The sequence below is a fragment of the Dyadobacter sp. 22481 genome, assembly GCF_052044875.1.
GTDB lineage: Bacteria > Bacteroidota > Bacteroidia > Cytophagales > Spirosomataceae > Dyadobacter > Dyadobacter endophyticus.
Genome location: NZ_JBQENV010000002.1, coordinates 979288 through 1209973, shown reverse-complemented (window position 1 = coordinate 1209973; position 230686 = coordinate 979288). Strand labels below are relative to the sequence as shown.

Annotated in this window: 177 protein-coding genes and 1 pseudogene (2 of these 178 running past the window's edge); 73 read left to right on the top strand and 105 right to left on the bottom strand. The window is 49.4% G+C overall.

Features of this window, described 5'->3' with window-relative positions; genetic code table 11:
* From ACTJJJ_RS14995 to ACTJJJ_RS14980, 4 genes are all read left to right on the top strand, one after another.
* On the top strand, positions 1 to 507 hold the final stretch of the coding sequence (locus tag ACTJJJ_RS14995; protein ID WP_188933816.1) for a heparinase II/III domain-containing protein. Its footprint begins 1443 nt before the window's first position; the window shows 507 of its 1950 coding nt (coding positions 1444–1950); the start codon falls outside the window, past its left edge; the stop codon is at positions 505 to 507.
* A gap of 8 nt (positions 508 to 515) precedes the next feature.
* On the top strand, positions 516 to 1466 hold the full coding sequence (locus tag ACTJJJ_RS14990; RefSeq protein ID WP_188933818.1) for a sugar phosphate isomerase/epimerase family protein: 951 nt from the start codon (positions 516 to 518) through the stop codon (positions 1464 to 1466).
* 16 nt (positions 1467 to 1482) lie between these two features.
* A complete protein-coding gene (locus tag ACTJJJ_RS14985; protein WP_440702212.1) occupies positions 1483 to 3579 on the top strand; it encodes an outer membrane protein assembly factor BamB family protein in 2097 nt (698 codons plus the stop codon).
* 84 nt (positions 3580 to 3663) lie between these two features.
* Complete coding sequence (locus ACTJJJ_RS14980) at positions 3664 to 4698, top strand: Gfo/Idh/MocA family oxidoreductase (RefSeq protein WP_440702211.1); 1035 nt, start codon at positions 3664 to 3666, stop codon at positions 4696 to 4698.
* A gap of 71 nt (positions 4699 to 4769) precedes the next feature.
* On the opposite strand, the gene ACTJJJ_RS14975 is transcribed toward ACTJJJ_RS14980, so the two are convergent.
* Positions 4770 to 5135 (bottom strand): hypothetical protein, encoded by a 366-nt coding sequence (locus ACTJJJ_RS14975; protein WP_188933824.1) that lies wholly within the window; start codon positions 5133 to 5135, stop codon positions 4770 to 4772.
* Between the two features lie 484 nt (positions 5136 to 5619).
* Here ACTJJJ_RS14975 and ACTJJJ_RS14970 point away from each other — a divergent pair, with 484 nt between their 5' ends.
* From ACTJJJ_RS14970 to ACTJJJ_RS14955, 4 genes are all read left to right on the top strand, one after another.
* On the top strand, positions 5620 to 6168 hold the full coding sequence (locus tag ACTJJJ_RS14970; RefSeq protein WP_188933826.1) for an RNA polymerase sigma factor: 549 nt from the start codon (positions 5620 to 5622) through the stop codon (positions 6166 to 6168).
* 11 nt (positions 6169 to 6179) lie between these two features.
* On the top strand, positions 6180 to 6560 hold the full coding sequence (locus ACTJJJ_RS14965; protein ID WP_426293148.1) for a hypothetical protein: 381 nt from the start codon (positions 6180 to 6182) through the stop codon (positions 6558 to 6560).
* A gap of 129 nt (positions 6561 to 6689) precedes the next feature.
* Positions 6690 to 6950 (top strand): hypothetical protein, encoded by a 261-nt coding sequence (locus tag ACTJJJ_RS14960; protein ID WP_188933830.1) that lies wholly within the window; start codon positions 6690 to 6692, stop codon positions 6948 to 6950.
* 33 nt (positions 6951 to 6983) lie between these two features.
* Positions 6984 to 7388, top strand: a complete 405-nt coding sequence (locus ACTJJJ_RS14955; protein ID WP_188933832.1) for an Hsp20/alpha crystallin family protein — start codon at positions 6984 to 6986, stop codon at positions 7386 to 7388.
* A gap of 100 nt (positions 7389 to 7488) precedes the next feature.
* Here the strand turns inward: ACTJJJ_RS14955 and ACTJJJ_RS14950 are convergent, their stop codons facing one another.
* The 9 genes from ACTJJJ_RS14950 to ACTJJJ_RS14910 form a co-directional block, all read right to left on the bottom strand.
* Positions 7489 to 9267 carry a RagB/SusD family nutrient uptake outer membrane protein gene (locus ACTJJJ_RS14950; protein WP_440702210.1) on the bottom strand — a complete coding sequence of 593 codons (1779 nt, stop codon included), beginning with the start codon at positions 9265 to 9267 and terminating at the stop codon, positions 7489 to 7491.
* A gap of 37 nt (positions 9268 to 9304) precedes the next feature.
* Positions 9305 to 12493 (bottom strand): SusC/RagA family TonB-linked outer membrane protein, encoded by a 3189-nt coding sequence (locus tag ACTJJJ_RS14945; RefSeq protein WP_188933836.1) that lies wholly within the window; start codon positions 12491 to 12493, stop codon positions 9305 to 9307.
* A 489-nt stretch (positions 12494 to 12982) separates the two neighbouring features.
* The gene (locus ACTJJJ_RS14940; RefSeq protein ID WP_440702209.1) at positions 12983 to 16534 is read right to left on the bottom strand and encodes a VCBS repeat-containing protein; all 3552 of its coding nucleotides are present in this window, start codon (positions 16532 to 16534) and stop codon (positions 12983 to 12985) included.
* 104 nt (positions 16535 to 16638) lie between these two features.
* A complete protein-coding gene (locus ACTJJJ_RS14935) occupies positions 16639 to 18378 on the bottom strand; it encodes a RagB/SusD family nutrient uptake outer membrane protein (protein ID WP_188933840.1) in 1740 nt (579 codons plus the stop codon).
* Positions 18379 to 18429: 51 nt separating this feature from the next.
* Complete coding sequence (locus tag ACTJJJ_RS14930) at positions 18430 to 21663, bottom strand: SusC/RagA family TonB-linked outer membrane protein (RefSeq protein WP_440702208.1); 3234 nt, start codon at positions 21661 to 21663, stop codon at positions 18430 to 18432.
* Between the two features lie 348 nt (positions 21664 to 22011).
* The gene (locus ACTJJJ_RS14925) at positions 22012 to 23154 is read right to left on the bottom strand and encodes a carboxypeptidase-like regulatory domain-containing protein (RefSeq protein ID WP_188933844.1); all 1143 of its coding nucleotides are present in this window, start codon (positions 23152 to 23154) and stop codon (positions 22012 to 22014) included.
* Positions 23155 to 23220: 66 nt separating this feature from the next.
* On the bottom strand, positions 23221 to 23697 hold the full coding sequence (locus tag ACTJJJ_RS14920) for a hypothetical protein (RefSeq protein ID WP_440702207.1): 477 nt from the start codon (positions 23695 to 23697) through the stop codon (positions 23221 to 23223).
* Positions 23698 to 23722: 25 nt separating this feature from the next.
* A complete protein-coding gene (locus tag ACTJJJ_RS14915) occupies positions 23723 to 25141 on the bottom strand; it encodes a SusD/RagB family nutrient-binding outer membrane lipoprotein (RefSeq protein WP_440702206.1) in 1419 nt (472 codons plus the stop codon).
* A 4-nt stretch (positions 25142 to 25145) separates the two neighbouring features.
* The gene (locus ACTJJJ_RS14910) at positions 25146 to 28265 is read right to left on the bottom strand and encodes a SusC/RagA family TonB-linked outer membrane protein (protein WP_440702205.1); all 3120 of its coding nucleotides are present in this window, start codon (positions 28263 to 28265) and stop codon (positions 25146 to 25148) included.
* 222 nt (positions 28266 to 28487) lie between these two features.
* Here ACTJJJ_RS14910 and ACTJJJ_RS14905 point away from each other — a divergent pair, with 222 nt between their 5' ends.
* A complete protein-coding gene (locus ACTJJJ_RS14905; protein ID WP_229222411.1) occupies positions 28488 to 28856 on the top strand; it encodes a BlaI/MecI/CopY family transcriptional regulator in 369 nt (122 codons plus the stop codon).
* 32 nt (positions 28857 to 28888) lie between these two features.
* On the top strand, positions 28889 to 30655 hold the full coding sequence (locus ACTJJJ_RS14900; protein WP_440702204.1) for a M56 family metallopeptidase: 1767 nt from the start codon (positions 28889 to 28891) through the stop codon (positions 30653 to 30655).
* A 53-nt stretch (positions 30656 to 30708) separates the two neighbouring features.
* Here ACTJJJ_RS14900 and ACTJJJ_RS14895 read toward each other — a convergent pair whose 3' ends face one another.
* From ACTJJJ_RS14895 to ACTJJJ_RS14870, 6 genes are all read right to left on the bottom strand, one after another.
* On the bottom strand, positions 30709 to 32472 hold the full coding sequence (locus ACTJJJ_RS14895) for a phospho-sugar mutase (protein WP_188933854.1): 1764 nt from the start codon (positions 32470 to 32472) through the stop codon (positions 30709 to 30711).
* 51 nt (positions 32473 to 32523) lie between these two features.
* Entirely contained in the window at positions 32524 to 35214 is a 2691-nt protein-coding gene (locus tag ACTJJJ_RS14890; protein ID WP_188933856.1) for an MGH1-like glycoside hydrolase domain-containing protein, read from the bottom strand.
* 191 nt (positions 35215 to 35405) lie between these two features.
* The gene (locus ACTJJJ_RS14885; protein WP_440702203.1) at positions 35406 to 37106 is read right to left on the bottom strand and encodes a D-alanine--D-alanine ligase family protein; all 1701 of its coding nucleotides are present in this window, start codon (positions 37104 to 37106) and stop codon (positions 35406 to 35408) included.
* Positions 37107 to 37268: 162 nt separating this feature from the next.
* Positions 37269 to 37526, bottom strand: a complete 258-nt coding sequence (locus tag ACTJJJ_RS14880) for a NifU family protein (protein WP_188933860.1) — start codon at positions 37524 to 37526, stop codon at positions 37269 to 37271.
* Positions 37527 to 37594: 68 nt separating this feature from the next.
* The gene (locus ACTJJJ_RS14875) at positions 37595 to 38701 is read right to left on the bottom strand and encodes an Mrp/NBP35 family ATP-binding protein (RefSeq protein WP_188933862.1); all 1107 of its coding nucleotides are present in this window, start codon (positions 38699 to 38701) and stop codon (positions 37595 to 37597) included.
* Between the two features lie 59 nt (positions 38702 to 38760).
* Positions 38761 to 39762, bottom strand: coding sequence for a GSCFA domain-containing protein (locus ACTJJJ_RS14870; RefSeq protein WP_426293137.1), 1002 nt, complete (start codon positions 39760 to 39762; stop codon positions 38761 to 38763).
* A 150-nt stretch (positions 39763 to 39912) separates the two neighbouring features.
* On the opposite strand from ACTJJJ_RS14870, the pseudogene ACTJJJ_RS14865 reads away from it, so the two are divergent.
* The 4 genes and pseudogenes from ACTJJJ_RS14865 (at position 39913) to ACTJJJ_RS14850 (ending at position 43252) form a co-directional block, all read left to right on the top strand.
* Positions 39913 to 40358, top strand: a pseudogene (locus ACTJJJ_RS14865) (DUF6934 family protein).
* The gene (locus ACTJJJ_RS14860; protein ID WP_440702202.1) at positions 40355 to 40534 is read left to right on the top strand and encodes a hypothetical protein; all 180 of its coding nucleotides are present in this window, start codon (positions 40355 to 40357) and stop codon (positions 40532 to 40534) included. Before ACTJJJ_RS14865 ends, ACTJJJ_RS14860 begins: the two are co-directional and overlap by 4 nt.
* Before the next feature lies 1 nt (position 40535).
* Positions 40536 to 41396: a glycoside hydrolase family 16 protein gene (locus tag ACTJJJ_RS14855; protein ID WP_426293136.1), complete on the top strand. Its 861-nt coding sequence runs from the start codon at positions 40536 to 40538 to the stop codon at positions 41394 to 41396.
* Positions 41397 to 41434: 38 nt separating this feature from the next.
* Positions 41435 to 43252, top strand: a complete 1818-nt coding sequence (locus ACTJJJ_RS14850) for a DNA polymerase III subunit gamma/tau (protein ID WP_440702201.1) — start codon at positions 41435 to 41437, stop codon at positions 43250 to 43252.
* Here ACTJJJ_RS14850 and coaE read toward each other — a convergent pair.
* The 6 genes from coaE to nusB form a co-directional block, all read right to left on the bottom strand.
* The gene (coaE, locus tag ACTJJJ_RS14845) at positions 43249 to 43860 is read right to left on the bottom strand and encodes a dephospho-CoA kinase (RefSeq protein ID WP_440702200.1); all 612 of its coding nucleotides are present in this window, start codon (positions 43858 to 43860) and stop codon (positions 43249 to 43251) included. The genes ACTJJJ_RS14850 and coaE overlap by 4 nt on opposite strands.
* A gap of 17 nt (positions 43861 to 43877) precedes the next feature.
* Complete coding sequence (locus ACTJJJ_RS14840) at positions 43878 to 44495, bottom strand: hypothetical protein (RefSeq protein ID WP_188933874.1); 618 nt, start codon at positions 44493 to 44495, stop codon at positions 43878 to 43880.
* A 131-nt stretch (positions 44496 to 44626) separates the two neighbouring features.
* The gene (gene yajC, locus ACTJJJ_RS14835; RefSeq protein ID WP_188933876.1) at positions 44627 to 44926 is read right to left on the bottom strand and encodes a preprotein translocase subunit YajC; all 300 of its coding nucleotides are present in this window, start codon (positions 44924 to 44926) and stop codon (positions 44627 to 44629) included.
* 24 nt (positions 44927 to 44950) lie between these two features.
* Positions 44951 to 45409 carry a DUF1573 domain-containing protein gene (locus ACTJJJ_RS14830; protein WP_229222413.1) on the bottom strand — a complete coding sequence of 153 codons (459 nt, stop codon included), beginning with the start codon at positions 45407 to 45409 and terminating at the stop codon, positions 44951 to 44953.
* A 5-nt stretch (positions 45410 to 45414) separates the two neighbouring features.
* The gene (locus ACTJJJ_RS14825; RefSeq protein ID WP_188933880.1) at positions 45415 to 45720 is read right to left on the bottom strand and encodes a YtxH domain-containing protein; all 306 of its coding nucleotides are present in this window, start codon (positions 45718 to 45720) and stop codon (positions 45415 to 45417) included.
* A 102-nt stretch (positions 45721 to 45822) separates the two neighbouring features.
* Positions 45823 to 46989 (bottom strand): transcription antitermination factor NusB, encoded by a 1167-nt coding sequence (nusB, locus tag ACTJJJ_RS14820; protein ID WP_188933882.1) that lies wholly within the window; start codon positions 46987 to 46989, stop codon positions 45823 to 45825.
* Between the two features lie 234 nt (positions 46990 to 47223).
* Between nusB and ACTJJJ_RS14815 the strand changes: the two genes are divergently transcribed.
* The gene (locus ACTJJJ_RS14815; protein WP_188933884.1) at positions 47224 to 49005 is read left to right on the top strand and encodes an ABC transporter ATP-binding protein; all 1782 of its coding nucleotides are present in this window, start codon (positions 47224 to 47226) and stop codon (positions 49003 to 49005) included.
* 49 nt (positions 49006 to 49054) lie between these two features.
* Here ACTJJJ_RS14815 and ACTJJJ_RS14810 read toward each other — a convergent pair whose 3' ends face one another.
* Positions 49055 to 49822, bottom strand: a complete 768-nt coding sequence (locus ACTJJJ_RS14810; protein ID WP_426293133.1) for an XRE family transcriptional regulator — start codon at positions 49820 to 49822, stop codon at positions 49055 to 49057.
* Between the two features lie 134 nt (positions 49823 to 49956).
* Here ACTJJJ_RS14810 and dinB point away from each other — a divergent pair, with 134 nt between their 5' ends.
* A complete protein-coding gene (gene dinB / locus ACTJJJ_RS14805) occupies positions 49957 to 51186 on the top strand; it encodes a DNA polymerase IV (protein ID WP_188933886.1) in 1230 nt (409 codons plus the stop codon).
* 75 nt (positions 51187 to 51261) lie between these two features.
* Complete coding sequence (locus ACTJJJ_RS14800) at positions 51262 to 54231, top strand: DNA polymerase III subunit alpha (RefSeq protein ID WP_440702199.1); 2970 nt, start codon at positions 51262 to 51264, stop codon at positions 54229 to 54231.
* On the opposite strand, the gene ACTJJJ_RS14795 is transcribed toward ACTJJJ_RS14800, so the two are convergent.
* The gene (locus tag ACTJJJ_RS14795; RefSeq protein WP_440702198.1) at positions 54203 to 55492 is read right to left on the bottom strand and encodes a hypothetical protein; all 1290 of its coding nucleotides are present in this window, start codon (positions 55490 to 55492) and stop codon (positions 54203 to 54205) included. The genes ACTJJJ_RS14800 and ACTJJJ_RS14795 overlap by 29 nt on opposite strands.
* A 228-nt stretch (positions 55493 to 55720) precedes the next feature.
* Between ACTJJJ_RS14795 and ACTJJJ_RS14790 the strand changes: the two genes are divergently transcribed.
* Entirely contained in the window at positions 55721 to 56344 is a 624-nt protein-coding gene (locus ACTJJJ_RS14790) for a GyrI-like domain-containing protein (RefSeq protein ID WP_440702197.1), read from the top strand.
* Positions 56345 to 56502: 158 nt separating this feature from the next.
* Positions 56503 to 59313: a M16 family metallopeptidase gene (locus ACTJJJ_RS14785; protein WP_440702196.1), complete on the top strand. Its 2811-nt coding sequence runs from the start codon at positions 56503 to 56505 to the stop codon at positions 59311 to 59313.
* A gap of 801 nt (positions 59314 to 60114) precedes the next feature.
* Here ACTJJJ_RS14785 and tnpA read toward each other — a convergent pair.
* From tnpA to ACTJJJ_RS14765, 4 genes are all read right to left on the bottom strand, one after another.
* A complete protein-coding gene (gene tnpA, locus ACTJJJ_RS14780) occupies positions 60115 to 60552 on the bottom strand; it encodes an IS200/IS605 family transposase (protein ID WP_426293128.1) in 438 nt (145 codons plus the stop codon).
* Positions 60553 to 60732: 180 nt separating this feature from the next.
* A complete protein-coding gene (locus ACTJJJ_RS14775) occupies positions 60733 to 60966 on the bottom strand; it encodes a DUF3820 family protein (protein WP_440702195.1) in 234 nt (77 codons plus the stop codon).
* A gap of 11 nt (positions 60967 to 60977) precedes the next feature.
* Complete coding sequence (locus ACTJJJ_RS14770) at positions 60978 to 62447, bottom strand: nicotinate phosphoribosyltransferase (protein ID WP_440702194.1); 1470 nt, start codon at positions 62445 to 62447, stop codon at positions 60978 to 60980.
* A 167-nt stretch (positions 62448 to 62614) separates the two neighbouring features.
* Positions 62615 to 64099: a glycine--tRNA ligase gene (locus tag ACTJJJ_RS14765; RefSeq protein ID WP_426293127.1), complete on the bottom strand. Its 1485-nt coding sequence runs from the start codon at positions 64097 to 64099 to the stop codon at positions 62615 to 62617.
* Positions 64100 to 64374: 275 nt separating this feature from the next.
* Between ACTJJJ_RS14765 and ACTJJJ_RS14760 the strand changes: the two genes are divergently transcribed.
* From ACTJJJ_RS14760 to ACTJJJ_RS14750, 3 genes are all read left to right on the top strand, one after another.
* Positions 64375 to 66771 (top strand): ABC transporter permease, encoded by a 2397-nt coding sequence (locus ACTJJJ_RS14760; RefSeq protein ID WP_440702193.1) that lies wholly within the window; start codon positions 64375 to 64377, stop codon positions 66769 to 66771.
* Between the two features lie 55 nt (positions 66772 to 66826).
* The gene (locus tag ACTJJJ_RS14755; RefSeq protein ID WP_440702192.1) at positions 66827 to 69199 is read left to right on the top strand and encodes an ABC transporter permease; all 2373 of its coding nucleotides are present in this window, start codon (positions 66827 to 66829) and stop codon (positions 69197 to 69199) included.
* A 104-nt stretch (positions 69200 to 69303) separates the two neighbouring features.
* Positions 69304 to 71706: an ABC transporter permease gene (locus ACTJJJ_RS14750; protein ID WP_440702191.1), complete on the top strand. Its 2403-nt coding sequence runs from the start codon at positions 69304 to 69306 to the stop codon at positions 71704 to 71706.
* Here ACTJJJ_RS14750 and ACTJJJ_RS14745 read toward each other — a convergent pair whose 3' ends face one another.
* From ACTJJJ_RS14745 to ACTJJJ_RS14735, 3 genes are read right to left on the bottom strand one after another with little or no spacing between them, the layout of a single operon-like run.
* Complete coding sequence (locus tag ACTJJJ_RS14745) at positions 71707 to 72048, bottom strand: DUF5615 family PIN-like protein (protein WP_440702190.1); 342 nt, start codon at positions 72046 to 72048, stop codon at positions 71707 to 71709.
* On the bottom strand, positions 72045 to 72275 hold the full coding sequence (locus ACTJJJ_RS14740) for a DUF433 domain-containing protein (RefSeq protein ID WP_440702189.1): 231 nt from the start codon (positions 72273 to 72275) through the stop codon (positions 72045 to 72047). The genes ACTJJJ_RS14745 and ACTJJJ_RS14740 overlap by 4 nt, the downstream gene beginning before the upstream one ends.
* Positions 72276 to 72333: 58 nt before the next feature.
* Positions 72334 to 73578, bottom strand: coding sequence for an MFS transporter (locus ACTJJJ_RS14735; protein ID WP_440702188.1), 1245 nt, complete (start codon positions 73576 to 73578; stop codon positions 72334 to 72336).
* 125 nt (positions 73579 to 73703) lie between these two features.
* Here ACTJJJ_RS14735 and ACTJJJ_RS14730 point away from each other — a divergent pair, with 125 nt between their 5' ends.
* The 9 genes from ACTJJJ_RS14730 (at position 73704) to ACTJJJ_RS14690 (ending at position 83500) form a co-directional block, all read left to right on the top strand.
* Complete coding sequence (locus ACTJJJ_RS14730) at positions 73704 to 74165, top strand: hypothetical protein (protein WP_440702187.1); 462 nt, start codon at positions 73704 to 73706, stop codon at positions 74163 to 74165.
* 46 nt (positions 74166 to 74211) lie between these two features.
* Positions 74212 to 75093 (top strand): winged helix-turn-helix domain-containing protein, encoded by an 882-nt coding sequence (locus tag ACTJJJ_RS14725; protein WP_440702186.1) that lies wholly within the window; start codon positions 74212 to 74214, stop codon positions 75091 to 75093.
* Positions 75094 to 75101: 8 nt separating this feature from the next.
* Positions 75102 to 77510: an ABC transporter permease gene (locus tag ACTJJJ_RS14720; protein ID WP_440702185.1), complete on the top strand. Its 2409-nt coding sequence runs from the start codon at positions 75102 to 75104 to the stop codon at positions 77508 to 77510.
* 235 nt (positions 77511 to 77745) lie between these two features.
* Positions 77746 to 78408 (top strand): ABC transporter ATP-binding protein, encoded by a 663-nt coding sequence (locus tag ACTJJJ_RS14715; RefSeq protein WP_188933906.1) that lies wholly within the window; start codon positions 77746 to 77748, stop codon positions 78406 to 78408.
* A gap of 20 nt (positions 78409 to 78428) precedes the next feature.
* Positions 78429 to 79742, top strand: coding sequence for a TolC family protein (locus tag ACTJJJ_RS14710; protein ID WP_426293120.1), 1314 nt, complete (start codon positions 78429 to 78431; stop codon positions 79740 to 79742).
* Positions 79743 to 79902: 160 nt separating this feature from the next.
* On the top strand, positions 79903 to 80556 hold the full coding sequence (locus ACTJJJ_RS14705) for a hypothetical protein (protein ID WP_440702184.1): 654 nt from the start codon (positions 79903 to 79905) through the stop codon (positions 80554 to 80556).
* A 10-nt stretch (positions 80557 to 80566) separates the two neighbouring features.
* A complete protein-coding gene (locus ACTJJJ_RS14700; protein ID WP_188933911.1) occupies positions 80567 to 81250 on the top strand; it encodes an outer membrane beta-barrel protein in 684 nt (227 codons plus the stop codon).
* An 83-nt stretch (positions 81251 to 81333) separates the two neighbouring features.
* Entirely contained in the window at positions 81334 to 82029 is a 696-nt protein-coding gene (locus ACTJJJ_RS14695; protein WP_440702183.1) for a GDSL-type esterase/lipase family protein, read from the top strand.
* Positions 82030 to 82156: 127 nt separating this feature from the next.
* Positions 82157 to 83500 (top strand): FGGY-family carbohydrate kinase, encoded by a 1344-nt coding sequence (locus tag ACTJJJ_RS14690; RefSeq protein ID WP_188933913.1) that lies wholly within the window; start codon positions 82157 to 82159, stop codon positions 83498 to 83500.
* Here the strand turns inward: ACTJJJ_RS14690 and recG are convergent, their stop codons facing one another.
* The gene (gene recG / locus ACTJJJ_RS14685) at positions 83501 to 85621 is read right to left on the bottom strand and encodes an ATP-dependent DNA helicase RecG (protein WP_440702182.1); all 2121 of its coding nucleotides are present in this window, start codon (positions 85619 to 85621) and stop codon (positions 83501 to 83503) included.
* A 183-nt stretch (positions 85622 to 85804) separates the two neighbouring features.
* Between recG and ACTJJJ_RS14680 the strand changes: the two genes are divergently transcribed.
* Positions 85805 to 86302 (top strand): DUF2911 domain-containing protein, encoded by a 498-nt coding sequence (locus tag ACTJJJ_RS14680; RefSeq protein ID WP_440702181.1) that lies wholly within the window; start codon positions 85805 to 85807, stop codon positions 86300 to 86302.
* Positions 86303 to 86393: 91 nt separating this feature from the next.
* Here ACTJJJ_RS14680 and ACTJJJ_RS14675 read toward each other — a convergent pair whose 3' ends face one another.
* From ACTJJJ_RS14675 to ACTJJJ_RS14650, 6 genes are all read right to left on the bottom strand, one after another.
* Positions 86394 to 86690, bottom strand: a complete 297-nt coding sequence (locus ACTJJJ_RS14675; RefSeq protein WP_188933919.1) for a winged helix-turn-helix domain-containing protein — start codon at positions 86688 to 86690, stop codon at positions 86394 to 86396.
* Positions 86691 to 86721: 31 nt separating this feature from the next.
* Entirely contained in the window at positions 86722 to 87909 is a 1188-nt protein-coding gene (locus ACTJJJ_RS14670) for a hypothetical protein (protein WP_440702180.1), read from the bottom strand.
* A gap of 54 nt (positions 87910 to 87963) precedes the next feature.
* Positions 87964 to 88338 (bottom strand): diacylglycerol kinase family protein, encoded by a 375-nt coding sequence (locus tag ACTJJJ_RS14665; RefSeq protein ID WP_188933923.1) that lies wholly within the window; start codon positions 88336 to 88338, stop codon positions 87964 to 87966.
* On the bottom strand, positions 88313 to 88993 hold the full coding sequence (locus ACTJJJ_RS14660) for a DUF1361 domain-containing protein (protein ID WP_188933925.1): 681 nt from the start codon (positions 88991 to 88993) through the stop codon (positions 88313 to 88315). Before ACTJJJ_RS14660 ends, ACTJJJ_RS14665 begins: the two co-directional genes overlap by 26 nt.
* A 112-nt stretch (positions 88994 to 89105) precedes the next feature.
* Entirely contained in the window at positions 89106 to 90017 is a 912-nt protein-coding gene (locus ACTJJJ_RS14655) for an SMP-30/gluconolactonase/LRE family protein (protein ID WP_440702179.1), read from the bottom strand.
* 21 nt (positions 90018 to 90038) lie between these two features.
* Positions 90039 to 90689: a thioredoxin family protein gene (locus ACTJJJ_RS14650; RefSeq protein ID WP_440702178.1), complete on the bottom strand. Its 651-nt coding sequence runs from the start codon at positions 90687 to 90689 to the stop codon at positions 90039 to 90041.
* Positions 90690 to 91038: 349 nt separating this feature from the next.
* Here ACTJJJ_RS14650 and rplU point away from each other — a divergent pair, with 349 nt between their 5' ends.
* From rplU to ACTJJJ_RS14620, 6 genes are all read left to right on the top strand, one after another.
* Positions 91039 to 91350, top strand: coding sequence for a 50S ribosomal protein L21 (gene rplU, locus ACTJJJ_RS14645; protein ID WP_015814326.1), 312 nt, complete (start codon positions 91039 to 91041; stop codon positions 91348 to 91350).
* A 61-nt stretch (positions 91351 to 91411) separates the two neighbouring features.
* Positions 91412 to 91690: a 50S ribosomal protein L27 gene (gene rpmA, locus ACTJJJ_RS14640; protein ID WP_015814325.1), complete on the top strand. Its 279-nt coding sequence runs from the start codon at positions 91412 to 91414 to the stop codon at positions 91688 to 91690.
* Between the two features lie 161 nt (positions 91691 to 91851).
* Positions 91852 to 92448 carry a NifU family protein gene (locus ACTJJJ_RS14635; protein WP_188933930.1) on the top strand — a complete coding sequence of 199 codons (597 nt, stop codon included), beginning with the start codon at positions 91852 to 91854 and terminating at the stop codon, positions 92446 to 92448.
* Positions 92449 to 92527: 79 nt separating this feature from the next.
* Positions 92528 to 93640, top strand: a complete 1113-nt coding sequence (locus ACTJJJ_RS14630) for a hypothetical protein (protein WP_440702177.1) — start codon at positions 92528 to 92530, stop codon at positions 93638 to 93640.
* 3 nt (positions 93641 to 93643) lie between these two features.
* On the top strand, positions 93644 to 94696 hold the full coding sequence (locus tag ACTJJJ_RS14625) for a 2Fe-2S iron-sulfur cluster-binding protein (RefSeq protein ID WP_440702176.1): 1053 nt from the start codon (positions 93644 to 93646) through the stop codon (positions 94694 to 94696).
* A 425-nt stretch (positions 94697 to 95121) separates the two neighbouring features.
* Entirely contained in the window at positions 95122 to 96186 is a 1065-nt protein-coding gene (locus tag ACTJJJ_RS14620) for a LacI family DNA-binding transcriptional regulator (RefSeq protein WP_188933935.1), read from the top strand.
* A 75-nt stretch (positions 96187 to 96261) separates the two neighbouring features.
* Here the strand turns inward: ACTJJJ_RS14620 and ACTJJJ_RS14615 are convergent, their stop codons facing one another.
* Genes ACTJJJ_RS14615 through rbfA form a run of 3 tightly spaced genes read right to left on the bottom strand, consistent with a single transcriptional unit; the run spans position 96262 to position 100561 of the window.
* Positions 96262 to 98889, bottom strand: a complete 2628-nt coding sequence (locus ACTJJJ_RS14615) for a M1 family aminopeptidase (protein WP_440702175.1) — start codon at positions 98887 to 98889, stop codon at positions 96262 to 96264.
* Between the two features lie 45 nt (positions 98890 to 98934).
* Positions 98935 to 100161 (bottom strand): FtsX-like permease family protein, encoded by a 1227-nt coding sequence (locus ACTJJJ_RS14610; RefSeq protein ID WP_440702174.1) that lies wholly within the window; start codon positions 100159 to 100161, stop codon positions 98935 to 98937.
* Positions 100162 to 100177: 16 nt separating this feature from the next.
* Positions 100178 to 100561 carry a 30S ribosome-binding factor RbfA gene (gene rbfA / locus ACTJJJ_RS14605; protein WP_188933939.1) on the bottom strand — a complete coding sequence of 128 codons (384 nt, stop codon included), beginning with the start codon at positions 100559 to 100561 and terminating at the stop codon, positions 100178 to 100180.
* A gap of 206 nt (positions 100562 to 100767) precedes the next feature.
* Here rbfA and ACTJJJ_RS14600 point away from each other — a divergent pair, with 206 nt between their 5' ends.
* A complete protein-coding gene (locus ACTJJJ_RS14600; RefSeq protein WP_188933941.1) occupies positions 100768 to 102180 on the top strand; it encodes a hypothetical protein in 1413 nt (470 codons plus the stop codon).
* On the opposite strand, the gene rpiB is transcribed toward ACTJJJ_RS14600, so the two are convergent.
* Positions 102177 to 102608: a ribose 5-phosphate isomerase B gene (gene rpiB / locus ACTJJJ_RS14595; protein WP_188933944.1), complete on the bottom strand. Its 432-nt coding sequence runs from the start codon at positions 102606 to 102608 to the stop codon at positions 102177 to 102179. The genes ACTJJJ_RS14600 and rpiB overlap by 4 nt on opposite strands.
* A 126-nt stretch (positions 102609 to 102734) precedes the next feature.
* On the opposite strand from rpiB, the gene ACTJJJ_RS14590 reads away from it, so the two are divergent.
* The gene (locus ACTJJJ_RS14590) at positions 102735 to 103505 is read left to right on the top strand and encodes a TIGR00730 family Rossman fold protein (RefSeq protein ID WP_188933946.1); all 771 of its coding nucleotides are present in this window, start codon (positions 102735 to 102737) and stop codon (positions 103503 to 103505) included.
* Positions 103506 to 103592: 87 nt separating this feature from the next.
* On the opposite strand, the gene ACTJJJ_RS14585 is transcribed toward ACTJJJ_RS14590, so the two are convergent.
* Both ACTJJJ_RS14585 and ACTJJJ_RS14580 read right to left on the bottom strand, forming a co-directional pair.
* Positions 103593 to 104555, bottom strand: coding sequence for a helix-hairpin-helix domain-containing protein (locus ACTJJJ_RS14585; protein ID WP_440702173.1), 963 nt, complete (start codon positions 104553 to 104555; stop codon positions 103593 to 103595).
* Positions 104556 to 104672: 117 nt separating this feature from the next.
* A complete protein-coding gene (locus ACTJJJ_RS14580) occupies positions 104673 to 105716 on the bottom strand; it encodes a DUF4097 family beta strand repeat-containing protein (protein ID WP_188933951.1) in 1044 nt (347 codons plus the stop codon).
* A 117-nt stretch (positions 105717 to 105833) separates the two neighbouring features.
* On the opposite strand from ACTJJJ_RS14580, the gene ACTJJJ_RS14575 reads away from it, so the two are divergent.
* The gene (locus ACTJJJ_RS14575) at positions 105834 to 106073 is read left to right on the top strand and encodes a hypothetical protein (protein ID WP_188933953.1); all 240 of its coding nucleotides are present in this window, start codon (positions 105834 to 105836) and stop codon (positions 106071 to 106073) included.
* A gap of 3 nt (positions 106074 to 106076) precedes the next feature.
* Here ACTJJJ_RS14575 and ACTJJJ_RS14570 read toward each other — a convergent pair whose 3' ends face one another.
* From ACTJJJ_RS14570 to ACTJJJ_RS14560, 3 genes are all read right to left on the bottom strand, one after another.
* Complete coding sequence (locus ACTJJJ_RS14570) at positions 106077 to 106433, bottom strand: hypothetical protein (RefSeq protein WP_440702172.1); 357 nt, start codon at positions 106431 to 106433, stop codon at positions 106077 to 106079.
* 61 nt (positions 106434 to 106494) lie between these two features.
* Entirely contained in the window at positions 106495 to 107898 is a 1404-nt protein-coding gene (locus ACTJJJ_RS14565) for a GH1 family beta-glucosidase (protein WP_440702171.1), read from the bottom strand.
* Positions 107899 to 108029: 131 nt separating this feature from the next.
* Positions 108030 to 109985, bottom strand: coding sequence for a T9SS type A sorting domain-containing protein (locus tag ACTJJJ_RS14560; RefSeq protein WP_426293105.1), 1956 nt, complete (start codon positions 109983 to 109985; stop codon positions 108030 to 108032).
* Between the two features lie 1007 nt (positions 109986 to 110992).
* Here ACTJJJ_RS14560 and ACTJJJ_RS14555 point away from each other — a divergent pair.
* Entirely contained in the window at positions 110993 to 112309 is a 1317-nt protein-coding gene (locus ACTJJJ_RS14555) for a hypothetical protein (RefSeq protein WP_440702170.1), read from the top strand.
* A gap of 1 nt (position 112310) precedes the next feature.
* Positions 112311 to 113162, top strand: a complete 852-nt coding sequence (locus tag ACTJJJ_RS14550; RefSeq protein WP_440702169.1) for a carbohydrate-binding family 9-like protein — start codon at positions 112311 to 112313, stop codon at positions 113160 to 113162.
* A gap of 19 nt (positions 113163 to 113181) precedes the next feature.
* On the opposite strand, the gene ACTJJJ_RS14545 is transcribed toward ACTJJJ_RS14550, so the two are convergent.
* The 15 genes from ACTJJJ_RS14545 to ACTJJJ_RS14475 form a co-directional block, all read right to left on the bottom strand.
* Positions 113182 to 114390, bottom strand: coding sequence for a hypothetical protein (locus ACTJJJ_RS14545; RefSeq protein WP_440702168.1), 1209 nt, complete (start codon positions 114388 to 114390; stop codon positions 113182 to 113184).
* A gap of 114 nt (positions 114391 to 114504) precedes the next feature.
* Positions 114505 to 114792: a hypothetical protein gene (locus tag ACTJJJ_RS14540; RefSeq protein WP_188933965.1), complete on the bottom strand. Its 288-nt coding sequence runs from the start codon at positions 114790 to 114792 to the stop codon at positions 114505 to 114507.
* 117 nt (positions 114793 to 114909) lie between these two features.
* Entirely contained in the window at positions 114910 to 117309 is a 2400-nt protein-coding gene (locus ACTJJJ_RS14535) for an ABC transporter permease (RefSeq protein ID WP_440702167.1), read from the bottom strand.
* Positions 117310 to 117553: 244 nt separating this feature from the next.
* On the bottom strand, positions 117554 to 119041 hold the full coding sequence (locus tag ACTJJJ_RS14530; protein WP_440702166.1) for a capsule assembly Wzi family protein: 1488 nt from the start codon (positions 119039 to 119041) through the stop codon (positions 117554 to 117556).
* Positions 119042 to 119152: 111 nt separating this feature from the next.
* Entirely contained in the window at positions 119153 to 121570 is a 2418-nt protein-coding gene (locus ACTJJJ_RS14525; RefSeq protein WP_440702165.1) for an ABC transporter permease, read from the bottom strand.
* Between the two features lie 4 nt (positions 121571 to 121574).
* Entirely contained in the window at positions 121575 to 123974 is a 2400-nt protein-coding gene (locus ACTJJJ_RS14520) for an FtsX-like permease family protein (RefSeq protein ID WP_440702164.1), read from the bottom strand.
* A gap of 60 nt (positions 123975 to 124034) precedes the next feature.
* Entirely contained in the window at positions 124035 to 126413 is a 2379-nt protein-coding gene (locus ACTJJJ_RS14515) for an ABC transporter permease (RefSeq protein ID WP_440702163.1), read from the bottom strand.
* Positions 126414 to 126533: 120 nt separating this feature from the next.
* Positions 126534 to 128915, bottom strand: a complete 2382-nt coding sequence (locus ACTJJJ_RS14510) for an FtsX-like permease family protein (RefSeq protein ID WP_440702162.1) — start codon at positions 128913 to 128915, stop codon at positions 126534 to 126536.
* A 4-nt stretch (positions 128916 to 128919) separates the two neighbouring features.
* Positions 128920 to 131349, bottom strand: coding sequence for an ABC transporter permease (locus tag ACTJJJ_RS14505; protein WP_440702161.1), 2430 nt, complete (start codon positions 131347 to 131349; stop codon positions 128920 to 128922).
* Between the two features lie 9 nt (positions 131350 to 131358).
* A complete protein-coding gene (locus tag ACTJJJ_RS14500; RefSeq protein ID WP_440702160.1) occupies positions 131359 to 133776 on the bottom strand; it encodes an ABC transporter permease in 2418 nt (805 codons plus the stop codon).
* 188 nt (positions 133777 to 133964) lie between these two features.
* Positions 133965 to 136346 carry an ABC transporter permease gene (locus tag ACTJJJ_RS14495; RefSeq protein ID WP_440702159.1) on the bottom strand — a complete coding sequence of 794 codons (2382 nt, stop codon included), beginning with the start codon at positions 136344 to 136346 and terminating at the stop codon, positions 133965 to 133967.
* Between the two features lie 148 nt (positions 136347 to 136494).
* Positions 136495 to 136920 carry a hypothetical protein gene (locus tag ACTJJJ_RS14490; protein WP_440702158.1) on the bottom strand — a complete coding sequence of 142 codons (426 nt, stop codon included), beginning with the start codon at positions 136918 to 136920 and terminating at the stop codon, positions 136495 to 136497.
* A 42-nt stretch (positions 136921 to 136962) separates the two neighbouring features.
* On the bottom strand, positions 136963 to 139341 hold the full coding sequence (locus ACTJJJ_RS14485; RefSeq protein WP_440702157.1) for an ABC transporter permease: 2379 nt from the start codon (positions 139339 to 139341) through the stop codon (positions 136963 to 136965).
* A 365-nt stretch (positions 139342 to 139706) separates the two neighbouring features.
* Entirely contained in the window at positions 139707 to 142151 is a 2445-nt protein-coding gene (locus ACTJJJ_RS14480; protein ID WP_440702156.1) for an outer membrane beta-barrel family protein, read from the bottom strand.
* A gap of 256 nt (positions 142152 to 142407) precedes the next feature.
* On the bottom strand, positions 142408 to 142749 hold the full coding sequence (locus ACTJJJ_RS14475) for a DUF6249 domain-containing protein (protein ID WP_188933989.1): 342 nt from the start codon (positions 142747 to 142749) through the stop codon (positions 142408 to 142410).
* A gap of 159 nt (positions 142750 to 142908) precedes the next feature.
* Here ACTJJJ_RS14475 and ACTJJJ_RS14470 point away from each other — a divergent pair, with 159 nt between their 5' ends.
* The gene (locus tag ACTJJJ_RS14470) at positions 142909 to 143460 is read left to right on the top strand and encodes an RNA polymerase sigma factor (RefSeq protein ID WP_188933991.1); all 552 of its coding nucleotides are present in this window, start codon (positions 142909 to 142911) and stop codon (positions 143458 to 143460) included.
* 10 nt (positions 143461 to 143470) lie between these two features.
* Entirely contained in the window at positions 143471 to 143968 is a 498-nt protein-coding gene (locus tag ACTJJJ_RS14465) for a hypothetical protein (protein ID WP_188933993.1), read from the top strand.
* Positions 143969 to 144005: 37 nt separating this feature from the next.
* On the opposite strand, the gene ACTJJJ_RS14460 is transcribed toward ACTJJJ_RS14465, so the two are convergent.
* Positions 144006 to 144377: a hypothetical protein gene (locus tag ACTJJJ_RS14460; RefSeq protein ID WP_440702155.1), complete on the bottom strand. Its 372-nt coding sequence runs from the start codon at positions 144375 to 144377 to the stop codon at positions 144006 to 144008.
* A gap of 207 nt (positions 144378 to 144584) precedes the next feature.
* Between ACTJJJ_RS14460 and ACTJJJ_RS14455 the strand changes: the two genes are divergently transcribed.
* Positions 144585 to 144794 carry a DUF2281 domain-containing protein gene (locus ACTJJJ_RS14455; protein WP_426293088.1) on the top strand — a complete coding sequence of 70 codons (210 nt, stop codon included), beginning with the start codon at positions 144585 to 144587 and terminating at the stop codon, positions 144792 to 144794.
* Entirely contained in the window at positions 144795 to 145187 is a 393-nt protein-coding gene (locus ACTJJJ_RS14450) for a type II toxin-antitoxin system VapC family toxin (protein WP_440702154.1), read from the top strand.
* Positions 145188 to 145193: 6 nt separating this feature from the next.
* Here the strand turns inward: ACTJJJ_RS14450 and ACTJJJ_RS14445 are convergent, their stop codons facing one another.
* The 13 genes from ACTJJJ_RS14445 to ACTJJJ_RS14385 form a co-directional block, all read right to left on the bottom strand.
* Positions 145194 to 147569, bottom strand: coding sequence for an ABC transporter permease (locus tag ACTJJJ_RS14445; protein ID WP_426293086.1), 2376 nt, complete (start codon positions 147567 to 147569; stop codon positions 145194 to 145196).
* Between the two features lie 87 nt (positions 147570 to 147656).
* Positions 147657 to 150071, bottom strand: a complete 2415-nt coding sequence (locus tag ACTJJJ_RS14440) for an ABC transporter permease (RefSeq protein ID WP_440702153.1) — start codon at positions 150069 to 150071, stop codon at positions 147657 to 147659.
* 33 nt (positions 150072 to 150104) lie between these two features.
* Positions 150105 to 152519 carry an ABC transporter permease gene (locus tag ACTJJJ_RS14435; protein WP_440702152.1) on the bottom strand — a complete coding sequence of 805 codons (2415 nt, stop codon included), beginning with the start codon at positions 152517 to 152519 and terminating at the stop codon, positions 150105 to 150107.
* Between the two features lie 110 nt (positions 152520 to 152629).
* On the bottom strand, positions 152630 to 155086 hold the full coding sequence (locus ACTJJJ_RS14430) for an ABC transporter permease (RefSeq protein ID WP_426293083.1): 2457 nt from the start codon (positions 155084 to 155086) through the stop codon (positions 152630 to 152632).
* 157 nt (positions 155087 to 155243) lie between these two features.
* Positions 155244 to 155609 (bottom strand): DUF5615 family PIN-like protein, encoded by a 366-nt coding sequence (locus tag ACTJJJ_RS14425; RefSeq protein WP_440702151.1) that lies wholly within the window; start codon positions 155607 to 155609, stop codon positions 155244 to 155246.
* Positions 155606 to 155833, bottom strand: coding sequence for a DUF433 domain-containing protein (locus ACTJJJ_RS14420; RefSeq protein WP_188934011.1), 228 nt, complete (start codon positions 155831 to 155833; stop codon positions 155606 to 155608). The genes ACTJJJ_RS14425 and ACTJJJ_RS14420 overlap by 4 nt, the downstream gene beginning before the upstream one ends.
* A 63-nt stretch (positions 155834 to 155896) precedes the next feature.
* Positions 155897 to 158278 (bottom strand): ABC transporter permease, encoded by a 2382-nt coding sequence (locus ACTJJJ_RS14415; protein WP_440702150.1) that lies wholly within the window; start codon positions 158276 to 158278, stop codon positions 155897 to 155899.
* Between the two features lie 115 nt (positions 158279 to 158393).
* Positions 158394 to 160775, bottom strand: a complete 2382-nt coding sequence (locus ACTJJJ_RS14410; RefSeq protein ID WP_440702149.1) for an ABC transporter permease — start codon at positions 160773 to 160775, stop codon at positions 158394 to 158396.
* Positions 160776 to 160779: 4 nt separating this feature from the next.
* Complete coding sequence (locus tag ACTJJJ_RS14405; RefSeq protein ID WP_440702148.1) at positions 160780 to 163140, bottom strand: ABC transporter permease; 2361 nt, start codon at positions 163138 to 163140, stop codon at positions 160780 to 160782.
* Between the two features lie 190 nt (positions 163141 to 163330).
* Positions 163331 to 165763, bottom strand: coding sequence for an ABC transporter permease (locus tag ACTJJJ_RS14400; protein WP_440702147.1), 2433 nt, complete (start codon positions 165761 to 165763; stop codon positions 163331 to 163333).
* An 11-nt stretch (positions 165764 to 165774) separates the two neighbouring features.
* Complete coding sequence (locus ACTJJJ_RS14395; protein ID WP_440702146.1) at positions 165775 to 166389, bottom strand: hypothetical protein; 615 nt, start codon at positions 166387 to 166389, stop codon at positions 165775 to 165777.
* A 121-nt stretch (positions 166390 to 166510) separates the two neighbouring features.
* Entirely contained in the window at positions 166511 to 167188 is a 678-nt protein-coding gene (locus ACTJJJ_RS14390) for an ABC transporter ATP-binding protein (protein ID WP_090373885.1), read from the bottom strand.
* A gap of 130 nt (positions 167189 to 167318) precedes the next feature.
* Entirely contained in the window at positions 167319 to 168566 is a 1248-nt protein-coding gene (locus ACTJJJ_RS14385; protein WP_188935214.1) for an efflux RND transporter periplasmic adaptor subunit, read from the bottom strand.
* 373 nt (positions 168567 to 168939) lie between these two features.
* Between ACTJJJ_RS14385 and ACTJJJ_RS14380 the strand changes: the two genes are divergently transcribed.
* Both ACTJJJ_RS14380 and ACTJJJ_RS14375 read left to right on the top strand, forming a co-directional pair.
* Positions 168940 to 170310 (top strand): sigma-54-dependent transcriptional regulator, encoded by a 1371-nt coding sequence (locus ACTJJJ_RS14380; protein ID WP_188934024.1) that lies wholly within the window; start codon positions 168940 to 168942, stop codon positions 170308 to 170310.
* Between the two features lie 92 nt (positions 170311 to 170402).
* Positions 170403 to 172349, top strand: coding sequence for a glycoside hydrolase family 127 protein (locus tag ACTJJJ_RS14375; RefSeq protein WP_440702145.1), 1947 nt, complete (start codon positions 170403 to 170405; stop codon positions 172347 to 172349).
* Positions 172350 to 172389: 40 nt separating this feature from the next.
* On the opposite strand, the gene ACTJJJ_RS14370 is transcribed toward ACTJJJ_RS14375, so the two are convergent.
* Positions 172390 to 173307, bottom strand: a complete 918-nt coding sequence (locus tag ACTJJJ_RS14370; protein WP_440702144.1) for an LEA type 2 family protein — start codon at positions 173305 to 173307, stop codon at positions 172390 to 172392.
* A gap of 218 nt (positions 173308 to 173525) precedes the next feature.
* Here ACTJJJ_RS14370 and ACTJJJ_RS14365 point away from each other — a divergent pair, with 218 nt between their 5' ends.
* On the top strand, positions 173526 to 174068 hold the full coding sequence (locus ACTJJJ_RS14365; protein ID WP_188934031.1) for a YciE/YciF ferroxidase family protein: 543 nt from the start codon (positions 173526 to 173528) through the stop codon (positions 174066 to 174068).
* A 74-nt stretch (positions 174069 to 174142) separates the two neighbouring features.
* Here the strand turns inward: ACTJJJ_RS14365 and ACTJJJ_RS14360 are convergent, their stop codons facing one another.
* From ACTJJJ_RS14360 to thiM, 6 genes are all read right to left on the bottom strand, one after another.
* The gene (locus ACTJJJ_RS14360; protein ID WP_188934033.1) at positions 174143 to 174658 is read right to left on the bottom strand and encodes a pyridoxamine 5'-phosphate oxidase family protein; all 516 of its coding nucleotides are present in this window, start codon (positions 174656 to 174658) and stop codon (positions 174143 to 174145) included.
* Positions 174659 to 174787: 129 nt separating this feature from the next.
* Positions 174788 to 177103: a TonB-dependent receptor gene (locus ACTJJJ_RS14355; protein ID WP_440702143.1), complete on the bottom strand. Its 2316-nt coding sequence runs from the start codon at positions 177101 to 177103 to the stop codon at positions 174788 to 174790.
* A 117-nt stretch (positions 177104 to 177220) separates the two neighbouring features.
* On the bottom strand, positions 177221 to 177871 hold the full coding sequence (gene tenA / locus ACTJJJ_RS14350) for a thiaminase II (RefSeq protein WP_440702142.1): 651 nt from the start codon (positions 177869 to 177871) through the stop codon (positions 177221 to 177223).
* Positions 177868 to 178689, bottom strand: a complete 822-nt coding sequence (thiD, locus tag ACTJJJ_RS14345; protein ID WP_426293069.1) for a bifunctional hydroxymethylpyrimidine kinase/phosphomethylpyrimidine kinase — start codon at positions 178687 to 178689, stop codon at positions 177868 to 177870. The genes tenA and thiD overlap by 4 nt, the downstream gene beginning before the upstream one ends.
* A 38-nt stretch (positions 178690 to 178727) precedes the next feature.
* Entirely contained in the window at positions 178728 to 179387 is a 660-nt protein-coding gene (gene thiE, locus ACTJJJ_RS14340) for a thiamine phosphate synthase (RefSeq protein WP_426293068.1), read from the bottom strand.
* A 54-nt stretch (positions 179388 to 179441) separates the two neighbouring features.
* Positions 179442 to 180239, bottom strand: a complete 798-nt coding sequence (thiM, locus tag ACTJJJ_RS14335; RefSeq protein WP_188934043.1) for a hydroxyethylthiazole kinase — start codon at positions 180237 to 180239, stop codon at positions 179442 to 179444.
* 185 nt (positions 180240 to 180424) lie between these two features.
* On the opposite strand from thiM, the gene hxpB reads away from it, so the two are divergent.
* The 3 genes from hxpB (at position 180425) to ACTJJJ_RS14320 (ending at position 182988) form a co-directional block, all read left to right on the top strand.
* A complete protein-coding gene (hxpB, locus tag ACTJJJ_RS14330; RefSeq protein ID WP_188934045.1) occupies positions 180425 to 181099 on the top strand; it encodes a hexitol phosphatase HxpB in 675 nt (224 codons plus the stop codon).
* 54 nt (positions 181100 to 181153) lie between these two features.
* On the top strand, positions 181154 to 182467 hold the full coding sequence (locus ACTJJJ_RS14325; protein WP_229222707.1) for a sensor histidine kinase: 1314 nt from the start codon (positions 181154 to 181156) through the stop codon (positions 182465 to 182467).
* Between the two features lie 92 nt (positions 182468 to 182559).
* The gene (locus ACTJJJ_RS14320) at positions 182560 to 182988 is read left to right on the top strand and encodes a hypothetical protein (protein ID WP_426293065.1); all 429 of its coding nucleotides are present in this window, start codon (positions 182560 to 182562) and stop codon (positions 182986 to 182988) included.
* A gap of 60 nt (positions 182989 to 183048) precedes the next feature.
* Here ACTJJJ_RS14320 and ACTJJJ_RS14315 read toward each other — a convergent pair whose 3' ends face one another.
* Positions 183049 to 184740 carry an amino acid permease gene (locus ACTJJJ_RS14315; protein ID WP_188934051.1) on the bottom strand — a complete coding sequence of 564 codons (1692 nt, stop codon included), beginning with the start codon at positions 184738 to 184740 and terminating at the stop codon, positions 183049 to 183051.
* A gap of 197 nt (positions 184741 to 184937) precedes the next feature.
* Between ACTJJJ_RS14315 and ACTJJJ_RS14310 the strand changes: the two genes are divergently transcribed.
* The 3 genes from ACTJJJ_RS14310 to ACTJJJ_RS14300 all read left to right on the top strand — a co-directional run bounded on the left by ACTJJJ_RS14310 (position 184938) and on the right by ACTJJJ_RS14300 (position 188346).
* Complete coding sequence (locus tag ACTJJJ_RS14310) at positions 184938 to 185723, top strand: phosphatidylinositol-specific phospholipase C/glycerophosphodiester phosphodiesterase family protein (protein WP_440702141.1); 786 nt, start codon at positions 184938 to 184940, stop codon at positions 185721 to 185723.
* A gap of 108 nt (positions 185724 to 185831) precedes the next feature.
* Complete coding sequence (eat, locus tag ACTJJJ_RS14305; RefSeq protein WP_440702140.1) at positions 185832 to 187169, top strand: ethanolamine permease; 1338 nt, start codon at positions 185832 to 185834, stop codon at positions 187167 to 187169.
* A gap of 442 nt (positions 187170 to 187611) precedes the next feature.
* Entirely contained in the window at positions 187612 to 188346 is a 735-nt protein-coding gene (locus ACTJJJ_RS14300; protein WP_188934057.1) for a LytR/AlgR family response regulator transcription factor, read from the top strand.
* Positions 188347 to 188776: 430 nt separating this feature from the next.
* Here ACTJJJ_RS14300 and ACTJJJ_RS14295 read toward each other — a convergent pair whose 3' ends face one another.
* The 5 genes from ACTJJJ_RS14295 to greA form a co-directional block, all read right to left on the bottom strand.
* On the bottom strand, positions 188777 to 190039 hold the full coding sequence (locus ACTJJJ_RS14295) for an exo-beta-N-acetylmuramidase NamZ family protein (protein WP_188934059.1): 1263 nt from the start codon (positions 190037 to 190039) through the stop codon (positions 188777 to 188779).
* Positions 190040 to 190076: 37 nt separating this feature from the next.
* Positions 190077 to 191129, bottom strand: coding sequence for a PA0069 family radical SAM protein (locus ACTJJJ_RS14290; RefSeq protein WP_440702139.1), 1053 nt, complete (start codon positions 191127 to 191129; stop codon positions 190077 to 190079).
* A gap of 139 nt (positions 191130 to 191268) precedes the next feature.
* On the bottom strand, positions 191269 to 192339 hold the full coding sequence (locus tag ACTJJJ_RS14285) for a M42 family metallopeptidase (RefSeq protein WP_440702138.1): 1071 nt from the start codon (positions 192337 to 192339) through the stop codon (positions 191269 to 191271).
* A 34-nt stretch (positions 192340 to 192373) separates the two neighbouring features.
* On the bottom strand, positions 192374 to 192697 hold the full coding sequence (locus tag ACTJJJ_RS14280; RefSeq protein WP_188934065.1) for a hypothetical protein: 324 nt from the start codon (positions 192695 to 192697) through the stop codon (positions 192374 to 192376).
* 97 nt (positions 192698 to 192794) lie between these two features.
* Positions 192795 to 193280 (bottom strand): transcription elongation factor GreA, encoded by a 486-nt coding sequence (greA, locus tag ACTJJJ_RS14275; RefSeq protein WP_188934067.1) that lies wholly within the window; start codon positions 193278 to 193280, stop codon positions 192795 to 192797.
* A 258-nt stretch (positions 193281 to 193538) separates the two neighbouring features.
* On the opposite strand from greA, the gene fmt reads away from it, so the two are divergent.
* Genes fmt through ACTJJJ_RS14260 form a run of 3 tightly spaced genes read left to right on the top strand, consistent with a single transcriptional unit; the run spans position 193539 to position 196086 of the window.
* Positions 193539 to 194432, top strand: a complete 894-nt coding sequence (fmt, locus tag ACTJJJ_RS14270) for a methionyl-tRNA formyltransferase (protein WP_440702651.1) — start codon at positions 193539 to 193541, stop codon at positions 194430 to 194432.
* A gap of 9 nt (positions 194433 to 194441) precedes the next feature.
* A complete protein-coding gene (locus ACTJJJ_RS14265; protein ID WP_440702137.1) occupies positions 194442 to 194942 on the top strand; it encodes a dihydrofolate reductase in 501 nt (166 codons plus the stop codon).
* 52 nt (positions 194943 to 194994) lie between these two features.
* Entirely contained in the window at positions 194995 to 196086 is a 1092-nt protein-coding gene (locus ACTJJJ_RS14260; protein ID WP_440702136.1) for an alpha/beta hydrolase, read from the top strand.
* 60 nt (positions 196087 to 196146) lie between these two features.
* Here the strand turns inward: ACTJJJ_RS14260 and hslU are convergent, their stop codons facing one another.
* Complete coding sequence (hslU, locus tag ACTJJJ_RS14255; RefSeq protein WP_188934078.1) at positions 196147 to 197538, bottom strand: ATP-dependent protease ATPase subunit HslU; 1392 nt, start codon at positions 197536 to 197538, stop codon at positions 196147 to 196149.
* A gap of 271 nt (positions 197539 to 197809) precedes the next feature.
* Here hslU and ACTJJJ_RS14250 point away from each other — a divergent pair, with 271 nt between their 5' ends.
* The 3 genes from ACTJJJ_RS14250 (at position 197810) to ACTJJJ_RS14240 (ending at position 203111) form a co-directional block, all read left to right on the top strand.
* Positions 197810 to 200086 (top strand): GH92 family glycosyl hydrolase, encoded by a 2277-nt coding sequence (locus ACTJJJ_RS14250; RefSeq protein ID WP_440702135.1) that lies wholly within the window; start codon positions 197810 to 197812, stop codon positions 200084 to 200086.
* Positions 200087 to 200133: 47 nt separating this feature from the next.
* Positions 200134 to 200544 carry a c-type cytochrome gene (locus tag ACTJJJ_RS14245; RefSeq protein ID WP_188934082.1) on the top strand — a complete coding sequence of 137 codons (411 nt, stop codon included), beginning with the start codon at positions 200134 to 200136 and terminating at the stop codon, positions 200542 to 200544.
* Positions 200545 to 200735: 191 nt separating this feature from the next.
* Complete coding sequence (locus tag ACTJJJ_RS14240) at positions 200736 to 203111, top strand: TonB-dependent siderophore receptor (protein ID WP_440702134.1); 2376 nt, start codon at positions 200736 to 200738, stop codon at positions 203109 to 203111.
* 69 nt (positions 203112 to 203180) lie between these two features.
* Here ACTJJJ_RS14240 and ACTJJJ_RS14235 read toward each other — a convergent pair whose 3' ends face one another.
* A complete protein-coding gene (locus ACTJJJ_RS14235) occupies positions 203181 to 204641 on the bottom strand; it encodes a gluconokinase (RefSeq protein ID WP_188934086.1) in 1461 nt (486 codons plus the stop codon).
* A 98-nt stretch (positions 204642 to 204739) separates the two neighbouring features.
* Entirely contained in the window at positions 204740 to 205108 is a 369-nt protein-coding gene (locus ACTJJJ_RS14230) for a hypothetical protein (protein ID WP_188934088.1), read from the bottom strand.
* Between the two features lie 386 nt (positions 205109 to 205494).
* Here ACTJJJ_RS14230 and ACTJJJ_RS14225 point away from each other — a divergent pair, with 386 nt between their 5' ends.
* Positions 205495 to 205680: a hypothetical protein gene (locus ACTJJJ_RS14225; RefSeq protein WP_188934090.1), complete on the top strand. Its 186-nt coding sequence runs from the start codon at positions 205495 to 205497 to the stop codon at positions 205678 to 205680.
* Positions 205681 to 205708: 28 nt separating this feature from the next.
* Here the strand turns inward: ACTJJJ_RS14225 and ACTJJJ_RS14220 are convergent, their stop codons facing one another.
* On the bottom strand, positions 205709 to 206938 hold the full coding sequence (locus tag ACTJJJ_RS14220) for a metallophosphoesterase family protein (RefSeq protein WP_440702133.1): 1230 nt from the start codon (positions 206936 to 206938) through the stop codon (positions 205709 to 205711).
* 214 nt (positions 206939 to 207152) lie between these two features.
* Between ACTJJJ_RS14220 and ACTJJJ_RS14215 the strand changes: the two genes are divergently transcribed.
* Positions 207153 to 207665, top strand: coding sequence for a DinB family protein (locus ACTJJJ_RS14215; RefSeq protein ID WP_426293056.1), 513 nt, complete (start codon positions 207153 to 207155; stop codon positions 207663 to 207665).
* Between the two features lie 40 nt (positions 207666 to 207705).
* Here ACTJJJ_RS14215 and ACTJJJ_RS14210 read toward each other — a convergent pair whose 3' ends face one another.
* A complete protein-coding gene (locus tag ACTJJJ_RS14210) occupies positions 207706 to 208698 on the bottom strand; it encodes a glycosyltransferase family 2 protein (protein ID WP_188934096.1) in 993 nt (330 codons plus the stop codon).
* Positions 208699 to 208902: 204 nt separating this feature from the next.
* Between ACTJJJ_RS14210 and pgeF the strand changes: the two genes are divergently transcribed.
* The gene (gene pgeF, locus ACTJJJ_RS14205) at positions 208903 to 209673 is read left to right on the top strand and encodes a peptidoglycan editing factor PgeF (RefSeq protein WP_188934098.1); all 771 of its coding nucleotides are present in this window, start codon (positions 208903 to 208905) and stop codon (positions 209671 to 209673) included.
* Positions 209674 to 209736: 63 nt separating this feature from the next.
* On the opposite strand, the gene ACTJJJ_RS14200 is transcribed toward pgeF, so the two are convergent.
* From ACTJJJ_RS14200 to ACTJJJ_RS14190, 3 genes are all read right to left on the bottom strand, one after another.
* Positions 209737 to 210171, bottom strand: a complete 435-nt coding sequence (locus ACTJJJ_RS14200) for a histone H1/H5 family protein, HCT subfamily (RefSeq protein ID WP_188934100.1) — start codon at positions 210169 to 210171, stop codon at positions 209737 to 209739.
* A gap of 140 nt (positions 210172 to 210311) precedes the next feature.
* A complete protein-coding gene (locus tag ACTJJJ_RS14195) occupies positions 210312 to 210842 on the bottom strand; it encodes an RNA methyltransferase (RefSeq protein WP_188934102.1) in 531 nt (176 codons plus the stop codon).
* 79 nt (positions 210843 to 210921) lie between these two features.
* Positions 210922 to 211542: a response regulator transcription factor gene (locus tag ACTJJJ_RS14190; RefSeq protein ID WP_106599727.1), complete on the bottom strand. Its 621-nt coding sequence runs from the start codon at positions 211540 to 211542 to the stop codon at positions 210922 to 210924.
* Positions 211543 to 211803: 261 nt separating this feature from the next.
* On the opposite strand from ACTJJJ_RS14190, the gene ACTJJJ_RS14185 reads away from it, so the two are divergent.
* Positions 211804 to 212796: a GNAT family N-acetyltransferase gene (locus tag ACTJJJ_RS14185; protein WP_440702132.1), complete on the top strand. Its 993-nt coding sequence runs from the start codon at positions 211804 to 211806 to the stop codon at positions 212794 to 212796.
* On the opposite strand, the gene ACTJJJ_RS14180 is transcribed toward ACTJJJ_RS14185, so the two are convergent.
* Together ACTJJJ_RS14180 and wecB are read right to left on the bottom strand one after the other, a co-directional pair.
* Positions 212797 to 213441 carry an FkbM family methyltransferase gene (locus ACTJJJ_RS14180; protein WP_440702131.1) on the bottom strand — a complete coding sequence of 215 codons (645 nt, stop codon included), beginning with the start codon at positions 213439 to 213441 and terminating at the stop codon, positions 212797 to 212799.
* Positions 213442 to 213477: 36 nt separating this feature from the next.
* Positions 213478 to 214581, bottom strand: coding sequence for a non-hydrolyzing UDP-N-acetylglucosamine 2-epimerase (gene wecB, locus ACTJJJ_RS14175; protein ID WP_440702130.1), 1104 nt, complete (start codon positions 214579 to 214581; stop codon positions 213478 to 213480).
* 70 nt (positions 214582 to 214651) lie between these two features.
* Here wecB and ACTJJJ_RS14170 point away from each other — a divergent pair, with 70 nt between their 5' ends.
* The 4 genes from ACTJJJ_RS14170 (at position 214652) to ACTJJJ_RS14155 (ending at position 218625) form a co-directional block, all read left to right on the top strand.
* Positions 214652 to 216172, top strand: coding sequence for a lipopolysaccharide biosynthesis protein (locus ACTJJJ_RS14170; RefSeq protein WP_440702129.1), 1521 nt, complete (start codon positions 214652 to 214654; stop codon positions 216170 to 216172).
* A 115-nt stretch (positions 216173 to 216287) separates the two neighbouring features.
* A complete protein-coding gene (locus ACTJJJ_RS14165; RefSeq protein WP_188934112.1) occupies positions 216288 to 216902 on the top strand; it encodes a class I SAM-dependent methyltransferase in 615 nt (204 codons plus the stop codon).
* Between the two features lies 1 nt (position 216903).
* On the top strand, positions 216904 to 217806 hold the full coding sequence (locus ACTJJJ_RS14160; RefSeq protein ID WP_188934114.1) for a glycosyltransferase: 903 nt from the start codon (positions 216904 to 216906) through the stop codon (positions 217804 to 217806).
* A 12-nt stretch (positions 217807 to 217818) separates the two neighbouring features.
* A complete protein-coding gene (locus tag ACTJJJ_RS14155) occupies positions 217819 to 218625 on the top strand; it encodes an FkbM family methyltransferase (protein WP_440702128.1) in 807 nt (268 codons plus the stop codon).
* 8 nt (positions 218626 to 218633) lie between these two features.
* Here the strand turns inward: ACTJJJ_RS14155 and ACTJJJ_RS14150 are convergent, their stop codons facing one another.
* Positions 218634 to 219899, bottom strand: coding sequence for a nucleotide sugar dehydrogenase (locus tag ACTJJJ_RS14150; RefSeq protein WP_440702127.1), 1266 nt, complete (start codon positions 219897 to 219899; stop codon positions 218634 to 218636).
* A gap of 136 nt (positions 219900 to 220035) precedes the next feature.
* Here ACTJJJ_RS14150 and ACTJJJ_RS14145 point away from each other — a divergent pair, with 136 nt between their 5' ends.
* Positions 220036 to 220551 carry an ORF6N domain-containing protein gene (locus ACTJJJ_RS14145; RefSeq protein ID WP_440702126.1) on the top strand — a complete coding sequence of 172 codons (516 nt, stop codon included), beginning with the start codon at positions 220036 to 220038 and terminating at the stop codon, positions 220549 to 220551.
* Here the strand turns inward: ACTJJJ_RS14145 and ACTJJJ_RS14140 are convergent.
* Positions 220548 to 221456, bottom strand: coding sequence for a class I SAM-dependent methyltransferase (locus tag ACTJJJ_RS14140; RefSeq protein WP_440702125.1), 909 nt, complete (start codon positions 221454 to 221456; stop codon positions 220548 to 220550). The two genes, ACTJJJ_RS14145 and ACTJJJ_RS14140, sit on opposite strands and share 4 nt — an antisense overlap.
* Positions 221457 to 221584: 128 nt before the next feature.
* Here ACTJJJ_RS14140 and ACTJJJ_RS14135 point away from each other — a divergent pair, with 128 nt between their 5' ends.
* Both ACTJJJ_RS14135 and ACTJJJ_RS14130 read left to right on the top strand, forming a co-directional pair.
* Entirely contained in the window at positions 221585 to 222832 is a 1248-nt protein-coding gene (locus tag ACTJJJ_RS14135) for a glycosyltransferase family 4 protein (protein ID WP_440702124.1), read from the top strand.
* Positions 222822 to 223601 carry a glycosyltransferase family 2 protein gene (locus ACTJJJ_RS14130; protein ID WP_440702123.1) on the top strand — a complete coding sequence of 260 codons (780 nt, stop codon included), beginning with the start codon at positions 222822 to 222824 and terminating at the stop codon, positions 223599 to 223601. Before ACTJJJ_RS14135 ends, ACTJJJ_RS14130 begins: the two co-directional genes overlap by 11 nt.
* A gap of 15 nt (positions 223602 to 223616) precedes the next feature.
* On the opposite strand, the gene ACTJJJ_RS14125 is transcribed toward ACTJJJ_RS14130, so the two are convergent.
* The 4 genes in view from ACTJJJ_RS14125 to ACTJJJ_RS14110 are tightly spaced (at most 28 nt apart) and all read right to left on the bottom strand, a layout consistent with a single transcriptional unit that may run on beyond the window.
* The gene (locus ACTJJJ_RS14125) at positions 223617 to 224921 is read right to left on the bottom strand and encodes a DUF4302 domain-containing protein (RefSeq protein ID WP_440702122.1); all 1305 of its coding nucleotides are present in this window, start codon (positions 224919 to 224921) and stop codon (positions 223617 to 223619) included.
* 6 nt (positions 224922 to 224927) lie between these two features.
* A complete protein-coding gene (locus tag ACTJJJ_RS14120; protein ID WP_440702121.1) occupies positions 224928 to 225860 on the bottom strand; it encodes a zinc-binding metallopeptidase in 933 nt (310 codons plus the stop codon).
* A 13-nt stretch (positions 225861 to 225873) separates the two neighbouring features.
* Positions 225874 to 227346 (bottom strand): RagB/SusD family nutrient uptake outer membrane protein, encoded by a 1473-nt coding sequence (locus ACTJJJ_RS14115; RefSeq protein ID WP_188934133.1) that lies wholly within the window; start codon positions 227344 to 227346, stop codon positions 225874 to 225876.
* Between the two features lie 28 nt (positions 227347 to 227374).
* Positions 227375 to 230686, bottom strand: the 3' portion of a protein-coding gene (locus tag ACTJJJ_RS14110; protein ID WP_188934136.1) for a SusC/RagA family TonB-linked outer membrane protein. Its footprint extends 45 nt past the window's final position; only the last 3312 of its 3357 coding nucleotides appear in the window; its start codon lies beyond the right edge, outside the window; its stop codon occupies positions 227375 to 227377.

Below are 230686 nucleotides of genomic sequence, written 5' to 3'. Positions count from 1 at the left end.
CAATCCAAATACCATAATCTGCCGGTCATTAATGGGTTTGGGCAGCCGGCCGGTAAGCAGTTTAATGCGAGGAACGTTAAAAGCAATATTTCTGAAAAGGAAGTTTCGCTGGCAATGGACATCGCTCCGGCCTATCCGCAGGAGGCTGGCATACAAAAGTGGAACAGGCTGGTAAAGCTCAATCGCAGTAAAAATGCGGTCGAAATCTCCGATGATTACACCCTGAAACAGAAACCGGACTCATTACAGCAAATATTCATGACCGTCTGCAAAGTCGATACCGGCACACCCGGCAAAATCATCCTGACGACCTCCGGTAAAAAAACCGTTTCGCTCACTTATGACCCGAAGACCTGGACCGTTTCCACCGAATTACCATCCACCGAAGGTATGGAATATAATAGTTTCAAAACCAAATGGGACGGCAATCCGGTTACCCGCATTGTACTCACCAGCAAGGCATTAAAGCCAAAAGGCAAACACATTTTCATCATTACCAAATCCTGAACAAGCCCATGAGCCTATCCCGCAGAGAATTCCTCATCAATAGCACCCTCGCCGGCACCGTCATTCCTTCGCTGGCACAAGAATCGTTTGCAAACCCGGCCAATAGGGCGGCGGATGATTTGAAAGTCAATATATTTTCCAAACACCTGCAATTCCTGAACTACCAGGATATGGCCGAAGTGGCCAAAGAGCTCGGTTTTGACGGTATTGACTTGACGGTGCGCCCGAAGGGCCACGTATTGCCCGAAAAAGTGGAAACAGACCTTCCGCTTGCCGTGGAAGCGATGAAAAAAGTAGGGCTTGCCCCGCAGATGTTTTGTACGGCCGTCGAGGACGCCGCAAATCCCGTTGATAAAAAACTGCTGGAAACGGCGGCTAAGCTGGGTTTTAAGTATTACCGCATGAACTGGTACCGATACAATGAGCAAAAAGCGATTCCTGAGCAGCTTGGGGAGTTTGGCACCAAAATGGCTGGGTTGAGTCAATTGAATGATAAACTGGGCATTCATGGTTGCTACCAGAACCATTCGGGCCGGATGGTGGGCGCCTCGATGTTCGAGATCTGGCAAATACTTCAAAAAGCAAATCCCAAAACCATGGGTGCGCAATACGACATCCGCCATGCCACTGTCGAAGGCGGCCTTTCCTGGCAAACGGGTTTCAACCTGATCCGTCCGCATATCAAGACGATCGTGATCAAGGATTTTTATTGGGACAAAAACAGCAGTGGTAAATGGGCTGTGAAGAGCGTGCCGCTGGGCGAAGGAATGGTGGATTTCAAAACCTATTTCAAATTGCTGAAAGACCTGAAAGTGGATGTGCCGATCTGCCTTCACCTCGAATACCCGCTGGGCGGTGCCGATCAGGGTGCATATGAAATTACGGTAGATAAAAAAGTGGTTTTCGACGCGATGAAGCGCGATTTGCAAAAGCTGAAAGAACTCTGGGCAGCCGCTTAACAACCAGCCGCATTCCATGAAACTAAACCCCGTTCTTCTGTCGGCATCGTTTGCTGCGCTATGCGGTTTTGTGGTCAGCACCCATTCCTCCGACCAGAACTGGCCGGAGTATAACGGTAACGGCGCGCGTAGTCATTACTCTGCCCTGAACCAGATCACGAAGGAAAATGTAGCGCAACTCAAAGTCGCGTGGACGTACGCGTCCGGCGGTGCCGATACGGCGCGCAACCGTACGCAAATGCAATGCAACCCGATCGTGATCGACGGCATTCTGTACGGCGTCTCGGCAGGGACGCAGGCATTCGCATTGAATGCCGCGACCGGACAGCAAATCTGGAAAACCGATATTGCCGACAATGGCGGCACGACGAGCCGTGGCGTTACCTATTGGTCGGGTGGTAACGAAAAGCGCATTTTCTTCGGGGCTGGGAAATGGATTTATGCATTGAATGCGACCGACGGCTCATTGATCACCAGCTTTGGTGAAAATGGCCGCATTAATCTAAAAACCGGCCTCGAACGCCCTGGCGCGGATGATTACATTACGCCGAATACCCCCAATACGATTTACAAAAATCTGCTGATAACCGGTGCCCGTGTCAATGAAAACGAAACCGCGCTGCTCGGGGACGTGCGTGCGTATGATGCGCGTACGGGAAAGCTGGCCTGGACGTTCAGGACAATACCAGCGAAAGGCGAATATGGTGCCGAAACCTGGCCTGTGAACGCGCGCCAGAATTTCGGGGGAGCAAATGCGTGGGCCGGTATGGCCATCGACCGGGACCGCGGGATCGTCTACATTCCGACGGGATCGGCGGCATACGATTTTTACGGAGGCAACCGGCCAGGCCACAACCTCTTTGCCAATTGCCTCCTCGCCCTGGACGCCGCAACAGGTAAACGCCTGTGGCATTACCAACTCGTGCATCACGACATCTGGGATCGCGACCCGCCCTGCCCTGCAAACCTGGTGACCGTCACGCACAAGGGTAAGCGTGTCGATGCCGTAGTGCAGGTCACAAAGCAAGGTTATGTATTCGTCCTCGACCGCGTTACCGGCAAACCGCTGTTTCCGATCAAGGAAACCCCATTCAATTTCCCGGGCATTGAAGGTGAAAAAGTAAGCGCTACGCAGCCTATTCCCACATTACCGGCCCCATTTGCGCGCCAGACATTCAACGCAGGTGATTTCAATGCATTCGTAGCCGACCGCGATTCGCTCGTGGATGTGCTTTCCAAAGCCAAAACCGGCAGCGCCTACATTCCGATCACTTCCAGCATGACCGTCTTCTATCCCGGCACCGATGGCGGCGCACAGTGGGGCGGCGCAGCGACCGATCCAGGAAGCATTATGTACGTTCCAGCCAAAGAAATACCGGTTTATACCTCACTCATCCAAAAAGAAATCCCCAAAAACACGGCCGGCGTAACCGGCGCTCAGTTATATCAAATAAATTGCGCCGCCTGCCATGGAGCCGATAAGATGGGCAACCACGACGGCTCCTACCCCTCGCTCGCTAACCTCGAAAAACGCCTCAAACCTGCGCAAGTAGAGACAATTCTGCAAAACGGACGCGGCATGATGCCATCTTTCACGCACATCTCGGACGCCGAACGAAAGTCGATCATCGCCTATCTCAGCAACCAGGAAAATAAGGAAAGCATTAAAATCGATTCCAAAACGCAGGTTCCTTATCAGCACACCGGGTATAACCGCTGGTACGACCGGAACGGCTATCCGGTAAGCCGGCCACCCTGGGGCACTTTAACGGCTATCGACCTTAATACCGGTCGGAGGAAATGGCAGGTGCCGCTCGGCGAATACAAGGAGTTAACAGCCAAAGGCATTCCCCCAACCGGTACTGACAATTATGGCGGCCCATTAGTCACTGCCAGTGGTTTGATCTTCATCGCAGCCAGCCGCGACGAGCAGTTCCGCGCATTCGACAAGGAGACTGGTAAAATTTTATGGCAAACGGCATTGCCTGCTGCGGGATACGCCTCGGCAAGCACCTATTCAGTGAATGGCAAGCAATATGTCGTCATAGCCTGTGGTGGCGGTAAGCTGAATACGAAGTCGGGTGACAAGTATGTGGCGTTTTCATTGCCTTGATGCACATTTTACTTCGCCATTTTAAATGTAAGACTAACTTTGTGAGCATTAGGATAAGCTCATTACCTTTTTCAATCTAAAACTATGCCTTCAAAAATTCTCAATGTTGGTTTAATCGGTTTCGGTTTGTCGGGGCGGTATTTTCATTCGCCATTCCTGAGTACTAACCCGAATTTCAAGATCAAGACCGTGGTCGAAAGGTCCAAAAACGAGGCGCAGGAGTTTGACCCGACGATCGGCAATGCGCGGTCCGTGGAAGAATTGCTCAGCGACGAGGAAATCGACCTGGTTTTTATATGCACGCCCAACGATACGCATTTCGAGTACGCGATGGACGCGCTTGAAAACGGCAAGCACGTAGTGATCGAGAAACCTTTCTCCGCTACTGCCGACGAAGCCCGTCAGCTGGTGAAACTGGCGAAAGAAAAAGGCCTGGTACTGACAGCATATCAAAACCGCCGCTGGGACTCCGACTTCCTTACTATTCAGAAATTGCTTGAAGAAGGAAAGTTGGGCGATATTATCGAATACGAATGCCGGTATGACCGCTATCGTGAGGCGGTGGCCGGTTCATGGAAAGAACGCGCAGTGCCGGTGGGCGGCAATGTTTATAACCTCGGCCCGCATTTGATCGACCAGGCATTGGTATTGTTCGGCGAGCCGGAAACCGTGACCGCGGATATCCGTATCGTCCGCCCGACCAGCGAAATCGACGATTATTTCGACATTCGCCTAGGTTATGCCGATAAATCGGTAATCGTGAAATCGAGCCTGATGGTGTATGAAAACCACCTGCGCTATGTCCTGCACGGAACAAAAGGCTCGTTCATCAAAGGAGGCCTCGACCCACAGGAAGAGACTTTGCGCAAGAATGTCCTGCCAAGCGAAAAGCCTTGGGGCGTGGAGCCGGAAGACCGCTGGGGTAAGCTGTACAGCGAAGCGTACACGGGCATTGTAGCGAGTGAAGCGGGCGATTATATGCCGTTCTACCAGAATGTTTACGACGCCATTGTTCACGGCGCCGAGCTGGCGGTGAAGCCCGAGGAGGTGTTGCGCACCTGCCGTGTCATCGACCTGGCATTCCAGAGCAGCAACGAAAAGAAAGTGTTGGCTTACTAAAAGCCGCCATAAATAGCAAAAGGCAGTCCGGAATATCCTGACTGCCTTTTTTCATGCCCTAAGGGCTTGTATTATTTGATAACTGCTGTTACCTGACGTTTTGTTTCAGTCGAGATCGCGAATGGCTTTGTAGAGATTTCGCTGCCATTGTTGATGATGAAGCTGTAATTTCCGTCAGCCAGGTTCGACAGGTCGAAGATCTTAGTGTAGTTTTCAGACTTAGGGATCGAAGTGCTGTAAACGATTGTTCCTGTGTAGTCTTTGATAACGAGTGAAGATCTTTCTTTTACGTTTTCAAGGGACAATTTGAATTTCAATTCTGCACCGGAAACAAGCTCGATAGATGCGTTGTTTTCTTTTACTTTATCAGCAGCGATTGAAAGATTTGCAGTTGATACTCCCACCAAAACTGCGATTGCCAAGATAGTTTTTTTCATTTTATTCTTAATGTTTAAAGTCTGATTCAATGTTACCAATTTGTACTTTTCAGGCTTTTACCTGATCAAGCTCTCGAAGCATTCTCTCTTTTTAGATTTTTGCTCTTTGGACATTACAAAGGTACCCAACATTGTGATTAAAAGTCAATAAGGGCAATTTCGAATAGTGAAAGTTCTTTTTAGTGCAGTATATAAATATTGAAATAATTATACGTTTCTACAAAAAGTACAGCAAGTCGTTTGAAATTTGACAGTATTGTTAGAAAAGTACAAATGACCATTTGTTGTACTTTTTAAATATTTTTGAATAGTATACTGGGTTAATGGATTTTACAACGAAGGCACGATTACCCACAAAGCCTTTGATTTCCTGTTCCTTCGCGGTCCACCACTGCGGTGCTTTTGTGACAGAAAAATCTTGTTACCCGTTAAAGTATTTCCGAAAGTCAGCCGTCTGCTAACCTGTAATAGTTTAAAAGTCCGTTTGTCGCAGAAAAAGCCAAATATCATCCAAACCGTCGCATCCTATGGCAAGCAGTTGCTGGGGTTCATCCGGCAGCGCGTCAATACCGACGAGGATGCAGAAGATATTTTGCAGGATGTATGGTACCAGCTGAGCACAGTTCCGGAGATAGAGGCGATCGAACAGATGAGCAGCTGGTTGTACCGCGTGGCGCGCAACCGGATCATCGACAAATACCGCAAACAGAAGCCGGAATCGCTCGAAGATTTCAGCTACGAAGATGAGGATGGTGAATTTCATTTCAAGGACATTCTCCTCGCCGACGACAATACACCTGAAACCGCTTATTTGAAGGATCTTTTCTGGGAGCAGTTGAATATTGCCCTGGACGAGCTCCCGGAGAACCAGCGGCAGGTGTTTATCTGGAACGAACTCGAAGACCAGACTTTCCAGGAGATCGCCGATCGCACCGGGGAGAATATCAAAACCTTAATTTCCCGCAAGCGCTACGCTGTCCGTCATCTTCGTGAACGGCTCGAAAGCGTGTACCGGGAGTTTGTAAATTATTAAATTTGTCGACCATGATGAACCCGCAAAACAGAGGTAGAAGATTTCGGCTTGCGCTGCCGGTTTTTGTCCTGATCGCAGCATTCGCATTCGGAGCAGTTGTGCAATGGCTCTGGAATGCCATTTTGCCCGCTGCTGCCAACTTTAATCCTATCAGCTACTGGCAGGGAGTAGGCCTGTTCGTTTTATGCAAAGTACTCTTCGGAGGTTTCAGAGGGCCGGATCATCACCGGCATCATAACAAATGGGAGCGATTCAACCGACGTTTCGGTCGCGGGCACCGCGAGGAGATGCTCGCCTGGAAAAACAAATGGATGCATATGACCGACGAGGAACGCAGCAAGTTTCGGCAGGAAATGCGGAACCGGTGGAGGAAGCCACCTGAGCATATGTAATGTATAACAAACCCGGCCCGGCAGCCGGGTTTTATTTTTGACACATTTAAAGTAATTTCTTTAATCAGACGTCTGCTATGATGTAGGCGCAAATGGCGCACAATTATTCATCAAAAACCAGACAAGATCATGTTCATCGTCATTCTAAAATCCATAGGGGCCGCGGTTCTGGCAGGTTTGTTCCTGTTTGCACTCCCATTCCTGATATTCAAGGCTATATTTTTCTTCCTCTTCCTTGGGCTGATTTTCAGGCTTATTGCCGGAAGAAGGCGCTACCGTAGATGGCGGCATTACCATTCGGGCTTTTACGGTTATCCTAATGCCGATTTCGGCGGACATCAGCGCGAATACCTGGCCGACCCGATAGACCCAATGCCTCAAAAAGTTTAAAACAATTCATTCATCAATAAACAATCAAAAATTATGTGTGATAACAGATTCGGACGTCGTGGTTTTGGAATGCGCCACGAGCATTATGGCAGACATTTCGGGCCGCAACGAGAATTCCGGGTGCCGGTCAACATTGTCAAGCACGATGAGAGCTACGAAATGCTCATTTTCGCGCCCGACCGCAATAAGGAAGATTTCAAAATCAATGTGCAAGGGTTGGAGCTCACAATTTCCTATGAAGTGAAAGACAACCTCAATGAGAAGCGCAACTGGATACGGCAGGAATTCAGCAAAAGCTCGTTCCATCGGACATTCATGATAGACAATACCGTCGATACCGAAAACATCAGCGCTCAATATAACAATGGCATCCTCCAACTGATGCTGCCGATCGTGCCGGGCTCGGAGAAGCCTGCGCAGGAAATCAACGTAAACTAGGGTTATCCCAAAAACTTCATCAACTAAGAAAGCCCCCGCATTTTCGCAGGGGCTTTTCTGATTACAAACGCTTAACAAATACTGGTTCTAACTAACCAAATCATTTATACGCAGGGTCTTGTGTGAGCGTAGCTGCTCCCGCTTTGTACGACCGGTCGATCGCTTCCTGTGGAATCGGGAAAAACTCGTTCTTACCTTTTGTAAACACTGCACCCTTTTTGTAAACTCTTTTATTGGCTTCGACAGCCACATAGGCATTCAATACCTCTGCCGCAATTCCCCAGCGTTGCAGGTCGAAGAAACGGTGGCCTTCCATCGCAAATTCTAGGCGGCTTTCGAAACGAACGGCTTTGCGTGCAGTAGCTGCATCTGTCCATGCCTGGTCATAAGTTTTAATCACATAGTTTGCCGCCGGCTCATTCATGACGGTATAGTCATCCCTCGATTTAGAGCCCTGAACGGCTTTTTTCACAAAACCCGCAGGATTAGCAGCACGTGCACGGATTTGGTTCACAAGCTTCCGTGCATTTTCCAGGTTACCCAATTCCACGTCGCATTCGGCAAGCCAGAGCAGTATCATACCGTATCGCATGATGCGGTAGTTATTGCTGGAAAGGTTACCCCAGCCATTGATACCAAAGCCCGCTTTCTCGGAAATGTGCTTTTTAGGAGAATAGGGCCCTGCGTAAGTCTGGTCGCGGATGAAGTCGCTGCCGTGGATCTTGAAATCCTTGAAAAGAATGCCGCGACGGCCAACGGTCTGATCCAGACGCGGATCGAGCGTCCCTGTGTAAGGTTCGAAAGGATCGCTGTATTTCAAACCCTGGTCATTTTTCACATCGCTGTCATTGAAATTATCCAGCATCGGCAAACCGGTAGCAGTCGTTTTAAATGCATTCACGAGGTTTTGTGAAGGCTGGTAAAATCCGCAGCAGCCCCACGGGTCGATGTACGGGTGCGCCAAACCTACACCCGCGTCAGCCGCGTCACCCGACGCGCTGGAAACGGCATACTGGATCTCGAAAATCGATTCGGCATTATTGCGGGTCGCGATCAGGAAGTTATCCTCAAACTTGGGAGCCAGCGAAAACTTGCCCGAAGCAATGATCTGTTCCAGAATTGGTTTCGCTTTTTGCAAAACAGCCACATTGGCCGCACCGGTAGAAATATTCCAACCCTGGTACATGTAAGCCTTGGCCAGAAAAGCCAGCGCTGCCCATTTGGTAGGCCGTCCTACCTGCGATTGTGCTTCGGGAAGTCCCTCCGACGCCGCTTTAAAATCAGCTTCGATCATCGGCCATATGTCCTTGTCGTTCGGAATTTTGGTACTTTCCAAATCATCGAGTTTGTAAATGGTCTCGTCGATATAAGGGACTGTTTTCCACATTTTCTTGGCTTCGAAGTGAAACAATCCGCGCAGGAAGCGTGCTTCGGCAATAATCTGCTTTCTGCGCGCGTCGGCAACTTCCGGCACTTCCGCCAGGGTGTTGATCACGTCGTTGGTACGGGCAATGCCTTTATACAATCCGCGCCATTTGTTTTTGATGTGGTTGTTGGTAGGCTGAAAGTCCCATTTCTCGATGAACGATTCTTCGGGCTGGTCACCGGCGTCGGTACCTTTATAGGAATCATCAGAGGCAATCCCGCCGAAAACCCAGCTCTGGATGTCGTTGTTCCACGGATCCTGACCGTCGAGGCCCTGCCCGTCGATCATCGCGTAGGCGCCTACAAGCAAGCCTTCGACACCGGAAGGTGTTTTGAGGGCCGTAGGGCTATATTGTCCTTGCGGATCGCGGCTCAGGAATGAGTCTTTACAAGCCGAGACAATCCCGATTGCCAGACCCACCGATAGCATGTATTTTACAAGTCTTGAATTCATATATATCGAATTTTTAAGATCAGAGAAAAACCGGTTGTCAGAATGATACGTTAAGGCCGAGCAGGAATGTCCGGGACACCGGCATATAACCCCCGTCAAAGCCGAGCGTACGGTCCTCGCCAGTCTGGATTTCGGGGTTCAAACCAGTGTATTTGCTGACTGTGAACATATTCTGTCCCTGTATGTAGATCTGCGCATTGCTGAAACCGATCTTGGCGGCAATCGGCTTGGGCAAAGAGTAAGTAAGCTGCACGTTTTTCAAACGGAAGTAGGTGCCTTTTTCCACAAAATAGCTGGAAGGGCGGCTACTGATCTGGTCATCCGCATCCATAATGGGCACGGTACCTTCTTTGTGAGTCGGCTGCCATGCATCATACAACGCACGTTTGGCGCGGTTACCCTGGAAGGTGTTGAAGTCGGTAAAATAACGGAGGTAGCTGAATATTTCGTTACCCACCACGCCATTACCAAAAACAGTCAGATCGAAGGCTTTATAGCCGATATTCACGTTCAAGCCATAAACAAAATCGGGGTGCGGGTTACCGATAACGGTCCGGTCGTCGTCAGTAATTTTGCCGTCGTTATTAATGTCCGCGATTTTGAATTTACCTGCCTTATTATAGGAACCATATGGCGCCCAGGCTTTGGCTTCCTCGTCGGACTGGAAGATCCCCAATACTTTATAACCATAGTAAGACGAGATCGGCAGTCCTGCTTGCGTAAGCGTCACCGCAGGTACGCGAGATCCTGCACCGAAGTATTTGGTATTCTCGCTTTCGTCGAGCTTATCTACGGTGTTACGGTACATCGAGTAGTTGAACGACGCTCCATAGCGCAACTCGCCTTTCATTGCAGTGTTACGATATGAAATACCAAGGTCGATACCCTTGTTCGTCATCTGGCCTACGTTGAAAGAAGGGGCATTCGCGTCACCCGCCGTAAATGTGATCGGCGTCGAGAAAAGCATATCGGTGGTTTTGCGGTTCCAGAAATCGAGTTCGAGTGTCAATGCGTCGTTCAGGAATGTCGCATCGAGACCGATGTTATTGGAAGTTGTAGTTTCCCATTTCGCATTAGGGTTACCAAACGAAGAGGCGTCATAACCGATCGTTGGCTGACTTCCCGAACCATCGATAGGATAACCTGCATGGAAAATGTCTGCCCGGTAAGTGGTGTAGGCATTGTAATCCCCGATTTTCTGGTTACCTGTTTTACCCCAGCCGTAACGAAGTTTCATGTCATTGATAAAACTCACCGATTTCATGAAGTTTTCGTCCGACAAACGCCAGCCCAAACTAAATGCAGGGAATACGGCATTTCTGGAAGCCTGCTGGAAACGGGAGGAGGCATCGTTACGCAAAATAAACTGGAACAGGTACTTATCCGCAAAAGCGTAGTTAACTTTTCCAAATTGCGAATAAAGGCTGTAATCCCGGTTCACGCCACCGTAGTTGGTCGCTTTGGTAGCATCTCCAAGATTCAGGTAGTTGATAATGGAAGGTATTTCAAATGCATAACCTGAGCGGGAAGCACCAAACTCTTCGGCAAATTCACGGATAGCTTCAACCCCAATGTACGCATCCACTTTATGATTTGTACCAAAATTGCGAGAGTAGCTCAAAGTGTTCGTCCAAACCCATTGATAGGAATAATAATCGGTGGCAGTGGAGCCGTTGTTGAAGCTACCTTCCACATATTCGGGGTTGGCACGACCGATGTAGCGGCCCCGCTGGCTTACCCCATCGATACCAAGGCTCGTCTTAACGGTTAGGTTTGGAATAATGTCGAACTCCCCGTATACGTTACCGAATGCGCGCAAGCGATAAGTGCGGTTATCTTTTTCACGAAACAGCGTCGCGTAAGGATTGGAGTTATTTCCAAGGTTCAACCCGCGGGAACCGGCAAAATTTCCTTTGATATCATAAATAGGAAGCAACGGGTGGTGCTTGTAAGCACCCGATACCGCATTTTGTTCCTGGTTATTACCAAACCCCCCTTTTCTGTTATCAAAAGATACCGCAAGGTTCTCCCCTACGCGGAACCGTTTGTTAGGGGTAGAGAATTCGGTGTTCGCCCGAACGGTGTAACGGTCGTAACCGATGAATTTCACAACCCCGTCCTGGCTGAAATACCCAACGGACAGTGCATATCGGCTGTTTTCAGTACCGCCACTCGCCGATAGCTGGTAATTTTGAATGGGTGCTGAGGAAGTAAGTTCTTTCCACCAGTTGGTGTCGGCTGCTTTGGTAATGGCATAGATGTTTCCCGGCACGAGCGAGTATTTCGCAGGGTCGACGTCCGGTGTCCCCTCTTTACCTTTGCTTGGGAATACGTAATCAGGCAATGTAATCTCTCCATTGGGCCCGTAGGTGTACTGGCCGTGTGAAGGGGTTTTACCTGCATATTTATCTGCCAGATAGAGGTATTCACCCAGTTCCCTGGCATTTAATGCTTCTACGTCCTTATATGCTTTCTGCGTTCCGTAATAAGCATTGAAGGAAATCACCGGCTTACCGATCTTACCTCTTTTGGTAGTGATGATCACAACGCCGTTTGCCGCCCGCGAACCGTAAATGGAGGCCGACGAAGCGTCTTTCAGGATTTGGATCGTTTCGATGTCATTCGGGTTAAGGTTACCCTGGTTTTCAGTCGGCACGCCGTCGATGATAAACAGCGGGTCATTGTTACCAATCGTACCGAAGCCCCGTATACGTACAGTTGCGTTTCCACCCGGTGTAGCATCGTTTACAATGTTCAAACCCGACGCACGGCCTTGCAATTGCTGTGCGAAAGTGGTTGCCGGAACAGATTGAAGATCTTTCGCATTTACGGTAGTTACCGAGCCGGTAATATCACGCCGCGACTGCGAACCGTAACCGGTCACAATCACTTCTTCGAGCGCGCTGACGTCGCTTGTCATTGACACGTCTATAACCGTTCGATTGCCAATCGCCACATCCTTGGCACTGTAACCGATAAATGAAAATACCAGAACCTGGGCGCTGGAAGGCACTTTAATGGAATATTTGCCGTCCGCGTCCGTAGTGACGCCAATGGTCGTCGAACCTTTTAGTGTGACCGAAGCTCCCGGCAAGCTCGAACCGGATTGTTCATCCATGACCTTTCCGGTGATGGTGATATCCTGAGAAAAAGCTGTGAGGGAGATGAGGAAGAGAAGCATGCAAAAAACCGGCCGGCTTCCCAGGCGAAGGTAGTTTTGTTTCATCGTATTTAGTTAGGTTAATATAGATTCTACCCAAAAATATTCAATTGAAATCATTAAATAATCTAATATAAGTAAAATATATTCAATCTAATATAGAATTGTATTATTTTATCATACAACCCAGACAGGAATTGATCTTTTCTAAGAAATAGCGCTCTTTTGAAATGAATTTTAATCTAATTTTAATCTCCATTAAATTAAGTGTCAACCATACAAATAACACAAAATCAATACTTTAAAGTAAATGATCAGTTACAAAACGTGTTACTATCTAATGCTTGAAAAAGATAAAATATCTATATCGAGGTGATAGAGGCAATGCGACGCTCTATCCAATTTAATTTATATAATTAAATTAAATATCTCAATTTTCAGGCGAGGCAAAAAGCACCACAAATTGGAAAATTTATATTTCAACAAAAAGGCCGCTGTGACCTCGAATCCGGGCAAATGCCCGTCGGTCACAGCGGCCTGCTTTTGTTAATAAGGTTATTTCAACTCTCTTTTGTTTCCTTTGGAGTCAATGGCGGTGATCGCCGAAACATAATCGGGCAACAACAGTGCGTGGCTCGATTGCGACAGGAACGACGAGCCGTAACCGGGTTCGTCCCGCCTTGATTTTCCATTCTTCAAATGCAGCACTACGGATGTTTCGCCGGCTGCGAGCGCCACTTTCCGCATCGGACGGTTAGCTTTGTGGAAGCGCAACAGTTCGCGGTTCTGTGAGGTAACCGAAAGCCACTTGCCGTCGGATGAAGCAAGGCGCACCAAGCCTTTCATATTGCCGTTAGCCATATAGCCACTTTCGGAAATACTGAGCGGGCGAAAACCGCCTTTGCCGTCGCCTTTCAGCACAAGCCCATACATGGCGTCGTACCGCCCTACCGACACTTCTGAGCCGTAATCATTTCCCGACAGCATCAGGTCGAGATTGCCATCCTGATCAAAATCGTCCGCTATCATTCCAAAAAGCGGCGCAAACTGCGCCTGAACTGGCAACTCACGGATTGCAAACTTGCCCCCGCCCTGATTTTCGATATAACTGCTTTTCAACCAGGTGGCCGACAAATGCAATGCATCTTTCAACTCTTCCGGTTTCAGAATATCCGGTAAACCCGACTCGGCAAACTTCCCATATTCCTGGAACCGCTGCCGCACCTGGATCACCTGCTTGCCCATGTCGTCGCGCGTGTTGTAGGGAAACTCCTTGTAAGTATCATCCTGGGCCTTGTAAAAGACCGTCGGTATCGCGTCGAAATAGCCGTCATTATTAAAATCCTTCGCATACACGCTCACAGGACGACTTTCAGAAGCTCTGCTGAGCGTATTTGTTCCAAGGTTCCCACCGATATAATCCATATCACCGTCGTTATCAAAATCCCCCGCGACGAGGCTTCCCCACCATCCTTTCTTCGCTTCCAGCCCGGTAGCAACCTTTTTGAATTTGCCTTTCTCATTTTTCAGGAATGTCAATGGCATCCATTCTCCCACCAGCAAGAGGTCTGTCCAACCATCATTGTCGTAATCGGTCCAGAGCGCATCGCAAACCAGCCCGATTCCCGCCAGTTCGGGCGCCACAGATGTTGTGACATTTGAGAAACGTACTGTGCCGCCATTAGAATCGTTGCGCAACAGGTAGCTCGAAACCGGTTTAGGGTACTTACCAGATTCCACCCTGCCGCCAACAAACAGATCCAGGTCGCCGTCGCGGTCGAAATCAACCGCTTTTACGCACGAGCCATTCACCAGAAATCCGGGCAGTGCAGCCATATCGTGTGTAAAGTGCCCTTTTCCATCATTGAGATACAATGCATTCTTCAACGCATCCGAGCCTTCCTTGATTTCGTAGCTGCCACTGACAATATATAGATCCAGGTCCTGGTCACGGTCTGCGTCGAAAAGCAGTACCCCCATATCCTCGGATGTTTTTTCAAATCCTTCCGGACCGGGCAGTAAATCCGCAACCGTAAATTTACCATCAGGCCGTTGCAACAAAAACCGGCCTTTATGCAAATAGGCACCGCCTACAAATACGTCTTCCAACCCGTCGCCATTCACATCTCCTGCCGCAAGCGCCGGTCCGAACTGCGACATTTTGTGTGGTAACAGCTTTTGAATGTTAAAATCGATAATATCCATTTCCTCGTGGCGATAGGACACACTTAGATCGGCCGTAATATCTGTAAAAAGCTGCGTAACTGGCGTTCCGGCGGGCGTCGGAACCATCGCGGCATCCTTCTCGCTCACAACCAGCAACTGATTGGCGTTAATGTTTTTCAATACCTGGCTTTTTCCGCCCGGCCATGTGACTTTCACCTCTTTCAGGGCCTTCTCCGTCCCTAATCCGAAATGCAAAACCGGCTCCACCGTCGACAGATAGCCGCGATAAGGTGAGTTTTCTCCAATCTGCTTTCTCCCGTCTGCATAAGTAATTTCCGCAATAGCGCCGATTCCGGCATTGTTGTAACGATCCCCTTTAAACGCAATGCGCAAATAATTACTTTCCGTCGGCCTCAGCTGAATGCTATTATTGCGATAGACCATTGCCGAGTCGTTGATGTTATTAACGACATAATCAAGATCTCCGTCGTTGTCCAGGTCGGCATACGCAGCCCCACTCGAAAACCCCGGGGTTTCGATACCCCAATCACTGGTCACGTCGTCGAAAGCGAGGTTGCCTTTATTCTTGAATGCAAAATTCCTGATCCGCACGCTTGGAATATAATCCAGCATCATCATCGGTGCCATAATGCTCGATACCTCATTGCGATAAGCGATGAAGTCGAGGTCGGTAATGTCCCTCGGAAAACCATTTGTAATAATAATATCACGAAGACCGTCATTATCGAAGTCGGTCACCATCGGCGTCCAGCTCCAATCCGTCTCGGCAACACCGCTAAGCAGTCCTATTTCGCTAAAAACGGGCGATTTGCTGTCTTTCGAAGCACTTCCCATGTTGAGTTGCAAAGTATTTCTGGCTACCTGGTACTGATAACCGAACAGGTCATTGTTCTGGTACGTCACATAACTGTTGGCAGGCGTCATCATTTTCTTTCGGCGGTTTGTCGCCGGCATCATGTCCACGGCCAGCACGTCCACCAGGCCGTCATTATTGAGATCGGCCACGTCATTGCCCATCGCCGAATGCGAAGTGTGTTTGAAATAGGTGGCAGCCTGGTCTGTGAAAGTACCATTGCCGTTATTGATATAGAGAAGGTCGTTGGTGAGGTAATCGTTCGTGATATACACATCCTTCCAGCCATCCTGATTTACATCCGTCACATTGATCCCCAGGCTGTACCCTTCAATCAGAATGCCCGCTTCTTTGGATACATTGGTAAAAACCGGGTGATTCGACTTCGCGTCCCAGTCGTTCCGGTACAGCCGGTCGGTGCGACGAGAGGAGCCGTCGACGATCTTTTTATGGTATTTATTTGGAAAATTATTGTCATCCATTTCATTGACGATCAGGAACAAATCCAGGTCACCGTCATTGTCATAATCAAAAAACGCGGCATTCGTCGTGTGCGTTGTATCCGCGATGCCATACTCCTTCGCCATTTCCTTAAAAACCGGCACTTTGTCCTTGCCCAGCCCTTGGTTTACATACAGCAGGTTTTCGCGTTGCTGCGGCACCTCACGCACGGACGCGCACACGTAAATGTCCAGGAGTTTGTCATTGTTAATGTCCACCAGAGCTACGCCGGTCGACCATTTATTTTCAGGTGCGACACCAGCCTTTTTGGTCACATCCTCGAATTTAAAATCCCCCTTGTTTAAGTACAGCTTGTTCGGAACTGTGTTACCTGTGAAGTACACATCTGGCAGGCTATCGTTGTTGAAGTCGCCCAGTGCCACGCCTCCTCCATTGTAGACATATTCAAATGCCAGGATATTCATCGTATCGTTTTCAGCGATGCGATTGGAGAAGCGGATGCCTGTTTCACCGGCAGGTAATTCGGTAAACGTTTTGAGATCTTTTTTGCAGGATACAAGCAGGGCAGTTCCTACTAATAAAGGAAGTAAGTGCTTCACGAACATTTGCCAGGTGCAATAAGTTGACAGAATCAGGATATTTCGAAATTAAGAAAAGGAGATGGTAAATACATACCATCTCCCCGGGAAATTAGTCAGGTTTGAAATGCTTAGAAACCAGGGTTCTGTTTCAGGACATCCGCGCCCTGAAGGTCAATCTGGCCTTGCGGTATCGGTAATAATTCATATTTGGTTGCAAACTTGGCATTACCTAATGCCCCGGTCAGCTTTTTCGATTCATAAGTGAGATATGCATTGAGTTCCTTGTCGGCAACGCCCCAACGCACGAGGTCATAGAACCGGTGGCCTTCCAGGTTAAGTTCGAGCTTTCTTTCGAAACGAACCGCCGTGCGTGCAGCCTCTTTATCCGTCCATGCGGTTTTATAAGTACCAATCACGTATTGCGCCGCAGGAGCACCGCCTTTCTTCACAAAACCATCGGGATTTGCCGCGCGGGTGCGCACCATATTCACATACTCCCGGGCCTTTTCCAGGGTTCCGGCTTCCACTTCGGCCTCAGCAGCCATCAGGAGCACATCTGCAAAGCGGATCACCGTGTAGTTGATCGCCGTATAGCCTGGGGTCCAGGAACTGTTATCCTGCAAAGAACCTACATCTGTTTTGTAATAAGCATACTTTTTGGGGCTATACGGACCGCCATTTGCCTGGTTACGGATCCAGTCGGCACCGGGGTGATCGATCCAGTCAAGGAATGGGATTCCGCGACGGCCTACCGAGTGATCGAGGCGTGGATCGAGGTTACCGGCGTCAGGGGTGAATTTATCCTTTGACAGCAAACCCATATCCGATACCACCGCATTCTTGTCCGAATTGTAAGACCCATCGAGCAATGGCAGGCCACTGGCATCTGTACGGTGGGAGTTCACCATTTCGAAGCTGGGCTGGAAGAACCCGCAGCAGTTACCCGGGCCGTTGGCACCTGTATTATAAGGCCAGTTAAGGTCAAACTCGGGGTTTGCATTGTTTACGCTACCTGTATTGGCTGCGGCTTGTACTGCGAATACAGATTCCGTGTTGTTGTCATTCGAAGCGCGGAACACGTCGGCGTATTTCGGCACAAGCGCATATTTTTTACCGTTGGTCGTCTGTCCGCTGGCGATGATCTGATCGAAAAGCGTTTTGGCCTCAGGAAATTTTTTCTGATAGAGATACGCCTTGGCCAGGTAGGACGCGGCTGCCCATTTATTGGCGCGGCCCACTGCATCCTGGCTTACAGGTAAGTTATCAAATGCAAATTTGAAGTCCGCCTCGATCTTCGGCCAAAGATCCGCATCGTTTTTTACCTTTTCGATGCCCGAGCCGTAATCCACCGATTCATCCACATAAGGAGTGTTTCCAAATGTCTTTTTCAGCTCGAAATAGTAATGTCCGCGCAGAAAACGTGCCTCCGCGATGATCCGCGTCTTGGTCGCGTCCGTAACCTCGGCATCGGCCTTCGCGACAAGGCGAAGTACGGCATTGGCGCGTGACACACCTTCGTAATTGCCGGCCCATTTTTCAGAAATAACGCCTTGCGTACTCAGGTATTCGTAGCGCTGTATCGGGTTGATGTCGCTGTAATCACCGGGGTCGGTGCCTTTGTTGGCATCACCTCCGCGGATACTTCCCCAAACCCAGTTGCTGGGACTTGCCATCCTGCCCCCGGCACCCTTGCCGTTGATCTGCCCATAGACGGCGATCAGCGCACCTTCAAGCCCCTTTGTAGAAGTAAGAAGCCCCTCGCTCACCGCGCCCGTCGCCGGTTTTTCCAAAAAACTCTCTTTGCAGGAGAAGAACACCGTCATCAGAACGGTGATGATCGCCATACTATTAGTGAATATCTTTTTCATCGATTCAGAATATTAATGATTCATTCAATGTAGAAACAGCCTGATTAAAGATTAGAAACCGAGGTTTAGACCGAAAACCCAGCTTCTTGTTACAGGATAGTTACCTACATCAATCCCGAATTGCGTGTCGGCATTACCACCTACACCGGGGTCAAGTCCCTGATATTTGGAAATCGTGAAAATATTGTTGGCTGAGGCGTAGAGTCTCAGTTTTTGCATTTTCAGTTTGGCCAGCAATGTTTTGGGCAGGTTATAGCCCAGAGAAATGTTCTGCATTCTCACATAATTGCCGTTTTCCACATAGAAAGAGTTGGCCTGTGTGTTGGTACTGAAATTAGAAGCGCTTTCAAAAATGGGTATGGTAGCGCCTGTGTTCGATGGCGACCATGAATCTTTAACCCTTTCGCTGATAGCTGCGCCTGCAAACGAAGGATAGAAGTCAGTAAACCATTTCGAAGCGTTAAATATCTTGTTACCAACCGAGGTGTACATATAAGTTTCCAGCTCGAAGTTCAGGTAAGTCAGTTTCAGGTTCAAACCGCCTGTGAATTTTGGAACAGGGCTACCCAGGTACGTACGGTCATCGGCATTGATGAGGTTGTCGCCATTGATATCCTCATAGCGGAAGCGACCGATCCCTTTTCCATCCTGTGCCGGAGCGCGGTCCACTTCTTCCTGAGTCTGGAAGAGGCCAGTTACCTTATAGCCATAGAATGCCGAAAGCGAATAGCCGAGTTGGTTGCGGATGGGTTGCAGACCACGGTACCCCGGGTTGATGCCGGCCAGGTATTTGTCACCGCCAAGATCACCAATCTCGTTTTTGAGGATACCCCCCGTTACGTTCAGCTCGTAGCCCAGCTTGCTGCCGGCTTTGCCTTTGGTGATGATCTGGAAGTCGATACCCTTGTTGGTAATCGTTCCCGCATTCACGTACGGAGGAGTTGCTCCTGAGCCCACAACGGCTGGGACACCTTTCTGGAACAGAAGGTCTTTGGAATCTTTCTGCCACAAATCGAGGATCACGTCCAGCTTACCATTGAAAAATGTCGCATCGAAACCGATGTTTTTGGTAACGCTGGTTTCCCATTTGGCATCGGCATTCCCGAGCTTGCTGCGGTAATAACCTTCCGCAGCACTGGTATTGGAGCCGGTAATATCATAGGCCGATGTTCCGATACCTGCCGAGTAGAGGCTGTACTGGTTGTCGGGACGTACCGCGTTGGAGTTACCCATTGTACCGTAACCTCCGCGGATTTTCAAGTCGCTCAGGAAGGTAACGCCTTTCATGAAGTTTTCGGAAGTAACGCGCCATGCTACCGATACCGCCGGGAATACCCCATAACGGTTGGCCGCACCGAAGCGCGAAGAACCGTCGCGACGTAACACCCCGGATACAATGTACCGGTCATTAAATATGTAGTTCAAACGACCGAACAGAGAGTAGAACGTCACCCCATTGCTGAGCTGGCTGTTGGTTACTTTCGACGACACGTTCGACATGTTTACATAGTTGATGTCGTTCGAAAACGGGTTCAGACCGGATGCCTGCAAATCGCGGCTCACGCCCGTATTCAATGCTTCCTGGCCTACCAAAACATCCAGATTGTGCAAACCGAATGTCTTCCGGTATTGTGCCGTGTTGGTAAATGTCCAGGCGAAGCGGTATCCCGAACCTTCGCCATAGCCTACTGCAGAGTTGTTTTCCGAGTTTTCGTACTGACGGCGTGAATAGTTCCAGTAGGTATAGTTGTTATACTGGCCTCCAAGGCTCGACCGCAAGGTCAGGTTCTCGATCGGATCGAATTCCAGATAGACGTTACCGAAACCGTTGGCGTTGAATGCATTATTATTTTTCATGCCGTCACGGGTAGCTACCGGGTTTCTCGGGTTGTTGAAACCTTTTGCCGCCGTTCCCGCATAGCCGCCAAATTCGTCATAAACCGGAATGATGGAAGGCATACGGAATGCGCTCAGGATATCGTTTTCGTCGTTTGCTACACCTTGACCGTTGTTAGCTCCCCCGATACCCAGCACCTGGCGGTATGTACCCTGGATATTCTCTCCGAATCGCAGATTTTTCAGGATATTAAACTCGGTGTTCACCCGGAAAGAGTAACGTTTGAAGCTGTTGTTCAAAAGAATACCTTGCTGGTCCTGCAAGCCTAAGCCAACAAAATAACGGCCGTTTTCACCGCCCCCTGAAAAGCCCAGCGAGTGCCGGGTCACGGGCGCCGTTCTGGTGATCGCGTCGTACCAGTCGGTGCCGGCGCGATTGGCCCTTACCACCTGATAAACCGACCCTGCAGTAGGGTCAACGTTGTATTTTTTACGTTCTGCTGCCAGATCGACATTGCCGGTAACACCATAGGTACCACCCACCATGAGGTAGTCGGGGATCACGGGTTGTGCACCTGTGCCGAATTGCGGGTGTGTCCAGTTCTGATCGCCCGGTTTCCAGCCCGAATTCCGGAATGCATTCCAGGTCCAATCGGCAAAGTCCGTCGGGTTCATCATTTTCTGGCCACTGCCCGGGGTTGTAAAACCGACCAGGCCATCATAAGTCACGCTCAGCTTTCTGTTGCGGGTACCTTTCTTGGTTGTATAAACGACCACACCCGCCGCGGCGCGCGCTCCATAGATAGATGCTGCGGCTGCATCCTTCAACACAGTGGTCTGGTCGATATCATCGGGGTTAAGAAAGTCGGTCGAACCCACAGGTACCCCGTCCACGATATACAACGGTTCGTTGGCTTCGAAAGAGCCGAAACCACGAACGCGGATCTGGCTGTTGGTACCGGGCTGGCCGTTGGTGATCACCGTCACACCCGCCACGCGTCCCTGCAACTGTTGTTCCACGTTTCCGGACGGAACCGCCGTCAGGTCTTTTGCTTTTACGAGCGCTACCGACCCGGAAGTTTCGCGGCGTTTGTCGGTCGTATAACCGGTCACAACTACTTCTTCCAGCGCCGCTACGTCGTCTTCCATTTTCACATCGATCACCGTCTGGTTACCCACGATGATCTCCCTTGTTTTGTAGCCGACAAAGCTGATCACAAGCACATCTTTGTCTGATCTGACATTCACGGCAAAACGCCCGTCGGCGTCCGTGTTCGACCCGATCTGCGTACCCTTGATCAGAATGGTAGCTCCGGGGATTCCTGTGCCAGCGGGATCAGACACAACGCCAGTCACCCTTCGATCCTGTGCAATAGCTGAAAAAATGGTCAGAAACAGAAGGAGGAAAGTGAGCCAATCCCGCATGGGATTCTTGTAGATTATTTTCATATTCCTTAGCTAGGTTAATATTTATTAGGCATAGTAAATTTATCATTATTTTATCAAATAATTACATCTATAAAAGTATTGCTTTTATTTTTTGACAGAATAGTGCTAAAAATGGATAAAATAGTGTCACTAAATGTCTCCACTAGTTACTTAATATTTTTGCGTCCTAAAAGCACCTTAATCGTTTAAGGAGTGAGTATTGTACGATATTACCCCGTTTTCAGTTATAACAAGGTGACAAAGCCGCCAGCATCAGCCGTATTTCTTCCACGCTGCTATGGCTGCTCAGCGAGTGGCGATATCTGCAAAACATTTTACGGGAACTATATACGCAAAGTAATGCGGTGATCACTCGTCACGTTTCCAGTCGGCGGGCAGAAGGTTGGAGAAACGATCGTTGCCCAGGTCGCCGGCGATCTCGAAACCCATCGGCATTACTACCCATCCTTGCGGAGTGGTGACCATATAGCCTTGCGGAAGGGTGATCTGGGTATAAGCGTAAGGCATATCGGCATAGGGCGACCTGCCATTTCTATTCATATTAAATACTTCCAGCTGTGTGCGCGACACCACCAGCCGCTCGGTAGGCAATTCCCCCGGGCGTACCAGCCGCATACCGCGCACAGGTTCTATCCGGTTGTGAACGTGGTTCGCAATAGTATTATATCCATTAACGCTCCTCACAGATTTGAAAATGCGGAGTGAATCGGGAATAACCTGAAATACCTTGAAACCCTGTTCCTGCAAGCTATCCGCCACCATGCTCGTCAGCAAATGTTTAAGAGAACCTTTGTAAGCTTCTTTTTGATTGGCCCGCCACAACTTGCGTTGCGCATCATCCTTGGGTACAAGTAGTTCAAAGCGCGTGGCTCCGCCATAGTAAACTTTTCCATTGAAATAATCAAAGTCATCGAGGTCCTGGTGAATGCGGTAACCCAACGCGTAGTTCTCAATGACCAGCGGCTTGGTGGTCTGTGCGCCAAGATGCCCGTCGTCGTCTTCCGAAATCCGCAACGCCTCGGGGTTCAGCACTTTACACAGCTTGCTGAATTTACCTCTCCCCAACAGTTCCCGGATAATGATCTTCAAATGCTTCTCACGCTTCTTATTCTTTTTGGCTACAATAGTAACTCCTTTCAGCTCCTGCCCTTCCCGTAGCTTAAATACGACCGTCCTGGTGCCCGGCTGTTCAAAGCGGAGTGTTTGCTTCACAGTTTCATAGCCCAAAAACGACACCACGAGTTCCAGGTTACCGACCGCCAGGTTCGGCAAACGGTAGTTCCCGTTTTCGTCGGAATTGGTCCCAATTGTTGAATTATTAATAAAAACATTGGCAAACGGCAGCGGTTTACCGGTTTTTTCGTCGGTAACCTTGCCAATAAGGGTAACGGTTGCCGCCTGCTGCGCGTACGTTCCTGTACGCGCGAGTACGGCCAGGATTAATATCAGTAAGCAACGGGTAAGGGATATGCAGTTCAAAACAGGGCGCATCAATATTCAAAGCTTTAAACCTCAAAGATAAATGAGGAGTTTGTAAACGTTGCATATCCCTTTCACTTACGGCTTCGTTTTGAGCGTGGCGCTCTTCCTGGACGAGGCTAACGCATTCTCCGCAATGACCTCCGCAAAAATCACCGAAGTAATGTTCTTCCCTTTCGGCGCCGTGATGGGCACTTTCATGACGTAATTCCGGAGTTCTGCATCATATTTCTGCGCTCCCGCAGGTACGGTCGCAAGAAGCGTCTGCGAGCCCGAGGCAGTCGGTGCCGAGTAAATTTTAAACTCCTTCACGGCAACTTCCGAGGTATATTCAATATTCACGTTCACCGTGCTGAGCGAATCCACCGTAGTCGTGGTCTGCAACACGCCAGCCGCATTATAAACCTTCGAGTCGCCCAGCCAGACTACGGCTATTTGGGCCACTTTCCCATTACTGACCAGCAGGTCTTCAAACAGATCCGGCTCTTCATAGCAGCTTGTGAGCAGCAACGTGGCAGTCAGGTAGGAAAGCATATATGTTAATATCAGTTTCATAATTTCTCAGTTTGATAGGTAAAAGCTACTTGGTGATCAGCCACATGGCCACTTCGGGGTCTTTCTGGTTGGCCAGCACGGTTTTGGAGTTGCGGGTGATTTCCGAATCGGGATATTTCATACGCTGGATCCGTTTGCCCTGCAAATCGGGGTTAGGGTTGGCGGGCATTGGGAAATCAAGGTAGTCGTATTTACGGATGTCCGTCCAGATGTCGCCGATCAGCAGCATGGATTTGAATTTCTCCGTAATGATTTGCTTCGCAGTCAGTTTCGAAGCACCTACGTTGATCCGCGTGTCTTTCAGGAATTTGTCAATCTCCGCGCCCTCAACACCGACTTTCTTCATATTGGCAGACATCATTTCCTGATAAGCCGCGTACCCGGCTGCCGACGTGCCTGTGCTGCCATGTTGGGCCAGCCTCGCCTCCGCCTCTATACCTTTCAATTCGGAGTAAGTCATCATCGTCAGCGGCGAGTTGATGTTCGAATGCCATGCTTTGTTATTCAAATCGACCGTCGAGCCACTGCCCGAGCCCGGTATTACTCCGGAATAGACGGTCTGGTTACTCTTTATACCTATCACTTTCGACAAACGCGGGTCGGCAACGCCTTGTGTGGCACCATTAAAAAGATCTACGATCGTGTTCGTAAACGTGACAGAGAGATTACCGGTAGTATTGGGGATCGCAACTTTGCTGTACCACGGACTCAGGTTTTTGGAATTGTACTGTAATTGAAAATCATCCTCATTGCCTTTCATGCCCTTTTCCAGCGCGGCAAGCGCGCCTTCCGCGGCTTGCTGGGGATTCCGCAACGAGCCATGCCACAGGTAGCGGGCACGCAGCGAATAGGCCAACCGGGTCCATTTGCTTAGGTCACCCTGATAAATGAGGTCGTCCTGGCCGGGTTTTGCGCCCGTGCCGGCAGCGAGTTCCGTCACCGCCTCGTCGAGCAATTTGAGAATAGTTACGTACACCTGTTCCTGCGTGTCGTAGGCGGGTGAAAAATTATTCTGATCGGCCTTGCTGTAAGGCACATTCTCCCAACTTACAGTCGCTACGCCGAGGTTATAGGCGGTCAACACCTTGGCAATGCCCATATAAGCCGGCGAGACTTCCTCCTGCCCTTTCTTAATGATCGTATTGAGTTGCGGCAAAGCATACAGGTAAAGGTTCGACCAACCCAGCGTATTGTCGGTTTCGGCATATGTATCGATCCCGTTGGCACCTAGCGCGCTGCCCAGCTGCTGCGCATATTGGCAGGCGACGTAAGCCTGCTGGAAACTCGCCTCGGCTGTGTAAAACTGCGCAGTAGGAAGCAATTCCTGCATTGTTGCATCACCTTTGAGGGTCCCATCCGTATTGACGTCCAAGAACTTATCGCAGGCCGTCAGCAGCAGACCCAGCAAAGGCAGTATTTGGAATATATATCTGATATTTTTCATGTTCCTAAAAATTGACATTAATACCCAATTGAAAACTGCGTGTTGCCGGATTGTTCCGCCCGACAAAACCGATGATATTCGTGCCGGAACCAAATGTGAGCGCTTCCGGATCATACCCGCGGAACGGCGTGTTCAGAAACAGGTTGGTACCCGTAAAATTGAACCGCACACCGCCTTTGAAAACCGACTTAGCCAATGCCGCCTTGGGGATCGCATAGGAAAGGCCCAACGTCCGTAGCCGCAACCAAGAGCCATCCTGAATGTTGAACTGCGCCGAATTGCCCATGTAGCGTGCTGTGGACGGGTTGTAGAAAGAATCATCGAGGATAACCGCTTTGGTGTTGGGCACGTACGTTACCGAATTATCCGCACCCGTTTGCTCAACCACCCCTTTAAATACGACCTGCTCATAGCGCCGTCCGGTAATTGCGATCGACCCGGCCCGGAACGCATTACGCTCACCGAGATCTACCACATCGCCTCCCTGCCGCCATTCGAGCAGGAAAGAAAGACCTATTCCCCGGTAATTGAAGGTATTGGTTAAACCGGCTGTCCAGTCCGGCAATGCATTGCCCCAGGGCACGGTCACCTGGCTCGTAAGCGGCAAGCCGTTTGCTTGGATGAGCAGCTGTCCGTCCGGCGCGCGCAGGTAATCGAGTCCCCAGAGTTCACCGAGCTTGCTGCCTTCCCTCACTTTCAAAACGCCCCGGCTGCCGTTATCGAAATAGGCGATTTCTTCCAGCTCATCAGGCATTTCAATCACTCTGCCAGACATTTTTGTAAAATTCAATGACATATCCCACGTAAACCGCGCCGTGGTCACCGGCTTGAAAGTGGCTAGTAATTCGATACCCCTGTTACGTATCAAACCGATATTGGTATAGTAAAATGAATAACCCGAGACATTGGACACCGGAGCGCGGACGATCTGATCTTTGCTATCCATGGTAAAATAGGTAGCATCGAGCAACAGGCGGTTCCTGAAAAAGCGCAGCTCCGTACCGAATTCAATGGAAGTTGTCCGCTCCGGTTTGAGATTATCCGCAGCCGTGGTGGAGCGGCGAACATAACCAGGTACCGTATTCCCGAACGGGAAGTTATCGGCCAACTCATAATACACGCCTATCACGTACGGGTCGGTGCCCTTGCCCACCTGCGCCCACGAGGCCCGGAGCTTTCCGTAACTGAGAATATTGTTTTGGGGAAGACTTTCCGTGAATATGTACCCGGCGCTAAATGAAGGATAAAAGAACGAGTTGTTTGCCTTGGGAAGTGTCGAAACGATGTCGTTCCGGCCTGTTGCATTCAGGTAGAGCATTTCCTTGTAGCTCAGTTTGGCGTCTGCAAAGAAGCTCACAATCCGGTATTGCAAGGGGGAGTAAAAGCGCTTTTGCACATTGCGGTAACTGCTCATCTCGTCGGTAAATGGTGCTTTCCAGCCTTCGCCTCGCTCATAATAACTGTCGGGGCGCTTGCTGCCTACTACCGAGTTACCCACCAGCAGGGAGCCGTTCCAGTTTTCATTGAACTGCTTTGTGGCAGTCAGATATAAATTGGAGTTGATCTCGCGATAATTGATGTTTTCTTTGATCAGAAAGCCCTTCACTGCCGTCCCAACATCGAAAGTACTATCGACCTGCCGCATCCGCCGCTCGTTGAAAGCGTCCATCGTGATCTGGTATTTAGCAGTAAGCCAGTCGGTAATATTGTAGTTCAATGTAAGATCGGCGATGTAGCGGTTCACGGCGTCGACTCGCGGGCTCTTTTTGACCAGGTAAACTGGATTATCGGTAAAACCCGGCAGCAGGTTCTTGTAAGATCCGTCGGGATTCAGGTAGTCGTTGACGTCGTAGGTATTCGGCCAATACGATAATGCGCTGAATACTGATTTATCACCGGCAGGCGGGCGCTTGCCGCCGGAGCGGATGTAGTTGAATGAACCGGAGGCCGAAAAGCGCCTGGTGAAATTGTACGTACCGGCGATCTTGGCAGAAGTCCTCTCGAAATAGGTGGCAGGCACGATCCCCTGCTGGTAATTATGGCCTGCCGAGACGTAAATATTGCCTTTTTCACTTCCTTTGGTCAGGGTGATATTGTTGTTGGTGCGAAAACCAGTCTGGTAAAACCCGCGAAAATTGTCGTAAATGCGGTCGGTAGTGTTGCCGATAACCGATGGCCCGAACGATTGATAGGGCGTCCGCTGGCGCACTTCGGTAGGCAAAATAAATTCTCCGAAACGCCCTTGCAGGAAGCGCGTTTGAATATCCGGAGATTTGCCCAGTATGTCTACGCCCCCCGACAGCGAAACCGATACATTCAGCTTACCCGTTTTACCACGTTTGGTAGTGATGATAATCGCCCCATTGGAAGCGCGCAGCCCATAAAGTGCCGTCGCGGCGGGGCCTTTCAGGACCGATATACTTTCCACGTCGTCGGGATTAATATCCGCTGCGCGGTTGGTATTCGCAAATTGCTCCGAAGCTCCCGGAGAGGCAGACCCGGCGCTCGGCAGCGGATTCCCGGCGGTGGTAGCATTACTGATGACAATACCGTCGATCACAAACAGCGGCTGGTTATCGGCGCTGCCGCTGAGCGAGGTAATACCCCTGAGGATAATATTCACCCCGGCACCGGGCGCCCCGCCCGAACCGGTGATCACCGCGCCCGCAATCTTGCCCTGCAATGCGCCTACCATATTGGGGTTCCCCGATTCCCTGAGCTCGTCGGACCGGATGGACTGCACCGAATAGCCGATCGCCCGCTTCTCCTGCGTCTGCCCCAGCGCGGTTACTACCACCTCATCGAGCATCGACACATCGGCTTCCATCTTCACGTTGAGTTGCGAGCGTTGATTGCCGAGTAAAAGCTCCTGCTTTTTGAAACCGATAAAACTGAACACGAGCGTCTCGCCAGGTCCCGCCTGAATGGCATACGCTCCCTTCTCGTCGGTCAAAGTTCCCTGCGAAGTTCCTTTGATACTTACGCTCACGCCGGGAATTTCAATTCCGTCCTTGTCCGTGACCCTCCCGGATACTGAACCGTTTTGTGCCCGTGCGGCATTCCAGCAAATCGCCAATGCCAAGCACAGCAACAGCAGGTTGTTGTGAAGTAGTTTTTTCATCATTAATTAGCTAGGTGTCGTTATATGATATCTGTAATTTACAATTGGTTCTTTAAAAAGTATCACTTGAAGTCACAATAAGACAACAAAAGGTAACATATCGATTAGCCTGCGGCGGCAAATGATGTCCCTGAGGCTCCATATTTCTTTCAATTTTCACTTAAAAAAATATTACTACTAGAAAAATAGTTTGTTAACTATAAAAATAGTTTTAATATTTGCGACATGGAACTGGAAAAACTCACCAACAAGGAAGAAGAAGTAATGCAGGTTTTATGGAAGCGGGGCGCCGCATTTGTGAAGGACATGCTTCCGCTCTTCACCGGACCAACGCTACATTACAACACTCTTTCGACCATTATCCGGAATTTGGAAGAAAAGGGTTATGTGTCGCACCGGCAGTTTGGGAATACATATGAATATTTTCCGGTCGTGAAGCAGGAGGACTACCAGAATCAGTTTGTACTGAGCAAGGTCGTTGGCGGGTATTTCAACGACTCTTACAAAGACCTCGTCGCTTATTTCGCCAAGCAGGAAAAAGTGACGCCGGACGATTTGCGAGCGATCATCCGGATGATCGAAGAAGGAGAATAAGTATTGATGTACCACATTAATCCGCCGACTTTATGCTGATCCCTTACCTTATGAAAGTGAGCCTCGTGCTGGCTGTGCTGACACTGGCCTACCGCTGGCTGATCCAGTTTGAAACATTCTCGAAACTAAACCGTGTACTGCTCTGGCTCAATGTAGCTGCTGCGTGGACATTACCATTGATAAGCCTGCCCAGCTGGGGGCCGGTGGAAGTACAAACGGGCTTTCACCACAGCATTCCGAAAGTGGTGGGAAAGCTGCCGATGCTCAGCGAGCCGATCGCAACCATTCAATCACGGCCTTTCACAACTCCGGCGGAAGCCGCGATACCCGAAATGACAGCAATCGACTGGATCAGCACCATTTACCTCGCGGGCATGCTCGCGATGGCGGCCTATTTCCTTTTCCAGATCGGTCGTGTGTTTTTTGTAGTAGCCAAAGGCCGCAATGAAGAACATCAGGACGGTACTGCCATTGTGCATGTGGCGGGCGCTTCGCCCTACTCTTTCTTCAAATGGATCATTCTGGATTTATCGAAGCATTCCGGCAATGAACTACATAATATCATCGCGCACGAGGCTGAGCACGCGCGGCAATGGCATAGCGCCGATTTGCTGCTGGCGGAAATCCAGAAAATAGGTCTGTGGTTCAACCCGTTTGCGTGGGTCCATCAAAAATTGGTGCAGGAAAACCTCGAATACCTCGCCGACCGTGCTGTGCTGGATAGCGGTTTTGAGAAAAAGCAATATCAGTACAATCTACTGAATACGGTCCTGCGAACCCGCGAGCTGCCTTTGATCAATTCGTTTGCCCAGTCGCTCCTTAAAAAACGCATTCAAATGATGAACCGGAAGCCTTCGCATTACCTGGTTTGGGTAAAATATGTAGTGGTGCTTGCATTGGTGTACATTTCATCGGCATTCGTGGCGCCTTATCGCGAGCAGATCGTTGAGCTGACGCCAGCGAAAATCCGGCCATTTGTTCAGCCCCTGATAGGCGAAGTGATGATAACGGTTCCCGCAAAAGACTTAACCGAAAATCAACAGAAGAAGAAACCAAATCGGGAAACAGAACCTATAAAGAAGCAAACAGTTTTAACAGGCGATACCATTCAGACGGTATTAGTCTCCCAACCGAAGGTGAAAGGAATATTGGTGGTTAATCAAACCTTATATTGGGCTATTACGCCACTCACGACCTGGGAAGAGATCAATGAAATTAAAGATGCGGTGCAGAAATTCGGTCAGGATTTTCAGATCAATAAAATACAATTCGATCCTTTGCAACAATATATTACGGCCATATCGGTCCGTGTCAAAACAAAAAGCGGCGGTGGTGGTACGGGAGAAGAGCACGGCAGCACCGAATTTGAGCCCATGAAAGGTTACTCGGGGTACATTACCGGGCAAGGGCATGGAATGGGCCAGATCCCGCCCGACCCGCTCCATAAGGAAATGGAGCAGGATTACGAGAAAGCGCTTGCCATTGCCAGGAAAAATGAAGTTGCCTATTTCGAATACAAGCTCGGCCAGAGCCTGGGAACGCATACCGCCACGACATTCACCCACAAACTCCTGGCCGGGCCAGACGCTGAACAGTTTTATAACAAGACCGGTCTTGGCAAATCAAAGAATAATACCCTGCGAGTCTCGGAATACCACAAAAACGCTACTCTTTTTCTGAATACGAACCCATCCACCTTTACCGAACTGAATGATGTCCCGTTTTCAAAAATCGAACGGGTGAGCCTACTGGAAGATAATGCGAGGCGAAAATACATTGTTGTGTATGCCACATTATAACAGAAGGCGGCCCGAATGAGCCGCCTTCGCATTTATTTCCCTATCAATAGTTCTTATTTCAAATTCAGCTCCTCGCCGATCGCTTTCACCTTCTCTTTCAAAGAAGCATAAACGCTGTCGAAGTCTTCATTCTTTTCCAGCGCAGCGCGTACGCCTACGTAGAACTTGATCTTCGGCTCGGTACCGGATGGGCGACAGGTGAATTTCGTACCGTCTTCCGTGAAGAATTGCAGCACATTCGACGATTCGATACCCATTTCGCCTGATGGGATAGAAGCCGTATTGCCCGACTTGAAATCGGTCGTGGTCAATGCTTTGTAGTCGTCCATTCGCACAACAGGCGATCCTGCGATGGTCTTCGGCGGATTAGCGCGGAAATCGGCCATCATTTGCTGGATCTCGTCCGCGCCTGATTTTCCTTTTTTGGTCAATGAGATCAGCCCTTCGTAATAGAAACCAAACTGCTTGTAGATTTCCATCAGCATATCGAAAAGGCTCAGGCCCTTATCCTTCGCATAGGCCGTCAGCTCGGCGATCATCGCGCAGGAGGCAATTGCATCCTTGTCGCGCACCGCGTCGCCGATCAGGTAACCATAACTTTCTTCGCCGCCGCCGATGAACTGTTCCTTGCCTTCTTTCTCGCGGATAACCTGCGCGATATATTTGAAGCCGGTGAGCGTGTTGTAGCATTTCACGTCGTAAGCCGCCGCCATTTTATCAATCAGGTCGGTGGTAACGATGGTCTTGCACACGAACTGGGTTCCGGTAAGTTTGCCTGCGTCTTTCCATGCATTCAGGAGATAGTAAATGAGTACGCTGGCCGTCTGGTTTCCGTTCAGCAGCTGAATTTCGCCATGGTGATTTTTCACCGCGATACCCACGCGGTCCGAATCGGGATCGGTACCCATTACCAGGTCCGCATCGATCTGTTTCGCCTTTTCGACGGCCTTGGACATTGCTTCGCTTTCCTCGGGGTTAGGATAAACCACCGTCGGAAACTGGCCATTACCTTTCGGCTCCGCTTGCTCTTCGATGATCGTTACCGCTTCAAAACCCATTTTAGCCAGCAATTGCGGCACGAGCGTCACGCCGGTGCCGTGCAACGGCGTATACACGATTTTAAGCCCTTTCTGACGCTCCAATGCACCTTTTGAGATCGAAAGCGACAGAATGTGATTGATATATTTGTCGTCGACTTCCGTTCCGATCTTCGTGATTTTCGAGCTATCGCCGTCAAATTTCACCTCGTCGATCGACTGGATCGCATTTACTTCATTGATAATATTAGTATCGTGCGGCGCCACTACCTGAGAGCCGTCGTCCCAGTAGGCTTTGTAGCCGTTATATTCTTTCGGGTTGTGCGAAGCCGTTACTACCACCCCGCTTTTACAACCCAGCAAACGGATCGCAAATGAAAGCTCAGGCGTTGGACGCAAGCCTTCGAAAAGGTAGACGGAAATACCATTGGCAGAGAAAATATCCGCGATGATCTTCGCGAACTCGTCCGATTTGATACGGCTATCGTAAGCTACCGCTACGCTTTTTGCTTCGTTCGGGAATGCTTTGTTAAGGTAATTCGCCAATCCCTGCGTGGCCGTACCTACCGTGTAGCGGTTCATACGGTTGGAACCGATGCCTATCAGCCCTCTCAACCCGCCTGTTCCGAATTCGAGGTCTTTATAAAATGCATCCGTCAGTTCAGTATCGTTGCCTTCATCGATCAGTTGTTGAATGGATTGTTTTGTATCGATATCGTAATCACCGTTGAGCCAGCTGCTCACCTTGGTCATCACATTCGGTTCCAATTTTGCAGTCATAATTAAGTTAAATAGAATTTATTAAGAGAATTTAAAATGTTCACATTGCACCTATTTACTGATCTCCACTTCCTCTTTCTCGATCTCTGAAAAAGATTCCTTCGCGGTTTTATGGATCAGCTCTGCTACCAGGCCTGTCCAACCCGTCTGGTGACTTGCGCCACAGCCCCGGCCGTTATCTCCATGGAAATATTCGTAAAAAAGAACGTGGTCGTTGAAGTTAGGGTCTTTCTGCATTTTCTCATCCTGACCGTACACTGCACGTCTGCCTTCCGAATCCTTTTTGAAAATATCGATCAGGCGACAGGCAATGGCTAATGCAGCCTCCTTGATCGTCGTAAGGTTACCGGAATTGGTCGGGTACTCGATCATGAAATCCTCGCCGTAATAGCTGTGAAATTTCATTAATGAGTCAAATATGAGATAGTTGAGCGGAAACCAGATCGGCCCGCGCCAGTTGGAGTTACCACCCATAATATCGGTAAGCGCTTCCGCCGGCGTGTAATCCACCTGCAAAACCTCGCCGTTGATATAAAACTTGTAAGGATTCTCTTCGTGGTATTTGGACAATGCCCGCACGCCATAATCCGACAGGAACTCGCTCTCGTCGAGCATCCGTTTCATGATCATCTTCATCCGGTGCCCGCGCAGGATCGACAGCAGCCTGTTTTCCCCTTTCCCCGATTCAAACCAGCGGGAAATCAGCCGCGCAAGGTCGGGGCGATTTGCCAGTACCCATTCGACACGCCGTTTGAAGACAGGTAATTTGTCCAGAATCTGGGGATCAAGGATCTCCACTGCAAAAAGCGGTATTAACCCTACAATCGAGCGAACCTTCAGGAGGATACTCTGGCCGTTGGGAATGTGAATCACATCATAGTAAAACTGATCTTCTTCATCCCAAAGGCTGATCGATGAGCTCTTGCCTCCGATCGACTCCATGGCGCCCGCAATGTGCAGAAAGTGTTCGAAGAATTTAGACGCCATATCCTGGTAAACCCCGTGTACAAGCGCCACTTCGACCGAAATACGAAGCATATTGAGCGTGTACATCGCCATCCAGCCCGTCGCATCCGCCTGTTGCAGCTTCCCGCCGAAAGGCATAGGTGTCGAGCGGTCGAATACCCCGATGTTATCCAGGCCGAGGAAGCCGCCACTGAAAATATTATTGCCGGTGTCATCCTTCTGGTTGACCCACCAGGTAAAGTTCAGGAGCAGTTTGTGGAATATCTTTTCCAAAAATTCAATGTCGCCAACTCCGTTGTTCTGCTCCCGGTCGATCTCATAGACTTTCCAGGTCGCCCAACCATGTACCGGCGGATTTACGTCGGAGAAGTTCCACTCGTATGCGGGTATCTGCCCGTTGGGGTGCATGTAATACTCGCGCAGGAGGATTTCGAGCTGCCTTTTGGCAAAACCGGCGTCTACCCTCGCCAGCGGCACACAATGAAAAGCCAGGTCCCAGGCTGCAAACCAGGGGTACTCCCATTTATCGGGCATCGAAATGATATTGGCGGCGTAAAGATGTTTCCAGCCTGAGTTTCGCCCCCATTTCCGGCCCTGGTTAGGCCCTGGTTGAGCAGGATCACCTTTCAGCCATTCATACACATTATAATAATAGAACTGCTTACTCCAGAGCATTCCGGCATACGATTGCCGCTGGATCGAGCGCAGGTCGCTGTCGGCCACGTCGCGCTGCAGGTCGTCATAAAACTCGTCGGCCTCGCGGATCCTTTTATTGAAAAAGTCTTCAAAACCGCCAAAGGGCTCCGAGATGGAATGGTTCACAAAACGCATGCGAAAAGTAGCGCTCTCGCCCCCCTTGATCGTTTTGGTAAAACGCGCAGCAGCTTTTGTACCGATATTGTTCGGATTGACCGTATTCGTTTTCTGGCCGCTTACAATATAGTCGTTGATCCCGTCCTTCGGATAGGCCGTATTGTTGGCCGTGCCGTAGAGCTTTTTGAAATTCGTCTCATTCTCGCAGAACAGCAGTTCATCCGCGCCGTCGAGGTACAGGTTATATTTCCCGTGCTTCCGGTGGGTTACTTCGATCAACCGGTTGGAGATACCGTTCATGATCGGCTTGTAATTGAAAGCCTCGTAGCCCCATGACCAGGTGTTCCGGAACATGATTTGCGGCAGGACGGTAATGGGTGCCTCATTCGCACCGCGGTTGAAAACCGTCACTTTCATCAGGATATCCTGCTCGTCGGCTTTCGCGTGCTCGATGAAAATATCGAAATACTCGTCGTTGTCGAACACGCCGGTGTCCATGATCTCGTACTCCGGGTCCTGCTTGCCGCGGCGTCCGTTCTCCTGGCGCAGCTTTTCATAGGGAAACGGCTGCTGCGGATATTTATAGAGCATTTTGGTATACGAATGTGTAGGGGTACTATCGAGGTAATAATACATTTCCTTCACATCTTCCCCGTGATTCGACTCCCGGTTGGTAAGACCAAATATCCGTTCTTTCAATATTTTGTCTTTATGGTTCCAGAACCCGAACGAAAGACATATATGTTGCTTGTTATCAGAAAAACCACCGATTCCGTCTTCGCCCCAGCGATATGCTTTCGAAAGGGCCATTTCATGGGTAATATAGTTCCAGGCATCGCCATTTCCACTATAATCCTCCCGTACCGTACCCCATTGGCGCTCCGACAGGTAAGGTCCCCACTTCTTCCATCCCTTATTATCTTTCTGAAGACTTAACCTAACTTTTTCAGCTCCTTGTGCCATTAATCCGTCAATTTTTCGAAAGGAATGAATTTCAATAATTACCCAATTTAGAAAACCGGTTTTCAAAAACACCAGAAACCGGAAGAAAATTGAAAAAATTTAACAATCCGGCAATTGGCAATCAGCGGCTACAAAAGAGTGCATAAACCACTCATAATGAGCCATAATAAGTAACCCGAGAATACTTCCAATTATAGTACCGGATTGTCTATTAAGACAACGTCGTAAGAAACTTCTCCTGCGAAAAAGCGGGTAAGGGCTGTTGCCTTTTGCGAGGTTTCTACCAGCAAAGGATGACGCTCCGCATGCAGCAGCTCCTCCACATCCGAAACATATTCCTTGAACATCAATGGATTGGGAAGCTTATAGAAACGGCCGTCGGCGGATTTGAGCACCGGCACCGGGGTCACCTTTCCTCCTGCATTCAGGAGGCCGTAACGGCGCCTCGCTTCTACATATGCCTCGTCGGTAGCGTCAAAAACAATGTTTTCTACCGGTTTCACGGTTGCGATGCCCGCAGCAATCTGACGATCGAGTGTTTCGAGCAATGCGCGAAGTGCCCACGTCTGCTTACCCGAGCGTATGCGCTCGCGAAGCGACTGCCGCACCAGATAGGTCAATGCCTGCGTCACGTTCAGACCTATTTCCGCCATTTGCTTGAAAATGAAAGAGGTTGGCGACATTCCTGGAATCGTATTCGGGTCGTGGAGCAGGATCGTGCCGTCTTCGGTCAGGAAGCCGTCAATCCGCACGCAGGCATTAATGCCCAGTTGCTGGAACGTCGCGGCGATCATTTGCTGGATTTCCTGGTTCTTTTCCAGCGTGGTATCCACGGGAATGCGCTTGCGGCTGGCGCCAGGCTTATATTTTGCATTAAAATCAAAAACCTTCACCATTTTGATCACCTCGCTAGGTGGCAATGCAAGCGGCGAACCGTCGTCGAACTGAATACAGCCGCAAGAAAACTCCTGCCCATTCACAAACTCTTCGACGAGTACCTGGTCTTCGGCATTGGAACTGCTCAGCAGTACCTGGCTATTTCCTTCTGAAAAGTATATTTCCAGCTCGCTGATCAATGTGGTAGGGTGATAGATCGTTTTTCCGTCCAACACAACCGGGAAACCAATACCTTCGTCCAGATTGGCAATTTTCTGCCCCCAGGCCAGTTTTTCGGCCTGGTCAAATTCCTTCCAGGTATCGGCATTCAGCTCGATCTGGAAAAAGCACTGGTTAACGGCGGATACGAATTCTTCCAGCGAATCGTCCTTCACAATAGCAACGCCGATGGAGGAGCCCTGATGCGGCGCTTTGATCACCAACGGCAGCCCCAGATGCTTTTTCAAAACCTGGAAAAGCAATGGGTAATCTTTGGGCACCCACTGGCTGTATTTGAGCGTCCAGCTTTTTTTTTCCTGCCCGTTTACAAGGGCGATCATCTCATTTTGCAGTATTTTATCAATTCCAACAGCAGAACCCATCAAACCAGGACCGCTATATGGGATTTTATACCATTCAAGCAAACCCTGAATCGCCCCGTCCTCGCAATCAGGACCGTGCATGGCCAGAAATACGAAGTCGAAATATTCTTTGAACTCAGAAGGGGCTATTAGCTTTCCGGTGTCGGCAGGCACGTCGGCCACGGCCAGTTCGGGAAAGGATTCGATGTAAGTTTTGAAGCTATCCTTTTGAATGCCAGGAGCGGGGTAAAAATCGCGGATTTCGGTCGAATACATGAGCTCGTTTTGCAGCAGGATAAACCTTCCGAAGCTATCAACAAAAACCGGTACCGGCTCAAAAAGTGACTTATCGAGGTATTCAAATGCTGTTTTACCGCCCGCAAATGATATCTCCCGTTCGCGGGAAGGGCCTCCAAAAAAAATTCCGATACGCATATTTGACATTCCTGATTAATGCATTCAATGATGCCCGCAATATAAGCGACTAATCGGGAGGAATCAATTTATGGTTAGTTACCGCGGAGATTAAAAACGCAAAAAGCAGCTGCCCGTACAGGAAACTGCTTTTAACCAATATCTGATATGCGTTTTCCGCTACTATGCCAGTTCAGGCACGTTCGAGGAAACAACCTTATTAATGTAGGGCACCGCTTTGCGGATCGATTCTTCGAGACCGGCGCGGAAAGTCATTGCGCTCATCGGGCAGCTCTGGCAAGAACCTTGTAGTTCCAGCTTCACAACCAGGTCGTCCGTCAGCTCCACCAATTTCACATCGCCTCCGTCTGCATGCAAATAAGGACGCACCGTTTCGAGCGCCTGCTCGATCAATTCTATGGTTTTTTCTTTTGAATCCATTTTAAAAAAGTCTGTCTGCTAAGATGCAAGATTATATCCAAAAAATCAAATCATTCAGTTACTAACTACTAAACCTGTATTTCCACGGGTTTGGTTCGCTCACGCGAAGCATTGCGGATCGCCACCTGCTGCGCCAATGCCTCCGCCGCATTCAAAAATGCCTCATTGACGATCGGATTGGTATCCATTACCGCCGGCCGGCCGTCGTCGCCCGCCTCGCGAATGCCTTGTACCAACGGGATCTGGCCCAGTAATGGCACTCCGAATTTATCTGCCAGCAATTGTCCGCCACCTTTTCCAAAGATATGGTATTGGTGATCGGGCAACTCTTCCGGGGTGAACCAGGCCATATTTTCGATTACGCCCAAAATCGGCACATTGATCTGCGGCTGTTTGAACATCGATAAGCCTTTGATAGCATCGGCCAGAGCCACTTTCTGCGGTGTCGTTACCACCACTGCACCCGTTACCGGTACAGTTTGCACGAGCGTCAGGTGAATGTCGCTGGTACCGGGAGGCAAATCGATCAGCAGGTAATCCAGATCGCCCCAGTCGGTATCGCCAAAAAACTGGCGCAGCGCCTGGCTGGCCATCGGTCCTCTCCACACTACCGCGCTATCGGGAGGGGTCAGAAACCCGATCGACATCATTTTAATACCATATTGCCGGATCGGATTGATAAAATTCTTGCCATCCTTCGGAGTGATCGTCGGCTGCATATCCTCCGCACCGAACATCACCGGGATAGAAGGCCCGGAAATATCCGCATCGATAATACCTACTTTCGCACCCGAGCGATGCAATGCCATGGCAAGGTTGGCGGTAACTGTCGATTTCCCTACTCCACCCTTTCCGGAAGAAATCGCAATCACGTTCTTCACGCCGGGAATCAAGGGGCCTGTGTGACGGGTTGTCGTTACGTTTGCAGTGAGCTTGATAATCACCTCCACATCCGGGCTCAGATGCTCATGGATCGCATTCTCGCAATTCTTCTTGATCAGTTCTTTAAGAGGGCAAGCGGGGGTTGTAAGCACTACCGTAAACCGTACCTGGTTTACGCCGATTTCTATATCCTGGATCATACCGAGCGTAACCAGATCCTTTTTAAGATCAGGCTCCTCCACAGTACTCAATGCCTGCAATACTTTTTCTTTATTGATTGTAAATTCTCCCATTATTATGGTTGGTACTTTGACTTGATATTATGCAACACGAAATGACACCAATGAGTTTGTCACATTCCCGGAAATTCTCCGATTCTCCGCTCCACCTCTTCCATTTCCGAAGACACGTCCACGCTTCTTGAAATCGCATTAAGCTTGCTCCACAAAGATTTCAGCATTTTGAGATGCCCGGACGTAAAGCCATGTAATGGACGGTGTGCAAGGCTATCCCGCACCGACGCCCATTCCTTCATGAATTTCAATGCATCCGGTTCCATATATGTTTGGGCAAATGCATTAAATATGTATTCTTCCGCAACCGCACTGGGGTGGATCAGATCTTCCTTATAGAACCGATAATCCCGCAGTTCGTCGACCATGATCTCGTACGACGGAAAGTAGTCTACGTGCTTGTATTTCTCAGAAAGCCGGTGTGCTACGAGCCGCAAGGTCGATTTACTCACCTGATTAAGCGGGAGCGTATCGCGGGTGTGACGCACTGGGCTAACCGTAAGCATGATGCGCAACTTCCGGTTATAGGGTATCAGTTTTTGTATTAATTGCTCAAATGCGATCGTGATCTGATCGAAATGCAGGAGCTCTTTGATGAAACGGTCACTGGGTACTTTATGACAATTGCCAACGATCAGGTTTGTCTTCCGGTGCCGGTATGCATAGGCGGTTCCCAATGTGATTACCAGTAAATCCGTCTCGCTCAGAAATTCTCGGATTTCGTCCAATTTATCCGAAAGCAGGGCATCCAGCGCGCCTTGCCCATGGGCCCATTGCGACGAATGGAAATCGTGGTGCAGCCAGATTTGGTCGGGATTTTGCAGGAACAATGCAGGATTAGGCCTTTTCTCCTCTACCGCGCTATCCAGAATCTTGCAAATAGTTAGCGGGTTGAACACCGTACCCATCGGGTTATTGAGCACATCGAACTTGAAATCACCAAGCTGATTGCCTAGCACCTCAGCAAAACAGGAGCCGATGGTCAGTATTTTAGTGTGGTGATCAATCTTCCAATCGGGGACTTCCTGGGCAACTTCCGTACTCAACTTTATTTCCTTCATTACATTAAAACGACAAGCGGGCTACAAAATTAAGCATGAAAACCACAGGATTTCACTAAATACTGGGGTTTAGCAATTTATAATTTGGGTTAAAAGGAATTTTTATATGTTTGAGAGAGAATATCAGGCACACTATAAGTCGTTAAATGTATGAATGAAAAGGGCTACCCGTTTGAAATCGGCGTTGATGGGTTAATTTATAAGTTTGAGAGTGTTAGTGCGAATAAAAAGATTGTTAAAACTGTCTCATTCGAAAGGCTCGGCAAAGGCAGTATTTTCAATCTCGCGTTACTCGATCCGTTAGAAAATGGTGAATTGAGCGATCAGGTGGAAAGCAGGAATGGCGATCTCCAAGTAGTGTTAACCACTGTTTTCCAAATCGTGTGTGACTTTCTGACCAAATCTCCCGATGCGATTGTTGGTTTTCGAGGGAGTGATGCCCGTCGCACAGATTGTACCGCATTGCCATTTCAAGGGAAGTGAAAAACTTATCTGGGCAATATGAGCTATTCGGCATTACAGCTAACGGGGCTGTGGTTTTCTTTGAACCGAATGTAGATTACAACCACTATCTTATCAAAAAAATACAGCTATGAACAAGAAATCAGATTTCACATTGACTCCTGAGCAGCAAAAAGTAGTTGACAAAAAAGTAAGGGATCTTGCAGAAGCCGCCAAAAACATCGACTTCAACAACCTGCCAAAACGAGAAAATCATCCCGAGGCTTCCAAGCCGGTAAGCGGTTCGAACCCTGCGAAAAAAAAAGTATAACATGCGGGCAACTATCACTTCTTTCAATCGACTTACAGCAGCAATTTGTATCAACGCACTGTCTACTGCGGTCGGCTGCGCCCAGCCATCAACAAATCCCAAAGCTGACAAACCACATTACGCCTTCGCCCCCACCCCATCCTGGCAGGACGAGTTCAACTACACCGGCAAACCCGATCCCGCCAAATGGAGCTATGACCTGGGCGATCATGGCTGGGGTAATAATGAGCTGGAAAATTATACCGACAAAATCGAGAATGCCAAAGTAGAGCATGGCAATCTGGTGATCACTGCTATTAAGGAACCGTCGGGCAAGCAGCAATATAGCTCCACACGGCTGGTTTCGAAGGGTAAGGGAGATTTTACGTATGGCAAATTCGAAATCCGGGCCAAACTGCCAAAAGGACGCGGAACGTGGCCGGCTATCTGGATGTTGGCGAGCGGGAACGAATACGGCAACAAAGGCTGGCCGGATAATGGCGAAATCGATATTATGGAACATGTAGGGTTCGATCAGGACCGGTTGCATGGCAATATCCATACGAAGGCATTCAACCACGCTATCAAGACGAACAAGGGAAACAATGTGGTCGTGAAAGGACTCTCGGAGGATTTTCATGTGTATACGTGCGAATGGACGCCCGAGGCGGTCACAATCCTGGTGGATGGAAATGCCTATTTTACGTTCAAAAAGGAGGCTGCCTACCAATGGCCCGAATGGCCCTTCGACAAGCCTTTTCATTTAATTTTAAATATCGCCGTCGGTGGCAACTGGGGTGGGCAAAAGGGCGTGGATGACAGCATTTTCCCGCAAAAAATGGAGGTCGATTACGTGCGTGTTTACCCGCTCGTGACGAAGTAACGGCTTTGAAAATCCAGTGCGCGGAAGTATCTTGCACCATGGATCATTTCGTTGTTTCGGCCAGGAAGTATCGTCCCGTCACCTTTGATTCGGTAGTGGGGCAGTCACACATCACTACCACTTTAAAGAATGCCATTCGTACCAATCACCTCGCGCAAGCTTTCCTTTTCTGCGGCCCCCGCGGTGTAGGTAAAACGACTTGTGCGCGTATTTTGGCCAAAACCATCAACTGCCAGAACCTGGGCGACGATGCGGAGGCTTGCGGCGAATGCGAGTCTTGCGTGAGCTTCCAGAACAACGCTTCTTTCAACATCCACGAGCTCGACGCGGCTTCCAACAACTCGGTGGAGGACATCCGCAACCTGATCGACCAGGTCCGTTATCCGCCCCAGACAGGGAAGTACAAGATCTACATCATCGACGAGGTGCACATGCTTTCGCAGGCTGCATTCAATGCGTTTCTGAAAACATTGGAAGAGCCGCCTTCCTATGCTATTTTCATCCTTGCAACGACAGAAAAGCACAAAATCCTCCCGACGATCCTATCGCGCTGCCAGATTTTCGACTTCAACCGCATTCAGTCGAAGGATATTGCCCACCACCTGGCAGATATTGCCCAAAAGGAAGGCATTCATGCAGAGCACGAAGCCCTCGAACTGATAGGCCAGAAAGCCGACGGGGGTTTGCGGGATGCACTTTCGATGTTCGATTTGAATGTAACGTTTTCCACCAATAACCACCTCACCTACGCGGCGGTGCTGGAAAACCTTCATATTCTCGATTACGACTATTATTTCAAAATCACCGATGCGCTTACTGCGGGCAGTATTGCTCGGTCGCTGGTGCTGTTCGATGAAATATTAAGGAAAGGATTCGATGGACACCTGTTTGTGATTGGTCTTCTGGAACACTTCCGTAACCTGCTTGTCTGTAAAGACCCCTCAACAGTTACGTTGTTACAGGTTTCGGAGTCAGCCGAGCGGAAATACCTGGAACAATCATTAATGGCGGATCTCAGTTTCCTGCTTTCGGCGCTGAGCATTACCGGGCAATGCGATATCAATTATAAATCGGCGAAAAACCAGCGATTGCATGTGGAGATTTGTCTCATGAAACTCGCCAATTTGCCCCAGGTTCTTCAACTTCACTCTCTTGCCGCCGTTGATGAAACGGCAAAAAAAAAAGTTGAGCCCCAACAATCCCTGAATCATACTGCGACTCCGCCAATGGCAACAGCGCCGCAACCTGCCGCGCCTGCGAATGGCCAATCGAACGGAAATGCCTACGCGAACGGGCCTGCACAACCTGCGACCGCGTCACAGCAAGCAAATCCCCAGCAGTCAGCAGCACCGCAGCAAGCTGCGCCTTCGCGACTAAAAAGTACCGTTTCCCTTACTCAATCGCTGACGCCTCCTGTACAGCAACCTGCCAAGCAAAGCAATGCCGAACCTTCGGCTGATTATGCCACCGTTCCAAATGGTGCAAAAAGAGAAGAATTGACGTTAGCAAACCTGCAACGTTTCTGGTACGAATTTTCTCAAAAACGCCTCCAAGCAGGGAATTCAACAACGGAGCAAATCACATTGAACCGCGAAATTCAACTGAATGGTACCACCATCGAAATTGCGTTGGATAATGATCATCAGCAAGATGCGGTAATGAATATGCGATATGAGTTGCTGGGCTTTCTGAAATCACGGCTCGATGCGCCCAAACTCGACATTAATCCCCGTGTAGCGCCGCAGGAAGTAAACAGGCTGCCTTACACACCTGCCGAGAAATTTAATTTTATGGCAGAAAAAAACCCCTACCTGCTCGAACTAAAACAAGCGTTGGGGTTGGATGTGGATTTTTAATGTCTGGAAGATCTCGCCTTCAGGAAAGTATCATGCAAATGCAGTACTTGTGGTATCAGCTCCGAAGCATCGTCGTTATTCACAATGTAATCAGCTATTTCGCGCCTCGATTCATCCGAAACCTGCCGTTCGATAATTGCCCTGATTTCCTGCTCCGTGCGGTTGTCACGCTGCAATATCCTTTGAACGCGTAATTCGACGGGTGCTTCCACCACAACGACATAATCCACCGCATTCGCCTGGCCCGCTTTGGTCATAATAGCTGCCTCCTTCACCACATAGGGTGCGCCTGTACGTTGCCCGGCCCACTCTTTCGTATCACGAAGCACGACAGGATGGATAATCGCATTCAACGCTTTCAGTAAAGGCTCATTTTTGAAAACACTGGAAGCGACAAACCGGGTATTGTACAGCCCTTCACGATCATAAGCCTCATTTCCAAGCAATGCAACCACCTTTTCACGAATTTCCGGGTCATTATTCGTCAGCCATTTTGCACGGCTGTCGGCGTAGTAAACGGGGATATCCAGGCACTCAAACAACTTGCAAACCATGCTCTTACCGGAACCTATGCCTCCGGTGACGCCTATCAGAAGTGGAAGTTCCATGGTGTTTCGGTTAAAAGCTATTGCTGCGGTGGCGCACTGAGGAACTGTGCAACTTCGAAGCTCACATACACGTCGCGGTGGCTCACTTCGACAAGCGGGGAAACGGGCAATGGTATAGGCAGGCTTTCGTCGTAATTGTTCTGGATTTTCGGCGTTGGCACCCGGACTTTAATCGTATCCGGATAGGATTTGATCTGCGATACCGGCCCGTCTACCGAAATAAGCGATGGCGATACATTGATAAAACTCGAAATCACGTATCCTTCGCGAATATCGATTCCCGTGCTGTCGACACGAATAGGAATGATTTTCCGGATTTTGGGTTCGAAACTAAGTTCAAAAGTGTCGGCTACGACGTAGTTGACGTGCAGGTTAGGGAACATTTCAGTAATCTGTTCCGTAAGCGTGGTAGAATTGATAAAACTGGCCACAGTCGGATTTTGCACGCGGTATACCACGGGGTTGGCATTGAAATTCAGCCACGACTTTTGAAGCAATGTCCAGCCGTCCCCCGTTACATTCACCGAAATCCTTTTGGGAAGTGGCTGCATCGGCACATAAGCAGAATTATCGTATTCGATCGACAATGGATAATTCAGTTTGAGAGAATAATTGTCCTTATTGAGGACATTCATTAACCAAAAAAAGGATGCCGCAAGCAAGCATCCTATAAATGTTTTGATCCTATTTTGGTTGGGTGGGACTTGACTCACAACAATTTTGAAAATGCATGCATTGGCGCCAATGCATGCCGTTCATGATTAGTTTACCCGGCGATGGTACGCGAAATGGCAGATTTCTCGACCGTCAGCTTGACGCCTTTATCCAGCTCAAGCGTAACCGTAGATTCTTCTACCGTGTAGATCCTGGCGTGGATTCCGCCGATTGTCACTACCTGATCGCCCTTTTTCAGGTTAGTAAGCAATTCTTTTTGTTCTTTTTGTTTTTTCTGCTGCGGACGGATCATAAAGAAGTAAAATACCCCGATGATACCAACCCACATTACGACCTGGTAAATCATACCTTGTGAGCCGCCGGCTGCTTGTGCTAAAATAGAAAAATTCATTGTAGTAGATGGGTTGTATAAATGTTACTTCTTCGCAGTTACTGAATCTGCTGCTACCGGCTGAGGAGCTGCATTTACAATACCTTTAAGCCTTATTTCTATATTTGCCGGTTCTGTATTGGCATAAACCGTGATGGTTTTAACCTGGGGCCCGGCCTTATGCTTGCTATCGAAACGAACCTTAATGCTCGAAGTTTGCTTGGGTTCGATCGGATCTTTGGGCCATTCGGGCGTCGTACACCCGCACGAAGAACTGATATTATTGAGGATCAGCGGGTATTCGCCATCATTGCGGAATTTAAATTCGTGCTCCACAATGGCGCCTTCCTGGATCGTCCCGAAGTTATATTCCGTGCTATCGATCAAAGTAAAAACAGGCAGTTTTGAATTTGCCTGTTTTTCTTCGCCTGTCTTTTCATTTTTTGAGCAACCGGAAAAAGCAACCGCAAATCCCAGAATCGCGAAAAGGGCTATTTTTTTCATAAAGGTCATTCGCTGGCCTGGCCCTTGATCTGTGCCATCAGGCGGTCTACATCTTCGAGAAGCTTTTCCGCCTTTTCACGGGCGTCATTCACGACGCGCTCTCCCTCCGTTCGGGAGAAATTATCGGGCTGGTCTTTTTTATCTACCAGATCCTGAATGACTTCTTGCAGTTTTTCCCGGTATTTCGACAGTCTGTATGTGAGTTGTGTCCTCAGAACCTCTCCTTTGTCGGGAGCGTAAAGGATACCCAAAGCTGCGCCGGTGACACAGCCTGTCAGGAATGCGATTAAACTATTACTGGTTTTACTCATGATTTCTGCTGTTTTTTTTGCTGCAAACGGGTGTCAGCTCATTTTATTTATAATGGCCTCCAAAAATTGTTCCACTATACCCGGCCCCAATTTCGTCAGCTTTTACTTATTATCAATCAAACCGCGCCCGCTTTTTCTGATCACGCCTTCCTTAGCAAGTTTGACCGAAAGCACGTCCAGGACGCCGTTCACAAACTTACCACTTTTTGGGGTACTGTACCTTTTTGCGATCTCAATAAACTCATTGATGGTGACTTTCACAGGGATACCCGGAAAATGGATGAGTTCCGCAAGGGCTGTTTTGAGGATAATAAGGTCCACCAGCGCGACCCTTTCAAGCTCCCAGTTTTTCAGCTGGTCTTCCAGGTAAACATCGTACTGATCGCTTTCCTTTACTACGATTTTGCAAAGTTCTTCCACAAATGCCCTGTCCTCTTCCCAATCCTTGGTAAGCGGCGCGAGCTGGAATGTGTGGGCAAAATCGGCAGTACGCAAGGTTTTGATCGCCAGGCTCCGGATCAGTTCGCTGTGGTCTGCCCAATAAAGATCACGTTGTTCGAGGTAGTCGAGCGAAACCTCGTGTTTGAGGATAACCTGGCGCAAGATATGCTGAACAATCTCCTGGTCTTCCTCCGGCGTATGCGACGCCGACCTGCAATAAGCTTCGTAAGTTTCGTCCTTCCGCAATGCCTCCCGGTAAATTTTCCGGATCAGGTTCATTTCGTTGGTCCAGTTGATGCCGCTGCGGATAATCTCCTCTTCAAGCGGTTTATCTTCCTGCAAAACCTTGATCACCCGATTGCTATCCAACCCTGAATCTTTGGGAAATGGTGCCTCCGGGTCTTCGTACCTGCGCTCGCGATCGATCTTTGACTGATGCGAAAGTTCGATCAGCATCGACAAGATCCTGATGAAGTCGACGTAAATCGTTTCCGTCTCATTCAGAACCCTTCTAACGAGTTTTTCTCCATCCGTATTAGTCTGCCGGTTGTACGCTTCATAAGCGGTTTGGGCCACTCTCAACACCCGGTCGGGCAATTCTTCATCGCCATTCGGCTTGCCGTTCTTAATGAACTCGTCGAGCGTCATGTTCGCGAGCCGCTTCATGCCCGAGAGTTTTTTCTTGTCCTGAAACTCCATGGAGTTGAGGTCTGGTGCAAATGCCTCTTCAATGCGGTCAAGTGCCAGTAAACGGTTCGCATCTGCTGTGAGCTGCCGCGCATAAAGTGCCTGAACCGCCTTGGTTCTTAGTAATCTTCTATTCAGCATAAGCCGGAATACTATTTGGATAAAAGGTACAGTAAATCAAAGAACGTGTCCGCGTGTATTGCAGGAACATTTCTGTATGTGCCCTGCATTTGGTGTTTTTAAAATTGACCGCAAAATTAGACTATTTTGTTCACAATCGGAAAATTGAGACGCGTCGTTTTAATTTTGCAACGATTTGGCAAAATAGGATGTTGCTCAGAAAGCGTCCTGCGCCGTCGACAAAAAACTGAACAGGTGAAAGCATTAAAATCCCTAAACAAATATTTGTGGAAGTATAAATGGTACCTCATTCTCGGAATCATTTTTACGATCATATCCAATCTTTTCGGCATTATCCCTGCCCAGCTCGTCCGTTACGCACTCGACCTGGTGATCGAAACGCTCGACATTTACTATCTCTACAATGGTGTATCGCTGCAAAGCGATATGTATGACATTTTCGCATTCAGCATTCTGCTCTACGGCTTTCTGATCCTGCTCATGGCGCTGCTGAAAGGCATATTCCTGTTCCTGGTAAGGCAAACGATCATCGTCATGTCGCGCCACATCGAATTTGAGCTCAAAAACGATATATACGCACATTACCAGACGCTTCCTGCGGCATTTTTCCGTCGCCACAGCACAGGCGACCTCATGGCGCGCATCTCGGAAGACGTGAGCAATGTCCGCATTTACGTCGGCCCGGCATTGATGTACGGCATTAACCTGATCGTGTTGTTTTTCCTGGTTATCTCTTACATGATCTCAGTCAGCCCGAAACTGACCCTCTTCGTTTTACTACCCCTACCTGTGCTTTCGATAAGTGTTTACGTGGTGAACAGCATGATCATGAAGCGCTCACAGGAGATTCAGAAGCAGCTTTCGGCGCTTTCAACTTATGTGCAGGAAGCATTTTCGGGCATACGCGTCATTAAGTCCTTCGTTCAGGAAGACCGGTCTTTTAGTAATTTTCAAAAGGAGGCCGAAGTTTTCAAAACCAAGTCGCTGGGCCTTACCAAAGTAGATGCGTTCTTCTACCCTATTATTCTCCTTTTGATCGGCCTGAGCAACATTCTGGTCATTTTTATTGGCGGTCAGGAAATTATCAATGGCCGCCTCACGCCGGGTAATATCACCGAATTTATACTGTACGTCAATATCCTGACCTGGCCGGTAATGGCTTTGGGGTGGACAACCAGCCAGATCCAGCGTGCAGCCTCGTCGCAGCTCCGGATCAATGAGTTTTTGAATCAGAAAACGACACTTGTTTCTGAAAAGAATATCAGCAGGGCACTGAATGGCAAGATTACCTTCCGCCATGTGGGTTTCATCTACCCCGATTCGGGCATCAAAGCATTACAGGATTTTGATCTTACAGTTGAAGCAGGTGAATCGGTAGCGATACTGGGAACGACCGGCTCGGGAAAAAGCACATTGGCACATTTGCTATGCCGACTATACGACCCGACCGAGGGTCAGATATTGATCGACGACATTCCGATGAAGGACTACGATGTAAGCGGGTACCGTCGCCAGATCGGCTACGTGCCGCAGGATGTGTTCCTCTTCTCGGACAGCATTCAGAACAACGTGCGGTTCGGCACCGAGGATATGCCTTTTGAAAGAATTGAGCAAGCTGTGAAGGATGCCGATCTTTACAACAACATCAAAGATTTCCCACAGGGCTACGACACCATGCTTGGCGAAAGGGGTATTACACTCTCCGGCGGCCAGAAACAGCGGCTTTCGATTGCCCGCGCCATCGCCCGCGATCCGAAAATCCTCGTCCTCGACGATTGCCTTTCCGCGGTAGATACCAATACTGAAAACATCATCCTCAACAACATGAAGCGGATCATGGACCAGCGTACCTCGGTGATTATCTCCCACCGTGTCTCTTCCGCCAAACTGGCCGACAGAATCGTAGTCCTCGACGACGGCCATATTGTTGAACAGGGCACACATGCGCAGCTAATGGCACTGAACGGGGCATACAAGGAGCTTTATGAAAAGCAGTTGATTTCGGAAGAGGTGTAGTGTTTTACGCGCTTGCCAAATCCATCCGACCCGCAATAATTGAGTAACCCTACTGAACCAGCCTCTTCACCTCCTGCCGAAGCTCCCGCATTTCCTGATGCAGGCTCTGTAAGCTGATTTCGGTTTTGTCCGCTTCCAGGTTGAAAGACAATTTACTGTTGACTTGCCAAATTTCGCGGATATCGTTACGGTCGACGCGGATGGGTGCATACTCCGGGTTAAGCGATATAAGGTTTACAAAAGCCGAATCCTTCTCTTTCCTCACTTTCTTCACCAGCACGCTATCGACGGTCACTACCACATACATATTCTTATCACTCAACCCATCCCAATCGTCCACCGCACGGGCCCAGATCCATTCTCCCGACTGTATGGCCGGCGTCATACTGTCGCCATCAACCTGAAACCCCCGGAATGTCGCATTGCGGTATTCGGGCAGCGGGATGGTAAAGGCGGGTAACGCTTCAAACCATTGTGCGTCGCCGATATTGTTGGGATAACCCGCGGCTGCTTTTGCACTCACGAGTACAATGTTATCCTTACCGGACTGATCTACCGTCACGACTTTCGGATGGACAAATACTTTATCCGCATAAAGGTATTTCTGTGCACTGTCCCCAAATAGCCAGAGCGGATTGATGTGGTATTTTTTGAGCAGTTCCTTCACAACCTGCCCGGGTATGCGCGTACGCCCCCGCTCGATATCGGCGGTGGTCGCACTGATTCCCAGTTCCTCGGCAAAGGCCGCCTGGGTGAGATTGAGCTCCTCCCTTATCTGTTTAAAACGTCTGAATTCTTCATCAATCGCCATAAGCATGTTCGATGGGTTGCTGGTTGACCTTGCATTGATATTTCAAACTTACAAAAATTTTGGAATAATTCCTTTTAACAAATGGATATGATCCATATATTTGGAATAAATCCATAATTTTGTAAAAAATCCAAACAGTAGTGGACCGTGCGATATTACATTTCGATTTGGATACCTTTTTCGTATCTGTAGAGCGCAAGCAGGATAGTCGGCTTGAAAAAAAGCCTATTCTCGTCGGCGGAACCGGCGACCGGGGGGTAGTGGCTGCCTGCAGCTACGAAACCAGGCAATTTGGTGTGCATTCGGGCATGCCGATGAAGATGGCGCGGATGCTGTGTCCGGAGGCGACGGTCATTCGGGGAAACGGGGAAACTTATTCCAAACATTCAAAAGAAGTAAGCGAAATCATCAGCCAGAATGTACCTGTATTTGAGAAGGCAAGTATTGATGAGTTTTATGCGGATTTGTCGGGTATGGACAAATATTTCAATTGCTTTGGAATGGCCAGCGAGCTACGGCAGCGCATTATCAGGGAAACCGGCCTCCCGATTTCGTTCGGGCTGTCAACCAACAAGCTCGTTTCCAAAGTCGCGACCGGGGAAGCGAAGCCTAATAACCAGTTGCAGGTGGAGGCCGGCACCGAAAAAGTCTTTCTCGCCCCAATGGAGGTGCAGAAAATCCCGATGGTAGGCGAGAAAATGAACCAGACGCTCAACAATCTGGGAATCAGATATGTGAAAACGATCCAGGAAATGCCCATGGAAATAATGGGACAGGTTTTAGGCAAAAACGGCGTTGCGCTCTGGAATCGTGCCAACGGACTCGACAACTCTCCCATCATTCCGTTCCACGAGCGCAAATCAATTTCCAGTGAACGGACTTTCGGAAAGGATACGGGCGATGTGCGGAAAATGCGTGAAATGGTGAGAGCGATGGCCGAAACGCTGGCTTTCCAGTTGCGGACGGGGGAAAAGCTCACCTCCTGTGTTTCGGTAAAAATCCGCTATTCCGATTTCAATACATTCTCAAAGCAGCTGAAAATCGCCTATACGTCGGCCGACCATGTGCTTATCCCGCATATCGAAAGGTTGTTTGACCAGCTTTACAACCGGCGTATGATGGTGAGATTGGTAGGAGTCAGTTTCAGCGATCTCGTGACGGGCAACTATCAGATCAACCTCTTTGATGATACCGAGGAGCGGCTGAACCTCTATCAGGCCATGGATTACATTAAAACCAAATACGCCTACAATAAGGACGGCGATCAGATCCTGACCTGGGCCAGCACAATGGGCATCTCGGATATCGGCGCCATGGGAAACCCGTTCAACGGCGAGCCACCCATTATCCCGGCACATCGGAATGCTTAGTAGCTGTCTCAACTCTCTACCGGGCCACGTTAGTAGCGCCAAAGTAAGTACTCCGTTCCGTTCTTTCAAATACTCATGTTACTCAACTGTCACTCTTTTTTCAGCCTTCGCTTCGGGACGATTCCTGAGGATGAACTCCTTGCGCTTTGCAGGGAGAACGGATACGACTGTGTCGCGCTGACGGACATTAACAATACGTCGGGATGTCTGAACTTTATCCGTATGGCGCCCAGGTACGACGTTAAGCCCATTGTCGGGATCGATTTCCGTAATGGTGTGACGCAGCAGTTTGTGGCCCTGGCGAAAAACAACAGAGGCTTTCAAACATTGAATGCCTATTTGTCGGCTCAGAAACTTACGGATGTCCTATTCCCCGATCGTGCGCCGGAAATGGAGGACGTTGTATTTATCTATCCCTTCGAAAAGCTGAACAAAGAGCGGCGCGAACAGTTCCGGCCGAACGAGTACATCGGCATTTCAATGCAGGACCTTGACAAGCTGCATTACTCGCCGCTCCACCGGTTTATGGATAGGCTCGTTATCCAGCAGCCGGTTACGTTCCGGAACAAAAAGGATTTCAATGCGCACCGGCTGCTGCGGGCTATTGATGGCAATACGCTGCTGAGCAAGCTTTCTGTGTCCGAAACGGGTAAGGAAAACGAACAGATCGTGTCGGCAAAAGTGCTGGAATATCAATTTAAACAAAAAGATTTCCGGGCTATCCTCGAAAACACCCGCAAGCTGATGGATGAATGCAATATCCATTTCAGCTTTGGCGAGGAACGTGAACACCAGAATCTGAAAGTATTTGGCAAAAACGAGGAAGAGGATTTCAAACGGCTAAGGTCGATGAGCTATCAAGCACTTGGCTACCGTTATGGCGATAATATTACCGACGATATTTTCGACCGGATTTCCAAAGAGCTGGAAATGATACGGTTGCAAAATTTCGTACCGTTCTTTTTGGTCAACCAGGATATTGTGAACTACGCACGGCAGAAGGGCTATTACTATGTCGGCCGTGGCAGCGGGGCGAATAGCATCATCGCCTATTTGCTCAACATTACCAACGTCGACCCGATCGAGCTGGATTTGTATTTCGAGCGGTTTATTAACCTTCACCGCAAAAATCCGCCCGATTTCGACATCGATTTCTCCTGGCGCGACCGCGAGGACGTGACCCGGTATATATTCGATACCTACGGCAAAAATGGCCAGGCATCACTGCTGGCAACGTACAGCACCTTCCAGCACAGCTCGGCAGTGCGCGAACTCGGGAAGGTTTTTGGTTTACCGGCCTATGAAATCGACGCATTGAGTAACGGCAAATACGACCCGAAAAAGCTTGATCAGCTCTCAGGGCTGGTGATCCGGTACGCCGACTATTTACAGACCAACAACCAGCCAAACCATTTGAGCATTCATGCGGGCGGTATACTCATTTCGGAACGGCCAATGCACTATTTTACGGCAACCGACGTTCCGCCGAAAGGCTTTCCCACCACGCAATTCGACATGGTCATTGCCGAGGATGTGGGTTTGAACAAATATGACATCCTGGGCCAGAGAGGGCTTGCGAAGATCAAGGAAACACTTGAAATCATTCGTTACAACCGCCCTGAGGCAACCGATTTTGACATTAACGATGTACGGAAATTCAAAACCGACCCGAAAATCAATGATCTGATCAGGCAGGCGCAATGCATTGGCTGTTTCTACGTGGAGTCGCCGGCGATGCGGATGCTGCTGAAAAAACTGGAAGTGGACAACTACCTCGGACTCGTAGCAGCCAGCTCCATTATCCGGCCGGGCGTAGCCAAAAGCGGGATGATGCGGGAATACATCCTGCGCCACCGCCATCCCGAAAAACGGAACGAAGCGCATCCCCGCTTGCTGGAACTGATGGAGGAAACCTACGGCATCATGGTGTACCAGGAAGATGTGATCAAGGTCGCGCATTATTTTGCCGGCCTGACGCTCGGTGAAGCCGATGTGATCCGCCGCGGAATGAGTGGCAAATTCCGTGGGCGCGAGGAGTTTGAGCGAGTGAAAAAGAAGTATTTCAAAAACTGCCGGAGCAAGGGTTACGACGAGACAATGACGATGGAAATCTGGAACCAGATCGCCAGTTTCGCCGGATTTGCCTTCGCCAAGGGGCATTCGGCCTCCTATGCCGTCGAAAGCTATCAGACGTTATTCCTGAAAGCCTATTTCCCGTTGGAATTTATGGTGGCCGTCCTCAATAACGGCGGCGGCTTTTACGCACCCGAGCTGTACATCCACGAGGCACGGATGCTCGGCGCGCTCGTACATGCACCCTGCGTGAACCATAGCGAAGCGCAGGCGACGATCGAAGGAAGCCAGATTTACCTCGGCATGCAGTTTCTGAATGCGTTGGAAGAGAAAACCATCGAGCGGATACTCAGCGCGCGCAAGCAGGACGGCCCGTTCACATCCCTGAACGACTTTCTCGACCGCGTACCGATTTCGATCGAACAACTCACGATCCTGATCCGGATCGACGCATTCCGGTTTACAGGCATCGGCAAAAAAACGCTGCTTTGGAAAGCACATTTCCGGCTTAGTACCACGCCGGTTAAAGTACCGCAAAAACAGCTGTTCCATACCGAAATCAAGGATTTTGAACTCCCTGAGTTTCATTCGTCCATTCTCGACGATGCCTATGACCAGATCGAGCTCCTCGGCTTTCCGCTTTGCAGCCCGTTCAATCTGCTGAAAAACCCGTTACCCAAAAGCGTGATGTCGCGTGATTTACACAATTATGTGAATCAGGAAGTTGTACAATATGGATATCTAGTCGCGCTCAAAAACACCCGGACAACGCGCGGCGAGTCGATGCAGTTTGGAACCTTCCTGGATTATGAAGGACATTTTATCGATACTGTCCATTTTCCCACGGCGGCCGCGAAAGTGAATGGTTCGATCAAAGGCGTCTACAAGATCCGAGGCGTGGTGACGGAAGAATTCGGGTTTCTAACAGTCGAAGTGGCGGAAATTACGCGGATGGAATCTGCCGCGCGCTGACACCGCGCCTATTGCGTACGGACGCGATGTCTGAAACCAATTCCCAGAACAGCCATATCAGAAGGCCGTTCCGGATGTTCAGGATAACCACCATCTGCAGTTGCTTTGAAATCAAGCTGTAATAATGTCCCGGGAATATCAAAACAGTCAGCATCAGCACCACTGTGAAGATCAACGACGCCCTGACCCTGCAAAAAGGGATCAGTGGCAACAGCCAGATCAGGTATTGCGGGGAAAGAACCTTGTTGAGCAGGATAAATAAAAGTATCTGTGCCGCGGCCGCCGCGTTCAACCGCCGGAATGTAATGCCACCCGAAGCTTGTGCCCGGTAAAATGTCAGGCATAGAAAGATCATCATCGCCAGGAAACAAGCCGGTATCAGGATGTTGATGCATTGCAAAACAGCACCCGAAAGCGGCGTAACCAGATGCATGGCTCCGAAACTATGCTTAACATCGAGCGCGATCAGCCCGGTTTGTTCCAAAAGCAGTAAAATACCCCCTGCAAGGCTCTCGATTTGAATGCCGCGCAGCATGTGGTAATACATAAAATCGGAAGCAGCGTCCATCCCGATCCAAGCAATGCATCCGAGTATCGCAGCACAAATGCAACAGGCACCGGCCGCCAGCTGAAACAAGCCCCTCCCATTCCGGTTAAAAATACAATACACTCCGAAAACAGGGATCAGAACAATGCTATATAGTTTCGCTGCGATGGAGACCATCAGCGACATTCCCGAAATGAACGGTTGGCGTGAAACGTATGCAATGGCGAGCAACGTAAGCAGCGCCGGAAAGGGATCAAAGCGAAAAAGGAAAATGGGAAGGAAAAACAGCGTCGCTATCAGAAAGCGGGGCAGCGCGCTGCCGCTGGCGTCCAATCGGTTAATAATCCAGGCCATGACTGCTCCCAGTATCAGGTTTTGCACTATAAACCAGCAAACATAACTTTCGAACGATCCGCCTCCCAGCTGGCTGAGAACACCCGGAAGCAGAATTGGAATAATCGAAAAAAGCGGGTACTCGATGCGAAAATCACGATATGGCACCTGCCCGTTCATTATTTTTAAAGCAACGCTTTGGTACAGCGACAAATCCTGGATGTGACCATGGAAACGGAATAATAAGTAATAGCTTTCCAGGGCAAGGTAAACCAGGATCGCCGACAGCACCAGAACATGGCGCGGACTTTTTGTAAGGCACTTTCTTAGAACAGCATTGTCTGCGACAAGCTGCACGCCGGGGATTTTGAATTCAGACATTATCGGGACGGGGGTTTACATCCTTAGGGTATGGGTATGCAAAATTGATAATGCGTCCGGATAACTCTCCGGGTACATTTCCGTTTGTTAGTCTGTTTTTGAAGAAATTATTTAAAACTAGCAACTCCCGTGCATTTTCAAAACAATTAATTTTCGGAGCTGTTGCCATACAGTTGTCAACAGGTGGCTGTTTATTGCATGCATTGCCAACCTGAAACCAACAGAGCTATGGAAAAACTGGATCTTGCCAGGCATTACAAAAGTTACTACACCGCCAAGGGGAAACCTGAGCTGGCTTACATCGAAAAGGCGCAATACCTGTCTATTCAGGGTAAGGGCGACCCTTCGGGCGAGGAGTTCATGCAGAAAATCCAGCTGATATATCCGGTTGCCTATGCATTGAAATTCGAGTTCAAAGCACAAGGGAAAGATTTTGTGGTGGCCAAACTGGAAGGTTTGTGGTGGTACGACGAAAACCGTTTCAGGAACGCTACCATCGACAATGCCCCTCAAACCGTTCCCCGTAGTGAATGGGAATACCGGCTGCTGATCCGCATTCCTGAATTTATCGGGAAAGAAGATGTGGAGTCAGCCGTCGCCCAAACGGTGGCAGGAAAGGGATTAACCAAAGCCCGCGAGGTCACTTTTTTTGAAATAGCGGAAGGGAAAGTCGTACAAATGCTCCATACCGGCCCATTCGATAGCGAACCCGAAACACTGGCGAAACTGAACGATTTCATTACGGCCAATGCGTTTGGCCGTAATGGGCTGCACCACGAAATTTACCTGTCCGATTTCCGCAAAACACCCCCGGAGAAGCTTAAAACCATTCTGCGCGAGCCAGTTAAATAGCATATCAGTTGCGCCATTTGAGAAAAACAAACCGCCGGTGTTTCGTTTACGATACCGGCGGTCTTTTTACAAAACATTTCCGCTACACCCTTTGCAATCGCAATCTTTAACAATATATTTCGCCCCTCCTGAATTTTATCAAAATTAAAATTAGCAAAATGAAAAAGGCGTTCATAGCATTATGCTTGGCCGGATGGGGTGTGGTTTCTGTTGCGACAGTGCATGCACAGAACCTGAGCACTCAAAAAATCCCTCTCGATCCCAGTGTAAAAACCGGAAAACTGAAAAACGGAATCACCTATTACATTAAAAAGAACGCCGAACCCAAGAACCGGGCAGAGCTCCGGCTTGCTGTAAAAGCGGGTTCTGTACTGGAAACGGACGCACAGCAAGGGCTAGCGCATTTCATGGAGCATATGAATTTTAATGGGACCACGCATTTTCCGAAGAATGAGCTGGTCAATTTTCTGCAAAAAACCGGCGTGCGTTTTGGTGCCGATTTGAATGCGTATACGGGTTTTGACGAAACCGTTTACATGCTGCCCATTCCAACCGATTCGGCCGGCTTGCTCGAAAAGGGTATCCAGGTGCTCGAAGACTGGGCAAATGGCGCACTACTGGATCCTTCCGAAATTGAAAAGGAGCGCGGTGTGGTTTTGGAAGAATCCCGCATGGGTCGTGGCGCACAGCAGCGTATGCGCGACAAGTTTCTAAAAGTGATCCTCAACAATTCGCGCTATGCCGAGCGGCTGCCGATCGGAAAAGACAGCATTCTGAAAAGTTTCAAACCTGAGACAATCAAGGCATTTTACCAGGACTGGTACCGGCCGGACCTGATGGCCGTGATCGCCGTCGGCGACTTTGATGTTGCGAAAGTCGAGGCCCTTATCTCGCAGAAATTCGGCTCCATTAAGCCGCCTGTCAATCCCAAGAAACGGACCCGTTATGATATTCCGCTTGACGGATCTACCAAAGTGGCGATTGTAACCGACCCTGAGTACCCGCAGAACCTCATTCAGTTGATCTACAAACAGCCGAATACCAAGGAAAAGTCGTTACAGGATGTGCGGAACAACTTTGCGCAGGAACTGTACAATTCGATGATGGGCCAGCGTATCCAGGAGCTTACCCAAAAGGCCAACCCGCCATTCCTCTACGGGGCGAGCCAGTATGGTGATTTTCTCGGAAACCTGGATTCCTACACTTCCATCGCGCTCGCCAAAGACGCTGCCTCAATGAAAACTGCGTTGACAACACTGCTGGAAGAGAATGCAAGGGTCCAAAAATTCGGTTTTACACAACCTGAACTCGACCGTGCGAAGAAAGACTTTTACAACGCGATAGAGGAGGATTATAAAGAGCGGGACAAAACGAAATCAGCAAACCATGTGCAGGAATACCTGAACCACTTCCTCCATGAAAAGGCATTTATGGGTGCGGAAGCATATTTCGAGTTTGCCAAAAAGCACCTCGAAGGCGTGACGCTGGCGGAGATCAACGGTCTTGCTAAAAAATACATTACTGATAAAAACAGGGCCGTGGTGATCATGGGACCAGAAAAAAGTAAGGATGCACTTCCTACCGAAGCGGAGATCCGTTCCTTGCTCAACGAGGCTGGCAAGGAAGTGACGGCCTATGTGGACGACGTTGTGGACGCACCATTGCTTAAAACCGAACCCACACCCGGCAAGGTCATAGCTGAAAAGACATTGGATAAACTTGGCGTCACAGAGCTCACGTTATCGAACGGTGTGAAAGTGCTTTTGAAACCAACCGATTTCAAAAATGATGAAATCCTGATCAAAGCGACTGCAAAAGGTGGATATTCGCTTTTCGCAGGTGAGCGCGAGACCGGGATTTTCACCAGCTACCTCGTACAATCGGGCGGCGTGGGGCCCTACAACCAGACACAACTGCAAAAATTCCTCGCGGGCAAGACCGCCAGCGCAGGCCCGTACGTAAGCGAGTTGACGGAGGGTATCGGCGGCAATACCAATCCCAAAGATCTGGAAACGACGTTACAACTGATCTACGCCTATTTCACGGAGCCGCGTAAAGATGCCGATGTAGTAACCGGCATATTGGCAAACCAGAAAGCTTATCTGGAAAATATGCAAAAAACACTGACTCCGGAGAAAGTGTATTCCGATTCACTGAATGCGGTATTGACGAGCCACAATCCGAAACGTCAGCCTCTGAAACCCGAAAGTATCGACAAAGTGAGCCTCGACCGGGCATTTGAAATTTACAAAAACCGCTTCGCCGACGCGTCAGATTTCGTGTTTACCATTGTTGGCGCTTTCAAACCGGAGACCATTAAGCCGCTGATCGAGAAGTACCTGGGTAGCCTTCCGTCGAGTGATCGCGACGACAGTTTCAAACATCCTGACATTTTTCCACCAAAAGGACGCATCGAAAAGGTGATTTATAAAGGTTTAGAGCCTAAAAGCCGGGTAACATTGGTTTCGAGCGGCGAATACGACTACAACCCTGAGAACAACATCCAGATCGAAGCATTGCAGGAGATTTTACAAATTAAGCTCATCGAATCGCTGCGGGAAGAAGAAAGCGGCGTGTATGGAGTAAGCGTTTCAGAAGGAACTGATAAGTTTCCGACCGGCCACTATCGTTTTTCAATCGGCTTCGGCTGCGCGCCCGAAAATGTAGATAAACTGGTAAAAAGAGCGCAAGAAGAGATCAGCAAGATCAAAACAAACGGCGCGGACCAGAAGGATATCGAGAAATTCGTTGCCGAAACACAGCGAAAAACAGAAACCGCACTCAAAACCAACGGATTCTGGCTTGATTACCTCGACGACAACACCTTCCTCGGCGACGATCTGAATGAGATTTTCGAGCAGGACAGGCTGCTCAAATCAATAACCGTTGCGAGCACCAAAGCCGCTGCGCAAAAATACTTCAATGACGACAATTTCATCAAAGTGGTGCTGATGCCCGAGAAGAAGTAACAGTATCCCCGACTTTGGCTAAAGCCGGTCATGTGCTATGACGTCTAACCCAGGGCTGAAGCCCTGGGTTAGCATAGATGTTCGAGAGACGCTCGGCATCTCTACCCACCTTATGGATCTGCTATCACAGGACTGAGCCACGCAATACAACCCACACCCCAGGGCTTCAGCCTTGGGATACAGCCCGTCGCAGGACATCGCAGTCAGCCCCGGACATCCATCCCAAAGCGCTACACGCAACGCCCGGGCACCGCCGCACCATGGCCCACAATCCAAGGCTTCAGCCTTGGGGATACAGCCCCGTCGCAGGACATCGCATGCCAACCCCGGACATCTATCCCACAGCGCTACACACAACGCCCGGGCGCCGCCCCATGGCCACACCCCAGGGCTTCAGCCTTGGGATACAGCGCCCCCGCTACTCAGGACATCGCATATCAACCCCGGTCATCTATCTCAAGCGCTACACACACACAACGCCCGTGCACCGCCGCCCCATGGCCCACAACCCAAGGCTTCAGCCTTGGTATCACAGCTCCCTCCCGCTACTCAGGACATCGCATATCAACCCTGGACATCCATCTCAAGGCGCTACACACACAACGCCCGGGCGCCGCCGCCCCATGGTCCGCAACCCAAGGCTTTAGCCTTGGGATACAGCGCACCTCGCTACGCAGGACATCGCATACCAGCCCCGGACATCTATCCCCACAGCGCTACACACTACGCCCGGGCGCCGCCGCCCCATGGCCCACAACCCAAGGCTTCAGCCTTGGGTCACAGCCGCCCCTGACTCCGGCTTTAGCCAAAGTCCACACCATCGTACCCGATGCCCCTTGCAAAGGCTCCAAACTCCTCCTGAAAGCTGCGCTTTCCATGGTGCACCTGCTGATTGTCGATATACCTTCTCACAAATGGAAGCCTGCTTTCGCTGACGGACGCTGCAAAATATTTGTCAGCCCATTCGAAATTGCCACTCACCAATTTCATTTTGTTAGCCCAAAAGGCACTTTCACCTTTCAGAAGCTGCATTTGTTTGGATATGCCATACTCACTTTTCAGCAGCATCAGCACGTGAATATGATCGTGGTAGCCGTTAATCCGATCAATGTATATCTCCTTGCTCTTCGCGTTTTTCTGGATATGCTGGCAAAATTGCGCCAGAATAGGCGGTTGCAAAACGGGTGATCTGCGTTTGGTCCCCCAAACCGCGTGGATCCAGATTTTCACGTAAGACATTAATGTACGGGATGGATAGTGAATCAATAGTTATCATCCCTTTATACGCAAGAATCCAAAACGGTCACACTTTGTAGAATACCGGCGCAATTTGCTTCCTGAGAGCCGGATAGCCTATATACACGGACGCCCCCAGGGCCTTGGCTCCGAGGGCGTCCGTAATACTTGTGTAAAATAAGACTATGTCATTTTTCTCAGCCCCTGAATCAGAGACTCCAACCCATTCATCTTGATTTCCAGCATGGTACCCAGTAACATACCCAGCTTGCCGGACGGAAAACCTTCGCGATAGAACCATTCGAGGTAGGATACCGGAAGGTCCGCGATCACTTGGTCCTTGTATTTACCAAATGGCATTTTGTAGCTGATCAGATCTTTGAGGATCTCACTGTTCGGATGTGTTAACTCTTGCATACTCAGTTATTTCACGCCTCGTTGCCGGCGCGAAGTTTAAAAATCAAGTTGGTTTTTAATTCAAATAAATCCTTTTCAAGCCCTACCGGATAGGTATGCGGGTTTACAAATCGTTTAATTCCCTTATAAAAATGTGCCAGCTGTTCCTGCAAACGCTTGCGCGTGTCATGAACGGACGGCAGTTTGTAAACCAGCCGACCTTGCGCGAAAACGGGGACGAGCAAATCCTCGTGATTCACTGACTCGTCAAACGACCGATTTTTTGTAAAATCATACGGGTCCACCATCGTAGCTTTCCCGATCAGCGGCGTTTCGGTATTAAATATCATATCCGAAACAAAACCGCTCGCATCCCTGAACCGACGAACCTGCTGAATACCAGGCGTAGATACCTTGATTGCCTGCTCCGACAGTTTCAATTTGTAGTCCCACTCGCCCGATTCGCCGCGGATCGCCGCGAGCTTAAAAACACCGCCTAATGCAGGCTGATCATAAGCCGTGACGAGTTTTGTACCGACCCCCCACACATTTATTTTCGCGCCCTGGATCTTCAAACTGTCCATAATGTACTCATCGAGGTCGTTACTGGCCACAATGTTCGTTTTCTCGAAACCAGCCTCGTCCAGGATTTTCCGCGCTTCGATACTCAGGTATGCAAGGTCGCCCGAGTCGAGGCGGATGCCTGCCAGATCATGGCCGTGGGCGCGCAATTGCTTGCCCACCTCTACCGCATGCCGCACGCCATTCAGCGAATCGTAGGTATCCACGAGCAGCGTCACATTGTTCGGCATATGCTTCGCATAGGTTTCAAAAGCTTCCAGTTCGTTATCGAAAGACATCACCCAGCTGTGGGCGTGCGTGCCTTTCACAGGAATATCGTGTAGTTTTCCGGCAAGCACGTTAGAGGTAGCGTCGAAACCGCCAATGTAAGCGGCCCGGCTTGCCGTTACGCCCCCGTCAGGTCCTTGTGCCCGGCGGAGGCCAAACTCGAGCAATGCATCGTCTTTCGCGATCAGCCGCATCCGGGCTGCTTTGGTAGCTACCAGCGATTGAAAATTGATCAGGTTCAACAGCGGCGTTTCCAGGAGCTGACACTGCAATATCGGCCCCTGAATACGAAGGAGCGGCTCGTTGGGGAACACGATCGTTCCTTCCGGGATGGCATCGATGCTGCATTGCAGCTCCATTTTGCGGAGGTAATCAAGAAAGCCTTCATCAAACAGCTTGTTGCCATCGCTGCCCGTGAGCGAGCCGATATAGGCCAGGTCTTCGTCGCTGAAACGGTACTCCTGCAAATATTCGATTACGCTGCTGAGCCCGCAAGCGACCGTAAATCCGCCCTGAAAAGGGTGTTTCCTGAAATAGAGGTTGAAGACCGCCTCCTGTTCTGCCTTACCCGATTTCCAGTAGCCATAGGCCATCGTGAGTTGATACAGATCGGTCAGAAGGCTCATCGAAGTATCGTATAGCTGGTTGATCATCTCTTCTGTGGTTGGTGTCTTAAAGCCGCCTAATTACTAAAAAAACGGCATTATAGCTACCAATAGTGAGTTTGCAGCGCAACCATTGACCGAATGGTAATGGGTTTATTATAACAAAAGCGGGGCCGCTACGAAAGCAACCCCGCTCCTACTATTACTTAAATGAATCAGATCGCTTCGAGAATGCGCTCGATTGCTACCTGATAACCGATCTTCTCTTTCAATTCACTGATGTGGACGCGCTCCTGCTCCATCGAATCGCGGTGGCGGATGGTAACGGTATCATCTTCCATTGTCTGGTAATCCACGACGATGCAGAACGGCGTTCCGATAAGGTCCTGACGGGTGTAGCGCTTACCGATCGCTGCATTGTCGTCGTAGACCGTGCGGAACGACGATTTCAACGAGTTAGCGAGCGTCTGCGCTTTTTCGGCAAGTCCGTCCTTTTTAACCAATGGGAGCACAGCCGCCTTGAATGGCGCCAATGCGGGGTGCAGTTTCAGGAAAGTACGTTCTTTCGCGCTGTCACCTTCGCCTACCGATTCCACCGTGTAAGCATTGCAGAATGTGGCGAGGAACAGACGGTCGGCACCAACGGATGTTTCCACTACGTAAGGAATGTAGTTACCGTACGGCTTGCCATTCTCATCGAGATCGGCGTCGAAATACTGTTGTTTCTTCTTAGAAAGCTCCTGATGGTTGCGCAAGTCGAAGTCGGAACGGGAGTGGATACCCTCGATTTCGCGGAAACCGAACGGAAATTCGAACTCGATGTCCACGGCTGCTTTCGCATAATGTGCAAGCTTGTCGTGGTCGTGGTATTTCAGTTTTTCAGCGGGCAGACCTATCGCCTGGTGGAATTTCATCCGCCCTTCTTTCCATTTGTCGTACCATTCTTCCTCAGTACCGGGCCGCACGAAGAATTGCATTTCCATTTGTTCGAACTCACGCATACGGAAGATGAACTGCCGCGCCACGATCTCATTACGGAACGCTTTTCCGATTTGTGCGATACCAAAAGGCACCTTCATACGGCCGCTTTTCTGCACATTGAGGAAGTTCACGAAAATTCCCTGCGCGGTTTCGGGGCGAAGATAAATCATACTGGACTCTTCGGCTACCGATCCTACCTGCGTGCTGAACATCAGGTTGAACTGGCGAACTTCCGTCCAGTTGGTTGTACCTGATACCTGGCATTTAATGTCTTCCGCAATGATCAGCTCGCGAACACCATTCAGGTCTTCGGCGCTGAGCAAACGGCCCATTTCGGCCAGCAATGCTTTTGCTTTTTCGGGTTGGCCGTCTTTTTCATATTGTTCTGCCTTGCCTTCCAGGAGTTGATCGGCGCGGTAGCGTTTTTTGGAATCCTTGTTATCGATCATCGGATCGTTAAAACCGTCGACATGGCCCGATGCTTTCCAGGTAAGCGGGTGCATAAAAATCGCAGCGTCGATACCGACGATATTGTCGTTCAACTGCGTCATAGCCTTCCACCAGGCGGCTTTCAGGTTATTTTTCAACTCGACGCCGTTCTGACCATAATCGTAAACGGCTTGTAATCCATCATATATTTCGGAAGAAGGGAATACAAAACCGTATTCCTTCGCATGCCCAACAATGTCTTGCAAAGAGGTAGCAGGTGCCTGGCTCATTCTATTTGTTTAAAATCAATAAGAAAAAAGACTATTAAATCCATCAAAATCATGAATTTGGCAAAATTAGGGATTTTGACGGCATTGCGCATTCATCCCGGGACGGAATTCCGGTGTTAATTTTCCCCTGCCGTGCGTGCGCCGTTGAACAGGAATGTCCGTTAGCGAACATCAATACGCGTATTTTTCAATATAAATCACTAATAATCAAGCACAAACACCATTGGCATATAATTTATTTGTTTAGTAGTACTGACTAACAAACCTGCTTCCCCATGCTCTTCAACTACCTCAAAATATCGATCAGGAACTTCCGCAAGCAGCGGCTGTTCAGCGGGCTGAATATCCTGGGACTCGGGATCGGCATCGCCGCCGTTTGGCTCATGGTGCTGTATGTGGCCGACGAACTGAGTTACGACCGTTTCCACGCCAAAGCCGACCGCATTTACCGCGTGACGCAGGAAGCCGAATGGGCTACCGGGAGTTTCAAACTCGCGCCTACCTCGGCGCCATTTGCGCCGGCATTGCAAAACGAATATCCTGAAATCGAAAAGACGGTCCGAATTAGTGCGGAGGGCGGCGGCAAGATCCGCTTCGGTGAAAAGCAGGTTGATGCGTACGATATTTTTTTCACCGACGGTTCTGTTTTTGACATATTTTCCTACCCATTTCTCTACGGAAACCCGGCAACAGCATTGCGCGAGCCTCAGAAAATCGTTCTGACCAAAACCCTCGCAACCCGCATATTCGGTGATGCTTCAAAAGCAATGGGGCAAACCGTGTTTTTCTCCAATAATTTCCCCAACGTAGTTACAGGTGTAATCGACGACGTACCGGGCAACGCTCACATGAATTTCAGCGCGTTGAGGTCGCTGCCTCCGGATTTTACCGGCGGCTGGCAGGACGGGGACATTTACACTTATTTGTTATTAAAAGAAGGTGCGGACGCAAAGAAGCTCGAAGCCAAATTTCCCGCTTTCTATACTAAATACCTGCAGAAACAAATGGGTGATGCGGATTACCACCTGAATCTGCAACCGCTCACGTCCATTCACTTGCATTCGAACCTGGATTACGAGATCGGTACCAAAGGAAGTATCAAAACGGTTTACATTTTCTCCGCCATTGCATTGCTGATCCTGGTCATCGCCTGCATTAACTATATGAACCTTTACACAGCCCGCTCGCTCAAACGCGTACGTGAGGTAGGCGTGCGCAAGGCCATCGGATCGCAGCGTTTCCAGCTCATCGGGCAATTTCTAACGGAGTCGTTCATGATGACGGTACTAGCCGGGTTTGTAGGTTTTATTCTGGCAAAAGCGGCATTACCGTTCTTCAACCAGCTTGCCGAAAAATCGCTGAACCTGGATTTTCATGACAACAGCATGACCACAGTCGTTATCGGTGCCGCGTTTCTGCTGCTGATCGGGCTGCTCAGCGGGTTGTACCCTGCATTAATGCTCTCGGGTTACCGCCCGGTTATCGCATTGAAAGGGCAGTTGGGCAGCCAGTCGGGCGGCGCGGGATTCCGGCAATCGCTGGTGGTATTCCAATTTGCGGCCACCGTCGTGATGATCGCCTGCTCGGGCATTGTCTACCGGCAGATCCAGTATGTCAATCACAAGGATCTGGGCTTTAATAAAGACCAGGTTCTCACTTTCCATATCGATAAAAACGAGGTTCGCACGCAGGTAAGCGCACTGAAAGAAAAACTGGAACAAAACCCGGTCATCGAGAGCGCCGCATCCGCTAGTAATCCCATCGGCAACAATGCCATCGGCTCGACTGCATTATTCGTAGAAACCAATAATGGCGATATTCCTTCCACCACTCAAATGACGCAGCGCTTCATGGCCGACGCCGATTATCTGCGCACTATGGAAATCAAGCTTTTGCAAGGCCGCGATTTCATTAAAAGCTCGCCCGCCGACCTGGCCGGTTCAGTTCTTGTGAATCAAGCATTAGTCAAGAAACAGGGCTGGACAAACCCTATCGGAAAAAAAATGCGCTACCCTGCGGATAAGGATGGCAATGTACGAGAGCTGACCATTGTGGGTGTAACCAAAGACTTCCACATCTATTCCCTGCAACACAAAATCGAGCCGCTGGTGATCCAGCTCGCTCCTCCGATGGAACAAGATAATATGTATGTGCGCATCAATGCCACCAAAACGTCCGAAGCATTGGCATATATCAGCCAGGTTTACAAGACCTTCGATGCCGATGCCCGCCCCGAGTTTCAGTTTCTAGATGAGAATTTTGCCAAACAATACCAGGCAGAACAGCGCCAGGGCAACGTATTGCTGGCATTTGCCATACTGGCCGTCGTGATCGCTTGCCTCGGCCTGTTTGGCCTGGCGGCATTCGCTGCCGAGGCACGAACCAAGGAAATCGGTGTCCGGAAAGTGCTCGGTGCGAGCGTACAGGACGTGGTACTCATGCTTTCACGCGACTTTGTAAAATTAGTGCTCATCGCGATTGTGATCGGCACGCCCATAGCCTTCTACGCCATGACCCAATGGCTGCAAAACTTCGAATACCGCGAAACATTATCGTGGTGGGTCTTCGCACTGGCAGGCGTCGTCGCAATCGTCATCGCGCTGGTAACGGTAAGTTCGCAGGCGCTGAAATCGGCATTGACTAACCCTGTGAAGGCTTTAAGAGCGGAATAAGCGGAATTAAAGGGAGGATGGTTTTCTTTTCCTTCCTCCCTAAAACAAAAACATTATGCTAAAAAACTACCTGAAAATCGCTATCCGCAACCTCTGGAAGCACAAGCTGTTTTCTTTCATCAACATTACCGGCCTGGGTCTGGCGATGGCGTTCTGCTTTATGCAGCTGATCCAGGTGCAGAGCAGTTTTGAAAAGGACTCCTTCCATCCCTATCCCGACCGCACCTTCCGCATTCTCACCGATGCTACGGATAATGTCGGCGAAAAGCACTCGCTCGCTTCTACTCCGTTTCCGCTGGGTCAGAAGCTGGGCGATGGGCAAAGTGTGATCGAAAAGACGGTGCGCATTAATCGGTCATTCGGTACAAATCTGAGCAATGGCATCAAAACGCTCCGCACTTATGGGCTTTATGTAGAGCCGGGATACTTTGAAATCTTCGGGTTTCCGCTGGAAAAAGGGAAACCAGCCACGGAACCCTGGACGGCCGTGCTTACACACGAGATGGCGGAACGTTTTTTCGGCGACGCCAACCCGATAGGCAAAACACTCACAAACAGTGAGGTAGGCACATTCACCATTACCGGTGTTTTCAAGCCGCTCAAAAAATTCCGGACGCATTTGGATGCTGATATGGCGATATCGATGGCTACCCTGCCGCTCGTACGCAAGGATCTCAAAGCCGACGACTGGCTCAGTTACAATACCTACACATTTGTATTCCTTACCAAAGGCTCCACCCGCGCCGACCTCGACCAGGCGCTGGCTCGTGTTTCCGCCGAGAATCAAAAGGCCGTCCGTTTCAAGGACATCAAATCGCATTCATTCCGCAGCCAGGCGTTGTCTGAGATTTCTCCGGACTGGGAAGGGTTGCTGGACAATCCCGATGTTGAGCCGATCTGGAAAATGGGCGTTAGCTTGCTAATTCCGCTTGTAATTATCGTCCTGGCGGGTTTCAACTACATCAACCTCACACTTACACGGTCGCTCAGCCGCGCGCGTGAGGTGGGCGTGCGCAAGGTCGCGGGCGCGAAAAAGTTTCAGTTGATCAGTCAATTCTTGGTCGAAACGGTTGTGATAGCATTGCTCGCTTTCGGGCTCGGGTACCTGGGGCTGTTGCTGCTGAAAGAATATATTCACGTGGGCTGGCTGACATGGGAGGTGAGTGATACACGCATGCTTTGGGCGATTTTTATCGGTTTTACATTGTTTACCGGCTTTCTGGCGGGCATTTTGCCGGCACGGATACTGTCGTCCTATCAGCCTGTTCAAATCCTGAAAGGCGAATTGGCACCCACGGGTGTCGGTAAATTTGGTTTCCGGAAAACGCTCACCATTATCCAGTTCGTGGTCGCATTGGTTTTCATGACCGGTACCGGCATTATGAACAGCCAGTTTGAGTATATGGCGACCGACAACCAGAATTTCAACCGGAAGAATATCCTGAATATTCCACTGGTGCCCGACAGCGATTTCAAACTTCTGGCCAATGAAATGAGCCGGGAAGCGGGCGTGAAACGTGTAGGACTCACCTCCGCCACGTTGAATGAAGGCGCAGGAAAGGCTAAACTCGCGCCGCTATCACAACAAAAACCCACCAATTCAGTAGAAACGTACATTTACGCCTCCGACCGGAATTTTATCGACAATATGCGGCTGCAATTCATAGCCGGCGAAAACGTCCCTGCATCCGCCGATACAACCGTCCATTTTGTCGTGTTGAACCAGAAAGCGGCGCAGTCGCTTGGCTGGAAAAACCCAAAGGAGGCAGTGGGACAAACTATCCTCCTGAATGAAACTCAGGTGATCGTATCGGGGATTGTGAAAAACTTCTGCTTCATGCGCTACGAATTGCCGGTGGTACCACTGATACTGGCATTCGATCCGCGGGAAATAAAGGTCCTTTCGCTGGAAGTTATGGACGGAACCGACCGTGAACACCTCGCTTCCGTATTGGAAAAAACCTGGAAACGGTATCACCCGCGCGAATCGTTTGTGTATTCATGGTATGAAGACCAACTCTATGAGGACTATCTGGAAAATGAAGATCAAAAGATCATGGATTTGTTGGTGTTGGTCGTGTTCACGATCGCGGCGATGGGTTTGCTGGGAATGGTCACCTACTCCACCGCCAAACGCGTGAAAGAAGTGGGCGTGCGCAAAGTAATGGGTGCCAGCACCGCGCAGATCATGCGGCTGCTGTCGGGCTCGTTCGTAAAACTGATGCTGATCGCTGCGATCATCGCAATGCCGATCGGCTACGGACTTGGATCGCTGTTTCTCAACATTTTCACGTACCATCCCCACCTCGGTCCGGGCGTGTTCCTAACCTGCATCGGAAGCCTCGGACTGATAGGCCTGCTCACCATTGGCATCCAGACCTACAAAGCGGCCGTTACCAACCCGGCCGAGACTCTACGGAATGATTGAAAAGGGAGTTTGCTATCCTCCCCTTCCTCCTTATTCGCTGTTAAAAATAGTTAAACACCCCGCCCCTCAAAATCAGCCATTTAAAAAACGCCTAGCTTTGAAGTATGTTAAAAAACTACTTCAAAATCGCCTGGCGGAACTTGCTGAAACGCCGCTTTTATGCACTGGTGACGATCGTTGGCCTTGCCGTCGGGATGACGTTCACGTTCCTGATGATGAGCTATATCCGGGGCGAACTTGGCGTGAATGCCGATCTCCGGAATGCGAAGAACCAGTACATCATCCGCAGCAAGTGGACCGACCCGAATATGGGTCTGGACCTGACGACCCTCGGGCCGCTTGGGAAAGCATTGAAGACAGATTACCCCAACCTGGTTGCCAATTACTATCGCTACGACGCCATAACCGTGGCCGTATCGCACGGAGACAAGCATTTCAGAGAGGATGTGCAGACCGGCGACTCTACGCTGCTGGCCATGTACGGCTTCCCGCTCCTGCACGGAAATGCGCAAACGGCATTGAATACCCCTAATTCAGTTGTTATTACCCAAAAAAAGGCCATGAAATATTTTGGCCGGACGGACGTCGTGGGCGAGTCGCTTACGCTTCACAATTTCATGGGCGGCAAACAGGAATACCAGATTACCGCCGTGATGAAAAACCTTCCTTTCAATTCGGTCACCCATTTGCTTACCACCGAGACGGAGATCTTCTTTCCGTTTAGCAGCCTGGAAGGCCGCAAAGGCTCGGAGGACAACTGGAATTTTGCCATCATGGTTACCTATATTGAACTGAAAGACGGCGTTACCCCTGCCGATCTTGCCAAGCCGATTGCGCGGGAGCTCGCCACACATGCACCGGAGGCCATCAAAGCTAATCTCAAAGTGTACCTGACCCCGCTCGGCGAGTATTACCGCGAGGCGAACAATGGTGTCGTCAATAAAATGATGCTGACACTTTCGGGCATTACCGTGTTTATTTTATTAATGGCGATCGTCAATTTTGTCAACATCTCTATTGGTAGTTCCTCGTCGCGCCTGAAAGAAATAGGTGTACGAAAAGTATTGGGCAGCCTGAAACGGCAGCTCATCGGGCAATTTTTGGCTGAATCCATCCTGCTGTCGCTGTTGGCGATGGTACTTTCGCTGGGAATGTATGAATTGTTACGACCGTTTTTCAGTGATATTTTAGGCAAAGAAGTGGCGTCGCTCTGGTCGCTAATACCTTATGCGCTGGTCGTTCCGATATTGATTGCCCTGCTCGTAGGTATGGTCGCGGGTTTGTATCCGGCCCTGGTACTTTCGCGGATTCCGTCCGTAGAGTCTATGAAGGGAAAACTGAAATCGGTCAGGGATAATATCCTGTTCCGGCGCTCGCTCATTGCAGTGCAGTTTGTGATCGCATTGTTTGTGTTTGCCGGGGCGGGCATTGTGGCGCGGCAGGTCGACTATTTTTTCAATAAAAACCTTGGGTATAACAAAGAATCGCTCGTTACCCTCGGCGTCCCCCGTGACTGGACGCCCGCCGGGGAGGCCAAAATGGAACAGGTACGCGACGGGCTAGCCGGGCTCAAAGAGATTAAGGACATCAGTCTTTCCTATGAGATCCCGAATGGAAATGGGGGTGGCAGCAGCTTCTACAAACCCGGCCAGGATTCCACAGAGGCTGTTCAGGCTATATTGCTGCGGACGGATGTTGCCTATGCAAAAACATACGATGTAAAATTGCTCGCAGGCGAGTTCCTTCAACCGCCGAACACCGCCTACCAGCCCGACCGCATCGTCATGAACGAAACGGCCGTCAAATCCCTCGGGTACGCAGGTGCGCGCGAGGCGCTTGGGCAACAGGTACGGGTACAGGGTTATCCGAAACCGTTAACCATCGTAGGTGTAGCGCAGGATTTCCATTTCGGGTCCATGCACCAGGCGATCAAGCCACTTGTATTTGCCGATGTCCGCGGCACCAACTTTTACCGTTACCTGAGCATCCGCCTGAATCCGGGCAACATGGGTAGTTCCATCGCAGCCATCCAACAGAAATGGCACGAACTCATGCCCGATGCCCCATTTGAATATGTATTCATGGACGAAACCCTGCAAAAACTATATCAGTCTGAAATCCAGCTAAAAAAGGCCTCTCGCGTCGCAACGTTTCTTTCCGTGATCATAGTGTTCCTGGGTATCCTGGGAATGGTTTCGCTCAATGTAACCCGCCGGACTCGGGAAGTGGGCATCCGCAAGGTACTGGGCGCAACCAGCCTGCACGTAGTAATGCTTTTCCTGAAAGAGTTCCTGGCAATCCTCGCCGCGGCCATCCTGATTGCATTTCCATTAGCTATCCTGCTGGGAAATCGATGGTTGAAAACCTATGCTTACCGTGCGGAAATTGGCTGGGAAGTGTTTGCGGGAATTGCGATGCTATTCGGAATGATGATCACTGGGCTGGTTTGCGTACAGACGTATAAGGCCGCGATAACCGACCCGGTGAAGAGTTTGAAAAGTGACTAATCAGGATTTAAATACTTCGTAAATATCGAAGTGAGCGCTTTGAATGAATTCCCTGATTATGTCTATTTTGTCTGAAAGTAAATCTGAAAGCACATTTGTTGAACAATTTCCGGTTCTGATACGGATAATTTTGGGAGGTTTAGAAAACTGATTGATCAGCGTGACAAAGTCTTCGTCTAATGTGATGATGGCCTGATAACCATTGGCGCGAGCGAACATGAATATGTCATAATCATTAGCATCCGTGAGCCCGATCTGCCTTACATGATCTAAAACGTCGAATTGAGATGCCATCAAGGGCAAAATTCGTTGTGAAATATTCTGATCAATCAGAACTTTCATGCAGCCACATCAAAAAATGTCCGTTTTTGCTGATCTGCTGAAAATTCCAGTGCTACTGAAATATCCTTCCGGGTTAACTCCGGAAAATCAAGCAAAATATCTTCGAACGACATCCCCGATGCCAGCCAACGCAGGATATCTTCCACCGTAATACGCATACCCCTGATACAAGGCTTACCACCTCTTTTACCGGGTTCCAGTGTGATAATATTTTTGTATATATACATAAACTAATGCGTTGATAGACAAAAATAACCATTTGTCGCGGATTCTCCAGAGCATGTGCTAACTCAACTTCACCGAAAACAAATCCTTCGAGCGCAAGTATACCCAGGTCACCACGACGAGCGTGAGGACGCCTCCCATCATGACCGATGGTACCGTCCCGAATGCCTTCGCCATTACGCCGGATTCGAAGGCGCCGAGTTCATTGGAGGAGCTTACGAATATACCATTGACTGCTGCCACCCGGCCTCGCATTTCGTCCGGCGGATAAATTTGAAGGATCGTTTGGCGTATGATAACGCTTACACTATCGAACACGCCGGTCACAAAGAGGGCTGCACAGGAAAGCATGAAACTGGTGGAAGCGGCAAAAACGAGTGTAAATACCCCGAAACCGGCCACTGCGACCAACATATTGCGCCATGCATTATGTGTGGGCGGGAAATAGGCCATGGCAAACATCGTCAGCATGGAGCCTATGGAGGGCGCCGCGCGCAGCAGGCCGAGCCCTTCCGGGCCTACTTTTAGAATGTCTTCCGCAAAAATGGGTAACAAAGCGATGACGCCTCCGAAAAGCACCGAGAACAAATCTAATGTCATGGCATACAGCACAATGCGTGTTTTGAAAACGAATTTAAAGCCCTCTTTCAGGCTTTCCATGATCGGCGTCACGATCTTTGGAAATTCGGGGCGGGTTTTAATCATACCCAGCAAAACCCAGCAGATCAGGAAGATGACTATAACGATCAGCAATGTGTTGGTGAGGCCCAGGTAGGCATATAGAAAACCCGCAGCAGCCGGACCGATAATGGCCCCTGCCTGCGAAAAGGAACTGCTCCAGGTCGATGAATTATGGTAGATCGTTCGCGGTACAAGGAAAGGTTTCAGCGAGCTTGCCGCAGGCGAGTAGAAGCCTTTTGCAAAACCTATTAACCCAAAAACAGCATAAATGACCGCCAGGTGCTGCCATTCCGCCAACCTGTTGTAAACTCCTGGCTGGAAAGCCGTATATAATATCCCCGAACCCAGCAAGATCACCACCAGACTAACGTGCATGATCGTGATCTTGTTCTTCTGATCGGCCACATACCCTCCAAACAGCGACGTAATAATGAACGGGATAGCCTCCGCCAAGCCGATGAGCCCCAATGCGAGCGGGTCGTGCGTGGTTTTGTACAGTTCATAGCCCACAATCACTTCCTGAATGCGGATCGTGGCAGAAAAAAGAAAAGAATTGGATACAAAGAACCGGAAATCAGAATAGCGGAGCGCTGCGTACGGGTCGTTGGATGCTACTGCTTTCAAGTGAGCGTTTTAATGATACATGTTTTACATTTTGTTTACAATGTTTTACAGGCATTAGTTCGTAGAGCTGGGCCATGTCGGTATTTTTGACCGAGTTCATTGTATTCACCCAAAACAAAGCGTATATGCATTTCAAAGCCATTAAAATCATACCTGCTATGGTGCTGTTTTGTTCCTTACAAACTTCGGTTGCACTACCGAAATCGGCAGGCCCGGCTCATAGCAATCCAGTGCTGTTAAATGGAAAAGTAGTCACCATCGAACAGCTGACTTACGTCACCCGTGGTGTATTGACGCTCATGAAGGGCGACCCGGCTTCGGAACGGAAAACAAATATCCCGTTCCTGATATACCTGAGACGCGGCGGTAAGATCGTGGATGCGCAGGCAGATGCGCACAACCACGCGGTAATGTATTATGAAATCGCCGAAATACTGAAATCCGCCCAAGCCGGCGATCAACTGGTGATCGACCCCGTGGAGCCCGGCAATAAGGCAGCTCAAAAAGTGATTACGATCAAAAGCACGCAAATTGTTCCTCAATTCAATTGGTTTTATGGTTTGAACAAGAAAAAGGACAATTGCTGAATTTCGTTAAATTTGATTATTGGTCACTGGCTGTATGATGGCGTATATGAATGTCATTTTTAGAAGATTTGTGTTGCTGGCTGGCTTTTGTACCGGGCTTTCCGTTATTGCCATGGCCAATAGTGATGCGGTGCGTTTTTCTGAAAATGTCAACCTGGCGCTCAGACGAACCGCTGATGTGCTGCTTCGGGCCAATGGCGATTCCCTGTCGGTGATCCCGCCGGTAAAGCAATCGGATGCGAACACCTTTTCGGTTCAAATGGACCGGATGTTCGATTATGACAAACTCCCTGAAACGTTACAAAGGTCACTCACCTCCTACCATATTGATCGCCCGTACAGCGTGGCCGTGCTGGACTGCGAAACCGGCGAAGTAAAACTTGGCTATCAGTTCTTCGACCTGAATCAGCCCGACGGCATCCCGTGCAAGGGCCGTTCGCGCGATGAGGGGTGCTACACAGTGCAAATCCGCTTCACACCCGAAGCTCCGAAACCCAAATCTGCCGGCAATACCTGGCTCCTGGTTTCATTTGGCGGTACACTGGCCGGGCTCGGTTTTATCGCCTGGAACCGGGCACGGCATAAAAAAGTGCCCGAAACCAAGCCTCAAGATGCGCCCGCTCCGCATTCCCGGCTTACGTTCGGCAATTCGTGGCTCGATACCGCCAACCAGACGCTCTATAACGGTGAATCCATTCAAACGCTGACATTCAGAGAGGCCAAATTGCTGGCCGTATTCGCCAGAAACATCAACCAGGTGCTGGAAAGGGACGCCATTCTGAAATCGGTTTGGGAGGATGAGGGCGTCACGGTCGGCCGGAGTGTCGATGTATTCGTTTCGCGTCTGCGCAAAATGCTGTCTGCCGATCCGCAAGTCAAAATCTCCGCCATACACGGCGTAGGATACAAAATGGAAGTCTATTCCTAACAAAATCCATGTTCAAAACCTTTTTTAAAATCGCAGCGCGTCAGCTCTGGCAGGGGCGGCTGTATGCGATGATCAATGTCGCCGGACTGGCGGTTGGTAGCGCTGGGATGCTGTTCGCGGTGCTCTATATCAGCGACGAAAGCAGTTTCGATCGCTTTCACCGGAATAGTCCTAACCTTTACCGCATCACCAGCACCTACCGCGAGCGGGGCGAAATTATCAGGACCGGCGGTACCGGGCAGGTACAGGGTCCTGCTTTTCAGGCGCGCATGCCCGAGATCACGCATTATGCGCGCGTCATGGGCGGGGATATTTACGGCGATGTACGTTATGGACACAATGCATTCAAGTTACAATTGCTCTTCGTGGATGCTTCCTTTTTTGAAGTCTTTACTTTCCCATTGCTGCATGGCGATGGCCGTACCGCGTTGCAGAACGTCAATTCGGTAGTCATTACCCGACGAACAGCCCTCAAATTCTTCAACCGCACCGATGTGGTGGGCGAGCTGCTGCAAATGGATGCCGATCCGTCTGCGATACGGATCGGGAAGCCGCTGGTCGTTACAGGCGTCGCAGAAGACCCGCCGGCGAACTCCTCTGTTCAGTTCGACATCCTCTTTCCATTCGAGTTCATGAAGGTGTCGTTCGACGATACCAGCTGGCTGAATGCTTACCTGGGCACATTCGTCGTGCTGCGTCCCAATGCCCAGCCCGGCCAGGTAATCGGCAAGTTCAACCGCATTGCAGGCGCATTATCCCAAACCCAGCGCAAAGACCATCCCGAAGCTTCCGCGATTACTTATGGCCTGCAAAAAATGACCGATATTCACCTGAACGGACAGGAAATACCAAATCAGAACGGCGAGTCGGGCATTGTCAATAGCAGCAGGCCGCTTTATTCCTTCATTTTCGCCGGTATGGCTGGGTTCATATTGCTGATGGCCAGCATTAATTTTATCAACATCCATATTGCTTCGTCGTTGAGGCGAGCGAAGGAAGTAGGTATCCGAAAGGCTACCGGCAGCGGCAGGGCGGCCATTATCGTACAGTTCCTCGGAGAATCTGCCCTGCTGATCGCCGTGGCCATGATCATCTCCCTGTTACTCGTGTTTCTGCTCATGCCCGCGTTCAACCATTTGTCGCAAAAAACAATCCAGTTTAGTGCGCTCTTGAATGTCGGCTTGCTTGGTTCCATAATTGGGATATTCCTGATGAATATCGTGTGTGCGGCGCTATATCCGGCCTGGCTGGTTTCCAGGTTGAGCCCGGTTGAAACACTTTATTCAAAAATCAGGCTGGCAGGCAGAAGCCGCATGGGGAATATGTTGATGGTCTTCCAGTTTGCGATGGCCATTCTACTGGGCATTGCGAGTGTGGTATTTTACAGGCAAATGCATTTCATCAGGTCCAAAAACCTTGGTTACAATCCCGATCAGGTGGTCAAAATAGCTATCCAGGGTGTGAGGGATGTGCATCAGGTTCACAAGCGCTTTCAAAACGAGCTGGCAGGTGACCCTGCGTTCGGGGCTATTTCTCTTGCAGGTGAATTTGGGAACCGTGATGTGGTAGTCAACGGCCAAAAAATGCTTGCTAACGTGCGTACGGTTGATGTAGACTATCTGCCGATGTTGGAAATGAAACTGCTGCAAGGCCGTAACTTCTCTCCTGCCTTCGCTTCGGACGAAACGTTCGGTGTGTTAGTAAATGAAGCCTTTGTCAAAAAAGCAGACATTACCGACCCGATCGGCCAAAGATTGATGCCCGACGACTATTTCGGCAAGCAAGGTCTAAGCATCCTCGGCGTAGTCGGTGATTTCCATTTCAATTCCCTCAAAGAACGCATCGGGCCGATGATCATGCCGATGAGCACGCATTACGGAGCCGGCGAGCTTTGGATTAAAATCGTCCAAAACAGCGAGCATTATGCGATTGAAAAGCTTCAAAAAACGTTCAAAAAGGTGCTGCCCGATGCCGTTTTCGACTATGCCTTCTTGCACGACGCCAACGCCCGCGCCTATATGTCAGAGCTGCGCTGGCAACAGATTATCACCATCGCAACCATCGTGGCAGCCATTATTTGCGGCCTAGGCCTATTCGGCCTCGCACACCTCGCCATCTCGCAACGCAGACGCGAGACGGGCATCAGGGTCGTGCTCGGTGCTACCGGTTACGACATTGCGCTTGGCTTTTCCAAAAACTTCGTCCGGATCATCTTCACAGCCATCCTCATCGCATCCGCTGCCGGATATTATCTGATGCATTCCTGGCTCGACCATTTTGCTTACCATGCAGGCTTGCCCTGGTGGGTGTTTGTGTGCTCGGGAGCTGTGGCGCTGTTGCTCGCGCTATTCACAGTATTCGCCCAGGCGTTGCGGGCAGCGGCGGCCGACCCTGTGAAGGTTTTACGGTCCGAATGAGCGCCTTTTTACAGCATTGCAAAGTTTTCGCAACCGCGTCCGATTGCGTACACATTTTGTACGGTATCGGACGCGCCCATATTCGCATCAATTCAAAACCATATGAAAATCAACCAATTACTCTTCTGGCAAGGCTTTTTAAAATAGGACTGGCATAAGAGATGCGGATGTAAGCATTTGTTTTTAAAACAGGTTGTCCGTAATTACATACCAAATCTCAAACTCCCAATTTTTTATGATCCAGTTAGAAAAGATATCCAAATATTACCCGGCAGGTTTTGGCAAAACATACGTGTTGCGCCACATTGATTTGAACATTAAAGAAGGGGAGTTTATTTCGATCATGGGTCCCTCGGGCTCGGGTAAATCCACCCTGTTACATATACTTGGCTTGCTCGAAGAACCCTCCGAAGGCGAGTACCTTTTTCTCGACGAACCGGTTCAGAAATTGACCGAAAAGAAACGCACTGAATTGCACCGTCACCACATCGGTTTTGTGTTCCAGGCCTATCACCTGATCGACGAACTGACGGTCTATGAAAACATCGAAACACCGCTTTTGTACAAAGGCACGTCGTCGTCAGAGCGTAAAAGCCGCGTTGCGGAACTGCTCGACCGCTTCAATATGGTAGCGAAAAAGGATCTGTTCCCACACCAGCTTTCGGGCGGCCAGCAGCAGCTTGTAGGCGTTGCCCGGGCGATCGTGCATAACCCGAAAGTGATTTTCGCCGACGAACCGACCGGTAACCTGCATTCGGAGCAGGCGATCGAGATCATGGAATTATTTCAAAAACTTAACCAGGAAGACAAAGTCACCATCGTTCAGGTAACCCACTCGGAGACGAATGCCAGTTACGGCAACCGCATCGTACGGTTGAAGGACGGCTGGTTGGCATAACCTAACTCAATCTATTAGCCATGAAACGTTTTATTTTACTTTTCTGCCTCCTGCCTTTGCTCGGGCAGGCGCAAACCAAACTGGGCCTGGCCGACTGCGTCGACCTGCTGGCAAAAAACAACCTTATTTACCAGCAGGGAACATTACAGGCAGAAGCAGCACAAGCCCAGCTGCGGCAGACAAAGTCACAAATTTTCCCGCAGATCTACATCACCGCAGATCAAAGCCTTAACCTCGGCCGGAGTATCGACCAATACACCAATGCGTATATAGATCAGCTTTACAGCTACAATTCGATCAGCACCGGTTTTCAAATGCCGGTTTTCCAGGGTGGCAAGCTTGCAAACCAAACGCGCCAGGGCACATTGCTCAAAGAATCCGCGATGGAGAACCGCACCGCCGTATTGAATGCACAAACCATTCTTCTCATGCAGGGCTATGTGAATGTGCTCGCTACCAAGGCATTGCTCGAAGCGGCCGACCAGCAGGTCGCATCGTCGCAGCAGCAGGTTGATAAGGTACAAAAGCAGGTCGACGCCGGAACTGCCGGGAACAACTTGCTGGCTGAGATTAAGGCCCAATTTGCAAACGACAAATTCTTACAGGTAACGGCACTCAGCAATTATCGTACAGCGAGGCTTGCATTGTTTCAGCGGATGAATATCACACCCGACGACAATGTAGAATTTGAACCTTTACTACCTAAGGAAAGCATAGCACCCGGCGCCGCCAATGCATCGGAACTCTATGAAAATGCATCCAAATCGTTCCCGGAAATCCGCAGCGCGGAGCTCAACCGGCAAAGTTACAAGTACCTGGTCAAGTCGATCAAAGCACTGAATATCCCGTCGCTGAACCTCAGCACCAATGTGCGGGCGTTCTATGCTTCGACCAACGACAACCTCGACTATTTCAAACAGTTGAATGCGACGCGTAACGGATACGTGAACCTTGGCCTGAATATCCCGATCATGGGCCGCTGGGTAACCCGGCCACGCATCGAGCTAGCCAAAGTACAGGAGCGCCAGGCGCAAAACACGCTGGACATTACCAACCAGCAACTCCGCCAGGCCATCGAGACAGCCGTATTGAACCTGAATGCCATGGCCGATAAACATACGGCGGCCGAAGGACAGGTCGAATCGCTGGGAGCGGCATTCGCGGTGGTCGAAAGCAAGTTCAATGCGGGGGTATCAAGCATCTTTGAATACACCCTTTCCAAAGCCAAACTCGCACAGGCACAAGGCATCGCTATTCAGGCAAAATATGATTACCTGATGCAACAGAGATTATTACAATACTATCGCCAGGGCCATTGGCAAGGGGTATTCTAGGCGGCATATAAAACATTAAAGACTGTTAGGTTAAATTTGGTATCGGTAATTTTTAGAGGCAGCCAGCGCATTGGCTGCCTCTTTTTGTTAAATAAACCTAAATAATTAGGTGGTTACATTATGGTGTGTAAATTAGGTCTCCAAACTAATTTTACCGACCATGAAAAAACTTTTTCTATTGTTACTGCCGGGGATGTTGTTGCTGGCAGGAAGCGCGCGAGCGCAGTTGCAGAAAGGGACTGTCCATTGGGGTACGACAATAACCGCCAATGGGAACAACATGAAAAATGAGGCACCGAATGAATCGGAATCCAAAAGCAGTGTGACCAATATTTATCCATCGCTGCAAACCGGCTGGTTTACGCGGGACAATTTCATGTTCGGTTTGCGGCTTTCGACTTCACATGCCTTTTTCAAGACTTCCTACGATTATCCCGGCTCGAATGGGCGGAACAGTGGTAACTCACTTGCTGTGAACCTGACTCCTTTTATACGGAAATATAAGCCTATCAGCCCTAAATGGGCACTGTATCTGCATTCAGGTGTCAACCTTGCCTACCTGCGTTCCAAAATGCCGATGGAAGGCGGAACTAAGTACGATAATGGCTATTCGGGAGGCGTGTATATCAATCCCGGAGTGGTGTTCTGGGTTACCCCGCGTTTTGCTCTCGAATCGGATTTCAACGTGCTTTCGCTTTCAGCAAACTACGTAAGCTTTCGGGACCAGAATCAGTTCAATTTGAATGCAGGCGTGACGTCGTCAATCTCACAATACTTCGGAATCAGGGCAGCCTGGTATTTACAACCCAAATAAGCTCACCGCTATGAAAAACATTACATTTTTGGTTCTGGCTGTGCTGACCTGCGTATCCGGCGGGGCATTCGCTCAATATGAGGGCAAACGGTTTCTTACCGGTAGCCTTTCGCTCGATTTTAACAATACCAATCCGGATATCTCGAAAGCTACACATAGTTATGGTTACAATGTTTCCACCGGCATTGGCCGGTTCAAATCCAACACACGCGCTAATGTATGGAACCTGAGCACATCGCTTCGCGCCGGAAAGGGCTATCTAACCGACAATAGCGGCGAAACGACCACCATTAGCGGAATAAGCAGCGTGGGATTCGGAGTGGGACATGCCTGGCAGTTTTACAAACACTTTAATGATAAGGTCGGCGTATTCGCAAGTCTTGGACCCGACCTATCCTATCTATATGGGAAGCAACGAGAAAATAATGAAAATTATAGCTGGGACGTCAAAAGCCATGCTTTTTCGCTGTCGCTAGGCGTGTCGGCCGGCGCTTATTACCGCCTGGACGAGCGTTGGTGGCTCACGGCTTCCATCGGATTTGCACAGCCGGTAGCAGTGCAATTTACCCGGCGAAATACGCAGGAACGCGCCACAGGCGCCCGTTCCCACAGCAACCAATTGAATTACGGTTTCAGCCCGTCTATCACGCTTCCCAGTGTAGGGCTTGGCTTGCGCTATTTTTTGAAAGACTAGCGCCGCTTTGAAATAGTTAAATCCAAACACATTAAAACCCCCGTGGATATGGCTTTTAAGGCCATATCCACTTTCTATTTATAATGAAAAAACACTTTCTGATTGTCCTTTTTGCTGCACTCAGCGCTTGCCATAAACCACAAACAACCAACCTCGCCGGACCGTGGGAGCCCGATTACGACGTTACCCGTTCGGAAAATGCCATTAAGGAATTCGAGAAAAAAGACGCGGAACATATGCCGGCGCCCGGTGGGATAGTTTTCACAGGCAGCTCTTCATTTACCAAATGGCCGAATGCAGTGAACGACCTCGCGCCACTTCCCATTATTAACCGCGGTTTCGGAGGTTCTACATTGCCCGAAGTGATCTATTATTCCGATCGTGCGATTTCCAAATACAAGCCAAAGACAATCGTGATCTATTGCGAGAACGACATGTTCGGCAAAAAACCGAAGTCGCCCGAGCAGGTGCGCGACGCGTACGTGACGCTCGTGAAAAAGCTCCGCGACAAGCAACCCGAAGTCCGTATTTACGGTGTGTCGCTAAAACCCTCGCCGTCGCGCTGGGCAAAGCGCGAGGATGTGATCAAGGCTAACAAACTCATTCAGGATTTCATTAGGAAGGACAAGAACCACCACTACATCGACGTGTGGCCCGTGATGCTCAAAAACGGCCGGCCCGACGGCACTATCTTCGTGAGCGACAGCCTGCATATGAATGAGGAAGGTTACAAAAGATGGACAAAAGTGTTCCGCCCGATACTGGAAAAATCAGTCTGAAAGTATCCTGCACTTTGCGGTTTTTTACAAAGATTTTAAAAGAATAGATAAGGGTATTGGTTTTAACGTAAAGTCACTATATTGACCGAAAAAATACATTTCCGGGTAAAAAAGTGATATTCCAGTAATGAAAGTAACAGCCGTTTTTGATATTGGCAGGACCAATAAGAAGTATGTACTTTTCAACGAAAAGTATGATATCGTTCATGAGTTTTCAGAATCCCTCCCAGAAACAGTTGACGAAGACGGCTTCCCTACCGAAGATTGTGAATTGTTGACCAAATGGGTTCAGGACCGCTGGGCGGAACTTCTGGCCAATCCGGAATTCGACATTAAGGCAGTGAATGTAGCTGGCTACGGTGCAAGCCTGGTACACCTGGATGCCGCAAACCGGCCGCTTACCCCGCTGTATTCGTACCTCAAACCGTTCCCGGAAGATCTTTTAAAGGAATTTTACAGCACCTACGGCGACCCCACGCGCATTTCGCTGCAAACCGGCTCACCGGCAATGGGCATGCTCAACTCGGGTATGCAGCTGTACTGGCTCAAACATACCAAACCGGAGATTTACAGCCAGATCGCCACGACTTTACATTTACCGCAATACATCTTGTACCTGCTTACCGGCCGCAAAGTGAGCGATTATACGTCGCTGGGCTGCCATACCGCATTGTGGAGCTTCGAAATGTGGGATTACCACGAATGGGTGAAGCAGGAAGCCATTCATAAGAAATTGGCGCCGGTACTGGCGTCGTCGTCGTTCATTTACCGCCATGGCGACAAGGGTATTCAATCGGGCTTCGGCTTGCACGATAGTTCTTCTGCATTGATACCTTACCGCATGGCCGTTAAAAAGCCGTTCGTACTGCTTTCGACCGGCACCTGGTGCATCAACTTCAACTCATTCGCATCGAAACCGCTGACTTCCTACCAGCTCGAACGCGACTGTATGAATTACCTGACCCCCGAGGGCAGCGGCGTTACCGCGTCACGCCTGTTCATGGGTCGCGAACACGATTACCAGGTGGCACGCATTGCTGAATACTTCCAGGTAGCACCCGATTTTTACAAAAAAGTAGCGCTTGACGACGAGATTCTCAAACAGGATACACCTAAATTTTATACTGCCTGTATGACCGGCAATGGCCCTTTCCCTGAGCCAAATACGCAGGAATGGCAGATCAGCGCTTTTGGTTCGGCAGAAGCCGCATACCATCATTTAATAAAAGGACTGGCCGAGTTGCTATTCGTTTCACTGAATCTGGTGAATGTCAACGATGTGCATGCTATTTATGTAGACGGCGGATTTGCCCGGAACGAAATATTCACTAAGCTCCTGGCCCGGAATTATCCAAACCACAAAGTTTACGTGTCCGATCTGCCGTATGCAACCTCGCTCGGTGCAGCATTGCACGTGACGCGCCCGCAGACTTATGAGTTCGCCAATGAGATCCGTGAAATAAAACCTTGATTAACTGATCCGACTCCAGTTGGTTTCTTCCTTGCGCAGGTTTTCAAGATGGCTGCGGATAGGTTGGTAAACCGGCTGGAGTAGGTCGGGGTCGGCTGTCAGGATCTCCTCCGCGGAGGCACGCGCAGCCTTCAATATCTCCCCGTCCTGGGCCAGGTTGGCTATCAATAAATCCACCAATCCGCTTTGCTGCGTTCCTGAAATGTCGCCCGGGCCGCGCAGTTGCAAATCCACTTCCGCTATTTCGAAACCGTCGTTAGTGCGGCACATGGTGTCGATACGCAGCTTGGTATCCTTGCTGAGCTTGTAATCGGTCATTAGAATACAATACGACTGCTCGGCACCTCGGCCTACCCTTCCGCGCAGCTGGTGCAATTGCGACAGCCCGAAGCGCTCCGCATTCTCGACCACCATCACCGATGCATTCGGGACATTCACACCTACCTCGATCACCGTCGTCGCCACCATGATTTTCGTTTCGCCGCGCACGAAACGGCCCATTTCGAAATCCTTGTCCTGCGAACGCATTTTACCGTGCACAATACTCAGCGGCACGCCGGGGAATGCCCTTGCGACGCTTTCATAACCGTCCATTAAATCCTTCAAATCCATTTTTTCGGACTCTTCGATCAGCGGATACACCATATAAACCTGCCGTCCCTTCGCAATTTCTTCTTTCAAAAAACCGAAAACCGAAAGCCTGTGCTTATCGAAACGGTGCACTGTTTTAATAGGCTTGCGGCCGGCGGGCAGCTCATTAATAGCCGAAATATCGAGATCGCCGTACAGCGTCATCGCGAGCGTGCGCGGGATGGGTGTGGCCGTCATCACGAGCATATGCGGGTTAATGTGCTTGTTTTTAGCCCAAAGCTTGGCACGTTGCGCTACGCCGAACCGATGCTGCTCATCGATAATGCAAAGGCCGAGGTTTTTGAACTGCACCGCATCCTCGATCAGCGCATGGGTACCGACAATGATATGCAATGTGCCATTCAGCAGCTCACGGTGAATAACGTCCCGCTCCTTCTTTTTGGTAGAACCTGTGAGCTTCGCAATAGTAATCCCGAGCAGGTCCGCAAACTTTTTGAGGCCCTGGTAATGCTGGTCGGTCAGGATTTCTGTCGGCGCCATCAGACAGGCCTGGGCGTCGTTATCCAATGCAAAAAGCATCGTAATGAATGCCACGATCGTCTTTCCTGAGCCTACATCGCCTTGCAGGAGGCGGTTCATTTGCTTTCCGGTTTTCAGGTCTTCGTGGATCTCGTGCAACACACGTATCTGTGCGCCTGTGAGTTTGAAAGGCAAATGCTGCTCGTAAAACTCCTTTACCAGCAAAGTCTTATCAAATATCAGCCCCGGATATTCAGTCTTATGCAGCAGCTTGTTTTTGATCAGCCGGAACTGGTTGTAGAACAGCTCCTCGAATTTCAGGCGTCGCTGAGCCTGGTGCAATGTCCTCGCATCCTGCGGCAAGTGGAAATGCCAGAGCGCCTGTGCCTTGGAAATCAGCCGATATTTTTGGGTGAGCGGCTCGGGCAATGTCTCGCGAATGTGCGTGTGCGAGATTTCCAGCAGACTCCGCACCATCTTGCTGATCGCCTTGCTGTCCAGAAACTTCTTGCGCAGCTTTTCAGTAAGCGGATAAATCGGCTGCCAATAGCCTGCCGTCGCGTTTTCCTGCGTCAGCACCTCTATTTCCGGGTGGGTAATGCTCCATTTTCCGCCGAAAAGCACGGGGTTTCCGTAAACGATATATTCCCCACCGCGTTTCAGCCACTTCTCATACCAGGAAATGCTCTGGAACCACACAAGCTCCAAATAGCCCGTTCCATCCTGAAACTGGCCAACGAGCCTTTTCTTATTACCTTCTCCTATCAACACAAAATCGCGCAAACGTCCTTTTACCTGCGCGGCGGTCATCTGTTCGTTCAGCTCACTTAGCTTGTGGAAAACACTGCGGTCCTCGTGCCGGAAAGGATAATGCTGGATAAGATCGCCAAATGTGAAAATATTTAGCTCCTGATTGAGCAAGGCGGCTTTTTGCGGCCCCACGCCTTTCAGGAATTCGATCTTGGTGTCGAAAAAACGGGTTCTAACGGATGGGTTTGTTTCAGAAGTCATTATTCAAATATAAACTGAAATACCCGAAAACACGGTTTTAACGGCTCAAATGTTAATCTCTGTTAACGGAGTAGCTAATCCGCCAAATTTGGCTACAACCCGCTTGATTCGCAACTTGCGAATGCTTTACTTGCTGCCTTGTATTTCAAAAACCACCAATCAATTACAAAATCTACACGCCTTATGAAAACCACATTGTTATCGCTTTTCCTGACCCTGATCGCATTCACCTGGGCATCCGCGCAAAGCCCGCACGTAACCGCCGACGGCAAGAATTTAAGCGTCAGATACGGCCAACCTTCTAAAAAAGGCCGTGTATTGTTTGGCAAAGCTGGAAGCGGCAGTCTCGAACCATACGGCAAACCATGGCGTATCGGTGCTGACAGCGCTACCACGATTACTTTCAAAAAAGACGCTACATTCGGCGGAAAGGCGATCAAAGCAGGCACTTATACCCTCTTCGCCACTCCTAACGAGAAAGAATGGACTATTATCCTGAACAGTCAGCTTGGCCAATGGGGTGCGTACAAATATGACGAGTACAAAAGCAAAGACGTAGCGCACATCACTGTTCCCAACAAGAATTACCCGGCTTCCCAGGAAAAACTGACCTTCATCGTGAAGGATAATTCTTTGGATTTCCAATGGGATAAGGTTGGATTCTCAGTACCTGTGAAGTAATAAAAGTTAGTCCACGATAAAAGAAACAGGGTGCTTCCAAAAAGTAGCACCCTGTTTCTTTTTCCTTCCTCCCTATTCCCTTTCCTCCCTATCACAAATTCTGCCTGATCATATTCTCCAACACCTGTAAATGTTCCGCAAATGCCTTATGCCCGCCGTCGGTAGCCTTGTAGGTCGTAAGCGGCTTTCGGCCGTTGAACTGCTTCTGAAATTCAATGTATTTGATTTCTTCCAAAGCTTTCAAATGCGAGGCGAGGTTGCCGTCGGTGAGCTGTAAAAGCTCTTTCAGTTCATTAAAACTGAGAGAATCGTTTACCACGAGCACGGACATAAGTCCAAGCCTGATCTTGCTTTCGAATACCTTATTAAACTTTTCTAACCACTCCATTACAGGTTCCCTGTGACGCGGACGTCGAGTTTTATTGATTGGCTTCCAGAAACAGCATAGCATCGCGGTTGCGGAGCCACACAGCCTGGTCGCGTTGATTATTGGCGGCCATCGTAAATCCCGAGCCCACAAGGCCTGTTCCTACCGACACCCAGAAAAAGGTTTTCAGATTGTCGCGATTGCCGGTGAGCAACGAGATGATCGAGCCCGTGGAGCCAGCCAGCGATATGACCAGGCCAATGCTGCGCGTTCTTCTGGATTTCAGGTAAAGGCCGAGGCCTTCCGGCGAAACCATAAATTCGTTCCTTAATGCCTTCTGCCCACTATAAACGACATTATTTTTGACAAAACTATTCCCATTTCTCCAATAAATGGTTTCCTTATCGTACCATTTTCTCGCTTTTGAGGCAGTACTGTCCGACGCCACCTGCCCTTGCGCCGAACAAACCGAGCCCGTGACAACCAAAAGCAGTACCACTACAAAGCCCGATTTTCCGCCGATGCGACGGTCGCCGCTGCGACGGTCGCCGGTACGATGGTCGCCTGGAACCTCACCGTCTGGCAGCTCGCCGCCTGGCAGCTTCTCTCTTTCGTAGCGATTGTACATGGTGAGGCCGTAAACGATATGCAAAAGACCGAAGCCTATCCCCCAAAATATCAACGAATACCCCGTCAGGAACAGCGCAATGCAGCCGATACCGATTTCAGAAATACCCATATAAAACACTTCCGGGTAGGTAAAGCGGCTTGCATTCACCAGCGCCAGGCCGTAAAACAGCAGCGTCACAGGAAAAACCAGCCAAACGAAGCCGTAATGCAGCATCGCGAGACAAAATATACCGCCGGTCATCAAGGGGATCAGCATCGCGACCAGCAGGCGCTTCGAGCTGCCATTCCATACAGTCAGGCCTTTTTTCCGGCCTCTGCGGACTGTAAGGATAATGCAAACCGCCAGCGAGAACACCAGCACACAAACGCCGTCGACGAGCAGGAACCCGATCACATCGGCACGTGAATGCCCTTTATAAGTTCCGAGCGGGATCAGGATCTCGGCCAGCCAGTCCGTTTTGAAGCGAATGTATGCGACACCGGCTCCGATGAGCGCGAAAATACCCGCAAAAACTCCGCTCAAGCCGCTAAGAGATAAGAACTTGGACGACCGCTCCATCAGGTTGCGGATTTCGTTCAAGGTGTGCAAAGAATCCTGATTCGGGTTCATAAGCGTATAAATGTAATGTCAGTCAGTATTTGTCAGAAATAGTCACTTGCGATACTAAAAGAGCAGCAGGATTTTTGGGATAAATACAATTCCTCCCACTATGACCGCCGAAATGGCCAGCAGCAACACGCCGGCGGCTGCAGTATCTTTCACTACTTTAATCACCGGATGATAATCGGCCGAAACGAGGTCGGCCAGCTTTTCAATAGCGGTATTAAATGCCTCCGCTGCCCACACCAGCGCAATCTGGATCACTATAATGCACCATTCGGTAGCCGAGATATGGAAAAATATGCCTGCTATGGCGACTACCACGCAGGCTATCAGGTGAATACGCGCATTGTTTTCGTAACGGAACAGGCTGTAAATACCCGCACCTGCATAACGGAAGCTTCGGACGGCTTTAAGAATATCGATGGGTCCGTTCATGTTGTTTCAATTCGGCAAAAATATGGAACGCAAAGTACAACAACATGAGCACGAACGAAAACGTAATAGTGTGTTTGATCGCCAGCGGGTCCCTCATGCTGTGGTAGATGCCCTTCGCGAGTGCGCCCGGCTGCGTGACGATGTCCCAGCTGTTCCAGCGGCCGTAACGCCCCAGGAAGATCCCGAAACCGCTCAGTACCATCGAATTCAGGATCGCAAACCATGCCAGGCGTTCATTCCAGCGATGAGCAATAATGCGGTGGACAATGCGGATGCTGTAAAGGCCGGTCATGAAACCTGCCAGGGAGAATGTGAATATCATCAATGCGTCGTACCAGATCATGTTTTCCGGTACAAAACGAAGGTGCTTCAAATCCGTGATGATGTAGGGGGCGTTGGGGAAAAACAGCAGCCAAACCGCTAAATAGATCATCAAAAGACCGAACGGCACCTGCCGGCGCTTTTCCGTTTCCCAAACCCATTTAATGAATAGCAGCGGTACCCACGCAAGGAACAGGTTCCAGGCCAGAAAAATGAAATTCCAGCTTTCCAGGACAATCCTGACAGATAATAGCGCCATCGCCGCGACAGAAACAAATGCAAGGAGTGCCACTTTCAAATTGCTCTCCAGATAGTTGACCAGGTTTCTCAGCATTGTTTAAGTTTGTTTTAAAGTACTTTGAAATACAAAGTTAATATAAAACAACTCAGAACTCCAACAACACCGGCTGGATTTAAATTAAAGAAAGGTTACTTTTAATGGAAGATCACTTTTTATTATTGGCTGTGAATGCTTTCATCATTGCCCATTCCCTGCCGACAGTTTTGGCCTTGAAAGTCTCCAGACAACCCCGATCCTGCAACGTGATGTAGCATGTTTTGCCATTCTTACCTCCGAAACAGATATTCGATACTTTCTTTCCGATTGTGTGAATGGTATGGATCACTTTTCCTTCGGGCGAAAGCACGGCTACCTCGCCTTTGCCGTGACGTGCAATGTAGAGATTACCATCCACATCGCAGCGCATGCCATCCATGCCGCCGTCCTCAAAATGATGCAGTAATTTTTTATTGGACAATGTGCCGTCCGGCGCCAAGTCGAACGCCCATACATTTCGCTGAACACTTTCGTTAACGTACAATTTCTTTTCGTCGGGGCTTATGTCGATGCCGTTGGTGGTTCCCATATTTCCAAAAGCCAGGCTCACTTTTCCTTCGGGCGTAATGTGCCAGATTTGTCCGGTACCCTCTTTCCAGTTAGGATCAGAGGCAAAAATATGGCCGGAGGCAGTTACCGCCAGATCGTTCGGTTGGTTCATTTTCGGCTCGTTGGCAAAAACGGAAACATCTTTGGTGATCATATCCACTTTCAGGATATTATGGCCTGTGAAATCGGCCACGTAAAATGTATTTTTGTTTACAAACCGGATACCATTGCCCGTGCTGCCTTTGGGCAAAGTCACGAAAAAACTCGCATTGCCCTTTTTGCTGATCTGGGCGATCGTACCGTCCCGCGCGAAGTTGACGGCGTAGACATTCCCGTCTTCGTCTACGGCAGGGCCTTCGCAGTTGCTCGTGAACTCTCCCTCATTGGAGAATTTTTTGCTTTTAGTCTGCGCCCGGGCGGTTACCGGCAATAAGAATGCAACGGCGAGGAGGAATGTTAAAATTCTGGTCATAGGGTAATGTCTCTTCAAAAATCACTGGTTTTTCCACTTGATGGCGCAGCCCACCGGTTTGGTGATGGTAGTTACCACAGGTTTTCCCCCGGCAAGATTGGTAACCGCCTCGTCGACGTACAATTTAGTCACACCGGAGGCGTCCTGCGGGTTATCGTCGATCATACCCATGTACCGAACCACGAATTGTGTGCCACTTTTTTGCAACACAAATACCTGCGGTGTACGACCGGCCCCGAATTTCCGTGCTAACTGCTGCGTATCGTCTACAAGATAAGGATAACCATAATGCTTGGCAGTAGAACGCTCCTTCATTTTTTCGAAAGTATCGTCCTGATGCGTCCCGGGGTCACTCGGGTTGATTGCTATCACCGGGTACCCCTGGCCGGCAAACTTGCCGTTCAGTGCAATAATCCGGTCTTCATAAGCTTTTGCAAACGGACAATGGTTACTGGTAAAAACCACGATTACGCCCTTCGAACTGGCGAAATCGGAGAGAGAGACCATATTTCCATCGGTGTTTTTCAAACGGAAGGCCGATACGGCATCGCCTACCTGGTATCCCCCCTGCCCCTGAGTGCTGCCTCCATCCCCTGTTCGTGCATAACCGGAGCGCCCGAACAATGTGAGGAACAGGACCACCAAAACCCACCAACTAACTTTTATTTTCATGTTTTCTAAATCTAATATCTCTTAGACCTGAATATCAGGCAAAAGTAAAAGCGCTGCTTGTTAAACTTTGTTAAGGCATTCCATTACGCGCAATGTCTAAACGCGGGAGTTCCCCCGAACCATATAAAGGCAGCTTTTTGCCTATTTTTAACTACTTCGGACACATATAGTTCCTATGCTGTCTGCCCCTGTCCATGACAACCAAGTACCGTATAACCCTTAATGCGGTCATGGGAAGTTGCGAGATATTAAAAAAAGAGGAATATTCCGCCTAATGCATTGTGATTCTGCCACTCTCTTTTTATCTTTGCACCTCAAAATTTGAATCCAGTTTAATATAATTACTAAGATGTACGCAATCGTAGAAATCGCAGGTCAGCAATTTAAAGTTGAAAAGGGTCGCGAAATCTTCACGCATAGGCTTGAAGGTGACGTGAACGCTGCACTTGTATTTGACAAAGTCCTTCTCGTTGATAACGGAGGCACAGTACAGGTAGGTCTTCCGACAGTAGCAGGTGCTTCTGTAAAAGCAACTGTTCTTGAACACCTCAAAGGTGAGAAAGTGATCGTTTTCAAAAAGAAACGTCGTAAAGGATACCGTGTGAAAAACGGTCACCGGCAGTATCTGACCAAAATCAGCATCGACGAAATCGTTGCATAATTCACCTGGCGGAAGCCGGAATCAGTTCAAACAGGAAATTACAATTTAAGTATAAGATATCATGGCACATAAGAAAGGTGTAGGTAGCTCGAAAAACGGACGTGAATCGGAAAGCAAGCGTCTTGGCGTAAAACTATTCGGTGGCCAGTTGGCAAAAGCAGGTAACATCCTGGTTCGTCAGCGTGGAACCAAGCACAACCCAGGTAAAAACGTTGGTATCGGCCGCGACCACACATTGTTCGCATTGGTTGATGGTAACGTAGTGTTCCGTAAGACCCGTGAAAACAGATCTTACGTTCACATCGAACCGATCGCGGTTGAAGCTGCTGCGGAAGCGTAATCCAACGCAACGACAGCACTTCCCAAAGAAGTAAAGGAACCCGTCAGACACCAGTTTGACGGGTTTTTTATTGGTTAATGCGGCGGCCACCAAACCAAAAGGCCGCGTTCGGTGTTCTCTAATCCGGAAAGTTGTTTTACCCTATCATCATCGACCATCCAATGTTGTCACGACCTATTTTTGTATATACCGAATTGAGCCCCAACCCCAACTCGATGAAGTTCGTCCTGAATTTCGAGCTGGTACCCGACGGGCTTTCTTTTGATTACCCTTCACTGGAAGCAGCGCTGGAAGAAGGCAAGTCATCGCCACTGGCCGCCGACCTGTTCCAGTTCCCGCACGTGAAGCGTGTATTCATAGCTAGCAACTTCATTACCATCACGAAAGGCGACGATATCGCATGGGAAGAGGTTCTGCGCGATACAAAGCAGTTCATCAAGATCTATTTTGAAGAAAATCACCCGGTATTCGAGCAAAAGACAATCGATAGCAATACGCTGATCGTCGATTCGAGGGACTCAGATACCGTACAAAAGATTAAGGCTGCATTGGATCAATATGTACGCCCTGCGGTTGAATCGGACGGTGGTGCGATCAACTTCCATTCGTTTGATGAAGGTTCGGGCGTAGTGAAAGTGCTTTTGCAAGGCTCTTGCAGCGGCTGTCCGTCGTCGACCCTCACATTGAAGGCTGGTATCGAAAACCTGCTCACCCGCATGGTACCCGATGTGAAAGAAGTGGTTGCAGAAGGCGTTTGATGCCTGAAAGATATGTATGGAAACCCTGTCGGTTCGCGGCAGGGTTTCTTTTTTTGAGGCGTTTTGTTAGTTTCGGCGCATGAAGCCACCGCTGGAATTATTTATCGACCGCATTGAGGCGTTACAATCGACCGGTAATGCGCTTTTTCCCAAAGGTTTGTTTCCGGCACAACGGTCCAATTCCTTGCTCGGCTACCGGCGGCCCGACACGACGATGTTCTTTTCCGCCATCACCGCATTCACGCTTCAATCTATCCGTAAATATTGCAGCACTGAAAGCCAATCGCAGATCGACTCGATCCGCCGTCAGGTAACTGCCAATTACCCCGACTTTCAAAATAAGGATGGTTTAAAAACCTACAATTTCTGGAAAACAAAACCCTCTCGCCACTTCCCGAATGGCCGCTGGTTTCACCGCTTCGAGCATTTCCGCATTCCCGACGACATCGACGATACCGCATTTGCCTATCTCACCACCGATCCTTCGCAAGAGGAATTGTTTTGGTTAAAACAAAAACTGACACTCCACGCCAATGGTACCAAACTCTGGATCAGGAATACCTATCCTGAATACCAGCAGCTGCGGGCCTATTCCACGTGGTTTGGCAAGAATATGTATGTAGAGTTCGATGTGAGCGTGCTGAGTAATATGCTGTATTGCATTTTACATTACAACCTACCTCTGAATGTGCATGATGAGGCCAGTTTTGAATATATACGCTCGGTAATCAAAACGCGCCGGTATATCGATGCCCCTTTTCGTTGCGCACATCAGTACCCGCGCACGCCTCTGATTATTTACCACGTTTCAAGGCTTATTGCGGCCTTCGATCCGTCTGCGTTGCAATCGGTCAAAGCGCAACTGATCAGCGATACCGAAAACCTTTTGAAAAATACCCGCAGCCGCATGGACCGGGTTTTGCTAGCGACGTCACTGATGCGATTCGGAAAGCAAACGGAACGTATTCCGGTTGAAACATTTTCGGCAAAAGATTTTAAAGGCTTTTACTTTTTTATAGCCGGGCTGCTTACGGCTTACGAAAATCCGGTACTTTACAAGCTCTCGGTTAACCCGCTCGTACACATGCACTGGAGGTGCGAGGCGCATTGCTGGACGCTTCTGGCCGAATATGAAGCACTTTGGAACCAGCAACAGCCAAATGGCGCTTTACCATTATCCAATCCCAGTTAGGCAATGGCAGACCATACGATATTATTAAAACTCCGCGAAATCATCCGCGAAACCGACGACGCTAAAACCTTCATTTTCGAAACAATCGATGGCAGCGCACTAAACTACAAAGCCGGCCAGTTCCTTACCTTCCTCATCGATATACACGGGCACGAAGTACGCCGCTCCTATTCCATGAGTTCAGCTCCGGATGTGGATGCACTCCCTGCTATAACGGTCAAAAGAGTGCCTAATGGAGAGATTTCGCGGTTCTGGATCGATCTTGTGAAAACGGGCGACACATTCAACGTACTGGCACCTTCGGGCAGGTTTGTGTTGGAAAAAGAAGATGCAGGTGCCCGCGACATCGTGCTCATAGGCGCAGGCAGCGGCATTACCCCGCTATTTTCACTATTAAAACAAACCCTCACACAGGAAACCGAAAGCCAGGTAACGCTCATTTACGCCAGCCGGAACATCCGCAACACGCTTTTTTGGAACGACATTATCCAATGGCAGGCGCGATTTCCCGATCGGCTGCGCGTGATCCACATTCACAGCCAACCTACCGAAGACTGGGCGGGCATTCAGGGGCGCATCAACAACACACGGCTCGAACAGTTGGTAAACCAATCCATCCGTTTCAAACGCGAAGACGCTCGCTTCTTCATTTGCGGGCCGTTCGAACTTATGCGTTCGGCGGGCATTACCCTCCATTTCATGGGCTTCCGGAGCGAACAGATCCGCAAGGAGAACTTTGTAATTCCCACCCCGCCTCCACCGCCGCCCGTTTCGTACCCCCATCGCATTACGCTCGATTTCCGCAGCTCGACATACAACCTTCTCGTGCCGGCACATTCGACCGTGCTGGATGCTGCGCTGGCCGAAGGAATACAGCTCCCGTACAGCTGCAAGGGCGGGCGCTGCGCCTCGTGCGCGGCGGTGTGTACGAGCGGGAAGGTGCATATGAGTGTAAACGAGGTTCTGACTGACCGAGACCTGGCCGAAGGCTGGATACTCACCTGCTCGTCGTACGTCGACAACGATGACGTATCGATCGAATTCAGACAGGCGTAAAAAACAAAGAAGCGTACAGACGATGCCGTACGCTTCATTTAGGTTTAGGATTAGAGGAATTTCAATGATTGAATTCCTGAAACGGTTAAAGGTTAGGAATATTAAAGAATAAAATTTTCTTTCTTATCTTATTTACAAAATTAGTTGCCAAATTGGTTTTTCCTAACAATATTTAAAAAAAGTGTTCGAGCACGCATTTGGAAAGACTCACCGGGTTCGTACACGATAGTTACCGCAAATAGTAGTTTTTAGTCAGGTAAAACTAAGGAGCAGCATTTAGAATCTCAAATTCATCCTAAAAAAAATTTGAAAAATTTTGTTCAGTATGGTTGTCTTCCACTAGAAACACACTATTTGGCCCATCTTCATAATTACTTGTTAGATTTGCTGAATGGAAGTAAAAAATCCCTGAATAATAGTCGAGTGTGAAAAAGAAAATTGTCAGAATCAAAGATATAGCGGAAAAGGCACAGACCTCCAAAGGCACAGTGGACCGCGTTTTACACAATCGCGGCCGAGTTGCTGACGATGTACGTGAGCGAATCCTGGCCATCATTAAAGAGTTAAACTACGAGCCGAACCTGATTGCCCAATCTCTCAAATCGCAGCGGGCTTTCAACCTCGCAGCCCTCATCCCCGACCCCAATCTCGATTCCTACTGGGAAGCACCACACAACGGTCTTGAAAAGGCAGAAAAAGAGCTCCGGCAATACGGCGTTCACATTACCAAGTTCATATTCAATTCGCATTCCGACACTTCATTTATCGCTAAGGCCAAGGAAGTAGGACGCGAACATCCCGACGGCCTGCTTATTGCACCGATATTCTACAAGGAGGCATTGCCGTTTTTCAAAGAGTGGGCCGACATGGGCATTCCCTACGTGCTTTTCAACACGCAGATCGAACACGTACACCCATTGTGCTACATTGGGCAGGATTCATACCGAAGTGGGTCGCTGGCAGCAAAAATTCTGCGTTTTGGCCTGCACTCCCCTGCTACGGTGCTGGTGGCGCATGTCAATGAGGACATTTCCAACTCGGCGCATTTGATCACCAAGGAAGAAGGTTTCCGCGATTATTTCAAAGGGGAGAAGCTCGACGGCACATTCAAGGTGATCAGCAAGGAAATCAACTTTCCGGAAGAAGAGGGTCCCGATAAGCAACTCGACGAGATACGTAAGCAATATCCTGATCTGGGAGCGGTATACGTTACCAACTCAAAGGCATTCGAAGTAGCCGCTTATCTCGAAAAAAATGCATTGAATGACATCAAACTGGTCGGTTATGACCTGATCGGCCCCAACCAGCAATACCTCAACAAAGGCATCATCGATTTCCTGATCAACCAGAATCCGCTCGGACAAGGTTACTGGGGCATTCACCAGCTGGCGAACTATCTAATTTTCAAAAAGGAAATCCCCGCGATCAAATTCCTGCCGCTCGATATCATTACCAGGGAAAATCTCGACTATTATCTCGATCCCCAGTGACACGGTACTGAAACGTCAGGTGTGGTGAGGAGGAAAAAAGTCATTTGCTGCCCCCCTTTCCGAAGTGTGGTATTGTTACAAATCGCCAAACTGACTATACATTTCTTTCAGTTTCGGTTCGGTTTCCTTGGCGCGGATGTCTTTCCGGAGTGCTGTCACACCTTGAATGTCGGTAAGAAGGCCCAGCGCCTGGAATGCGCCGAAACGGACGAAATACGAAGAATTGTCGCGTGCGAGGCCTTCCAGGACCGGAATACTTTTACGCTGAATGTCCTGCTTCGATTTGATCAGATATTTGCCGAAAACTTGCAGGAAGTTATATTTTTCGCTCGGCTTCATAGCCTTCATTTTGGTAAGGAACCAGTCGAACCGCTCGGGTTGGGCAAGGCCTGCGTAATAGTTACCTACCGCGGTGATAATAGCGTCGTTAGGGGAATTTTCAAACTGCGCGGCTATTTCCGCCGCGTCATTCGGCTGGCTCATGAGGTATTTCTCAATGGCCACCGACGCTACCAGATATGAACTGTCGCTCAATGCAGCCTTGAAAATCGGGTCGCTGTTGTTGTCGCCAAAAGATGCCAGAGTAATGATCGCCTCGGAGCGTACCTGCGGATGCGGGTCGGTCTGCGCGCGGTTCTGAATTACTTTTTCGATATCTGCAAAGCCTTCTCCCGCATATTCTGCGAAGTTACTGATCGCCATCTGGCGTAGTTTCCAGAATGGGTCGTCCATTGCCTTCACCAGGATTTTCCGGGCCGTGGTATCGGCCAATGCGCCTTCCAGTGAGGCCAATGCTTCGTATTTATGTAGAAAACGGTCGGAATGAACATATTGAAACTCCATTTCCGGCCTGTTCTTGTCATGCTCGACAACAGCCAGCAGGTTTGCATCAGCGTCGAATATCACGAGATCCGGCTTTTTCGCCGCGGGGAATTCAAGCGTCTGGTTTACTTTGTCAACTACCACGTCATAGCGACTCTTTTTACCCGAAACCCAAACATCCACTTTCACCGGCAAGCGATAAACAGTCGTCGCCGTCGTATCCTGTGTTTGCTTTACTTTTAAAACAACCTTCGCCTGCGCAGGCACAAATTGCTGATCGATCTTCAACACAGGATGCCCCGGCTTATGAAACCATTGATCGAAGAACCAGTTCAGGTCCTGGCCGGTAATCTTTTCAAACGACATGCGCAGGTCGTCGATTTCGGCAGTACCAAATGCGTGGGATTTGAGATATTGCTGCAATGCGGCAAAAAAGGCATCATCGCCCACCAGGGCTCGCAGCATATGCAGAATGCGGCCTCCTTTTGCATAGGAATGTGCATCGAACATATTCTCGCGGTCTTTATAGAAATAGCGGATCATCGGCACCTGCTTGGTCTCCGATTCGGCCAGGTATTCTTTGGTTTCCTGCAAATTACCCCAGTCGGCTTCGAAGCGGCCATCGTTATATTCGCTCCAAAGGTATTCTGCATAGTTGGCAAACGACTCGTTCAAAGGCAATTGGCCCCATTCTTCGGCAGTCACATAATCGCCGAACCAGTGATGGGCGAGCTCGTGCGCAATCACGGCGTCGGAGTTACCATCCACCAACGAGCGGGCGTCGTTTTGTACGCCTTCTTCATGAACCGTCGCGGTAGTATTTTCCATCGCACCAGCCACAAAATCCCGCACGGCAATTTGCGCATATTTCTCCCACGGATATTCAATGCCGAAGATATTGGTGAAGAAACCCATCATTTCCGGCGTGCGCCCGAAGATCGCATGGGCGTCCGCACCGTATTTCGGCTCTACATAATAGCTCAGTTCGAGGCCATTCGGCATCATATCCTTAGCCACCGCAAAATCGCCCACGGCTATCATGGCGAGATAAGGCGCGTGCGGCCTGGTCTGCTTCCAATGGTCGGTGCGTGTGCCCTTTTTACCTTCCAGTTGCTCCACGAGCAAGCCGTTCGAAAGGGTTTTATAAGTGCTGTCAACGGTAATGTAAATGTCCTGGGTAAACTTCTGGTTCGGCGCGTCGATCGTCGGGAACCAGCAGGAACTGCCCTCCGTCTCTCCTTGCGTCCAGACCTGCCGCGGTTTGCCTTCGTCGAGGCCATCGGCATTGATAAAATAAAGACCTTTGTCGGAAGCGCTGTCGTCTTCCCTGCCTCTCGGCACGTCGTTAGGCTTGGCGATGTACTCGATTTTGACAAAAAGCGTGTCTTTGCGGGTATATTCCTGACCTAATTTAATGATCAGTTTACGTTTGTCGTAGGTGAATTCAAGCTTCTTTTTAACTTTTCCTGTAATCTCCTCATTGGTTAGGTCGCCATATTCGGCGGTCGTATCCAGCATTGAAATGCCCTTTATCTCAAACCCTTTTGCATCGAGTTCGAGGGTATTCTGCGGATAAAAATGGGGTTTGAACTTTAATATCGCGGAGGCAGGCACTTGCTGCTTCACCCAATCCAACTGCACATCAAGCCGGGTATATAATATGTCGTTCTTGCGGGTCCTTTCGGGGCGGTAAGGCCCCTGCTTGGTTACCGTACCGGGATTTCTTCTGTAAAGTGTGTCAGCATCCACCCCAGCCATGGCCGGAGCGCTGAATGAAAGAGAAAGTATGCCAAAAAATGTAAAGATCAATCGGTTCAAAGAAGGCCTTTTAAGATCACCGGTCATATCCGCTTTCTGATTGATTGCTAGGAAGTAAGTCAATGTTGAATAAGTTAATAAACGATTCTCTGGTGTGGTCGGGCCAGGTTATACACGCAGCAGCGCACCCGCCTCTGCGGCCCTTCTGGCCGGGATGTACGAAACAACCATAGTTATCATAACGACAATTACGCCCGTGTAGAGTATGTCTTCCCAAATTAATTTAACCGGATAAGCATCCACCAGCGAGGTGGTCATTCCCATCGAAACAAATCCGTACCGTATTTGAAGCCAGCAAATCGTGATTCCGCCCAAAAGCCCCGCAATTGCACCCGAAAACGCCACGATCGCCCCTTCTGCTATAAATATCTTCCGGATCAGCGACTGCGTCGCACCCATGGCATACAGCATCGAAACATCCTTCTTTTTCTCGATCGCTAACATACTGAGCGAGAAAAAGATATTGATTGCTGCTACTAAAATAATCAGCGAAAGGGTCACAGCCACAAAAAGCTTTTCCATTTTTATTGCACGGAGCAGATCCGCATTCAGCGAATCCCGGTCTTTCACTACAAAAGCCTTGCCCAGCTTCGCTCCGATCTCTTCGCTCACATCCTTTTCGGTGTATCCCGGGCCGATGAAAACTTCCAGCGCCGAAAGTTCCCCATTGTAACCCATCAGGCCTTCTACCTGCTTTAAGGGGGCGATGATATAATCGTCGTAGCGCGATTCAATGGAAAACACACCACCCGGACGCAGGTTGAGCTGATTGAATGCTTCGGGGGACGTCAGGTTCAGTGTTTTGGAGCCCGTACGCGGATAAAGGAGTTCCAGCGGGGTGAATATATCTTCGAGTGAAATCGATAATGCATTCCGTACACCTTCCGCAATGACGGCATATTGAGTTCCGTTATTTCCGATGAGTTTCAGCGAACCCTCGATCATGGCGGTATCCAGCTGCCCCTGCTGCTCGAAAGTACTGTCGACGCCTTTCAGGCGGATAATGGTTTGCTGGTTCCCATATCGGGCCAGCGCATTGTCTTCCACTACCTTCGTCACCAGCTTCACACCATCCACCGCCTTCAATTCACTCATCAACGACGGTGTCATTTTAAACCGCTTGCCTTCCGCGGGTAGAATGCGCACATCCGAGTCGAAGGTTTTGAAAATTTTGCGGTTGAGATCTTCCATTCCGTTGAAGACCGACAATACCACTACCATAGCCATCGTCCCCACGGCCACACCAGCCATGGCAATGCGTGCGATCAGACTGATGAAGCTCCTTTTGTTACGCGAAAAAAAGTAACGAACGGCAATCCGGTAGGAAATGTCCATGATAGCTCGAACTTGATCAGTAGGTATCTTCCTCCTCGTCGGGCTGTGCAGGCGGGATCACCAGATCTGCAAACAACTGATCCATTTTAGCCGCATATTCGGCAGTATCGTCGATATAAAACTGGAGGTGCGGAACGATCCTCAATTGGTGACGGACGCGTTCTGCGAGTTTCTGGCGGATGAAACGGGTATTTTCCCGGATCGTTTCCAACAGCATGGTCTTGTTTTTATCCGGCAGGAAGCTCAGGTAAGCCCGGGCAATGCTCAGGTCGGGCGTGACGCGCACGGCTGTGATCGTCACAAACGCGCCATGCGTAAGATGCTGAGCATCCTTCTGAAAAATCTCACCCAGGTCCTTCTGTATTTGCCTGCCTACTTTTTGTTGTCTTTTCGATTCCATATCATGAATGTTAATCGGAGGGATTTGGCCGGTCCTGACCGCACATCCTGGTTCACCAGTTAGGATGATGTAAACTTACATCTCCTAAATCATTCCCTCTCTCCTTTCAATAAGTACAAATATCCATACTTATTTTGTTTTTGTAGAACCCGGCATTGTAATTTCGTGAAACTTATTTCCCGTCAGATACCTAATCCACCAGCCGCTTGCTTAGTTTTTTTCGCGTAAATGCACGGTACCAGACCATCAGTTTAGTAGTATTCTTCCTGATGCTCCGTCTCCCTTTTTTCCTGGGTGGCGCGCCTTTGCTGATACCTGAGCTCAGCTGGATGCTGGTAGGCGAGCAAATGGGCCGCGGGTTCATGCTCTACCGCGATGTATGGGACAACGTAAGCCCGTTTTCCGGCCTTACCTACTGGCTCATCGACAGCCTCTTCGGCCGGACGCAATGGGTTTACCAATTGGCGGCTATGGGTGTTTCGCTGGTGCAGATATTGTATTTCAATTACGTAATCCACTCCCGCGACGTTTTTCCCGAGCGCACGTTCCTGCCCGGAGCATTGTACGCGCTGTTCCTGAATATTTCCTTCGACATGGGGACATTATCACCCATGTTGCTTGCCAATACCTTCCTGCTGTTCGCATTCGGCTCGATTGTTAAAATGCTTGTTAGAAGAGAAGTGACCACTCAGGTTTTCGAGCTGGGACTTTACATCGGGATCGCTACTTTGTTTTATCTGCCGGCGTCACTATTCATGATTTGGGCATTCCTGGCATTGCTGTTTTATACAGGTTCCACATTCCGGCACCACCTGCTGGGGCTGTTCGGTTCTATATTTCCGTTGCTTATGGTCGTGTTGTTTTTCTATCTCAACAATGGAATGGAAAGCCTGAACCGGAACCTGCTGACCTCGGTATTCCAGGTAAAACAATATAACCTGAATGACTTTTCTTCTTTGCTGGCATCGCTATTGCTGCCGCTGGGCTTCGGGATCATGGGCTTTATGCGGATCTTCACAACGCTTCGGTTTGTTAATTACCAGACGCGCATTCAGCAGGTGATGGCGCTGTGGTTTATCTCGGCCGTATTTACAATCCCGTTAATGCAGTACCTGGCGCCGATGCAATTCGTCATATTCGTCCCGCCGGCGGCATTTTTTGCCACACATTACTTCCAGAGTTTCAAAAAGAACGGCTGGGCGGATGAACTGCAGTTCACACTCATGGGCGCGATGATCGTTTTGATACAATATCAGGGACTAAGGGGGGTGCTGCCCGGAGTTTCAATGGGCAAGCTGGAAAACCTGCGGGCCAAACCGGCCAATTTGCCGGAACAGATCCGCAGCAAGCGCATTCTCGTTCTCGGACAGAATTCGGGGGAATATATCAACAACTATACGGCCACGCCCTACCTCAACTGGGAACTGGCGGCCTACGATTTGCAGAACCTCGACAATTTCGACAGCGTGATCCATGTCTATGACAACTTCCGCAAAGATCCGCCCGAATATGTAATCGACAAGGTAAATATGATGCCGAAACTCCTAAACCGGGTTCCGGCATTGAAAAAGCAATATATCCAGAGCCCCTGGAAAGGTGTTTACCAAAGGGCCTACTAACAGGAAATCTTATCAACGCGTGTCTGGTGGCGCCCTCCTTCGAACTCGGTGCTTAAAAATGCTTCCAGGCTTGCCAGGGCCGTTTCGAGCTCGATAAACCGCACAGGAAAACAGATTACGTTCGCATCGTTGTGCTGGCGGGCCAAAGGTGCGAGAGGCGTGTCCCACACGAGTGCGGCGCGTACGCCCTGGTGCTTATTTGCGGTAATGCAGACGCCCTGCCCGCTTCCGCAAAGCAACACGCCCTTTTCGAATTCCTTACTTTCCACCCCGCTTGCCACCGGATGTGCAAAATCCGCATAATCCGCCGAATCAGCGCTATATGTTCCGAAATCCTTCACTTCGAAACCGTTGGTGGTAAGCCAGTCGATAACCGGTTGCTTGTAGGGGAAACCTGCGTGGTCGGAGCCGATAGCAATTTTTCTCATTACTTTTTTGTTAATTACAGTCCACCGTTCGTTAACCACAGCGGACATGGTGAAAAGTTTTTATTATTGGTGTTAATGGTGCAAAGTTACCATTATACTTATCAACAACTCAATGGATTTCTAAATATGAGTGAAGAAGTAAAACCCACTAACGGGGAATTAGTTGATGTTTCCCTCCTCAACCCTGCGGTTCCCGAGGATGAGAAAAGGATCAAGGAGGCGTTTGAAGACCGCAACTGGAACGAGATCAAGAGTGCCGACTCATGGGTTGTATTCAAGGTAATGGCCGAATTCGTGGAAGGATTTGACAAGCTGGCAAAAATAGGCCCGTGCGTTTCGATTTTCGGTTCTGCCCGCACTTTACCCGACAACCCTCACTATAAAACAGCGGAAGATATCGCAGCAAAACTGGTTCGCCACGGCTACGGCGTGATCACCGGCGGCGGGCCCGGTATTATGGAAGCCGGTAACAAAGGTGCGTTCGAGCAGGGCGGAAAATCGGTCGGACTGAATATTAAACTGCCGTTCGAGCAGCACAGCAACATTTACATCGACCACGACAAGAGCATCAATTTCGACTTCTTCTTTGTGCGCAAAGTAATGTTTGTCAAATACTCGCAGGGCTTCATCGTCATGCCCGGCGGTTTCGGTACGCTCGACGAGCTTTTTGAGGCGATGACATTGATCCAGACCAAAAAAATCGGCCGTTTCCCGATTGTGCTCGTCGGTACCGCCTATTGGTCGGGCCTGTTGGAATGGATCAAAGGGACGATGCTTACCGAGCACAATATCAATCCCGAAGACCTCAAACTGATTAGCCTGGTAGACACGCCCGACGAGGCCGTGAAGGTAATCGACACGTTCTATTCAAAATACCTGTTGAAACCTAACTTCTAGCAACGAAATCATTCAAAGCGAAGTTTGTCCAACGGGGTTCTCCAAACCGGGTTCTCCAAACCGGGTTCTCCAAACGGGGCCATACTGTCAGAACGACAGGTATGGCCCTATTTTTTGTATGGTCGGGTCGTCCAGCACTTTTACATTTCGAAATTCTTCCAGCGAACGGAACGGACCGTGTTGCGTGCGATAATTGACCAACACCTGAACTTGCTTTCTGTTTCTTAAATAGGGGTGTTTGCCTAGCTCTTCGGCGGTAGCTGTATTTATATTCACCTTTTTAACCGGGCTACTCACCTTCGCATAGCGTTTCAACTCCGCCAGTGCAAGTGAATCCAGCCCGTAAATTTCATGGAACTGGTCGGTCGAACAGAAGCCTCCCAGCCCATCCCGGAACTTCAAAATGCGCTGCGCCAGCTTGCTTCCGATCCCTTTCAGGCGGATGAGCGCCGTTGTGTCGCATTGATTAATATCAAATGCCGGCATGCCGGTCTTCGTCTCACCTCGTACACCCGTGTTAGAATAAGTCTTGGAAGAGCTATTTTGTCCGACATCAAAGACTGGGCTCTGATCCGGGATCACAATATACTTTTCCAGGCGCGCATACAGCTGCTGCGGAAAATCGTAAATCTTCAACAAATCCTCTTTCCGTCGGAAGCGCCCTCCCTTGCTCCTGAATTTTTCAATGCGCCCGGCTATAAATGCAGGAATACCCACTCCTCTAAGCTCTTTTTCGGAGGCCATATTTGGATCAAAACGAACCAGTTTGATTGCCTCCGGGACTTGCGTCGTCCCGCGCGCGGGCGACCGCAGTTTTTCGCGATACGGGTGAGAAACCTGCTGTGTCTCCAATAACAGCGCAATGCTGTCCAGCACCTTCCGCTCGGGCGGCGAGCTGACCGTCGGCACTAAAGGCAAGATCCAGCGCCGGAAAAAAAAGGGCGTCCAAATGACCATTGCGCAGAATAGCATCATCACAAGTGCACCGCGCGCCTCTTTTCGGGATATTCCGAAGAAGTCCTGTAAACTGTTTAAAATTCTCTGATACATACGCCGGGAATGTTTTCTCCCTTTTTACGCTGGATCGACAATTTGGTAACAGGTTTTAAAACACCAATGAGCAGACGGTAAGCCGCCTGCTCATTGAAGTAAGAAATAATGTATGTCTTATTGATTCACATAAACACCACCAGCACTGGCCGACAATGTTACCGGAATACCACCGCCATTCATTTTACCCTGAACACGGTCTTTTTCAGCCGAGCCGTCGAAGTTTTTAAGTGGTATCGACACTTTATTACCTCTCAGGTTCAGGTCAACGCCTTTATCCAACGGCATGGTTACCCGTACGCTACCGGCAGATGTGGAAAGATCTACATATTTACCGAGCGATTTCAGTTCCAGCTCGATGCTCCCCGCACTCGTATTTGCCCGGATACTGCCTGAAACATCCGCCAACCGTACAGAACCACCCGACGTACCGGCATCGAGTGAACCGTCGACACCCTCGCCGCGGATGCTTCCACCACTGGTATGTGCCAGAATATCGCCATTGAGTTTATTCAATTCTATGCTTCCGCCGGAAGTTTTCAGCTCGATCTTGCCTTTCAGTTCACTGGCGTTAATACTTCCACCGCTGGTATGGAGGTTGATATCCTTACTGCAATGCGCCACATCGATGCTGCCACCCGAGGTACGGCCACGGATTACCCCGTTCAGGTCGTCGATTTTGAGGCTACCTCCGCTGGTGGAGAAATTTTGTTCGCCGGTCAATGAAGCAATTTTAATGCTTCCTCCACTGGTTTTGAGATTGGTAGCCACATTCCGGGGCGTCGTTACTTTAAATGAGAGGGAAATACTTTTTTTCTCATTCCACTGCAAATTGCTTTTACGCTTTGCCGTCGCGAGCACCTTACCGCCTTCGGTCCCGATCATGATGTCGTAATCTTCCAGGCGTTCCTCGATTTCTTCTTTTGTCAGGTTCTTATTACCGTTCCAGCCATTGCCGCGCACGTACATTTCTACTTTGAAACCATCGGACTGCCCGCCGGTAACCGAAATCGAACCACCGGAAGTCTCTACCTGTAATTCCTTGAGGGCAGAGCCATTGAAGTTTTTGGTAACGTAAGGTTTGTCATCATCGCCTTGCGCGCAAGCACTTACGAAAACGAGTGCGGACAGGACGAAAGCAAGTAGTTGTTTAATTTTCATGGGATTCTTGATTTGTTTGCTCAATGATGCAAATATCCGCAAACAGGTTGCATGGAGTAACTTAAAAGTTCGAAGCCGGTACAGTTTTTGCAATTCAATATTTTAAAACAAAAAAACATGAAAACATACCGCGTAAAAGCCGCCCGCGAATCAGAGGAAAATTTGGTACTGGACATCCTGCAAAACCTGCAAAGAAAGGGTGCGATCGTATTTGAAGAAGAGCTGCCCGACGGAAAAAGCAACCGCCCTAAAGAAGCTACACCTGCCACGGAGGAGCAGGTGCAGGAGATTATTGATGAAGCGGAATTAGGTCCTTATTATTCAGAACAAGAGGCAAAGAACATCCTCCATCTGTGAGCATTATTTTTTGTGAATTTCAATGACTTTGATTTCGTCGTACGTCGCAGTGTGGCCCCAGCCGCATTGAACGGTACTTTTCGCCCCTGTCAGGCTGTATTTCAGGTGAACCGGCGTGAAACTGTAATATTCTTCGATTTTACCCAGCTCCTTCTCTATTTTAGCGCGCGATGCTTCGCTGGGCAGCAGCGAAATGGTCGAATCTTTGGCAGTAATAGCGAAATGCCATGAACAGCCATCGGTAGCGAGCATGTTAGTCCAGGTCGCATCTACTTCATAAGCTTGTTCGTTGACACCGTCACTTTCGTCGTGGCAGCTGGCCCAGGCCAGCAATCCGAACAAAACAATCAGAACTTTCATGGTTGTAGGGGTTTAATATGACGGGTAGACACGCCCTTTCCCGAATTAGTTGGAAGCCATATTATCTTTCTGTTTTTTTAAGGAAGTCAGCAAACCATCTGCCCGACCCCTTCACGCTACGCTCCTGGGTTTTAAAATCCACATATACCAGACCAAAGCGTGCGGAATACCCATGTGCCCATTCAAAATTATCCATTAACGTCCACGCGAAATAACCGGTGATGTTTATCCCTTCGTTTTTAGCCCTCAGAACGGCTTCGAGGTAATCGTGGTAATAAGCCTGTCTGGCATCATCTTCCACCTTCCCGTCTTTCAGCGTATCTTTAAATGCCGCCCCATTTTCTGTAATGACCAATTCACGGACGCCTTTGTATCGTTGAAATTGTTTCAATATTTCATACATCCCGGCGGGACTGATCTCCCACCCCAAACCGGTCGTCGGGACATTCCTAAGCGTGGCGGGCACATCTTTCAGCCACATCACCGGTGCCAGGTACGAATGCTGTACCACCACGCTGAAATAGTTTTGTAACCCCCAGAAATCAAAATCGAATTTTAGCCTTTCGCTGTCACCTTCACGCATGAACCTTTTGATATTAGACAGAAAAGGAAATGCGTCTTTGGGATAGCCCAGCCCTAATGCCGGTTCGATGAAAAGCCGGTTCATGAGCGCGTCCGCCCGCCGCGCCGCCCTTATGTCCGCCGACTTCTGACTGTTGGGAATAACATGAGAGCAGGAAATCGCAGTGCCGATGCGCGCGTCGGGCAACAACTTCCGCAATACCCTACCGCCTTCCGCCTGACTCAGCGCCAGGTGATGCACTACCGGCAGAAAGTTATGAATGCCTTTGCTCCCGGGCGCGTGCTCGCCCGTGGTGTATCCCAACCCGGCCACGGCCATAGGCTCGTTCAACACAATCCAATGCCGTACCCGGTCGCCAAATGCGTTTGCGCATACTGCCGTATATTCCGCAAACCATTCGACAACGCGTCTGTTCTTCCAGCCGCCGGCTTTTTCCAATATTTGGGGTAAATCCCAGTGATACAGCGTAATCCACGGTTCTATTCCCAAGTCAATACACTTATTTATCAACCTGTTATAGAAATCCAAACCAGCCTGGTTGACGCGCCCGTGGCCATCGGGCAAGATCCGTGACCACGACAGCGAAAATCTGAACTGCCCGAAACCGAGCTCTTTAACCAATTCCAGGTCTTGCTCATATCGGTTATAGAAATCACAAGCTACCCGCGCATGGTCGCCATTCCGTATCTTGCCTTTTTTCCTCGCAAAAACGTCCCATACACAATCGGTCCGGCCATCCTCATCCACCGCCCCCTCGATCTGGTATGCTGCTGTTGCCACACCCCATTTGAAATCACTTCCAAAATCCTCCCGCGAAAAAGGATTTGCCGCTACCGGCCTGTACCCCGATTCTTTATTATGATGATCAATAATTGTTGCCAAGCCAGTGCCGGTTACCTTTTATTCACGAAAGTTAAAACTAATCTATAAACAAAAACCCTTCGTCCTGAAACCGCGGACGAAGGGTTTTCAAAATTACTGCTCCGGTTGCTGCGGAGCCTTTACTCCGGAGCTTATCTTACGACAAGGATTTTGCGCATCAACGGACCGTTGTTGATTTTCACATAGTAAGTTCCCTGCGACAATTTCGTCAGGTCTACTTCATTTGCCGAATCCGGCGTAGTGTTCATTACTAACGCACCTGTCTGAGCGTAAACCTTCACATTTGTGACCTGCTGGTTGCTGGTCACTTTGATACGGTCGACAGTCGGGTTCGGATAAACATTCATCTGCTCTTGGCCATCGAAGTTCAGGCTCTTGATCGCGCTGTAAGCGAATGTTTCATCCAAATCCACCATTTTCAGTCGATAAAGGTTTACTGCAAATGGATTAGTGTGCGTATAGGTGTAAGTTTCGAGTTCCTTGCTTTCCCCTTTCGCCTCTACCTGCGACAGCGCTATCCAGTTTTTACCATCCTGGCTGTGCTGTACTTCGAAGTAAGCGGAGTTGGTTTCAAAAGTTGTGGCCCAGGCCAATTGAGCTACTGAACCTTCTTTTTTCGCAGAGAATGCTGATAGCGTTACCGGCAATGGCGGGCCTGAGAAAGTAAGACATGCATTGTCGACAACAAAATCATTTCCATTTGACGACAGCAACACACGTACATATTTGGTACCTCCCGGTACTGTTCCGCCTAATGTATATTTTTCGAGGCCCCATGTTCCGCTGTTGAGCTCTTTTGTTACGTCCTTGTTAATCTGACCAAGTTCTACCTGACCTTCGCTGAGGAATACCAGCTGGATTTTCTGGCTATTCGACGCGCTGAATGCCGCATAGATGTTCAGGGCAATCTGGTTTCCGGTTGTCGTTTGCAACTCTACATCCTGCCAGAACTTACCTGCTCCGCTCAATTTCGCCCCGTTTACACCGCAAACCGCGTAGGTAGGCTCAACTGTCAATGTGCCGGTTACATTCCAGTTATTGGTACCATTTTCGAAACTTGGGTTCTGAAGGGTATTGCCATTACATTCCTGGCAGGTAACTGGTTGGGTAAGGGTGGTACAAATCGCATCCACTTTGAAATAGTCGCCCGACGAATTGACGGAGAAGCGAACTTTTACGGCTCCCGCCGGCGCAGTTGCAGAGATCGAGAATTGCTTGAGTTTGCTGTCAACGACCTTGTAGTCCATATTGACCACAGCCTCGCCGGTGTTGATTTTATTCCCTGCACCGTCATAGAAAGTGAGTTTGAACGTGTGCGCCACACCAGTGTTGTGTGTACCACCATATGCGGTCACATCCACTTTCGCTCCTGCAACCACATTAATGTCCTGCCAGATAGATCCGGAACCGGTGATCAAACCGTTTTTGCTGCCGCACATGTTGTACGCCTCGTCTGTACCGAAGTTGGTTCCACCGGATTTCGACCAGTCATTGGTTCCGTTTTCGAAACTTGCATTTTTGACATATTGATTCGAGTTTACGCAATCGCAGTCAACCGGATTGGCAGGAGGCGTAACTTTCATACATGCCGCATCCACTTTGAAATAGTTTCCACTGGAATAAAGCAGGAAACGAACTTTCGCCGTGTTTGCCGGCGCTGTTGCCGACATGGTGTACAGTTGCAGCTGGTTACCGCTGCCAACTTCGAAATTCATCGATTTCACGATCGCTTCACCGATCTGGTTGCCGCCCGATGTGTAAAAAATCAGCTTGAACTGATGTGTCTCGTCGTTATTGTGCGTTCCACCATATACGCTCAGATTGACCTGGCTTCCGGCTTCAAGGGTAACATCCTGCCATATCTGGCCGGCACCGGTGATCAAACCGTTCTTACTTCCGCACATATTATATGCACCGTCCGTACCGAAGTTGGTACCGTTAGATTTTGACCAGCCGTTAGTCCCGTCCTCGAAGCTGGCGTTCGTGAGAACGTTGTTGTCACAACCACAGCTGGTCGTGGCATTGGCCTGGAAGGCGAAGCCCAGGCTCAATAGTAAAAGGGTAAAGAGAAACGTAAAATTTTTCATAACGTATTTGATTTGTAATTGATTAGCTGAAACGCTTGTCAACAAAATGTACGTTACAAAGGTAAAAATTAGATCATCCAAAAATAGTACTTTTTTTATATGACAACCACGTAATAATTATGTTTATAACCGATTTTAAATTGTTATTACAGTCCTTTTCAAAAGTTTTTCTACAATTATAAACCTAATTATTTATTAAAAATTATCATTTTGGACCTAAAAAACTTCTTACACAGTTCCAAACTGGTTACATAAGCTCTTTAAATTACTAATATAACTTTTTTAATACTAAGCAATGGGTAACGATCCATCGTGAAGGTATAGCGGTTACATGAAAACCAAAGAAAATTTTGCAGACATCGGTACCACCACTGTGTTTTGTGTGCGTACCCGGCTCTTTTCAGGCCTCAACCCAGAATCATCGTTTAGTCGTAATGACCACGGAAAGGCAAGTAAAACTTCTACGTCAATAAATTACATAAGTGCCGTTTTTAAGGATAAAATACCTGTTTTGGCCAACTAACGGCATTAGCTGAAAATGCCCGGTTCTGTGGATAACACTGAATTTTCACTGAAGAATTTCGACAAAACTTTTTTTCGCAAAAAACCCGGCTTCTACAAGATTTATATTGACTGCGAATAGAATGCAGCTATTTTATTACTGTATTACAGCTGTTTAGCTACATTCTATTTGGATTAGCAGACAGTAGTTCCCAAATAAATTTAGATTCAATAAGAATAAGACGATAGAAAATACTGCGAAAGCAGGGCTTGCGCAGAACGTTAACGAAAGGAAACAGGTGGTACGCCAAATAACTCCCCAGTTACATTAACGCTTTCTCGTGACACATTCCCAGCCTTTCCTGATCTTTATTGCTTTCCGGTGCAGGTTTCCGCATAACTGTGTATTTTAAGCACTAATTGGGAGCACGGCCAGGACTCCGGGCCTTCGGGACACCGTCAGCTACAATTCTCGAACAGGTAATCTATCTGAAAGTCTTGATGTTATGCTTAAAAAATACGTTACAGCGCTGATAATCGCGATACTGGCGACCTCTTGCGCCACGCACGAAAAGACAGCCTCCCCTGCCGATCGCCTCGATAGCGTTGCCCGGGAATATGTTAAACTGGGACTTTCCATTGGCCAGTTCGACGGCGATTTTGTAGACGCTTATTATGGCCCCGACTCGTTGCGGCCCGCCAAAACAGATACTTCACATTTTCCAAAAGAAGCGTTACTGCAAAAAACCTCTGCTTTGAAACACGTCCTGGCGACATTTGCGCCCGATGCAGCGCCCGACACCCTCGCACGCCGTGCCGAATGGCTGACGGCCCAGCTTACCGCATTCGAACGACGGATACAGCTCTTTTCGGGCACGTTGGTACCATTCGACTCCGAATCCAAAGAGCTGTTCGACGCTGTGGCGCCGGTTTATGAAGAACAGTATTTTAAAGACCTTATTGCAAAGCTTGATCGCTTGCTACCCGGCCAGGGCTCCATTCCGGAACGCTACCAGAAACTTGCGAACCATTTCCTGATTCCTCAGAATAAGATCGATACCGTTTTCCGGACTGCCATCGCGGAGGCGCGCAAGCGTACGCTTGCCCACTACACACTACCCGTGGGCGAAGATTTCAAACTTGAATATGTGCGGGACAAACCCTGGTCGGGATATAATTGGTACAAAGGCAACTACAAAAGCGTGATCCAGATCAATATAAGCCAGCCTATCTATATTGAGCGGGCCATCGATCTCGCCTGCCATGAGGGTTATCCCGGTCACCATGTGTACAATGCGCTGCTCGAAAAAAACCTGTTCCGTGGCAAAGGATGGACTGAAATTTCACTTTACCCATTGTTCAGCCCACAGTCTCTGATTGCCGAAGGAAGCGCCAACTATGGTATTTCCATGGCTTTTCCGGGCGATGAGCAGCAGGAATTCTGCAAAAATGTGTTAATCCCGGTCGCCGGGTTGGATACGGCAATGAGCTATGCGTATTTCAAGGCCCTCACAATCCGTTCGGCATTGAACTACGCCCGCAACGAGGTAGCGCGTGGCTTGCTCGACCACGGTATGAGCGACCGGGAGGCGAAGCGATGGCTAACCGACTACTGCCTGCTGTCCGAAAAAGGTGCCTCGGACTACCTGCGATTCATCCGTAAATACCGGAGCTATGTGATCAACTACAATTACGGGCAGGACATCGTCAAGAAATACATCGAATCCGAGAGCGGAACAACAGCCGACGCCGGCAGAAGATGGAAGCGGTTCGAGGCGTTACTAAGCAATGAAAACAAGGCAAGCGACCTTTTGAAGAAGTAAAATGCATTATATTTATTTCATGCTCGCCGCGATGGCCGGCATCACCACCATCACAGCGCAGGGGCAAACGCGGCCAGCTCCCCAAAGCTACATGTGCAATCGAGCCGAAAAGGCTATTTCCATCGACGGGAAACTGAATGAGCGTTCCTGGAAGAAGGCTGCCTGGACGTCATCATTTGTAGATATTGAGGGAGATAAAAAGCCGCTCCCTCTGCAAGAGACCCGCGTAAAGATGCTTTGGGACGACCAATACCTTTATATCGCCGCACAAATCGACGAAGAGCATATCTGGGCTTATCAGGACCGGAAAGACCAAATTGTATACTTGGAAAATGATTTCGAAGTATTCATTGATCCGGACGGGGATACTGATAATTATTACGAACTGGAAATCAATGCGATCAATAATACATTCGATCTATTTTTACCCAAAACCTACCGCAAAGGCGGAAAAGCGCAGCTTAAATGGAATATCCAAGGACTGAAATCGGCGGTATCGGTCAATGGTACCCTGAACGATGCGAGGGATAAGGACAAACAGTGGTTTGTAGAAATCGCGATTCCGTTTGAGTCGCTTTCTACCGAGCATGTGAAACCGGTAATCCCGGCCAACGGCTCCGAATGGCGGATCAATTTTTCACGCGTCAATTGGCAACACGACGTCGATCAGCAGGGGCATTATAGCAGGAAACGCAATGCCGAAACCGGCAAAGTAATCCCCGAGTACAATTGGGTATGGTCGCCGCAGGGCATTATCAATATGCATTATCCCGAATATTGGGGCAAATTACTTTTCAGAGACGAGGAAGTGGGAAATCGAAGTAACGCTGATAAACCCCGGCAAGTCCAATAGCTTGCCGGGGTTTTTACTTTCAATGTCCTTCGCTGGATTCGAAACCAAGGATGGCCAGACGGTAAGGCGTAGCAGAAACTTTCACCGTATTGGTTTTGGACAAATTCCCCGTGCTGATAACGAGCAGTTCGCCCCTCTTCGGCTGCGTAATATATATGTAGCGCGATGTCGCTTCCAGCTGCGGCTTCTGCGTTTCGTCTTTCGCCGTTGCACCGATCACCGATCCACTCGTTTTCAAAGTATTGGTTTTCAGGTCATAGATCCTCAGTTCACCGCTATGCAGCAATACCACGACGTTGTTCCCTGCATAATCGACCTTCGCCTGCATGATATCCGTACTCGCCAGAACCGGCGTCACCGATTTGGCAGCGACATCAATCACATAAACTCCCTTGGCTGCTGTATAGCCCAGAAATTTGCCTGCGCCTTTCGCTTCGAGAATAGAACCGAACCACGCTTCCCCAAAATCGGCAGGATGCGGGATCAGCTGCTGGTTGCCCGTCGGCTCCACAGCCAGAATGCCGCTCGAAGAACCGAATAGTGAAATGCTGCCGTTCGTTGCATTGCCGTGAATGCCCTTGGTTTGAATGGTGGAAGCGAAAAGTGTTTTTCCCGAAACGTCGATGATCTTCACACGCTCCGGCAACGTCCCGGCCACAGAACCGTCCTTCACCGTAATGGCATAGGTGCCATTGTCAAACTTTGTCATAGCGCCGTGATGTGCCACGTTACCGGCGTCGATAAGTGTCATTTTCTTACCGGCAGTATGGAAATCCGCCTCTTTTGCGATGCTCAGTGTGCCGTCGCCGTCGTTGAAAGTGATGATCTCGTCGCCCTTGCTTTTAAAATGCGTTGGTTTCTTACCATCGCCCGTCAACGCCCCGAACTTAGGCGTCCCTTTCACGTCAACATGGTCGCCATGGCCTTCGAAGCCCGTGTCGAAAAGCTGTACATAGTTGTTGGCACCATTCACAATAGCCCCGAAACGTCCGCCTTGTGTTCCATAAAGCGCCGACTTAGGGAATTGCGCTTCAAATTTCTCTGCCGTAAGCTCCACCGGATCCACGAGCGACAGCTCCTTGGAAGTCTCGTCGTTCACCACTACTCGGATAAACTTGTATTCCGTCTCTCCAATAGGCGCTACGTCGTCTTTTTCCTTGTCGTCGCAAGCTACGAGCAATGCACCGAGTGCCATCGGGAGTAATACTTTGAATAAATGCTTTTTCATAAAAAAATCTTTATATGCAACAATGATGCAAATGTAGTTTCAGGAAAACCACAAATGCAACAATGTTGCATATAAAGATTAAAAAAGAATTAAAACAGCCCCTATCGTCGCCTGTCAGGCAATCGCCTCGCGTAACAAGTTCCTGCTTTCTTTTTTGACAAATGTGATTGGCACAAAATCGTCGTTGGGTGCGCCAATGTAGTAGACGGTCCATTCCGGATCGTGATGCGCCAGCATTTCGCTGATACAGTCGGCGCGGTGCGCAACCGGATTGGTACAATCTTCCCAATAAAACAGCTCGACCCGGTAGAACAGGTTCTGCTTGATGCCGTTGATCGTTACCTCAACTTTGATCTCCTGCTTGCCTTGAAGCGGTGGGATAGGGATTGCAATGTGGCTCATGGGTTTATCTGGTTAAAATTCAATTTATATTTTGGAGGAAGGGGAAGAAGGAGAAAAGGGAGGAAAGGCATTTTCCATCCTCCCTTTCCTCCTTCCTCCCCTAGCTTCCCTCCTCCCTCACTCCGCCCTCAAACTCTTAACGGGATTCGTCAACGCCGCCTTGATACTCTGAAAGCTGATCGTAAACAATGCTACGAACACTGCCAGCGCGCCGGCGACCAGGAACATCCACCATTCGATATCGATGCGGTAAGCAAAGTCGTTCAGCCAGGTCCTCACGGCAAACCAGGCAACCGGCGTGGCGATAAGAATGGCCGTGAAAACGAGTTTAAGAAAATCCCGTGACAGCAAAGCCACAATACCCGCTACCGAAGCGCCCATTACCTTTCTGACACCTATTTCCTTGATCCGCCTTTCTGCTGAATAGGAAGCGAGCCCGAACAGCCCCAGACACGATATGAAAATCGCCAGGCCCGCTAATATGCCCACGATCTCGCTCACCTGACTATCGGCACGGTACATTTCGGCGAAATGCTCGTCGAGAAATGAATAGGTGAATGGCTCGTCCGGAACAAGTTTATTCCAGGTCGATTGTATGGCCGCTATCGACTGCTGCGCATTTTTCCCCTTAATGCGGACCGACATTTCGGAGTATGACCAGTCCTTCTGATTGAACAGGCATAGCGTCTCGATTTTATGGTGCATTGAATTAAAGTTAAAATCCTCTGCCACACCCACGATCGTCGAAAGCGAATCCATTCCCGAAAACCCAAACCGCTTGCCGATCAATGTCTCCATTGTCAAGGTCGGCTCATCTTTCAGAAGCTCTTTCGCCAGCGATTCGTTGATAATGTAGGTTTTTGCATTATCTCCGGCACTGTGCGTGAAATTCCGGCCTGCGATCAGTTTGATTTTGTACAACGACAAGTAATCCGGATCTACCACCACTTGCGAGGAAGTGAGCTCGCGCCTCGCACCCGTACCCTGAAATGCCACACCGGTCTGGTGCAGGTTATTGCCGAGGCGCTGTTGCGAGCCGGTAACCGCCTCAATAAACGAGCTTGTCAGCAACTCCTGTTTCAATGCTTCATATTTCACATCCGACTTCGAGTTCAAAGGCACTACAACCACCTGCTCCTTGTCAAAACCAGGATCCTTATCCACCATATATCGCAACTGCTTCACGGCAAAGCCCGTAGCGATGATCAGAAACACGGCGCTCGTGAACTGTGCGATTACCAATGCATTCCGGAAATTGCTTTTCCCGGCACGGATCGTGCCCTTCAACACCTTCACAGGTTCGAAAGCCGACAGAAATGCTGCCGGGTATAACCCAGAAAACAGTCCCACGAGCATTGTTCCCAGTAAAATGACCAGCAACAAGCCCGGGCTTTGAAATATCGAAAATTCGAGCCGGCGCTGGCTGAAATTGGCTACCGAAGGCATTACCAGCTTCACGATAGCCACTGCCAGTACCAGGGCAAACAGCGCCAGCAGCACCGATTCGCCTATAAATTGCCCCGCCAGCTGAAATCGTTGCGCGCCAATCGACTTGCGTATCCCCACTTCCTTCGCCCGACCGGTCGAGCGGGCAGTCGACAGGTTCATAAAATTCACACAGGCGATAATGAGCACAATGGCAGCTATGATCGAGAAAATGTAGGTATATCGCCTATCGAACTTCTGGTAATTGACATAGTCGTGCGTAATATCCACCGACTGCGCGTGAACCTCGGTCAGCGGCTGCAAAAACAGCTCGTAAAACTTCCAGCCGCCTTCTTTCATATGTTTTTTGAGGAAAGCGGGAAATTTCTTTTCCATTTTGGCAATGTCCGTCCCGGGCGCAAGTTCCAGGTAAGTCACGAGCCAGTTTCCGCCCCAGTTTTTCATGAAATCGGGCTTTGCGATGGTATTGAAGGAAATGAGCGCATCGAACTGCAAATGCGAGTTCGCAGGAACGTCCTCCATAATACCCGTGACTTTCAGCGTGAGCGTGTCGTTGCCAAAGTGGTTGACGTACTTACCTATCGGATCGATATTACCAAAGATATTTTTGGCGCTTTTCTGCGTCAGCACAACGCTGTTGGGCTCTTTCAATACCCGACCTTTGTCGCCTTCAAGCAGCGGATAATCGAAGAGTTGAAAGAAATTGGAATCGGTCAGGAATACCTGTGAAAGTTCGATCCTTTGATCGTGGTAATGCATCGGCAGCTTTCCGGTGGTATTAATTCTGACAAACTGCCGGATTTCCGGAAATTCTTCTTCTAATGTTGGCCCCATCGGGAACATCGAAAGCGCCACTTTTTGCGGAGCCACCATTCCTTCGAACTTCTGTACCTCGTCGAGCCGGTAGATGTTTTTAGCATGCAGCCCGTCGAAGCTGCGTTCGTAGAAAACGAACAGCATGATCACAATGCAGGCCGCCATACTCACGGCCAGGCCCACAATGTTGATAACCGAAAAAACTTTGTTCTTCCAGATGTTCCGGAGAGCGATTTTGAGGTAGTTTTTGAGCATGCCGCAAATTTTTTGACTACGGACCGCCGTCGGCAGTCCTACTTCAATAGGCTTAAGACAGCAATTGCCAGAAAACATAATTCCCTGACAATGACTGCATCAGCTTACGGCAACAAATTTATGCCAGGCCAATCAACGGATTAAGAATCAGCATTTTAATGAAGAAAAAGACCTAAAAACTGTCCGAATTCGGACAATCTTGTTCATCGATGGACAACGCGGAAAATTCCGCGCCGGGGGCTTCTTACCAGTCCTTACGGAAACCAATATACCCGCCGGTCCTCCGCTTGAAAATTTCGCCCTGGTCGGTAGCAATACGGGCGATAATGCTGGCATTTTTCAGGCCGGGAATGGCATATTGTGCCCCCAATACCGATGAAAACTGCCCTCGCGGTGGGTCGAAGTCAGCGCCCGGCGTTCCGAAATTTTTGCTGTAAGAGACCTTCAATGTAAGCCCCAGCGAACGGCCGACCTTCCCTTGTGCGCCCAGGTAGTACATATTTACCCGATTATTAGGAAAAAATCTTTGATTGTCGAGTTTCGACTGGTCCATATCCTTGCCGGGAATGATAAACGGCGTGCCTACCGTCCGCCCCTTATACGACCAGCCCTCCGAATACTGAGTATGGTTGAAATAGTTGTCCGCGCCCTGGTATTTGCTTCCGGGAATGTAAAATTCGGAACCGGATTGGTTCTTGGTACTGAGGAATTCCAAGGTCAGATGTGTAAGCGCAAAGCCACTCACCAGGTTTCCGGGCAAGAGTTTCAGGTTAATACCGTAAAGTCCGTCTGGGATATTCTTGAAAAGCATACTTGAAACATCCTCGAACGGATGCTGATGGTATACGAAAAGCCGGTATTTGTTGAGCTTAGTTTCAAAAGCTATGTCGTAGCTACCCAAATGGTTACCGACACGGTAGCTATCGAAAGCCCCGTAACCATTTTTCTCGAACCAGTTTTTGGAAGTAAACGCCAGCACCACGTTCGGGTACACAGACCATGATGACGGCAACTCGCCGTTCACCGCCAGTTCGGGATGCAGTTTCAGGTAATCCGAATGCCCCGCCCACATTACATTGTGGTTCAGCCCGGCATAAAGCTTGCTTTTGCGTTTCCCAAACCTCAGATATACAAACTTCTGATGCAGCCGCACACCCTGGATATAGTCGGTATTAAACCATCCATGCGCAAATCCGGCATGCACAGCCACAAAGTTCCCGGTGAATTTCAGGGGAGAAAAGCCCACCGTCCCGATCTGCACTTTCGGTACCGGTAGCGAGTTCCCCGACACCGCGTAAAAGCCGGACGACATGGTGGTATCGCCCAGTCCCATTACCTCGCGCCTCCGCCCCACCCATAGCTCCATGCGCTTGAACCGCACGCCTGCATGCGCCTCCGGGAGCACAAATTCAAACTTGCTTTCTTTATTATACATCCCTACCGGGCTCACCCCCGCACGCCAATCGAATTTTCGGGGCTTGCCAGCGAGGCTGTCATAAAAAATATAGTTTTTCCGCGCCGTTGCCTGTACAACCCCTGCGGTAGCGCGGTCAGGCACGGTACCGAACTGGTTGGTCCGGAGCCAAAACGGCGTTTCACCATTCGAAGACACATATGCTCCCGCCTCGACACTCGCTTCAAGGTTGGATACAACCATACTTTTCTGGGCAAAAAGCGGCCCCGAAATAATCGCAAAAAATGCAATAACACTGTAAGTAAAGGTTCTACGCAAGTGATTCGGCTCGGTAAAGATTTTCCCTGCAAGATAAAGATGAGCGCGGGAATATTTGTTACCTGGGAATGAATTGTGTAGCGATCTTCCGACGGCAGTCAACGGCCATCCTCACTCCGACCGCAAACTCTTCACAGGATTCATCAATGCCGCCTTAATACTCTGGAAACTGACTGTGAGTAATGCAATACCAATAGCAAACAAGCCCGTAGCCGGGAAAATCCACCATCCGATGCCTACCTGATAGGCGAATCCCTGCAACCACTGCCGCATGCCCAGCCAGGCGACCGATGTAGCGATCACCAGGGCAACGCATACCAGCGATAGAAATTCGCCGGAAAGCATAGCGACAATACTACCCACGGAAGCGCCCAGTACCTTTCTGACCCCAATTTCCTTCGTCCGCCGTTCAGCCGCGAAAGTGGCCAGCCCGAACAGCCCGAGACAGGCGATCACCACGGCAATGCAGGTGAAATAAAGCACGATAGTACCCGTACGGTGTTCCTTTTCATAATTTTTCTGAAAATCCTGATCGAGGAACGAATAGGAGAACGGAATACCGGGGTTCAGCCGCTTCCAGGCCGCCTCTACCGACGCCAGCGTCCCCGCATAATCCCTGGTTTTCAGGTTGCCTATGAAATACTGGTACTTATCGGTAATGCTGGTGGTGAGCGCATAGGGCTTGATCCCTTCATGCAGGCTGCGATAGTTGAAATCCTTCACGACGCCTACCACCTGCAAGCTCCGGCGCTTGCCCCCCAACTCAAAAAATACATTTTTCCCGATGACCGAAGCTACATCATAACCCAGTTCCCGCGCGGCTGTTTCGTTCAGGATCACGCTGCTGGAATCACCGCTGAATGCCTTTGTGAAGGAACGCCCCGAGGCCATTTGCAAGCCCAACGTTTCCACATAATCGTCCCCAACAGTCGCGAAATGCACGTCGACCGCGTCGTGAATAGTCCGGTTTTCGGTATAAAAAAGCAGGTCTTCGATATTTTCAATGCCGGGATAAACCGATCCGCTGGTGGCCGCTGCCACGCCCGGAATGCGTAGAACCTCTTCCTTGAATGCATAGAAATTAGCGGCGGCCTTCTGATTTCTGAACGGCACCACCAGTTTTTGTTCCTTATCAAAACCCAAATTCCGGTTTTGCAGAAAAGACAATTGTTCGCTGATTACGATAGCGCCGAGAATGAGGATAATGGACACTGTAAATTGGAACACCACCAGCCCCTTCCGTAACAAAACGGCCGAAGTTACATTCACCAGACGGCCTTTCAGCACGCTCACCGGTTTGAAGGACGACAAATAGAGCGCAGGGTAAAGCCCGGCGACCAGGCCGGTGAAGAGCGTAATACCAGCCATCCAGTACAGAAATGCGGGATGTGCGGCCATGTCCAGCACTTTGCCGGTCAGGTTGTTGAAATAAGGCAAAAGTACCTGCACCACCACCAACCCGATCGCCAGGGCCATCAGGGCCATTATCATCGACTCTCCGAGGAACTGGCAGATGAGCGAATTCCTGACCGCACCCATCACCTTCCTTACCCCTACTTCCCGCGCCCGCTTTTCGGAGCGAGCCGTGCTGAGGTTCATGAAATTGATGCAGGCTATCAGCAACAGGAACACGGCAATGGACCCGAAAATGTAGAGGTACGTCATGCTGCCATTCGGCGCGATCTCATTGCCAATGGCGGATCTCAGGTAAATGTCCGTTACCGGTTGAATAAACAGTTTTTTCGAAATGCCCAGCGCTTTCAGATCTCTCTCACCATGCCGGTTCATGAACGGAGTCAGTTTGGATGCAAATGCTGCCGGATCGGCGCCGTCGCGTAGTTTGACATAGGTATGAAAAATGTTGTTCATCGCCCAGTTGTTCTGGCTCACGACCCAGCCACCCATATCAGCGTTCTGCATGGACAAAAAATACCTCGCATCGATATGCGACTTCCGACTGTTCCGAAAAACGCCGGATACTGTATAGTCGAAATCCCCGAAAACCAGCCCCACACGGATCACCTTACCCACCGGATCCACATCACCGAACAGTTTTTCAGCGACATTCTCGGAAAGCACCAGCGTGTTGGGGCTGTTCAGTGCATTGCCGGGATTCCCGTATTTGAAATCGTAGGTAAAAACATCAAAAAACGTTGAATCTGCATAATAGCCGTTCGTTTCATAAAACCTCGTGGCCTCTTTCCCATTACGGTTTTCGAGCAACATTCGGTCGATCCCGGAGAATTTCAGCATGCGCGTCACCGATTCAACTTCGGGAAAATCGCTCTTAACACCCGCAGCCAATGGCCCGGGCGTTCCCGCCCATTTCTCGGCAGGCGTTTCCATCGCAATCCGGAAAAGCCGGCTGGCTGAACGGTGATGTTTGTCAACACTCAACTCGTCGGAAATATAAAGCACGATCAGCAGGCAGGTGGCCAGCCCAAGGGCAAGGCCGAAAATATTGATCGCAGTATAGCCCTTGTTATTCAAGAGGTTGCGCAGGGCGATTTTGAGGTAGTTTCTGAGCATAATCTTATTCTGATCTCAACGATTTCACCGGATCCAGCAGCGCCGCCCTGATTGCCTGATAACTTACCGTTGCCAGCGTCACTACCAGCGCTCCTGCGCCCGCCGCCACGAATATCCACCAGGTGATCTCGGTGCGGTATTCATATTTTTGAAGCCAGTTGTTCAGGAAATACCAGGCGGTAGGTATTGAAATCAGGAAGGAGATGATGACCAGGATCACGAACTCCCGCGACAACAGCGCCCATAGGTTGCCTATGGAAGCGCCCAATACTTTACGTACGCCAATTTCCTTCGTCCGCTGTTCGGCGGTGAACGAGGCAAGCCCGAACAGTCCGAGACAGCTGATAAAAATCGCCAGACCGGCAAACACGGTCGCCAATGTGGCAATGCGCTCTTCCGCCGCGAATTTCAAGGCATATTCCTGGTCGGTGAATTTGTAATCGAACGGGCTGCCGGGGTTAACTTCTCGGAAAACGGCGGCCACTTTGTCAAGTGACTCCCGTATCGCCAACCCTGGTTTCAGCTTCACGTTGATCACATTCGCCCAGCCGTAGTTGACCATAAACAAAGTGGGATGTACCGGGCTGAACGGAGAGCTCATTACCATATCATGGATCACACCCACTACTTTGTAAGGATTCTCGCCCCATTTCACTGTTTGTCCGATGACTTCCGATGGTTCTTTGAATCCCATGTATTTCAATGCGGATTCATTCATGACCATTCCCAACGAATCGGTAGAGAATTTGCGGGAGAAATCACGGCCTCCGATGAACTGCCAGCCTACGGTTTTCCCGAAATCGTGGCTCACGCCGATCGTCCCGAAATTGTCGTGAAAATTGGGATCCTTTCCCGGCCAGCTGAACCCGCCGTTATTGGAACCGAGGAATGTGGATGGCGACGACGATGTGGACATTTCCACCACTGCGCCGGTTCCGAGCAACTCACTTCTCAGCCTGTTATACTGGCTGCTCAACTCGGGCGTATTGATTTCCACGGTAATCAGGCCGCTGCGATCGTAACCAACCGGTCTGTTCTTCGCGTGCTGGATCTGCTTGTAGACGATCGCCGTACCAATGATCAGCGTCACTGAAACCGTAAATTGCAGCACCACCAAAACCTTCCGCGGCATCGCGGCGAATCGACCTGCATTGAAAGTACCTTTGAGAACCTTCACAGGCTGGAACGAGGACAGGTATAACGCCGGATAGCTGCCCGACAAAAGGCCGGTAAGGAAGCAGAATGCAAATCCAGCCAGCCAGAAATAGCCGTTAGTCCACGGAAAAGTCATTTGTTTGCCCGCCAGTTCATTAAAAGCCGGCAATGCAAACGCTACAATGACAATTGCAAAAATGAAAGCCAGGAAGACAACCATGAACGATTCGCTGAAAAACTGGTTAATCAGCTGCGCCCTCAGTGAGCCGATCGCCTTGCGGATACCCACTTCTTTCGCACGTTTTTCTGAGCGGGCCGTGCTCAGGTTCATAAAATTGATCGATGCCAACAGCAACACAAATGCGCCGATAATCCCGAACAGCCACACGTACCGGATACGCCCGTCGGGTTGCCCCCGGTCGTCCCAGGTGCCTTTCAAGTGCCATTCCGACATCGGCAGCAGGTAGTTGCGCGGGTTCAAAAACCGGGCTTCCGGAGTGTGCTGCATTTTGATGCTTTTGATTTTTTCGGAAACTCCTTCGAACGTAGCGTTCGGACGGATTTGCACAAGCAACTGCCACGAGTTATTGTTCCATTGCTCCTCGTCGCGCGCGGTTTGCACCCAATTCTGCGTCGCTTCGTACAAATCCCAGGGTGCCAGGAAGGTCAATTCACGAAATTCTGTATTGAAAGGCAAGTCTTCATAAACGCCGGTTACTTTCACATCGAGCCGGTTGTCGAGCTTCACGATCTTGTCCATCGGGTTTTCCTTGCCGAACAGCGCTTTCGCCACCGACTCAGCGATGATGATCGAATTGGGCTCTTTCAGCCCGTCGCGCGTGCCGGACAGCATATGCAGTGTAAACAACCGCGGCGCTTCAGCACTCATGTAGGCGCCATTTTTGGTGAACTTGTTATCCTTGTAAGCCAATATGTGCGCGTCGATCCACGAGGATTGGATCACGTAGTCGAAGTCATCCTTATGATGTTCCCGGAGATATTTCCCCAGCGGGTACGAAGTATGCTCGCCCCCATCATAAACCCTCCCTTCAAAAACCCCTGTTTCAATCACCTTCGCAATGCGATTGTAGTTTTCGTGGTAGCGATTGTATGAAAATTCATCATAAACCCACAATCCAATGATCATAGCCACGGCCATCCCCACAGCCAGCCCGCCGATGTTGATAGCCGAGTAACCTTTGCTTTTGACAAGGTTACGGAGTGCGATTTTGAGATAGTTTTTTAGCATCGTTTTAGTTGTTTATTGGGAGGAAAAGGAGGAGGAAGTATTCGTGGTCCCTTTCCTCCTTTACTCCCTTTTCAAAATCGTTACAGGATTCAACAGCGCCGCTTTCACTGCCTGATAACCTACCGTTGCGAGCGTCACGAGCGCGAGGCCCATGGCGGCGAACAGGAAAATCCCGGCGTCGAGGTTGATTCGGAATGCGAAGTTGTCGAGCCATTTGTACATTGCCCAGCCAACTAGCGGGAATGCAATCAGCAAGGCGATCAGCAGGAGTTTGATAAAATCCATCGAAAGCATTAATACCACATTGGTAACCGAAGCACCCACCACTTTACGAATACCAATCTCTTTCTGCCGCCGTTGGGCCGTAAATGCGGCCAGCCCGAACAACCCCAGACATGAAATGACGATCGCAAGCCCGGCAAAATAGCGCGATAGCACTCCCACCCGTCGCTCCGACGCGTAAAGCGCTTTGTAATTCTCATCCAGAAACTGGTAATCGAACACCAGCCCCCGGTGATGGTCCTGGAAAAGCTTCCGCACACGGGCGATCGTCTGCTCCTCGGCGCCGCTCTGAATTTTCACCATCACATTGGGCATAATAGGGTACATCTGGAAGAAACAGGGCTTTACAGGCTCGTACAGCGATTCGAAATTGAAATCCTTCACTACGCCCACGATCTGTCGCTCCATCCCCCAGAATTTCACCGTCTTCCCCACCGGGTCTTTCAACCCCATACTTTTTATGGCCGACTCGTTGAATATGATCTCATTGGCCGCATGCTGGTTTTGGGTGAAAAACCGGCCTTCGCGCAACGTCATCCCCACGGTTTCCATGAAATTGTACCCCACTTCCAGGTTCGAAAACTCGATATCCTTTCCGGCAGGCTTACCGGGCCATTCGAAACCGGAAATCGCGCCGTGCTTGCCCGTCAGGTCATGGTAGTAGCTCGATGCATTCACCACCCCGGGGATGTTTTTAACTTCTCCCAAAAATGCCTCCGCTGCTTTCAGTTTCAGAGAGTCCATTTCAAGGGGTATTTCAAAATGAATAATATGGTCACGATTGTAGCCCAGGTTCCGGTTTTGGATAAACTGGATTTGCCGGTAGACGACGATCACCGAAACGATAAAAATCACCGACACCGCAAACTGGAATACCACCAATCCGCGCCGTACGAGCAATTCCCCCGCTGTGTTTCTCAATTTTCCTTTCAAAACAGACACTGGATCAAATCCGGACAGGTACAATGCCGGGTAGCTCCCCGCCAGCAAGCCGGTGATGAGCGTTATGACCAGGGCAACGGAAACCAACATCGGATCGGGCGAAAGCGCGACCTGCTTGCCGGTAATGCTGTTAAACTCCGGCAACAGGAGCAAAACCATGACCACAGCGACAAGCAATGACACAAATGTCAGCATCAGTGATTCACTCAAATGCTGCATGATCAACGAACTGCGCAGTGCTCCCACTACTTTTTTGATCCCCACTTCCTTCATGCGCCCCGAAGCTTTGGCCGTTGAAAGGTTCATGAAATTGATGCAGGCGATCACCAGAATGAACACCGCGATCACAGCAAACAATCTCACGTACGTAATGCGCCCGCCTGTCTGCACGCCATTCTCGAACTGTCCGTGGAGGTATTTGTCCGAATAGCGGATGGCAAAAAGCTGAAAGTCGTTATCCTTGTTTTTGGATTTCAGGAAATACCTGATCTTCTCGTTGAAAAGCGGGAGATCGGTGCCGCTTTTGAGGACCACAAACGTATTGGGATCGCTATTACCCCAGTTTTCCATTCCCGGCCGCCGCGCTTTGAACTGCTCAAAGTTGAAGAGTATATCAAACTGGTTGCTTGCATTGCGCGGGTTGCTTTTGAAAACGCCACCCACGCGGTAAAGCCCGCTAAATTGTCCCTCGTCCCACTTTACGGTTTTTCCAACCACATTTTGTTTTGTCCCAAATAACTTTTCCGCCATTTCCTCCGAAAGCGCCACCGTATTCTTATCGCCTGCCACCGCACCCTCATCGCCCTCCGTGAAGGGGCAGGTAAAAACAGCGAAGTAATCCTTACTCACGAATTGTCCCGCGGCTTTCAATTGCGTTTCTCCGGCCGAAATCACGCCTTTATTCGAAAACCATTCAGCAGGCACCACCGTCGTCGCCAGTTCCACTTCCGGCATTTCCGCTTTCAATGCGTCGGCCAATAGGCCAGGCGTGTGTTCTCCCGTCTTGATCCCATCCTCATGCGGCTGGTTGACCATGATCTGGAACAAATGCACGTCCTTTTCATTGTGCTTATCCACACGCAGCTCATCGACTACCCAAAGATAGATCAGCAACGTACAAGCTAGTCCCGTCGAAAGGCCAAGCAGATTCAGCAGCGTAAATTGCCGATCCTTGATCAGGCTACGCCATGCGATTTTCAGGTAACTCTTGATCATATTAGTATCTTGTTTTTGAGGGAGGAAGGAAGGGGAGGAAGGAGGAAGGGGAAGAAAGGGAGGAAGTATTTCTGGTCCCTTCTCCCTTTTCTCCATCCTCCCCTTCCTCCGCTTCCTCCCTCATTCCCTTTTCAAACTCTTTACAGGATTCACCAGCGCCGCCTTAATGCTCTGAAAGCTAACCGTCAGCATAGCGATACCGACCGCTAGAAAACCTGCCCAGACGAATATCCCCCAGTGGATCTCGATGCGGTAGGCGAAATCCTGCAACCAGCGGTGCATAAAATACCAGGCGACCGGGCTTGCGATCACGATCGCGACAAGCACGAGTTTCAGAAAATCCATCGATAGCATGGTTGTAATGCCCGCTACGGAGGCACCTAGTACTTTCCGCACTCCGATTTCTTTCGTCCGCTGCTCGATGGCGAAAATGGCCAACCCGAAAAGCCCGAGGCACGAGAGGCACACCGACAATAGCGCAAAAGTGGTCGTCAGGCGTGTTGCGAGTTCTTCGCGCTGATAGAACTTAGCGAGCTCTTCGTCGTAAAAACTATATTCAAATACATTTTCGGAAAACTGTTTCTGCCATACCGCGCCTATCCGGCTGATTGTCGAGGCATTTACGCGGCTCAACTTCACCCCCGCCCGGCGGTAGCGCGACTGGTCGGCAAAAACGATCGTCGGCTCAATGCCGGTGTAGAGGTCGCCGTTGTTGAAGTCGGATAATACGCCCACGATGGTGCCGGTTTTGCCCGCGTCGCCCACGTGCAGCCGCCGGTTCAATGCAGCTTCAGGCGATTTCAATCCTAATGCCCGCACCAGTTTACGGTTGATCAGCAGCTCGTTGAGCGTGTCCGAATGCGCCGGAACGCGGCCTGCGACGAGTTTCAATCCATAAGTCGTTACAAAATGCTCATCCGCGGCTCTCGACCGGGCCACGAATTTCTCCCAATCACGATTTTCAAATTTGATCGTCCCTCCGCCGCTGACCTGTACCGACGGCGCGCTCCTGAAAAACGAAAGGTCGGTTACCTCGGGCAATGCCGACAACTCGTTACGCAATGCCGTGAGCTTGCTGGTTTCTGTTTCAGGCAAATTCAAATGCAGGATAAGGTCCTTATTCATTCCCAGGTCCTTGTTTTTCAGGAATTGCGATTGGAGGATGATCAGCGTAGATACTGCGATCAGGACGAATGAAATGCTGAATTGTGTCACTACCAGCCCTTTCCTGACCGAGAAAAAGCTTCGGTTATTCTCCTTCAATAAGCCCTTGATGGCTTTCACCGGATTGAACCTGGAAATGACAAACGCCGGATAACCGCCGGCCAACATGACCACAAACACGAACAGTGCCGCGCAGAAAGCCAGCAACTGAGGATCACTGAAAGCATCTACACGCACATTCACGCTCAGCCATTGGCTCAACATCGGCGCAAAAAGCCATGCGAGTAGCAGGGAAATAGCGCTTGCTGCAAAAGTTAGCAATGCGGTTTCCTGTATAAAAAGCCAGAAAACCTGCGCTTGCGAAACGCCCATCACTTTTCTCACGCCTACTTCCTTGCTACGCTTGAAAGCCTGTGCCGTCGAGAGATTGATGAAATTGAAGCAGGCTATGAGAATCAGTAACATCCCTACCGTCGCCAACACGGTGATCGTGCTATATTTGATCTTACCGCCGTAGGCAATATTGAAATGCACATCCGACAAGTCTTGCAAATGGTAATGGAAAACTTTGCCGTCGCGGCCATAATATTTGCTCGCAAATGCCGGCATCTGTGCTTCGAATGCAGCCTTGTCTTCCGGTGAGCGAAGTGTAACAAAAGTTTCACGGCTGCCGTCGATCCAGCCCCAATCTTCGTAACCGTACTCCGGAACAATCTTTTTTAAAGTAGGCAGCGAAATGAAAATATCCTGCCTGAAATCGGTTTGCTCGGGGTAGTCTGCAACAACGCCTGCAATCACGAGGTTTTCGCGATTATCGGCGCGGATTACCTTACCCATTGCATTACCGCTCCCGAAATATTTCCGGGCATACCGCTCAGTCACCACGACCTGATTGGGCATAGCCATTGCCGAGCCACTGCCGCTAATCCATTTGTAATCAAATATTTGAAAGAAATCAACATTCGTAAAAACCAGGTGATCCTTTTCGAGAAACTTGCGCGACGTTCCGTCGTTATCGACGCGGATAGTTAACTCCTTATGCGCCACATAAGCGGCGTCACGGACGAAGCTGAACTCCTTTTTCAATGTTTCATGCAAAACAAAAGCCGAGCCCCGCTCCTGCTCCACGGAGCCATCTTCAAGATGTAAATCCACCACCACGCGATACGTCCTGTCGGCGTTGCTATGGTACCTGTCCACGCTGAGATGGTACTTCGCCAACTGGAATATCACAATCGCCCCGGCCATCCCAATGGCCAGTCCAATGAGGTTGATACCGGCGTAAATTCTATGCTTAGCCAGACTTCGTATCGCGAATTTCAGATAACTACCAATCATGATTCTATTCTGTTTTCAAACTCGTCACAGGATTCATCACCGCCGCCTTAATTGCCTGATAACTCACCGTGGCGAGCGTGAGCACCAGCGCACCTGCGCCTGCGAGGGCAAATATCCACCAGTTGATTTCGGTACGATACTGGTAATTTTGGAGCCATTCGCTCATCGAATACCCCGCAAGTGGAACGGCAAGGAGGCTTGAAACAGCCACCAGCGAAACAAAATCTTTGGAAAGCATGCCCCACAATGCCGCTACCGACGCACCCAGCACCTTGCGGATGCCTATTTCTTTGGTGCGCTGCTCGGCTGTGAAGGAAGCCAATCCGAATAAGTCGAGACAACTGATCAGGACAGCCAATGTGGCGAAAAAGCCAGCCAACTTTCCGATTCGCTCCTCCGTCCTGAATTTGGCGTCATACTCCTGGTCGGCAAACTTGTATTCAAACGGCGCTGCCGGTACCAGCTTCCTGAAAACACTTTCAATAGCGGGCAAAGCGGCTACCGAACTTACGTTAGGATGTAGTTTGATATTAATCCAGTTGGGAGAACCGAACAGGAAGAAAACGGTCGGTTTCACGGGCGTAAACGGCGATTCCATCACCATATCCTTCACCACGCCGAGCACTGTGAATGATTTGCGGACATTATCGGTCATCCATTGGCTTTTCCACGAAACGGCCATCCCGACCGGATCATCGACGCTCAGCAACCGGGCCGCCGATTCATTGATCACGAAACCTGACGTGTCGGAAGCGAAGTCTTTCGAAAAATTGCGGCCACTTACAAACTGCCAGCCAACGGTTTCCGCGTATTCCTGGGAGACTGTCAGCGTGGCAAATGTTTCGGTGAAACCTTCCGGCATTCCCTTCCAGCTAAAACCTTCGTTGGACGACCACACGCCCGTAATTGGGCTTTGCGATTCGGCTACTTCCTCTACCATGCCTGTATTCTTTAATTCGGTACGGATCATGTCGGTTTTCCCATAAAAATCCTCGGTTTTCATGGGTATCATCAGCAAACCGTCGCGCGAGTAGCCTACGGGCCTTTCCTTGGCGAATTTGATTTGTCGGTACACAATGCTGGTGCAGACAATCAATGAAATGGAGATGGTGAATTGCAATACCACCAGGATCTGACGAGGCGTGTAGGCGAAGCGCCCAAAATACGTCCTTCGCGGCGCACCGGAGCCTTTGAGCACCTTCACAGGCTGGAAGGATGTAAGGTAAATAGCCGGATAACTACCTGCCAGCACGGATGTAAGAAGTATAAAACCCGCGCTGCAAATCCAGAAATAAACATTATCCCACGGAATGACCATTTGCTTCGCGGCCAGATTATTGAACCACGACAGCGATAATGCGACGCCCACCAGCGACACCACAAACGATAGCAGCACTACAAGAAACGATTCACTGAAAAACTGTCCGATGAGCTGTATCCGCATCGAGCCAATTGCTTTACGCACGCCCACTTCACGCGCACGCTTCTCCGACCGCGCGGTGCTCAGGTTCACGAAATTGATACAGGCCAGTAATAACACAAAAAAGCCGATCAGGCCGACCATCCAAATATATTTCACCGGGCCTTCTCCTACTGCGCCATTCCGGAAATCGGAGTACAAATGCCAGTCTTTCATCGGATGTATCCACATTTCCGGGCGGGTGGCGGCCTCCTCTCGCATATCGTCCATTTTCCGGATCGCATTCAGCTCCGAAAGACGGATAGCTTCGCTGGCTGTATGGAAATCGGCATTATCTGTCAGTTGCGTAAAAATCCAGATAGCGTGGTTATCCCATTTCTTGTCCTTCATCCACCTGTTTTTTTCCAGAAAATAGTCCCACGAACCCATGAACTGCACATCGCTGAATCGGGTATTTTGCGGAAAGTCCTCATAAACACCCGTCACTTTCAGGTTCAGATCGGTATCGACCTTCACAAGCTTGTTCATCGGATCGGCGTCGCCGAAAAGTGAGCGGGCGGTCGATTGAGCGAGAATGATCCCTTGCTGATCATCCAGCGCCGACCATGAACCCCGTACCATCCGAAGTGCGAACATTTCCAGCGCCCCTGCTTCAATAAATTGGCCGTTGCGAGGCAGTTTGGTTTCACCTGCCGTGAGAATATTCTCACCGGTCTGAGTCGAAGCGACAATACGTTTAAAATTACCTGCATAATGCGTTTTCAACTCTTCCACATAGGGCACAGGCAGCGAGAACGACGTTTTCTTTTCGCCGTGCTCCACCTGGTTTTGGAGCACCTGCCCTATCCGGTCGTAATTTTTGAAATAGCGGTTGAACGAAAGCTCGTCATATATCCAAAGGCCGATCAGCATTGCCACACCCATCCCGATCGCCAATCCACCGATGTTGATCGCCGAATACCCCTTGTTTTTCCAAAGGTTACGGAGGATGATTTTTAGGTAGTTTTTCAGCATGATCCTTTTTTATTCCGAACGCAACGACTTCACCGGATTGACCAACGCCGCCTTAATGCTCTGAAAACTGACCGTCAACAAAGCTACCCCTACCGCGATTACACCGGCCAGGAGGAATACCCACCATTCGATACTGACCTTGTACGCAAAATCAGATAGCCATTGGTTCATGCCGTACCATGCGAGCGGCGAGGCGATGACAATGGCGATACCCACGAGTTTTATAAAATCTTTGGAGAGTAGTGAGACAATGCTCAACACCGAAGCACCGAGCACTTTACGAACGCCGATTTCCTTGGTACGCTGGATGGTCGTAAATGCGGCCAGTCCGAACAGACCCAGACAAGCGATAACTACGGCAAGCCCGGCGAAAATCCCGAACAGCTTCCCTACCCGCTGCTCCGACTCATACATTTTATTGAAACGTTCGTTTAGAAATGAATAGGCGAAGGGGTTGTCCGATGTAGCTTTCCAGCTCTTTTCCAACGTTTTAAGCAAGCCTGGAATATCATTTGTTTTGATGCGAAGGGCCATCTGGTACTGGTCGCCCCCGTAGAACATTACCAGCGGCGCAATGCGCTCGTGCATTGAACGGAAATGAAAATCTTTGGTAACCCCCACCACGGTATAGAACTTCTTGCTCTCCGGCGTGCCATTACCAATCGTCCTGAGACGCTTGCCAATCGGGTTTTTCCATCCAAATTGCTTTACAGCCGCCTCGTTGATCAGCACGGATGCGCTGTCGCCGCCGAAGGTTTTTGAAAAGTTCCGGCCTGCGACGAGGCCGATGCCCAATGTTTTCAAATAGTCTTCGTCAACCTGGTATGTAGTGAAGCGGTATGGCGTAATGCTATTATCGGCGCTTTCGGGCAGGAAACCGTCCGTGCCGCTGTTGGAGGCGCCCGCTGGAATGTAGCCCGCGAGGGTGACGCTGCTTACTGCCGACAGGTTGCCGAGCGTTTCCTTGAAAGTCTTCGCCTTATCACCCAGTAAATGGGTATCGTGCAGGATCAACACCTGTTCTTTATCAAAACCTACATTCTTATTCTGAATGAAGCGCAGCTGTTGGTAAACGACCATCGTCCCGATGATCATTGCAATGGAAACCACAAACTGAACGGTAACCAGCGTATTGCGGAGCCATCCGCTTTTTATGCCCGCCTGGATGCTCCCTTTCAACACCGCCACCGGCCTGAAAGCCGAAAGAAAAAATGCAGGGTAGCTGCCGGCCAGCAAACCGACAACCAGGCACCCCGCCAATGCATATGCGATCATCCGGACATTCAGAATAGATTGCAGGTCGAATTGCTTGCCGGCCAGGTCATTGAAACCCGGCAATAGCAGTACTACCAATCCGAATGCTGTTAAAAGCGCAAAAAGTGTTACCAGAATCGATTCGATGAGGAACTGCGCCATCAATTGCTGGCGTACCGAGCCCATGACTTTACGAACACCCACCTCCTTGGCCCGCCCCGCCGAACCGGCTGTGGAGAGGTTCATGAAATTGATGCAGGCAATGAGGAGAATGAATGCGGCGATGGCCGTAAAAATGTAAATGTATTTGATGTTGCTGTTGCCTTCCAGCTCGTTTTCAAGGTTGGAGGTGAGGTGAATGTCGGTCAATGGCTGTAAACCGAAGCCGAACCGGTCGCCTTTACGTAAATATTCGTCATAGCTCATTCCCAGAAATTCTTGGATTTCCGGCCCGATGTATTTCCTGACGAGTTGCGGCATCTGAGCCTCGAGTTTTTCAACCGGATAGCCATTGCGCAGCAAAACATAGGTGTGTGCGCCGCTCGAAAGCCATTTCTCTCCCAACTTGATTGATTTCATCGACCCGAAAAAATCATAATGGAAGTGCGAGTTGGAAGGCACATCTTCACAAACGCCCGTAACCCGAAACAAACCGATATTGCCCATACTGAGGCTCTTCCCGATCGGATCCTCTTTTCCGAAATATTTCAATGCGGTAGATTGGGTCAGAACGACCGTCTGCGGCTCTCTAAGCACGCTATTGGCGTCACCCTTTAACAGTGGTATGGAGAAGAAGTTGAAAAAATTGGAGTCGGCAAAAATGACACGCTCTTCTAAAAAGCGCTTTTCTTCTTTTTTGACTAAAAAAGTACCATTGGTATTGAGCCTCGTATATGCCTCCACGCCCGGGTAGTCGCGCATGAACGCAGGGCCCGCAGGAGCGGACGCGCCCGCGATGTTGATGTCGTTCCCTCCTATCCGGCCGTGTAATGTGACCCTAAAAATGCGGTCGGCATGCTTGTTGAAGCGGTCGTAACTCAGTTCGTGCTGAACAAAGAGCAGGATCAGCATACAAGTCGCCAATCCGATTGCCAGTCCGAGAATATTAATGGAAGCGAAAGCCTTTTTATTCCAAAGGCTCCGGAGAGCGATTTTCAGATAGCTGGATATCATAACTGCGCCGGTTGCGGGGGTTAACGGATAGATTTCCCTGTTTGACAGTCAAATTATGCACCAGCCAGTAATAATATTACAACTATCTGAAAATCAATTTCTTGCCTACAATCAAAACAAATCAGCGGTGTTCAGTATCGGACATATCCCGTTCGATTTGGAACGGGGCGGTGCAGCCAGGCAGGGCGTTACTCACTCCGCAAGCTCTTCACCGGGTTCATCACGGCAGCTTTGATACTCTGGAAACTGACCGTAGCGAAAGCAATGGCAGCAGATAGTACTGCCGCAATCGCGAACACCCACCAGTAAATATCCGTGCGGTAGGCAAAGTTTTCCAACCAGCGGTCCATTCCGAAGTAAGCAATAGGCGACGCCACCAGGAATGCAATAAGTACGAGTTTAAGAAAATCCCTGGAAAGCAAACCCACAATACTGGCAATGGATGCACCCATGACCTTCCTCACGCCGATTTCTTTTGTGCGCTGCGTGGTACTGTAAGACGCCAACCCCAGCAAGCCCAGGCAGGAAATGAATATCGCCAGAACCGCGAAATTGAAAAACAACTTTTCAAAACGCTCTTCGCTGCGGTATTGCCGATCGAAGAATTCGTCCATAAAATAGTAGCTGAACGGCCTGCCGGGAATAGCTTCTTTCCACTTCGCCTCCACCGCAGCAACTGTTTCTTTCAAGCGGTTACCTTCAATTTTGACCGAAACAAGGTTTGCCCCGCCGGGCTCGATGCGCATGGTGAGCGGTTTAATGTTTTCCTGCAATGAGCGAAAATGGAAGTCCTTGATCACCCCCACGATCTTACCCTCGCGTCCCCACTGCTTGAAACGACGTCCGAGCGCATCTTCGGGTTTGGAATACCCCAGCAACTTCACGGCAGCTTCGTTGATCACCATCGCCTGCGTAGTATCAGTCCCAAATTCCCTCGAAAATGGACGCCCCGCCGCCATTTTCAGTCCAAATTGCCGGATATAGTCGAAATCTACAAAATAGAGGTCAAGGTTCGCGACCTGCAAGTCGCCGCTCTTGTTCTCGATTTCGGAATATGCGCCCGGATTGGAACTACCGGGCACGCTGGATGATGCCGCCGTATATTTTACACCCGCCAGTCCCGTCAGCGATTCCTTAAATGCCCAGCGCTTCGGGTCGCCCTCGGTGTTGAGTACCAGCATTTGATCCTTGCTGAAACCGAGATCACGGTTACGCATGTAATTCATTTGAATATAGACGATCATCGTTGCGATGATCAGCGCGATCGAAATGGCAAACTGAACGGTTACCAGCCCTTTTCTCAACAAAATACCTTTGATACTGGTCGTAAACCGTCCTTTCAAGACTGTTACCGGCTCGAAAGACGATAATACCAACGCGGGATAAATCCCGGCCAGGATGCCGATCAGGGTCGCCGCCACTAACATGTATACGAGAAATGATGGATCGGCAAATATGCCTGAAACGATCACTTTGCCCGCCAGGTTATTGAACAGCGGCAACAGTGCAGCCGAAAGTGTAATTGAAAACACAAAGGCGATAAGGCAAAGCAACACCGATTCACTCACAAACTGCCTCGCCAGCAACCCCCTGGCCGCCCCTACTACCTTGCGTATCCCCACTTCCTTGGCCCGCTCCGCCGAGCGCGCCGTGGTAAGGTTCACGAAGTTGATGCAGGCGATCAACAGAATGAAAACAGCTACGACGGAGAACACATATACGTTGCTCATGCTGCCCTTTTCGGCGACATCCCGCTCAGAACGCAAATGCACGTCGAGCAGCGGTTCCAGGAAAAGTTTATAGGACATTTTCGACTCCTGCATGAGCTTGCCCGCCCGGCGTTCGAGGTAAGCAGGTAACTTCTTTTCCAAAGCTTTGCTATTGGCGCCCGGTTTCAGGAGCAGGTAGGTCGTTGCTCCGAAATTGCCCCATTGCTCGTCGATACCGCGGTTGAAACGTTGCGTCATGGTGGTCATCGAAACGAACATATCACCTTTGATGAGCGAGTTTTCGGGGATGTCTTTCATAACGCCCGTAACTTTCGCCGGAAGGCCTTCGCCCGATAGCAGCAAAGTTTGCCCGACGGGGTCGCTGTCACCAAAATACTTTTTGGCTGCTTTTTCTGTAAATACCAGGCTCAGTGGCTCTTTCAGCGCCGTTTTAGGATCGCCCTGGATCAGTTTAAAATCAAAAACACGGAAAAGCGATGAATCGGCAAACACTGTTCCTTCCTCCTGAAATTTGATATCCCCTTTTCGTACAAGGAAGCTGCCGCCGTTAATGCGCGCATAGGCTTCAACTTCAGGAAAATCCTGCTTGATCGTCGGTCCGAAGGCCCATGATGTAATACCTGCATTGATGGTTTCGGAAGGCGTGATGACATCGGTCACCAACCTGTAAATGCGGTCCGATTTGGAATGAAATGCGTCGTAAGTCAGCTCAAAATTGACATACATAGAAATCAGCAAACAGGCCGACATCCCGACGGTCAGCCCCATAATATTGATCAGTGAAAATACCTTGTGCTTCCAAAGGTTCCGGAAGGCGATTTTGAAATAGTTTTTAAACATGGCTGTCAGGTAAATAAGGCTTTAAAATTGACCTCGCATTAAACGCATACCAGAATTGAAAACCACTGATAATCAATGTTATACATTTCCAAATAAAAACTCAGCTGTCCGAAAACGAACAGCTGAGCGGATTGCCGGTATTGGCAGGTCACAAGTTGGTGAAGCGCAATGTTTGCCCGTAAACCACCGTTCCATTACTCAAAATTGCGTAAGCACGGTAGTAGTTACTGTTTGTACAAATCTGAGGACCAACCTTTTGTTTAATCCCCGTCGAAAATGGCATGTCGAAGACAATTTTAGGATAGTCTTCTATTGTAGGATTCTCACGGTTCGGCCCGGAGCCGCCGCTAAGGGCTGCGTTGTAGACTATACCGTATTCAGTTACTGGTATGGTACCAATATTAAGCACCTCCAATTCCGTGGTAAACGAGCATTTGCCGTGGATCGAATCGTAAAACAATTCATGTGTACTCAGCAACGGAGGCTCGCCCGGCGGCTGATGGTCCTGGCAAGAATAGCTGAACAGAAATAGCGATAAAAAGACTAATCCGAAAACTGAAAACCGTTTTTTCATAAGACGAGTGGCTTAAAAATTTGTAGTATATAAAATGACTACCTAGTCACTCTTTAGAGACGCCGCCGGGTTAATCATCGCTGCATGTATGGCCTTGAAACCCACGGTCAGAAGTGTCAGGAACAACATCATGAAGACGGTCAGGAAATGCACCCAGAGCGGAAGGCTGATCCGGTAAGCAAAATCCTCCAACCAATGTGACATAAAATACGACGCAAGCGGCATAGCAATAACAGCCGAAACGACTACCAGCCCAATAAACTCTTTCGAAAGCATCCCGACGATACCCGCGGCCGATGCACCCAATACTTTCCGTATACCGATTTCCTTTGTCCGTGTTTCAGTGGTAAAAGTGATGAGCCCGAAAAGTCCCATACAGGCGATGAAAATGGCGAGTACAGTGAAGACCGAGAACATCGCGGAGAGCCTCGTTTCATTTTTAAATGTCTCGTTGAATGCGTCGTCGAGGAAGTAGTATTCAAAAGGGGTTTCGAGGTCGTACTTTTTAAAAAGCAGGCCTATTGCCTTTACGTTCCCGGCAATGTCCGTTTGCGCGTCCATCCGCACATACAGCACGCCCCGTGAAGCGCCGGGCATACGGAGCATATTGGTCGTATCGCTGGCAACCGACAGCATCATCGCCTTGGCGCCGTGCTGCACATCCGTAAAATCGAAGTTTTTTACTATCCCGTCCAGGTTTATACCTTCCCTTATCTGCTGCCCGAGCGGATCGCCTTTGATGCCAAGCTGGGAAACCGCCAGCTCATTCAGCAAAGCTCGATTGCGGCCTGCTCCGGGCACCGGCGGCGTTTTCCATTTAAGCCCCAGGGTTTTCACAAACTGCTCGTCCACCACCATTTGCGAAACCGCAATATCCTTTTTGGTGATTTTGTTTGGAATAAAAAACATATTGTATCCTTTGAAGAGGCCCGCATTCGCAAAAGTGGCGCCCGACACGCCGGTCTGCTGCCGCACTGCGTTGCGGAAAGGAATGTAATTGCCGGCCATCGAAGGCCCGAGGGGAATGCTCAGTACCTGTTCCTTGTTGAGCCCCAATTCTTTCCGCTGCATAAAAGAGAGTTGCTCACGCACGATCAGGCTTCCGACGATCAGCGCCATGGAGACTGCAAACTGAAAAACAGTAAAAACCCGCCTCACACCTACCCCACCGATACTGCCTGTAAACCGGCCCTTTATCACTTCCAAAGGGGCAAAACCCGACAATACAAACGCCGGATAGCTCCCGGCAACCAATGCAGTGAGGGCGAGCAAGCCGCCCAGAAAAGACAAAAAGTAGGGAGATATCACAAAGGAAGTATCGATTTTCAAGCCCAGCAATGCATAAAACGGCTGGCTCAGATAAAAGACCATCAGCAACCCCAACCCAAAGGCCAGCGCACAGACCAACACCGATTCCATATAAAACTGACCGCCCAGGCCCGCACGCGTAGCACCCACTACCTTCCGCACGCCTACCTCACGCGCGCGCTGCGTCGCCCGGGCGGTGGCGAGGCTCATATAGTTGAAAAGCGCGAGCATCAGTACTGCCACGGCCGCAACGGCGAAAATCGGGATCAGTTTGCTGTTTCCGGCATCGTTGAATGCGCCGCCGAGGTGAATGTCGTCCAGGCTTTCCAGCGCGTATTGAGGTTTAAGCTCACCGGCAGCTTCCTTCAATGGTTGAAGTCGGTTGATACCCTGCTCGATCAGCGTCTTCGATGCTCCGGCGTGCAGCAGCACATACACATTGAAAATCCCGCCGCCGTTATCCCAATTTTTACGATTGGCCTCGCTCAGTCTCGGATATGTCTCGTTTGAAATAACAAAATCAAAATCCAGTGACGAATTCGATGGCGGGTTTTGAGCAACGCCGGTAATCTGAACGAGGTGCTTTGCTTCATACAACAGCGCCTTTCCGACGACATCTGTACTTCCAAAGTACTTCACCGCCGCCCGTTCCGAAACCACCATCGTGAAGGGCCTCGTTAATGCCTGCGCCGCATTCCCTTTTTCAAGCGGAAAACTAAATACACTGAAAAACGACGGATCGGCGAACATGACATTCTTTTCCAGGATCGCTTCCTCCTTCCGTCCGGGACGCGCCATCGCAACATTCCTGTATGACGGTAAAATCCGGACGTAATCCGCTACCTGCGGCACGCCCTCCAACAGCGTCGGTGCGAAACTGGCGGCAAAAGAATTCATCTGAAATTCATTGTCCCCCATTTTGACTTTGGCAAGCACCCGCTGAATGTCGCCGTGCCGGCTATGAAACCGGTCGTAACTGTGCTCATGGACCACAAACATCAGTATGAGCGTCGAGACGCATATCCCGGCAGCAAGCCCGAGGATATTGATCAGCGAATACGTCTTGTGCCTGAAAAGGCTCCGGATGGCGATTTTAAGGTAGTTTTTAAGCATGAGTATGGCGGACACGTTCTGGTTGCTGACTTAAACCAGCCAGGCAACAAATCCGTACCACATATTAAAACACTCGATTTCAAACATATACAACCAAAACAGTGTTCGAAACCGGACACTACATTTCAATCTGTTTATATCAAATAAAAGTGTATATGAGTAATGGATACTTTTGTCTGATATCAAAATACAGCATTATATTTTTGAATCATAGAACCGAACGATGATCTTAAAAACTACCATAGCGAGCATTGCCGGGGCGCAAAAATCTACTACTTCTGGACGGCATGAAAGTCCATGTCATCCCCGCTCATCAATATCTGGCAGATTAAAAAATGCCGGGCTGTTCGGCCCGGCATTTGCTTTTAGTTGCCGCCATTCTGCACGTCGTCGTTGCGAATACCTCTCTTATTCTTTTTAATACCGTCTTTTAGTTTTCCAAACTTGTAGTTCAGGCTGAAATTGAATGACCGAAAGTAATTCCAGCGGTCGGTGTACTGGTCGAAATCCGGGCCGAATGTCTCGTTGTGGAACCTTCTGAATTTCGTAAACGGATTGCTTACAGCAGCCGAAAGCGATAGTTTGTCCTTAATCACATCCTTATTCACGCTGAATGACGTACTTTGAATCGAATTCGTGGTGCCTTGCAGGTTCACGCCCGGGCCGTTCGCGTTGAAGTTCGCATTCACACGCCAGTCCTTAGGCAGCTTGTAGCCCGTCGAAAGCGAAAACTGGTACATAACCCCGCTGTTGGTGATCTCGACACCGTTCACAATGCCGGTTACCTTGCCGTGTGCAATGCGGAGATTGGTACTGAAATTCCATTTTTTCGTGAAAGGGTAGTTCGCATTCAGGTTACCGCTGATGAGCCGTGCGCGGCCGGTATTGCCGTAAGAGGTGCGCGTGATCTGCGTCTCCGCGTTGTAAACCGCGATCGGAAAAATCAGGTCTTTAAAATGCGTATACCCTACGCCGAAATTGATATTTCCCTTTTTTGCCTTATTGTAGCTCAATTGCAAATCATTCACATAGGCCGGCCGGAGATCGGGGTTACCAGTCCGCTCATAGCTCGGGTTCGACCGGTCGACGAACGGATTGAGTTGCCAGATACCCGGTCGTTGAATGCGCTGGGTATAGCCAAAGTTGATTCCCGCATTGTTTTTCAGCTTCCGGTTGATCGATACCGACGGAATAAGATTGAAATAGTTTTGTTTCACTTTTGAATCGGTGGAGATAAAATCGGCATCGATGATCGTCTGCTCCACGCGTGCACCCGCCTTCACGCCCCAGTTCTTGAAATTGTATTGATATGTATTGTAAGCACCGAACACATTTTGTTGGTTCTTGTACATATTGCTCATCCCGCCATCGACCTCGTAAGATTTTGTTTCAGGATTGAATACCAGGTATTTAAAATCACTTTTGTTGTCCCGCATGATACCCTTCAAACCGGCTTCAATATTCAGTTTTTTGACCGGATATACCAGATCCACCTGGAATGTCTGCTCCGAAAAGCTCTGGTCGTTAATCTGTCGGTAATCGGGACGGTCGTAGTTGATGCGATCGGAGATTTGGAGGTTGCCGTTTTGCTTGTTGTCGTAGCCATAATACCGGTAAGAGAAAGTCAGCAGACGGTTTTTATCCGCTTTGAAACCCTTCTGGTAATTTACTGCCGCGTCACGTCCGTTGCCGCGGTCGGAATTGTCGTTGGTCACATTGTATCGTTCCAGGATTTCAACGCCGGCATTCAGCAGCGACGATTGATACCCATTCGAGCGGTTCCTGCCGCCATTCACATTCAGTTGCGCGCTCAGCAAGTTCAGTGTATCAACTTCGTAGGTGATTTCATAGCCGATGTAGCCATTCTTGTTGTTATTCCCGTTCCAGCCGCGCTGGTCGAGCTCCGTAGGACTAGTACCGGTCGTTGTGCGGTTAGACACCGTTTGAGTCGACGGATTTTTATATTGATTTAAACCCGCATTCAGCGACATTCCGATCTTCCCTAGCTGGGCCGAGAGCGAGCCACCGACTCCCGGTCCACCCGTTGGGAAGCGTTCACTGACATTGAGCGTGCCATTATACCCATTATCGATTTTCTTGTTGGTAATGATGTTGATAATCCCCGCAAGGCCCTCCGCATCATATTTTGCAGGAGGCGTCGTGATCACCTCGATGCGCACGATAGACGATGCCGGCATGCTGCGCAGCACATCCTTATAACTCCGCTCAACCATACTCGACGGTTTGCCGTTGATCAGGATCTTGAAATCGGTATTGCCTTTGAGAGCAATATTATCCTCGGCGTCCAGCGACAGGTACGGCACTTTCCGCATCATTTCGAGCACGCTGTAAACCTTGCTTTCGGGATCGGCTTCGAGGTCGTAACTGATCCTGTCGACCTCCTGTTTGACGATCGGTTTCAAGGCGGTAACCGTCACTTCTTTAAGCCCTACCACCTGCTGACTAATTGTAATATTGCCCAAATCGACATGCTGACGTGTGCTGTCCGTCAAATCGACGTCGACAGTCTTGCTCTTGTAACCTACTCCAACCAGCACTAGCGCATATTTCATGGGTTTCAGATTTTGGAAAGCGAACGACCCGTCGGCCTTAGAGAAATCGGCTTTCAAGGCGGTATTTTTGTCTTTCATGAGGTTAACGGTGATGAAATCCAACACCTTGCCGGTAGCAGAGTCGGCCACAATGCCTTTGATAGTTGGTCCCTTAGGAGCGTCTTGCGCGAATGAATCCTGGCAGCAGATCAGCCCCGGGATCAGGACGGACATGAGTAATTGGAATAATGTTTTCATGGAAAAAGTTTTCATGGCTAATAAATTTTTGAATGGGCATAGGAATTCCGATAAGAGATTTTGGGCTCTTTCAGACAGTGATTAATATATCAATAAATTAAATATAAATATTCTATTGATATACTAATGCAGACTAACCTAAATTCGATACAACAAATGTATTGGAAGGTACTTTGTGATGCAAGGTACTAGGCCTGATTTTTAGCACAAAGTGATGAACGGTTAATAGCGCGGTTGACCGGTAGTGCACGGAAGGCTATTCGATAGATCGGGGTTTGTTCAGAAGCCTTTCGACAAGAAAATTGAGAATAAGACTAGTGCCTCCAAAGAGAAACACCATAGCCATATAAGCCACCCCTTTGCTGAAATCATAGGTATTGTCCAGCCAGTTGCCCATTAGAATCCCAAGTGCGATACCTACGAAGAGCATACCAAATTTCAGTGTGGGGTAGTACGCCTGGTTCTTATCCGTAAATATGGACGCGTCGGCGCCCTTCTCGATTAACGCTATACGTTCGCGGTGGCGCGTCATCAGGAATACATATACAATCCCGAAAATGCCCAGAAAAGCTGCAACAGAAACAAGTACGCCGTTCATGACTAAAAGATATTTAAATTTCGAATGTTACCCATTGGACAGCGGGGCGGCATTTCCGGTTACAGTTTTGTCAAAAAAATTTCAAAAAAAAATATAGCCTCAATATTGTAACCGGCTTGCCCGCTATGCAGTCTAATGAGCAGGCGAGCCATTGAATGCATGAAAAACCACGACGACCGGGTCCATATTGAAAACGTAAAACAGGGTAACCTGGCTTCGTATACTTATCTGGTCGAGAAGTATAAAAACATGGCATTTACCATTGCGATGAAGATCCTGTCGAATGCGCAGGACGCGGAGGACGCGGCACAGGAGAGTTTTGTGAAAGCTTATATGCAAATCGGCAGCTTCGAAGGCAAATCCAAGTTTTCGACATGGCTTTATACCATCGTTTACCGAACGGCCGTTTCGAAATTGCAGCAGCCGCGGCTCGCTTTGCAAAGTATCGACGATGAATTTGAAGAAAATTACCATTACGAACACAGCCCGCCACCGCTCGAAGGCTTGCAGGCCCGCGAGCGCGAGCAGTTTGTGAAGGAGGCCATCAACCGCCTGCCCAAAATGGAAGCGTTGATCATCACCTTATACTACCTGAATGAAAGCCCTATCGAGGAAATCGAACAGATAACCGGCCTTTCGAACAGTAATATCAAAGTAAAACTATTCAGGGCCAGAAAAGTACTGGGCAAAGAATTACAGTTTTTGTTATAATGCGGGAATTATGGAGCCGATAGACGACAAACAGGAAGGGCATTTCAAAAACCTGATCCGGGAAACCGGGGCCGATACGCCTTCGGATGCATTCACGCGGGTGGTCATGCAACACGTGCGCGAGGAAGCGGCGTTTCATGCCCTGGTGCACCAAAATGCTGTGGACTTCGCTCCCAAGGCATTCAGCAGTAAGGTGATGGCACAAATCCAGCCCAGCGCCAAAGTCGCCGTGCAGAAACCAGTCATTTCCCGCCGGACCTGGTACTGGGTAGCAGCCGCCTGGGCAGCGTTGATCGTCGCGTGTTTCTTCCTGCCCGTCAATGAGCCGCAATCTGCTTTTTCCGACAAATTGAATGGATTGACAATATCCAATCAGGTTTTCAACCAGAAATTCTCCACCATTCCGCAGCCGGTGATGCTTACGATCATCGGACTATCGTGCCTGATATTGCTCGACTATTTCCTGCGGAATAAATGGGTGTTATTCAATAAAACGGCCAGGTCCTGAGACCTGGCCGTTCGTTCATGGCTGCCTTTTCAATAGGTTATCCTCTGCGGTTGTAACGGTTTTCAAAACGATGCTGATAGGTGAACAGGCGCTGGCGTTGTGCGGGCGTCAGAACGGCCAGGATTTCCTTTTGCTTCTCCTCTTCCAGTCTCTTCATGCCCTGATAGGTATGGTATCTCTGGTTTCTGCCGGCCAAACGATCGTATCTGTTTTCGATCTTTTTGATCTGGTTTTCCTGCTTGCGGCTCAGCTTCACGATCTCGTCCAGCTTGTTGATCTTGAATTCCTCGTTAGCATTGTCGGCGCGGGCGTCGATCACGGCCGGATTGGGTCTGTTATATCGCTGAGCGAAAGAATTTCCGGCTGTCAGGGTAACTATTGCGGCGATGGCGAAAATGATCTTCTTCATGGTTTCCAGTATTTAAATTGTTTGTTTATGTCTTTTAGAGGCACATTTAACCTCCAAGTTTAACGCGCTGGAAACGCAATCTGCGAAATGTCACTGGTAGTAGATGGCAGCGGGGTTTTCATCGACGAATGGGGTTGCCGCTGGCTGGATAGAATTGCTAAAATTTTCTTTTGTTTTTAAATTTGGATAAGGTCAACCATAAAAGAAATGTTAACTACAATTAAAGGGATTTATGAAAACGGCAAGGTGACGCTCATAGGAACGCCACCTGTACAGTCGCGCACGGAAGTCACAGTTACATTCCCGGAAAAAGTGGCAAGCCCGCTTAAAAAACGTCAGGCGGGAGCACTAAAGGGAAGAATTCACATGTCAGATGATTTCAACGAACCACTGGACGATTTGAAAGAATATATGTAGATGAAAGTATTACTAGACACACACACTCTCATTTGGTTTCTTGAAGACAGCCCCAGACTCTCACGGAAGGCCAAATCTCTCATGGAAGATTTAGGCAATGACGTTTATGTACATGCCATCAGTTGGTTTGAAATGTCAATCAAGGCGAAAATCGGAAAACTTTCGCTGGCGGACCCTATCGATATAGCTTTTACACAAGCCTCGAAAAACGGTATATTGACCATAGATATAAATGCACCACAGCTGAAAGCTTACCAAAGTCTACCATTCATCCACGAACACCGCGATCCGTTCGACCGTTTAATAATTGCAACTGCTTTGCATGAAGGCTTCAATATCATTTCAAATGATCCGAAGTTCTCGCTGTACCCGGCAGCAAAAGTGCTCTGGTAGAATAAATCATTCACTCCTCAAAGACTTCACCGGATTCATCAGCGCCGCCTTGATCGCCTGAAAACTGACCGTCAGCAAGGTAATGGCAACGGCTAGAAAGGCAGCGACGACGAACACGACCCAGCTGAGTTGGATGTGGTATTCGTATTTTTTCAACCAGTCGTGCAGAAAATAGAGCGCGATGGGTGAGGCGATGACACAGGAGATGATGACCAGATACACAAACTCTTTGGATAGCATCGCCCACATCTGCGCGACGCTGGCGCCCAACGCTTTGCGAATGCCGATCTCTTTGGTACGTTGCTCGGCCGTATAGGCTGCCAATCCAAACAGGCCAAGACAGGAAATGAAGACCGCCAGCACCGCAAATACCCGTGCCAGTTTCCCTATCCGTTCCTCGGCCCTGAATTTGGCATCATATTCCTCATCGGCAAACTTGAATTCGAATGGCGAATCCGGATCATGTTTACGGAAAACAGCTTCTACCTTCTTCAAGGCCTTATCTACCGGTGCGCCGGGTGTAAGTTTGACGTTGATCAGGTTGGCCCAATCGTAATTCAGCATAAAAATGGTCGGCACCGCCGGCTCGTAGGGCGATTGCATCACCATATCCTTAATCACACCCACAACCTGCCGCGGCTTGCCGTTGTAGCGTATCGTTTTACCTATGATATTTTTCAGGCCCGTGAGCTTCACGGCCGATTCGTTCAGTACAAATCCTGCCGTATCGGTGGAGAAATCCCTAGAAAAGTCGCGGCCGTCGATGATTTTCCAGCCTATTGTTTTGCCAAAATCGTGTGTACAGGCGATGGTCCCGAACAGCGGAACAGAGCCAGCTTCCAGCCCCTCCCATTCGAAGCCGATCTGGTTGGAATAAATACCCGTTGTAGGACTAGACGATTCACTCATTTCGTACACACTTCCGGTTTTGAGCAGATCATCGCGCAGCGGATGATATTTTCCCCACAAATTAGGTGAAATATTAATTTGCAAAAGTCCCTGACGGTCATAGCCAACCGGCCGGTTTTTGGCATGCTGGATCTGCTGAAAGACTATAATCGTGCCGATGATGAGGGTGATGGACACCGTGAACTGTAACACCACCATCACTTTCCGGGGCACTCCCGAGTATTTCCCTACCTTGAATGTACCCTTCAAAACCGATAAGGGGTTAAACGACGACAGATAAAATGCCGGGTAACTGCCCGCCACCAGGCCTGTGAACAATGCGAAAACGATCAGCCCCAGCCAGAACTGCCAGTCGAAGAACGGGAATTTCACATGCTTACCCGCGAGGTCGTTGAATGCCGGCAGCGAAATGAGCACGATAAGGATCGCCAGTACCAACGCAAACATGACCACCAGGAACGATTCGCTCAAAAACTGTAATACCAACTGGCTTTTAAGCGACCCGATCGACTTACGAATGCCCACTTCCTTGGCCCGCTTTTCCGACCGTGCCGTGCTCAGGTTCATAAAATTGATACATGCCAAAAGCAGCACAAATGCGCCGATAATGCCGAAAAGCCAAACAAACTGAATGCGCCCGCCGACATTCTGCCCGTCTTTGAAATCGGAATACAGGTGCCAGCGGCTCATCGGGTGCAGCAAATATTGCGGCTTGTCGGTTTTGGAGAATGCGTGCGGCATTTCCACGTCCCTGATTTTGCGGGAAACCGTTGCGATCTCTGCATGATCGGCCACCTGTGCGAACCATTGGAATGAGTGGTTACCCCATTGCGTTTGTGATTCCTTCACCCAGCCCTCGGCTTGCAGGTAGTCGTTCCAGGGCAGGATCAGGTACAGCTCATTGAAACTAGAATTGAAGGGAATATCCTCATAAACACCCGTCACTTTCACATCCTTCTTGATGTCGAGTTTGAGTGTTTTGTTCAGAGCATCTGCGTCTCCGAAAAGCGCTTTCGCCAGCGACTCGCAAATCACCACCGACCCGGGATTCTTCAATGCACTGTAATCGCCCCGGATCATTTTCAGGCCCAGCATTTCCGGAAGGGACGGCTGCGCCCACATGCCAGTCTTGTTGATCTTCTTATTGCCGTTAGCCAGCAAATGTCCGAAGTTCCAGGAGGCCAGCGCAGTGTGTTTGAAATCTGCCGGATACTTGGTCGCCATTTCCGTCACAGACGGTATAGAAACCGCAGTACTGGTTCCGGTTTGGCCATTGAATGTCTGATTGATCCAGGCCTGTACCACGCGGTCGTAGTTTTTGTGGTATTTGTTGTAGGACAATTCATCCCACACCCACAGTCCGATCAGCATTGTGACGGCAATACCTACCGCCAGTCCGACAATGTTAATCAGGGAATAAACTTTGTTTTTACGAAGATTACGGAGTGCGATTAACAGATAATTCTTGATCATGGCCGGAGGCAGATAGAATGAGCGTTTGGAATGTGTTTCGCGAAAGATGTAAAAAGCTGTGCGCCGGTTGCATCTGCGATCGTCTGATTATTCACTTCTTAATGCCTTCACCGGGTTCGTCATCGCAGCCTTGACACTCTGGAAGCTGATAGTAACCAACGCGATCAACACCGCCGCGACGCCCGCCACCGCGAAAAGCCACCAGCTGATATGCACTTTATAGCTAAAATCCTGCAACCATTCATTCATGAAATACCAGGCAATAGGCGACGCAATAACCAGCGCAATCACTACCAGTTTGATAAAATCGATTGAAAACAGCCCGAAAATATTCATCGCGGAGGCGCCGATGGCTTTACGGATGCCCATTTCCTTCGTGCGCGATTCGGCCATGAACGCTACCACGCCATACAGGCCCAGACACCCGATAAAAATCGCGATGAAACTCAGGATTTTAAAGAGCGAAAAGAACTTGGCTTCCTTCTCGTAAAAGCTATCCAGCGTCTGATCGTAGAATGTGTATTTAAACAAATAATCGGGAAAAGCCTCCGTCCATACCTTTTCGATCCGGTCAATCTGTTCCAGCCCGGCATTCTTATCCAGTTTGACGCTTAATGTCCGGTAATTGTCACGCATGGTGGTCATCACGCACGGAATAATCTCCTGGTGAAGTGTGTAGGTATTGAAATTTTTAACGACACCTACTACCGGAAGCTTCGCATCTCCCCCGCCGATCGTCAGCCGCTTACCGATAATGTCTTCCGGTTTTTTAAAGCCTAGTTTTTGGGCAAATGCCTCGTTCACGACATATTCCCGGATCGTGTCCGCCGACAAATACATTCTTCCCGCAGCCATTTTCAGCCCGTAAGTGTTGAAGTATGCCGTGTCGGCCGGACGCATTACGACGGTAAAATCGAGGTCCTCGGCGTCATTTTCATATCTAAACCCGGTTTGCCAGTTACTTCTCGACATCGGTGTAAACGCACTGTAAGCAATGGATTTCACGCCCGGTATCGCACTAACCTGTTCCCGCAATGCTTCGAGCTTACCCTCCGGTTGGTCGGGGATGGCGATCGTCACAATCTCGTCCTTCTCAAAACCCAGGTCGAGCGTGCTGAAATACTTCATCTGACTGTAAGCGATCAGTGTACCGATGAGGATCACCTGCGAAATCGAGAATTGCAGTACGATAAGGCCTTTGCGCAAATTGGACTGCCCCCCTTCGGCAGTACTCATTTTCCCTTTCAGTGCTAAAATCGGCTGATAGCCTGAAACAACCAATGCAGGATAAAACCCAGCCAGGAAAGTGGTAGCAACAGCCAGTATCACACAGCACAGCAAGATGGAAGGGTCCTGGAAAAACACCACATCCCGCGTCTCGATATTGAGAATATTGGCAATGTAAGGCAACAGCAGCTGCGCAGAAACCAACGCAAGGATTACCGAAAGTACCGTAATAATCCCGGTTTCGGAGAAATACTGGCGCAACAGCTGTCCGCGGGTACTGCCCAGCACCTTCCGCACGCCCACCTCGCGTGAGCGTCGCAATGCCTGCGCGGTGGCAAGGTTTACAAAATTCACACAGGCGGTGATCAGGATAAATATCCCGACGAGCGACATGGCCCAGATCATTCCCTTACTGATCGAGCGATTGGTGTAATTGCCTGTTTTCGTGGCAAAATGGATATCCTTAACCGGTTGCAGGACAAACTTCACTTTTTCAGCATCCTTCGGCTTTCGGTATTTTTTATTGAATGCTAAGAGCTGCTGCTCAAATTGTGCCTCGCTCACATTTTTGGGTAACATCAGGTACACTTGTCCACCTCCGTAGGTGGAAACCCAGTCGTCCCAGTTCGTAAATGCACCAAACTCTTTCAATGACGCGAATGAAAGCATGGTCGTAAATGGCAGGTTGGTAGTAGCCGGAGGGTCCGCGACCACGCCCGTCACTACAAAATCCATCTGGTTCCTTACCCGGATGCTCTTCCCGATCGGATCGGCATTCCCGAAATACTTCAAAGCTTGGCCCTCGGTCAGAACGACTGAACCAGGATTTTTAAGCGCCTGCGAGGGCGAGCCTTTCAGCCATTTGTAATCGAACATCCGGAAATACTCGGGCCCGATGAATGCTATATTATAGCCGGGATCCGAAAATTTCTTCTTCTCCGTACCCTGCGTAACCGTGATCAACGTCTCGCGCAAGCCATATGTACACGTCACCTGGCCGCGGATCTCGGCGAAATCGTTGCGTAATGCCGCCAATGCAGGAAGCTGAATACCAGCGCTGAAACCTTTTTCCCCATCCTCAATACTATGATTGAGCAGGCGGTAAAGACGGTCGGCATTTGCATGATGGCCGTCAAAACTCAGCTCATACCGGACAGTAAAAAAGATAAGCAAGCAACACGCAAGGCTCAAAGTAAGCCCGGTAATGTTGATCAATGTAAAATTCCAGTTACGGCGAAGGTTTCTGAATGAGGTCGTGAGATAGTTTTTGATCATGGCTAGGTTGATTGGATTCAGGCAATTTTTAGTCTATTCACTCCGCAGCGACTTCACTGGGTTCATCAGCGCGGCTTTGATACTCTGGAAGCTAACGGTTGCCACGGCAACGAGCACCGCCGCCGCACCAACGCCTACGAATACCAACGGACTGATTTCGATGCGGTAGGGATAGTTATCCAGCCAAAGCTGCATGAAATACCAGGCTGCTGGCGTGGCGATCACGATCGCAATGAGGACCAGTTTGACAAAATCTTTCGATAACACGAACACCAGGCTGGCAATGCTCGCACCAAGCACTTTGCGGACGCCGATTTCCTTCGTGCGTTGCTCCATGACGATCAATGCGACAGCGAACAGACCAAGGCAGGACAATATCACGGCAACCGCGGATGCAAGGCTGAAAATCTGTGAAAGCCTTTCTTCCTCTTTATACCAGGCGTTCGTATTTTCATCGATAAATGAGCCGATAAACTCCGATTCCGGCGTAATTTCCTTCCAGATATTTTTCAACTTCTCCATCGACGATGCCAGACCTTGTGGCGTAACCCGTACAAAAATATAGCCTATGCCGTCTGTATGAGAAAGGTACATCGTGATCGGCTTCTTGTCCGTCTTGGAAGAGTAAAGGTTAAAATCGGGGATTACGCCGATGATCTGATGCTTGATGCCCGCAGTATCAGTCTGGAAGAACTTGCCGACAGGGTCTTTTTCTCCAATCGCCTTGGCCATGCTTTCGGTGATGATAACCCTTCCCATCGAGTCGGTCGGATAAGCGGGATTAAACTCCCGTCCGTCGATCAGTTTGATATTGAGTGTTTTGAGGTAGTCGTAGCTGATATGCAGCCAGTCGGTTTCCACTTCGCGTTCTTTGAATGTGAAACCGATGGAGCTGCGCGAAGTGCTTCGGTCGAGGCCCATTCCCAGGTTCACGGCTGAACCGGTGATACTTACAATATTAGGATCGTTGGCGAGGCGGTTACGCATTCTGCGCAACGCAGTCTGGCCATTAACCTTCCTTCCCACGGGAATGCTGACCACCTCCTCTTTCTGGAAGCCCAGCGGCTGTTTCCGCAGATGGTCGACCTGCTGCACTGCGATGATCGTGCAGCAGATCAGCAGGCTCGACAGCGCAAATTGGGCAACAATTAACGAATTTCGCAATACACCCGGCTTTTTGAGCGACACCCTCCCTTTCAGAACTTCCACCGCATTGAATTTCGACATCTGCAATGCCGGATAACCGCCAGCAACGAGGGTAACAAACAAAAACAGCCCGACCAACAATGCAATCTTATCGGGCTCGAAAATGTATTCCAGGGTTAGTTTGGACCTGAATGTCGCATTAAACAATGGCAAAAGCAGCACTGCCAGCACAACGCCCGTTAGGAAGCCGAAGAAGCAAATGACTCCTGCTTCACCCCAGATCTGGAAGAAAAGCTGTTGTTTCAACGCGCCGAGCGACTTGCGTACACCCACCTCGCGTGCACGTATAAATGAGCGCGCGACATTGAGGTTAATGAAGTTGATGCAGGCGATCAGCAGGATAAAAAGGCCGATACCCATTAATGCATAGATCAGCGATCCTTCCTTACCGCCGGAAATCTCCCGGTTAAAGTGGACATCTTCCAGTTTTTGAAGGCGGAGCGCATAGAGATCACCCCTTTCGTCTGGTTTAGCACCTTTCTTTTTAAGCTTCGTGATAGTTTCTGCGAAATATTTGGCCGTGAAAGGTTTCAGCTTCTTTTCAAATGCAAGCTTATCTACCCCTGGTTTTAGTTTTAGGAAAATATTGTGAGAAAATGCATCCCACTGGTCCTTTTGGTGTTGATAACCGCCCACATTTTCGCTGCGTATAAACGCGTCGAATTGCAGGGACGAGTTTTCAGGAAAATCCGCAAGGACCCCGCTCACTACATATTCCTTCTTGCTTTCCTCTAATCCCAACTGAATGCGCTTGCCCATCGGATCTTCCTCCCCGAAAACGGCTTTGGCCATATGTTCGGTGATGACAATATTGCTAAGGTCCTGCAAAGCGGCTTGCGCGCTGCCCTGGATAAAGGGAAATGAGAAGACTTTGAAAAAATCCGGCTCGGTGAACTTGATATTCTTGTCGAGATATTTCCCCTTGTACTCTACCACGTCCGACCCGTTGACGACCCTCGCAATGGCTTCGATGTCGGGATATTCGGCCTTTAATGCCGGTGTGATCGGAAACGGCATCGAAGCCGTGCGATCTACGCGTTCCGGATCATTGGAGAAGAAATATGGCTCGTAAATGCGGTCTTTGTCGGCGTGAAAACTATCGTACGACAGCGAGAAATAAGCCGTCAGAAATAGAAAAACACTTACGCAAAAAGCGACCGCCAATCCGACGATATTGATAAATGCGTAACCCTTGCTCTTCCAAAGGTTACGCAATGCGATTTTGAGGTAGTTTTTGAACATGGCTTTTATTTATATGGAGGAAAGGAGGAAGGGGAGGATGGAGGAAAGGGGGGGATGTAAACTTCTTAATTTTTCCTACCCCCCTTTCTTCCCCTTCCTCTCTTTATCTCCTATTCCGATTTCAACGATTTCACAGGATTGGTAACAGCCGCTTTAATTGCCTGGGTACTCACTGTCAGCAATGCGATGATCACTGCCAACGCACCTGCCCCGGCGAACATCCACCATTGCAGGCTGATTTTATAGGCAAAATCGTTTAACCAACGGTTCATCAGGTACCAGGTGAGCGGGGTGGCTATGACGATGGAAACAATTACCAGTTTCACAAAATCGCCCGACAACAACCCTACGATGTTGGCCACCGAAGCTCCAAGCACTTTTCGTACGCCTATTTCTTTGATACGCTGCTGAGCGGCAAAGGCAGCCAGGCCAAACAATCCGAGGCTGGAAATCAGGATGGAAACAAGGGTAAATGCATTGACAAGCCTGGAAGTACGCGCATCGGCGGCGTAATTTTTTTGAAAATCCTCATCGAGGAATGTGTACGCAAAAGGCTCATCGGGCACGAGCGACTTCCATTTGCTTTCTATCAATGGCAGCGCGGAAGCTGCGTCTTTCCCAGCGATATGGGCGATCAGGTAGTTATAGCTGGGGTCCATATTGAGGAAGAAGGCGTAAGGCTCGATGGCTTTGTGCAAATCCTGAAAGTGAAAATCTTTGACAACACCCACGACTTCAACCGAGCCCGGCGTATCCCCGCCGTTGTTGAACAGGAATTTCTGGCCCACTGCCTTGTTCAGTGGAACGTTAAATTTCCTGAGTGTGGCCTCGTTGACAACTATTTTGTAATTGGTATCAGCCGGAAACTCCTTCGAAAACATGCGGCCTACAATCGGTTTGAAACCCATCGTTTCCATGAAATCCGGTGCTACCCAGTTGGTTTTGATCAGATTGTCGTCATTTACCGTCTGTCCGGGCAAATAAACCGACATATCACTCGGATTGATGATACCAGGGTAATAGGCAGTGCCCGACGCCGCTGTGATCCGGCTGTCCTGCAAAAGTTCGTTTTTCAATGCCGTGTAAGCCTGCCGCGCCTCCTGGCTTCGGAAAGGGATCACGATCTGCTGGTCTTTGGTGAAACCGAGCGGCTGCTCCTTCATGAACCGGATCTGCCCCTGAATGACGATCGTAGCAACCACCAGACTAATCGAAATCACAAACTGAAAGACTACCAACCCCCGGCGCAGCGTAGTGGCCGATACGGAATTGACAAACCGTCCCTTGATCACGTCCAGCGGGTTAAATACCGACAAGTAAAACGCCGGGTAACTACCCGCCAGCAAACCGGTAAGCAACGCCAGCAGCACAAACCCACCGACAATTTTCGGTTGCAGGAGGTCATGAACGTCAAGCGATTTGTCGGCCAGCTGATTAAAAAATGGCAGCAGCAGCACTACAAGTAGCACAGCTATCGCCAGCCCGAGAAATGTAAGCACCATCGACTCGCCCAGAAACTGACCGACGAGGCTGCCCTTGCCGGCACCCATGACCTTGCGCATGCCTACCTCAGCCGCCCGTTTCGCAGAGCGCGCGGTGGCAAGGTTCATGAAATTGATGCAGGCGATCAGCAATGTAAATACGGCGATACATGCCAGAACGTACAAATAGGTCGAACTTGTGGTGGACGACAGAATGCGGTCGATCCGGCTGAAAAGGTGAATGTCCCGGACAGCGAGCAATGCCAGCTTCTTATCATATCCCGCGATTTTGAGATCCTTTCGTGCATATTTTTCAATGAACGCCGGCAATTTCGCTTCAAACGCCGCGGCATCGGTACCCGGCCTGAGGCGCAGGTAGTGATAAAACATGTTGTTGTTTGTGAAATTGAGATCAGGCTGCCGAAGGTAATCGCCAATCCAGCCTACTTTGAATGACACAAAATAATGGGCGTCTATGTGTGAACGCGCGCTTTCGTCGCGAAATACGCCGGTGACCTTGAAGTTCTCATTATGGCCCGTCTTTCCCCCCACCTTCACCGTGCGGTTCAATGCCGGTTCGTTGCCAAAAAGCTTCTGGGCAAGGACATCGGAAAGGACAATCGAATGCGGATCGTCGAGCGCCGTGCGCTTGTCACCTTGCAGGAATTGATAGGTAAAAACGTCAAAAAAAGTCGAATCGACGTGCGTTCCTTTGGTTTCGTAGAACGAGAGCGGATCTTTCCCAGGCTGCTCCACGGTCAGCAATGCCTTGTCTTCCATAAAGTTCTGCCAGACGCGCGTCGCCTGCACCACCTCGGGGTACTCGGCCTTTAATGCAGCCGCATAGGGCGCCGGTGCACGGGGATTGTCCATCTTCTCCCCGTTCGGCTGCACGTTCTCCGAGCGTACCAGATAAAGCTCATTGACATGCTCCTGATGCTTATCGAACGAAATTTCGCTCAGAATGTAAAGCAGCAGGAGCATGCAACACGTCATCCCGACCGATAGGCCGAAGACGTTAATTACGGAGAACATCTTGTTTTTCAAGACATTTCTCCAAGCAATTTTCAGATAGTTTTTAATCATGGCTGGGTCCTGGATTGCATTCCGACTTTTTGGAATGAATAATTGTACCAACCATCCAACACCTAAGCAATAAGCTCAAAATCAAGCAATTAATCACCAATAAAACAACAAAGAGTGTCCGAAACTGGACACTCTTGTTCGATATTGCAAAGAGAAATTAATTCAGTGGCAACAGCCTGATTTTCGATTTTTGATCAAATAGTGTTATCAAACATCCTAACCTTAAAAAGCTTTCGTAATCGTGGAAGCATTTCAGTACTGTCGGCCCGATGGCCTCAGGTAACAGGTTATGACTACGAATTTGAAAAACACTGGGTGCTTTGGCATTCGTTGCAGCGAGAATTGTACCAAAATCAAGATCGTGCGTGAATACTACAAAGCCATTCTGTTTAGCGTACTCGAAAATTACTTTGTCTGGATCGGAGGCTTTGCCAATTTCAGACCAGTGCTTTGACATCATTGCATTTTCAGCGAAGTACTTCACCCAAACTGGCGACAGGTTCATGTCGATCAGTATCTTCATGCAGCCTGGAAAGGAATTTCGATTTCATCTGCACGCCAGGCAGCATAAGCCAGCGCTTCACTTATATCTTCCGCCTCGAGGTATGGATAAAATTCCAGCACTTCATCGAAACTTTTGCCAGAGGCGATGAGTCCTACAATCGTTCCGACTGTTACCCGCATTCCTCTGACACAAGGTTTCCCTCCCATGACATTAGGATCAAAAGTGATTCTATTCAGTTCCATAGGTCATTTTTTCTTAAAGTTAAGGAAATACCTCCAATCATGTACACAACTCAGCTACTCCCCCTATTCACTCCGTAGACTCTTCACCGGATCGGCCAATGCCGCCTTGATACCCTGAAACCCGACGGTCAAAATAGTAAGGAGCAATGCACCTATTGCAACGAGCACGAAAACGTACCAGGGCAAATTGACATGGTATTCAAAACTCGCCAAATACTTGATGACAAAGGTGTAAGCCAGCGGCAGCCCTACGAGCATTGCGATGACTAGCAGAACAATAAAATCGCGGGAAAGCAGCATGGCAATCCCCTGCACACTGGCGCCAAGCACCTTGCGGATACCGATTTCTTTTGTACGCTTGCTGGCAGCAAGCGATATGAGCCCGAAAATACCCGCCAGTGCGATTACTATGGCCAGCAGCGTTACGAAATTGACCATTTTCCAAATACCATCCAGGTCATTGTACTGCCGGCTAAGCTCTTCCTGCATGTAAAAAAACTGGAACGGCCGCCTGGATGGTATTTTCTTCATTGCCTTTTCGAGGCCTGCTAATACACCCTTCGCCTGCGAAATGTCGGTGAATTTCAATGTAAGGTAACTGTTCAGGCTTGGTGGGCCGTTGTACCAGTGCAGCAACGGTTCGATCCGCTCTTTCAGCGGTCCATAATGGAAGTCTTTCATGACGCCCACAACCGTATAAACCTCCGCATTATTACCCTGCCGGAGTCTTTTCCCAATGGCCGTCGTCCACCCGAAAGCCTTGCGGGCCGCCTCGTTGATCACCACGGGATGTTGTTCACCGTTTCTGTCGAGTTCCTCGGAAAAATCCCTCCCTTCCACCATCCGGATATCGTAGGTGGCGGTGTAGTTCGTGCTCGTACCGACATGGCGTAGGCGGATGTTTTTGGAGTCTTCCCCCTCGGGTGTATACACGTTATAGTTACTCCAGTAGCGCGTCGGAACAATGCCCGAGATAGCGATACTTTCGATTTTAGAATTTTGCTTTAAACCATCAAGAACAGGCACAAACTGCTGAACAGCCGCATTCTCGTCTTTATATTGAAGGTCCGACGACACTACTACGATACGCTCCCCTTTGAAACCGGTATCAGCTTGCCGCATGAAATTGATCTGCCAGCGCACCGCTATCGCACCGATTACGAGGACAATGGCAATTACCAGCTGAACCACAATCAAGGTCCCCTGTGTCCAGTTTCCGGATCCGGGTTTGCCCGCCAGCTTTCCTTTCAAGGTGTCCCGCAAGTCAAGCTTGTTCAAATATGTCGCCGGAATGGTACCGGCGATAAATGCGATGACACCGATGATCGCCATCAAAGTAAGGAACGTAGCGGAATCCTGCTGCCAGTTCACCACGAGCTGCATCCTCCCCTGCCTGAATTCGTTGAATTGAGGTACCAGATACAATATCCCAAACACGACGGCAATCAGCAGCGACCCCGCCAATACCAGCGCCGATTCGGTCCAGAACTGCGCCAGTACCTGCCCGAGCGTCGAGCCGGTCACTTTCCTTACGGCCACTTCTTTCACGCGTGTGAACGACATTGCGGTGTTCAGATTAACCATATTAATGCTGATAATCAATACAATAAATACCGCAATGGTTATCGCACCATAAATCATCCAGCGGAAGGTGGGGTTTTCGTAATGGATAAACTCTTCCAGCGGCGCAATGCGGATCTGTCTCTTCTGCCCTTCCGCGTGGAAGTGCGTTTTTACAAAAGCCGGAAACTTCGCTTCGAGCTTGCCTACATCGGCGCCTTTCCGCAATTTGAGATAAACGGCAGCGAAGGTATTGTACCAGTCGGCACCGGAAGCAAAGTCCTTATTGTCTTCGAGATTGGATATGGGAAGCAGCACTTCGAACTGGATCGACGAATTCGCCGGGACCGGTTCGAGCACGCCGGTGACCGTGAAAGTCATAGAATCCTCCACGGTCACGGTCTCGCCAACAGGATTAATATCCCCGAAAAGCGCTTCCGCAGCCTGGTCGCTTAGGACGATCGATTGCTTCCGCTTCAATGCAGCAGCAGCATTCCCATATTTCAGCTTAAAGGAAAAAATATCGAAAAAAGTACTGTCCACATACTTCGTCCGTCTTTGCAGGTCTTTGCCATTGTGGTTCAGCCACACATCATTCCAGCCCTGTACATGCGTACCGGTTTCGATCTCCGGAAAGGTTTTAACCATTTGGTCCAGAATCGGATACACTGTCTGGTTATAGCGCGAGGTAGCATCGGCTGTTTGCACAAAATAGATCCGGTCGTTGTCTTGATGGAACGTATCGAACGTAATACCTCTCTGTATAAAAAGGATCAGAACACCCGCACTGGCCAATCCCAGCGAAAGCCCCAGTACATTGATCGCCGTAAACAGCCGGTTTTTCCACAGCGTACGGAAAGCGATTTTGAAGTAGTTTTTTAGCATGGTGAAAAGAGAGGAAAGGGAGGAAGGGGAGGAAAGGGAGAAAGGAGGAAGGGGAGGGAGATTAGTGGAGAATCAATATCCCCTTCCTCCTTCCTCTCCTTCCTCCTTTCCTCCCTTATTCCGTTCTAAGAGATTGAACAGGATTCAGCATTGCTGCCCGGATGCTCTGGTAACTTACTGTAAGCACCGCGATGGCGATTGCTAAGAATGCCGCCACGGCGAAGTATGACCATGACATCGGGATACGATAGGGAAAATCCTGTAACCACATGTTCGCGCCGTAATAGGAAATCGGTAGTGCGATGATGATGGAAATGAGAACGAGTTTGACAAAATCCATCGAAAGCAGCGTGGTAATGCTGGCAACCGACGCGCCCATCACTTTGCGGATACCGATCTCCTTGACGCGCATCTCGGCATTGAATGTCGCCAGGCCAAACAGGCCAATGCAGGAAACAAAAATCGACAATACCGCGGCAAGCGTAATCATCTGCTTCCATTTCGCCTCGGATTCGTACCGTTTCAGGTTTGCCTCGTCTTCGAATTTGTATTCGAAAGGCAGGTTTTTGATATGATTTCTAAAAATCTTCTCGATGGCTTTGATCGTCGCCGGAGTGTCCTTGCTGTCAAGTTTCGCGAAAATGGTACTAATGCGATAGTTCGGGTCCTGGGTCAGTACCAACGGGGCGATGGTATCTTTTAAAGAGGCATAGTGATAGTCGCGGATTACACCGATGATCTTCATTTTTTTGTTTTTCCACTCAAAATTCACCTCCTGCCCGATCGGGTTTTTCAGTCCGGCACGTTTCACGAATGCCTCGTTGACGACAATCGCTTCCTCGGGATCGGTAGAATAGCTTTTGGAGAAATTCCGGCCTTTCAGCACCGGGATTTGCAGTGTGTTCAGGAATTCGTCGCTCACGCCAATGTAGCCAAAGCCGATCTCATGCCCGTCTATCTTCGCGCCGGTGCCGTTGTAATTGCCATTGAATGCCGCCACCGATGCAATTCCGGCAGTATTCTTCAACTCGTTCTGGACGACTTCCATCACCTCCTTACCAGGCCCGCCGCGGCCCAGACTGAAACTCATCAGGTTTTGGTCGTTATAACCCAGGTCTTTATTCGTCAGATATTCAAATTGAGCGTAAATCACAATGGTACCAATAACCAGGCAAACCGACAATGCAAACTGGAATATGACAAGCCCTTTCGTCAGGTAATTCTTCTGGGTCAGTTTCGTGCGGTTGTACAGCGTCTGTACAGGACTAAAACCCGAAAGTACCAGCGCCGGATACACACCGGCAACGAGGCCCGTCAGGAAAAACAATGCTACATAACCCGACACAAGCCCGGTATCGAGCAAATACGAAAGTGCAAGTTGCTTGTTGGCAAGCTCGTTGAAAAACGGCAATGCCATTTGCGTAAAGACCACGGCCAGCGCAAATGCAAGAAAGGAAAGCAAAAATGATTCGCCCAAAAACTGGTAAATGAGCTGTTTCCGCAACCCACCCACCACTTTCCGCACACCAATTTCCTTCGCCCGGTTAAGCGAGCGCGCCACCGTGAGGTTTACGAAATTGATACAGGCGATCAGCAAAATGAAAATGGCGATACCCGACAGAATGTAGGAATAAATGGGGCTGCTGGCGTGGTCGAGACCGTTATGTTGTTCGCCACCGCCGCTTTGTAAATGCATATCCAGGAACGGCATCAGCCCAAACACAACAGCGTTACGGTCCTTTTCCTTACCGGGCTCGACCACCGTTTTGGTCCTCGAGACCTGATTCATCTTCCTTATTACCGCATGATAATCAGCCTTTTGATGTAACAAAAGAAAGGTATTCATATAAAAGCCCATCCACTCATTATCCGTCCAGCCTTTTGCTTCCTGATAGGCAAAAGGCAGCACTGCATCAAACTGAATAGACGAGTTTTGCGGGCAGCGTTTTGCTACCCCCGACACGACAAACGGCTCAAACTCATCCCCTATTTTCAGGTTCATCGTCTGCCGTACCGCATTCTTGGAGCCGAAGTATTTTTCAGCCATGTCCTCACTCAGCACAATGGAGTGAATATCCGAAAGAACCTTTTGGGGATCACCAGAAAGCAGCGGCATCGAGAAAACAGAGAAAAATGGCGCGTCGGCGAACAAAATATCCTCTTTCAGCAGCTCATTCCCTTTTTTAATAACAAAAGAATTACTCTGTGCCCGGATGACCTCCCTGATCTCCGGAATGTCCTGCTTGAAAGTCGGTCCGTGGATCGCATTCGTAAATCCGAATGTGCGGGTTTCACGCTCGTCCTTGCTGGTGACCATGACCCTGTACAATTGGTCCCTATTCTCCTGAAAACGGTCGAAACTCACTTCGTCCTTTGTGTAGAGAACGATGAGCATGCAGCAGGTAAGTCCGAGAGATAGCCCTGCAATGTTGATCACCGAGAAAACCTTGTTCCTCGTGAGATTTCGGATGGCGATTTTGAGATAGTTTTTGAACATAGGTTTATTCCGATTTCAACGATTTTACCGGGTTCATCAGCGCGGCCTTGATAGCCTGGAAGCTCACTGTAAACAGCGCGATCAGCAATGCGGCCACACCGGCGACGGCGAAATACCACCATTCCATTTCGATCCGGAAGGCATATTTTTCGAGCCACCCATTCAGGAAATACCACGCAACGGGGAATGCGATAATAGCGGCAATGCCCACCAGTTTCAGGAAATCCGCCGACAGCATTCCTACCAGATTGGAAATACTGGCACCCAGCACCTTGCGTACGCCGATCTCCTTCGTCCGCTGCTCGGCGGTAAATGCGGCCAGACCAAACAATCCTAGACAGGATATAAAAATGGCCAGGAATGCGAAGTAATTGGAGAGCTTCCCGACGACCGTTTCGGCCTTGTAGAGGTTGCCAAATTCTTCATCCGCAAAATGATATTTGAAAGGCACACCCGAGTTATACCTTCGAAAAACCTTTTCGAGACTTTCGATGGCCTGCTTGGTTTTCCCCGCCTCTGCACGGACCATACCTACGCCCCAGGCTTCTTTTTTAGGTTGAAGGCTAATAATCAACGGCTCTATCGCCACATGCAGCGAGCCGATGTGAAAGTCCTTCATCAAACCGACGATCTTCCCTTTTTTACCCCACATTGTCAGCTCCTTGCCAACCGGATCTTTATAGCCGATCTTCTTCGCGGCCGCTTCATTGACAAGATAATTGGACGTATCTGTTCCGAATGAAGGGCTAAAATCACGCCCGTCAAGCAATTTGATACCCATCGTTTCAATAAAATTGAAGCCAACCGGGTTAACGTTGAAAAGCAACTGTTTTGTCGTATCCTTTCCGGGCCAGTACACGCCCATCGTAGAGCTGCCGTACGCTAGCGGGCTCGCTTGTGAGCGCGCCACGGATTTAATGCCCGGCTCAGCTTCGAGCGCACTTTTGAATGCGTCGAAGTTGGTACTCATTGTGTTTTCAATGTCGGGAATGTAAAGCAGATTTTCCTGACTGAAACCGAGGTTTTTATGCTGGATAAAGTCGATCTGCCGGTAAATGACGATCATCGAAAGGATCAGCAGGATCGACAGCCCGAACTGGAAAACCACCAATCCCTGACGGAAATAAGTGGCATTCGGCTTGAACTTCAACGCCCCTTTCAAAATGGTGACGGGGTTGAGCGACGACATAAACAATGCGGGGTAGCTACCGGCAACCAGGCCGGTGATCAAAGTCAGCACCAGGAGCAGGGCCAGGAATGCCGGGTCGAGGAAATCAAGGGAAAGCTGCTTATCGGTCAGCGAGTTGAAACCCGGCAACAATGCGAGCACAATCGCAATGGATACCACCAGTGCAAGCAGCGTGATGAGGATCGACTCCCCCATAAACTGCGCGATCAGGCTCGTTTTATAAGCCCCGACTACCTTACGCAAGCCTACCTCTTTCGCGCGTTTCACCGAGCGGGCAGTGGCCAGGTTCATGAAGTTAATGCAGGCAATTATCAAAATGAATATCGCCACGATCGTAAACATCCGCACGTATTCGATGCGGCCGCCATTCTGCTTACCCGCCTCCCAATTTGAGTACAGGTATGATTCCCCATAATTAATCAGGAAAAGGTCGACGTTGCTGTCTTTGTTTTTGGTTTTAATATAATCCTTGATCTTCGCATTGACCTTGTCGATATCGGCATTTTTAGCCAGCAACACCGCGCAGCGCGGACCGTTGTTACCCCATTCTCTCGCCCATTCGGCATTTTTTAGCCAACGGTCGTAGCTCATCATGAAATCGAATTTCATAGACGAATACCGTGAGATTTCTTCCAGTACGCCGGTAACCACCACATCGTCCTTATTATCGACGCGCATGGCTTTCCCCATCGGGTCCTGGCCTTTGAAGTATTTGTCGGCCAATTTCTGAGAAATCACAATGCCGTCGGGGCGTTTCAGGGCAGTTTTGACATCGCCTTGTTTGAGTTTAAACGAAAACATCGTCAGGAAATCGCCCTGCACATAGCGGCCCTTTTCATTGTCGAACACATTCCCCGCCCGCAAAACCGGCGATTGTTCCCAAAGCACCTGGCTGGCCTTTTCTATTTCCGGAATGTCCTTCACGATATTCTGTGCCAAAATCCCTGGCGTAGCAGCGTAGGTGTTGATCTCCCCCGAGTAATGCTGGTTCTCCATGACCGAGTAAAGCCTGGCGTCGTTCTCATGGAAACGGTCCATTTTAATCTCGTCCTGCACCCACAGCATAATCAGCAAACTGCAAGCCATCCCCAGCGCCAGTCCAAGGATATTAATTGAACTGAACATCTTGTTTTTCAACAAATTCCGCCAGGCTATTTTCAGATAGTTTTTAAGCATACCGTTTGTTCATTGGTGATGGAATAAATGGTTCGGACAATATGGTACTTCGCATATTTGACTACTACACAATTCAGAAATCATGGAACTGATCCGAGAGATAATTGTCCCGACGGGCGATTGATATTTGCTGACACTGCCGAAAGAAAGAGTAGGAAAGCAGATCGAGGTTGCCTGGAATTACGATGAGCTACTCCGATTTCAACGACTTCACCGGGTTCATCAGCGCGGCTTTTACGCTTTGAAAACTTACCGTGAGCAAAGCGATGACGATCGCCAGCAATCCCGCAGCGGCGAACATCCACCAGGCCAGATCAACGTGGTAGGCGAAATCACGAAGCCAGTGGTTCATGCCAAACCATGCGATCGGACTGCCGATGACGATAGCAATGATAATCAGTTTGATAAATTCTTTGGATAGCAAGGCTACGATATTGGCAACGCTCGCCCCAAGGACTTTTCTCACACCTATTTCCTTCGTGCGACGCTCGGCGGTGAATGCCGACAAACCGAACAGGCCAAGGCAACCGATGATGATGGAGATGGTTGCAAAGGTGATAAATATCTGCCCTACGCGCTGTTCGCTGCGATAGACGTTATCAAAATCCTGGTCCATGAAGCGGTAATTGAATGGCTGCCCGGGCGCCATTTTCTTCCAGAGTGCTTCTACCTGCTCCACTGTGCGCTGAGCGTCATCGCCTTTCATACGGAATACCACCGAACCCGAGCTTTTATAAAGAATCAAACTTAATGCGCCGATATTCTTACGGAGCGATTCGAAGTGAAAGTTTTTAACCACCCCGATGATAGTATAGTCGACCCGCTTCGTTAATGCGGCGTCTTCGTAGCCGAAAATTTTCTTACCGATCGGATCGGCGTAGCCCAGCACTTTTGCAGCGGCCTCGTTAATGACAATGCCCGTGGAGTCGGACGGGAACGCCTGATCGAAAGCGCGTCCACTCGCCATTTGAAGCTCCATTGTTTTCACAAAATCATAGTCCACAGACCACTTCTGCATATTGAGGCCCTTGTCCTGCTGCATTTGTCCGACAGGGAAAAACGTGTGGTCCGTGCGGGAGGAAGGCGTCGGCAGGAAGCTGGTAACAGTAGCATTTTCAATATTAGGGAGTTGCAAGACCTGCTCTTTGAATGCTTTTACCTGATTGTCCAATGCATAAGCATCATTCACGATCAGCATTTGATCTTTATTGAATCCAAGCTTCTTGGTTTGAATGTAGTTGAGCTGGCGGTGAATGACGCCCGTACCGACAATGAGCATTACCGAAATCACGAATTGGAATACCACCAATGCATTGCGCAGAAAACCGCTTCCCTTACCTTCAAGCTCGATCGTGTTTTTCAGGACTTTCAGTGGCTGGAATGATGACAGGAAAAATGCAGGATAACTTCCCGCAAGTACGCCGACAATGCCGCCGGTAAACAGCATGACGGACCAGAACCATACATTCGTGATCGGAAATTGTATTTGCTTACTGGCCAGATTATTGAATAACGGCAAAGCAAGATAAGCGATCAGCATCGCGAGCGCGAGCGAAAAGAAGCTCAGCATCACCGACTCCGTCAGGAACTGGTTCACCAATGACGACCGCTCGGAACCTAGTGCTTTACGGACGCCTACTTCCTTCGCCCGGTTAGCCGAGCGCGCCGTGGCGAGGTTCATAAAGTTGACGCAGGCAATGGCAAGCAGGAAAATCGCAACCACCGCAAAAATGTAAACGTACTGGATATTACCGTTTGCGTTGATCTCCGCTGTCCGGTCGGAGTGTAAATGGATATCTGCAAGCGGCATTAATGTGTAAACCAGGTAATTGCCGGACTTCCGGACCTCATCCAACGTCGAACCCAAAAAGGTTTTGATCCATTTGGAAGTGTATTTCTGCAAGACAGTCTCAAAATTTTTCTCAAACTGCTTTGCATTAACTCCTTCGCGGAACAGGATATATGTGTTAAAATTATGGCTACCCCATGCGTTGCTCCTGCTTTCCTCGGTTGAGCTCATGGAAAGAAGCATATTCATATCCCGCATGTGCGATTGTGCGGGTATGTCCTGCATGACACCGGTAACCGTATACGTAACATTATTATCCACCGTCAGCGCCTTGCCCATCGGGTTGACATCACCGAAATATTTCCGGGCATCAGTTTCCGAGATCACGACGGTTTGCGGGTTGCGCAATGCTGTATTCGGATCGCCTTGCAGCAAGGGTACGGAGAAAACTTTGAAGAATGTCGAATCGACGAAGATAACGCGGTCTTCTTTTAAATTGTCGGTCGCATCCGTCCTCCGCACAAGCTGGCTGCCGTTTTCACGTAAACGAACAACTTGTTCAACCTGCGGATAGTCCTTTTTCAGCGTGAATGCCAAAGGATCGGGCGCTACTGCGAGCGACATATCAGCTCCTCCGAAACGGATATCTGCATTGACCCGGTAAATACGGTCGGCATGCGCGAATGAGCGGTCATAGCTGAGCTCGTCCAGCACATAAAGGGTAATGAGCAGGCAACTTGCCAGCCCAAGCGACAAACCGAATATGTTCAGAAACGTGTAAAACTTATGTTTACGCAGATTCCGCCAGGCAATTTTCAGATAGTTTTTAAGCATTATTCAAGCATTTACATTTCCATGCCGTTACCCGGCAAGCCCATTTCGCTTTCAAAGTTCTCGATAATCTTTAACCGTTCTTTTTCCGATTTCTCGGCGGCGTTCACGGTTTTTTCATAGATATACTCGTCGCCGTCTTTCATGAACTTGTACTTGATATACATCTCACCCGTTTCGGAGTTGTAGCGTACATGCTTCGAGAGCCCCTTGGTGTCTTTGGAGACGGGCTCTTTGATAAATCCTTTACCCGACGAAATCATCTCGGCATTCATTTCATTGGAGGAGAATGCCATCGGTTCCGGCGAAGGCGCGATAGGCGGTACCGGAGGCTTAGGCGAAACCACGGCGACCGATTCCCTGCCAATTCCTTTCGGAGCGGGTAAGTCGAGGTTACCCTCAGCAATTGACGACAGCACCCGCTCGCGCAATGCTTCACGATCTTCCTTGCTCATCCCGTCCACGTCGAAAGTCTTGTTGATATCCACTTCTTTTCCGTCCAGCGTACCGGACACTTTGATAGACAGCTTTTTGCCGTCGTCGTCGATGCTTCTGCTCAGGCAAGCCCTTTTCTGGGCAATGGCCAGCGTACTCACGCCGGCCAACAGGATGGTTAAGATTTTCTTCATGGTTAGATTTGGCATATTGTTAACACTAGCTTTGGCTCCGCATCGCATTCCAGAGGGCACGCGCCCCGCATCAAAGGTTCCTGCTATAAGGCGGCGCTAGTCGTCAATAGCCGGAGAATTTCTAAACATGTATTTTTTCGGTCACGATCTTGCCGTCGAAAAGGTTCACCACGCGATGTGCGAAACCAGCATCGTAGGGCGAGTGCGTTACCATGAGGATCGTCGTTCCTGCGCCATTCAGCTGGCTCAACAGGTTCATTACCTCTTCACCATTCTTGGAGTCGAGGTTACCTGTCGGCTCATCGGCCAGGATTGTCTTCGGAGTGGCAACTACGGCGCGGGCAATGGCGGTACGCTGCTGCTGACCACCCGATAGCTGTTGCGGGAAGTGGTTACGGCGGTGCATCATGTTCATGCGCGTAAGTGCTGCTTCTACCTTTTCCTTCCGCTCCGCGGGAGGGGTTTTCAGGTACAGCAATGGCAGCTCCACGTTTTCATAAACCGTCAGCTCGTCGATCAGGTTAAAACTCTGGAACACGAAGCCGATGTTACCCTTGCGGATTTGCGCACGCTGGCGTTCCGACATTTTTGCAACCTCCGTACCGTAAAACTCGTACGACCCTTCACTCGGGTTATCGAGCAATCCGAGGATGTTCAGCAAGGTCGATTTCCCGCAACCGGAAGGGCCCATGATGGCTACAAACTCGCCATCTTTAATTTCCATGTCGATGCCGTTGAGGGCTGTTGTTTCTACTTCCTCGGTAGAAAACACCTTGTGCATGTTGTTAATCTTGATCATTGTCTACTGGCTTTCGGCTTCGGCACTCGGCGCCCGGCGCCCGGCTGTCCGCTGGGTTTATGATAAATTCAGGTATTGACTTATATATTGACGGCCGACCGCCGACTACCGACGGCCGACCGCTGGTTTTCTAAAATTCCAACACTTCATTATCTCCAAAGTTCTCATAGGAGCTGGTAATGACCTTCTCACCGGGTTGCAACCCTTCGAGGACTTCGAAATATTCAGGATTTTTGCGGCCTAACGTGATCTTACGTTTCGCGGCGCGTTTGCCGCCGTCGCTTACCACATACACCCAGTTTCCGCCTGTTTCTGAGAAGAAACCACCCACCGGCAGCAATGTAGCCTGCGAAGGCTGGCCGAGTTGCAAGCGGATCGGAGCCGACTGGCCCCTTTTTACCAGTTCGGGAGCACCGTTATCAAACTTCATATCCACTTCAAATCGTCCGCTCAAAATCTCCGGATATATCTTGATGATCTTCAAACCGTAGTCTTTCGCGTTGAACTCCATGGAACCACTCAGGCCGACGAAGATCCGCGACAAATAGTGCTCATCCACGCTTACACGCATTTTGAAACCATTCAAATCGTCGATCTGGCCAATGTTTTGTCCCTGACTGATATTGGAACCGACTTCTATGTTCATGGATGACAACAGGCCTGATACCGGTGCTTTCACTACGAGGTTATCGAGGGTCTGGCGCCATAGGCTCACGTTTCTCTGCGTGCTGGCCAACGTTCCTTCCAATTGCGTTATCTGCATTTTGGCGTTTTCTTCCTGGTATTTCTGCGACTCGATCTCAATTTCGCGCTGTCTGACCAGCTTCTCGTAATCGCGTTTGGTTTTCAGGTAATCGGCTTCGGGAATGACTTTGTCTTTGTAAAGCTTCACATTACGGTCGTGTGCGTCTTTCGCCTGATCGAGCTGAAAATCGAGGTCGCTCAATGTCTTTTGGAGTGTAAAACGCGCTACCTTCAAATTCTGACGCGTATTTTGAAGATCGTTTACCAGTCGGCTGGCCTCAGTTTCCGATTGGAGGAAGCTCAGTTTCAGGTTTTGGTTTTCCAAACGAAGCAGCACATCGCCCTGCTTCACCATGTTACCACCTTCGATCAATTTCTCGGTCACATAACCACCCACGATCGCATCGAGCTGGATGGTTTTGAGTGGCTGAACCACCCCGGTTACGACGATAAATTCGTCGAATTTGCCTTTTTGAACCGTCGATATGGTCAGTTTATCCTGCTCCACGTTCAGTTTGCTTCTTTTATCAGCAAATACGAATTGGTAAATCAGGAAAGCTACCAACAAAACGCTCCCGCCGATGATGCTGATGCGCTTCGAATTCCAGAATTTCTTGGGTTTGACTCGGTCCATTGTTGATCCTCCGGAAAATCCGTTGTTGGTGCTTGTCGAGTTAGGTGTCTTAACTTCCATTATATGCTAGTGATTGAGTTCGCCTTTGTATTTGCCTTTTATAATCCAATCACTATGCCAAAGAAAACAATGCTATCTAATCATTTGAAAATCAACACAGTTTAAATTAAGAACAGCAACAATATTGTTCGTTATCGGACAAGTTTGTTCGGGCGCGGACAAGCCGCTTCTGCGGCGTTTTTAAGGTAAAATAGTTACATTTTAGCTTGTTAGGAAATAATATTTGAAATTGCGTCCTTATCTTGACAAACAATTGCGTTAAGACCTTATCCGGCAGCATCAACCCGCCTGCGCACCACAAGAAAGAACAGCCATGCTACTATCAGAAGCCAAGATCCTGATTATCGACGACGATGTTGACGTGCTCAGTGCCGCCAAACTTTTACTGAAACGGCACGCCAAAGCGGTCGACATTGAAAAGAATCCCCAAAAACTGCCATTCCTAGTCACCAACGGCGATTATAACCTGATCCTGCTCGACATGAACTTCACCCGCGACGTCAACAGCGGCCGTGAAGGCTTCCATTGGCTCGACCGTATCCTGGATATTAATCCTACCGCGAAGGTGATCATGATCACCGCTTACGGCGACATCGAAATGGCAATCCGCGCTATCAAGGCCGGCGCCATCGACTTTGTGCTGAAACCCTGGGAAAACGACAAATTGCTCGCCACGATCAGCACTGCGCTGGAAGGCGGCAAGGACAAGATTTTGCCTGTCGCGGAAGAGAAATCGAAAGACGATAACAAAAAGAACAACAAGGCCGCACCGGACGCCATCGTAGCGACCAGCGAGAGCATGCGCCAGGTATTACTTACTGCCGAACGTGTGGCGGCAACCGACGCCAATGTACTCATATTAGGAGAAAACGGTACCGGCAAAACGCAACTCGCCAAGCATGTTCACCAGCATTCAAAACGCGCGGATAAGCCATTCGTAGCCGTCGACCTGGGGGCTATCAGTGAGACGCTGTTTGAAAGCGAGTTGTTTGGTCACGTAAAAGGCGCATTTACGGACGCAAAGGAAGACCGTGCCGGCAGGTTTGAAGAAGCGAAAGGCGGCACCATTTTCCTCGACGAGATCGGCAACCTAACTTTGCCATTGCAGGCCAAGCTGCTCACGGTCATTCAGGAACGCAAGGTGACGCGCGTCGGCTCCAACAAGCCTATTGCACTGGACGTGCGCCTGATGTGCGCTACCAATATGAATATCGAGAAGATGGTAACCGACAAGACATTCCGCCAGGACCTTCTCTACCGGGTCAATACCATCGAACTCGAATTACCCCCTTTACGCGACAGGCCGGAGGACATCAGCGCATTGGCCGATTATTATCTCAAACTATACGCCAAAAAGTATAACCGTCCCGTTAACGACATCAGCAATGCACTGGTGAAGAAAATGCAGCAGTACAACTGGCCGGGCAACATCCGTGAACTACAACATGCCGTAGAGCGTGCGGTGATCCTTTCGCAGGAAAAAACCTTGCAACCTGATGACCTTTTCCTCAAAAGTTCAGCCGGGCAACCTGCTACCGCCACCGGGTTCGACCTCGAAGACATGGAAAAAACAATGATCATCAAAGCCCTGAAGCGTTTCAACGGAAACATCACTGACGCGGCCCGTGAGCTGGGCCTCAGCCGCGCAGCGCTTTACCGACGTATGGAGAAATACGGTCTCTAACCCTTCCGGACGGCTCGGAAGTACAAACTTGGCATATTTTTTGGGTCAAAATAAATATAAAAGCTCAACTGCGTTCCAACTTTGTACTTCCGATGACCAAATCGCTTCCGATATTTATACTCGTTTTTTTCTCCCATTTCCTATTTGCGCAAACCGGCGGCATCAAACCCGTACCGTTGAAAAACGTCAAAACCACCAACGGTTTCTGGCACGATCGCGTTGAGCTTGCGCGTGGGGTGACCATTCCGCACGCATTGCACCAATGCGAAGAATCGGGGCGTTTCGACAACTTTGCCATCGCCGGCGGGTTGAAGAAAGGGCAGTTCAAAGGTGCCCGTTTCGATGATTCTGATGTATTTAAAGTCGTGGAAGGCGCTTCCTATGTGCTTCAAAATCAATATGATCCTAAACTAGATCATTACCTCGACTCCCTGATCACACTCTTCGCCGCTGCACAGGAGCCGGATGGTTATCTTTACACGATCAGAACCATCAACAAAGACACTACGGGCTCTTACGACTGGATCGCCGGACCTTACCGCTATTCGTTCGAAAACGGCAGCCATGAATTGTATAATGTGGGGCATCTGTACGAGGCCGCTGTGGCGCATTATGAAGCTACGGGCAAAAAAACATTGCTCAATGTAGCCATCAAGAATGCCGACCATTTGGTTAAAACCATTGGCCCTAAACCCGGACAAATGGTGGTGGTACCGGGCCATGAGGAAACCGAACTCGCATTGATCCGCCTTTACCGCGTCACCGGCAAGCAGGAATACCTCGCTCTTTCGAAATTCTTTATCGATATGCGCGGCCGCTCCGACAAGCGCACGCTCTTCCTCGACGAGCACAAACTCGGCCCGGCCTACTTCCAGGACCAGGTACCTTTCGTACGCCAGCGCGAGGCAGTAGGGCACGCGGTACGCGCGCAATACCTGTATACGGGCGTAGCCGACCTGCTAAGCCTGCAACCCGACCCGAAAAACGACGCAGCCCTGCGCGCGATCTGGGACGATGCGACATTTAAAAAGCAATACCTGACCGGTGGAATGGGTGCCCGGGAGGACGGCGAAGCATTTGATAAACCCTACGTCTTGCCCAACGATAATGCCTACGCCGAAACCTGCGCCGCCATTGCGAACATGCTCTGGAATCACAAAATGTACCTGCTCACCGGCGAGGCGAAATATATGGATGTCTTCGAACGGGTACTTTACAATGGTTTTCTGGGAGGAATGGGCGTGAAAGGCAATACATTCTTTTATGTAAACCCGATGTCTTCCAATGGCGTGAACGATTTCAACAAAGGCTCCGGCGCGGTGCGGCACGAGTGGTTCGGTACCGCCTGCTGTCCCACCAATGTCTCGCGCTTCCTCCCTTCCATGCCCGCATACATGTACGCGACGCAAGGTAATACATTAGTAATCAACCTTTTTGGCGACACAAAAGCGAATATTCAACTTCCGAACACGGCGGTTCAAATTACGCAACAGACGCAATACCCATGGCAGGGAAATATCCACATTGCCGTCGATCCTGAGAAAAGCAGCGCATTCCCGTTGCACATCCGCATTCCAGGCTGGGCAACAGGCCAGGCTATGCCGGGCGACTTGTATAGTTATGAAGATAAGCTGGCAAAACCGGCTGGCCTGACTATCAATGGTAAAAAAGCAGAAGCTGCCATTGAAAACGGTTATTTAAAATTGAATCGCACCTGGAAAAAAGGCGATGTGATCGAACTGGTACTGGATATGCCTGTGCGCAAAGTGGTGGCCAACGACAAGCTGAAAAGCAACCAAGGTAAGGTCGCCATCGAGCGCGGGCCGGTGCTTTACTGCGCGGAAGGGCACGATAATGGCGGCAAGGCGCTCGCTATTAAAATATCCGGCACACAGGAATTTATACCCTCGTATCAGAAGGAAATGCTGGGCGGTCTGAATGTACTTAAATCCAAAGAGCAGAACATCACTTTGATCCCCTACTACGCCTGGGCCAACCGCGGCGCGAATGAAATGACGATTTGGTTTGATAAGCAATAGGGGCTTATCTGACGGCAGACGGCCGTCGGCGTTCCACAGGCTACCTCTTTTTCATATTCTTTTGGAACGCCTCAATGTCTTTCAGTTCCCCGTCCAAAACCAGATTGAGTTCGCTGCCATCGAGCACTTCACTTTCCGATTTGAGCTTGCTTTTGAAATAGAACGTAAACGGCAAATCTTTCCCCTTCCCGATCATCTGCCCCGCCGCTTTGAGCACTTTGCCCAAACTAACTGAAAGCGGGATTTCATAAATCTCCCTGCTTTTGGCTTTTACTTTGGTAATACCGGTCGCCTTTCCCTCAGCAAATCTTTTTTGTTTACCCAAATCCATTACATAAACCGGATTCTGAAACTCGAGGGCAAATGAATTGAGATTTGCTACTTCTATTTTCACGACAATATCCGTTTCCTTCAAACCCAGCTTCTTGACATCGTAACCAGCCATTTTTACTTTTGGCAACCGGTATAGCGGCAGCCGCTTATCCATATTCAGGACGAGTGAATCTTTGCCTAAAAACGATTTCTCAAAGTGTAGGATGGTCTTAAAATGATAATCGGCACTGTCCTGGCCCTTGGCGGCGCTCCCGTCACCTTCTGCAAGCACGTTATAAATTTTCACTTTGGCTGGCAATGTGAGCAATGAGCTGTCAGCCGCCTTCACTTCAAGCGGCTTGTCATAATGGTCCTCGACGATCGTCTTGCCATTCATTTTAACGACATAATTGATATTTTTCAAATGCATACCCACCGGTAGCGGGTTATATACAAGTGTTTTAAGCTCTATTTTAACGGTACTGTCTGTAACGTCGCTAATGTGTGCGATGCTCATCTCCACGTGTGGTTTGAGCCCGGTAACAGCATCGGGCTTGCTCTTTTTGAAAAAGTACCATATGCCCAGGCCGACACCGGCGAGCAATAGCATGATGATGATCGATTTAACCGGTTTTCGTTTGGTCATGGTGTCAGTTGATTGATATGCCCGCTGTTCAAAAAGCATTCCTACATTTTTCACACTCCCGCCACACGTATATGGGTAGGAATCTCTTCAAGCTCCGGCCCGGCATTCGTTGCCGAGCCGATTATCGCTTTGGTATGGAATTTTACAAGGAGTGCGTCAATCGGATGGCACTTGCCATTCACTTTCAACAAAACCACGACCATTAAAACTTCATGATCATGAAAGCGACAAAAAGTAAAACAAGTCCCAAGAAAATTACTGAATCGGATAGCACTAAGCTGAAAGAATTATTTGTAGATGGCCTTAAAGACATTTATTGGGCTGAAAAGAACCTGGCTAAGGCACTCACGAAAATGGCCAAAAATACGACTTCCGAAGAGCTGAAAGCCGCATTCGAACAACATACCACCGAAACCGAAGAACATGCAGCACGTGTGGAAGAAATCTTCGGGCTTATCGGCGAAAAAGCGCAGGCCAAAAAATGCGCTGCTATGGAAGGGCTGATCGAAGAAGCGAACGAAATCCTGAGCAGCACCGACAAAGGCACGATGGTACGCGACTGCGGGCTGATCATGGCCGCTCAAAAAGTAGAGCATTACGAAATGGCATCTTACGGCACATTGCGCAATATTGCGCGCACGCTGGGCCACAACGACGTGGCCGATATGCTGCAACTGACGCTTGACCAGGAAGGAGAAACCGACCACAAGCTTACCGAACTGGCAGAGGCCTATGTGAACGAGGAAGCAAGTGTGGAGTAAGGCTTCTGCCTTTTATAAAGCAGAGAGGCGATCGGGAAACCCGACCGCCTCTTTTGCATTCAATATATATACATCTACACCAGATTCAACTTGCCATGATCCCCGCCGTCAGGCGTGCTGCCCGTGATCACCGCTTTGAGCATCGAGAAGAATACGACCATTTTGGAAGAAGTACTATCCCAATATGCAGCTTCTTGTGTGGTAACCCTCAGAACCGCCAGATCGGGGTCATCCTTTCCACCGGGGAACCAGGCTTTCGACATCAGGTTCCATAGTTCATCCTTGCGGCGCTCACTCTCCACGATCGACGCCGTACCCGACACGCTCAGGTAAGTATTGCTTTTCGGGTCTGAGTAAATCAATGTCACCTGATCCCCGCGGCGGGCATTTCCTTGCGGGACATCTTTCACGAGCTCGGCGTGGCGGCTCGTAAAGAACCAGATATTGCCTTCCGCGTCGATGTCCAGCGTCGTCATCGGCCGCGACACGATCCGCCCGTCTTCGTAGGTCGTGTACATGCAGAACCGGATGTCTTCCGCCAGCGATTTCAGTTTCTTAGTGGCCTGATTATCTTCAAAATCCTTTTCCATAACCTTAGTTTTTAGATCTGTTGCTATTTTGGTTTCATCCGGTTCCATAAAACAACTGTTCCAAAGACTCGCTGCATCGTCCGCATGCTTGCGGGTAATTTATCATACCGGAACCCGCCCACCAGTGCCTTAAAACTCCAAACGATAATTCAGTATCGGCAGCATTCCTGTTTGGGTAATCAGCTTCACACGATCCTCTTTCTTATTGTAATAGCGATCGAATGCGTTAAGCCGGTTGGTCACATTCTGAATGTCGAGCGAAATAGTCGAGGTTGTGCGCTTTTTGTTTTTGGTATAACTCACACGCAGGTCGGTACGGAAATAAGCAGGCAATTGTTCAGCATAGCTTTTAGACCAATCCCTTTCCGTGCGGCCCTTTTCTCTTGATTTTTCCAGATCGATCGGCGTGGTACGATTCCCACCGGCTGCCAGAAGCTTGATATTCGCTGCAAAAATGTTGGTTTTGCTCTTACCTACACGCCATTCCTTACCCGCAAGGAAGTTCTGCACATATTTGCCGTTAAATCGGCTATCACGCTCGATTCCGTCGCGACCGGTATATTTGGATTGGTATATTGAAGTCGTGCTCATCAGGTAAATGCCCGCGGTGAGCGATTTCTCAACGGTAAGCTCTAAACCGTAACTGCGCCCCTTACCATCGCTCGTCAATGAATCGCTTACAAAACCGCTGATCTCGTTCAACTGCGAATTGTGCAGCAAATAGGGCGTTGTCGTGTTCGCCGGGCCGATGGGAATGTTATAATGGTGCTGATAATAGGTCTCTGCGAGAACCCGCCAGCTCGCCGACGGCCTGAACTCGTAACCCGCCACCAAATGTGCTGATTTCGTCAGTTTCAGGTTTTTGTTCAGTAAATCGGTTTTGCCGTCTGGCACTTTCACTTGTGCAAAGTAGGTAGAGATCGCCTCTGTTTTGCTGTGCAGCCCCGCCCCGAAACTCACGGTCGAACGCGGTGCCAGCGCCCATCTCACTCCGACGCGAGGTTCGATCGAATACCGGTTGTTCAATGCCAGCAGCATACCATGCAAACCGGCGTTTACGGTAACGGTAGGTGTTAAACGCGACTTCCATTGCGCATAGGCCTGAAACAGCTGGGTATTGCCCTTCCGGTCGACATTAATTTCATAAGGGCCGTCTTCATTATCCTTATCATACAGGTTGAAATCCAGGTGATTGATGATCACGCCGAGCCGCACCGTGTTACGCGCATTGAGTTTGTAATTATATAATGAAGAGATCCTAAGTGCCTGGTTTACAAACTTCTGCTGATACGTCGCATCGATATTTTTGTCATAGAAATCCCCCGTCTGGCTCGTCGCCGAGTAGGAAACGACACTTTCCATGTAGGATTTGCTGTTGATATAGCGGAGATAATTCACGCCAACCATCCCGCGATTCGACTTGAATTTTTCTTTAAAATCGTCATCGTCAACCTTCGACGTGCTGATTCCGCCCATTCCCCAAACGCTCACTACCACTTTGTCGTCGTAAGGGATATATACCTTGAAAGCGCCATCCTGAAAATCAATCGAAGCATCGCCATTAAGATTAACCCCGATCTTATTAAGAACGGAAAGAGTAGAATAGCGGTAATTGGCCAGATAAGAAGCACCGCCCTTCGCGCCAATGGGGCCTTCGGCGGCAAAATCGAGCCCGAGAATACCTGCCTGCATTGCGTATTCACGTTTTTCATTGTTCCCTTTCCTGAGTTTGAGGTCAAAAACACCGGATGTTGCATTACCGTATTCTGCCGGAAAGGCGCCGGTAAGAAAATCGGAATTACCGAGCACATTGGCGCTCAACGCACTGATCCCCCCGCCGCTTGCGCCTTCCTGCGCAAAGTGGTTCGGATTTGGGATTTCGACGCCTTCCATGCGCCACAACATTCCTTTCGGGCTATTTCCCCTGATAATAAGTTGGTTACTACCATCGTCGGTCGCCGCCACGCCCGCAAACGACATGGCCATCCGCGCCGGGTCGTTCACAGAAGCAGCAAAACGCTTCGTCTGGTCCACCGTAAATGAGCGGCCACTCACGCTTACCATATCGTTCAAAGGCGCTCCATTCTCTTTCTGCGCTTTCACAACCACCTCATTCAAAGACCGAAAGGATTCTGTCAGCTTGACATTCAATTCCACTTCCTTGCCTGACCCCACATTGATTTCCTGTACGAATGCATCGTCATAACCAATGCTCGTTATTTTGAACGAATGGCGGCCGACGGGTACCTTTTCGATGCGAAAATTCCCTTCGGTATCGGTTACACCGCCAAGAATGGGCGTCACGGAAGTTATGATCACATTAGCCCCGATCACAGGTTGCTGTGATTCGGTATCGACGACGCGCCCTTTGACGGTCTGGGCAGGCTGGGCAAAGGCCAGGGCGCTCACGGCCCCGGCCATTAAGGTCAAGATAAATTTTTTCATGGCTGGTTGTTTTGTAATTCTGACAACTCAGCCGGGCGGTACCCTAAAAGTTATTGCAAAAATTTTTGAACGGGGGAGTTTCAGATCGTCACCCATCCATGGTCTATCGAAACTACCTCAAATCGCCCATTGCTCCAACCGATAGGCGCTATCCCAGAACACATATTCCAGCCGCGACGCAGTAACATAAGCCTCCATCATTCTGGCTCGCGTCGTTTCGGAAGCGTTGTCGGCGAGGTGGTCGTAAATAGCCAGTGCCTTCTGCACCGAATGAGCGAAATCTTCGCCAGCGTAAGCATCAATCCAGTTTTGGTAGGGATTTGGAGTGGTTTGGTTGGCGTAAATGTAGTCGCCGATTTGTTTGTAAATCCAAAAGCAGGGAAGCAATGCGGCGACCATCACTTCGTATGATTCGAATGCGCTCATTGCCATCAGGTAATTGGTATAGGCGAAACAGCCCGGGGCTTTGCCCGACTGGTAGTCGATGAAATATTCTTTGAAATACCCCAAATGCAAGGCCCGCTCTACCAGAATGGCATTTTGAGCAAAATGGAGAAAATCCAGCAGCTCGTGGCTGTTACCGGCCTTTGTACCTGCTACCGCCAGCGCCCGTGCAAAATCCGCGAGGTAAAGGGAGTCCTGGTAAATGTAAAATTTAAATTTTTCGAGCGGTAATGTGCCTTCCCTCAGCTCCTGATTAAAAGGATGCAGTTGTATTTTTTCAAAGACCGGTAGCGCTTCCGCCCAGAGCAGGTCGGTAAATTTCATGAAACGATTTGCATTGAAAGTGGTGAAAATGAATGGTTCAGCGGGCCGGGGCCATGCCCTGTAACGACGTCCTTGCCCTCCCTGATGGCGCCAGCAATATATTCCTTCGCAAAAATGATCGATTCCGCCAGCGAATTGCCCCTGGCCAGGTAGGTAGCAATGGCCGATGACAACGTGCAGCCCGTGCCATGTACGTTCCGGCTTTCGATATAATCCGATTCCAGGATCAGCGGCTCCTGCCCTCTTTGTGCGAGTACGTCGTAGATGGTCGGCGCTACAAGGTGACCGCCTTTGAGCAGCACCGCCTTGCACCCTTTTTCGACCATTTGAATGGCCGCTTCCTTCATGGTTGCCGGGGTTCGGATCCGGCCGCCGATCAGTATTTCGGCTTCGTCCAGGTTAGGCGTAATAAGGTCTGCGCGGGGGAAAAGCTCCTCCCAAAGTACGGCTACCGTTTCGTCCTGAATGAGCTTAGATCCACTGGTAGAAACCATTACCGGATCAAAAACAACAAAACGAGGCCTGAAACGGTCTAGCACATGCGCGATCACGTGTGCTACTTCCACGGTATTGATCATGCCGATTTTAACGGCGTCGACCGTAATATCTTCAAAAACAGCTTCCAACTGTTCTTGCAAAAACGCCGGTGGAACAGGGTGAATGGCCCGCACGCCCTGGGTATTCTGGGCCGTGAGCGCCGTAATGGCCGACATTCCGTATGCACCGAGTGCGGCAATCGTTTTCAGATCGGCCTGGATGCCCGCGCCCCCTCCGCTGTCGGATCCGGCGATGGTAAGTACAGTTGGGTAACGATTCATATGGAATGTTTTTGATGGTCAGGAATTGTTAGATGTAGTCAGGAGTTCTTTGTAGCCGGCCACAATATCGACTCCTGAACAATTGTTTTAAGCTCCCGGGCAGCCTCTCGGGGCGATGGCGCGCTGCAAATGGCCGATACTACCGCAATGCCGTTCGCGCCGTTCAGTACGGCCTCGCCGGCATTGCCCGGATGAAGCCCGCCGATCACCACCAACGGATGTCGGCTCTGCTGCCGCGCCCATTGCAGCCCGTCGAGTTCCCAGGGCTTTTCGGTGTCGGTTTTGGTAGGCGTATTAAAAAGCGGGCTCACGGCGAGGTACGACAGGTTCCAATGCTCCGCTTCGAGCACGTCGGATTGCTTTTCCGCCGATAATCCAATGATTTTGCCTTCTCCAAGCAACCGATGGGCCATTTGAAAAGGCATATCGCTCTGTCCGATATGCACGCCGTCCGCATCCGCAGCCAATGCTACGTCCACTCTATCGTTAATGATCAACGGGACATTATAAGTTTCCAAAAGGCTTTTCAAGCGTCTCGCGCGATCGATAAATGCCCGGGTAGAAAGCGATTTTTCCCGCAATTGCACCATCGTAACGCCGCCCTTTACCGCCTCTTCCACAACCCAGAAAAAGTCTCGGCCAAGGCATGCGGCCTCGTCGGTCACCAAATACAGTTCGAGATTTGGATTAATATTCATTTCAAAACACAGTTAATCAATTCAAAAATGCCGTCAGGCTTGTAACAACAATACCTATTCAATCCTGATTTTACTTAACTCTGCCAAATGCGCCGGGCTGATGGCCGCTAGGGTATCCAGAAACGCAATCTGGAACGAACCCGGCAACTTCGCATTCCGGTAGGCCAACTCTCCGCAGACGCCCATCGTCGCAGCCGCCGACACCGCCGCATCAAACGGATCATTGCAAATTGCCGCAAATGCGCCGGCAATGGCGGAGGCTGAGCAACCCATACCCGTCACTTTGGTCATCAATGGCACTCCATTCGAAACCCAGCCGGTGCGTGCGCCATGCACGATCACGTCCACTGCGCCGCTCACGCTCACAACCGAGCCGAAGCGCGCGCTCAATGCCTGTGCGGCACCAATGCTATCGACGGAATCGGTAGTACTATCGACACCCTTCGTGCGAACGTTTGCGCCAGCTAATGCAAGGATCTCAGAGCCATTCCCCCGGATAATCGTGGGCGGGGCAGTTTCCAGCAACTCGGTAAGCACGTTATTGCGGTAAGGCGTCGCACCTGCGCCCACCGGGTCCAGGATAATGGGTTTGCCCAGTTCGGCAGCCTTTCTCATCGCCAGCTTCATCCCTTCGACCCAATGTGTGGAAAGTGTGCCAATGTTAATCACCAGGGCTCCGGCAATCGCCACCATGTCCTCTACTTCCTCCACGGCGTGCGCCATCACAGGCGACGCCCCCACTGCAAGCAATGCGTTGGCGGTGAAGTTCATCACAACGAAATTGGTAATATTATGCACCAGCGGAGCCGTAGCATGCAGTTTTTCCAGGTTTGCTTCTAATTGAATGACCATCGTTGCTGTTTTTGGGGAGTAAAGGAGGAAAGGGAGGAAGGAGGAAAGGGAAAAAAGAAATGCAGCACTTCCTTCCCCTCCTCCCTTTCCTCCCCTTCATCCCTTTTCTCCCTCCACTCCTTCTTCATCACCGACGAATGTAGTAGTTTTGGGTGGTTATCAAAAATTCCCACACTCACCTGATCATGATCAAAGCAGCAATTTTCGACATGGACGGCCTGCTCATAGACTCCGAACCGATGTGGACGGAAGCAGCGCGTTCTGCCATGCAAAAAGTAAATTTTGAAATCACCGACGCACTTCGTCTTCAAAGTACCGGCCTATCCATCAAGCTATTTCTCGATTTTTGTCACAAAATACAGCCATGGAACACACCTTCTTTCGAAGAGCTTGAAATGGAAATACTGGAAAAGGCCCATCACGACATTCTGGCCAATGCCGAAGCCATGCCAGGCGCTATTACATTGATTAAGGAATTGAAAAACCAGGGTCTGAAACTGGCGGTCGCCTCGGCCTCGCACATGGAACTCATCGAGGGCGTATTAAAAAGACTGGAAATTATTGACTATTTTGACACCTGGCATTCCGGTGAGCTGGAAGAACATACCAAGCCGCACCCGGCCGTGTACCTTACTACCGCTAAAAAACTCGGGGTTTTGCCCGAAGAATGCATCGCTTTTGAAGACTCACACGCAGGCCTGCGTTCGGCACACGCGGCGGGCATGGTCACGATCTCGGTACCTGCGGCTGAAGTTTTTGAAGATAAAAAGTTTAATATGGCACATTACAAGATTCCTTCGCTCGAAAAATACATCCTGAGCGAGATGTCCGGTGTGCCGCAAAGTGTGATCGAAAACTAAACCTCGACCCTATCCCGCTTTCCCCGCATGATCGGACTCCGGCATTTCAGTATTATGATTATGATCAGGATAGCAGTGATTGTCCTGAGTGTCGTTGCCCTTGCCTGGCTCGCGTCCAAGCACACCAACGAAACGCTGGTGTACATTCTCGGCACCATATTTATATTCATACAGGGATCGCTGCTGTACCAGTACGTCACGAATGTCAATCGCAAGCTGACCTATTTTCTGGAATCGGTAAGGTATTCGGACTTTACCATCAACTTCCGCTCGGACAATAAGATGGGCCGGACGTTCAAAGAACTTAACCAGCAGTTCAACGAGGTTTTGCTGGCATTCAGGCAGGCGCGCGCGGAGAAGGAAGCGAATTTGCAATACCTTAATACCATCGTCCAACATATCGGGACTGGCCTTATCACCTTCGACGCCAACGGGCAGGTAAATCTGATCAACAACGCGGCGCTGCGTATGCTGGGTATTTACCGGCTTCATCAACTGGCCGAGCTCAAAGACAAGCACCCGCGTCTCTACGAACTCATTTCGGACCTTGATACCGGCGTACGCGAGCTTTACCGTACGCCCAACGACCAGCCGCTTGCATTGCAGGCAGCCGCCATCCAGCTGCGTGGAATGTGGGTTAAAATTGTGGTTTTGCAAAACATTCAGACCGAGTTGCAGCAACAGGAGGTGGAATCGTGGCAAAACCTTACCCGCGTGCTGCGGCATGAGATCATGAATTCCATGACGCCCATCGTATCCCTTGTGGGCACTATGCGCCTGATCGTGAACGAAGATATCGAACGCTCGACGAGCGACCAGGAGGCGGTAAATGATTTAAAAGAAGCATTATCGACACTCGAAAAGCGCAGCAAAGGCATGATGCAATTTGTAAATGCCTACCGTGACTTTACGACATTACCCAAGCCGGTATTCGCCAACCTGGGCGTAGCAGAGCTGTTGCAGGAAGTTTTACAATTGCTTCAAACCGACCTGACACAATCCGGTGTGATTTGGAAACTGTCTGTAAAACCCGAATTATTGACCGTAAAAGCCGATGCCAGCCAGATTCAGCAGGTATTGATCAACCTTATCAAGAACGCCTCAGAGGCATTTTCGCACCAAACCGAACGGCTCATCACGCTCTCGGCCTACCAGGTTGATGGTACCGTCATAATCGAAGTTGCAGACAATGGAGACGGCATCGAGCCCGAGGCTTTGGAGAACATTTTCATCCCTTTCTACACCACCAAAAAAACAGGCTCAGGCATTGGATTAAGCCTCTCCCGCCAGATTTTACAGCAGCATAACGGCCAGCTCAACGTCGAATCACAGGTGGGAAAAGGAACGGTGTTTACGTTGGAATTTTAGTAGTGCGACGGCTACCGTCGGCGGTCCGAAACGCCCCGTTACAACCATCCCCACCACCCTGTTGTCCTGCAACAAACCTAAATGAGAACCCGATGAAAAAGTTTGTATTCGTACTCCTGGCCACCATAGCGGTGGCCTGCAAAAGTACCGGTGTGGATAAGAAAGAGCAAGGTATTCAATACAAAGAAACTGTCACACTGAATGACGTTCCAAAGGCTACGCTGACGTTTTTTGAAGTGGAAGACAGCCGTTGCCCGGAAGGTGTGACATGCATTTGGGGCGGCCGGGCGGCAGTTGACCTCCTGCTTGCGGGCGTTACCACCGAGGGGGGAATTAAAGAACACGTCAAAATGTGCCTGGGGACCTGTGACGCCTCAACAGGCTCGGATACGCTGGAAAAGACATTTGCCGGAGAAAAATACAGGCTTGTGCTCGCCGCCGTCAATCCTTACCCGAAGTTCGGTGATTCGACCAGGACCAAAGACAAGTATTCGATACAGCTTAAAATTGAGAAAAAATAGCCAGGCGGCCAAGTGATAACCTAAGCAATCAATGCGAGAAAGGGAAGCCAGCCAGCTTCCCTATTTTTGTGCCAGTTTACTCTGTTTATATCCATAGCTAAAATAGATCACCAAACCGATCGCCAGCCAGATCACAAATATCAGCCAGTTGGAGGCGCCGAGTTCAGTCATCAGATACAAATTGGTCAGGATTCCGGCCACGGGGAGTGCGGAAAAATTATGCTGATAACTCAATATCGAAAGCGTACACCAGGTGATCCAGAAAATAATCGTGAGTAACTTATGTTCGATAATTTCAGTAAAGCTGAGCATTCTCCATTCAAGAATTATCCCTTGCCCGTAAGTCAGGATTCCCAGTATCGCCAGAAAGAACAAGATACCCACCAGGTATTTCCCATTAATATAAGGCACGCGGAATTTGGAACGTGCGGAAATGCCTTTATGGTCGAGGTAAAGCACACCGCCACACACGAGGATGAATGCAAAGAAAGTCCCAACGCTCGTCAGGTCGACGAAGAAATCCATTTTGAAAAACAATGCAGGAATACCTACGACAAAACCGGTTACAATTGTTGCGAAAGAAGGCGTCTGATACTTAGGGTGGATTTTGGCGAAACGTTTCCATAGCAGGCCATCGCGGCTCATGGTCATCCAGATCCTCGGCTGGCCCAATTGATAAACCAGCAGTGCACTGGTGATGGCGATCACAGAGCTTACCGATATAACGCCGGCCATAAAATCCAGGCCATTCTTTTGGAATACAAATGCCAGCGGGTCGCTCACTTTCAGTTCGGTATAATTCACCATTCCGGTCAGCACGAGCGTGATCAATACATATAATACGGTACAAATGACCAGGCAATAAATCATCGCTTTGGGCATATCCTGCTGCGGGTTACGGCATTCCTCGGCAGTCGTTGAAATTGAATCAAAGCCAATGAACGCGAAGAACACGGCAGCGACGCCACTCAGTACGCCTTTCACGCCGTTAGGGGCAAATGGGGACCAGTTTTCAGGTTTTACATAAAATGCGCCTGCCAGGATTACGAGTAACACGACTGCCACTTTCAACACCACCATGATATTGCTGGCCGTCCGCGATTCGCGTATCCCGATGTAAACCAATGCGGTAATGAGCAGGGTCACCAAACCAGCGGGCAGGTTGAGCAAAATGTGAAAATCACCGATCATCGGGGCTGACTCATAGGCCGCCGCAGCAACACGCTCATAGTCCGACAATTGAGCCGCGCCCGAAACCTGCAATTTCTGAAAGGCTTCCCGCGCCGTTTCACCGTTGATCGTAAGCCAGCCCGGCAATGTAATGCCAAAACCTTTGAGCATGCTTACAAAGTACTCCGACCATGAAATGGCCACAACCATATTGGAAACGGCATATTCGAGGATAAGCGCCCAACCGATGATCCACGCGAACAACTCGCCGAAAGCCACGTACGCATAGGTATACGCACTACCTGAAACAGGCACCGTGCTGGCGAACTGCGCGTACGACAGCGCCGTGAATACGCATGCGATGGCCGTAAAAACAAAGAGCAGCGACACCGCCGGCCCGCCATTATAGCTCGCCAGACCAATGGTACTGAAAATCCCCGCGCCCACAATGGCTGCGATACCGAGCGACACCAGGTCGCGCACGCCCAGCACTTTGGCTAAGCCTCCCTCACTTCCCGAATGGGCATCTTTCAGAATCTGGTCAACAGTTTTTTTTCGGAAAAGAGGAGAATTCTGGCTCATGCAGGCGTCAATTATCAGGTATCAGTTTTTAATAAGTAAGGCTAAAAATAATGATATTCTAAAACGATCCGGGCATTGGCCGAAAATTTGTTCCTTTTATCCCAAAAAATCAGTAGAAAATTCTTCGATAGGGAAATCAAACAGGTAACGATTGCGTTATCGAACTAATCTCTTTACTCCGATCCATCTATTTGCCCATGAAAAAAATCACTACATTATTCATCAGCTTCATCCTATCCATTCAATTCATTGCTGCCCAGAGCGTTAAGTCTTATTCTACGGCCCAGGCACATTCCCACAATGACTATGAAAGGGTACGCCCGTTTACGGACGCTTATGAGCAGCAGTTCGGGTCGGTGGAGGCAGATATTTTCCTCGTCAACGACACTCTTTTTGTAGCCCATAACCTGAAAGACATCCGGCCCAATCGTACTTTTAAGGCATTATACCTTCTTCCCATTCTTGAAAAAACCGAACAGAATGGCGGGCGTATTTATTCTCAGGACAATATTCCGCTGCAATTGCTGATCGATCTCAAAACAGAAGGCGAACCCACACTGGCAGCGTTGATCAAGGTACTGGAACCGTATAAGAACATCTTTGCACCTGCCGGCAGTGTCAAAGTCGTCGTCAGCGGCAATGTCCCTGATCCGACGCTGTTCGAGCAATATCCGGACTTCATTTATTTCGACGGTCGTCCCGAAAACGCTTATACACCGGCGCAGATGGCACATGTAGGGCTGATCAGCCAGGCATTTCAAAAATATTCCAACTGGAACGGCGAAGGCCCTATTTTGGAGAAGGACAAAAAGAAGATCCAGAAAATGATCACCGAGGTACACGACAAGGGCAAAAAGGTGCGGATATGGGCCACACCCGACAATATCAACTCCTGGAAAACCATGATGGCCCTGGGCGTCGATTACCTCAATACCGACAAAGTCCGCGAACTCGGCGATTACCTTCGCACTGCTCCGAGGTAGTTTTACAAAACAAAATACCGCCCAAGATATTTTTTCAATAGTATCAAATGGCTTTGGGAGAGTTATAGACTATATTGTACTGCCATCAATTAGTCTAACCTGTCCTTCATGTCTGCCGAACAAACCGCCACGCTTAAAAAAGTCCTCAAACCGATCCACCTCTGGGCCATAGCCGTCGGGCTTGTCATTTCAGGCGAATATTTTGGCTGGAATTACGGATGGGGCGTGTCCGGAACCGTTGGCTTTCTCATTGCAACGCTGGTCGTGACGGTCATGTATGTGACGTTTATTTTCAGCTTCACCGAGCTAACGACTTCCATTCCGCAAGCAGGCGGGCCGTTTTCCTATTCCTACCGGGCATTTGGCTGGTGGGGCGGCCTTATAGCAGGCTATGCCACGTTGGTGGAATTTTTGGTAACGCCGCCGGCCATCGCATTCGCGTTGGGCAGCTATACCCATTTTTTGTATCCCAATTTGCAGGTACTGGAAGTCGCGTTCGCTTGCTATGCCATATTCATCCTGATCAACCTGCTTGGAATTAAAGAATCGGCCACTTTTTCACTCGTGGTCACTGTGCTGGCGGTAGTGGAGCTATTGATTTACATCGGCATTGTTGCGCCTCATTTTTCGTATGAGACATTTGTTTCGGAACCGATGCCTTTCGGCTGGGCGGGTGTCTTCGCCGCATTGCCTTTCGCGATCTGGTTCTACCTGGCGATCGAGGGCGTGGCAATGGTTGCAGAAGAGGTAGAAGATCCGAAAAAGACCATTTCACGCGGCTACATTTACGGCATCCTCACGTTGGTGGTGCTCGCACTTGCCGTGATGGTATTCACCGGCGGCGTTGCGCCATGGCAGCAACTCAGCCACATCGACTACCCCCTTCCGGCTGCGCTCGGTATCGTGCTCGGACGTGACAGCGGGCTCACCCAGCTCTTCGCCAGCCTGGGCCTTTTTGGTCTTATCGCCTCCTTTCACGGTACAATTATCGGCTATTCCCGACAAATCTACGCCCTCGCGCGCGAAGGTTACCTGCCTTCGTTCCTTGGAAATGTGAATGCCCGGTTTCAGACGCCGCACTGGGCGCTTCTCGCGGGAGGTATCGCGGGTTGCCTGGCATTGTCGCTCGGTACGACCGACCAGGTGATCATTCTCGCTGCATTAGGCGCGGTGGTAATGTACATCATCAGCATGGTGGCGTTGTTTGCTTTAAGAAATAAAGAACCTGAGCTCGAAAGACCCTTTAAGGTCCCGGCATTCCCCTACTTTCCGGCCATTGCCCTCGCGATTTCCGTGCTCTGCCTGATTGCGATCGTATATTACAACTGGAAACTTAGCCTCTGGTTCTTTGGCGGACTGGCGGTTATCGCAATGCTCTTCGGGCTGACAGGTCGCCACAAAAGCCTGGAAACCGTGCAACGCCCGGAGGAACAGCGTCAAGCGTAGTCCGAAAAAACAGCGTGTCCGGTGTAAACAGCTATTCTCCACCGGTTTTCGCTTCACCCATCAACAGGCTTTTGGTCGTAAAATGTGTTGCATTCAACAACCCGAAAAACTCCCGAACCACGGTAATTAGAGAATCTAATTATGCAAATATTTAGTTAAATAGACCAAACTTAAAAATTTGGTTTTGTTGAGCCTCATAATAAAACTATTACTACAAACTAACAATCCCTTGTGCAATAAGGCATTTTGCTTTTATTTTAAAGGCGGGATGTGTAAACGGCGGTATCTGATGGATAATTCGATATATTCGGCCAATCCAACGTTATAATTAATTCGTATATTATCCTATTATTTGTACACTAACGGCTCTTTAACCGCGGCTGCTTCAAAACGTAAACCTTTACATTCACATTAAGGCAGGCAAAGGCTGGCTATATCAAAGATGAATATTCTAATCGTTGAAGACGACTTTATCATTGCGAAACATCTCCAATTTTTGCTTAATGGTTTTGGCTACCAGGCAAATGATATTGCGACCGATTACACGACAGCCACTGAACTACTCGACAGCAAGGTTTTTCACCTGGCTCTTCTGGATATCAACCTCAATGGTTATCAAACGGGTATCGACCTGGCGCATTACATACGGGAGAATTTCAAAATCCCTTTTCTGTTTCTCTCGGCCCACGACGACATTGCGGTAGTCAATGCGGCATTGCAGGCTGCACCACACGCATTTTTACAAAAGCCTTTTCAAAAAATCACGGTATATACGGCTGTGAAGCTGGCGCTGAAGAATTACCGCCTGGCCGCGCTCGCTGGTGAAACTACCTCGGAGGAGAAGGAAGACACGACGGTCATCACCGACGCGCTTTTTATCAAGGAAAAGCACATGTTCACCAAAATCATGCTCACGGACATCCTATATATCCGCAGCGATGACAACTACCTGGAGCTCCACACGACAAAGAAAAAATATACCATCCGCGAAACGCTGAAAAACATGCTTCAGCAGCTTCCGACCAACTATTTTTTCCGCGTACACAAGTCGTTTATCATCAATCTCAACGCCATTACGGCCATAGACTATGTACACGTGATGATCAACGACATTGAAATCCCGATCACGAATGATAACCGGACTGAGCTCCTCAGTCGAATAAAAACATTCTCCTGATTTTTTGTATTATCAGAAGAAAAAACGGTTACTTACGATTTACAGGATTTCACCCCAAGAAACTTATACTTCACCCCTTTGATTTGTAGAGGAGTTACATGCGAAGTAATTTTATAGCACGTAAACACCCTCTTCTATTATTTCATATATACTTTACCCCGACAGAAGGCCTGGGCTTCAATAAATTTTAAGATTTTTATGAGGTCCAGGCATCTGTTTCACTACAAAAAACGTAATTAGGTCGATTGAGCATTTTTGGCATGATACTGAGCATTATGCACACATTTGTTTCTCAAACGCACACGGCACATACATATATAACCTAAACTAAATCGCTATCAGTTTTAATTAAATATCGTTGAGAATAATTAAACATCCCTGGGAAGTATCCCTGGGATGTTTTGTTTAAAATCTCCTGTATTTGAGCATTTTAAGGATAAATCATATACTTCTTTCGCATCTCCCTGAACTGGCCAAGTCCTGGCTCCCAGCTTTTCCGTATATCGTTTTCCGGTGTTCCGGCGATAATCTGCTTTTTGAGGTTTTCCGTTCCTGACAGCTTGTCAAAATTGCCCATTTGCTTGCTCTGGCTCATGTCGAAGAACTTCTCCTTGTCGGGATACGCCTTGTAGAGGTCTATCAGCCATTTCAGATTGAGCTTGCCACTTTTCCGGATTTCTTTCAGGTCATATTTCCGTAAATCGAGTCCGTAGCATTCCTGGTCCTGATGCAATGGCGTTTCGCTCATGCCTTTGATGCTGTGTGGTGTAAAGGAAAAGTCGTACTTACCTTTCAGCAACGGAGCTCCCAACACCGTGAAGGGCATGTAAGTACCACGCCCCTGGCTCAGAATGGTGCCTTCAAACAAGCAAATATGCGGGTACAGCATCACCGATTGCTGCGTATTGAGGTTCGGCGACGGCATCACGGGTAAAACGTAAGGCGTGTCATGCGTATAATCGGCCACTTTGATGATCTTCAACCTGCACTGCATTTTGTTAGGCAACCAACCCTCTCCGTTGATCATCTGCGCAAACTCGGCTATCGTGAGGCCATGCGAGATCGGTATTTTGTACATCCCGATTCCCGAACGCAGGTGATCTTCGAGGATCGGCCCGTCGACCAGGAAGCCGTTCGGGTTCGGGCGGTCAAGAATGAGCATTTCCTTGTTACTCTCCGCACATGCCTCCATTACGTGCCCGAGCGTGTTGATATACGTGTAAAAGCGCGCGCCCACGTCCTGGATGTCGAAGATCATAAGGTCAATGGCCGCCATTTGTTCTTTCGTGGGCTTTTTGAGCTTTCCATAAAGTGAAATGGCAGGGATACCGGTTTTCGGATCAACACTATCGTTCACCTTGTCGCCATTGCTGGCCGTGCCGCGGAAGCCGTGTTCCGGGCCGAAAATGGTAACGATATTCACCCCTAATGCAACCAGGCTGTCCACGATCGGTTTTGTACCAATGATAGAAGTCTGGTTGACTACTATACCGACCTTTTTACCTTTCAAATAATCAAGATATTGCGATACCTGGTCTGCACCGGTGGTCGGGCTTTTCGCTTTGAACAGATCTTCGGGCGCCGCGGAAAGCGAATCCGCCATCTCGGCGCTCTTTTGAGATGTCGAATTGACGCAGTTGCTGTTGACAGCTAATGCTGCGCTTAGGCCTACGGCCAATGCCAGTGTTTTCATGTGGTTGGGATTAGGACGACTAAAATAGGTTTTTTAGCTAAAACAACCGCATCTGCCCCGCCCGCATAAACTGGGAAGTATCCAAAGGCGGCAGTTCCCGTCCGGCCAGGTATTTCCTGCACGAATGGTCGTGCAACTGCCGGATGTGCTCCGCGAAGTTGCCTTCTCCTACCATCCTGATCCCAAACCGCGAATCGCTCACCACACCTCCATGGCATTCTTTGATCTGACTTAAAACCTTCGCCGCCCGGTCGGGGAAATGGTGGTGGATCCATTCGTCAAACAATGTCGAAATAGCGCCATTCAGCCGTACCACCGTGTAATGCGACCATAATGCCCCGTTTTCGGCAATCGCTTGTATCAGCGAAGGTATTTCCTGGTCGTTCAGCCCCGGGATGATCGGCGCCGTCATAACGCCCGTCGGAATACCCGCTTCGCTCAATGTTTTCAGCACCTGCAAACGCCTTTTACCGGTAACCGTCCGCGGCTCCAATGCGCTGCGCAATTCTTCATTCAGCGAAGTGATCGAAAGCGCCGCGTGCACGAGGTTGAGTTTCGCCATTTTTTCAAGAACGTCAAGATCGCGAAGTATCAATGCATTTTTGGTCAAAATGCTCACCGGGTTACGGTATCGCAGGCATATTTCCAGCAGCTGCCGCGTCAATCGGTATTTCTTTTCTCCCGGCTGATAACAATCCGTGTTACCGGAAATGTGAATCTGGTGCGGCACCCATTTCTTTGAATTAAACAGCTTTTCCAGTAATTGCGGTGCATTCTTTTTCACGACAATCTTAGTCTCGAAATCCAGCCCGGCCGAAAAGCCCCAATACTCGTGTGAGTTTCTTGCGTAGCAATAGATGCAACCATGCTCACAGCCCCGGTAAGGGTTAATGGAGTGAAAATTAGGTAAATCAGGACTGTCCGAAACGCTCATGAGCGTCTTGGATTCCTCTTCGATGAATTGTGTTTTGGGATTTACCTCGGGATCTTCCCACTGCTGCCAGTCTTCGGAGGTGTACTCGATCTCGTGTTTGAAGAATTTGTTGGGCGTGTTGATAGCTGCCCCGCGCCCGCGTGCCCGGTTGTCCATTGTTTTCCAGTAAGTTGATGAAGTTATGAAGTATGCTAACGAAGGTGTGTGTTGCTTTGTCAGGCTGAGCGCAGTCGAAGCCCATGCGATGACGTCGTCGCAAAGACCCTTCGACTACGCTCAGGGTGACATTAACGCATTACTTAATGTACCTGAAATCCTCGTCCCCTTTCAGCGACAGCAGCACGTCGTACATCAGTTGTATTACATTCTGCACGTCCTCCTTGGAAACCATTTCCACGGTGGTATGCATGTATTTTAATGGTAATGAGATCAACGCGGAAGCAATACCTTCTGTGGAGTAGGCAAATGAATCCGTATCCGTACCGGTCGACCGGCTAACCGCCTGGCGCTGGAAAGGAATGCTTTTCTCCTCAGCTACACGGATCAGCAGGTCGCGTACATTGTTCTGTACCGCCGGACCATAACATATCACCGGCCCGCTGCCGCACTTCAGGTCGCCCTGCTCCTTTTTGTTGTACATCGGCGACTGCGTGTCGTGCGTTACGTCCGTACAAATCGCAAGGTCAGGCTTCAAGCGGCGCGAAATCATTTCGGCACCGCGAAGGCCGATTTCCTCCTGCACCGCATTCACCACATATAATGTAAAAGGCAGCTTCACATTGTTCTCGTGCAGCTTACGCGCTACCTCCGCGATCATGTATCCGCCCATGCGGTTGTCGAGCGCGCGGCCGAGGTAATATTTACCGTTCAGTTCATCGAGGCCATCCGCGAATGTCACGACGGTACCCACGTGAATGCCCATTTCAATCACTTCCTCCTTTTTGGCAGCGCCCACATCGATGAAAAGCTCATGTACTTTGGGCACCTGGTCTTTGGCGGTATCGCGTACGTGGATCGCGGGCCAGCCAAAAACGCCTTTCACGACGCCTTTGGCCGTATGCAGGTTCACACGCATCGAAGGCGCGATAGCCGCATCCGAACCGCCGTTGCGGCGAACGTGGATGTAGCCGTCTTCGGAAATGTAGTTCACAAACCACGAAATCTCGTCGGAATGCGCTTCTATCACCACTTTGTAATCCTGGCCGGGACCGATAACCCCCACTGCCGTTCCATACACATCGATAATCTGTTCTTCAATATATGGCTTGATATAGTCGAGCCATATCTGCTGCCCCGTCGATTCGAAGCCGGTTGGCGAAGCATTATTCAGGTACTTATAAAGAAACTCTGTGCTCTGATCTGACATATTTTTAAATTAAATAACGACTGAAACTCCGTTCTTAAAGGTACTTCCACCAGGCCCAGAACCGTCGCCTCCGCAGATACCCGAGGTCGCGCTCGTGGGCGTAGGCCTCCTTTTCAAACGAAATATGAAGATAGGCTAAATAATGATTTCTGAATTGTACGAATCGGATTAAATATTCGACCAAATACCAGATATAAAAGATAACCAGCCCGAGTTCAAGCTGTTGCTTCAAATGAATGCGCTCATGATTGAGTAAATAACGCGAAGGCCCTTTTCGCTTCAATAAAATGAACGGAAACAACGCCATCCCGTCGACGCGGAGGGAGGGAACGGTAAGGAGGAAACCTTTGATGCGCATAGTGGTGTGGGGCTGAGGTTCATCACAAATCTCCACAAAAAAGTTGGGTTGCGAAATGATGTCATTCCGCAACCCAACCCATCAAATCTATAACTTATTATTCGCCGGTGAAACGGCTGATGTCGAGCACTTCAAACTCCATCATACCGGCAGGAACCTTGATTTCCGTTGTTTCTCCTACTTTTTTACCCAGCAACCCCTTGCCGATCGGCGAACCTACCGAGATTTTGCCTGTTTTCAGGTCCGCCTCTTCTTCCGATACCAATGTGTAGGTCACTTCCATTCCATTCTTACGGTTTTTGATCTTCACCTTCGAAAGAACTGAAACCTGAGAAGTGTCCATCGACGACTCGTCGATAACGCGTGCGTTGGACATGATTTCTTCCAGTTTGGCGATTTTCATTTCGTGCATACCCTGCGCGTCTTTCGCCGCATCGTACTCCGCATTTTCACTCAAATCACCTTTATCCCGCGCTTCTGCAATTTGTCGTGCAATCTCCGTGCGGCCTTTGGTTTTCATCTCATTCAGCTCGTTCCTCAGCTTGTTTAGTCCTTCTTCCGTATAGTATGAAATTTTAGCCATGACCTTTAATTTGTTTATAAGTCTTTTGATTTTTGAAATTTTTACATAAAAAAAAAAGAACGGCTCGAAGACCGCTCTACAGAGTAATGGAAACTCTCGTAGAAGGCTAGAAGACCTTTTCTTTTCGGTTGATATATGATTTTGTGTTCACCATAATTTTCTGTTAGGAACGACAAAATTAACAATATTTGTGAATGGTAGCACCATTTTTATCCAAAAGCGCCATCTGATATGTCAAATCCGCTGAGAATTATTTTCATGGGAACGCCCGAATTTGCGGTCCCGAGTTTACAAAGTCTGGTCGAAAGCAATTCTAATGTTGTGGCCGTCGTAACTGTTCCCGACAAGCCTGCGGGCCGGGGGCAGAAGCAAACGGCGTCACCTGTCAAAATATACGCGGAGTCGCAGGGTATCCCCGTTTTACAGCCTGAAAAGTTGAAAAACCCGGCCTTTCTGGAAGAGCTGAAATCGTACAACGCCGACCTGCAGGTGGTAGTGGCATTCCGGATGCTCCCCGAGGTAGTCTGGAGCATGCCATCGAAAGGCACATTCAACCTCCACAGCTCCCTACTGCCCCAGTATCGCGGCGCGGCGCCCATCAACTGGGCCGTCATCAATGGCGAAACCGAAACCGGAGTGACGACCTTTTTCATCGAAAAGGACATCGACACCGGCAAGATCATCTTCCAGGACAATGAGCCCATTTTCCCGGAAGACAATGCGGGCACATTATACGAGCGCCTCATGCGCAAAGGTGCGGACCTGGTCGTGAGAACCGTGCGCGCCATTCAGGAAGGCAGCTACCCGCAGGAGCCGCAATCCGAGCCCGAAGACATTAAAACCGCTCCAAAGATCTTTCGCGAGACCTGTGAGATCGACTGGAACAGGTCGGCAACCGAAATTCATAACTTCGTACGGGGCCTTTCGCCCTATCCGGCCGCCTGGACGACTTTGAACGGCCTTTCCTGTAAGGTTTTTAAAACAAAACCTATTGATTCAGAAGGCAATTCTGAACCGGGCGAATACCACAGCGACGGCAAATCCTACCTGCATTTCCGTACCGGCGATGGCTGGTTAGCCATCGAAGAGTTGCAAATTGAGGGAAAGAAGCGGATGGCGGTGGGGGATTTTTTGAGGGGATATAAATTGTAAATCAAACAAATGCACATTTCAATCATCGTAGCGGCAGCCGAAAACGGCGCTATCGGTAAGGATAATCAGCTACTCTGGCGACTGCCGGACGATCTTAAACGCTTTAAACAACTTACGCTAGGGCACCCGATGATCATGGGTCGAAAGACGTTCGAGTCGATCGGAAAACCGTTACCGGGGCGGACGTCCATTGTCGTCACGAGGAGCGCCGATTTTGCGTTTGAGGGCGTAATAGTCGCCCATTCATTGCAGGAAGCTTTGAAAAAGGCCGAAGAAATTGACGGAGAGGAAGTTTGCATTGTAGGCGGGGGCGAGATTTACAAACAGTCACAAACGGTTGCCACCCACATTTACCTCACCAAAGTTCATACCGAAATCGAGGGCGATACCTTTTTCGAAATCCTGGAACCCAATGCCTGGATTGAGGCGGGAAGAATCCTTCATGAGCCCGACGACCGTCATATTTTTCGATTTGAGTTTATAAATTATATTAAAAAAGCTGATAAATAAGTACTTTTGCCCCTCATAACCCGAAGTGACTCAATGAAAGTACCAGAGTAGAATGCAAGTAGAAGTTGACACCCTTACCATTGTATTAAGCACATTACCATTCGATAACCGTCCGGTTTTTGTCACTGGCAATTTTTGCAAGTGGCTCCCCGACCTGGAAGAATACCGCATGACGATGGTGAGCCCGGGCAATTACCGGTATCAATTCCCCGAAGACTCGGAATTACCCGATCCTATCGAATATAAATATACCCGTGGCGGCTGGAACCAGGTGGAGCTCGACCGCGCAGGTAAGCCTTACGGCAACCGCATTATCAAAGCCGGCGAAACGCTGGTAAAGGACAATGTAATCCGCTGGCAAACCGACATTTCGGCCAAAACCGACCTTTCCCCCATCGTTGAAACGGTTTCGGAAGCATTTGAAATCACGCAGTTCAGCCGTACCCGCCGCGTGCGCGTGCTGCTTCCACACGACTACTACGAAAATCCCGACCAGCACTACCCGGTACTTTACATGACCGACGGCCAGAACCTGCTTGGAGAAGGTTCCGAATATGGTAACTGGGAAATAGACAAAAGTCTCGCCACGCTGGCGAAGGAGCACAAGGCCGGCGTGATTGTAGTCGCGGTCGACCATGGCGAAGAGGACCGGGTGCAGGAGCTTTCTCCATACGACAACCCGAAGCTGGGCAAAGGGCACGGAGCCAAATTTCTCCAATTTATTTCAGGACCGCTCAAAACACATATTGATGCCAGGTACCGTACGAAAACCGACCGGCTCAACACGGGCATCGGAGGAAGTTCTGTCGGTGGCCTGCTAAGCATTTATGCAGCCCTGATGTTCCCGCAGACATTCGGAAAGTTCATGGTATTTTCACCGGCGCTGTGGATTTCGGAGAAAGTCCATTTCGATGCCGTCCATTTTTTCGAGCCGTTCGAAACCCGCATTTACCTTTACGCCGGCGGCAAAGAAGGCAGCCACATGATTCCGAACGTGACAAAGCTCCAAGAAACGCTGGAAACACAAAGCTTCGGTTACAGCCGCGTAAAAATCAAATCATCGATAGACGCCAAAGGCGAACACGCAGAAAAACAATGGAACAAAGAGTTTCCGAAAGCTTTTGAGTGGTTGTTTTTTGAGTGAAGGAAAAAAAAAGGGGAGAATGGACTTTCCTCCCCTTCCTCCATCCTCCCTTTCCTCCTTTTAAAGAATATACTGGCTCAAATCCCTGTTCTTCACCAGTGCCGACAGTCTGTCCAGCACCATTTCGGCGGTAATGGCGATGTGCGAACCGTCGCCGATGACGTCGGGGATATCAAACATAAAATCGTTGAGGAGTGAGCTCATGACAGTCTGAAGGCGGCGGGCACCAATATTTTCGACTTCGCTGTTTACTTCGAACGCAATGCGGGCAATCTCGCGTAATGCGCCGTCTTCAAATTCCAGCTCTACACCCTCGGACTCCATCATGGCGCTGTATTGCTTCGTCAATGCGTTTTTAGGCGCTTTCAGTATCTGGTAAAAATCACCTTCCGTAAGGCTGTTGAGCTCGACACGGATCGGAAAGCGTCCTTGCAGCTCGGGAATCAGGTCCGACGGTTTGGCGACGTGGAATGCGCCCGCAGCGATGAAGAGAATGTGATCGGTCTGGATCACGCCGTGTTTGGTATTGACAGCACTTCCTTCGACAATCGGCAGCAGGTCGCGCTGCACGCCTTCCCGGCTCACGTCCGGACCGCTTCCGCCGGAGCGGCTGGATGCGACCTTGTCGATCTCGTCGATGAAGATAATACCCAGGTTTTCAGCCTTTTGGATGGCTTCCAATTTTACCTCGTCCATATCGATCAGCTTGGAAGCTTCTTCGTCCAGAAGCAGTTTGCGCGCTTCCTCGACGGTCACTTTCCGCTTTTTACCCCGGCGTGGCATCATATTCCCGATCATCTCCTGAATATTCATCATCGAAACATCATCGACTGCCCCACCGATCATGCCCACATTAGGCATTTGGTTTTGCTGAATTTCAATCTCGATTTTGCGGCTGTCGAGCTCGCCGTTCCGTATCTTCTCGCGGAAGCGCTCGCGGGTACGCTGGTTGAGCTCGGCATCGCTCTGGGGCATTTCGTCGGAACCGTTTTCGGTTACCGGCTTTACCGGGCCCGACCCGTGAACAGGCGGAATCAGTGCATCAAGGATAATATCTTCCACAACCTGCTCGGCTTTGATCTTCACTTCTTCCTTTTTCTGTGTCCGTACCATGCCTACCGCCTGCTCCACAAGGTCGCGGACCATGCTTTCTACGTCGCGGCCCACGTAACCGACCTCCGTAAATTTGGAAGCTTCCACTTTCACGAACGGAGCATCGGCAATTTTCGCCAGCCGGCGGGCGATTTCCGTTTTACCGACACCCGTGGCTCCTATCATTAATATGTTGTTCGGGATAATTTCCCGTTGAATGTCCTCGGGACTGTTCATTCGCCTCCACCTATTCCGCAGTGCGATCGCCACATTGCGTTTCGCGTCATTTTGTCCGATGATATATTGGTCAAGCTCGAAAACGATCTGACGCGGTGTAAGACGGTTAAGATGTTCTGTCATTTTGATTGCTATGGGTTCAAAACCCGATTTACCCTACCACATTCTGAAAGAGTGCGATCCGTAGACCAGGAATTTATGTGTAAAGATTTTTTGAAGGCTGTCGGTCGCCTCCGTCCCCTAACGTTAAAAAGAACTATGCCGGTACAAAATGTCAGGAAACCTGCCGTTGGGAAATCTTTGGCCCCTTTACTTTTTGTTCTCTGCCCTTCGATTACTTTTGTCCCTGCATTTGCAATTCCCAGATCCAATATAAAAAAGAATTATCCCCAACATGAAAAAACTCCTGTCCTGCCTTTTTACCATCATTGCAGCAGTGCAATTATCCTACGGGCAAGGTACTGCTAATCTGGTCGATTACGTAAACCCGCTGATGGGTACGCAATCGAAATTCAGCCTGTCGGCCGGTAACACTTACCCGGCAATTGCCCTGCCCTGGGGAATGAACTTCTGGATGCCCCAAACCGGCAAAATGGGCGACGGATGGGCTTATATGTACGACTCCGAAAAGATCCGTGGCTTCAAACAAACCCACCAGCCCAGCCCGTGGATAAATGATTACGGCCAGTTCGCGATCATGCCGCTTACCGGTAAGCTGAAAATCGACGAAGAAAGCCGCGCAAGCTGGTTTTCGCACAAAGCAGAAACTGTCAAGCCGCATTATTATAAGGTATATCTGGCAGATTACGACGTTACGACCGAAATCGCGCCAACCGAACGCGCCGCGCAGTTCCGCATTACTTTTCCGAAAGCCGACACTTCATTTGTACTCCTGGACGCATTCGACAGAGGCTCTTATGTAAAAGTCCTTCCGAAAGAACGCAAGATCATTGGTTATACAACCAAAAACAGCGGCGGTGTACCGGCCAACTTCAAGAATTATTTTGTTTTGATTTTTGATAAACCATTCACATTCTCCTCCGCATTCCACGGCAAAACGCTTGCAAAAGACACCCTCGAACTAAGTGCGGCGCATGTGGGTGCGGTAGTTGGGTTTAAAACTAAAAGAGGCGAGCAGGTTAGTATCAAAGTAGCCTCATCCTTTATCAGCCCTGAACAAGCGGAACTGAACCTGCAACGCGAGCTGGGCAATGATTCTTTTGATGCTACCAAAGCGAAAGGTGAGCAGGCATGGAACACCGAGCTTTCACGCATTAAAGTTGAAGGTGACAATATAGATCAGATCCGTACATTCTACTCTTGCTTGTACCGCGTGCTGCTTTTCCCACGGAAGTTCTATGAAATGGATAAGGCCAACAAAGTAGTACATTATAGCCCTTATAATGGCGAGGTACGCCCGGGTTATATGTTCACCGACAACGGTTTCTGGGATACGTTCCGTGCAGTGTTCCCATTCTTCACGCTGATGTATCCGACGCTGAATTCGCACATTATGGAAGGCCTTGCCAATGCATACGACGAAAGCGGCTTCCTGCCCGAATGGGCTAGTCCCGGCCACCGCGATTGTATGATTGGCTCGAACTCTGCTTCGCTCATCGCCGATTCATATGTAAAAGGCATCCGCGGCTATGATATTAATAAACTGTATGAAGCGGTGATTAAAAACACAGAACATGCAGGACCAGTTAGCTCGGTAGGTCGTTTTGGCCATGAATATTACAACGAGCTGGGTTATGTTCCTTATGATGTAAAAATCAATGAGAATGCTGCCCGTACGCTCGAATATGCCTATGCCGATTTCTGTATCGCGCAATTGGGCAAGGAGCTTAAAAAGCCGCAGTCGGAAATCGATCTGTACCTGAAAAGAAGCCAGAACTATAAGAACCTGTTCGACCCCGAAACCAAATGGATGCGCGGCAAGAACAAGGATGGCAAGTTTCAGGCGCCATTCAATCCATTCAAATGGGGCGACGCATTTACGGAAGGCAACAGCATTCACTACACGTGGTCGGTGTTCCAGGATGTGAAAGGACTGATCAACCTCGTGGGAGGCCGTGAAGCATTTGTTCAAAAACTGGATACCGTTTTTACATTACCTCCCGTATTCGACGACAGCTATTATGGCTTCCCGATCCACGAAATCCGCGAAATGCAGATTATGAATATGGGTAACTACGCACACGGCAATCAGCCGATCCAGCACATGATTTACCTGTACAACTACGCGGGCGCGCCCGACAAAGCACAGTACTGGACGCGTCAGGTAATGAAAAGATTGTATCAGGCAACGCCCGATGGCTACTGCGGCGATGAAGATAATGGCCAGACTTCTGCCTGGTACGTATTCTCTTCGCTGGGCTTCTACCCTGTCACCCCAGGCACCACGCAATATGTAATCGGCTCGCCGCTGTTCAAAAAGGCGACGCTTACCATGGAAGACGGCAAGCAATTCACGGTCGAAGCGCCGGCCAGCAGTGATAGTAACCTGTACATCCAGGGTGCAAAGCTCAATGGAAAGTCGTACGACAAAACTTACCTCGAACACGGCGATATTCAGAAAGGTGGTACCGTGCAGTTCGACCTGACCGGCAAGCCTTCGAAAAGCTGGGGAACGAAACCGGAAGCGGTGCCTTTCTCGCTAACGAAGTAACCATAGTGCAAAGCAGGAGCTTCGCACTATCTTAACCAAACATCACCATGAAACTATTACTAACATTCCTCTCAGCCGCCATCTTCTGCGCCGCGATCCCGCGCATGCAGGACGATGAACTCGCGAAAAGCATCGAGCGAGGCAAAATGATTTACTCCGAAAACTGCATTTCCTGCCATATGGGCACGGGCGAAGGCATTACGGCCACATTCCCGCCGCTCGCAAAATCGGACTACCTGATGAAAACACCCGAAAATGCGATCCAGGCAATCAAGTTCGGGCTGATCGGGAAGGTTACGGTCAATGGCGTATCCTACGACAACATGATGCCCGAACCCGGCCTGGCCAACGAGCAAATCGCCGATGTAATGAATTACATTATGAACTCGTGGGGCAATTCATCGGAGAAAAAGATGATCACTGTCAAAATGGTAGAAGCCGTAAAAGCAGCAGAATAGAAGACTTCCAGCTTGTCGAAGCATTGTGCAGCCGCGTTGTTCCAACGAACGATGCGGCTTTTTAATGGCTGACAGTCCTATGTAACAAGGCGTTGACTACTATTTTAAATAAATCTAAATAAAACCTTGCCTCCTAAAAATTCCTAACAGATATTTGCGGCTCGTTAACTATTTAGTCCAATTTTAGATAAATGAAAAGATTTTATATTTTCTTCCTATTCTTGCTGGCAAGCACTTTCGCATTTGCGCAAAACGGCAGAATATCAGGGCAGATACTGAGCTCGGACGGACAACCGGCAGAGCAAGTTTCAGTCGGAATTAAAGGGTCCGCCCGCGGTGCCGTAACAGACAATCAAGGAAAATTCACAATTGAGAGAGTTAAGCCAGGCAGCTACACATTACTCGTGAGCTTCGTAGGACTTGCTACTCAGGAAAAAGAACTGGAAGTAGCAGCCGGCGAAACAGTGAATGTTTCTTTCACCCTCACAGAAAGCGCCAACGAATTGCAGGAGGTGATCGTTAAAAGCGGGACTACCTACAAATCGGACCAGTTTTCATCCAGCATGAAACTCCTGACGCCGATCCTCGAAACTCCTCAGAACGTGCAGGTTGTCACCTCGAAAGTACTGGCCGACCAACAGGTAATCAGCATGAGCGATGGCTTGATCCGCAACGTCAGCGGGGCAGTCCGCCTCGAACACTGGGGCGATATGTATGCCAATATCAGCATGCGCGGCTCGCAAATCCAGGCATTCCGCAACGGTTTCAATGTAGTTAACTCCTATTGGGGGCCATTGACCGAAGATATGAGCTTTGTTGACCACATCGAATTCGTAAAAGGTCCGGCAGGCTTTATGCTCGCAAATGGCGACCCAAGTGGGTTGTACAATGTGGTTACCAAAAAACCTACCGGCCAAACCAAAGGAGAAGTTTCTTTCAACCTGGGCAGCTTCGGCCTCTACCGTGCAACCCTCGACCTCGATGGCAAACTGAGTAAGGATAGCAAATTCCTCTATCGCCTCAATGTCGCGGCCCAGAACAAAGGCTCCTTCCGTCCTTATGAATACAATAACCGTTACAGCATTGCCCCGGTAGTTTCTTACCAAATCGACGAAAAGACTAAGCTGACGGCTGAATACACATTGCAATATGCTAAAATGTCGAACGTAGGGTCATTCTACGTGTTTTCACCTGATGGCTATGGCACTTTGCCACGCGATTTCACGACAATGCCCCAAGGCCTCGCTCCTACAAAAATCAAAGACCAGAGCGTTTTCGTGAATTTACAGCACCATTTCAACGCTGACTGGAAACTGACCGCACAGGTAGGTTATTTCAATTACCAACTGAATGGCAGCAGCATGTGGCCGGATTCTATCAAACCGAACGGTCTCATGTACCGCGGCGTTGGCCTTTGGGATGCGAAAAGCGAAATGACGCTTGGACAGGTGTTTGTAAATGGTGATGTAAAAACCGGCGCTGTACGCCATCGTATTCTGGCTGGTATCGATGTGGGTAGCAAAAATTACTTCGCCGACTGGTCGCAGTCACACGCGCTTGACTCTTTGGGTGCTGAATTCGACCCTAGAAACCCTTATTACGGCACGCCGGTAATGGGTTACCCTAAGTTCGACCGCTCGATGAATCTCGAATCACGTGCGGCCGCAGGCGGTGGTTTGCAGAACCAGGACTACACAGGCATTTACCTGCAAGACGAACTGGGCTTCCTCGATAACAAGATCCGGCTGACTTTAGCCGGTCGGTACACTTATGTGAAACAATCGGCGTATGGTGGCCCGAACGACGAGGCGAAACACTTCACTCCGCGTGTGGGCCTGAGCGTCTCGTTGACTAAGAGTACCTCATTGTATGCATTATACGACCAGGCATTTATCCCACAATCCGGCCGTTTGGTGAGCGGTTCGGTCAAGCCGATCACGGGCAACAACACCGAATTTGGTGTAAAACGAGATTGGGCGGAAGGTCGCTGGAATACCACCCTCGCATTTTATCGGATCCTGAAAAACAACGAGCTGACGGGCGACCCCAACAGTGGCCCCAACTCGGGTTTGAGCATTGTTTTGGGACAGAAAAGAGCGCAAGGTGTTGAGTTCGACCTTCGCGGTACGATCGTGAACGGACTTAATCTGACTGCCAACTACGCCTACACGATTTCGGAAGTGACGAAAGTTGCGGAAGGCGTAACCGACGTGAAAGTGGGCGACCTGATTCCGGGCTATGCCAAACATACGACCAACGCCTGGTTGAGCTACAAAGTGCAGCACGGTTCATTGAAGAATGCCGGTATTTCGGCTGGTTTCACTTACCTGGCCGGCCGCGCTACTACCAACTGGTCGACCTCAAACAGCAGCCTAAACCAGCCCGATTACTTCAAACTGGACGGCGGCGTGTTCTGGGAGAAAAACAATATCCGTTTGACAGCCAACGTCTTTAATATTCTGGACAAATATCTGTACAGCGGTGGGTATTACGACTGGTTGAAATCCTACTACTGGCAGGCCGATCCTCCGAGAAACTATCGTTTGAGCGTTACTTATAAGTTTTAAAAAGATAGTTCAATACAAAAAAGGTTTCCCTCCGGAAGCCTTTTTTGTATACCAGCCCGGCACCGCGGGTTATACTGCACGGGCCATCATCAATTGGGCGCCCTTGCTGAACTTTCCAGCAAGCGCATCGTATTGCTCGTGCGTAGTTTTCTGAGGATCAAACTCCTGCCCTACCTGTGTAAATGCAGTCAGTTCCGAAAAATCCTTTACGATACCCAATGCTTTCAATCCCACCATCGCAGCTCCCACCGCGCCGGTTTCGACGGTTTCATTCAGTTTCACTGTTTTGCCAAACACGTCCGAAAGCATTTGTACCCAGATGTTGCTACGGGCGAAGCCTCCATTGGCATAAATGGTATCTATTTCCTGCATTTCCATGAGGATTTTACCAATGCTGTAAAGATTCAGCAAAATGCCTTCCATGACTGCCCGTGCAAAGTGCGCACGTGTATGCGTGATGTCGAGCCCGGTAAAGCCTCCGCGCACGGACGAACTCCACAGCGGTGCGCGCTCGCCAAGCAGATAAGGATAGAACAGGAGCCCCTCAGAACCAGGCTTAACGCCGCCGGCTGCTTTAAAAACTGCGTCGTATTCCTCTTTTTGGAAAAAAGTGTTCATCAGCCATTCGAAAATAACGGCTCCGTTATTCGACGGCCCTCCGATAATGTAGGTTTTCTCATCGAGCACGTAGCAGAATGTCTGCATTAGCGGATCAGAGAACGGCTTGCCGGAACATATCCTCACCGCCGCGCTGGTACCGATCGTGACTGCCATCGAGCCTGTCCTGATCGCGCCGCTGCCGAGGTTGGCCAGGCAGCCGTCGCTTGCGCCCATGATCAGCGGAGTGCCTTCCGGTAATTTCGCAGAATTGCCTTTCGGAATCTTAATAATATGGTAGGGAGATACGGCTTGGGGCAGCTTCTCTACTTTCAATCCCAATTTTTTCAATGTATATGCATCCCATTGCAGCTCGCGGATATTGAACATGCCGGTAGCCGAGGCAATGGAATAATCGACCAGGAATTTACCCGTGAGCCTGTATACGATGTACTCCTTCACACCTACAAACTTGCTCGCCTTCCGGTAGATATCGGGCTTATTCTTCCTCATCCACAACAATTTACACACCGGAGTCATCGCATGGATAGGCGTTCCGTTGTTGTTGTAAATCTTCCTACCTACCTGCGACGCCCGCAGTTTGATTGCTACATCGGCGCTGCGGTTATCGGCCCAAATGATCAGGTTTGTGAGCTGCTTTCCGTCTTTATCGAGCGCCAGCACGCCATGCATGGCCGCGCTGAAACTGATCCCGACCGGTGCACCGTGCCCCTTGCATTTCGCGGTTACCTTTTTCAGAGTTGTGCAGGCAGCCTGAAAAATCTCTTCCGGATCCTGCTCGCTCCAATCGGGCTGCGGATGCTGCATTTCATAACTTTCACTGTGGGAAGCGAGGATTGTTCCGGAAACGGTATCGAAGGCGACTGATTTGACGTTTGTTGTGCCGATATCACAACCGATAATATAGGGCATTGGCAAGTGTTTTAGAGGCAAACCCGCATTCCCACAAAGTAGAACTACGGCTTGTAATTACTAAAACAAAAGTATGGATTTTGGGATAACGAGCAAGCTTACAAGGACGTGGCCATACGCTGCGTTTTGGTAGCCACCACAAAAGACTGTACGAACTTTTCATTACCATCTGTTAATTCGAAGGTGTATTTGCCGTCTTTCATCACAGATAAATCGAAATTCTTGTGGTAGCGTTTGTAAACCAGTGTCTTTTCGGCGAAAATAATGTTCTGCTCTTCGTCCTTAATACGCACCAACACGCGGTCGGTTTTCGGGTATTTATAGCTGAGTTCGAATTGCATAGGTTTGACCTGCATCACATAAAAATCTGCGAAGTAGGCGTCGTGTTCGACATTTTTAACCATTTGCGCGGAAGCATTAAAGGCACCGAAAAGAAAGACGAATACAAAGGAGTAAAGGATTTTCATAGGAGTGAGGCATTAGGCTTATCGAAATATTTCTATTTTGTCAAATTATACATTTTTGAAATATAATTCCGCAGGTTGACGTCATAAAAATACTTTATATCGAAATACCTTTCAATAGCCAAATATACAGATACTTAAAAGTTATTCAAATAGCCATTTCCATTCTTAGCAGGATACCACAAAAATTCCCAGCACCATGCACTTTATTTAAATAGTACAATTTACTGTTGATACTCAGCGTAATGCATTGAATTTTTCAAATTTGGCTTCTATCCACCCGGCAAAGCAGATCTATGATATCAGGCTAAAAAATACAGGTGAATGCGAGAAACTTAACCCTGATTTATTATTTTCGCAGCATCGAAAGCTATTAATACATTCTGAATATGTCTGAAACATCACATACCGAGTCGACTTCGCTGCCACTCTTTGTTTATATCGCGGCGTTTATTATTCTTTTTACCATTCTGGCAGTGTTTGGCGACTTGTTCGTATTCATTCTCGGAACCATCGGTCTGGTAGTGACTTTCGCAGCGTTTTACAAAGACAACAGCCACGACGATCACCACTAACAACCGGCCCGTGAGGGCACGATTATATTCAGCGAACGGCCAGCTCAGGAAGGACATTCACGACTTCCCAATCGAGCTGGCCGTTTACTTTGTTTACGGTCCAGCTTTCTTCCATCACGCAGGTATCTTCCAGATCGCGGTACTCGGCGATGAGCTTCTCATTGCGCAGCACCACACGCACGAACCCATTGTAACCCAATGCCCGGCCTTTGATTTCCTTTCTGATCCGCGTGTCGTAATAATCGATCTTGTACAGTTCCCCGGCATCGGCCGGCCCTACCTCCACAGGAAGCCCGCCGTGCCCGATGCAGCGCCCGTAAGCCTGAGGCCCCTTGCCGTTCCGGTCGAACCGGTATGCAACCAGGCGGTGGTCATGGCCCCAGATCCAGATAACCGGCCTTTGCGCATCGCCCATGAGCGCTTGCAGTTGCTCTCCGGGGCGCGTATATTCCTCCCTGAATGCCGACAAGTAAGGATGGTGGCTTAGAAACACGATGCCACGCGTGTCCAGTGGATCCCCCAGTTTTACCACATCGCGCAGCCATGCCACCTGCTCCTTCCGCAAATGACAGTCCGGCGGAGATAAAATTTCAAAAAAAGGCCTTCCCACCGAAGTATAACCTGTATCGATGCCGATAATACGCCAATAATCGTTTTCCAAACAGAAAAAACCAGCCTGCTGCGTCCTGCGCACCTCGCCCACCTGCGCATACATCGCGGGAAGCAGCTGCTGAAAGAATGCATTGCCGTTGGAGTACATTTCATGGTTTCCCGAGAGCGCCAGACTGCCCGAGGCACCATAATACCAGGAAGCGTAAGGGGCAGTAAAGTTCTCCTCGACCTCCTTGGGCGTTCCAACAAAGTAAATATCTCCCATATGTACCGTATAGTCGGGTGCATGACGTGCAACGAGGTTGGCCACCGCGTCGGATTCGGCCGTGTCGCTTGCCCAATCCGAAAGCAATGCGATGCTGATCTCCTCCCTCGATGCAACGGAAGATTGCAACGGGTAAATACCGGTGTCGTCATTTCGCGGATAGGCCTGATACGGGTGCCGCCCACCAAACCGGCTGCGGAGGTAATGCCAGGCAAAACCGATCAGATTGGTTTTGAAAAATTCGGAAATGGCATTGGTGACCGAAGACGTCTGCTGCACCCGCTTTTCATACAGTTCGAGCTGGGTTTTCGCATGGTTCTCTGCTTCACTGTGGCCTAGATCAAGGTATTTTTGTGCGCGTTCTTCCGAGCTTCCGGGCATAGCAGTCCTTTGTGTAAATGGGTGTGGGTGGTAAATAAAATAATAACCGACTTAACCTCAACTATCGCAGGACGATTTTCTGAAAGTCAGGCAAAATACAATGTCACCGATCGATACATTACCGTTGCTTAAATATTTGATTACCAAGTTGACAATCGCATTCCTTACCATTACCTTTCGCGAAAATATATCAACCACCAAACACAAAAATCGAATGAAAAGAATCGCTATTATCTGTATGCTTTTAGTGGCGGGCAAATTCGCATCCGCACAAACCATGGTTGACAAACAGGTCAAAGACTGGGAACGCGCGAAAGCTTACACCAAGGAATACCTGGATGCAATGCCGGAAGACGGATACGCATTGAAACCTACGCCTGAAATCCGCTCGTTCGCTCAGCAGATGGACCACATCGGCGATGCCAATTACGCATTTATTTCGGCTGCTACCGGCAAGGCAAAACCCGACGGTTCTCTTGAAAAAATGGCTGACCAATCCAAAACAGCCGTCAGCAAAGCAGTTCTGGACAGTTACGACTACGTAATTGCATCTCTGAAAGGAATGACCGACGCCGATTTCGCGAAGGAAGTGAAGGTATTCGGTATGGACATGAAAGCCGGTACTGCCTTTGAAAAAGCATTTGAGCATCAGACCCACCACCGTGGACAATCTACGGTTTACATCCGTTTGAAAGGTGTAAAACCACCACAGGAGAAATTGTTCTAATCCAACAAAAAAGGGCCAGTGGATCTGGCCCTTTTTGTGATCAGCTTTGCCCCGACAGCTTACTTTTCAGATTGTAGAGATTCAAGGCGAAGTAGCTGTATACCTTCATAAAAAACGGTGGGATAATAAAATCGCGGATCACCTCTTTTTTCCGCTCCGGCGAAGGCTGCGCCATCGAAAGGTATTTCACCGCATATTTGGCCCGCGGCCAGTAAGTCTCGCCGTATTCCCTTGAAAACAGCATTTTATAGTAGTATGTCGCGATATTCTTTGTCAGGCGATCGTGGTATTTGTATTTCAATTCTTTGTCGATATTGGAATACATTTCAATGCGGTTGAAAAGGAAGTCCTTGCCGTAGTGATTATCCGCGAAGCTCGCCCCTCCTCTTTGCTTCCGGTACACCGACATTACTTCATCAATATAGCCGATCGGCCCGCGGGTTGCCAGCATGATATTGCGGGGAATATCGCCGCTGGTCGATTTGTTCGTCCATTCCGGATCGGGATTTCTGGCAAAATCTTCTCTCCTGAACATAAGGGCCGACGTCGCAATGAAGCATAGCTCGTCTTCGCCGATCAGGTCATCGACCGTAAATTCCTTCTTTGTAAGGGTATTCACCAGGTACGGCGGCGCGGCATTGTCGTCGAAAACCACCTTCGCATTATGGAAACAAGCTGAATAATGTGGATTGGCATCCATCATTTCAACCTGCTTTTGCAGTTTGTCCGTAACCAGCAGATAGTCGTCGCCGTCAAACTGGGCAATATATTCGCCTTTTGCCGCAGCGAACGTTGCCAGTGCATTGAACTTTCCATTAAGGCCCATGTTTTTCGGATGTAACAAAAGCCTGATCTTGTCGGGGAAACGTTGCTGGTATTCGGTTAATATCGCCCGGGTGTTGTCTTTGGAATAATCATCCCCTACCACGATCTCGAAATCAAATGTAGTCTGCTGCATCAGGATTGAATCCAGCATTTTTGCTACAAATTTTTCGTGGTTGTAGGTAACTACACACACGCTCACTTTTATCATAGTCACTGTTTCATTGAATAAGCGGAGTCGCTCGGCACAAATTTAGTTGAATTCTCCTCAAAATCTGAGCCCGGCTACTTTACGGTTTTTTACCGGACAACTTCCGGGCACATAACGGCGATACTTTAAAATAAATTCGGTCCGAAATGAATCCCGTGCCGCGATCGTTTAATTTTGGTACCGTTTTCCATTAATACCAGAAGCATGCTTGCGTCCCCCACAAACGACAAAAACCCGATATTTCGCAAACCACAGCTATTTAATCAATTCCCCGAACTGGTTGCCGCCGAAAGTACGCGCCACGGCGGTGTGAGCACAGGCCATTATGCTTCATTGAACCTTGGTGGTTCGCAAGACAGCCCAGAAAATATCCTGCAAAATAACCTGATCTTTTTTGGAGCGCTTGGTATCCCGTTCGAAACCGTCGCCAAGGCGCATCAGGTTCATGGCACCGACATTATGACCGTAACCAAAGCCGACCGGTTCGAGGGCTTCGACGCCCTTGTGACCAATGTGCCCGGCATTCAACTCGCGGTAACCGTTGCCGACTGCACGCCGATACTGATTTATGACCCTGAGAAGGGTGCCGTAGCAGCCATTCATGCAGGATGGCGCGGAACAGTAGGCCGGATCGTCGAAAAGACCTTAGCTACAATGCAGGCAAATTATGGCACCCGGCCCGCAGACTGCTTTGGCTATGTTGGCACATGCATTGATGAATGCAGTTTCGAAGTTGGCGACGACGTGAGCCGGCATTTTGCGGCAGCCTACAAGCGGTGGGATGAAAGTGCAGGAAAGTTTTTTGTAGACTTGAAAACCTCCAACCGCGATCAGTTGGTCGTAGGCGGTCTAAAACCTGAAAATATAGAGGTATCCCCCTACTCGACGGTTCTTCACAACGATGACTATTTTTCGCACCGCGCCGAAAAGGGACTTACGGGTCGCCTGCTCGTAACCATAGGGCGCACTCGCTGATAACAAAAGAAATGACCAGCAACGGTATGCCGCTGCTGGTCATTTTTAATATTTTCCCGACAATTATGCTTTCTCCGCTGCTGGTGCAGGCGCTTCCGTTTTCGGAGCGGTTGCCGGTTTTGCAGGCGTAACTTTCGGAGCAGCCGCCTTTGCAGCAGGTTTGGGAGCACTCGCTTCCTTGCCTACGGTTGGCTTGGCAGGAGCTGCCACGGGTACTTTAGAAGAAGCTGCCGCCACCAGGGCCGCGACTTTTTCTTTTTTCTGCTCCTTCGTTTTCTTGCCCTCTTTCTTGTCCTTTACCTTTTTCTCCGCATTCTTGGCCTCTTTGGCTTTTTTCTTGAGAGTTTCCTTTTCAAACTTGGCAACTTTCTTAGCAAGTTTGGCAGCTGCTTTCTCGATCGATTTTTTTATTTTTTTCGAGCCGGCAGTGACTGCTTCAATTTTTCCGGAAAGTGTCTCAGCAATCTCTGTCGATAACTTCTTGGTAGCGGATTTCATAAATCTGATATTAAGAATTTCATTAATGATACATGAAGCCAGGCTCCCGAGAGGAGCCACAAAGCGTCAAAATTGCCATCAGACAATAACCTACAAATACCCATTATTAATTTATAAATAACAAATTTTTGGTGTTATTTTTATGTTATCTTTCTTCTCAAAAAATCCCACAATACGATTCCCGCAGATACTGATACGTTGAAAGAATGCTTGGTACCAAACTGCGGGATTTCCAGGCAGCCGTCTGATGCCGCTATCGCCGCGTCATCTACACCTTCCACCTCATTTCCAAATACAAATGCATAGGGTGCTTCCGGCACAGGCTCGAAATTTTGCAGCAGCACACTTCCTTCGGCCTGTTCCACGCACCATACCTTATAACCCTGGGATTTCAGCATTTTCACGGCCTCCACAGCGCTCGGGCATTTTTCCCACGCCACCGACGTCTCAGCGCCCAGGGCGCTACGCGTGATCTCGCGGTGGGGCGGCTGTTGCGTATAGCCGCAAAGCAATATTTTCTCAGCCCGCAACGCATCCGCCGTCCGAAAAAACGACCCGATGTTGTTCAGGCTTCTGATATTGTCCAGTACAATCACAAACGGAAATTTTTCCGATTCTTTAAACTCATCGACCGACATCCGGTCCATTTCATCTACGCTCAGCTTACGCATGAATTTTACTCGATTGATTTCATAAAAAAAGGTTTCTGCACCTGGTACAGAAACCTTCCTTCGGTATGGTAAGAATTAATTACTTGATCTTGGTGATCAGCTCCACGATGTTCTTCACGCCCAGCTTTTCGAAAATACGGGCTTTGTAAGTACTTACGGTAGAGAGCTGCAAGTTCAGCTTTTCTGCAATTTTTGCGGTCCCCAAGCCTTCCTTCAAAAGATTCATCACGTCGGTCTCACGAGGCGAAAGGCTCACGATCGGATCCGGCATGTATTCTTTCGGATTGATGAGACGGTTGATATTCATCTGCTGCATATCTTCGCTCATGTACTTCTTGTTGTTCAGGACGCTCATAACGGCGGTTTTGAACTCTTCTTCCGGCGCATCTTTCGACAGGTAACCGTCGGCTCCTGCTTGGAGGTACATCAAACCGTAGAGTTGCTCGTCATAGCTCGAAAACATCAGGATCCTGACCCCTGGCGACTTGGCGCGGATGGTTTCCACCATCTTTGTGGTGTTACCACCCGGAATATTGATGTCCAGGATCAGGAGGTCATAGGCCTTTGTCTCGAGTTCCTGAAGAATTTTATCAAAATCGTCAACGTCCGAAATTGTTGAATCCGGAATTAGTGATTTGAGGAGGTGTTTGGTACCGATTCTTACCACGGCGTGGTCTTCGGCAATCAGTATGTGTTTCATGGATGGGTTGGGTCCAATGGATGTAAAAAACTACTGGTGTCAAATTAATCCGGTCAATCAGTTTCAGCCTGATGATTGTCCTTGAACTGAAAATCCTGATTACCAACCAGTACAATTTCTGTACATTCTAATTGAACTGATTTGATGAATTAACAAAAATAGTAATCAGCATTGTATTAAACATAAAAAATATCAAATTAGTATATCAATTATTTATCAAAATCCTTGATCTGAGCACATTCAACACACATCCTATAACTTTTGGGTCCTATAAGTACTATTTTTACACACACGCCTCTTCGCTCCTGGACCAACAACGACGCCGTCGTGGAGGTATTTCCAATGCCCGAAGCGCCCTTTCCTACTACCATCCCCTGGCTGTTTTTTCGTAGGGAACAACTCGCTGTCCAGACTTCTGACCTAATTTATTCATTTATTCTTATATCTAAGGAATCCGGTGATATTTTGTCACTGTTTCATTGCCTGCCAGGCTTTCACGACTGGATATCACCACCTTTGGCCCCTTTTGGAGGCATTATGCCGGTAGCTCATTGCCGCGGGGATCAGCTGACATTCCTCCTTACGTGCATCCGCGAATGGGTAATCTACCATGGCGGGAAAGCACTAACGATCAAAACTGCTCCCTCCTGCTACGACCCGACCACCCACCAACTTTGCCATCACAGCTACCTCGCCGCCGGTTTTTTACCCAATCATACTTATTCTAACGCTTATATTCCTATTGGAGGGGAAGGTTTTGATCGAATTATTGAGCCATCGGAGCGGCGTCGCTTATCTAACGGAAAAAAACGCGGGTTGCAGGTGACGATGAAACAGGGTGTCTTTGATAAAACGACAGAAGATTTTTTGCATCGCTGCTACCAGGTGCACGGCTATCAGCTACCGGCTCCACCGGATCGGCTCGCCCTGCTTCCCGGTACTTGTCCTGAAAATTATCTGGTTTTCACAAACCGGTTCGAGGAGGAACCCGTCGCGGTGGCCGTGATGGTGCGGGTAGGCGACCGCATTCTATACCATTTTATGTCCGGTTACCTACCCGAATACCGTACACTGAGCCCGTCAGTCATGCTTTTCGAAGCTGCTTTTGAATATTGCCGGAGCAAAGAAATAGCTACACTCGACCTGGGCATTTGCATCGACCATTTCGGTAACCCGAAGCCGTCGCTAAGCCGGTTCAAAGCAAACATAGGTGGGCTGGAATGCGAGAAGATCGTTTACAAGGCCTTTTTCTGATCAGATACCGAGGCAATTGCCATCGCGGTAGAAAACGCTGGTGCAGGTTTCGATGCCCACAATCGGTGCCATTCCTATGAAGTCGAGCCGGCGAAATCCTTTCGCGGCGAGGTATTCCTTCGCGCCGGTGTACCATTCGCGTTCTGAATTGTCCAGGATCAGGACGCCGTCGGGTGTCAGAAAGTCGACCGCATATTTGGCGCATTTAACCCTGTTACGGCCATCGACTACGATGATATGGTATCGCGCCCCTGTCGATTGCACCGATTTCACGTAGCTATCTCCCAGCGGTCGTTCCAATACTTCGGTGTTCGCCGGTAGCTTCGGTTTGATCAGTGCAATCCACTCACGATCGTGCTCGACCGCCGTAATGTGTTCCACCCGCGCGGCATACCAGCGTGTAGAGTTACCGGAACCGTATTCAAAAACCTGGAAATCGGGCTTCAAACGCGGTTTCAAAAAAAGGATAAAGGGATAGGTATACCAGGGTAGCGGATTGCCATTGATATCAATCGATTGTTTGGCATGAAAGCTCTTGAACCATCCGTATTGTTTCAGTGCCCCATCCAGGTACAGCTGAACGCTACCACCGAGACCAGTCTGGTTGAGCAGGCCCCAGGCGGCACTTTTTATCCTTTTAAGCATTGTAAATCCGAAGCGTGAGTCATCTATCCCACAAACCTACGAATTAATGTATTTTTCTCTCAAAATATTCACGATGCGTTGCGCTGAATTTCCGTCCCAAAGCGGCGGAATTGCCAGGTCTTCTGGGTTTCTGCCAAGTAATGCTTCAACGGTATTCCAAACCTTTTGTGCATCAAAATCGGGCACCAGATAATTGGTGCCGTGCGTAACGGTCGCCGGGCGCTCGGTGTTGTTCCTCAGTGTAATGCAGGGAATACCCAGATAAGTGGTCTCTTCCTGTATACCACCCGAATCGGTTATAACGGCTGCGGCATGACGCACGAGGGTTAAAAACTCCAAATATCCCTGTGCCGGCAACACTTTTACATTAACCAATTCCAAAAATTCCTTTTCCAGTCCGAAGCGGGTGATATTGCGGGCCGTGCGCGGGTGCATGACGAAAAGGACCTTCCAGCGCATTCCCAGTATTTCAAGCACTCCGGCTATCTTCCGCAAATTAACCTCGTCGTCGACGTTGGCAGGGCGGTGCATGGTTACGAGCAAATACCGTTCACTTTCAATCGGTAGATGCCCGTAAAGCGAAAAATCCTCGATCTGTTCACGAACGCTCACCAGCGAATCAATCATCACATTGCCCACCAGATGAATGCGCAACGGGTCGATGTTTTCCCGAAGCAAATTATCGGCCGCCGCCTGTTCCGTTACGAACAGCTGGTCCGAGAGTGCGTCCGTTAGTATCCGGTTTACCTCCTCGGGCATCGTACGGTCTCTGCTGCGCAGGCCCGCTTCCACGTGTGCGAGCGGGACGTGCATTTGCACGGCCGCGAGCGCGCAGGAAAGCGTGGAGGTTACGTCGCCCACCACCAGCACCAAGTCCGGCATTTCAGCACGTAATACCCTTTCGAATGCGCACATTATTTCCGCCGTCTGGGTCGTAGCCGATCCCTGCCCGACCCCCAGAAAATGATCCGGCTTGGGAATTTTAAGCTGTTCAAAAAAAATCCCTGACATCAGGAAGTCGTAATGTTGCCCCGTGTGGACAATTTGCGGATGCATATCGGAGTATTGCAGGAATGCGCGGTGCAGGGGCGCAATTTTTACGAAGTTGGGCCTGGCTCCCGCTACTTGGAGTATCTTCATAATAGTAGTATGTGTTAGGCTATCTGGCGCTTTTTCTCGTACTTCGCCCCTGTAATCAAGTGTTGCCTCAATGGGGATTATTGTACGTCAGGGATTTAAGAGTTCCATTGTGTCTTACCTCGGTGTTGTCATCGGCATTTTCAACATCCTCATCCTTTACAACCAGTACATGACCCAGGAACAGCTGGGTTTGTACGCTTCCACCCTGCTTACCTTCCCGGTCATTTACATGTCGTTCGCATTGCTTGGCGTGCCTTCGGTGGCTGTCAGGTTTCATAGCAGGTTCCAGGACGATCATTCCCGAAGGCAGCTTTTCACGTTCATTATCATTACCCCGCTCATTGGTCTCACGGCCTTTGCATTGCTTTACCTGCTTCTCAAACCATTATACCTCAAATTCTACCTCGACCACTCCCCGATGCTGGTCAGGTACTATTACGTTTTTATTCCGCTGACCATCGGAATGGTGTATTTGCTGGCGCTCGAATCCTATTCGAGGATCAACCTGCGCATTGCGGTACCATCGCTGATCCGGGAAGTCGGGCTACGGCTTGCCAACAGCTTGCTGGTGATTCTTTTCGGGTTTAAAATCATCACTTTTGATACGATGGTCAACCTCACCGTAGTCAGCTACGCGGTAGCTATTGTGGCCATGCTGATCTATCTCCGTATTCAGAACCGCCTGTTCACTTCGCTTGATTTTGGCTTTATCAGACATCCCGCATTCAAGGAAATGTACCGGTATGGCCTGTGGGTGCTGCTGGGCGGTGCGAGCGCGGCATTGCTTCCGCATATCGAAAAAGTACTTTTGCCTGCATTCGAAGGAGGTTTGGGCAGCACGGCGATCTTCGACATCGCATCCCGCATTGCATTGGTCATTTCCATTCCCAGAAACGCGATCGTGATGATCAGCGCCCCGATTATTTCCGAGGCTTATGCTAAAAACGATATCCCGCATATCGATACCATTTATAAAAAATCATCCCTCAACCTTTTCATCATAGGTACCCTGCTTTTTCTTGGGATCTGGTGCAACATTGACGCCATTTTCAGCCTTATTCCTAAATCCGACATTTACTCGCAAGGCAAATGGGTAGTGCTCATGGTGGGTGTGTCGCGTATCGCCGATATGATGACGGGCCTGAATTCAGAAATCCTGACGAACTCGCGCTACTACCGCTTCGACATCGTCTTTATGCTTTTTTTCACCGTATTAATCCTCGGCGCCAGCCAGTTTTTGATCCCGCTTTATGGCTATAACGGCGCCGCCGCAGCCGCTCTCTTCGCTACGGTGACTTACAATCTCGTCAAGCTATTTTTCATTAAAAGCAAAATGGGCATCCAACCTTTCACTACCGGTACGCTTAAAGTTTTCCTATTGGCAGCGCTCGCTTATTTCGCGGTATATTTCATCCCTGCTCCCAGCTCGCACAAACTCGGCCCGGTGCTAATCGACATGGCAATCCGGTCGGTGATTGTTACGACCATTTTCGGAGGTGGCATTCTGCTATGGCAGGTTTCGGAGGATATTTCTGCGGGGTTCAGCTCGGGATGGTCGATGGTCAGGTCAGGTATTTTAAATAAAAAATAGATTGCCCGGAGGCAAAGCCGGCCAATAGGCATGCCCACCGGCGAGTGTCATTTCAACTTTTGCTATCTTTGGCGAAGCAATCATTGCCGCAACGGCCAAAATTCCAGGATTACCGATGTCTTTAAAACAAAAAATAGTCGCAGGCCTTCTGAAAGAACCTTACAGCAAGTACCAGCTGATCAGTTACGACCGCAACAAGCCTGTCAAACTGGTAGTCGGCGCGATGTACTCGCTTTACAAAGGCTGGATTCATTCCGATATCGAGACATTGGACCTGCTGAAAAAGAGTGATTGGGAGCGCTATTTCTCCGAAGATTCGATCGATAGAATATTGGCGGAGCACGTTTGGGAGCATTTGACACCAGAACAGGGCCAGCTGGCATTCAAAAATTGCTACACGTTCCTGAAACCGGGTGGTGTTTTGCGGGTGGCCGTACCCGACGGTTTCAACCCCAGCGAGGAATATATCGAATATGTAAAACCGGGTGGCACCGGCAATGGCGCCGACGATCACAAACTTTTGTATAATTATAAACTGATGTCCGGCTTTCTGGAAAATGTGGGTTTCAAAGTAAACCTGCTCGAATACTTCGATGAAAACGGTCAGTTTCATAAATCTCCGTGGAGCCCTGAGGATGGTATGATCCGACGCTCAGCCGACCACGACGAGCGTAACCAGAACGGAAAACTCGGTTACACCTCGCTGATTATAGACGCAATCAAAAGCTGAAATGGGTTTGTCCGGCACACTCGCACCCATTGTTTTATTTTGCTATAACCGCCCCTGGCATTTGCAGCAAACAGTAGAAAGCTTGCAAAGAAATACGCTCGCGTCAAAAAGTGAGTTGTTCGTATATTCCGACGGTCCCAAAAGTGAGCACGATAGTCCTCAGGTCAGAAAAGTCAGGGAGTATCTTTCGCAGGTCACCGGATTTCACGCTATTCACATTCAGGAAGCTGAAAAGAACAAAGGGCTTGCGGCATCTGTAATCGATGGAGTAAGTCATGTCCTTTCCAAATATCAGAAGGTCATTGTTCTCGAAGACGACATGCTCAGCGCGACGGATTTTCTCTCCTTCATGAACGAGGCGCTCGACGTTTATTTCGATAGAGCGGACATTTTTTCCGTAACAGGTTACACACCGCCCATTACTTTTCCTGCCAATTACCCGCACGACCTGTATCTCGTACCACGGGCTAGCTCGTGGGGCTGGGGCACGTGGTCGCATAAATGGTCGAAGGCCGACTGGCAGGTGAAGGATTTCCCGGTTTTAAAAAGCAACGCAGACATTCGCCTGGAATTTAATAAAGGCGGCGACGATCTCTGGCCCATGCTCGCCAAGCAGCAGCAGGGCGTGATCGACTCGTGGGCCATTCGCTGGACTTATTCGCAGTTTCAAAACAAGGCATACGGGCTCTACCCCATTCATTCCAAAATCAGAAATATCGGAACGGACGGCAGCGGCACTAATTTTACATTCAAATCGGGAGAATACGGCCAGGAGATGGCTGAGGGGCGCGTGCAAATGCCTGCCGACCTGGTCCCCGATGAAAAAATGGTTCGGGCATTCGGGGAGTATTACCGGTTGCCATTTCTCTTAAAAGTTAAAAACCGGGTCAAATACGGCATTTGACCTACTATTCATATGTACTGGCTTCGCTACCTGCTTAAAGAACCTTATCATGCGCTCGGCTCCGCGAGGAATCGGGAATTTATGGCGTTGCTACTCAAATACGGCAACAGCGCCCGTTACAAGCTGACCGACGTGGCTTTCGGCGGGTTCAAACTGAGAGTTCCCGACACGATGTCGTTTCTCTGGCAGCACAAGGAAATCTTTGCGGATGAATTCTACTATTTCGAAAGCAACCAAGCTCAACCCGTCATTTTCGATTGCGGTGCGAATATTGGAATGAGCGTTCTGTATTTCAAAAAGTTATTCCCCAAAGCCAGGGTACTTGCGTTCGAAGCCGAACCGGCGATCGCATCGCTGCTGCGCCAAAACCTGGAAAGCAATGGCGTACATGATGTCGAGATTATCGACAAGGCTGTTTGGACCAATGAGGATGGCATTTGGTTTGGCAGTGAATCGGCGGATTCTTCTTCAATTTATTCAACTTCCCAAAAGCGAAAAGTTGATTCCATTCGTCTGAAAGACTTTTTAGAAAAGGAAAGCCGCATTGATTTTCTAAAAATCGATATTGAAGGTGCCGAGATAGAAGTGCTTCATGATTGCCGCGGGTCACTCGCGCATGTACAGAACCTTTTTGTAGAATTTCACTCATACATTGGCAATGCCCAAGGTCTTGCGGATGTCGTGAAGGTTTTTGAGGAAAATGGATTCCGCTACTATGTGGATACCAATCAGCACAGGCTCCGCCCGTTTGTGAACCATCGCTACCGCGGCAACGATGTGATGGACCTGCAATTGAATATTTTCGGCTGGCGGGAATAAGGCGGCTGTCAGAGCCGGGAATCGACCATGGCCTTCGGCAAAACCGATTTCAAATCGAATATTACCGAATCGGATGCAGTAAACTCACTGAACTCCATTGCCTGGAATTCCTGGTGCGCCACGGCCAATATCACAGCCTCGTAAGTCCCCACTGGCTTATCCAGCAATACAATATTGTATTCGCTCAATACCTGCTCACCCGATGCCCAGGGATCGTGTACTTCCACTTGCATTCCAAAATCAGTCAGTTCACGGTATACATCGATCACGCGCGTATTACGGATATCGGGGCAATTTTCTTTAAAAGTAATGCCCAGGATCAGCACGCGGCTCCCTTCAATCTTGTGTCCTTTGCGGATCATGAGCTTTACGAGCTTGTTAGCCACAAACACTCCCATCATATCATTTACCCTGCGGCCGGATAAAATTACCTGTGGGTAATACCCCAAAGATTCAGCCTTGTACGCCAGATAATACGGATCCACGCCAATGCAATGCCCGCCCACAAGGCCTGGCTTATATTTCAGGAAATTCCATTTCGTGGCAGCGGCTTCCAGCACTTCGGTGGTATCGATATTCATTCGGTCAAAAATCAGCGCCAGCTCATTCACAAACGAGATATTCACGTCCCGCTGCGCGTTTTCGATAGCCTTCGAAGCCTCCGCTACCTTGATACTAGACGCCAGGTGCGTGCCCGCTTCGATCACCGATGCGTACAAATTATCCACAAAGCGCGCCGTTTCCGGTGTAGAGCCCGACGTCACTTTTTTGATTTTCGTGAAGGTATTGACCTTGTCTCCCGGATTAATGCGTTCAGGCGAATAGCCGCAAAAAAAACCTTCATTGAATTTCAAACCACTTTCGAGTTCGAGAACCGGCACACAATCGTCTTCGGTACAGCCAGGATATACCGTCGATTCATAGATCACCACATCGCCCTGTTTCAGCACTTGTCCGATCATCGTGCTGGCTTTCAGCAAATGGGTGAGGTTAGGCTTTTTGTAGTCATCCACCGGTGTTGGCACCGTTACAATAAATACGTTGCATTCCTTCAATGTAGCTACGTCCCATGAGAATGAGAGATCAGCCGCCTCCCGTAAATCTTGCCGCGAGATTTCCTTAGTCGTATCATAGGCATCTTTCAGCTCCTGAATGCGCCTTTTATTGATATCGAAGCCAGCAACCGGGTACTTTTTGCTAAATGCCACAGCCAGCGGTAAACCGACATAACCAAGTCCGATAACGGCAATTCTGACATCTGATCCGGGTAACATGGAAGGTACTATATTAAATGTTCGGGCATAAAACTAGGCATATTTCGCCCGACCAAAAAATTCCCGACGATTGTGTTACCAAAGTCAGATATGAGCGTATTTGATTAAGGTAATCACAACTATTGCACTAGGCTTTATGGAATTAATGGTAGTTCAAAATAAGGTTTGCACGTTTCGCGGAAATAAGGTCATGCTGGATTTCGATTTGGCAGAGCTATATGAAATTGAAACAAAAGCCTTAAAGCAGGCTGTCAGGCGTAACATCGAAAGGTTTCCCGACGATTTTATGTTCGAACTGACGCGGGAAGAGTACCTTTCTCTAAGGTCACAAATTGTGACCTTAGAGAAAGGTAAAGGTCGTCACTCAAAGTACCTTCCTTTCGCTTTTACCGAGCAGGGAGTAGCCATGCTGTCCAGCGTTCTGAATAGCTACAAGGCCATACAGGTCAATATTACGATCATGCGGGCATTTGTGAGCATTCGACAGCACTACCTGGATTCCAGGGAACTTAAAGCGCGGATCGATCGACTGGAAGACGAAATGCAGGTTAAGTTCAACGACATCCACCAGGCACTCAGCTACCTTCTCGAACCTCCTCAAAAGGAAAGAAAGCCCCTGGGTTTCAAGCAGAAAAACACTCGCCAAAATTAATGCGCATACGGATTCGGCGGAAAAATGTGCACCTGAAATCCTTCCTGCTGCATTGCCTTCATCACCTGCTCCGAAGGCATTTTCTTGAAAATGACCGCGCACAACACCTGCGATGGCATTAATGAAGCTTTCACCAGAAAATCGTGTAATGCTAGCTTCCGCTTGATCTTCCGGAACGCCGCGGACGTGTCATCGGCTTTTTCCTGCGCGTAAGAAGGATGATAGTAGTTATTGTTAATGCCCTTGAAAGCAACTGCGGGCAATCCCATTCCATTCGCGAGCTTGTCCATTTCCCGCTCAGAGAGTTTAAAAACGTAGTTCCCCACCGTTTCAAACGAATATCTGTTCTTCCAGTATTTCTGCAATGCTTTGGTATCGAAACGGTCGAAAATATTCCTTAATGCAAGCAAAAAAGGCATTTTCGAGATCGGGTCATGCGGCTCGACCAGGATAACCGCTTCGCGCGCGACGCGCACCATCTCGTATACACCCAGGTACGGGCGTGGGAAGTGATGATATGCCTCTTTGCAGAAAACATAGTCATAACTGTTATCCGCGAAGGTTAAATGCTCTACATTTTCAATGGCATATTTTTCAATAAACCCTCTTTCTTTTGACAGCGGCAAAAATGTACCAGCAATATCGCTGGCGGTCGAATCCAGCCCTTTTGCGAAAAAATAATTAGCATCGAACCCATAACCATCTCCCACCGTCAGCCACGATTTCTTTTCCCGGACAAAAGGGGCCGTCAGTTCGAGCTGCCGCTTGTGGATCCAGTTGTTAATGGTCTGATGCGCATTGTCATACTCCCACAATTCGATGGCTTTATTTTTTGCCTCCTGTGTAGCATATTGCAATTCATACCATTCCGAATGCGCTTCGTGACTTTTCTTTTCGCTTGACATGTTGTCGGGTTACTGATTTGGTGATAAAGATAGTTTCATCGAATAAAAATTATTTAAAGGCAGAACTATTAATTTTACCCACCTAAGAAGATTCTCTTACTAAAACACGAATTATCGATAGCGATCAAATGGTGCTTCAACTGAGTACTTTTCACTGGGAAGGTGGTGCCGGGGTCGCTGCGGCAAGGTTGCACCAGGCATTGCTTCATGCTGGTGTCGATTCGCATCTGATGGTTTCGCAAATCTCCCGGCCCGGTCCGCAAACGACCGCGTGGGCGGATAGTCCGTGGAAGTCAAAAAAAGCATGGGGAAATTTCGTGCTGGAAAGGCTCAGTTTTCTGCCTTATGAAAAAGACAAATCAGTCCGGTTTGCTTTTTCTCCCGCAACTGCCGGTGCCGATATTACCGACCACCCGCTCGTAAAGCAGGCCAGTATTATTCATTTGCATTGGATCAATTTCGGGTTCCTTTCGCTGAAATCGCTGGAAAAACTCTTCGCGCTCGGAAAACCGATCGTCTGGACATTGCATGATATGTGGACGTTCACTGGCGGTTGCCACTACAACCGGGGGTGTGACCGCTACCTTTCGCATTGCTGTTATTGCCCCTATCTCAAAAAGTCCGGCGAATATGATATCGCTTTTGCGCAATTCGAGAAAAAATTAGCGCTCTATCAAAACACTTCCCTTACGCTCATTTCTCCCAGCCGATGGCTGGATGACCTGGTTCAAAAAGCGGTATTGACGAGCGGAAAGCCCTCGCAGGCAATCCCTAACTGCATCGATACCGACTTTTTTAAGCCCGGTAACCGTGCCGAGGCGCGGAAGGCGTTGGGACTGCCTGCCGACAAAAAGTTACTCCTTTTTGCAGGCGCCAACACACAAGACCCGCGTAAAGGATTTACCTACTTTCAGGAAGCCATGCGTGCTCCCGGCCTGGCCAATGCCGAAGTGATGATATTAGGTAAAGGGAAAGCCGAAAACTTTGCGCATTTGCCCGTGAAAGCCCATTTCCTCGGTAAGATATCAGATGCAAACCAAATGGTACAAGCATACAATGCCGCCGATGTGCTCATCGTACCGTCGCTGGAAGACAACCTGCCCAACACCATTATGGAGGCGATGGCATGCGGCACACCGGCTGTAGGGTTCGACACCGGCGGTATTCCCGAAATGATCGGACATTTGGAAAGCGGCTTTATAGCGCTGTCTAAATCTGCCTCTTCGCTCTCGGAAGGTATCATGTGGGTGTTGAAACACAATGCGGACGGCGCTGTTTCAGAAAATGCACGCAACAAAGTTCTGCAATTGTATTCCGAAGAAGTGATAGCCAGGCAGTATTCCAAACTTTACGACTCCCTGCTCCATGGACAGTAGCCCATTGCTAACGATCATCACCATAACCTTCCAGGCTGAAAAATTTCTCGGCCGAACACTGGGCAGCGTGGAACGGGCTTTGACCCATGTGAAGAATCCCGCGCAATTGGAATACCTGATCATCGACGGCGGTTCGAACGACCGGACGCTCAGCATTGCAGGCCAGTATAACCGTTTCGTTTCCAAAGTCATATCCGAAAAAGACAGAGGCTTATACGATGCTATGAACAAGGGTTTGCGACTTGCTTCCGGTAAATACGTCTGGTTTCTGAATGCGGGAGATGAAGCTTACGATGATCAGACCCTGAAGAACCTGCTATCATCATTTGAAACCGGGGCAGCGGTATATTACAGCGACGCGATGATGGTTCGCGAAGATGGCACCGAAGTGGGCCTGCGCAGCCGTTTTACACCGCATAATTTACCTCAAAACCTTCGCTGGCAAGATTTCGCGCTCGGCATGAAAGTATGTCACCAGGCATTCATCGCCCGGAAAGACATTGCGCCGCTTTACGAATTCGAAAATCTCAGCGCCGACATTGATTGGGAGATCGAATGCCTGAAACGGGCCGAAAGCGTACAATTTCTCACGTTCGTTCTCTGCCGCTACCTTTTGGGCGGGCTGTCGGTCACGAACCATCGCCGTTCTCTTACCGACCGGTATAAAGTATTAAGAAAACATTTCGGGCTTATACCAACGCTGTTCAATCACCTGCGCATATTCTGGCGGGGATATTGGTTCGCCAAAAAGAACGGGAAGTACTGGTAAGCGTGCATTCATCTGCTACTGCCAGGTAATCCACGACTTCGCATCTTTTGCGCTCACCATGTCATAGGTCTCATCGGATGTCTGGATAAGGTAAAAGCCGCTGGCGTCATACAAAAGCTTCGCCGATTCAATCGCCGGGCCGCTCGTCGGGAGCGTACCGTACCTGCCAGCATCCGTAAATATCGCCCGCCCATCGGCTGTAAAGGTAGGCGTGGCCGGCGCGTGACCGTAATCGAGGAATATGTTCTTTCCATCATAAAAGATCGGTGCGAACAGGTCATTTCGGGATGAAGCGCCGGGCTGATAGATGTAGAATGCAAATATCGACTCGCCGGATTTGAGGTCGGCTACTTTGAATGCATCGTCGACTCCGTTGACGTGAAACCCGGTCGCTGATCGCCAGTCACCACCCGATTCTATCGGAGATTGCCACCATCTTCTTGCCGCTGCCAGATCCACCGATATCGGTTTGATCGCACTCACAATCGTCCCATTTGCGCCGCCGCCGGAAAGGCCCACCTGGGTCGTGGTGGCATTCCAGGTAATGTTGCTGAAACCCGTGATAGTCTGTGAGCCGTTCACGAGCGGGGAAACGAATGCGAGGCCCGCGGGTGTAAAATAGTAACTGGTTGTAAATGTCTTCGGCGTACTCCCGTTCAGCCAGGTAAGCTTGATACTCCTCGTGGTCTGGTTAACCGTAATTTCGTAAGTATTTGCCCCGAGTGTAACGCGCTTAAAATAAGGCTGATATTTGGCAATATTATTGAAAGCCAACCCTTTGGCCATGTCGCCGTTCGCATATGCGGTTGCCTGTGCCTGCGACGCCTTCGTGAGCACGAGACGGCTCTGGTTTTTACGGCCAACCAATGTAATCACATCCGTTTTCACGGAATCGGGGAAAATGCTGAATTCGAAATCGGATTTAAGCCCTTCACCACGAACACCGTTGTTAACATCTTCGTCGGGGTCAGCCAAAACGTGCAGATAAGAGTAGGTATCAAAGACCAGCACGGGTGTTTGCAGGGCCGACAACCGGTAACTGCTTTCCTTGGATTTAGCGGCCGCTGCATCCGAAAAGTCCGAAAGCATGGTCACCCGGTTCTTGTCATCAAATTTAAAATAAAAGCCATAGCTGCCTCCACCACCCGGATAAACAACCGCATTCCAGCCGTAGGGTGCCTCCACAAGTTGTTTTTCGTATGAAGCCAACGCTGCGTTCAGACGCACATCCGCAGACTCCTCAAAAACCTTGTCGTCGCTGTTTTCACATGAAAAGAAAACAGTTGTCAGAAACAGCAGGTATAAAAAAGATCTCTTCATCTGGCATTAAAAAAGTTTATTCATCGAAGTCCGCACTCTTTTTTGCAGACTGTAAAAATCAATTTTCCAGGTGTTCTTATAATAGGCTACAATAATAGCCTCTTTTTGCCGCAATGCGGCCTGTGCCTGTGCCTTTGTTACTCCATGAGAGCTTGTTCCCTCGGGAATGGAGTCTACAAGTTTATCAAAGCCTACCTTTCCTTCTGTAAGCATCATTGCAATCATTTCCACAAAATCTTCATCAAAAGCCGAAGAACTGTAAGCAGTAATGAAACCATCGCGTCGTGCGTCGGCGTCATTCCAGTTGATCCAGTTTCCACCCTGGTAGTAGGACTTGGAAATGTTCTTGTACTCTATCGGGTACAGTACTGTTTGGTGCAGAATATGGCCAAATTCGTGGTGGATCGTGTGCAGGAACCAGTCCTTTACAAAAGAAGAGTCTCTTCCCGGGTCATAACCCGTCATTCCCTTGATCTTGAAAAGGTTTACACCATACAAAATCACTTTCCGGCCCCCTTCGGCAGTTCCAAGCGTAATGGAACCCTCCGAGTTGTACTCGTTACTACCGGAGAGGATAAAAAATTTGGGTGAATATTTGTTATAAAACACCTTACCCGCTTCTTCAACATACGGGTTGGTCCATGCTTTTTTGATCGTACTTAGGAGGGGTACCACCTGTGCCTCGTCGGGCGGGACGAGATTTTTGGTGATGTTTCCAAATTCGAACTGGTCCCATTTGTACTGGGCCGAAATATTGTAGGGAGTTACCAGACTATCCTTAATCCATTGATCGATAGGACCTTTCACCCAATCGATACCGCCAAGGCCAGGAATATCGTCCACCTCGCCGATCGAATCCTCTTTACAGGACGTCAACGTTGTGCTAAACAACATGGCAGCGACAACGTAGTATGAAAAATGTTTGATTATGATTTTCATGGTTAAATAGTTTTTACCTTGGATTCTGTGCTATACCTGAAAGTGAAGCCGTCTGTGGGATCTGCAATACCCGGCGGTTATCGCCCGCAGGAACAGCAATCACCACCCCTCCCCTTGTTGTATGTGTTACCGGAGCATTATAGCGTTGAAGGTCAAACCAGCGCATACCTTCCTGTACGAATTCAACCCGTTTGAATGAGAGGACAGTGTTGATGATATTATTCCGCAGATTGCTAGACCCAAAATAGCTCGTCATGCTGCTCGCCGTCACTTTATGCCTGGACGCGTCGTAATTACTGACGCGCTTGCTAATGTATCTGTTCAGGTCGGTAAGGCATGCGGCTGTGTTGTTTAGGTATGCATTCGCTTCGATCCGGTTGAAAAGGACTTCCTCAACAGTAAATATCGGCAGCATCACATAAGGGAAGCCAATCTCTGCATTCACCGATTCACGCACGAAGTATTCGGTCAGTTTTGGGACAAAGTAATTGTTGTCGCCACGATAATAAAGCGGAAATGCCCAACTGCCTCCTCCACTGATGATATTTTCGCTCCCCGAGATTTCTTGCCATTTTGCGTACGTCATTCCGTAACGATAGGTGGCTAAAAATCGTCCATAGTTGGAAGCGGTCTCAACCAGGAGCAAATTGGCGTTCTCGGTTGCGCGCGAGTAGGTATTGAATAGTTCTGCTGGCGACATACTCGAATATGTAGTATTCCAGGGACGCATGTTTTCCACAAAATTATTGCTCGGAAAGGCGGCATTAGCATATTGCAGGACCTTCTGATAATCCTTCTTCACCAGATAGAAACGGCTCGCAAATGCGTTCGCAGCCGCCAGGTTAAAGTGGTATTTGGGGACGGTATAGGCACCGTCGCTGATCAATGGCAGCCCTTCAAGCAAATCCTGCTCAATTTTTTGGTACACACCTGCAACGGTACCGCGTTCGTATTGTTTGATCACCACGTCCTCTGGTACTGTCACATAAGGAATACCCGGACTGTCGTTGGTTTGTTGCGGGTCGAAAAATTTGCAGTAATGGTTCACCAGCATGAAATGTGCATAGGCTCTGGCCAACAATGCTTCTCCACGCTGCGCATTGTAATTTTCAGGGTCCGAAACCTTACTGATAATATCCAAAGCCTCGTTTGCAACCGAAACGGCACGATAACATTCGGCCCAGTACGAGTCGGGGGAATCCTGTTCATCGACGGTTGCCTCCACTACTTCAAAGAGGAATGATCCTCGATTTGTCTTATCATCCTCACCTACTCCTTTATCGGCCACATTATCGCTCATACTCTCAGAAAACACAACATAACCTGCCTGAGGATAAGCGGTAGTGAGGAGTTGGGAAACCTTTTTGGGCGTGTTGATGATCGCCCGCGTGCTGTCCGGCTCTTTCGAAAGAAAGTCCTCGCAACCGGCCAGTGCCAGCAGCGGGAGGATCAGCATTATTTTGTTAAAATTTTTGATGGTAGCCATGTCTTCAAAATGAATCGTCCTCAAACCTTTACAATGTCAGTTTCAATGCAACCGTGAACTGCTTCTGAATCGGTTGTGCAACACCACCGGAGTTAAAGAACTCAGGATCCTGACCTTTCAGCTTTTTATCCGAATAAATCAGCCACGGGTTAATCGAAGAAACCTGAATGCTAGCCGCCTTAAAACCGTAACGTGAAATAACCTGCAACGGCAACTTATATGCCAATGATACTGATTTTAACCGCACAAAATCGCCCTTCGCCACGCGCTCGGTCGAATAGTTATAGATGTTGTAAGGATAGGTACCTTGCAGGTAGAGCAATTCAAGCTGGTCGGAAATGGATGGTGTCGCCGGAACTTTTTCATCACCTGGCATCACCCAACGGTCCAGAAACTCCCTCGGCATCGCATCCAGGTCACTGAATGTACTTTTATACAATGGATTAAGGCGGATCTTGTTGCCTGCCTGATAGGTAAAAAACACGTTCAGCGAAAGCCCCTTGTAAGCGAGCGTGTTGTTAAAACCACCGGTAAAAGGCGGATCAACCGGCCCTTCATATTTGAGATACTTGATATTCTGGTCCTGCAAATACACATCGGAGCTCACCTCTCCGTTCTCGTTAAGGAAAATAGGCACGCCGGTTTTAGGGTTCAAAGCGCGGTAGTCAATTGAGAAAAGGCTACGCACAGGCTTGCCCTGCACATTGGCTCCTTCTGCTTTCACTAGGTCAAAAATACCTGGGCTGTTATCCACATTCGTGATGAGCGTGTGCGAATAGCCAAACGTAATGCGCGAGCGGAAATCCCAGTCACTGGTTTTGAACAATACCCCATCCACAGAAAAGTCGGCGCCGTACGATTCCATATCGGCATAGTTGGCAACCTTGTAAATCTGTCCACCGATGCCCGAAGTCTTAATTTGGTCGATCAGGTCGAAGCTATTACGGATGTAGCCATCGAGCGTAAAATTGATCCGGTTGGCAAACAAACCCACATCCAAACCGACATTACCGCTGTACAACTTTTCCCAGGTCAGCTCGGTATTTTGCAATGCCGCAAGCTGTATCGCCGATTCTTTTTCATCCACATAAGGCCGACGGGTGATGATGCTTTGAAACAATACCGCGGCATTGGTGGCCGGGCCAGTATCTGCCGAAAGCCCGTAACTCAACCGCAGGCGGCCCATGCTAAGCCATTTCAGGTTTTTGAAGAAATTTTCACGGTCGAAATTCCAGGAACCCGCAATCGTGTACGTAGGCAGCCATCTCGCAATAGCCGACTTCCCAAAGCGGTTCGAACCGTCGTATCGCACGTATCCTGTGACGTTATACTTCCCATCTAACGTGTACCCGAGACTTCCATAGAATGCTGCAAAACGCTCGTAGTCCATTTGCATTCCGTAATACTGGAAGTTGGTTTCGATGGTTTGTTTCAAAATGCGGTAATCCACGAAAGGCGTCCCGCCCTGGTCGTACTGGAAGCCGTAGCCCGTATTGTTGGAATTCTGGCGGTTCGTAAATTTCACTTCCTGACCCACTAATGCATTCGCTTCGTGCCGCTCTCCGAATTTCTTGTTGTATCGCAGGTTGTTTCTGATGTTATAGAACAGCATCTGATCCTCGTTACGGTTATAGAAACCACCGCTGGGCAACACTACCACCGGGTAGGCGTTTGGTACATCGGGGTCGGTGTAGAGATATTTATTGGCCAGTGCGATCGTGGAGTTATCGGCTGCCCGGTATGCATTGGCCATGTTACTGTGCTCGGTAATGGTATGCTCCCGGCCGGTCTGAATGTATCGCAACGCGCCAAGGAAGTCGTAGCTAAGGTTGTCGGTGATTTTATAGGATAGATTTCCTTGTAGCTTAATATCAGCCAATGTCAGATTGATTCTGTTGTTCGCCAACTCCGAAATAATATTGAACGGCGCGAAATTCCTGCGGAAGTATTCAAGATCGCCGTTCTGGTCGTAAGCGGTGAGCGTCCGGCTGGTATTCAATGCGTAGCTGAACGGGTTAATATCAAAATCGCGGTCGTACTTGCCTTCTACGGGATTGCTTCTTCTACTTAGCGAACCCGGTGCCTGTTGGCGTCTTACAGAAGCAAGGGTGGTAAGGCCGATACTCAGGCGGTCGGAGAGCTGGTATGTATTGTTAAAATTGAGGGTGTACCTTTTTACTTTATCGGCAATCGTCCACCCATTGTCATCCAGGTAACTAACCGATGCATACGAACTCGACTTTTCTGTTCCGAACGAAACGCTGAGCGAGTGCTCGTGAATGAAGTTTTGTTTAAAAAGTACATCAAACCAGTCGGTATTCGACTTGGCATAGCCCATTAAAAAATTTCGTTTAGCCTCCGTCGAGTTTTCCAATGGGAAATTACCCTGGCTGTCGCCTGTCATCAGGTTATACATTTTTCCGTAAACCCCGTAATCCGGCTTCGAAAGAATGCCCGAGTTGAGATAGCCCTTTCTTTCCAGCTCGCCCAGCACCGACATTTGCTGCGCCGAGTTCATAATGTTGAAGTTTCGATAGGAAGGAACCAGCTGCGTACTGAAATTGCCGGAATAAGTAATGACCGGTTTGCCGCTCTTTCCTTTTTTGGTCGTAATTACAATCACTCCGTTCATTGCGCGGGCACCGTACAATGCCGCCGCAGCGGCATCTTTCAATATATCGAAAGTCTCGATATCGTTCGGGTTTAGCCCTGCTACCGCCGAGCCGAGCAGCGTGGTAGGGTCGCCGCTGGAAAGCTGGTCGTTTGAAATATTCACAATATCTTCCTGCACAACGCCGTCGATTACCCAGAGCGGCTTGTTGGCACCGTTGAGAGAAGTGGCGCCGCGGATGCGGATTTTGGGTGCGGCCCCGAAAGTACCGGAGACGTTCTGGATCGAAACACCGGCTGCACGGCCTTCCAGCATCCGGCTGACGTCGGGCAGACCGTCGATCTTCACATCGTCGGTTTTCAGCGTTACGGCCGAACCTGTGAATTTGTCCTTGTTAATCTGCTGAAAACCGGTCACCACCACATCCTGCAAGCCCACCGCATCTTCTGCTAGTTCGATCGTCAGATTCCGGGCTGCCTTCACCTCTTTGGATAAAAAGCCGATCATTGAAATCACAAGGGTTGCATTGTCGTTTACACCCTGCAACACAAATTCCCCTTTTTCATTGGTAACCGTTCCTTTCTGCAAGCCTTTCACCCGCACGGTCGACCCAATTAACGGTTCGCCGGTAGTGCTTTTCACGACACCTTTGACGTCGATATCGGCGGCAAATGCAAAGGAAGAAAACGGAGAAGTGCAAACGGACAGAAAGAAGACACCCAGGAGCAA

Bases quoted from the DNA above. Each gene is read 5' to 3' on its own strand.
- ACTJJJ_RS14690 (WP_188933913.1), top strand. From the start codon at position 82,157: ATGAAAGTAACAGCCGTTTTTGATATTGGCAGGACCAATAAGAAGTAT.
- ACTJJJ_RS14145 (WP_440702126.1), top strand. From the start codon at position 220,036: ATGGAATTAATGGTAGTTCAAAATAAGGTTTGCACGTTTCGCGGAAAT.
- ACTJJJ_RS14355 (WP_440702143.1), bottom strand. From the start codon at position 177,103: ATGAAAAAATTTATCTTGACCTTAATGGCCGGGGCCGTGAGCGCCCTG.
- ACTJJJ_RS14400 (WP_440702147.1), bottom strand. From the start codon at position 165,763: ATGCTTAAAAACTATCTGAAAATTGCCTGGCGGAATCTGCGTAAACAT.
- ACTJJJ_RS14875 (WP_188933862.1), bottom strand. From the start codon at position 38,701: ATGGGAGAATTTACAATCAATAAAGAAAAAGTATTGCAGGCATTGAGT.
- ACTJJJ_RS14580 (WP_188933951.1), bottom strand. From the start codon at position 105,716: ATGAAAATTAAACAACTACTTGCTTTCGTCCTGTCCGCACTCGTTTTC.
- ACTJJJ_RS14870 (WP_426293137.1), bottom strand. From the start codon at position 39,762: ATGAAGGAAATAAAGTTGAGTACGGAAGTTGCCCAGGAAGTCCCCGAT.
- ACTJJJ_RS14655 (WP_440702179.1), bottom strand. From the start codon at position 90,017: ATGACCAGAATTTTAACATTCCTCCTCGCCGTTGCATTCTTATTGCCG.
- greA (WP_188934067.1), bottom strand. From the start codon at position 193,280: ATGGCTAAAATTTCATACTATACGGAAGAAGGACTAAACAAGCTGAGG.
- ACTJJJ_RS14390 (WP_090373885.1), bottom strand. From the start codon at position 167,188: ATGATCAAGATTAACAACATGCACAAGGTGTTTTCTACCGAGGAAGTA.
- ACTJJJ_RS14945 (WP_188933836.1), bottom strand. From the start codon at position 12,493: ATGAAACAAAACTACCTTCGCCTGGGAAGCCGGCCGGTTTTTTGCATG.
- ACTJJJ_RS14695 (WP_440702183.1), top strand. From the start codon at position 81,334: ATGAAAAAACACTTTCTGATTGTCCTTTTTGCTGCACTCAGCGCTTGC.
- ACTJJJ_RS14235 (WP_188934086.1), bottom strand. From the start codon at position 204,641: ATGCCCTATATTATCGGTTGTGATATCGGCACAACAAACGTCAAATCA.
- ACTJJJ_RS14385 (WP_188935214.1), bottom strand. From the start codon at position 168,566: ATGGACCGAGTCAAACCCAAGAAATTCTGGAATTCGAAGCGCATCAGC.
- ACTJJJ_RS14630 (WP_440702177.1), top strand. From the start codon at position 92,528: ATGAAGCCACCGCTGGAATTATTTATCGACCGCATTGAGGCGTTACAA.
- ACTJJJ_RS14610 (WP_440702174.1), bottom strand. From the start codon at position 100,161: ATGGACATTTCCTACCGGATTGCCGTTCGTTACTTTTTTTCGCGTAAC.
- yajC (WP_188933876.1), bottom strand. From the start codon at position 44,926: ATGAATTTTTCTATTTTAGCACAAGCAGCCGGCGGCTCACAAGGTATG.
- hxpB (WP_188934045.1), top strand. From the start codon at position 180,425: ATGATCAAAGCAGCAATTTTCGACATGGACGGCCTGCTCATAGACTCC.
- thiE (WP_426293068.1), bottom strand. From the start codon at position 179,387: ATGAATATTAATCCAAATCTCGAACTGTATTTGGTGACCGACGAGGCC.
- ACTJJJ_RS14285 (WP_440702138.1), bottom strand. From the start codon at position 192,339: ATGTCAGATCAGAGCACAGAGTTTCTTTATAAGTACCTGAATAATGCT.
- fmt (WP_440702651.1), top strand. From the start codon at position 193,539: ATGGGAACGCCCGAATTTGCGGTCCCGAGTTTACAAAGTCTGGTCGAA.
- ACTJJJ_RS14885 (WP_440702203.1), bottom strand. From the start codon at position 37,106: ATGCGTATCGGAATTTTTTTTGGAGGCCCTTCCCGCGAACGGGAGATA.
- ACTJJJ_RS14740 (WP_440702189.1), bottom strand. From the start codon at position 72,275: ATGTATATATACAAAAATATTATCACACTGGAACCCGGTAAAAGAGGT.
- ACTJJJ_RS14590 (WP_188933946.1), top strand. From the start codon at position 102,735: ATGAGTGAAGAAGTAAAACCCACTAACGGGGAATTAGTTGATGTTTCC.
- ACTJJJ_RS14435 (WP_440702152.1), bottom strand. From the start codon at position 152,519: ATGTTCAAAAACTACCTCAAAATCGCATTGCGTAACCTTTGGAAGAGC.
- ACTJJJ_RS14900 (WP_440702204.1), top strand. From the start codon at position 28,889: ATGCTGATCCCTTACCTTATGAAAGTGAGCCTCGTGCTGGCTGTGCTG.
- ACTJJJ_RS14245 (WP_188934082.1), top strand. From the start codon at position 200,134: ATGAAACTATTACTAACATTCCTCTCAGCCGCCATCTTCTGCGCCGCG.
- ACTJJJ_RS14650 (WP_440702178.1), bottom strand. From the start codon at position 90,689: ATGAAAATAAAAGTTAGTTGGTGGGTTTTGGTGGTCCTGTTCCTCACA.
- ACTJJJ_RS14220 (WP_440702133.1), bottom strand. From the start codon at position 206,938: ATGCCCGGAAGCTCGGAAGAACGCGCACAAAAATACCTTGATCTAGGC.
- pgeF (WP_188934098.1), top strand. From the start codon at position 208,903: ATGCTTGCGTCCCCCACAAACGACAAAAACCCGATATTTCGCAAACCA.
- ACTJJJ_RS14515 (WP_440702163.1), bottom strand. From the start codon at position 126,413: ATGATCAAGAGTTACCTGAAAATCGCATGGCGTAGCCTGATCAAGGAT.
- thiM (WP_188934043.1), bottom strand. From the start codon at position 180,239: ATGGTCATTCAATTAGAAGCAAACCTGGAAAAACTGCATGCTACGGCT.
- ACTJJJ_RS14545 (WP_440702168.1), bottom strand. From the start codon at position 114,390: ATGAAAAAGCATTTATTCAAAGTATTACTCCCGATGGCACTCGGTGCA.
- ACTJJJ_RS14560 (WP_426293105.1), bottom strand. From the start codon at position 109,985: ATGAAAAATTTTACGTTTCTCTTTACCCTTTTACTATTGAGCCTGGGC.
- rplU (WP_015814326.1), top strand. From the start codon at position 91,039: ATGTACGCAATCGTAGAAATCGCAGGTCAGCAATTTAAAGTTGAAAAG.
- ACTJJJ_RS14825 (WP_188933880.1), bottom strand. From the start codon at position 45,720: ATGAGTAAAACCAGTAATAGTTTAATCGCATTCCTGACAGGCTGTGTC.
- ACTJJJ_RS14880 (WP_188933860.1), bottom strand. From the start codon at position 37,526: ATGGATTCAAAAGAAAAAACCATAGAATTGATCGAGCAGGCGCTCGAA.
- ACTJJJ_RS14295 (WP_188934059.1), bottom strand. From the start codon at position 190,039: ATGAAAACACTGGCATTGGCCGTAGGCCTAAGCGCAGCATTAGCTGTC.
- ACTJJJ_RS14150 (WP_440702127.1), bottom strand. From the start codon at position 219,899: ATGTTACCCGGATCAGATGTCAGAATTGCCGTTATCGGACTTGGTTAT.
- ACTJJJ_RS14855 (WP_426293136.1), top strand. From the start codon at position 40,536: ATGCGGGCAACTATCACTTCTTTCAATCGACTTACAGCAGCAATTTGT.
- ACTJJJ_RS14135 (WP_440702124.1), top strand. From the start codon at position 221,585: ATGGTGCTTCAACTGAGTACTTTTCACTGGGAAGGTGGTGCCGGGGTC.
- ACTJJJ_RS14360 (WP_188934033.1), bottom strand. From the start codon at position 174,658: ATGGAAAAGGATTTTGAAGATAATCAGGCCACTAAGAAACTGAAATCG.
- ACTJJJ_RS14800 (WP_440702199.1), top strand. From the start codon at position 51,262: ATGTTACTCAACTGTCACTCTTTTTTCAGCCTTCGCTTCGGGACGATT.
- ACTJJJ_RS14395 (WP_440702146.1), bottom strand. From the start codon at position 166,389: ATGAAGAAAATCTTAACCATCCTGTTGGCCGGCGTGAGTACGCTGGCC.
- ACTJJJ_RS14985 (WP_440702212.1), top strand. From the start codon at position 1,483: ATGAAACTAAACCCCGTTCTTCTGTCGGCATCGTTTGCTGCGCTATGC.
- ACTJJJ_RS14860 (WP_440702202.1), top strand. From the start codon at position 40,355: ATGAACAAGAAATCAGATTTCACATTGACTCCTGAGCAGCAAAAAGTA.
- ACTJJJ_RS14410 (WP_440702149.1), bottom strand. From the start codon at position 160,775: ATGTTCAAAAACTATCTCAAAATCGCCATCCGAAATCTCACGAGGAAC.
- ACTJJJ_RS14170 (WP_440702129.1), top strand. From the start codon at position 214,652: ATGGGGATTATTGTACGTCAGGGATTTAAGAGTTCCATTGTGTCTTAC.
- rbfA (WP_188933939.1), bottom strand. From the start codon at position 100,561: ATGGAATCGAAAAGACAACAAAAAGTAGGCAGGCAAATACAGAAGGAC.
- ACTJJJ_RS14540 (WP_188933965.1), bottom strand. From the start codon at position 114,792: ATGAGCCACATTGCAATCCCTATCCCACCGCTTCAAGGCAAGCAGGAG.
- ACTJJJ_RS14935 (WP_188933840.1), bottom strand. From the start codon at position 18,378: ATGAAAAAGATATTCACTAATAGTATGGCGATCATCACCGTTCTGATG.
- ACTJJJ_RS14905 (WP_229222411.1), top strand. From the start codon at position 28,488: ATGGAACTGGAAAAACTCACCAACAAGGAAGAAGAAGTAATGCAGGTT.
- ACTJJJ_RS14950 (WP_440702210.1), bottom strand. From the start codon at position 9,267: ATGAATTCAAGACTTGTAAAATACATGCTATCGGTGGGTCTGGCAATC.
- ACTJJJ_RS14505 (WP_440702161.1), bottom strand. From the start codon at position 131,349: ATGCTGAAAAACTACCTAAAAATCATCCTCCGTAACCTTTGGAAAAAC.
- ACTJJJ_RS14445 (WP_426293086.1), bottom strand. From the start codon at position 147,569: ATGATCAAGAATTATCTGTTAATCGCACTCCGTAATCTTCGTAAAAAC.
- ACTJJJ_RS14940 (WP_440702209.1), bottom strand. From the start codon at position 16,534: ATGTTCGTGAAGCACTTACTTCCTTTATTAGTAGGAACTGCCCTGCTT.
- ACTJJJ_RS14700 (WP_188933911.1), top strand. From the start codon at position 80,567: ATGAAAAACATTACATTTTTGGTTCTGGCTGTGCTGACCTGCGTATCC.
- ACTJJJ_RS14585 (WP_440702173.1), bottom strand. From the start codon at position 104,555: ATGTATCAGAGAATTTTAAACAGTTTACAGGACTTCTTCGGAATATCC.
- ACTJJJ_RS14370 (WP_440702144.1), bottom strand. From the start codon at position 173,307: ATGACCAAACGAAAACCGGTTAAATCGATCATCATCATGCTATTGCTC.
- coaE (WP_440702200.1), bottom strand. From the start codon at position 43,860: ATGGAACTTCCACTTCTGATAGGCGTCACCGGAGGCATAGGTTCCGGT.
- ACTJJJ_RS14730 (WP_440702187.1), top strand. From the start codon at position 73,704: ATGCATTTCAAAGCCATTAAAATCATACCTGCTATGGTGCTGTTTTGT.
- ACTJJJ_RS14830 (WP_229222413.1), bottom strand. From the start codon at position 45,409: ATGAAAAAAATAGCCCTTTTCGCGATTCTGGGATTTGCGGTTGCTTTT.
- ACTJJJ_RS14160 (WP_188934114.1), top strand. From the start codon at position 216,904: ATGGGTTTGTCCGGCACACTCGCACCCATTGTTTTATTTTGCTATAAC.
- ACTJJJ_RS14500 (WP_440702160.1), bottom strand. From the start codon at position 133,776: ATGATATCCAGCTATCTGAAAATCGCTCTCCGGAGCCTTTGGAATAAA.
- ACTJJJ_RS14280 (WP_188934065.1), bottom strand. From the start codon at position 192,697: ATGCGCATCAAAGGTTTCCTCCTTACCGTTCCCTCCCTCCGCGTCGAC.
- ACTJJJ_RS14705 (WP_440702184.1), top strand. From the start codon at position 79,903: ATGAAAAAACTTTTTCTATTGTTACTGCCGGGGATGTTGTTGCTGGCA.
- ACTJJJ_RS14290 (WP_440702139.1), bottom strand. From the start codon at position 191,129: ATGGACAACCGGGCACGCGGGCGCGGGGCAGCTATCAACACGCCCAAC.
- ACTJJJ_RS14425 (WP_440702151.1), bottom strand. From the start codon at position 155,609: ATGAAGATACTGATCGACATGAACCTGTCGCCAGTTTGGGTGAAGTAC.
- ACTJJJ_RS14535 (WP_440702167.1), bottom strand. From the start codon at position 117,309: ATGCTCAAAAACTACCTCAAAATCGCTCTCCGGAACATCTGGAAGAAC.
- ACTJJJ_RS14625 (WP_440702176.1), top strand. From the start codon at position 93,644: ATGGCAGACCATACGATATTATTAAAACTCCGCGAAATCATCCGCGAA.
- ACTJJJ_RS14725 (WP_440702186.1), top strand. From the start codon at position 74,212: ATGAATGTCATTTTTAGAAGATTTGTGTTGCTGGCTGGCTTTTGTACC.
- rpiB (WP_188933944.1), bottom strand. From the start codon at position 102,608: ATGAGAAAAATTGCTATCGGCTCCGACCACGCAGGTTTCCCCTACAAG.
- ACTJJJ_RS14980 (WP_440702211.1), top strand. From the start codon at position 3,664: ATGCCTTCAAAAATTCTCAATGTTGGTTTAATCGGTTTCGGTTTGTCG.
- ACTJJJ_RS14125 (WP_440702122.1), bottom strand. From the start codon at position 224,921: ATGAAGAGATCTTTTTTATACCTGCTGTTTCTGACAACTGTTTTCTTT.
- rpmA (WP_015814325.1), top strand. From the start codon at position 91,412: ATGGCACATAAGAAAGGTGTAGGTAGCTCGAAAAACGGACGTGAATCG.
- ACTJJJ_RS14660 (WP_188933925.1), bottom strand. From the start codon at position 88,993: ATGCTGAGAAACCTGGTCAACTATCTGGAGAGCAATTTGAAAGTGGCA.
- recG (WP_440702182.1), bottom strand. From the start codon at position 85,621: ATGACTTCTGAAACAAACCCATCCGTTAGAACCCGTTTTTTCGACACC.
- ACTJJJ_RS14670 (WP_440702180.1), bottom strand. From the start codon at position 87,909: ATGAACCCGAATCAGGATTCTTTGCACACCTTGAACGAAATCCGCAAC.
- ACTJJJ_RS14465 (WP_188933993.1), top strand. From the start codon at position 143,471: ATGGAGCCGATAGACGACAAACAGGAAGGGCATTTCAAAAACCTGATC.
- ACTJJJ_RS14555 (WP_440702170.1), top strand. From the start codon at position 110,993: ATGCTTAAAAAATACGTTACAGCGCTGATAATCGCGATACTGGCGACC.
- ACTJJJ_RS14665 (WP_188933923.1), bottom strand. From the start codon at position 88,338: ATGAACGGACCCATCGATATTCTTAAAGCCGTCCGAAGCTTCCGTTAT.
- ACTJJJ_RS14890 (WP_188933856.1), bottom strand. From the start codon at position 35,214: ATGGCACAAGGAGCTGAAAAAGTTAGGTTAAGTCTTCAGAAAGATAAT.
- ACTJJJ_RS14440 (WP_440702153.1), bottom strand. From the start codon at position 150,071: ATGATCAAAAACTATCTCACGACCTCATTCAGAAACCTTCGCCGTAAC.
- ACTJJJ_RS14770 (WP_440702194.1), bottom strand. From the start codon at position 62,447: ATGATCAACCAGCTATACGATACTTCGATGAGCCTTCTGACCGATCTG.
- ACTJJJ_RS14510 (WP_440702162.1), bottom strand. From the start codon at position 128,915: ATGATTGGTAGTTATCTGAAATTCGCGATACGAAGTCTGGCTAAGCAT.
- ACTJJJ_RS14765 (WP_426293127.1), bottom strand. From the start codon at position 64,099: ATGAGCCAGGCACCTGCTACCTCTTTGCAAGACATTGTTGGGCATGCG.
- ACTJJJ_RS14415 (WP_440702150.1), bottom strand. From the start codon at position 158,278: ATGCTAAAAAACTACTTCAAAATCGCTTTCCGTACGCTGTGGAAAAAC.
- ACTJJJ_RS14200 (WP_188934100.1), bottom strand. From the start codon at position 210,171: ATGAAATCCGCTACCAAGAAGTTATCGACAGAGATTGCTGAGACACTT.
- ACTJJJ_RS14910 (WP_440702205.1), bottom strand. From the start codon at position 28,265: ATGATGAAAAAACTACTTCACAACAACCTGCTGTTGCTGTGCTTGGCA.
- ACTJJJ_RS14850 (WP_440702201.1), top strand. From the start codon at position 41,435: ATGGATCATTTCGTTGTTTCGGCCAGGAAGTATCGTCCCGTCACCTTT.
- ACTJJJ_RS14635 (WP_188933930.1), top strand. From the start codon at position 91,852: ATGTTGTCACGACCTATTTTTGTATATACCGAATTGAGCCCCAACCCC.
- ACTJJJ_RS14310 (WP_440702141.1), top strand. From the start codon at position 184,938: ATGAAAAAAATCACTACATTATTCATCAGCTTCATCCTATCCATTCAA.
- ACTJJJ_RS14915 (WP_440702206.1), bottom strand. From the start codon at position 25,141: ATGAAAAATATCAGATATATATTCCAAATACTGCCTTTGCTGGGTCTG.
- ACTJJJ_RS14575 (WP_188933953.1), top strand. From the start codon at position 105,834: ATGAAAACATACCGCGTAAAAGCCGCCCGCGAATCAGAGGAAAATTTG.
- ACTJJJ_RS14925 (WP_188933844.1), bottom strand. From the start codon at position 23,154: ATGCGCCCTGTTTTGAACTGCATATCCCTTACCCGTTGCTTACTGATA.
- ACTJJJ_RS14210 (WP_188934096.1), bottom strand. From the start codon at position 208,698: ATGATAAAAGTGAGCGTGTGTGTAGTTACCTACAACCACGAAAAATTT.
- ACTJJJ_RS14450 (WP_440702154.1), top strand. From the start codon at position 144,795: ATGAAAGTATTACTAGACACACACACTCTCATTTGGTTTCTTGAAGAC.
- ACTJJJ_RS14755 (WP_440702192.1), top strand. From the start codon at position 66,827: ATGCTAAAAAACTACCTGAAAATCGCTATCCGCAACCTCTGGAAGCAC.
- ACTJJJ_RS14745 (WP_440702190.1), bottom strand. From the start codon at position 72,048: ATGAAAGTTCTGATTGATCAGAATATTTCACAACGAATTTTGCCCTTG.
- ACTJJJ_RS14520 (WP_440702164.1), bottom strand. From the start codon at position 123,974: ATGCTAAAAAACTATCTCAAAATCGCACTCCGTAACCTTGTCAAAAGC.
- ACTJJJ_RS14490 (WP_440702158.1), bottom strand. From the start codon at position 136,920: ATGAAAAAACGGTTTTCAGTTTTCGGATTAGTCTTTTTATCGCTATTT.
- ACTJJJ_RS14225 (WP_188934090.1), top strand. From the start codon at position 205,495: ATGTCTGAAACATCACATACCGAGTCGACTTCGCTGCCACTCTTTGTT.
- ACTJJJ_RS14455 (WP_426293088.1), top strand. From the start codon at position 144,585: ATGTTAACTACAATTAAAGGGATTTATGAAAACGGCAAGGTGACGCTC.
- ACTJJJ_RS14795 (WP_440702198.1), bottom strand. From the start codon at position 55,492: ATGTCTGAATTCAAAATCCCCGGCGTGCAGCTTGTCGCAGACAATGCT.
- ACTJJJ_RS14810 (WP_426293133.1), bottom strand. From the start codon at position 49,822: ATGCTTATGGCGATTGATGAAGAATTCAGACGTTTTAAACAGATAAGG.
- ACTJJJ_RS14955 (WP_188933832.1), top strand. From the start codon at position 6,984: ATGTGTGATAACAGATTCGGACGTCGTGGTTTTGGAATGCGCCACGAG.
- ACTJJJ_RS14365 (WP_188934031.1), top strand. From the start codon at position 173,526: ATGAAAGCGACAAAAAGTAAAACAAGTCCCAAGAAAATTACTGAATCG.
- ACTJJJ_RS14230 (WP_188934088.1), bottom strand. From the start codon at position 205,108: ATGAAAATCCTTTACTCCTTTGTATTCGTCTTTCTTTTCGGTGCCTTT.
- tnpA (WP_426293128.1), bottom strand. From the start codon at position 60,552: ATGTCTTACGTGAAAATCTGGATCCACGCGGTTTGGGGGACCAAACGC.
- ACTJJJ_RS14920 (WP_440702207.1), bottom strand. From the start codon at position 23,697: ATGAAACTGATATTAACATATATGCTTTCCTACCTGACTGCCACGTTG.
- ACTJJJ_RS14930 (WP_440702208.1), bottom strand. From the start codon at position 21,663: ATGAAAATAATCTACAAGAATCCCATGCGGGATTGGCTCACTTTCCTC.
- ACTJJJ_RS14405 (WP_440702148.1), bottom strand. From the start codon at position 163,140: ATGCTTAAAAACTATCTGAAAATAGCCTGGCGGAATTTGTTGAAAAAC.
- ACTJJJ_RS14675 (WP_188933919.1), bottom strand. From the start codon at position 86,690: ATGGAGTGGTTAGAAAAGTTTAATAAGGTATTCGAAAGCAAGATCAGG.
- ACTJJJ_RS14155 (WP_440702128.1), top strand. From the start codon at position 217,819: ATGTACTGGCTTCGCTACCTGCTTAAAGAACCTTATCATGCGCTCGGC.
- ACTJJJ_RS14570 (WP_440702172.1), bottom strand. From the start codon at position 106,433: ATGAAAGTTCTGATTGTTTTGTTCGGATTGCTGGCCTGGGCCAGCTGC.
- ACTJJJ_RS14250 (WP_440702135.1), top strand. From the start codon at position 197,810: ATGAAAAAACTCCTGTCCTGCCTTTTTACCATCATTGCAGCAGTGCAA.
- ACTJJJ_RS14790 (WP_440702197.1), top strand. From the start codon at position 55,721: ATGGAAAAACTGGATCTTGCCAGGCATTACAAAAGTTACTACACCGCC.
- ACTJJJ_RS14965 (WP_426293148.1), top strand. From the start codon at position 6,180: ATGATGAACCCGCAAAACAGAGGTAGAAGATTTCGGCTTGCGCTGCCG.
- ACTJJJ_RS14420 (WP_188934011.1), bottom strand. From the start codon at position 155,833: ATGGAACTGAATAGAATCACTTTTGATCCTAATGTCATGGGAGGGAAA.
- ACTJJJ_RS14495 (WP_440702159.1), bottom strand. From the start codon at position 136,346: ATGTTTAAAAACTATTTCAAAATCGCCTTCCGGAACCTTTGGAAGCAC.
- ACTJJJ_RS14300 (WP_188934057.1), top strand. From the start codon at position 187,612: ATGAATATTCTAATCGTTGAAGACGACTTTATCATTGCGAAACATCTC.
- ACTJJJ_RS14475 (WP_188933989.1), bottom strand. From the start codon at position 142,749: ATGAACGGCGTACTTGTTTCTGTTGCAGCTTTTCTGGGCATTTTCGGG.
- eat (WP_440702140.1), top strand. From the start codon at position 185,832: ATGTCTGCCGAACAAACCGCCACGCTTAAAAAAGTCCTCAAACCGATC.
- thiD (WP_426293069.1), bottom strand. From the start codon at position 178,689: ATGAATCGTTACCCAACTGTACTTACCATCGCCGGATCCGACAGCGGA.
- ACTJJJ_RS14715 (WP_188933906.1), top strand. From the start codon at position 77,746: ATGATCCAGTTAGAAAAGATATCCAAATATTACCCGGCAGGTTTTGGC.
- ACTJJJ_RS14710 (WP_426293120.1), top strand. From the start codon at position 78,429: ATGAAACGTTTTATTTTACTTTTCTGCCTCCTGCCTTTGCTCGGGCAG.
- nusB (WP_188933882.1), bottom strand. From the start codon at position 46,989: ATGCTGAATAGAAGATTACTAAGAACCAAGGCGGTTCAGGCACTTTAT.
- ACTJJJ_RS14750 (WP_440702191.1), top strand. From the start codon at position 69,304: ATGTTAAAAAACTACTTCAAAATCGCCTGGCGGAACTTGCTGAAACGC.
- ACTJJJ_RS14180 (WP_440702131.1), bottom strand. From the start codon at position 213,441: ATGCTTAAAAGGATAAAAAGTGCCGCCTGGGGCCTGCTCAACCAGACT.
- ACTJJJ_RS14190 (WP_106599727.1), bottom strand. From the start codon at position 211,542: ATGAAACACATACTGATTGCCGAAGACCACGCCGTGGTAAGAATCGGT.
- ACTJJJ_RS14775 (WP_440702195.1), bottom strand. From the start codon at position 60,966: ATGCAAGAGTTAACACATCCGAACAGTGAGATCCTCAAAGATCTGATC.
- ACTJJJ_RS14550 (WP_440702169.1), top strand. From the start codon at position 112,311: ATGCATTATATTTATTTCATGCTCGCCGCGATGGCCGGCATCACCACC.
- ACTJJJ_RS14460 (WP_440702155.1), bottom strand. From the start codon at position 144,377: ATGAAGAAGATCATTTTCGCCATCGCCGCAATAGTTACCCTGACAGCC.
- ACTJJJ_RS14115 (WP_188934133.1), bottom strand. From the start codon at position 227,346: ATGGCTACCATCAAAAATTTTAACAAAATAATGCTGATCCTCCCGCTG.
- ACTJJJ_RS14215 (WP_426293056.1), top strand. From the start codon at position 207,153: ATGAAAAGAATCGCTATTATCTGTATGCTTTTAGTGGCGGGCAAATTC.
- ACTJJJ_RS14785 (WP_440702196.1), top strand. From the start codon at position 56,503: ATGAAAAAGGCGTTCATAGCATTATGCTTGGCCGGATGGGGTGTGGTT.
- ACTJJJ_RS14130 (WP_440702123.1), top strand. From the start codon at position 222,822: ATGGACAGTAGCCCATTGCTAACGATCATCACCATAACCTTCCAGGCT.
- ACTJJJ_RS14525 (WP_440702165.1), bottom strand. From the start codon at position 121,570: ATGCTCAGAAACTACCTCAAAATCGCCCTGCGCAACCTCTTGAATAAC.
- ACTJJJ_RS14960 (WP_188933830.1), top strand. From the start codon at position 6,690: ATGTTCATCGTCATTCTAAAATCCATAGGGGCCGCGGTTCTGGCAGGT.
- hslU (WP_188934078.1), bottom strand. From the start codon at position 197,538: ATGACAGAACATCTTAACCGTCTTACACCGCGTCAGATCGTTTTCGAG.
- ACTJJJ_RS14990 (WP_188933818.1), top strand. From the start codon at position 516: ATGAGCCTATCCCGCAGAGAATTCCTCATCAATAGCACCCTCGCCGGC.
- ACTJJJ_RS14375 (WP_440702145.1), top strand. From the start codon at position 170,403: ATGACCAAATCGCTTCCGATATTTATACTCGTTTTTTTCTCCCATTTC.
- ACTJJJ_RS14470 (WP_188933991.1), top strand. From the start codon at position 142,909: ATGAAAAACCACGACGACCGGGTCCATATTGAAAACGTAAAACAGGGT.
- ACTJJJ_RS14975 (WP_188933824.1), bottom strand. From the start codon at position 5,135: ATGAAAAAAACTATCTTGGCAATCGCAGTTTTGGTGGGAGTATCAACT.
- ACTJJJ_RS14480 (WP_440702156.1), bottom strand. From the start codon at position 142,151: ATGAAAACATTATTCCAATTACTCATGTCCGTCCTGATCCCGGGGCTG.
- wecB (WP_440702130.1), bottom strand. From the start codon at position 214,581: ATGAAGATACTCCAAGTAGCGGGAGCCAGGCCCAACTTCGTAAAAATT.
- ACTJJJ_RS14840 (WP_188933874.1), bottom strand. From the start codon at position 44,495: ATGAATGTCCTCAATAAGGACAATTATTCTCTCAAACTGAATTATCCA.
- ACTJJJ_RS14240 (WP_440702134.1), top strand. From the start codon at position 200,736: ATGAAAAGATTTTATATTTTCTTCCTATTCTTGCTGGCAAGCACTTTC.
- tenA (WP_440702142.1), bottom strand. From the start codon at position 177,871: ATGAAATTTACCGACCTGCTCTGGGCGGAAGCGCTACCGGTCTTTGAA.
- ACTJJJ_RS14380 (WP_188934024.1), top strand. From the start codon at position 168,940: ATGCTACTATCAGAAGCCAAGATCCTGATTATCGACGACGATGTTGAC.
- ACTJJJ_RS14265 (WP_440702137.1), top strand. From the start codon at position 194,442: ATGCACATTTCAATCATCGTAGCGGCAGCCGAAAACGGCGCTATCGGT.
- ACTJJJ_RS14315 (WP_188934051.1), bottom strand. From the start codon at position 184,740: ATGAGCCAGAATTCTCCTCTTTTCCGAAAAAAAACTGTTGACCAGATT.
- ACTJJJ_RS14195 (WP_188934102.1), bottom strand. From the start codon at position 210,842: ATGCGTAAGCTGAGCGTAGATGAAATGGACCGGATGTCGGTCGATGAG.
- ACTJJJ_RS14895 (WP_188933854.1), bottom strand. From the start codon at position 32,472: ATGACTGCAAAATTGGAACCGAATGTGATGACCAAGGTGAGCAGCTGG.
- ACTJJJ_RS14430 (WP_426293083.1), bottom strand. From the start codon at position 155,086: ATGATTAAAAACTATCTGAAAATTGCTTGGAGAAATGTCTTGAAAAAC.
- ACTJJJ_RS14325 (WP_229222707.1), top strand. From the start codon at position 181,154: ATGATTATGATCAGGATAGCAGTGATTGTCCTGAGTGTCGTTGCCCTT.
- ACTJJJ_RS14485 (WP_440702157.1), bottom strand. From the start codon at position 139,341: ATGCTTAAAAACTACCTTAAAATCGCCATCCGGAGCCTTTTCAGGCAC.
- ACTJJJ_RS14720 (WP_440702185.1), top strand. From the start codon at position 75,102: ATGTTCAAAACCTTTTTTAAAATCGCAGCGCGTCAGCTCTGGCAGGGG.
- ACTJJJ_RS14260 (WP_440702136.1), top strand. From the start codon at position 194,995: ATGCAAGTAGAAGTTGACACCCTTACCATTGTATTAAGCACATTACCA.
- ACTJJJ_RS14165 (WP_188934112.1), top strand. From the start codon at position 216,288: ATGTCTTTAAAACAAAAAATAGTCGCAGGCCTTCTGAAAGAACCTTAC.
- ACTJJJ_RS14140 (WP_440702125.1), bottom strand. From the start codon at position 221,456: ATGTCAAGCGAAAAGAAAAGTCACGAAGCGCATTCGGAATGGTATGAA.
- ACTJJJ_RS14120 (WP_440702121.1), bottom strand. From the start codon at position 225,860: ATGAAAATCATAATCAAACATTTTTCATACTACGTTGTCGCTGCCATG.
- ACTJJJ_RS14680 (WP_440702181.1), top strand. From the start codon at position 85,805: ATGAAAACCACATTGTTATCGCTTTTCCTGACCCTGATCGCATTCACC.
- ACTJJJ_RS14320 (WP_426293065.1), top strand. From the start codon at position 182,560: ATGAAAAAGTTTGTATTCGTACTCCTGGCCACCATAGCGGTGGCCTGC.
- ACTJJJ_RS14760 (WP_440702193.1), top strand. From the start codon at position 64,375: ATGCTCTTCAACTACCTCAAAATATCGATCAGGAACTTCCGCAAGCAG.